This window comes from Streptomyces sp. NPDC023481 (assembly GCF_055560195.1).
The window spans coordinates 115,344-316,293 of sequence record NZ_JBVHJE010000008.1 but is presented as its reverse complement, the minus strand read 5'-3'; the positions used below and the strand labels follow the sequence as shown (position 1 = coordinate 316,293).

The following is a 200,950-nucleotide window of genomic DNA, read 5'->3' as shown; positions in this document are numbered from 1 at the left end:
CTGGACGAGCGGGACCGGAAGATCATTCACTGGCGGTTCGTGGAGGAGCTGACCCAGGCGCAGATCGGGGAGCGTCTCGGTGTCTCCCAGATGCATGTCTCCCGGCTGATCACCCGCCTGCTGGGCCGCCTGCGCGAGGGCATGCTCAGCACCACCTGACACCCACCGGCGCCGACCCGGTTTCGGCGCCGGTCACGCGGCCGCCCCGGGAGCAACCGGGGCCACGGCCGCCCAGGCCGCCGGCGAGGGCCGGCGGCCTTTTGTCTTCCCCCGAGTCGGCCGACCGCCCCGGCCGGCCCCTTTCGCGCTGTGGTGCAGCCGGATCGGACTCGCGCGGTGGTGCGCCGGGCCGGAGGCCCTTTCCAGGCCCGCTGGGCGTGCCCGCCACCAGCCGGCCCGGGTCGCAGGACCAAGCCGGCCGCGCTTCCCCGCAGGGTGTCGGCACCGGAGCACGTCCGGGCCCGGGCCGTCAGGAGCCCGGGCCCGGGATCAAGCGGGCGTCAGCCCAGTTCGGCGCCCTTTTCGGCCGCCTCTTCCTCTGTGTGGGCCCCGCCCGTCGCCAGGGTGCCACCCGTGCTTTCGAGGTGGGCGCGGACGAACCACTGGAACTGCTCCAGGTCGCGGAGCTGGCCGATGAGGAGGTCCTCGGTCGCGGGGTCGATGTCGCCCGCCTCCTTGATCGCGGCGCGGACGCCCTCGATCACCCCGGTGTAGACGAGGTCGAGCGCGCCGAGGTGGGCGATCGCGTCGGCGCGGCCGATGGAGTAGTCGTCCCACGTGCGCTCGGCGACCAGCGTGCCCGGCGTGCCCTGCGCGACACCGCCGAGCGCGGCGATGCGCTCCGCCACGTCGTCGGCCATCTCCCGGACCTGCTCCACCTGCGGGTCGATCATCTCGTGCACGGCGATGAAGTGCGGCCCCACCACGTTCCAGTGCACGTGCTTGAGGGTCAGATGGAGATCGTTGAGCGCGTGCAGGCGCAGCTGGAGTGCACCGATCAGCCGGCCGGCCGCCTCGCGCTCGATCCCGGGAACCGTGTACTTCGGGGTCAGGTCCTTGGTCATGACACACCTCGACGTCGATAGGGGACTGGCTGCCTCCTCCACGGTTGCCCCGGTTCGACCTGGTCAGACCTGCGCCGAGGATCAGGCCGTACCCAGGGCGTCGACGGCCTCCTCGACGCTGGGGTGCAACGTGAGGATCTGGTCGAGTCCCGCCACCCGGAAGAGCTGGACCATGGCGGGGCTGAGGCCCGCCACCGAGAGGGAGGAGCCCGCGGCCTCGGCACGATGGAACGCCGTGATGATCGCGGTCATCCCCGTGGAGTCGCAGTAGCGCAGTTCCGACAGGTCCGCGATGACGCCCGCGCCGGGGCTGCGCAGCACGTCCTCCATGGCGTGACGCAGACGCCCGCCCGTGTAGTGGTCCAGCTCGCCGGCCAGTCGCAGCACCACGGGGCCGGCCGCGCGGGGATGCGTACTGATGGCCAGAGTCCCCTCTGTCTCGTTCACCAGGTCTCCTGTGTGGGTCGGCTACGACGGGCGGCGGATCGCGTCCCGCCGCCGTACGAACATCCGTGACCATGCACTGTGCACGCAGGTTTCCCTGCCAGCCCGGATTATCCTATGCAGTCGCGATCGCCCGCCTTGGAAACGGGGAACTCTCCTCCCGGACCGCGCGTTCGACGCGTCTGGAAGAATGCCGGCCGGAGCACGGAAGCCGGCCACCCCCCGCGAGGCGTTCAGGGCGCGTCGGCCGGCGGCTCCGGGGGCAGGCGGGCAGAGGTACGCGGACACGGGACGGTCGTGTGCGCAGTCGGTATGGGGACGCCCACAGGATGGGCCGGCACGAGGGGACGGATGTCGCGTGGAGCGTTCGGGCCAGGCGGAAAGCGGTCCGCAGCCGACGGCGGCGATCGGCGACGTCTTCGCCGTCGACCACGAGGTGGGCAAGGACCTCGCCGAGGTGGACTGGGCGGCCACGCCGCTCGGTCCCCCGCAGGAGTGGCCGCAGAGCCTGCAGACGACCGTCAGCATCCTGCTGTCGTCCCGTTTCCCCATGTGGATGGCGTGGGGCGAACAGCTGACGTTCTTCTGCAACGCCGCCTACCGGCGTGACACGCTCGGCCGCAAGTACCCGTGGGCGCTGGGCCGCCCCGCGTACGAGGTGTGGGCGGAGATCTGGGACGACATCGGGCCCCGCATCGACGCCGTGCTCAGCACGGGCGAGGCCACCTGGGACGAGGGGCTGCTGCTGTTCCTGGAGCGCTCCGGCTACTCCGAGGAGACCTACCACACCTTCTCCTACAGCCCGCTGCGGGACGACGCCGGCGACGTCGTGGGAATGCTGTGCGTGGTCAGCGAGGACACCGACCGGGTGATCGGCGAGCGGCGGATGGCCACGCTGCGCGACCTGGGTTCGGACCCGAGCGTGATCCGCACCGAGCAGGAGGTGCTGGCCTTCGCCGACCGGCAGCTGGACCGCAACCGCAAGGACCTGCCCTTCACCCTGACCTACCTGTTCGACGGGGACACCGCCCGGCTGGCCGGCTCGACCGGCATCGACGCGGACCACCCCGTCGCACCGGCCGCCCTCCCGGTCCAGGGCTCCGAGGGGGTGTGGCCCGCCGCCGCCCTGGCCAGGGGCGAGGCGACCCTGGTGCAGCTGGCCGGGGACGACCTCGCCGCCCTGCCCGCCGGCGACTGGCCCGAACCGCCCGCGCAGGCACTCGTGGTGCCGCTGCTGCAGCAGGGCAGCGCGCCGTACGGCTTCCTCGTGGCCGCCCTCAACCGGTACCGCGTGCTGGACGAGGGCTACCGCGGGTTCGTCGAGCTGACCGCGGGCCACATCGCCTCGGGCATCGGCAGCGCGCGCAGCTACGAGGCGCAGCAGCGACGCGCGGAGGAACTGGCCGAGCTGGACCGGGCCAAGACCACCTTCTTCTCCAACATCAGCCACGAGTTCCGTACCCCGCTGAGCCTGATCATGGGACCGGTCGAGGAACTGCGCACCCGGTTCGCCGACGCCGAGGAGCACGTACGCGAGGAACTCGACGTCATCCAGCGCAACGGGCTGCGCCTGGGCAAGCTGGTCAACACGCTGCTGGACTTCTCCCGGATCGAGGCCGGCCGCATGCAGGCCCGGTACGAGCCGGTCGACCTGGCCGTGGTGACCGCGGAGCTGGCCAGCGTCTTCCGCTCGGCCATGGAGAAGGCCGGCCTCGCCTTCGAGGTGGACTGCCCCTCCCTGGACGAGCCGGTGCACGTCGACCGCGGCATGTGGGAGAAGGTGGTCCTCAACCTGCTGAGCAACGCGCTGAAGTTCACCTTCGACGGCACGGTCCGGGTGAGCGTGCGCCGCGTGGACGGGCATGCCGTGATCACCGTCGCCGACACCGGCATCGGTGTGCCGCAGACGGAGATGCAGCGGCTGTTCGAGCGCTTCCACCGCATCGAGAACGCCCGGTCCCGCTCCAACGAGGGCAGCGGCATCGGACTGGCCCTGGTGCAGGAACTCGTCGTCCTGCACGGCGGCGAGATCACCGCGCAGAGCGCGGAGGGCGAAGGCACCACCTTCACCATCCGGTTGCCCTTCGGGTCCGCCCACCTGCCGCCCGAGTTCGTGGTACCCGCGGGGGAGAGCGTCACGGACTCCGCCACGGCCGCCCCGTACGTCCAGGAGGCCCTGCGCTGGCTGCCGGAGAACGGGACCCGCACGGCGGCCGAGGAGACGGCGCTGCGCACCGGCGCGAACGCCGCCGCCGGCACCGCCAGCGCCCGGGTGCTGGTGGCCGACGACAACGTCGACATGCGCGAGTACCTCACCCGCATCCTGACCGGAGCGGGATACGAGGTCACCGCGGTCACCGACGGCGTCGAAGCGCTCGAACACGCCCGCCGTGACACCCCCGACCTCGTCGTCAGCGACGTGATGATGCCCCGGCTGGACGGACTGGAGCTGGTGGCGAGGCTGCGCGGTGACACCCGTACCGCCTCGCTGCCCGTGCTGCTGCTGTCGGCCCGGGCCGGCCAGGAGGCGTCGATCGAGGGGTTGCAGGCGGGCGCCGACGACTACCTGGTCAAGCCGTTCGCCGCCGCCGAACTGCTGGCCCGGGTCCGCGCGAACGTCGAACTGGCCCGGCTGCGCAGCCACCACGTCCGATGGCGGACCGCGCTCATCGACTCCCTCCAGGAGGCCTTCTTCGTCTGCGACGAGGCCGGCGCCGTCGTGGAGATCAACACCGCGTTCACCGACATCCTCGGCTACGGCCCCGAGGGCCTGCCGTACGCACCGCTGCACCCCTGGTGGCCGGACGCCGAGACCGACCCCGAGGCGCACCGCCAGGTCCACGAGGCGTTCGCCGGGCTGCTGACGAACACGCAGGGCACCTACACCGTGCCCGTCACCCACCGCGACGGCCAGCGGCTGTGGGTCGCGGCCACCTACAACAAGGCCGAGGACCCGGACACGGGACGGCAGGTCACCGTGGGCACGTTCCGTGACGTGACCGCCGAGCACTACGCCGTCCAGCGCGAGACGGCGCTGGCCGCCCTCAGCACCTCCCTGTCCAGGGCCGACAACCTCTCCGACGCGCTGTCGGGTGCCCTCGCCGAACTGAAGGCCCTGTGGCGGGCGCGGTCCGTCGTCGCCGCCGTCCTCGGGCGCGGCGACGCACCGGTGTTCACGGCCACCGAACCCGGCCTGCGCTGGGAGGACCTGCCCCGGGAGCGCCGGGACGCGCTCGCCGCGCTGTCCCGCCAGGTACCGCTCACCCCGGTGGCCGGGGACGGCGGCGCGGGGGTGCTGCTGGAGCATCCCGACGGACCGCTGGCGGTCTGGATCGACCTGGGCGAGCACCGGCCCTTCACCTCCGAGGACCAGCTGCTGTTCTCGCTGCTGGCCGGGCACCTCGCGCAGGGTCTGGTGCGCGCCCACCAGATCGACCAGCAGCGGGAGACGGCCATCGCGCTGCAGCGGGCCATCCTCGGCCCGGCCCGGCTCCCCGAGGGCTTCGCCGTGCGCTACGAGCCGGCCACGCGCCCGCTGGAGGTGGGCGGCGACTGGTACGACACCGTCGCCCTGCCCGACGGACGGATCGGCATCGTCGTGGGCGACTGCGTGGGCCGGGGCCTGGAGGCGGCCAGCGTCATGGGGCAGCTGCGCAGTGCCTGCCGGGCGCTGATGCTCCAGGACCCGAGCCCGTCCCACACGCTCATGGCCCTCGACCAGTTCGCCGCGAGCGTTCCCGGCGCGCTGTGCACGACCGTCTTCTGCGGCGTCCTCGACCCGGGCTCCGGGGAGCTGACCTATTCGAGTGCCGGACACCCGCCGGGCATCGTCGCGCACGCGGACGGGACCACCCGGCTGCTGGAGGAGGGCCGGTCCCTGCCGCTGGCCGTACGGCCTGGCCGGGAGCGCCCGGAGGCCTCGTGCACCCTGCCCGCGCGGGCCACGCTGCTGCTGTACACCGACGGGCTCGTGGAACGCCGCCGGCGCCCGCTCAGCACCGGGATCGACCAGGCCGGCACGGCCGTCCAGGAGGGCCGCGACGTCCCCGTGGACGATCTCGCCACCCAGGTCATGTCGCGGCTCGCACCGGCCGGCGGGTACGACGACGACGTCGCGCTGCTGCTCTACCGTCACCCGGCGCCGCTGGAGATGTCCTTCCCGGCCGAGTCGTCCCAGCTCGCGCCGGTCCGCAAGGCGCTGCGCAGCTGGCTCGACCAGTGCGACCTCCCGCCGAGCACCGTGCAGAACGTGCTCGTCGCCGCCGGCGAGGCGTGCGCCAACGCCATCGAGCACGGCCACCGGCACGCCCCGGGGGAGGCGGTGCGGCTGCGTGCCGTGGCCCTGGTCGACAACCTGCGCCTGACGGTGGCCGACAGCGGCCGGTGGAAGACGCCGCAGCCCGAACTGAACGCCCACCGCGGACGGGGCGTCGCCCTCATGCGGGCCATGATGCAGCAGGTCACCATCACCCCCGGCCCGTCCGGCACCACCGTCGACATGCAGATGAGGATCGCCTGATGACCACCCCACTGACCCTGACTCCCGGTCGGCGCGCGGACGGCACGCCCCGTCTCACGGTCACCGGTGAGATCGACATGAGCAACGTCGGCTCCCTGGCCGAGGCGCTGGACGGCGGTTCGGGATCCCTCGTGCTGGACCTGACCGCGGTGGAGTACCTCGACAGCGCCGGGCTGAGCGTGCTCTTCGCGCACGCGGACCGGCTGGAACTCGTCGTCACACCGCTGCTGGAGCCCCTCCTCACCGTCTCGGGCCTGTCCGACCTCGTCACCGTCCACGGCCCCGGCGGCGACGGTGTGCTGCGGCGATGACGGTGCGATGCGACAGCCCCCGCCCCGTACCCGTGCCCGACGCCCGCGTCCCCACCAGGACGCACGCCACCGCCGTCCCCGAGCCTCCCGGCCAGGAGTGATCAGCAACGTGACCGACACCCTCCACGTGACCGTCCCGCACCGGAGCGGCCGCAGCGCCGTCGTCGCCGTCTCCGGAGACGTGGACCTGCATACCGCGCCCACCCTGCGCGCAGAGGCCCTGTCCGTCGTGGACCAGGGCGTCCCGCACCTCGTGCTGGACCTGGCGCGGGTCGAGTACATCGACTCGACCGGACTCAGCACCCTCATCTCCCTCCTGCAGGCGACCGAGGCGGCGGGCGGCTCGCTCCGCCTGGCGCAGATCCCCGGCCGCCTGATGCGGATGGTGACGATGACCGGTCTGTCCCAGCTGCTGCCCGTGCACGAGACGGTCGCCGACGCGCTGGCCGCCCTGGCCGGTGCCGCGTCCGACGCGGCCGCGGACGGCACCGCCGCACCCAGCTGATGGCACCGGCGACGGGGGTGCGCGGGTCGGCCGGTTCGTGTTCCGATCGCGCCCCGGGAGGGTTGAACCGGCCATCGTGGTGCATACGACCCTGGGGGGCATTGACCGATGCCGTGCGAGATGATGGCATGCCCGGCGTTCGGGGCCGGAGATCGGCGAGGGGGGCGATGTGACGACCGAGCCTGAGCGGCGGTTGGCGGGCGAAGTCCGCCGGCCCGAGACGGCGGGCGCCGTGGACGAGGACCTGGCGCTGCTGTTCGGCACGTCGACGGCGCTGTTCGCCTCCCTGGCGGGGCCCGCGCACGTGCTGGAGGCGGCGAACCCGGCGTTCTTCGCGGCCATCGGCGGGGGGCGGCGGGAACGCACCGGTGTGCCGCTGGTCGAGCTGATGCCGGAGCTGACGGCCCAGGGCTTCATCGGGCTGCTGGACAGGGTGTACCGGTCGGGGGAGCGGCACGTGGGCCGGGACGCCCGTGTCCTCATCGGGGTCGGCGACGACACCCGCGAGGCGTACTTCGACTTCACCTACGAGGCCCGCCGCGACGCCGTCGGCAACATCATCGGCGTCCGGATGATCGGCGTGGAGACCACGCAGGCGAAGCACGCCCGGCGGCTGGCCGCCGAGCAGCGCGCGCTGCTGGAGCAGATCGCCCGCCAGGCACCGCTGCGGGAGGTGCTGGACGGCATGTGCGGGGCGATCGAGGAACTCTCCCCCGACGTCATCGTCTCGGTGCTGCTGGCCGACGCGGACGGCCGGCACCTGCACCACGGCGCGGCGCCCAGCCTGCCCGACTTCTACAACGAGGCCATCGACGGCATCGCCACCGGCGAGGGCGTGGGTTCCTGCGGCACCGCCGCCCACCGGCGCCGCAGTGTGATCGTCAGCGACATCGCCACCGATCCGCTGTGGGACGACTTCCGTGACCTGGCCGGCCTCGCGGGGCTCGCCGCCTGCTGGTCGACGCCGATCCTCGGCCGCGACGGCGCGCTGCTGGGCACCTTCGCGATGTACCACCGCACGCCGCGTGCCCCGCACCCGACCGACCTCGCGCTGGCCCGGGTCTTCGCCGACACCGCGGCCCTCGCCATCGAGCGGCACCGCGCCGAGCAGGCCCGGCGGGAGGCGGACGCGCGGGAGAAGGCGGCCCGCGAGGACCTCGCCTTCCTGCTGGCCGCCAGCACCTCCCTGTCCGGCCGGCTGGACGAGGAGCAGACGCTGCAGCGCCTCGCGGCCCTGGCCGCCCCGGCCCTGGCGCCGCTGGCCGCGGTCGACGTCGTGGAGGCGGGACGGGTGCACCGGGTGGCGGCCGCCGCCCCGACCGAGGAGGCGCGGGCTCTCCTCGGCGCGCACGCACCGGCACTCGACGCCTCCGCCGACGACGCCGTCGCCCGCGTCCTGGCCTCCGGGCTGACCGAGGTGGCCCGCCGGACGCCGACGGGCCCCGGCCCCTGGCACGAGCTGGGCGTCACCGGCTACGTGGTGGTGCCCCTCGTGGACCGCGGGCGGCCCTTCGGAGCGCTGACCCTGATGTCCACGGACGGGGACTGCTTCGACGGCCACCGGATCGCCCTGGCGGAGGAACTGGCCCGCCGTGCCGCCTCCGCCGCCCGCAACGCCCGCCAGTACGCCCAACGCGCCGCCCTGGCCCGCGACCTGCAGTCCGGCCTGCTGCTGCCCGACCTGCCGGACATCCCCGGCGCCCGGCTCGCCGCGTTCTACCACCCGGCCGGCGAGGGGCTGGAGATCGGCGGCGACTTCTACGACGTCTTCCCCCGCGGCGACGGCAGCTGGGCCTTCATCCTGGGGGACGTCTGCGGGCGCGGCGCCAAGGCCGCCACCACGACGGCCCTGGTACGGCACACCGTCCGCGCCGTCGCCCCCCTGCTGGACGACCCCGCCGACATCGTCGGGGCCGTCGACAAGGCCCTGAACGACTGCCACACCCGCCACCACAACGGCTTCGTCACCCTCGTCTACGGCCACCTGTCGCCCACGGCCGACGGACTCGCCGTCCACCTGGTCCGGGCGGGCCACACCCTGCCGCTCCTGCTGGACCGCGACCACGCCGTCCAGACGATCGAAGCGTCCGGCGGCCTGCTCGGCATCGGCATCCCACCGCGCCTCACCGCCCGCCGCTTCACGCTCCACCCCGCCGAGAGCCTGCTGCTGTACACCGACGGCATCACCGAGTGCCGCGGCTCGGGCACCGAACAGTACGGCGACATCCGCCTGGCCAAGGCCCTCGCCTCCGCGGCCCGCCACCCCGGCCCGGCCGACGTCGTCCGCACCCTGTCCGAGGACGTCCAGACCTTCCTGGACGGCCGAGACGTGGACGACGACCAGGCCGCCCTGGTCATCACGGCAAACACCCCGCAACCCACCGGGACGTGACCTCGCACCGGGGGGCAATCCGCAGTTGATCCCAGAGAAGGCATGATCGACATCATGGCAAGCCAGCCTCTGGCTCGTGCTGTCGGGCTTGGACGGAGGTCCTGTTCAATCACCCTGGGGCGCCGAGAAGATGTTCGGCCTCGGTGCCGAAGGACCAGGTGCGTCCGCTGCGCAGGATGTTCGCCAGGACCCGGGCGTCGCCAGGGTCGGACTTCTTGCGGCTGACGCCGTGGCGGTCGCGGTAGCGGGCCGCAGCGAGGGGGTTGATCGCGAAGATCTGTCGGCTGCCGGTGCGCAGGGGAAACGGAGGTATCAGCCCGGTGTCCGCGTCATCACCGCGAACCCCACCGCATCCGTGGTCTCGTGGCGGCGCGAAGGTGTCGGGACGCCGCCCTAGTCCAACGCCTCGCAGGTCAGGGGTGACAACAGGCGCCAGGTGACCCGGGCCCTGCTGATGTCCATCCGCTGCCGGACCTGAAGGCGGCGGCGTCGAAGCCGGCGTCTCCGGAATTCTCCGAAGCCGCAGGCGCCGGTGCTCCGGCAAAGGGTGACAACTCCGCCGCGCCGGCATATGCATCCGATACTGGCGGCACCAACTGGATGGCGATGGGCATCGGTGGCGTCGTACTCCTCGGAGCCGCGCTCGCGGTTGGCGCCATCGCCCGCAGGCGACGGACGTCCGCAGCCCTGCACGCAACGCCAGTGTCCACCCCGGGCCAAGCTCTCTACGCAGCACCGGGGTTCAGTCCCTCTACTTCCACACCACCGGTCCCACCGGACAGGTTTCCCCCTCCGGTGGGACCTGGGGCCGTCTGAGTACGGATACTCAGACGGGCTGGTCGCCGACACGGATGGGGCACATGCTGCGATGTGGCTACTGTGCTTCTCGACTACCGCAGCAATGCGGTCGCACGTTCACAGCATCTCGGCGGCGTAGACGAGACACGGGGAGGGCCACGCATGGCGTGGGAGGAGTGGGAGCAGCTCAAGTCCGCGGCGGTCGAACGGCAATCGGCGCACATGCAGCTCAACCAGCTTCCGGCCGACCTGGGAGGCACCAGCTCGGGTGGCGGCGGCGTGTCCGGCAAACTGAGATCCGACAAGGCCGCGTGGTCCACGGCGGGTAAAGGGGTCGGCGACCTGCGGGACAACATCGGCAAGGCGCTGGGAAAGCTGGGAGAGGGCCAGAAGGGCCTCGGCAAGGATTCCAGGTGCCTGACCGCTGCCGCCCAGCGGGAGGTCCACACATCCTGGGAGCGCTATGTCGGGAACCTGAGCGGGCGCTGCGAGAAGCTGGCCGGTCTGCTGGAGAAGGTGGGCAACGACCAGCTCAGGACTGACGAGGCCGTCAAGGCCGAGATTGCGAAGGTGAGGACCGAGTACGAGGACACGCCGGCGGTCGGCGGTCAGTCCAAGGGCCGGTGACCAGAGGCCATGGATTACATGACGCTGAAGACCTTGAAGCTGTCCGAGTACTCGGATGCGGCGGATGGTTTCCGCGCGGCGAGCGACATGGCCAGCGCGGCCAAGGACCGCATCGAACTGCAGATCACCGTGGCCATGAAGAAGGCCAACAAGGGTGAGGCAGCAGATGCGGCGGACGGCCAGTTGCGGGAGCTGGCGAAGAACTTCCACTACGCGCAGGTCGAGTGCAATCTGGTCAGCACGGCGCTGGACGGGTTCGTGTACGACATGGAGGCGGCCAGGAAGAAGCTGGACGCTGTGGTCGAGGACGCGCACGCCAGGAAGTTCACCGTGAACTCCGACGGCTCGGTCAGTTACCCGCCCGCAGGCGAGAAGACCGACGGCAAACTCCCCGAGGGCGGCACCGTGACCAGCCTGGCGGAGGACCCGACCGCAGACGCGATCGGCCGCTATGCGGCCAGCATCGACCCCAACCCCAACGCCCGGTATGCGCAGGAATACGCCGACCGCATCGCGGACGCCGTCAAGGAGGCCACAGAGGCCGACGAGAAGTGGGCGCCGAAGCTGCGGGCGCTGAAGGCGGACGACGACCTGACCGTCTCCGACCGGGACTGGGCCGATGCGAAGAAGGACACCTCCGGCGTTCTCAAGGGAGCCGAGGACTACCTGCGTTCCATCAAGGAGCCGCCCAAGCACGGGACTCCCAAGGAGAACGCGGAGTGGTGGAAGAGCCTCAGCGACGAGCAGCGGGCGGATTACATCGCTGTCCATCCTGATTCGATCGGGTGGATGGACGGCCTTCCCGCCACCGTGCGTGATGAGGCGAACCGAACCGTGCTTGCCGAGACCCATGGCACCGCTCAGGCCGAACTGGACGCCTGGATAGCGAAGGAGCCCGACCGCTTTACGACCATGCACCAACTCAACCCCAACACGGGTGAGGAGGTGGACGTCCAGGTAAGGGATCCCGAAAAAGAAGCTGAATGGGAGAACTGGGAAGCGAAGCGGAAGGAACTGCAGGGCCGAATCGACGGCATGGATTCGATCCAGAGCCGCTACGATGACTTCGTCGGAGACGAGAGCACTCGGCCTTATCTGCTCGGATTCGACAACAAGAATCTCGGGCATGCTGTCGTGTCCATCGGAAATCCGGACACTGCCGACAATGTGGTGACGTACGTGCCGGGAACTGGCTCGAACCTGAACGGCGTCGATGGTCTCATTTCAAGAGCTGAGGTGCTTCAAGACCAAGCAGGCATCACGGATCCCACGCATTCGACGGCTTCCGTGGTGTGGCTTGGTTACGATGCCCCGCAGAGCCTCGTACCCGATGCGACTTACGACACCACGTGGGCCGACCATGCCCGCGCGCCGCTCAGCAACTTTCTGGCTGGCCTTGATGCAGCCCACCATGGAGGGCACGCGAATTTCACTCTCATGGGACACAGTTACGGCTCCCTTGTGGCCGGCGAGACCATGCGTGACCACCCTGACCTGCCGGTGGACAACGCGATCCTGGTCGGAAGCCCCGGCACCGGGGTCAATCACGCCAAGGACCTGAACATTCCTGCGGATCACGTCTGGTCGGCAACTGCTCAGAACGACCTGGTCAACATGGCCCCACCGCAGGCAGGTCCGCTGGCACCCCTGAATCCGAATGCATACAGGCACCTCTTTGACGACCACACGGCCATGTACGGGACGGACCCGACGTCTGATGAATTCGGTGGCCGCACCTTCGGGGTTGGCAATGGGCATCTTCCAGGTTGGAATGGGGAACTCATGCCTGCCCACTCCCAGTACTGGGAAGGGGATTCACTGAAGAATATGGCAAAGATCGCAACCGGAGGGGCTCCGTGAAAACGAACCGAATGCTGTCAGTCATTACGTTGTTGTGTGCGGCAGTCGCCATCACGGCTTGTGGGACCCAACAGACCAGCAGCGGGAATGGCGCAACGAATTCCAAGCAGGCCACCATGGATGAGCAGCAAGCAAGTGCACGCGCAGAGGAGATCGTTCACCAGGCGGTGAAGGGTATGTCGCCCAGGCCGACCCTTAAGCGTACTGGCCTTCGCCCTCTGGGCGCATGCGTCGCCCGGGATGACGGCGGCCCAGACGACCGTGTTCAGTACCGACTCACCTATCAGCTGACCGGGGTTCCCGGCAGCGACGCCAAGGCGCTGGTACGACAGGCTCGTGACGCCTGGGTGAAGTTGGGCTACAAGTTCCAGTCAAAGGATGGCGACTGGTCCGATCCCTTCCCCTCGGTCAGCATGCGTACCGAACCGGATGACTTCTGGATGACGGCTCTCACGGGTGTCGTGAATCGCGCCAGAGGCGAGGGACTCGCAGCCATCTCCGTGACTTCTCCCTGCTTCGCTCCCAGCCAGGGGTCCTCGGCCGACTCCACGGCCTTCCACCGCACGCAGGCCGACGAGAACGCCGAACATCTGGCTCTCGCCCACTCCAGCCGGATCTACGACGCACTCCACGTACGACACGCCCCAGCCCAGGAGGGAGACGGAATCAGCGTCCACCGGGACGCCGAGGGCACCTATGTCCACCATGCCTGGTCGACCCAACCGCTCTCGGAGGAGGAGACGGCTCAGGCGCTGGCGCGTGCACGGACTTACTTCGAGAGTGCAGGCTGGACCGTGCGACATGTTCTGGCAGAAACCGGCGTTCCCGCGCTCATCACCCGTAACGTCGAGGACGGGAGCGTGGCCCAGGTCGCCCCGTCGGCCACGGGCGCATTGCGCGTCGCGGTGACGACGCCGGTCGCACCCGGACGGTCCGCCGGCGTCTGAGTCACGGCGGAACGCGTCCCATGGTGAGAAGCCCGGTTCCTGAAAGTGCTGCCCGCACTCCAACTTGTCGAACACCAGCCGGACAAGGCCGTGCGCCGGCGCCGCGGCACAACGGACGCCATCGACGCCGAGGCGGCGGTCCGCGCGGTACTGTCCGGCCGCGCGACCGCGAAGGCGAGCGACGGCCCGGTCGAGATGCTGCGGCTGCTCAAGCTGGCGAAAGGGGCCGCCATCGAGCCCAGGCCCCAGGCCGTCAATCAGCTGAAGAGCGTCCATGTTCTGAAACTCCTGGCTCGCCGGATCCAGCACCCGACCGGGGAGATCGACGATCTGAACAAGCGCATAGCCGAGGGCGTCGACGCGGAGGCGACCGCCAGGCCAACGCCGCCCTCTACCGAATCGTCCTCAGCCGCCTGCGCTGGGACGACCGCTCCCAGGACTGCCCACGGCGACGACTGGCCGAGGGCAAAACGCGCCGAGAGATCATTCGTTGCCTGAAGCGGTACGTCCCGCGCGAGATCTACCGGCTGACACGAACGCGCTGGTCAGCCCGTTTCCCTAGCACTCGATGATGTTCACCGCCAGCCCGCCCCGGGCCGTCTCCTTGTACTTGACGCTCATGTCCGCGCCCGTGTCCTTCATCGTCTTGATGACCTTGTCGAGGGACACCTTGTGCGAGCCGTCGCCGCGCATCGCCATCTTCGCGGCGGTGACCGCCTTCACCGCGGCCATGCCGTTGCGCTCGATGCACGGGATCTGGACCAGGCCGCCGACCGGGTCGCAGGTCAGGCCGAGGTTGTGTTCCATGCCGATCTCGGCCGCGTTCTCCACCTGCTCGGGGGAGCCGCCGAGGACCTCGGCGAGGGCGCCCGCGGCCATGGAGCAGGCGGAGCCGACCTCGCCCTGGCAGCCGACCTCGGCGCCGGAGATGGAGGCGTTCTCCTTGAAGAGCATGCCGATCGCGCCGGCGGCCAGCAGGAAGCGGACGACGCCGTCCTCGTCGGCGCCCGGCACGAAGTCCATGTAGTAGTGCAGGACCGCGGGGATGATGCCGGCCGCGCCGTTCGTGGGGGCGGTCACCACCCGGCCGCCGGCCGCGTTCTCCTCGTTCACCGCCATCGCGTAGAGCGTGATCCACTCCATGGCGTGCGCCAGCGGGTCGCCCTCGGCGCGCAGCTGGCGGGCCGAGACGGCCGCGCGGCGGCGGACCTTCAGCCCGCCGGGCAGGATGCCCTCGCGGGACATGCCCCGCCGCACGCACTCGCGCATCACGCGCCAGATCTCCAGCAGGCCGGCCCGGATCTCGTCCTCGGTGCGCCAGGCCCGCTCGTTCTCCAGCATCAGCGCGGAGATCGACAGGCCGGTGTCCCTGGTCAGGCGCAGCAGCTCGTCGCCGGTGCGGAACGGGTACTTCAGGACCGTGTCGTCCAGGACGATCCGGTCCGCGCCCACCGCGTCCTCGTCCACGACGAAACCGCCGCCGACCGAGTAGTACGTCTTCGACAGCAGCTCGGCGCCCTCGGCGTCGTACGCCCAGACCGTCATGCCGTTGGCGTGGTAGGGGAGCGTCTTGCGGCGGTGCAGGACGAGGTCGTCGTCGAAGGAGAACGGGATCTCGTGCTCGCCGAGCAGCTTCAGCCGGCCCGCCGCCTTGATCTTCTCCACCCGCTCGTCGGCGTTCTCCACGTCGACCGTGCGCGGTGAGTCGCCCTCCAGGCCGAGCAGCACCGCCTTCGGGGTGCCGTGGCCGTGGCCGGTCGCGCCGAGCGAGCCGTACAGCTCGCAGCGCAGGGACGCGACCGAGCCGAGCAGGTCCTCGTTGCGCAGCCGGCGGGCGAACATGCGCGCGGCGCGCATCGGGCCGACGGTGTGGGAGCTGGACGGGCCGATGCCGATCGAGAACAGGTCGAAGACCGAGATGGCCACGGGTGACTCCTCCATACGGGTGGTGCACAAAAGCTGGTACAGGGCGCGGGCACCGCGCACACCGGGTACCTCCAGTGTGCGCGGTGCCCCGCGAAAGGTGACTTACTTGTTCAGCCCCGCGTACAGCGGGTGCTTGTCGGCGAGCGCCTTCACGCGCGCCTTGAGGGCCTCGGCGTCGTACGACGGCTTCAGCGCCTCGGCGATCACGTCCGCGACCTCGGTGAAGTCCTCGGCCGTGAAGCCGCGGGTGGCCAGGGCCGGCGTTCCGATGCGCAGGCCCGAGGTGACCATCGGCGGGCGCGGGTCGTTCGGGACGGCGTTGCGGTTGACCGTGATCCCGACCTCGTGGAGGCGGTCCTCGGCCTGCCGGCCGTCCAGCTCGCTCTCGCGCAGGTCGACCAGGACGAGGTGCACGTCCGTGCCGCCGGACAGCACGTTCACCCCGGCCTCACGGGCGTCCGGGGCCGTCAGACGGTCGGCGAGGATGCGGGCGCCCTCCACCGTACGGCGCTGGCGCTCCTTGAACTCCTCCGACGCGGCGACCTTGAAGGAGACCGCCTTCGCCGCGATCACGTGCTCCAGGGGGCCGCCCTGGAAGCCCGGGAAGACGGCCGAGTTCAGCTTCTTCGCGAAGTCCTTGCCGCGCGCGAGGATGATGCCGCCGCGCGGGCCGCCGAGCGTCTTGTGGGTGGTGGAGGTGACCACGTCGGCGTAGGGCACCGGGTTCTGGTGCAGACCGGCCGCGACCAGGCCCGCGAAGTGCGCCATGTCGACCCACAGGTAGGCCTCGACCTCGTCGGCGATCCGGCGGAACTCGGCGAAGTCCAGCTGCCGCGGGTACGCCGACCAGCCGGCGATGATCACCTTCGGGCGGTGCTCCTTGGCGAGCCGCTCCACCTCGGCCATGTCGACCAGGCCGGTACCGGCGTCCACGTGGTAGGCGACCACGTCGAACTGCTTGCCGGAGAAGTTCAGCCGCATCCCGTGGGTCAGGTGGCCGCCGTGCGCGAGGTCCAGGCCGAGGATGGTGTCCCCGGGCTGGGCCAGCGCGAACAGGGCCGCCTGGTTGGCGGATGCGCCGGAGTGGGGCTGCACGTTGGCGTACTCGGCGCCGAACAGCTCCTTGACCCGGTCGATGGCGATCTGCTCGGCGACGTCGACGTGCTCGCAGCCGCCGTAGTAGCGGCGGCCCGGGTAGCCCTCGGCGTACTTGTTGGTCAGGACCGAGCCCTGGGCCTCCATCACCGCGAGCGGCGCGAAGTTCTCGGAGGCGATCATCTCCAGGGTCGACTGCTGGCGGTTCAGCTCGGCGTCGACCGCGGCGGCGATCTCCGGGTCCAGCTCGTGCAGGGACGTGTTCAGGACGGTCATACGGCTACGACTCCTCAGCCGGCGTTCTGGGCGGTGTACTCGTCGGCGGAGAGCAGGTCGCCCGGCTCCTCCGTGACGCGCACCTTGAACAGCCAGCCGCCCTCGAAGGGGGCCGAGTTCACCAGCGACGGGTCGTTGACGACGTCCTCGTTGACCTCGGTGATCTCACCGCTGACGGGCGAGTACAGGTCGGAGACCGACTTGGTCGACTCCAGCTCGCCGCAGGTCTCGCCCGCGGTCACCGTGGAGCCGACCTCGGGGAGCTGGGCGTAGACGACGTCGCCGAGCGCGTTGGCCGCGAACTCGGTGATGCCGACCGTCGACACGCCGTCCTCGGCGGGCGACAGCCACTCGTGCTCCTTGCTGTAGCGCAGCTGCTGGGGGTTGCTCATGGCCTGGATTCTCCTGTACGCGGGGAAGTGCTGATGCAGGGGGGAGTGCTGAGGACGCGCGTGAGCAGCGCCGATGTGCCCGATGTCACGTTCCGCAGGGGCTGTGGGGCTACGACGGTGTCACTTCTGGCGCTTGTAGAACGGCAGCGCCACGACCTGGTACGGCTCGTGGGTGCCCCGGATGTCCACGCCGACGCCCTCGGTGCCCGGCGCCGCGTGTGCCGCGTCGACGTAGGCCATGGCGATCGGCTTGCCCAGGGTGGGGGAGGGGGCGCCGGAGGTGACCTCGCCGATCACCGCGCCGCCGGCCACGACGGCGTATCCGGCGCGCGGCACCCGGCGGCCCTCGGCGACCAGGCCGACCAGCACCCGTGGCGGGTTCTCCTGGGCCCGGGCGGCCGCCTCGGCGAGCGCCTCGCGGCCCACGAAGTCGCCGTCCTTCTCGAACTTCACCACCCGGCCGAGCCCGGCGTCGAAGGGGGTCAGCTCGCGGGTCAGCTCGTGCCCGTACAGCGGCATGCCCGCCTCGAGGCGCAGGGTGTCCCGGCAGGACAGCCCGCACGGGACCAGTCCGGCGCCCTCGCCGGCCTTGGTCAGCGCCTGCCACAGCTCGACGGCGTGCTCCGGCTTCACGAACAGCTCGAAGCCGTCCTCGCCGGTGTAGCCGGTGCGGGCGATCAGCGCGGGGACGCCGGCGACGGTGCCGGGCAGCCCGGCGTAGTACTTCAGGCCGTCCAGGTCGGCGTCGGTGAGCGACTTGAGGATGCCGGGGGACTGCGGGCCCTGCACGGCGAGCAGCGCGTACGCGTCCCGGTCGTCGCGGACCTCGGCGTCGAAACCGGCCGCCCGCTCGGTGAGCGCGTCCAGCACCACCTGGGCGTTGGAGGCGTTGGCCACCACCATGTACTCGGTCTCGGCCAGGCGGTAGACGATCAGGTCGTCCAGGATGCCGCCGTCGGCCTGGCAGATCATGGTGTAGCGGGCGCGGCCGACACCGACGGAGGCGATGTTGCCGACCAGGGCGTGGTTCAGCAGGGCGGCGGCCCCGGTTCCGGTGACGGTGATCTCGCCCATGTGGGAGAGGTCGAACAGTCCGGCCCGGGTGCGCACGGCGAGGTGCTCGTCGCGCTCGGAGCCGTAGCGCAGGGGCATGTCCCAGCCGGCGAAGTCGGTCATCGTCGCACCGAGGGAACGATGCACGGCGTCGAGTGCGGTGTGGCGCAGCTCGGTGGGTTCGGTACTGCTCATCGGTCGGTCGTCTCCCAGGGCAACAGGGATGGGGCGAGGAACGTTCCTCCCCATCTGTCATCGGAACCTGAGAGGTTCGCCACGACCGCCCACAGGGACGATCACGGTTTGCACCTTGGGTGGGGCCACTGGCGCAGCGGCCCGCTTTTCAGATGTGCCTCGCCCGCGCGGTAACGGGGCCTGAGAGATTCAAGGGAGGGACTTGCTCCTTCGGCGCCCCAGCGGCACAGACGTACGGCTGGGAACTCTCCCGCGCGGATTCAAACGGCCGGTATGCAGTTGGCGGCCACATCATTGCACGGCGAGCCGGCTTTTGTAACCGACCTGTGGCACGGCCCGGACCCCTCCATCACCCATGCTCATTACTCTCTCTTTACGCAAGGCGGGAAGGGATATTACCGGGCCGGCAGGGGAGGAAGATCACGGTGAACAGGACCCCGGTGTGCGCAACCGTCACCACCGGCATCGCGGTGCCGAGCCCTCGTCCCGACCCGGCCCCGGTCGTCCGCGACCTGCGCGACCGGGCCGGCCGCAGCCCGCACGCCCTGCTCTTCGGCCCCCGCGACCTGGTGGTGGTCACCGGGCTGCCCGGCAGCGGCAAGTCCACCCTGATGCACCGCGCGGTCACCGGCCACCGCATCGACTCCCAGGACGCCCGTGACCGCTGGGCGGCCCGCCTCCCCGGCCGCCTGCCCTACGCGCTGTACCGCCCCCTGGTCCGCCTCGCCCACTACGCCGCCCTGCGCCGCGCCCTGCGCACCGGCGAGGGAGTCGTCGTGCACGACTGCGGCACCCAGGCGTGGGTGCGCGCCTGGCTGGCCCGCGAGGCCCGGCGCCGGGGCGGCACCCTGCACCTGCTCCTGCTGGATGTCAGCCCCGGCACGGCCCGGCGGGGCCAGCGCGAGCGCGGCCGGGGCGTGTCCCGTTACGCCTTCCGCCGGCACCGGCGTACCATCGCCCGGCTGCTGAGCGCCGTGGAGAAGGGCGAGCTGCCCGCCGGCTGCGGCGCGGCGGTGCTGCTGGACCGGGACGCGGCGGACGTGCTCAGGCGCGTGGGCTTCGCTCGGTGAGGGACTGTCACAGCCACCCGCTAGCCTTCAAGGTCACAGCAGTGGTTCCCAGCAGGCGGTAGGCACATGGACTTCCCGGCGGACCTTCCCGCGGACTTCCCCCCACAGGCGCACCCCCAGCCGCACGGCGGCTGGCCCGGCAACGAGCTGGAGGAGGTGCTGTCGGCGTCCCTGGGCGTCCCCGCGGCGGGCGGCCGGATCATCGAGGTCCTCGGCCGCAGCTTCCTGTGGATACCGCTGCCCAACGGCGGGGGCCCGCACAGCGGCCCGCTGGACCTGCCGACCCTGGACCTCGAGGGGCAGACGTACGTCCCGGTGTTCAGCTCCGAGGAGCAGCTGCGTCAGGCCGCCGGCGCCCACATGTCGTACACCATCGCCCCCGCCGTCGAGTTCGCCCGCGGCCTGCCCCCGCAGGCGGGCATCGCGGTGAACCCGGGCGGTGTGGTCGGGGTCCCGCTGCCCCCCGAGGCCGTGGCCGAGCTGTGCCGGGCCGGCCGCACCCCGCTGGACGGCCCGAACACCGGCGGCCGGGTCCGGCTCTTCGAGCCCGACTGGCAGGACGACCCGGTCGACTTCCTCTCCGCCGCCTCCGCCGAGTTCGCCGACACCGGTGTGGTGCTCACCGCCCGCCGCTGCCTGGCCGCCATCGAGACGGCCGAACCGGTCATGTTCGTCGGTGTCGAACTCACCCGGTGGGAGGGCGACCTGCGCACCCAGCCCCTGGACGCCCTCGGCCGGGCGCTGGGCAGGGTCCCGGTCGGGTGGCCGGTCAACCTGGTCCTCATGGACGTGGCCGACGACCCGGTCTCCGACTGGCTGCGGGCGAACGTCCGGCCCTTCTACGAGTACGGCCACTGAACGGCCGGCCGAGGGGCGCGGGGAACCGCGCGAGAACCCACCGGGAACCCGCGCCCGCGTACGCACACGATGCCCCGGGCTCCGGGGCGCTTAAGCTGTGTCCGAACGCGGGGTAAGAAGCGAAGGGGCGGTAAGACAGGTGAGCGCGAGCCCAAGCGGCAGCGTCGAGCACATGCTGCGCCAGGTCACGCCCGGACGCTACGACGCCTACGAGGCCCTGCTCCGCGCCCTCGCCACCCCCTCCTCCGGTCAGGTCTGGATGCTCCTGTGGCACGGCCAGGCCGGCTCCCCGGACGCCCAGTACGGGAACATGGAGGTCGACGGCTGCCACTACGCCCCCTGCGTCACCTCCGCCCAGGAGCTGTCCGCCAGCGGCTGGAACCGGGCGTACGAGGTCGTCGACGGCCTGGACGTGGCCCGCACCCTCTACCCCGACCACTACGGCCTCTGGCTCAACCCGCACGCCCCGGGCGGTGGCGTCGGCATCCCCTGGCTCGACCTGCGCCGCATCGCCACCGGCCTGGACCGCCAGCCCGCCGGCCCGCTGCGGCTGGCCGAACCCGGCATCGAGATCCCCCAGTTCTACGCCCTGCTGGCGCAGAACGCGCACCGCACCCCCGCGCTCCGCTCGCTGCGCCGCGCCTGGGTGCAGCCCGCGCTCGGGGCGCCGTACCTCGCCATCGGCCTGGACGTGTACGACACCTCGCCGGCCGCGGTGGACTCGGTGCGCGCGATGATGCAGCAGTCCATCGGAGCGGTCCCGGAGGGGCTGCCGGTGTCGACGGTCGCGATGAGCGACGACTACGACCCGGTGGTGATGTGGATGCGGGTCAACGCCCGCCCGTTCTACGACCGCGAGGCCCACGTGCCCGCGCCGCAGCCCCAACTCCACGCGCCGGTCCCGCCGCAGGCCCCGGCCGGCGGGTACGGCTACCCGCCGGTGCACGGCGGCTACTGAGCCGTGACGGACCGCCCGCTTCTGCGCGCGTAGACAACGCCTGGTCGTCCGGAACCGCACCGATATCGGCCTTCTGTCCCAACTGGCACACGTCCGGGAGCCGTTACCCACTGTTCGGATAACGGAATCCCCCGGACTGCATCACGGTTGCGCATACTTTCGCCGTCAGCTCTGGCGGGTGATCACGACCACGCTGAAGACTCCCGACTCAGACATGAGGCCGAGACCTCGTGTCGATGGCAAGTCGACAAAGCCGCAATCCGCGGCAGGCGCAGGCCGGTCACCACCGGCGAGAGGGGTCGCTCACCGTGACCGCACCGATCGAGACCACCGGGGCGGCAGCCGAGGCACAGCCCGAGGCTGTGCTGGCGGGTGCCGGTAAGGGGCAGATCGAGGGTCGTTCCCTGGGCCAGATCGCCTGGACCCGGTTCAAGAAGGACAAGGTGGCCGTCGCGGGCGGTGTCATCGTCATCCTGCTGATCCTCCTCGCGATCCTCTCGCGCCCCCTCCAGGCCGCCCTCGGGCTCGACCCCAACGACTTCCACCAGGACCTGATCAGCCCGGACACCTCGCTGCCCAAGGGCAGTTGGGGTGGCGTGAGCCTCGACCACCCGCTCGGCGTGGACCCGAAGTTCGGCCGGGACATCGCCACCCGCATCCTGGAGGGCTCCTGGGTGTCGCTGGTGGTCGCCTTCGGCGCCACCATCCTGTCCAACGTGATCGGCGCCGTCATGGGCGTCATCGCGGGCTACTACGGCGGGCGCGTCGACTCGGTCATCAGCCGGCTGATGGACACCTTCCTCGCCTTCCCCCTCCTGCTGTTCGCCATCTCCATCTCCGCCACGCTCCAGGGCGGCGCCTTCGGCCTGTCCGGCCTGCCGCTCCACCTGTGCGTGCTGATCTTCGTCATCGGCTTCTTCAACTGGCCCTACCTGGGCCGGATCGTGCGCGGCCAGACCCTCGCCCTGCGCGAGCGCGAGTTCGTCGACGCCTCCCGGGGCATGGGCGCCAAGGCCCCGTACATCCTGTTCCGGGAGCTGATGCCGAACCTGGTCGGCCCGATCATCGTCTACTCGACGCTGCTCATCCCGACCAACATCCTCTTCGAGGCGTCCCTGAGCTTCCTCGGCGTCGGCATCCAGCCCCCGCAGGCGTCCTGGGGCGGCATGCTCCGCGAGGCCGTCGACTTCTACCAGGTCGATCCCATGTTCATGATCGTCCCTGGTGTCGCCATCTTCGTGACCGTCCTGGCCTTCAACCTGCTCGGCGACGGTCTCCGCGATGCTCTCGACCCGCGCAGTCGCTGACGCCTGCCGCAGAGAGCCCGAAAAGTTTCCAACAATGGAGGGGAAAGCGCCCATCATGCGAAGGTCAGCGCTGGCCGCGATCGCGGCCATCGGCTCCGCCAGTCTGCTCGTTGCAGGCTGCAGCAAGGCCGATGACAACAAGAACGAGAACGGGACCAAGTCGGCCGGGGCCAACGCCGCGACCAAGGGCGTCGTCAACGTGTCGGACAAGAAGGGCGGCACGGTCACCTACGAGCTGTCCGACGTCCCGGACTCGCTCGACCCCGGCAACACGTACTACGCGTACATGTACAACCTCAGCCGGCTGTGGGCCCGCCCGCTGATGACCTTCAAGCCCGGCCCCGGCGAGGAGGGCAACACCCTCGTCCCCGACCTCGCGGCGAGCAAGGGCGTCCCGAGCGACGGCGGCAAGACCTGGACGTACAAGCTGCGTTCGGGCCTGAAGTACGACGACGGCACGCCGATCACCTCGAAGGACGTCAAGTACGCCGTCGAGCGCTCCAACTTCGCGCGTGACGTGCTCTCCCTCGGCCCGAACTACTTCCAGCAGTTCCTGGCCGGCGGCGACAAGTACAAGGGCCCGTACAAGGACAAGAGCGACAAGGGCCTGTCCTCCATCCAGACGCCGGACGACCAGACGATCGTCTTCCACCTGAAGCAGGCCTTCCAGGAGTTCGACTACCTGGTCGCCGCCCCGCAGACGGCCCCGGTGCCCAAGGCGAAGGACACCGGCATCGACTACATCAAGCACATCGTCTCCTCCGGCTCGTACAAGTTCCAGAGCTACCAGGAGGGCCAGCAGGCCGTCCTCGTCCGCAACGAGAACTGGGACCCGAAGACGGACCCGCTGCGCAAGCAGCTGCCGGACAAGATCGTCGTCAAGCTGAAGGTCAACCCGGAGACGATCGACAAGGACGTCCAGGCGGGCAACGCGATCGACCTCGGCGGCACGGGTGTCCAGGCCGCCACGCAGGCCCAGGTCGTCACCGACCCGTCGAAGAAGGCCAACACGGACAACACCTACGGTGGCCGTCTGGTCTTCCTCGCGATCAACACCACGGTCGCGCCGTTCGACAAGCTCGAGTGCCGCAAGGCCGTCCAGTACGCCGTCGACAAGGTCTCGGTGCAGACCGCCGAGGGCGGCCCGATCCGCGGTGAGATCGCCTCCACGGTCCTGCCGCCGGACATCCCGGGCTACCAGAAGAACGACGTCTACGCCACGCCGGGCAACAAGGGCGACGTCGCCAAGGCCAAGTCGCTGCTGAAGGCCTGCGGCAAGACGTCGATCTCGACGAGCATCTCGGCCCGTTCGGACCGTCCGCAGGAGATCGACGCCGCCACGGCGATCATCGCCTCGCTGAAGAAGGTCGGCATCAACGCCACCCTCAAGCAGTTCCCGTCGGGCAAGTACTTCACCGACTACGCGGGCGTGCCGAAGTTCACCAAGAAGCAGAACCTCGGTCTGCACATGATGCAGTGGGGTGCCGACTGGCCCTCCGGCTACGGCTTCCTTCAGCAGATCCTGAACGGCAAGGCGATCAGCCAGTCCGGCAACACCAACCTGTCGCAGTACGACAACAAGCAGGTCAACGACCTGCTGGCCAAGGCGATCGGCACCCAGGACACCACCGAGCGCAACAGCCTCTACACGCAGATCGACAAGAAGACGATGGACGACGCCGTCCTCGTCCCGCTGACGTACTTCAAGGTCCTGCTGGCCCGCCCGACCGGCTACACCAACCTGGTCTCCACGGCGGCCTTCAGCGGTGAGTACGACTACCTCAACATCGGCGTCGCGTCGAAGTAGCAGCCCCGGAAGGCAGGTGAAGGCATTGGTGCCCGCGGGCTTCGCGGCCCGCGGGCACCAGCGCCGGTCCCCGTGATCTCGTACATCCTCCGCCGGACGTTCGCGGCAGTGATCCTGCTGCTGGTCGTCTCCGCGGTCACCTTTGCCATCTTCTTCCTGCTGCCACGGCTCGCCGGCCAGACAGCGGACCAGCTGGCGCAGCAGTACATCGGCAAGAGCCCGTCGAAGGCGGACATCGCCGCGGTCAAGCACAACCTCGGTCTGGACCAGCCCGTCTACGTCCAGTACTGGCACTTCATCAAGGGGATCGTGGCCGGCGCCGACTACAACCTCGGACCCACGACGGTCCACTGTGACGTGCCCTGCTTCGGCTACTCGTTCAAGGACCACGTGGCGGTCTGGCCGCAGCTCACCCAGCGCATCCCGATCACCCTCTCGCTGGCCGCCGGCGCCGCCGTGCTGTGGCTCGTCTCCGGTGTGGCCATCGGTGTGATCTCCGCGCTGAAGCCGCGCTCGTTCTTCGACCGCACCTTCATGGGCGTCGCGCTCGCCGGTGTCTCGCTGCCCATGTTCTTCACGGGGAACCTGGCGATCCTGCTCTTCGTCTTCAACTGGCCGATCTTCGGCCGCGACTACGTCCCGCTCACCGAGAACCCCGAGCAGTGGGCGAACACGCTCTTCCCCGCCTGGTGTTCGCTGGCGCTGCTCTACTCCGCCATCTACGCGCGGCTCACCCGCTCGGGCATGCTGGAGACGATGAACGAGGACTTCATCCGCACGGCCCGCGCGAAGGGCCTGCGCGAACGCAAGGTCGTGGTCCGGCACGGCCTGCGCGCCGCCCTCACCCCGATCATCACCGTCTTCGGCATGGACGTCGGTCTGCTGCTCGGCGGCGCCGTCATCACCGAGAGCGTCTTCTCGCTGGGCGGCGTAGGCCAGTACGCGGTGCAGGGCATCACCGACAACGACCTGCCCAAGATCCTCGGCGTGACCCTGCTCGCCGCCTTCTTCGTCGTGATCGCAAATCTCCTGGTGGACGTGCTCTACGCCGCCGCCGACCCGCGGGTGAGGCTCTCGTGACCGAACTCTCCAAGACCGGCGCGGCCGTGGGCGAGCCCACGCTCGGCAAGGCGCCCGAGGCCTTCCTGGAGGTCCGCGACCTCAAGGTGCACTTCCCGACCGACGACGGCGTGGTCAAGTCCGTCGACGGGCTCAGCTTCTCGCTGGAGAAGGGCCGGACCCTCGCCATCGTCGGCGAGTCCGGCTCCGGCAAGTCCGTCACCTCGCAGGCCATCATGGGCCTGCACCGGCTCGGCACCCGCGGCAAGAACGTGCGGATGTCCGGCGAGATCTGGCTGGACGGCACGGAGCTGGTCTCCGCCGCCCCGGACGAGGTGCGCAAGCTCCGCGGCCGCGAGATGGCGATGATCTTCCAGGACCCGCTGTCCGCGATGCACCCCTACTACAAGATCGGCGACCAGATCGTCGAGGCGTACCGGGTGCACCACGACGTCAGCAAGAAGGTCGCCCGCGCCCGGGCGATCGAGATGCTCGACCGGGTCGGCATCCCCGAGCCGGCCAAGCGCGTCGACGGCTACCCGCACGAGTTCTCCGGCGGTATGCGCCAGCGCGCCATGATCGCCATGGCGCTGGTGAACAACCCCGAACTGCTCATCGCGGACGAGCCGACCACCGCCCTCGACGTGACCGTCCAGGCGCAGATTCTCGACCTGATCCGGGACCTGCAGAAGGAGTTCGGCTCCGCGGTCATCATGATCACCCACGACCTCGGTGTGGTCGCCGAGATCGCCGACGACGTCCTCGTGATGTACGGCGGCCGGTGCGTGGAGCGCGGTCCGGCCGGCGAGGTCTTCGAACAGCCGCAGCACCCCTACACCTGGGGCCTGCTCGGCTCGATGCCCCGCATCGACCGCGAGACCTCCGAGCGGCTCATCCCGGTCAAGGGCTCTCCGCCGAGCCTCATCAACGTCCCCTCGGGCTGCGCCTTCCACCCGCGCTGCCCGTACGCGGACATCCCCAAGGGGAACGTCACCCGCACGGTGCGCCCCGAGCTGGAGCAGGTGAGCACCGGGCACTTCTCCGCGTGCCACCTCTCGACCGAGGACCGCCAGCGGATCTGGACCGAAGAGATTGCGCCGAAGCTGTGAGTGAGACCAAGAAGACGGACACCGTCGCCGAGGCCGCGGTCCCGAAGCAGGCGTCGGCTCCCGAGGAGCGGGAGGTGCTGCTCAAGGTCGAGGGCCTGACCAAGCACTTCCCGATCAAGAAGGGCATCCTGCAGCGCCAGGTCGGTGCCGTGAAGGCCGTCGACGGCATCGACTTCGAGGTGCGCAAGGGCGAGACCCTGGGCGTGGTCGGCGAGTCGGGCTGCGGCAAGTCGACCATGGGCCGGGTCATCACCCGCCTCCAGGACCCGACGGGCGGCCGGATCAGCTTCGAGGGCCGGGACATCACGCGGCTCGGCGCCGGGCAGATGCGCCCGCTGCGCCGCGACATCCAGATGATCTTCCAGGACCCGTACGGCTCCCTGAACCCCCGGCACACCATCGGCTCGATCGTCTCGGCGCCCTTCCGGCTCCAGGGCGTGGAGCCCGAGGGCGGGGTGAAGAAGGAGGTCCAGCGGCTCCTCGAACTGGTCGGCCTCAGCCCCGAGCACTACAACCGCTACCCGCACGAGTTCTCCGGCGGTCAGCGCCAGCGCATCGGCATCGCCCGCGCGCTCGCCCTGAAGCCGAAGCTGGTCGTGGCGGACGAGCCGGTGTCCGCGCTGGACGTGTCGATCCAGGCGCAGGTCGTGAACCTGATGGACGACCTCCAGCAGGAACTCGGCCTGACCTACGTGATCATCGCGCACGACCTCTCGGTCGTCCGGCACGTCTCGGACCGGATCGCGGTGATGTACCTCGGCAAGATCGTGGAACTCGCCGACCGCACCTCGCTGTACGAGGCGCCGATGCACCCGTACACCAAGGCGCTGCTGTCCGCGGTGCCGGTGCCGGACCCCAAGCGGCGGGGGCAGAAGAGCGAGCGCATCCTGCTCCGCGGCGACGTGCCCTCGCCGATCGCCCCGCCCCCCGGCTGCCGGTTCCACACCCGGTGCTGGAAGGCGACGGAGATCTGCCGGACGACCGAGCCGCAGCTGGTCGAGCTGAGGCCCGGTCAGCGCGTGGCCTGCCACCACCCGGAGAACTTCGAGGACCAAGCACCCCAGGACACGGTCCTGCTGACGGCGGCGAAGAAGGCGTCGGAACTGGTTCCGGACGCGGTCCTCTCCGAGGGTTCGGCGGCTGTCCCGGCACCGGTCGCCGAAGAGCCGGCGGCTGCCGAGGAGGAGACGGCGTCCGGGAAGGCGGCTGCCGAGGAGGCGGCGGTGTCCGGGAAGGCGGTTTCCGAGGAGCCGGCGGCTGCCGAGGAGTCGGCGGCTGCCGAGGCCGAGCCGGTTTCCGGTGTGAAGACCGGGCCCGGCGCCAAGGTGTCGACCAGGAAGGCCGCACCCGGGGCCGACGCCCCCGCGTCCGAGGCCGGTGCCCCCGTCGCGGAGCCCGACGCTCCCGCCGAGGGCCCGGGGGACACCGAAGCCGTCGCCGAGGAGGCCGGGCGGGAGGCCGGGGCCGGTGACTCCCAGGAGTCAACCGGGAAGTAGCACATGACGACTAGGTAAAGTCATGGACATGTCCAAACGGGAGAGTGAAGAGTCGTCCGTGCCCGACCACTGATCGGCACGCTCGAAAGGGACGACACATGCCACTCTCCCGTTCGGCACGTCTGGGGGCCGTCGCCACCGCGGCGGCCTCCTTCCTCGTCGTCGCCGCCTCCCCCGCCCCCACCCCCGGCGCCCCCGGCATCGGCGACCCCTACTTCCCCCGGCTGGGCAACGGCGGCTTCGACGCCCGCCACTACGACCTGGACATCGCCTACGCCCCGGACACCGGCCGCCTGGACGGCCGTACGACCCTCAGGGCCCGCGCCACCCAGCGGCTCTCCTCCTTCGACCTCGACCTCCAGCAGCTGGAGGTCACCGGCGTCCGGGTCGACGGCAGACCCGCGCGGTTCACGCGCGACGGCGACGAGATGACCGTCACCCCGCGCCACCCGCTCGCCCGGGGACGGGACTTCACCGTCTCCGTGACCTACGGCGGCATACCGCAGCCCCTCAGCGGCCCCATCGTGTTCGGCTCCAAGTACGGCTGGATGAAGACCCCCGACGGCGTCTTCGTCGCCTGCGAACCCAACGCCGCCTCCACCTGGTTCCCGTCCAGCGACCACCCCGCCGACAAGGCCACCTACGACATCCGGATCAAGGCGCCCCGGGGCCTGACCGGCGTCTCCAACGGCCGGCTGGTGTCGACGTACGACAAGGGCGGCTCGACGTACACCCACTGGCGCGAGTCGAAGCCGATGGCGACCTACCTCGCCACCGCCACCATCGGGAAGTTCGACGTGCGCACCGGCCGCACGCCCGGCGGCATCCCCGTGTACGTCGCCGTCGACCCCGTGCTGAAGAACAGCAACAAGGTCGACGTGTACGCCGTCACGGCCGCCGCCACCGACTACTGGTCGCAGGTCTTCGGGCCGTACCCCTTCGAGGAGACCGGCGCGATCGTCGACGACATGCCGGAGGCGGGGTTCTCGCTGGAGGTGCAGAGCAAGCCCGCCTACTCGGCCGTGCGCAGCGAGACGACCATCGTGCACGAGCTGGCCCACCAGTGGTTCGGCGACTCGGTGAGCGTGGCGCAGTGGAAGGACATCTGGCTGAACGAGGGCTTCGCCACCTACGCCCAGTGGCTGTGGGCCGAGCACAAGGGCACCCGCTCGGCGCACGACTCCTTCCTCGCCGACTACCGCTCCATCCCCGCCGGCTCCTCCTTCTGGCAGGTGAAGGTGGCCGACCCGCAGCGGGACACGATGTTCGCCTCCGCCGTGTACGACCGCGGCGCGATGACCCTCCAGATGCTCCGCGAGCGGATCGGCGACACGGCGTTCTTCAAGCTGCTCCCGGCCTGGACGAGGCTCCACCGGTACGGCAACGCGGACACCGCCGACTTCGTCCGCCTCGCCGAGCGCGTCAGCGGGCAGCAGCTCGACGACCTCTTCCACACCTGGCTGTTCACCACGGGCAAGCCCGCCCTGTGAGCCCGGCTTCGTAAGGGGCGCGCACTCCGGCAGGCGAGAATGTCGGGGTGCAGCTCCAGCAACTATTCAGTCCCTCCGTCCAGCACACGCTCGATGTCGTCGGGATCTTCGTGTTCGCGATCTCCGGCGCCCTGCTGGCCGTACGGAAGAACTTCGACGTCTTCGGCATCGCCGTGCTCGCCGAGGTCACCGCGCTGGGCGGGGGACTGTTCCGCGACCTCGTCATCGGGGCCGTACCCCCGGCCGCCTTCACGGACCTCGGGTACTTCCTCACCCCGCTGCTCGCCACCCTCGTCGTCTTCTTCCTGCACCCGCACGTGGAGCGCATCCAGGCGGCGGTGCTCGTCTTCGACGCGGCCGGCCTCGGCCTGTTCTGTGTCAGCGGTACGACGAAGGCGTACAGCTACGGCCTCGGCCTGACCGCGTCGGCGACGCTGGGCCTGGCCACCGCCGTGGGCGGCGGCGTGCTGCGCGACGTGCTGGCCAACGAGGTGCCCTCGCTGCTGCGCTGGGACCGCGACCTGTACGCGGTCCCCGCCATCGTCGGCGCCACGATGGTCGTGCTCTGCCTGCGCTACGACGCCCTCACCCCCCTCACCAGCGCCCTCGCCGCCGTCACGGCTTTCGTGCTGCGCCTGCTCGCGATGCGGTTCCACTGGCGAGCGCCGCGTGCGTGGAACCGCCGGTCGACGGTGACGGAGGAGTAGCGGCCCCGGCGGCGGTGGTCCCGGCGACCGACGTGTCCCGGCCCCTGGCGTGGCTCTGGCCCATCTGCAGGGTCAGCCAGCGGAAGACGGTGTCCACCTGCGGACGCCACAGCGCCATGGTGTGACCGCCCGCGCTGCGCGGCAGGAACACCACCCGCACGGTGGTCGGCGCCTTGGCGACGGACTCCAGGGCCATGCCCGCCTGGTAGCCGTCGCCGGACTCGCCGGACAGGTACAGCGCGATCCGGGGCCCCTCGGCCGCCTGCCGCAGCATCAGATAGGGGTTGTTCGCGGCGCGCAGCGCGGGGGTCTGCGCGGCGAGGGAGTTGCGCTCGCCGATCGGGTCGTTGTAGCCGGACATGCTCACCGCGGCCCGGTACCGGTCCGGGTGGGCCACGGCCAGCTTGACCGCGCAGTGAGCGCCCGCCGAGTACCCGGCCACCGCCCAGCCCTGGGGCGCCGGCTGGGCCCGGAAGTTGTCCGTGACCATCTTCGGCACGTCGACGCTCAGCCAGGTGTCGGCGTTGACCTGCCCGGGGATGTTGGCGCAGCCGGTGTCCACACCGGCCAGCAGGTTGGTGCGCGGCGCGACCAGGATGAACGGCGCCACCCGGCCGCTGCGCATCAGCGGCAGCAGCTGCTCGTGGGCCTTCATCGAGCCGAACCAGGCCTTGGCCGAGCCGGGATAGCCCGGCAGCAGCTCCACCACCGGGAACCTGGTGTGGCGGTAGGCCGGCTGGCCGTACTGCGGCGGCAGCCAGACGTAGACCTCGGCGTTCACGCCGGAGACCCGGCCCCTGAGCTGCGTGACCCGCACCCCGCCGGCCGCGCGCATGCCGGGCCCGTCGGCGGCCGTGAAGGTCTGGCGCACCTTGGGCAACCGTTTCACCGCGATCCCGCCGGTACCGTCCCGGCCGAGGTCGGCGGCCTGCTGGACGTGGTTGCCGGTGCCGAACAGGTCGGCCCAGTTGTCGTACAGGTTGTTCTGGTTGTTCACCAGCACGAAGACCAGCGTGACGGCCGTGCCCTGGGCGAACAGCAGCATCAGGACCCGGGCCGCGGTGCGCAGCGGCCTGGGCCCGCGCATCCGCGACCACAGCAGGAGTGGCAGTATCAGGGCGACCACGGACAGCACGACGGTCAGGTAGAGGAACGGAGTCCCGGTGAGGCTCATGTCCCCATAGAGGGAGTTCCGCGGCCCGAGGTTGTGGACGTGTCAGGACACTTACCGAGAAATTGCCGGAACCTCACCCGGAGGCCGGATCATGTCATCCGGTTGTCACACAAAAAGCTACCGCTTAGTAGTTTTCTACTGTACTGTTCAGCCATGCCAGAAGCAGCTTCCGTCCCAGCCGTACGGGCCCTGATCGGCGACAGCGAGTTCGACCGCGACACCGCGGTCACCCGCCGCGAGCCCGGTGTCTACGACATCGACCTCTCGGCCGGCTGGACCATCATCAGCGCCGTCAACGGCGGCTACCTGCTGGCCGTGCTCGGCCGGGCCCTCGCGGACGCCCTCCCGCACCCGGACCCCTTCACCATCTCCGCGCACTACCTGACCGCCTCCCAGCCGGGCCCCGCGGTCGTGCGCACCGAGACCGTGCGCACCGGCCGCACCCTCTCCACCGGCCAGGCCTCCCTCTTCCAGTACGACGACCAGGGCAACGAGGTCGAACGCATCCGCGTCCTCGCCTCCTACGGCGACCTCGCCACCCTCCCGGACGACGTCCGCACGACGGCCACCCCGCCCCCCATCCCGCCGCCGGAGCAGTGCTTCGGCGCCGAGGACGGCCCCGCCCCGGTCGACGGCAGCTCCGCCATCACCGAACGGCTGAGGCTCAGGCTGGACCCCGCCACCCTCGGCTGGGCGCTCGGCCGGCCGTCCGGCAAGGGCGAGATGCGCGCCTGGTTCGGGCTCGCCGACGGCCGTGACGCCGACCCGTTCTCGCTGCTCCTCGCCGTCGACGCGCTCCCGCCCACCGCCTTCGAGCTGGGCCTCAAGGGCTGGGTGCCGACCGTGGAACTCACCGTCCACGTCCGCCACCGCCCGGCCCCCGGCCCGCTGCGGGTGTCGATCACCACCCGCAACCTGGCCGGCGGCTTCCTGGAGGAGGACGCCGAGGTGTGGGACAGCGCGGACCGCCTGGTCGCCCAGTCCCGCCAGCTCGCCCGGGTAAGGCTCGGCTGAACACTTCTTACCGTTTCCGTCCCTTGCCCGACCCCATGTGCGTCGGGACCGGCATCGGGGGCCTCCCCGCTCTCCCGCTCCCTGTGCCGACGGAGTCGCGGGAGCTGCGGGAGCCGCGCCGCCGGTGACCCCCCGAACAGTCACGCGCCGCTCACCGCGCCACCCGCCGCCGTCCTGCCGGCGCTGCCCCCGCTGCCGGCCGCGTGCGGTTCGGGGAACTCCTGGGAGCGGCCCGGCAGGGCCGGCCGGCGTCAGTCCAGCCAGTGGCCGCGGCCGATGCTGATGAGCCGCAGCTGGCGGGTGGCGAGCTGCGCCACCCGCTCCCGCTCCTCCTGCGGGGCCTCCAGCGCCTCCAGGAACTGGGAGGCGGTGACGAGCATCTGGTCGACGTAGAGGTGCGCGAGCATCAGCAGGTCGTCGTCGCTCCAGCCCGCCGCCTCCGGGTCCTTGGCCAGCTCCGCCTTCACCTCCTCGGCGAACCGCAGCAGTTGGGCCCGTATGGCCTCGCGCACCGGCTGCACCCCGCCGTGCCGCTCACGGGCGACGAAGCGGACGTGCGCGGGGTGCGCCTCCACGTGGTGGGCGATCAACTCGACGGCACGGGTGATGCGTTCCGCGCTGTCACCCGTCGCGGAGACCGTCGTCCGCACCATCGGGTGCAGGCTGCCCAGCGCCTCGTCGACCAGGGCCACACCGAGGTCGGCGGTCGAGCGGAAGTGCCGGTAGAAGGCGGTCGGGGCGACACCGACGGCCCGGGTGACCTCGCGCAGGCCCAGACTGCTCAGGCTCTGCTCCTCCAGCAGCGCGAGCGCCGCGTCGAGGAACGCCTGCCGGGTCTTCTGCTTCTGGGCCTGCCGGATGCCGAGGGTGTGACTCATGTCATCCAGTTAACAACTGTTCTCCGGAATTGAAAAGCCGCCGAGGGCGCTAGACTCGAAGTCAGTGAACAACTGTTACTACAACTGTTCACCCAAACTTCACACCGGCTGAACGCCGGCTGTCAACGAGGCATCCCGGAGGGGGGATTCCATCCCATGCTGTTCCTCGTCGCCGCGCTCATGCTGCTCGGAGTCGTGATGGGCACCGTCGCCCACGTGCCGCTGACCGTCACCGCCGTCCTGGCCGCCGTCATCGCCGTCTGGCTCGGCGTGTTCGCGCTCCGCGAGCGCCGCCGCCACACCTCGGCCAACTGACCTCCACCTCAGGAAAGGACCCCAGGAGCTGAGCCCCATGCACCTGACCGCACCGGCCCCCGGCCGCACCGAGACCCGCCCGCGCACCCGCGACGCCGACGGCATGGCCGTCGCGTCCTTCATCCTCGGCCTCCTCGGCCTGCTCGTCCTCAACCTCTTCCTCGGCCCGATCGCCATCGCCCTGGCCGCGGTGGCCCTCTGGCGCGGCACCACCCGCCGAGCCCGCGCCTACCTGGGCCTCGCCCTCGGCCTCGCCGACCTGGCCGTCCTGGCGGTGACGATGGAGATCTCCGGAACGCTGTCCTGGAGCCTGTGACCGACGGCCGGGCCCCGAGGACGACGGGGCGGCCGCCGTACGCGTCGCAGAACCACGGCCGCAGAGCCGCGGCCGCCGCAAGCCGCAGCCACGGGGCGCCCGGAACCGGGGCCGAGGACCCGGCGCCGTAGAATCGGGCTCACCATGGCATACCTCGACCACGCCGCGACCACCCCGATGCTCCCGGAGGCGGCAGAGGCGCTCACCGCCCAGCTGAGCATCACGGGCAACGCCTCCTCCCTCCACGCATCCGGCCGGCAGGCCCGCCGTACGGTCGAGGAATCCCGCGAGGCCCTCGCCGAAGCGCTCGGCGCCCGCCCCAGCGAGGTCGTCTTCACCTCGGGCGGCACCGAGGCCGACAACCTGGCCGTCAAGGGCCTGTACTGGTCCCGCGTCGCCGCCGACCCGGCCCGCACCCGCGTCCTGGCCAGTCCCGTCGAGCACCACGCCGTCCTGGACGCCGTGCACTGGCTCGGCGAGCACGAGGGCGCCACCGTCGAGTACCTCCCCGTCGACTCCTACGGCCGCGTCCACCCCGACGCGCTGCGCGAGGCCATCGCCCGCAACCCCGACGACGTCGCCCTGGCCACCGTGATGTGGGCCAACAACGAGATCGGCACGATCATGCCGGTCCGTGAACTCGCCGACGTCACCGCCGGGTTCGGTGTCCCGCTGCACGCCGACGCGGTCCAGGCCTTCGGCCAGGTCCCCCTCGACTTCGAGGCCTCGGGCCTCGCCGCGATGACCGTCTCCGGCCACAAGATCGGCGGCCCCTACGGCATCGGCGCGCTGATCCTCGGCCGTGAGCACACCCCCGTACCCGTCCTGCACGGCGGCGGCCAGGAGCGGCACGTCCGCTCCGGCACGCTCGACGTCCCGGCCGTCGCCTCCTTCGCCGTCGCCGGCCGGCTCGCCGCCGAGCAGCAGGCGTGGTTCGCCCGGGAGATCGGCGTCCTGCGCGACCAGCTGGTCGACGCCGTGCGCAGCGCCGTACCGGACGCGATCCTGGGCGGCGACCCGGCACCCGGGGGCCGGCTCCCGGCCAACGCGCACTTCACCTTCCCCGGCTGCGAGGGCGACTCCCTGCTGCTCCTGCTGGACGCCCAGGGCATCGAGTGCTCCACCGGATCCGCCTGCACCGCGGGCGTCGCCCAGCCCAGCCACGTCCTCCTCGCCACCGGCACCGACCCGGACCTGGCCCGCGGCACCCTGCGCTTCTCCCTCGGCCACACCTCCACCGAGGCGGACGTCGAGGCCGTCGCCAAGGCGATCGGCCCGGCGGTCGAACGCGCCCGGGCGGCCGGGCTCACCTAGGCCCTCTCTTTCGGATCTCGCCGGCGTCGCGAAAGAAAGGACCTAGGGATCACCCGGTGCTCAGCTCGGGCTCCGCGCGGACCAGGTGTAGGTACCGCCCCCAGTCCCAGAACCGCCCGGGGTCCGTGTGGTCCGTGCCCGGCACCTCCACGTGCCCGATGACGTGCTCCCGGTCCACGGGGATGCCGTACCGCCCGCATATCGCCGCCGTCAGCCGGGCCGAGGCCGCGTACATGGCGTCCGTGAAGGAGGAGGCGTCCGCCACGAAGCCCTCGTGCTCGATGCCGACACTGCGTTCGTTGTACTCCCGGTTGCCCGCGTGGAAGGCGACGTCCAGCTCGCGGACCAGCTGGGTGACCCGCCCGTCCCCGCGCACGATGTAGTGCGCCGCCGCCCCGTGCCCCGGGTCCTGGAAGGCCTTGACCGCCGAGGCGTAGCCCCCCTGCGTGACATGGACGACGACCCGGTCGACCCGGTAGTCGTCCGGCCGGTCCGCCCGCCGGTAGTTCGCCGGCGAGGCCGCCACCCAGCGGGCGCCCCGGAAGTCGACCGCGCCCGCCACCCGCGGCCTCTCCACCCCCGGCAGCCGCCACCACAGGCGGGACAGCTCCTCGTGGGCCAGCACGGCCGTGCCCACCGCGGCCGCGGCCCCGCCGACGAGCAGGGCCCGCCGCCCCAGCCGCCGGTCCCCGTCCTGCGCCGCCACGTCCGTCGTCACCCCCATGTCAGCCCCAACGGATATCCGGCCGACCAGGTTCCCGCGTCCCCGTACCCTGGAAGGGTTATGACTGACACCCCGCAGCGCACCCGCCCCCTCCGCGTCCTCGCCGCCATGTCCGGCGGAGTGGACTCCGCCGTAGCCGCCGCGCGGGCCGCGGAAGCCGGCCACGACGTCACCGGCGTCCACCTCGCGCTCTCCGCGAACCCGCAGTCGTTCCGCACCGGCGCGCGGGGCTGTTGCACCATCGAGGACTCCCGCGACGCCCGCCGCGCGGCCGACGTCATCGGCATCCCGTTCTACGTCTGGGACCTCGCCGACCGCTTCCGTGAGGACGTCGTCGAGGACTTCGTCGCCGAGTACGAGGCCGGCCGCACCCCGAACCCGTGCCTGCGCTGCAACGAGAAGATCAAGTTCGCGGCGCTGCTGGACAAGGCACTGGCCCTCGGCTTCGACGCCGTCTGCACCGGCCACTACGCCCAGGTGATCGTGCGCGGGGACGGCTCCCGCGAACTGCACCGCGCCTCCGACATGGCGAAGGACCAGTCGTACGTCCTCGGCGTCCTGGACGACAAGCAGCTCGCGCACGCCATGTTCCCGCTCGGCGACACCGTCACCACCAAGGACGAGATCCGCGCGGAGGCCGAGCGCCGGGGCCTGGCCGTGGCCAGGAAGCCCGACTCGCACGACATCTGCTTCATCGCCGACGGCGACACCCAGGGCTTCCTGGCCAAGCGGCTCGGCAGGGCCGAGGGCGACATCGTGGACGAGACCGGCACCAAGCTGGGCACCCACGACGGCGCGTACGGCTTCACCATCGGCCAGCGCAAGGGCCTGCGGATCGGCACCCCGGCCCCGGACGGCAAGCCGCGCTACGTCCTGGACATCTCCCCGGTCACCAACACCGTCACCGTCGGCCCCGCCGACGCCCTCGACGTCACCGCGCTCACCGCGATCAAGCCGCGCTGGTGCGGCGCCGCCCCCACCGGGCCCGGCACCTACACCGCCCAGCTGCGCGCCCACGGCGGCGAGACCGAGGTCACCGCCGAGCCCGTCGACGGCGAGCTGCGCGTGACCTTCGCCGAGCCGGTCCGCGGGGTCGCCCCCGGCCAGGCGATCGTGCTGTACGACGGCACGCGCGTGGTGGGCTCGGCGACGATCGCGTCCACCACGCGCGCGACGGCACCGGCGATCTGACCCGACGGGGGCGCCGGCCCCGGTGCGGACCGTCAGCCGGCGACGAACTCCGCCAGCACCGGCCCCAGGACGTCCGGTTCCACCATGTGGGTCTGGCCCGCCAGGACCCGGTACGTGCCCTGGGGCACGGCGTCCGCGACCGCCTGGTTCGCCCGGTGCATCCACTCCGGGCTCGCGCCGCCCGCGACGGCCAGCACCGGCACGGAGATCCCGGCCAGACGCGCGCGGGGGAGCAGCCCGTCGCCCATGACGGCGTCGTCGTGGGCGAGGCTGGGGGCGACGGCCTCCATGCCGGGCCACATCGGGGACTGGCGGGCGCGCTGGATCATCTCCTCGCCGAGGCCCGTCAGGCGCAGGAACAGCTCCACCGCGTCCCCGCGCCGGCCCTCGGCGAGCGCCGTGTTCAGCTGCTCCTTGTAGACGGCCTCCCGCGTGGCGCCGCCCGGCAGGTGGTCGGCGTACGGCACCTCGTACACCGCCGCCCGGCGCACCGGCAGTCCGCTCGCCGCCGCGTGCAGGACCAGCGCGCCGCCCGAGGAGACCCCGAACAGCGCCGCGTCGCCGCCCACCGCGTCGAGCAGCGCGGCCAGGTCCTCGACCTCGCGGTCGACCGCGTACGGCGGTGTGTCGCCGCTCTCGCCCCGGCCCCGGCGGTCGTAGACGACGGCCGTGCAGCGATCCGCGAGGCTCTCCGCCAGGGGCATCAGGGTGCCGCCGGTGGACATCGCGCCGCTCACGAGGAGCACCGCGGGCCCCCGGCCGGTCACGTGGTACGCGAGGGAGGTCCCGTCGCGCGAAGTGGTCTTCTTGTCCATGCCCGTGCAGACTGCCGTACGGCACGGGACTCACCGGTCATGACACGTCGGTGTCGTAGAAGCAGTAGTGGTCCCTGATCTCCGCCACGCCCGGCTTGGGATCCGGGTACGCCCAGACGAGGTCGGGCGCGTCGGGCAGCGACCAGTAGGACGCCGTGCCCTTGAACGGGCAGACGGTGTGCGTGTCGGAGGGCGTCAGCAGGTCCAGGCGCACGTCCTCGGCGGGGATGTAGTACCGCACCGGGCAGCCCGTCTCGCGCAGCTCCAGGGCGCGGTCGGACTCGGCGAGCACCTGGCCGCCGCGCACCACGCGCGCGTGCAGGCCGCTCTTCTGGATCGTGATCGTGTGTCCTTGGGTCATACCGGTGCAGCGTCCCGAGGCCCGTGCTTCTTCCCGCCCGGTCGGGGGACCGTACGGTAGGGGGCATGAACATCTGTGTCTTCCTGTCCGCCGCGGACCTCGACGAGCGGTACACGCGCCCCGCGCGCGAGTTCGCGGAACAGATCGGCAAGGCCGGCCACACCCTCGTCTGGGGCGGCTCCGACGTCGGTCTGATGAAGGTGGTCGCCGACGGCGTGCAGGAGGCGGGCGGCAGGCTGCTCGGTGTGTCCGTGGAGTTCCTGGCGAACAAGGCGCGCCCCGGTGCCGACGAGATGGTCATCGCGGCCGACCTCGCCGAACGCAAGAAGCTGCTGCTGGAGAAGGCCGACGCCGTGGTGATCATGGTGGGCGGTACCGGAACGCTGGACGAGGCCACCGAGATCCTGGAGCTGAAGAAGCACGGCCGCACCGAGAAGCCGGTCGTGCTGCTGAACACCGCGGGCTTCTACGACGGCCTGCGCGAGCAGTTCCGCCGCATGGAGGCCGAGGGCTTCCTGCCCCGCCCGCTGGCCGAGCTGGTCTTCTTCGCCGACGAGCCGGCCGGTGCGCTGGCCTACCTGGAGGAGCAGGTCCGGCCACACTGATGCGAGCATGGCAGGCATGGCTACTCATGTGATCACCGGGGCCGGTTCCGGCATCGGCGCGGCCGTCGCCCGCCGGCTGCACGCGCGCGGGGACGAACTCGTGCTGCACGCGCGCGACGCGGGCCGCGCGAAGGAGCTGGCGGCCGAGTTCCCCGGCGCGCGCACCCTGGTCGGCGACCTCGCGGACCCGGACAAGCTGTCCTGGGCGTTCTCCCACCAGACGCTCCCGGACCGGGTGGACTCCCTGCTGCACATCGCCGGCGTCGTGGACCTCGGCGAGGTCGGCGACCTCACCCCGAAGTCCTGGCGCCACCAGCTCAACGTCAACCTGGTCGCGCCCGCCGAGCTGACCCGGCACTTCCTGCCGCAGCTCCGGGCCGCCCACGGCCACGTGATCTTCGTCAACTCCGGCGCCGGCCTCACCGCCCACGCCGGCTGGTCCGCGTACGCCGCCTCCAAGCACGGCCTGAAGGCCCTCGCCGACGCCCTGCGCCAGGAGGAGCACGCGGCCGGTCTCCGGGTCACCTCCGTCTACCCCGGCCGCACCGCGAGCCCCATGCAGGCCAAGGTCCACCAGCAGGAGGGCAAGGACTACGACGCGGCGAAGTGGATCGACCCCGAGTCGGTCGCCACGACGATCCTGCTGGCCCTGGACCTGCCACGCGACGCGGAGATCAACGACCTGACGGTACGCCCCGGACGCTGACGGGGGCCGGCGGCGCCCGGACCGCCCGCGTGCGCGGCTACGGCGCCCACTGGCTGTCGGTTCCCCGGCCGGCGTTACGTACCCTGCCGGGGTGAGCGAAAACAGCCAGTTCAGGTTCCCGGGGGCCACCGGTGTCGGCTCCCTCCCCGGCGGGGACACCAGGGAAGCCGCCAAGACGGTCACCGGCAGCCTCGAGGACTTCCCCTTCCTTCCGGAGCTGCCCGCGCGCGGGCCCGGGGCCGACATGATCGGCCGTACCGCCGGGATGCTGGTCGAGCTGTACGCGCGCGTGGAGCCCAGCGGGTGGCGGATCGGGGACCGGCCGGGCCGGGACACCAGGCGGGCCAGGTCCTGGCTGCGCGAGGACCTGGACGCCCTGGAGGAGTTCACGCAGGGCTACGAGGGCCACCTGAAGGTGCAGGCGGTCGGCCCCTGGACGCTGGCCGCCGCCCTGGAGCTGAAGAACGGCGAGGCCGTCCTCTCGGATCCCGGCGCCTGCCGTGACCTGGCCGCCTCGCTCGCCGAGGGGCTGCGGCTGCACCTGGACGAGGTCCGGCGCCGTGTCCCCGGCGCCCGGATCGTCCTCCAGCTGGACGAACCCTCCCTCACCGCCGTCCTGCGCGGCCAGGTCCGTACCGCCAGCGGCTACCGCGTCCACCGGGCCGTGGACCGGCAGATCGTGGAGGCCGGCCTCCGGGACGTCCTCGGCGCGCACGGCGGCGGCCCGGTGGTGGTGCACTCCTGCGCCCCGGACGTGCCGTTCGCCCTGCTGCGCCGGGCCGGCGCGGCGGCCGTCTCGTTCGACTTCGCCCTCCTCACCGAGCGTGACGACGAAGTGATCGGCGAGGCCGTCGAGGGCGGCACGCGCCTGTTCGCCGGTGTCGTGCCGGGCACGGACGGCCCGTTGTCAGACCCTGCCGGTAGCGTCATGGGTGTCAGGACGCTGTGGCGCAGGCTGGGGCTGCGTCCGGGGCTGCTCGCGGAGGCGGTCACGGTGACCCCGGCATGCGGTCTCGCGGGCGCTTCACCCGGCTACGCGCGCCAGGTGCTCGCCCACTGCGTCCGGGCGGCGAGATCCCTCGCGGACAACCCAGAGTAACGGGAGGACGACACGGTGGCCGGCGACAAGCAGCAGGCGGAGACGGCAGTGCCCGCCGAGGCACGTGACAGGCACGCGCAGCTCGCTGAGCAGATCGAGGAGCACCGCTTCCGGTACTACGTGAAGGACGCTCCCGTCATCAGCGACGCGGAGTTCGACCAGCTCCTGAAGTCCCTGGAGGCCCTGGAGGAGGAGTATCCGGAGCTGCGCAGCCCGGACTCGCCCACCCAGAAGGTCTCCGGGTCGTACGAGACGGAGTTCACCGCGGTCGAGCACCGTCAGCGGATGCTCTCGCTCGACAACACGTTCAACGACGAGGAGCTGGCCACCTGGGCCGAGCGCATCGCGCGCGAACTGGGCGAGCAGACCTACCACTTCCTGTGCGAGCTGAAGGTCGACGGCCTCGCCGTCAACCTCACCTACGAGAAGGGCCGTCTCACCCGCGCGGCCACCCGCGGCGACGGCCGCACCGGAGAGGACATCACGCCGAACGTCCGCACGATCGCGGACATCCCCGACCGCCTCACGGGTGACAAGGTGCCCGAGCTGGTGGAGATCCGCGGCGAGGTCTACTTCCCGATGGAGAAGTTCCTCGAACTCAACGAACGCCTGGTGGCGGCCGGCGACAAGCCGTTCGCCAACCCGCGCAACGCCGCCGCCGGTTCGCTGCGCCAGAAGGACCCGCGCGTCACCGCCACCCGCCCCCTGCACATGGTCGTCCACGGCATCGGCGCCCTGGAGGGCTTCACGGGCATGACCCGGCTCTCCCAGGCGTACGACCTGCTCAAGACCTGGGGCCTGCCCACCTCCCCGCACAACAGGGTGGTCGACGACCTCGACGGGGTAAGGAAGTTCATCGCGCACTACGGCGAGAACCGCCACTCCGTGGAGCACGAGATCGACGGTGTCGTGGTCAAGCTGGACGAGATCCGCCTCCAGGGGCGGCTCGGGTCCACCGCGCGGGCCCCGCGCTGGGCGATCGCCTACAAGTACGCGCCGGAAGAGGTCAACACCAAGCTGATCGACATCAAGGTCGGCGTCGGCCGCACCGGCCGTGTCACGCCGTACGCGCAGGTCGAGCCGGTCACGGTGGCCGGCAGCGAGGTCGAGTTCGCCACCCTGCACAACCAGGAGGTCGTCAAGGCCAAGGGCGTCCTCATCGGGGACACGGTCGTGCTCCGCAAGGCCGGTGACGTCATCCCGGAGATCCTCGGTCCGGTGGTCGACCTCCGGGACGGCGGCGAGCGGGAGTTCGTGATGCCGGGCGAGTGCCCCGAGTGCGGCACACCGCTCAGGCCCATGAAGGAGGGCGACATCGACCTGAGGTGCCCCAACGCCCGTACCTGCCCCGCCCAGTTGCGGGAGCGGGTGTCCTACCTCGCGGGCCGCGACTGCCTGGACATCGAGCACTTCGGCGAGGTGGCCGCCGCCGCGCTCACCCGTCCGCTGGAGCCGGCCGAGCCGCCGCTGGTGGACGAGGGCGACCTGTTCGACCTGACGGTGGAGAAGCTGCTGCCCATCAAGGCCTACGTCCTCGACCCGGCCAGCGGTCTGCCCAAGCGCGATCCCAGGACCGGCGAGGAGAAGGTCGTCACCGTCTTCGCCAACCAGAAGGGCGAGCCGAAGAAGAACACCCTCGCCCTGCTGGCGAACATCGAGGAGGCCAAGTCCCGTCCGCTCGCCCGCTTCCTGAACGGGCTGTCGATCCGGCACGTGGGCCCGGTCGCCGCGCAGGCCCTCGCGCGCGAGTTCCGCTCCGTCGACCGTATCGAACAGGCCACCGAGGCGGAGCTGGCGGCCACCGACGGCGTCGGCCCCATCATCGCCGCCGCGCTCAAGGAGTGGTTCGCCGAGGACTGGCACCGCGAGATCGTCCGCAAGTGGAAGGCCGCGGGCGTCCCGCTGGAGGAGCAGTCCTCCGGCGAGGACGAGGGGCCGCGTCCGCTGGAGGGGCTCACGGTCGTCGTCACCGGCACGCTGGAGAACCACACCCGGGACGGCGCCAAGGAGGCACTGCAGGGCCAGGGCGCGAAGGTGACCGGTTCGGTGTCGAAGAAGACCTCGTTCGTCGTAGTGGGTGACAACCCCGGATCGAAGTACGACAAGGCGATGCAGCTGAAGGTTCCCGTTCTGGACGAGGACGGTTTCACCGTCCTGTTGGAACGCGGACCGGAGGCGGCGGCCGAAGTCGCGCTTCCGACCGGGGAGTAGCGGTTGAAGGCCACCCGATCGGCGCATATCAGATGCATACGGGTGGCCCGGGCGCATTCGGGCAACCGTCGGGGACCGGTGCCCGTGGAAGCCTTCCGCGGCCTACTGTTGAGGGGTGCGCCTGCCGTGCCCGGCTCCGGCTGGGGCATCCCCGTGCCCCCCAGGAGCGCGGGGAAGGGTTCTTCGGCGCGGAGCTGCTGAGGGTTGTCGGGCATCGGGCCGCGTGGCGTGGGCACCGCCGGCTGTGAGAGGGACGGGAATGGAACCGACCGAGAGCGCCGCCCCGGACTCACGGCTGCGCCTGCGCCGCCGCGCGGTCGCGTGGCGTGGGTACCGGTGGACCGGCCGGACCGACGGGCGGACGGGCCGGCAGCCGCGCCCGGCCGGACCGGGCGCCGCCACCGAAGCCCACGCCCCCCTGCCCGTCCTCGCGGCCGACCCGGGCCTCACCGGCGCCGACACCGAACGGCACCCGTCCTGGCCGGCGCTGCCCGCGGGCCTCGTGGCCGCAGCGGGCCTCGCCCTGGGCGCCGGCTTCTACCGCGCCTACATCGGCCACCACGCCCTCTTCCCCAGCGGCGCGGTCGGCTGGTCGCTGGCCCTGCTGACCGGCGTCATCGTCGGCCACCTCGTCATGCTGGGCCGCGCCCGCTGGTGGGGCGGCACCGGATCGGGCGCCGCCCTCACCCTCGCCGTCCTGCTGCGGTACGGCTGGGTGCCGGCCGTCCTGGTCAGCCTCACCGTCGTCGTCCTGGTCGGCGTCGCCCGCCGGCACCGCTGGCGCCAGGGCGTCCTGCACGGCGCGGTGGACGTCCTCGGCCTCGGCGCCGGCGCGCTGCTGCTCGGCGCGTTCGGCCGGGTCCCGAGCGTCGAGGAGCCCTGGCGGCCCGGCACCTGGAGCCTCGCCACGGTCCCGCAGGTCGTCCTGGTCGCGGTCGTCTACCTGGCCGTCAGCCGCGGCCTGCTGTGGTACCTGAACGCACCGCGCGGCGGGGTGCCCACCGTCGCCCGCACCGCCCTGGTCCGGCAGGGCCTGGTCGCCGTGGCGCTGCTCGGCATCGCGCCCCTGCTGTGCGTCGTCGCCGACGCCCAGCCGATCCTGCTGCCGCTCTTCGCCATCCCGCTCATCGCCCTGGACTCCACGCTGTGGATGGCCCGTGCCCGCGCCGAGGAGCAGCTGCGCGACCCGCTGACCGGGCTGCCCAACCGGCAGTGGCTGCTGGAGCGGATCTGGACGGCCCTGGACGACGCCGAGCGCATCGGCGCCCGCGCCGCGCTCATGCTGATCGACCTCGACCGTTTCCGCTCGGTGAACGACACGCTGGGTCACCTGGCCGGCGACCGGCTGCTGCTCCAGATCGCCGACCGGCTGCGGCTCGCCCTGCCGCGTGGCGCGGAGGCCGCCCGGCTCGGTGGTGACGAGTTCGCCGTCTTACTGCCCGTAGCCGACTCCACCACGTCGGCCACGCGCGTCGCCCGCGGTCTGGTCACCGCCCTCAGCTCCCCGCTCGACCTCGACGGCCTCACCCTCGTCCTGGAGGCCAGCGCCGGTGTCGCCGTCTTCCCCGACCACGCCCTCGACGCCGAGGGGCTGCTGCGCCGCGCCGACGTCGCGATGTACCAGGCGAAGAGGGACCGTACGGGCGTGGAGGTCTACGAGTCCAAGCGCGACTCCAACACCCCCGACCGCCTCGGCCTGCTGGGCGACCTTCGCCGGGCACTGGACGCGCACGAGGTGCAGCTCCACTACCAGCCCAAGGTCCGCTTCGACGGGCAGGTCGCCGGCCTGGAGGCACTGGTCCGCTGGGTGCACCCCGAGCGCGGCAAGGTGCCGCCGGACGAGTTCATAGCGATAGCCGAGTCCTCCGGGCTGATGCCCCACCTCACCGAGTACGTGCTGGAGACCGCGCTCGCCCAGGTCGCCCGGTGGCGCGCGCAGGGCCTGCGGGTACCCGTCGCCGTCAACGTCTCCCCGCGTGACGTGCACACGCCCGGCTTCGCCGGCTCCGTCGCCGCCCGCCTCGCCCGGCACGGCGTCCCGGCGGGAGCGCTCCAGCTGGAGATCACGGAACACGTCCTGCTGGAGGATCCGCAGCGGGCCGCCGACACCCTCGCCGGGCTCACCGGGCACGGCGTGAAGATGTCCCTGGACGACTTCGGCACCGGCTACTCCTCCCTGGTGCACCTGCGCCGGCTGCCGGTCAGCGAGCTGAAGATCGACCGCTCCTTCGTCGCCCGGCTGGCCGTCGACGCCCAGGACGCCGAGATCGTGCGCTGCACCCTCGACCTCGCCCACTCGCTGGGCCTCCTCGTCGTCGCCGAGGGCGTGGAGGACGACGAGACCTGGGAGCGGCTGCGGGACCTGGGCTGCGACGCGGTCCAGGGCTGGCTGGTGGCCGCCGCGATGCCCCCCGAGGAGGCGACGGCGTGGCTCCTGGCCCGGGGTTCCCGGGGCTGGCAGCGTCCCCCCGCCGCCCTCCCGGCCGCCGAGTAGTCCCCGCCCGCCCCGCGCGCGGTTCCTCCCGGCTCCCGGCCGTTTCCGTCGCGGACCCGGCCCACCCCGCGCGATCGTTGTACCGACCGGTGCCGCACCGCCCGCCGCGGTCCGGCCGCCCCGCAGCGGGCGCACCACACCAGGGGAATCGCCGCCATGTCACTGTTCGTGCCCAGGTTCGACGAAACCGTGCTGGTCCGGGACGCCGGGGCCGAGGTCGTCGGCGGTGCCCCCGTCGGCGTGCGGCTGCTGGCCGACAGCAGCGCCAGTGGTGGCGCGCTGTCCACCGTGCGGGTCACCCTCGCCGAAGGCGCCGACGGTGCCCGGCCGCATGTGCACCACCACTCGGCCGAGATGTTCTACGTACTCGACGGGGAGGCCGAGGTGCTCTCCGGCGACGACGTCGTCACCGCCGGGCGCGGCGACCTGGTGATCGTGCCGCCGGACCGCCCGCACGCCTTCGCCGCCGCCCCCGGCCGCGCCGCCGACCTGCTCATCGTCATCACCCCGGGCGTCGAGCGCTTCGAGTACTTCCGCCACCTCCAGCGCGTCCGCCTCGGCGAGGCCACCCCGGAGAGCCTGCTGGAGGTCCAGGAGCGGTACGACAACCACTTCCTCGGGAGCCCCGCCTGGGACGGCCGGCACCGGTGAGGCCGGTGCGCCGGGAAACCGTTTAACGGGCACCGCGCCCCGCCCCATAGGATTGGCCCCAAACCACACACACTCACCCCAGAGGATCGCTGCATGCCTGGCATCACGCGCGAGGAGGTCGCCCACCTCGCCCGGCTGGCGCGTCTGGAGCTGAAGCCCGAAGAGCTTGAACACTTCGCCGGCCAGCTGGACGACATCATCGGCGCGGTGGCCCGCGTCAGCGAGGTCGCCGACCAAGACGTACCGCCGACCTCGCACCCGCTCCCGCTGACGAACGTCATGCGGCCGGACGAGGTCCGTCCCTCGCTCACCCCCGAGCAGGCGCTCTCCGGCGCCCCGGCCCAGGAGCAGCAGCGTTTCAAGGTGCCGCAGATCCTGGGGGAGGAGTGACCGCCATGACGGACAAGAACAGCATCATCAGGCTCACCGCCGCCGAGACCGCCGAGAAGGTCGCCTCCGGCGAGCTGACGGCCGTCGAGGTCACCGAGGCCCACCTCGCGCGGATCGAGGCGGTGGACGAGAAGGTGCACGCCTTCCTCCACGTCGACCGCGAGGGCGCCCTCGCCCAGGCCCGCGCCGTGGACGAGAAGCGGGAGCGCGGCGAGAAGCTCGGCCCGCTCGCCGGCGTCCCGCTCGCGCTCAAGGACATCTTCACCACCGAGGGCGTCCCCACGACCGTCGGCTCGAAGATCCTGGAGGGCTGGATCCCGCCGTACGACGCGACGGTCACCAAGCGGCTGAAGGCCGCCGACGTGATCATCCTCGGCAAGACCAACATGGACGAGTTCGCCATGGGGTCCTCCACCGAGAACAGCGCCTACGGCCCGACCGGCAACCCCTGGGACCTCACCCGGATCCCCGGCGGCTCCGGCGGCGGCTCCTCCGCGGCGCTCGCCTCCTTCCAGGCCCCGCTCGCCATCGGCACCGACACCGGCGGCTCCATCCGCCAGCCGGCCGCGGTCACCGGCACGGTCGGCGTGAAGCCGACGTACGGCGGCGTCTCCCGCTACGGCATGGTCGCCTTCTCCTCCTCCCTCGACCAGGGCGGCCCCTGCGCCCGTACGGTCCTGGACGCGGCCCTGCTGCACGAGGTGATCGCCGGCCACGACCCGCTCGACTCCACCTCCATCGACGCCCCCGTGCCGCCGGTGGTCGAGGCCGCCCGCAACGGCAGCGTGGCCGGCATGCGCGTCGGCGTCGTCAGGCAGTTCCGCGGCGAGGGCTACCAGGCCGGCGTCATCCAGCGCTTCGACGAGTCCGTCGAGCTGCTGAAGGAGCTGGGCGCCGAGATCGTCGAGCTGGACTGCCCGTCCTTCGACCTCGCCCTGTCGGCGTACTACCTGATCGCCCCGTCCGAGTGCTCCTCCAACCTCGCCCGCTTCGACGGCCTGCGCTACGGCCTGCGGACCGGCGACGACGGCACCCGCTCGGCCGAGGAGGTCACCTCCCTGACCCGCGAGGCCGGCTTCGGCCCCGAGGTCAAGCGCCGCATCATGCTCGGCACGTACGCCCTGTCGAGCGGCTACTACGACGCCTACTACGGCAGCGCGCAGAAGGTCCGCACGCTGATCAAGCAGGAGTTCGAGCGGGCCTTCGGGCAGGTCGACGTGATCGTCTCCCCGACGACCCCGACCACCGCCTTCGCGATCGGCGAGCGCGCCGACGACCCGATGGCGATGTACCTCGCGGACCTGTGCACCATCCCGACCAACCTGGCGGGCAACGCGGCCATGTCCCTGCCCTGCGGCCTCGCCCCGGAGGACAACCTCCCGGTGGGCCTGCAGATCATCGCCCCGGCGATGCAGGACGACCGGCTGTACAAGGTGGGCGCCGCCGTCGAGGCCGCCTTCGTGGAAAAGTGGGGGCACCCGCTGCTGGAGGAGGCACCGTCGCTGTGAGCGCACTGACCAAGGCCAAGGGCTTCAAGAAGTCCCGGTCCGGTACGTACCTGTCCATGGCCGCCACCGCGTTCGGCGCGGTCGGCGCCGCCAAGCAGATCAAGAAGGCGCGCGCCGAGAACGACACGCTGCGGCTCGTCGACGCCGTCGTCACCGCGGCCGGCATCGTCACCGGCCTCGCCATCCTCTACCGCGAGCTGAAGCGGCTGGGCGACGACGACGTCCTGCTGGGCTGAGAGGGAAGTTTCACCGTGACCACCACGACCGACCTGGTGTCGTACGAGGACGCGCTGGCGTCGTACGACCCCGTCATGGGCCTTGAGGTCCATGTCGAACTCGGCACCAAGACGAAGATGTTCTGCGGCTGCTCGACGGCGCTCGGCGCCGCCCCGAACAGCCAGACCTGCCCGGTCTGCCTCGGCCTGCCCGGCGCGCTCCCGGTCGTCAACGCGACCGGCGTCGAGTCCGCGATCAGGATCGGTCTCGCGCTGAACTGCGAGATCGCCGAGTGGTGCCGCTTCGCCCGGAAGAACTACTTCTATCCGGACATGCCGAAGAACTTCCAGACCTCCCAGTACGACGAGCCGATCGCCTTCGACGGCTACCTCGACGTGCAGCTGGAGGACGGCGAGACCTTCCGCGTGGAGATCGAGCGCGCCCACATGGAGGAGGACACCGGCAAGTCGACGCACGTCGGCGGCGCCACCGGCCGCATCCACGGCGCGTCCCACTCCCTGCTGGACTACAACCGTGCCGGCATCCCGCTGATCGAGATCGTCACCAAGCCGATCGTCGGCGCCGGCGAGCGCGCCCCCGAGGTGGCGAAGGCGTACGTCCGTGAGCTGCGCGAGCTGATCCGCGCGCTCGGCGTGTCCGAGGCCCGCATGGAGATGGGCCAGATGCGCTGCGACGTGAACCTGTCGCTGCGCCCGAACGGCACGGAGAAGTTCGGCACGCGCTCCGAGACGAAGAACGTCAACTCCCTGCGTTCGGTGGAGCGTGCGGCGCGTTACGAGATCCAGCGGCACGCGGCCGTGCTGTCGTCCGGCGGCACGATCGTCCAGGAGACCCGCCACTTCCACGAGGACACCGGGTCCACGACCTCGGGCCGCGTGAAGGAGGAGGCCGAGGACTACCGGTACTTCCCGGAGCCCGACCTGGTGCCGGTCGCGCCCTCGCGCGAGTGGGTCGAGGAGATCCGCGCGGCCCTGCCCGAGCTGCCGCTGGCCCGCCGCAACCGGCTGCTGGCCGAGTGGGGAATCTCCGCCACCGACATGCAGGCGATCCTCAACGCCGGTGCGCTGGAGCCGATCGTCGCCACGATCGACGCCGGCGCGGACGCGGCCGCCGCCCGCAAGTGGTGGATGGGCGAACTGGCGCGCAGCGCCAACGAGTCCGGCAAGGCCCTGGACGAGCTGGCGATCACCCCGCAGCAGGTGGCCCGGGTCGCCGAGCTCGTCGCCAAGGGCGACCTGAACGACAAGCTGGCCCGTCAGGTCATCGAGGGCGTCCTCGCGGGCGAGGGCACCCCGGACGAGGTCGTCGACCGGCGCGGTCTGAAGGTCGTCTCCGACGACTCGGCGCTCGGTACGGCGGTCGAGGAGGCCATCGCCGGCAACCCGGCCATCGTGGACAAGATCCGCGGCGGCAAGGTGGCCGCGGCCGGCGCCCTGGTCGGCGCGGTCATGAAGGCCACCCGCGGCCAGGCCGACGCGGCCCGGGTCAAGGAGCTGATCCTGGAGAAGCTGGGCGTCACCGACGCCTGAGCCCCCCGACCAGCGGTACGGCCCCGGAATCCCACTTTCCGGGGCCGTACCCGGTTCTGCTCCCGGCACCGACGGCACCGACGGCACCGGCGGTGCCCTCGCCCGGCCGGCCGGAGGCGCCGCCCCGCACCAGGGGTTTCCGTGCCCAGGCGGTACGCTCGCCCGGCATGAGTGGACGCACTGATTCCGACACCGAGCCGGTGATAGCCGAGGACGCCGTGCACGACGCCGAGGGTGCCGAGGACGCCGAGGAGTACGTCGGGGACGCCCGGCGGGCCCGGTGGGTGGCCGGGGGCACCGGTGTGCTGCTCTGTCTCGCGGGACTCGGCGCCGCCCTGCTGCGGCTCACCGGTTCCGCACCGGCCCGCGTCCCCGCCGCCTACGCCCTCGGTGCCGTCGTCTGCGCCCTCGCGGCGGCCCTCGGCGCCCGGGGCCGTACCCGCAGGGCCCTGTGGCTGCTGATCGCCGGGACGATGGTCATGGCGCTCGGGGACCAGTTCGACTGACGTCCAGGTGGACGCACTGCGGAAGGAACAACGGCACGATGTACGCGATACCGCTCGGTGACGACGGCGCCGAACTGCGGCCCCTGGAGGTCTGGCACGCCGCCGAACTGCTGGCGAACATCGACCGGGGGCGGGAGTTCATCGGCCGGCACGTCGGCCTCGCGGACGTGGTCCGCGACCTCGACGGCGCCCGCGGCTGGCTGACGTCGTACGCCGACAAGCGCGGCGCCGACGCCGGCGGCCTGCACGGCATCTGGCTGGACGGCACGCTCGTCGGCGGGCTGCTGTTCCGCGTCTGGGACACCCCGAGCGGGGTCTGCGAGGCCGGCTGCTGGCTGGAGCCGGCGGCGGCCGGGCGCGGACTGGTCACGCGCGGTATGCGGGTGCTGCTCGACTGGGCCTTCGAGGAACGCGGCATGTACCGCGTGGAGTGGCACGCCTCCTCGGCCAACGAGCCGAGCGTCAACGTGGCCCGGCGGCTCGGCATGACCCGCGAGGGCGTGCTCCGGGAGAACTACCCGCACCGGGGCGTACGCACCAGCACCGAGATCTGGGCCCTGCTCCGGCCCGAGTGGCACGCGGCACGCGCGCGTACCGCGCACAGCGATCATTAAGAGACCTCTCAGACAGCGTCCGTACGGTGCCGGGCATGGCTACGAAGACAGCGGAAGGCGCGGGCACCGGCACGGGGGCCGGTTCCGAGGCGCGCAAGGAAGACGAGACGACGGCGGTCGACACCCACGACGGCCCCGCCGGACAGGAGACCACCGGGGAACAGGTCCCGGACACGGCACACCATGACGGCCCTCGGAGCGAGAACGCCGAGAACGCCGAGAACGTCCAGGACGGCGAGGACGTCGAGGACACCGAGGACGGCGATGCGACGGAAGCCGCCGGCGGGAAGGCGTCCTCCGGGGTCGGCCAGGGCGCCGGCGCCGTCGTCTCCGCCGCGCTGGGCCTGGTCTCGCTCACCGGCGGCTGGGTCGGCACCGTCGCCTCCGCGCGCGAGCAGCTCGTCGGCCAGCTCCAGACCTCCTCCACCGCGAGCGTCGCCCGGCAGATCAAGGCGGTCTACGGCGACGCCTGGCACGCCACCGCCCTGTGGGCCGGACTGTTCGCGCTGGCCGCGCTGGTCACCGGCGTGGTCGTGCTGGTCAGGCCCGCGTTCGGCGCCCCCGGCCGTCCGCAGGCGCCCTGGATCAGGTCGGTGGCCTGGGCGGGCGTCTCGCTCGGTGTCATCGGACTGCTCCTGGCGGTCCTGAAGTACTCCGACGCCCTGCTCGGCCTGCCCTCGGCCGGCTGAGAAAGCGCAGGTCGCCAGGGGCCTTAGGGAGTCCGTAAGCACCTTACGGACGCTCTGGGGCCCCTTACGCGCGCGTGCGACCCCCGAGCCGGGCGAAGATGCGGAACTCTCCCGAGGTGGCGGACCCCCCTGGGAGACGACAGTGGGGGCATCGCGAAAGCGAGCACCACACCGCCTCTTCGAAGGGTCCACCATGTACCAGTTCGAACTCCTCCGGTTCCGGTCCGCCGAGCTGCGCCGCACGGCCCAGCAGGAGCGCCTGGCCCGCGAGGTCGTCCGCTTCCGCCGCGCCGCCCGCCGGGCCGGGTCCCTCGGCCACGGCGCCCCGGCCGCCGAGTCGCATACCGTCCGGCCGCGCCGGCACCGGCCGCCGCGCACCGCGTGACGGCGGGGGCGCGGAGCGGCCGGACGGGGGTCGGCCGCTCACCATCCCCGGGCCGTACGGCTCCTTCGCGGAGCCGTACGGCCCTTCCGGCCGGGGGCGCGACGCTCCCGGCGCTCCTTTCGCCCGTCGGTACGACCATCACACGGGGGCTGTGGAAAACCGGTGCCGAGCCGTCCCGGCCCCGTGCCATGCTCGGGCCCGTGGAGACCAGGTCCGTCAGTCCCGTGTTCGTCGGCCGCAGCGACGAGTTGACCGCGCTCAACGACGCGCTCGCCCGTGCCGCCGCGGCCGAGCCGCAGGCGCTGCTGCTCGGCGGCGAGGCGGGCGTCGGCAAGACCCGCCTCGTGGAGGAGTTCGCCGCAGCCGCAGCCGCAGCCGCAGCCGCAGCCGCAGCCGCAGCCACGGCGACGACCGCAGCCGCGGCGACGACCGCGGGCACACCCCGGCAGGAGACCTCCGCTCCCGTCGTCGTCGCCGTCGGCGGCTGTGTGGAGATCGGTGCCGACGGGCTGCCGTTCGCCCCCTTCTCCACCGCGCTGCGTGCCCTGCGCGACGCCCTGCCCGAGGAGTTCGCCGCCGCCGCGGCCGGCCAGGAGGAGGAACTGGCCCGGCTGCTGCCCGACCTCGGCGAGGCCGGCGCCGGCCGCCACGACGAACAGGGCGTGGCCCGCCTGTTCGAACTCACCGTCCGGCTGCTGGAGCGGATCGCCGCCGACCACACCGTCGTACTCGTCCTGGAGGACCTGCACTGGGCCGACGCCTCCACCCGCCACCTCCTCGCCTACCTCTTCCGCACCCTGCGCGCCGGGCGCCTCCTCGTCCTGGCCACCTACCGCTCCGACGACATCCACCGCCGCCACCCGCTGCGCCCCCTGCTCGCCGAACTCGAGCGGATGCGCACCGTCCGCCGTATCGAACTCGCCCGCTTCACCCGCGAGGAGGCCTGCCGCCAGATCGCCGGGATCCTCGCCGCCGAACCCGACCCCGCCCAGGTGGACGAGATCTACGCTCGCTCCGACGGCAACGCCTTCTTCATCGAGGAACTCGCCGTCGCCGCCGGCGAGGGCAACCGCAGCGGCCTCACCGACTCCCTGCGCGACCTGCTCCTGGTCCGGGTCGAGGCACTGCCCGAGAGCGCCCAGCGGGTCGCCCGGATCGTCGCCGAGGGCGGTTCCACCGTGGAGTACCGGCTGATCGCCGCCGTGGCCCGGCTCACCGAGGACGACCTGATCGAGGCGCTGCGGGCCGCCGTCGGAGCCAACCTCCTCACCGTCACGCGGGCCGGCGACGGTTACCGCTTCCGGCACTCCCTGGTCCGCGAGGCCGTCGCCGACGACCTGCTGCCCGGCGAACGCTCCCGGCTCAACCGCCGCTACGCCGAGGCCCTGGAGGCCGACCCGGCCCTCGTCCCCGCCGACGCCCGGGTGATGCGCCTGGCCAGCTACTGGTACCACGCGCACGACGCCGCCAAGGCGCTGCCCGCCGTCCTGGCCGCCGCCGTCGTCGCCCGCCGACGGCACGCCTACACCGAACAACTAGGGCTGCTGGAACGGGCGATGGAGCTGTGGGACAGCGCCCCGCAGGAGGTGCGCTCCGCCCTGCGCCCGGTCGACTACACGGAGATCTACCCCCCGTGCGGCTGCGACCCGGCCACCACCCCGCTGCGCTACCTCGACCTGATGGCCGAGGCCGCCGTGGCCGGCCGTTTCGGCGGCGAACGCGAACGCGCCCTGAAGATCATCAAGCGGGCCCTGCGCCTGCTGGAGGAGGAACCGGATCCGCTGCGCGCCGCCTGGTTCTGGGTGCAGCGCTCGCGGCTCGTCCAGGCCCTTGCCCGCGGCGACGGCTGGCCGGAACTGGGCACCGCCCAGGACCTGGTGCGCGGCCTGCCGCCGTCCGAGGTGCACGCCGAGGTGCTGGCGGTCGCCGCCAACTGGTCCATGCAGCGCCGGCCGGGGCCCGAGGCCCTCGCCGCCGCCGAGCGGGCGGTGGAGTACGCCCGGATGGTGGGCGCCCGCGAGACCGAACTGCACGCCCGCCTCACCCTCGGCGGACTCGTCGTGGAGTCCGGCGACTCCCGGACCGGTCTCGCGCAGATGCGCCAGGTACTGCGGGAGACCCGCGCGGAGGGCGTCCACCATGTCGCGGGCCGCGCCTATGTGAACCTGCCGTCGGCGTTGCAGAGCGTCGGCCGGGACCGGGAGGCCGTCCCGCTGCTGCGCGAGGGCGTCGAGTTCTGCCGCGCGTACGGCATGCCGGACTTCGGCGCCTCGGTGCGGGGCAACCTGTCCGAGTCGCTGTACTCGCTCGGCCAGTGGCAGGAGGCCGCCGAGGCCGCCGCGCACGCCACCCGGACCGGCCACAGCGCCAAGCCCCGGGGGGCCGGCGCCGTGCGCGTGGCCCAGCTCGCGCTGGCCCGCGGCGACCTCGCCGAGGCAGAGCGCCAACTCGCCGCCGCCCGCGCCTGCTACGGCTCGCACGACCCGATGCCCCAGCAGCAGCTGCCCCTGGCCCGCATCGGCCTCGGGGTCGCCGCGGCCGACGGCAGGATCGCCGACGCCCGCGCGGCCCTGCTCCCGGCCCTCGACGCCGGCTTCCCGCCCGGCACCCACCGCTACGGCTGGCCGCTGCTGCTGGCCGCCGCCACCGCCGAGGCCGACGCCCGCACCCTGCCCGCCGCCCGGCCCGGCCGCGCCGAGCTCCTCGACCGCCTTTCGACCGCCGCGCGGACCCTCACCACCGGCGTCCCGCTCTGGCACGCCTACGGCCAGTGGACCCGGGCCGAACTGCTGCGCGCACAGGGCCGGGACACCGTCGGCACCTGGTCCCCGGTCGTCGCCGCCTTCGAGTGCCTGGAACGGCCCTACGACCTCGCCCGGGTCAGGTACCGGCTGGCCGGGGCGCTGCTGGCCGAGGGCGGCGAAGACGAGCGCGACCGCGCGGTGGAGCTGCTCCGGCTGGCCGCGGCGGTCGCCGCCCACCTGGGCGCCCGCCCCCTCGCCGCCGGCGTCGCCCGGCTCGCCCAGCGCGCCCGCCTCCCCCTGGCCCGCGGCGGCCGGCAGGACCCCGCCGACCCGGCCGCCGCGCTCGGCCTCACCAGCCGGGAGCGGGACGTCCTGGGCCTGGTCGCGGCCGGCCGCACCAACCGGCAGATAGCCGAGGAGCTGTTCATCTCCCCGAAGACCGCGAGCGTCCACGTCTCCAACATCCTGAGCAAGCTCGGCGTCTCGGGCCGGGGCGAGGCGGCGGCGATGGCCCACCGGCTGGGCCTGGTCACCGCGGGGACGCTCGCCGCCGAGACACCGGGCTGAGGCCCAGGACCGCCCAAGGACCTACGCTGAAGGAAACCGGCAGTGAGGGGGAGCCGTGTTCAACGCGTTCGAGGAACTGTTCGCACCCGGTCGCCAACACACCCGGGACGAACAGAACCGACTGGAACTGACCCGCGAGGACGTGGGCGACAACGACCCCGGCCGCGGTCCGATAGACCTCGCCTCCGGCACGGCGGTGATACGCCTGCCGGGCCGGACCGGCACGGAATCAGCCGAGACGGAACCGGTCGTGACGGAACCGGTTGCGATGGAACCGGGCGCGACGGAATCAGCCGGGACGGAACCGGTCGCGACGGAACCAGCCGGCACGCCACCGCCGCAGCGGCCCGAAGCGGGGTGAGCCGGGCGGCGCCCCGGTCCAGCGCACCCGCATCTAGCGCACCTGCATCTAGCGCACCCGCAGCTCCAGCACTCGGTCGTCCCCCTTCTTCGGGGAGCCCCGGCCGTCCGTGTTGCTGGTCACCAGCCACAGCTTGTCGCCGCCCGCCGGGACGACCGTACGCAGGCGGCCGTAGTCACCGGTGAGGAACGCCTGCGGGGCCGCCGAGGCCGACGTGCCGTTCAGCGGGATGCGCCACAGCCGCTCGCCCTTCAGGCCCGCCATCCAGATCACGCCGTTCACCCAGGCGATGCCGCTGGGGGAGGCGTCGTCGGTGTGCCACTGGGCCACCGGGTTCTGGAAGGAGGGGTCGGAGGACCTGCCCTCGGCCCGCGGCCAGCCGTAGTCCCCGCCCGGCTTGATCGCGTTCAGTTCGTCCCAGGTGTCCTGGCCGAACTCCGAGGCGAACAGCCGCTGCTTGGCGTCCCAGGCGAGGCCCTGCACGTTCCGGTGGCCGTAGGAGTACACCGGCGAGCCGGGGAACGGGTTGCCCGGCGCCGGGTCGCCCTCCGGGGTCAGCCGCAGGATCTTGCCGCCCAGCGACTTCCGGTCCGGCGCCAGCCCCTTCCGCCCGCTCTCGCCGGTGCCCGCGTACAGCATGCCGTCGGGACCGAACGCGATCCGGCCGCCGTTGTGGATGAGGCCCTTGGGGATGCCCTTGAACACCGTGTCCGGGGCGCTCAGTTGCTCACCGGCCGGTCCCCGCTCGTCGTAGCGCATGCGCACGATGCGGTTGTCGGAGGCCGAGGTGAAGTAGGCGTAGACCATGTGGTCCGAGGCGTAGTCGGGGGAGAGGGCGATACCGAGCAGACCGCCCTCGCCGGCCGGGGAGACCCCGGACACCGTGCCCAGCACGGTCCTGTGGCCCGTCTTCTCGTCGATCCGGCTGATCGTGCCCTCGTCACGGGACGACACCAGCAGCCCGCCGCCGGGCAGCGGAGCCAGCCCCCACGGCGTCTTCAGGCCCTCGGCCACCGTGCGCAGCACCCGCACCGATCCCTTGGCCGGCGGCACGGACTCGGCGGGCCGCGGCGACGAGGCGCCCGGAGCCGTCCCGTCCGCCGTCCGCCCGGTCCACTCCGGCCGCCCCTGCCCGCCGGAGGAGCAGCCGGCCGTCAGCAGCAGGGCGGCCGCGGCCACCACGGCCGTCACAGCTCCACGTTGCACGATCATGGTCCCTTCGACGCGGTGGTCCGAACGGCACGCTGTCGCTCTTCCCTGTCCAACACCGGCCGCGCCCTGACGGGTTCCCGCTCCACGGCAACCGATCGGGGGAACCTCAGTCCCACGACCCCTGGGCGGCGGGCAGCCGGGACACCTCCGCCAGGTCCGCCTCGGTCAGCCGCAGCCCGGCGGCCGCCGCGTTCTGCGCCGCCCAGCGCTCCCGCTTGGTGCCCGGCAGCGCGATCACATGACGGCCCTGCGCCAGCACCCAGGCCAGCGCCACCTGGGCCGGGGTGACCTCCGCGCCGTGCCGGCCGGCCACGCGCCGCAGGCCCGCGACGATCGGCTGGTTGGCCGCCATCATCTCCGCGGTGAACCGGGGATGCCGGGCGCGCACGTCGTCCCGTTCGAAGCCCGCGCCGGGCCTCAGCGTGCCGGTCAGGAAGCCGTTGCCCAGTGGCATCGCCGCCAGGAAGCCCACCCCGCGCGCCTCGCACCACGGCAGCAGCGTCCGGAGCGCCTCCGGCGACCACACCGACAGCTCCGCCTGCACCGCGCTCACCGGGAACACCTGCTGGACCCGCCGCAACTGGCGCAGCGTCGCGTCGTACAGCCCGGCGCCCGTGCGGCGCCCGCCGCGCACCCCCACCGCGCACAGGCCCAGCGCCCGCACCTTGCCGGCCCGCACCAGGTCCGCCATCGCGCCCCAGGTCTCCTCGACGGGCACCTCGGGGTCGGCGCGGTGCAGCTGGTACAGGTCGATGACGTCCGTCTGCAGCCGTCGCAGCGAGGCGTCGCAGGCCCGCCGCACATAGCCGGGGCGGCCGTTGGCCACGATGTGCTGCTCGCCCACCAGCAGCCCGGCCTTCGTCGACACGAAGGCCTCCCGGCGCCGCTCCTTCAGCACCCGGCCCAGCAGCAGCTCGTTGGTGAACGGGCCGTACATGTCCGCGGTGTCCAACAGGTCGCAGCCCAGGTCGAGCGCCCGGTGCACGGTTCTGAGCGACTCGTCACCCCGCTGCCGCGATCCGCTGTACGCCCAGCTCATCGGCATGCACCCGAGTCCGACGGCCCCCACCGCGAGTCCCCCCGCGCCGATCGTCCTGCGCTCCACCTGCTCCGGAACCTCCCTCTGCCCGGCCCCCAACCTAACCTCTGCACGCGCGCGTACCTGACATAGCCTCCAGGCATGACTTCACAGGTGTGGCTTCCCCTTCCGCCCGAGGAGATCGACGGGCTGCCCGCGGGCCCCAGGTACCTGTTCTGGGACGGAGGAGACGACGGCGACCAGCCGTTTCCCGGCGACCCCGCGGAGTGCGCCGTGTACGTCGTGCCGTACATGAAGCGGCTGTCGGTCAGGGTCGCTCCGCTGGAGCACCTGACCCACGTCCGGGTCATCCAGACGCTCACCGCCGGCGTGGACGACATCACCGACCGGCTGTCGGCGATCCCGCCGGGCGTACGGCTGTGCAACGCGCGCGGAGTGCACGAGACCAGCACGGCCGAGCTGGCGCTGACGCTGACCCTCGCCGCGCTGCGCGGCATCCCCGAGTTCGTCCGCGCGCAGCGGGAGGAGCGCTGGCTGGGCGGTTTCCACCCGTCCCTCGCCGACAGGAACGTCCTGATCGTCGGCTACGGGGCGATCGGAGCCGCCATCGAGGACCGGCTCGCACCCTTCGAGGTAGCGCGGGTGGCGCGCATCGCGCGCTCCCGGCGCACCACGGCGCGCGGTCTTGTGCACCCGATCACCGATGTGCTCTCACTGCTCCCCGAGGCGGACGTCGTGATCGTCTGCACCCCGCTCACGGAGACCACCACGGGGCTCGTGGACGCCGCCTTCCTCGGCCGGATGAAGGACGGCGCGCTGCTCGTGAACGTCGCGCGCGGAGCCGTCGTCGACACCGGGGCGCTCCTCGCCGAGCTGGAGCGGGGGCGGATCACGGCCGCCCTGGACGTCACCGATCCCGAGCCGCTGCCCCCGGGCCACCCCTTGTGGCAGGCGCCAGGAGTGCTGATCAGCCCGCATGTCGGCGGCCCGTCGTCGGCGTTCCTGCCCCGCGCGAAGCGGCTGCTCGTGGACCAGTTGACCCGGTACGTGAACCAGGAGCCGCTGCGCAACGTGGTCCTGACGACGGGTCCCGGAACCGCGGGAGAAACCGGGCGCTGAACCGCTTTCGGCACCCTCCGCGACCTTTCGGACGCGGCCCGTACCCGCATCCCCGCTGGTCGTCACGGAGCGTAGAGACGCTATGTCCCTGAGTGACGATCCTGGTGTATCGTCCCGACAGGGGCTGCGCCGCTGACCGTTGGGCGCCGGGGATGGACATTTCAGATTTTGTGAGGGGGGCGACGGGCGATGCACGGCCTATGGACGAACGATCCGACGCGGCGGAGCCGCCGGCGGCGACCCTGGCGCACGGCCACGCGCAGACGGGGCCACCACACCAGCCACCACAGCCACCACCAGCGCAGGCCCAGCGGCCACCGCAGGCATGCGCACCGGGACCGTCGGGACCGCCTGACCCCGGGAGCGGCGCTCACCGGGAGGCCCCGGTGAGCGCCCCGTCCTCCGCCACGACCACCCTGGACGCAGCGGTGCGCGCACCGCACCCGCACGAGGCGCCACCGCCGCGCCGCCCGGCCGCCACCGGCGGCAACCGGCTGCTGGAGCAGCTCGTCCTCGCCCTGATCTGCGCGGCCTACGCCGTCGGCGCCGCGTTCGACTGGGGCGCGAACGAAGTCGCGCTCATCATGGGCGACTTCGGCCTGAGCGCCGCGGCCGGCACCGCCGCCGTCTCCTGCTTCCTGTACGCCCGCAGCCGGCGCGTGCGCTTCCGCTCGGCCTGGCTGCTGTTCGCCCTCTCCTCGACCATGGCCGCGCTGGGCAACGCGGTCTGGGGCTGGTACGAGGTGGTGCTGGGCCGGGACGTGCCCAGCCCCAGCTACGCCGACCTGTTCTTCCTGTGCTTCGCGCCGCCCGCCATCGTGGGCCTGCTGGTGCTCGCCAAGCGGCCGGTGACCCGGGCCGGCTGGATCTGCCTGGGCCTGGACGCCTGGCTGATCGGCGGCTCGCTGCTCACCCTGTCGTGGAGCCTCGCGCTCGCCCAGGCGGCCCGGATCGACGGCTCCAACGTGGCGCACGCCGCGCTGTCGCTCGCGTACCCGCTGCTCGACATCGCGCTCGTCAGCATGGTCCTCGCGCTGCACTTCCGCCGCGCCCCGGGCAACCGCACGGCGGTGAACACCGCGATCGGCGCGCTCGCGCTGACCGTGATGTGCGACGCCCTGTTCACCTCGCCGCTGCTGCACAGCAGCTACCGCTCCGGGCAGCTGCTGGACGCGGGCTGGTTCGCCGGCTCGCTGCTGCTCGCCTACGCCCCCTGGGCCGCTCCCCGGCGCGGGAGCGCGCAGGAGGCCCGCGGGGCGGACGGGCACACGCGCGTGGTCCACGAGCACGTGCCGGGCCAGCGCAGCGCCGGCCACCACCCCCCGCTCCCGCCCGCGCCCGTCCCCGGCGGGGAGCACAGCCGCTACCCGGCCGGCCGCCCGCTGACCGGCTCCCTCGCCGCCCTCACCCCGTACCTCGCCGCAGCCGTGTGCACCCTGGGCATCCTGTACAACGTCCTCAACGGCCGCCGGCCCGACCACGTCGTGCTGATCACCGCGGGCGCCGTGGTGCTGGCGCTCGTCATGCGGCAGGGCATCATGCTGCTCGACAACATCACCCTCACCCAGGAACTGGCCCAGAAGGAGAACCACTTCCGCTCCCTGGTCCAGGGCTCCAGCGACGTCATCATGATCGCCGCGCCGAACGGCATCCTCCGGTACGTCTCCCCGGCCGCCGCCGGGGTGTACGGGCGGCCCGCCGAGGACCTGGTGGGCAGCGAGCTGGCCGCGCTCATCCACCCGGAGGACCTGGGGTGCGTGGTGCACGAGGTGCGCCGCTTCCTCGCCGCCAACCCGCTGGAGGAGCCCACCACCCGCATCGAGTGCCGGTTCCGCTCCGGCGACGGCGGCTGGCTCAACGTCGAGTCGACCGTCAACCGCCACCACGGCGGGCTGATCTTCAACAGCCGGGACGTGACCGAGCGGGTGCGCCTCCAGGCGCAGTTGCAGCACAACGCCGAGCACGACCCGCTGACCGACCTGCCCAACCGCGCGCTGTTCACCAAGCGCGTGCAGCAGGCCCTGTCCGGCCGCCGGGCCACCGACCGGGGCGCCGCCCTGCGCGGTACGGCGGTGCTCTTCATCGACCTCGACGGCTTCAAGGCCGTCAACGACACGATCGGCCACCAGGCCGGGGACGAACTGCTCATCCAGGCCGCCCGCAGACTCCAGGACGCGGTCCGGCAGGGCGACACCGCGTCCCGGCTGGGCGGCGACGAGTTCGCGGCCCTGATCGTCGGGGACGGCACCCGCGACCGTGCCGCCCGGGAGCGCAACATCGTGGAACTCGCCGACCGCCTCAGGGCGACCCTCTCCCAGCCGTACGCCATCGACGGCAACGATGTCCGGGTCAACGCCTCCATCGGCGTCGCCTTCGCCGAACCGGGCCTCGGCGCGGGGGAGTTGCTGCGCAACGCCGACCTGGCGATGTACCGCGCGAAGTCGGCGGGCAAGGGCCGCGTCGAGCTGTACAAGCCGCAGATGCAGCAGGACGTCGTCCGCAGGGCCGAACTGGCCACGCGCCTGCGTGCCGCGCTGCACGACGGCGAGTTCGCGCTGCTTCACCAGCCCGTGGTGTCCCTGGAGAACGGCCGCATCACGGCGGTCTGCGCGCAGGCGCGCTGGCGCTCCTCACAGGGGGTGCTGTTCACGCCCGCCGAGTTCCTGCGGGTGGCCGAGGACGGCGACAAGACCGCCGAACTGGACCGCTGGATCCTCCAGGAGGCCGTGGAGCAGGCGGCCGAGCGGGCCGCGACCGGGGTGGCCGTACCGGTGGCGGTGCGGATGAGCGCCCGGCGGCTGCTGGACCGTTCGACGCCGCTGGGTTCGGTGGAGGCGCTGCTGACCCGGCACGGGCTGCCGCCCGGGGCGCTGGTCGTGGAGCTGTCCGACACCGATCCGCGGGTCCCGCTGGACGAGCTGGAGCGGCGGCTGACGGCGCTCAGCCGGCTCGGGGTGCGGATCGCGCTGGACGGTTTCGGCGGCGGCTACGCGGCCATCACGGCCCTGAGGCGGCTGCCCGTGGACATCCTCAAGCTCGACCGCGGCCTGGTCGAGGGCGTGGTCGAGTCCGCGCGGCTGCACAAGATCACCAATGGTCTGCTGCGCATCGCCGGCGACCTCGGGCTCCAGTCGGTCGCCGAGGGCGTGGACCTGCCCGAGCAGGTGGTGGCCCTGCGCGCGATGGGCTGCACGCACGGACAGGGCATGGCGTTCGCCGGCCCGCTGGACGAGTACCGGCTGCGCCGGGCGCTCGGGTCCGGCCACTATCCGGTGCCGCACGCCCCGGCCGAGCCGGCGTTCGCGGGGAAGGCCGCGGGGGTGTACACAGGGGGTGTTCCGGCCGTCTTCGGGGGTGGCAGTGCCCTTCGTTCACATTCTGAGACGCCCGTCCCACCCACTTGACACGTGGTGCGTGCCGGGGGGAGGGTCAGTGCCATGCGCACCCGAATTCTCGTACTTGGACAGCGCGTCGGCTGAGCTGGGACCCACCGGAGGACGATCCGGAATCCCCAGCGACCTCACCGGCGCGCTCCCCTCGCTTGCCTTCCGGCACGAGGGGTTTTTTGTTGCACGAGTGACTTTCGTGCAGCGCTCCCACTCCGTCCGTACCTCGCACAAACCCTCAGCATCGAGAAGAGAATGCCGATGACCGAGCAGGCCACCGGGGCCCACCATCCGCAGCCGCGGCCCCGTTCCGGAGGACAGCAGTCCGCCCCCGTCGAGCACGTCACGGGTGCGCAGTCCCTCATCCGCTCCCTCGAGGAGGTCGGCGCGGACACGGTATTCGGCATTCCGGGCGGTGCGATCCTGCCGGCCTACGACCCGCTGATGGACTCCACCCGGGTGCGGCACGTCCTGGTCCGGCACGAGCAGGGCGCCGGTCACGCGGCCACCGGCTACGCGCAGGCCACCGGCAAGGTCGGCGTCTGCATGGCGACGAGCGGCCCGGGCGCCACGAACCTGGTCACGCCCATCGCCGACGCGCACATGGACTCGGTGCCGCTGGTCGCGATCACCGGCCAGGTCGCCTCCAAGGCGATCGGCACCGACGCCTTCCAGGAGGCGGACATCGTCGGCATCACCATGCCGATCACCAAGCACAACTTCCTCGTCACCAAGGCCGAGGACATCCCGCGGGTCATCGCGCAGGCCTTCCACATCGCCTCCACCGGCCGACCCGGCCCGGTCCTGGTCGACATCGCGAAGGACGCCCTTCAGGCGAAGACCACCTTCACCTGGCCGCCGGTGATGGACCTGCCCGGCTACCGCCCGGTGACCAAGCCGCACGCCAAGCAGATCCGCGAGGCCGCCAAGCTCATCGCCACCGCCCGGCGCCCGGTCCTCTACGTCGGCGGCGGTGTCCTCAAGGCGCAGGCCACGGCCGAGCTGAAGGTCCTCGCCGAGCTGACCGGCGCCCCGGTCACCACCACCCTGATGGCGCTCGGCGCGTTCCCCGACAGCCACCCGCAGCACCTGGGCATGCCCGGCATGCACGGCAGCGTCGCCGCGGTCACCGCGCTGCAGAAGGCCGACCTGATCGTGGCCCTCGGCGCCCGCTTCGACGACCGCGTCACCGGCAAGCTGGACAGCTTCGCCCCCTACGCCAGGATCGTCCACGCGGACATCGACCCGGCGGAGATCGGCAAGAACCGCGCCGCGGACGTGCCGATCGTCGGCGACGCCCGCGAGGTCATCGCCGACCTGGTGCAGGCCGTGCAGAAGGAGCACAGCGAGGGCCACCAGGGCGACTACACCGCCTGGTGGAGCGACCTGAACCGGTGGCGCCAGACCTATCCGCTCGGCTACGACCTGCCGGCGGACGGCTCGCTCTCCCCGCAGCAGGTCATCGAGCGTATCGGCCAACTCGCTCCCGAGGGCACGATCTTCGCGGCGGGCGTCGGCCAGCACCAGATGTGGTCCGCGCACTTCATCCAGTACGAGAACCCCGCCACCTGGCTCAACTCCGGCGGCGCCGGGACCATGGGCTACGCGGTCCCGGCCGCGATGGGCGCCAAGGCCGGACAGCCGGGCCGTACGGTCTGGGCGATCGACGGCGACGGCTGCTTCCAGATGACCAACCAGGAACTGACCACCTGCGCCCTGAACAACATCCCGATCAAGGTCGCCATCATCAACAACGGCGCCCTCGGGATGGTCCGCCAGTGGCAGACCCTCTTCTACAACCAGCGCTACTCCAACACCGTGCTGCACAGCGGCCCCGAGGACGTCAACCCGGAGGCCAAGGGCACGCGCGTGCCGGACTTCGTGAAGCTGTCCGAGGCGATGGGCTGCGTGGGCCTGCGCTGCGAGCGCCCGGAGGACCTGGACAAGGTCATCGAGGAGGCCAACTCCATCAACGACCGCCCGGTCGTCGTCGACTTCATCGTCCACGAGGACGCGATGGTCTGGCCGATGGTCGCCGCCGGCACCTCCAACGACGAGATCATGGCCGCCCGGGACGTCCGCCCCGACTTCGGCGACAACGAAGACGACTGACTTTCAACAGGCAAGGAAGAGCAGAACACCATGTCCAAGCACACGCTCTCCGTCCTGGTGGAGAACACCCCCGGCATCCTCGCCCGCATCGCCGCCCTGTTCTCCCGGCGCGGCTTCAACATCGACTCGCTCGCGGTCGGCGTCACCGAGCACCCCGACATCTCCCGCATCACCATCGTGGTGGGCGTCGAGGAGCTGCCGCTGGAGCAGGTCACCAAGCAGCTCAACAAGCTCGTCAACGTGCTGAAGATCGTCGAGCTGGAACCCGGCCAGGCCGTTCAGCGCGAACTCGTTCTGGTGAAGGTCCGCGCCGACAACGAGACCCGCTCCCAGATCGTGGAGATCGTCCAGCTGTTCCGAGCCAAGACGGTCGACGTCTCCCCGGAGGCCGTGACCATCGAGGCCACCGGGTCCGGCGAGAAGCTGTCCGCCATGCTCAAGATGCTGGAGCCGTACGGCATCAAGGAGCTGGTCCAGTCCGGCACGATCGCGATCGGCCGTGGCGCCCGTTCGATCACGGACCGCTCGCTGCGCGCTCTGGACCGATCCGCGTAAGGCTGGAAACGGGCGGTCGGTGAAGCGCCGGTCGCCCGTATGCCGAGACCCCGAAACTTCCTTCCCGCCCACCGTCATACGGTGGGGCGCACAACCTGCACACCAAGGAGAGAACCCAAAGTGGCCGAGCTGTTCTACGACGCCGACGCCGACCTGTCCATCATCCAGGGCCGCAAGGTCGCGGTCATCGGCTACGGCAGCCAGGGCCACGCCCACGCCCTGTCGCTGCGTGACTCCGGTGTGGACGTGCGTGTCGGTCTGCACGAGGGCTCGAAGTCCGCGGCGAAGGCCGAGGAGCAGGGCCTGCGCGTGGTGACCCCCTCGGAGGCCGCCGCCGAGGCCGACGTCATCATGATCCTGGTGCCGGACCCGATCCAGGCCCAGGTCTACGAGGAGTCCATCGCCCCGAACCTGAAGGACGGCGACGCGCTGTTCTTCGGCCACGGCCTCAACATCCGCTACGGCTTCATCAAGCCCCCGGCCGGCGTGGACGTCTGCATGGTCGCCCCGAAGGGCCCGGGCCACCTGGTCCGCCGCCAGTACGAGGAGGGCCGCGGCGTCCCGTGCATCGCGGCCGTGGAGCAGGACGCCTCCGGCAACGCCTTCGCGCTGGCCCTGTCGTACGCCAAGGGCATCGGCGGCACCCGCGCCGGCGTGATCAAGACGACCTTCACCGAGGAGACCGAGACCGACCTCTTCGGCGAGCAGGCCGTGCTCTGCGGTGGCACCGCGGCCCTGGTCAAGGCGGGCTTCGAGACCCTGACCGAGGCCGGTTACCAGCCGGAGATCGCCTACTTCGAGTGCCTGCACGAGCTGAAGCTGATCGTGGACCTCATGTACGAGGGCGGCCTGGAGAAGATGCGCTGGTCCATCTCCGAGACCGCCGAGTGGGGCGACTACGTCACCGGCCCGCGCATCATCACGGACGCCACCAAGGCCGAGATGAAGAAGGTCCTCGCCGAGATCCAGGACGGCACCTTCGCCAAGAACTGGATGGACGAGTACCACGGTGGCCTGAAGAAGTACAACGAGTACAAGCAGCAGGACTCCGAGCACCTGCTGGAGACCACCGGCAAGCAGCTGCGCAAGCTGATGTCGTGGGTGGACGAGGAGGCGTAGGCCGTCCGACGGGGGCCGGGGCGTACCGCTCCGGCCCCCGTCGTCCCCGCCTTGTCCACCCCGTCCAGCCCCGGACGAGTGATCCTTCCGCTGCGGCGCAATACGGCGTCCGCCGCGCCACTAGACTGCTGCACAACACGCGTCAGGCCCACAGCGTCGTGCGTCTTCCGCGGCTTCCCCCCTCCTCCGCCTGCGGCCGTCGGGACGGCCGTCCGCATCGCACTTGTGAGGACTCACGTGAGCTCGTACCCCAGTCAAAAAGCCACGGTACTCATCGCTGAAGAGCTGTCGCCTGCCACTGTCGACGCACTCGGTCCGGACTTCGAGATCCGGCACTGCAACGGCGCGGACCGCGCCGAATTGCTGCCGGCCATCGCCGACGTGGACGCGATCCTGATCCGTTCGGCCACCAAGGTCGACGCCGAGGCCATCGCCGCGGCGAAGAGGCTCAAGGTGGTCGCCCGGGCCGGTGTCGGCCTGGACAACGTCGACGTCTCCGCCGCCACCAAGGCCGGCGTGATGGTGGTCAACGCCCCCACCTCCAACATCGTGACCGCCGCCGAGCTGGCCTGCGGTCTGATCCTCTCCACGGCCCGCAACATCCCGCAGGCCAACGCCGCGCTGAAGAACGGCGAGTGGAAGCGCAGCAAGTACACCGGCGTCGAGCTGGCCGAGAAGACCCTCGGCGTCGTCGGCCTCGGCCGCATCGGTGCCCTCGTCGCGCAGCGCATGTCCGCCTTCGGCATGAAGGTCGTCGCCTACGACCCGTACGTGCAGCCCGCCCGGGCCGCGCAGATGGGCGTCAAGGTGCTGTCGCTGGACGAGCTGCTGGAGGTCTCCGACTTCATCACCGTCCACCTGCCCAAGACCCCCGAGACGCTCGGCCTGATCGGCGACGAGGCGCTGCGCAAGGTCAAGCCGACCGTGCGGATCGTCAACGCCGCGCGGGGCGGCATCGTGGACGAGGCGGCGCTGTACGCGGCGCTGAAGGAGGGCCGGGTCGCCGGCGCCGGTCTCGACGTGTACGCCAAGGAGCCCTGCACCGACTCCCCGCTCTTCGAGCTGGACCAGGTCGTGTGCACCCCGCACCTGGGCGCGTCGACGGACGAGGCGCAGGAGAAGGCCGGTATCGCCGTCGCCAGGTCGGTCCGCCTCGCCCTCGCCGGTGAGCTGGTACCGGACGCGGTGAACGTGCAGGGCGGTGTCATCGCCGAGGACGTCAAGCCGGGCCTGCCGCTCGCCGAGCGCCTCGGCCGCATCTTCACCGCGCTCGCCGGCGAGGTGGCGGTCCGCCTCGACGTCGAGGTCTACGGCGAGATCACCCAGCACGACGTGAAGGTGCTGGAGCTGTCCGCGCTCAAGGGTGTCTTCGAGGACGTCGTCGACGAGACGGTGAGTTACGTCAACGCCCCGCTGTTCGCGCAGGAGCGCGGGGTCGAGGTGCGGCTGACCACCAGCTCCGAGTCGGCCGACCACCGCAACGTGGTGACCGTGCGCGGCACGCTGGGTACCGGCGAGGAGATCTCGGTCTCCGGCACGCTGGCCGGCCCGAAGCACGTCCAGAAGGTCGTCGCCGTCGGTGACTACGACGTCGACCTCGCCCTCGCCGACCACATGGTCGTCCTGCGCTACGAGGACCGCCCGGGTGTCGTCGGCACCGTCGGCCGCATCCTCGGCGAGGCGGGCATCAACATCGCCGGCATGCAGGTGGCGCGCGCGGCGGTGGGCGGCGAGGCGCTGGCCGTGCTCACCGTGGACGACACCGTGACCACCGGTGTGCTGGCCGAGGTCGCCGCGGAGATCGGCGCGACGTCCGCCCGCTCGGTGAACCTGGTCTGATCCGTCCGTGCCGGAACGCCGGACGGGCTGAGGTCCTCCCTCAGCCCGTCCGGCGTTTTCCGTTCCCCCTTACTTCCGCCCGGCCCCGATCCCGCGCAGCGTCACCGCCGCGCCCACCGCCGCCAGCACCAGGATCACCGCCCCGGCCAGCGCGGCGCCCCGCATGCCGCTGGTGAACGCCTCCCGGGCCGTGGCGAGGAGGGTCTCGCCGGCCCCGCCGGGCAGGCGGGCGGCCGTCGCGAGGGCGCCGCCCAGGGTCTCGCGGGCCTGTTCCGGCGCGCCGGCCGGCATCTCGCGGCGGTAGAGCGCCGTACCGATGGAGCCAAGGACCGCCATGCCGAGCGCGCCGCCGAACTCGGCGCCGGTCTCCAGCAGCGAGGAGGCCGTGCCCGCTCGCTCCACCGCCGTGCTGGTCATGGCGAGGTCGGTCAGCTGGGACATGATCGCGACCATTCCGCAGGCCAGGACGCCGGCCCCGGTGAGCACCGGCCACAGCGAGTCGGTGCCGACGAGGGCGAGCACCACGTAACCCGCTGCCATGGCCGCGAAGCCGCCGGCGACGACGTACCCCCGGTCGACGCCCCGCTGGACGAGCGCCGTCGTGACCGGACCGGCGACCCCGATGAACACCGAGGGCAGCAGGCTCCACAGGGCCGCCTCCAGCGGGCTCTTGCCGAGGACGGACTGGAGGTACTGCGTGGTGAAGATCGCCGAGCCCATCATGCCGAGGCTGGCGACGAGGTTCAGGACCAGCGCCGGGGTGAAGCCGCGGCCCTTGAGCAGGGCCGGCGGGATCAGCGGCGAGCCGGCGGTGCGCTGGCGCCGGACGAACAGGGCCGCGAAGAGCAGGCCGACGGTGATCGAGACGACGTACAGCGGGTGCCAGCCCTCGGAGGGGATCTCCTTGAGGCCGTAGATCACGGGGAGCACGGCGGCCATGGACAGGGGGACGCTCGGCCAGTCGAAGCGGCCGGGCGCGGGGTGCCTGGACTCGGGCAGCAGCACCGGTCCGAGGACGAGCAGCAGCGCCATCGCGGGCAGGTTGACCAGGAAGACCGAGCCCCACCAGAAGTGCTCGACGAGGATGCCGCTCATCACCGAGCCGAGGGCGATGCCGCCGGTCATCACGCCGGACCACGCTCCGATCGCCTTCGCCCGCTGGACCGGGTCGGTGAACATCGTACGCAGCAGGGCCATGGTGGACGGCATCAGGGTCGCGCCGCCGACGCCGAGGATCGAGCGGGCCACGATCAGGGCCCCGGCGCTGTTCGCGTAGGCCGCGAGGAGCGAGGCGGCGCCGAAGGCCGCGGCTCCCAAGAGGAGGAGCCTGCGGCGGCCGATGTGGTCGCCGAGCGAGCCCATCGTCATCAGCAGGCCGGCCAGGACGAAGCCGTAGATGTCGAAGATCCACAGCTGCTGGGTGCCGCTCGGGTGCAGGTCGGCGCTGATCGCGGGGGTCGCGAAGTACAGGACGGAGACGTCCATCGAGACCAGCAGCAGCGGCAGCATCAGCACACCGAGCGCGGTCCACTCACGGCGTCCGGCTCGGGCGGGGGTGGTGGTGCTCGTCGCGTTCGTCGTCATGCCGGAGACTGTACGAGCGTATTAAACAGGTGTCTAGAACGCATGTATAAGTCATCCGTCTAGGACGGTTGTATGGGTCGCGGGTAGGGTGGGCCGCATGGGACACCGTGAGGATCTGCTCGAAGGCGCCAAGCGCTGCCTGCTGGAGAAGGGGTTCCTGCGCACCACCGCGCGGGACGTCGTCCGGGAGTCGGGCACCAACCTGGCATCGATCGGCTACCACTACGGCTCGAAGGACGCCCTGCTGGTGCAGGCCTACATCTCGCTGATCGAGGGCGTGGGCGAGCGCTTCGACCCCGGAGCCGGCGTGGAGACGACCCAGCCCCCGGGTTCTCTGGAGCGCTTCCGGGAGGTGATGGCCGCCATCATCGCCACGGTCCCCGAGGCCCGGGCGATCTGGCTGCTCAGCTTCGAGCTGATGTTCCAGGACGAGCGGCTGGAGGAGGTGCGCAAGCTCCTGGCCGAGGCCCAGCGGGAGGGCCGGGCGGGACTGGCGTCCATGTTCACCGGCATTCCGGAGGCGGACCTCGACCGGGAGACGGTCGAGGCCGAGGGTCGGCTCTACCAGACGCTCCTCAACGGCCTCATGGTCCAGTGGCTCTTCGACCCGGACACGGCGACCACCGCCGAGCAGCTCACGGAAGGGCTGCGGCGGGTGATCGCCGGAGTGGGCCGGAACGGGTGACCCGGCCGGGCGGGTCTGACCGGGCGGTCACAGCCGGGCGCGTTTCAGGGCCATGTGCAGCAGCAGGCGGTCCTCGCCGTCGTCCAGGTCCAGGCCGGTCAGCTGCTCCACCCGGGACAGCCGGTAGTACAGCGTCTGGCGGTGGATGCCCAGCTCGGTCGCCGTGCGGCCGGCCTGGCCCGCGCAGTCGAGGAAGGCCTCGGCGGTGCGGGCCAGTTCCCGGTGAGCGGGGGTGAGCAGCGGGCCCACCACGCGGTCGTGCGCGGCCTGCGGCGGCAGCGCGGTCAGCAGCCGGTACGGCCCGATCCCCGCCCACTGCGCGACCGGCCCGAACCGCGGCTCGGCCAGCGCGGCACGCGCCGCGGCCGCGGCCTCCTGCCAGACCGCCCCCAGCTCGGCCAGGCCGGTACGGGGCTCGCCGATCCCGGCCGCGACGGTGGCACCCGCGGCCCCCGGGGCGAGCCCCGCGGCGACCGCCGCCGCCACCCGGGCCCCGGCCCCGCGCGCCGCACCCCCCGCCGCGCCGTGCGCCCCCTCGGCCTCCGTCAGCAGCCGGGCGGCCGCCGCCAGCGCGGGCGCGCCGCTCCCCGTCGTCCGCAGCCGCACCAACAGCGCCAGGCTCTGCCCCGCCGCCCCCCAGGGCAGCGTGCACAGCGCCGTGGCGTGCGGGATCGTACGGGCGGCCGGCGCGTCGTCCGGGTCGGCCGACGGCCAGGGCGCGACGCAGACCAGGGTGTGCGGGCCGTCCGCGCGGGGCCCCAGCGCCGTCCGCAGGTCGGCCACCGCCATGTCCCGCTGCCAGCCGGACTCGGCGGTGAGCACCGCCCGCAGCTCCCGGCCGAGCCCCGCCCCGGCCTCCGCCTCGTCCGCGAGCAGCGCGCCGATCCGGCCCGCCACCCCCATCGCCGCGGTCAGCTGGGCGTCCGTCGGACCCGGGTCGCCGTCCAGCAGCCAGACGTAGCCGAGGACGACCCCGCGGTGGCGTACCGGCAGGCAGATCCGGCCGCGGTACACGCCGGCCTCGGTGCTGGGCGGGATGCGGACCGGGCCGGTCGCCCGGGTGATGCCGAAGCCCTCGAACCAGGCCCGGACCGTGGCCGTGGAACGCCGGGTCAGGATCGAGCGGGTGCGCACCGGGTCCAGCGCGGACGGATCCAGCTCGCCCTCGCTGTCGTAGGCGCCGAAGGCGATCAGCTCGAAGTCGCGGTTCTCCAGGGTGGCCGGCGCCCCGAGCAGCTCGGAGATCTCGTCCACCAGCTCCTGGTAGTCCGCCTTGAACGCCTTGGAATCCGCCGCCATTCGGGCATTCTCCCTCATTCCCCGGCCGCCTTCATACATCTGTCTGAGATCCCGGGCACGGATGCGTGACAGCTGTCGATGGCCGACGATCGAAGAGGTCCCTAGGTTTCACGGTGGTTCTCCGTGCCGTACCCGAATCGTCGGGTCATGGCCGTTCGGTGCTTGTCTGTGGAGGTGCCCCGTGCTGGGTCCCGTGATTCTCGCCGCGTCGCGCAGCGACCGGATGCGTCGCCTGATCTCGGCGGCCCCGGTGACCAAGCAGGTCGTCGACCGCTTCATCCCCGGTGAGACCGTGGCCGACATCGTCCCGATCATCGAGGACCTGACGGCCAGGGGCCTGGAGCTGACGATGGACGTCGTCGGCGAGGACATCACCACCCCCGAGCAGGCCGCCCACGCCCGGGACGCCTACCTGGCGCTGATCGACCACCTCGGGGAGCTGGGGCTCGGTGAGCGCGTGGAGATGTCCGTCAAGCTGTCCATGTTCGGCCAGGCGCTGGACAACGGCCACGAGCTGGCCCTCGCCAACGTCCGCCCGGTGGTGGAGGCCGCCGCCGCGATCGGCACGACGGTGACGCTGGACGCCGAGGACCACACCACCCTCGACTCGATGTTCGCCATCCACGAGGAGCTGCGGAAGGACTTCCCGGGGACCGGCTGCGTCATCCAGGCCTACCTCTTCCGCACCGAGGCCGACGCCCGCCGCCTCGCGGCCTCCGGCAGCCGCGTCCGCCTGGTCAAGGGCGCCTACAAGGAGCCCGCCGAGGTCGCCTACCAGCAGAAGCACGAGATCGACAAGGCCTACGTCCGGATCCTGCGCATCCTCATGGACGGCGAGGGCTACCCGATGGTCGGCTCGCACGACCCGCGCCTGATCGCCATAGCCCAGGAGCTGGCCCACCGGGCCGGCCGTAAGCTCGACGAGTACGAGTTCCAGATGCTCTACGGCATCCGCGGCGAGGAGCACCTGCGGCTGGCCGCCGAGGGCCACCGCATGCGCGTCTACACCGCCTACGGCACCGACTGGTACGGCTACTTCATGCGCCGTCTCGCGGAGAAGCCGGCCAACCTCCGGTTCTTCCTCCGCTCCATGGTCAGCAAGGGCTGAGCCCGAACACCCGCTCACGTACAAGGAGTTACGGATCTCATGGACGCTGTGACCCAGGTCCCCACCCCGGTCAACGAGCCGGTGCACGGCTACGCCCCCGGCTCGGCCGAGCGCGCCCGGCTCGAGGCCAAGCTCAAGGAGCTGGCCGAGAACCCGATCGACCTGCCGATGACCATCGGCGGGGAGAAGCGGATGGGCGGCGGCGAGCCGTTCGAGGTCGTCCAGCCGCACAACCACAAGGCCGTCATCGGCACCGGCCGCCACGCCACCCAGCAGGACGCGAGGGACGCCATCGACGCGGCCCTGGCCGCCGCGCCGGCCTGGCGCGCCATGTCCTTCGACGACCGCGCCGCGATCATCCTGCGCGCCGCCGAGCTGCTGGCCGGCCCCTGGCGCGAGACGATCGCCGCCTCCACCATGCTGGGCCAGTCCAAGACCGCCCAGCAGGCCGAGATCGACACCCCCTGCGAGCTGGTCGACTTCTGGCGCTTCAACGTCCACTACGCCCGCCAGATCCTCGCCGAGCAGCCCCCCGCGAACTCCCCGGGCGTGTGGAACCGCCTGGACCACCGCCCGCTGGAGGGCTTCGTCTACGCGATCACGCCGTTCAACTTCTCGGCGATCGCCGGCAACCTGCCCACCGCCCCCGCCCTGATGGGCAACGTGGTGGTCTGGAAGCCGTCCCCGACGCAGACCCACGCGGCCGTCCTGCTCATGCGGCTGCTGGAGGAGGCGGGCCTGCCCAAGGGCGTCATCAACCTCGTCACCGGCGACGGCATCGCCGTCTCCGAGGTCGCCCTGGCCCACCGCGACCTCGCGGGCATCCACTTCACCGGCTCGACCAAGACCTTCCAGTACCTGTGGAAGACGGTCGGCAACAACATCGAGAAGTACCGCTCCTACCCGCGCCTGGTCGGCGAGACCGGCGGCAAGGACTTCCTCGTCGCGCACCCGTCGGCCGACCGCGCGGTGCTGAAGACCGCCCTCACCCGGGGCGCCTTCGAGTACCAGGGCCAGAAGTGCAGCGCCACCTCCCGCGCGTACATCCCGGCCTCCATCTGGAACTCCGGCTTCAAGGAGGAGTTCGCGGCCGAGGTCGACTACCTGACCATGGGCGACGTCACCGACATGTCGAACTTCCTCGGCGCCGTCATCGACGACCGCTCGTTCGCCAAGAACAAGGCCGCCATCGACCGCGCCAAGGCGGACCCGTCCTGCACGATCGTCGCGGGCGGCAGCTACGACGACTCGGTCGGCTACTTCGTCCGCCCGACCGTCATCGAGTGCACCGACCCGGAGAACGAGGTCTTCACGACCGAGTACTTCGGCCCGATCCTCGCGGTGTACGTCTACGAGGACGACGCCTACGACGAGATGCTGACCCAGATGGAGTCCGTCTCCGACTACGCCCTCACCGGCTCGGTCGTCGCGGGCGACCGCGCGGCGGCCGCGTACACGATGGAGAAGCTGCGCTACGCGGCCGGCAACTTCTACATCAACGACAAGTCGACCGGTGCCGTCGTCGGCCAGCAGCCCTTCGGCGGCGGCCGCGCCTCCGGCACCAACGACAAGGCCGGCGCGCCCCAGAACCTCCAGCGCTGGACCCTGACCCGGGCCATCAAGGAGACCCTGGTCCCGCCGACCGACTACGGCTACCCGCACATGGGCTGACCCCCCGCCCCCCGAACACGGGCCGGGAACCCTGACACCGCTCAGGGCTCCCGGCCCGTCTCCATGCCGTGGACCGGGCCGCGGGCCCGGTGCCGGGTGCCATAGTGGGGCATGACCACTCACCTCCGTACCGTGCACACCGCCGACCTGGAGCAGTCCGAACTCCGCGCCGCGCGGGAGCTGTTGGAGGCCGCGTTCGACGGTGACTTCTCCGACCAGGACTGGGACCACGGGCTCGGCGGGACGCACGTGCTGATCCGGGACGAGGGCGGGCTCGCCGCCCACGGGTCGCTCGTGCAGCGCCGGGTGCGGCACCGGGGGCGCTGGCTGCGCACCGGGTACGTGGAGGCCGTCGGCGTACGGGCCGACGTGCGGCGCACCGGGCTCGGCGGGCGGGTGATGGCCGAGCTGGAGCGGCTGGCCGACCGGGCCTACGACCTCGGCGCGCTCGCCGCGAGCGAGGCCGGGGCCCCGATGTACACGGCACGCGGCTGGCAGCGGTGGCCCGGGCGGGTGCACGCCCTCTCGCCGGACGGGATCATCCGGCTGCGCGAGGACGAGGGCTGGGTGTTCGTACGGCCCGCGCTCGCCGGCCCGCTCGACCCCGACGGCGAGCTGGTCTTCGACTGGCGCGACGGCGACATCACCTGACGACCACCCGAACGCACGAAGGCCCAGGTCAGGTCGGTACGACCCGGTCCGCCGTCTCAGATAGTAGGAAGTCCGAGTAATGATGCAGACAGACGCGGACCCCTCGCCTACGGTGAAAGGAGCCGAACGTCTCGCTCGATCCAGCGAATGGCGGTCGTGAGCCGGGCCCCGTGCAGGCAACCCCTGCGGCCGGTGCTCCCCGCCCCTTCCGGCGACTCGCAACGCCCTCACCGCGCTCCACGTTTGCCGAAGGAGTCGATCGCCATGGCCGAGACGACCGTCCGCCGAGTCCGCCACACGTCCCGCACGACCGAGTCCGACCGCCAGAACGCCGCCGCCGCCCTCCAGCGCGCCCTGGACCGCCGGGACAACGGCGGCGCGACCGGCCACTGAGCCGGACCGCCCGCCGGGAGCCGCATCCCCTCGCGGTGGGTGCGGCGCGGCCTCATCCGCCGCGCCGCACCTCGAAGTGGTCGATCCGCCGCCCGTCCTGCGCCAGCGCCGACACCGCGAGCCGCGGTGACGCGCCCGCCCGCACCTCCACCGACAGCAGCGAGAAGCCGGTGTAGCGCACCCGCGACCACTCCGCCGTCTCCGGCACGTGGTCCGTCCCCTTCTCCCACACGAAGGTCTTCACGGCCTCGTGCCGGGTGACGTGCCCCTCGTAGCTGTCCGGCACGCCCGGGGGAAAGGTGTACAGGTCCCGGCCGCCGCCGCCCGCCGTGACGTAGACCGTGCCGTCCCGGGCCGGGTCGGTGGAGCCGCCGACCGGCACCGTCCGCCCGACCCGGCCGGCCCGGATCGCGTCCGTGCGCTCGTACACGTGGTTGTGGCCGTTGATCACCAGGTCCACCCGGTGCCGGTCGAACAGCGGCAGCCACGCGCGCCGGACACCCCCGTCCGAGGCGTGCAGGGAGGTGGAGTAGGCGCAGTGGTGGAAGAAGACCACCACGAAGTCGACGCCGTCGCCCGCGCGCAGCCGGCGCAGCGTCCGGTCCAGCCAGGCCGTCTGCCGTCCGCCGCTGTGCCCGAGGTTGGCGGGGACCTCGTACGACACGTCGTTGGCGTCCAGCGCGACGAAGCCGGTGTTCCCGTACACGAAGGAGTAGGCGCCCGGTGTGCCCCGCGGGTCGAAGCCGGTCTCCGGCAGGAAGAAGCGGGCCCGCTGGCCGCCGTAGCCCTCCGGCGAGTACCAGGCCTCCATGTCGTGGTTGCCGGTCGTCACCATCCACGGCACGGACCGCGCGACCGGCTCGTTCTGCTTCAGGAACAGGTCCCAGGTGGCGGGGTCGTAGCCGTCCGTGCGCTGCCCGGTGCCGTTGGAGTCCGCGTAGCAGATGTCCCCGGCGTGCAGGTGGAAGGCGGGATCGCGGCGCAGCACCAGACCGTCGACGGCGCTCGCCGCCCGGCCCACCCCCTGGTCGCCGAAGGCCGTGAACACGAAGCGCTCGGGCCGGGCGGGCGCCGTGCGGAAGGAGGCGACGGCCGCGCGGTGGCCGGCGGCGGCCGGGTCCCAGCCGTCGTGGCCGACGCCGTAGTAGTACGTCGTCCCGGGCGCGAGGCCGTCCACGGCCGCGTGCACGTAGTACTGCTCCAGCGCGGGCCGCACCCCCGCCACGCCGGGCGTGTGCAGCGGCCGCATCTCGGCCTCGATCCGGCGCCCGAGGTCGTCGGGGCGCGGCCCGACGCGCACGTACGGCCGGCGCACGGCGAACGGCACCTGCCAGGAGATCCGCATCCGGCTGCGCGGGTCGGGGCCGAAGGCGAGGTGGCGGCCGAACGGGCGCGCCACCGAGCCCGGCGCCCGCGTTGCGGCCGGGCCCGGCCGGCCCCCGTAGGCGCTGTCGCAGCCGGTCAGCAGACCACCGGCCACCGCGCCCGCCGTCACCAGCGTCCGGCGCGGGAGCACCCGGGTGCGCAGGTAGTCGTACTGCTCCGCCATGCTCAGCCGCTCGGCGAGCGCGCGGGGGATGCCGACGTCAGGGGTGTCCATGGACGGAAACCTTCCCCCACGGCCCAACGCCCCTGCCACACCGGGGTGAACGCCAGCCGACGGGAGCAGGCCGGCCACCCGTCTGGTGTCCGCATGACGGACAGGACGTGTCATCACATGGGACGAGGAGTAGGGTGCCCGCATGTCTCGCAGCATCAATCTCGCAGTGATCCCCGGTGACGGCATCGGCCAGGAGGTCGTGGCCGAGGGTCTCAAGGTCCTCTCCGCCGTCCTGCCGCAGGATGTGAAGCTGGAGACCAAGGAGTACGACTTCGGCGCCAAGCGCTACCACGCCACCGGTGAGACCCTCACCGACGCCGACCTCGACTCCCTCAGGCGGCACGACGCGATCCTGCTCGGCGCCATCGGCGACCCGGGCGTCCCGTCCGGCGTGCTGGAGCGCGGCTTCCTGCTCAAGCTCCGCTTCGCCTTCGACCACCACGTCAACCTGCGCCCCTCCAAGCTGCTCCCCGGCGTCGCCACCCCGCTCGCCGGCCAGCCGGAGATCGACTTCGTCGTCGTCCGCGAGGGCACCGAGGGCCCGTACACCGGCAACGGCGGCACCATCCGCAAGGGCACCGCGCACGAGGTCGCCACCGAGGTGTCCGTCAACACCGCCTACGGTGTCGAGCGCGTGGTCCGCGACGCCTTCGAGCGTGCCCAGGCCCGCCCGCGCAAGAAGCTCACGCTGGTCCACAAGAACAACGTGCTGACCTTCGCCGGGCACCTGTGGACGAACGTCTTCAACCGGGTGGCCGAGGAGTACCCCGAGGTCACCACCGACTACATCCACGTCGACGCGGCGACGATCTACCTCGTCACCGACCCCGCCCGCTTCGACGTCATCGTCACCGACAACCTCTTCGGCGACATCATCACCGACCTCGCCGCGGCCGTCTCCGGCGGCATCGGCGTGGCCGCCTCCGGGAACATCAACCCCAGCCGCGAGTTCCCGTCCATGTTCGAGCCGGTGCACGGCTCGGCCCCGGACATCGCCGGGCAGGGCAAGGCCGACCCCACCGCCACCGTCCTGTCCGTCGCCCTGCTGCTGCGCCACCTCGGCTACGACGCCGAGGCCGACCGCATCGACGCGGCGGTCGCCGCCGACCTCACCGAGCGCGCCGGGCGGTCCGCCCGGAGCACCTCCGAGATCGGCGACGCGCTCGCCGTACGCGTAGCCGGCTGACCCGCCGCGCTGCACCGAGCCGCCGGGTCGCCACCGCACCCGGCGGCTTTTCCTGTGCCTCGCCGGGTGCCACCATCGAACCCGTGGGCCGCTTCACCCCGATTCCGTCCCCCGCCGCCCCCGCGCGATAATCGAACGCGGGGCCGCGGAATGAGGGAATGCTCGGACGTCCTAGCACTGGCGACCGGCAGTACAGGCGTGAGCGCGGCCCGTCACTACAACCGGTGAAGGACACCACATGACGACGCCCACGATCGAGCTCAAGCCTTCCGCCAGCCCGCTCGCCGCCGCAGAACGCGAGGCGATCCTGGCCCGTCCGGGCTTCGGCCGCCACTTCACCGACCACATGGTGACGATCAAGTGGACCGAGGGCCGCGGCTGGCACGACGGTCAGCTCGTCCCGTACGCGCCGATCCCCCTCGACCCGGCCACCCACGTCCTGCACTACGCGCAGGAGATCTTCGAGGGCCTGAAGGCCTACCGGCAGCCCGACGGCTCGGTCGCCCTCTTCCGGCCCGACCAGAACGCCAGGCGCTTCCAGCGGTCCGCCCGCCGCCTCGCCATGCCGGAGCTGCCCGTCGAGACGTTCATCGAGGCCTGCGACGCCCTGGTCCGGCAGGACGTCGACTGGGTGCCCGCGCACGGCGGCGAGGAGTCGCTGTACCTGCGCCCGTTCATGATCGCCACGGAGGTCGGGCTGGGCGTGAAGCCCGCCAACGAGTACCTCTTCATCGTCATCGCCTCCCCGGCCGGCGCGTACTTCCCGGGCGGTGTCAAGCCGGTGTCCATCTGGGTCTCCGAGGACCGAGTCCGCGCCGTCCCCGGCGGCATGGGCGACGCCAAGACCGGCGGCAACTACGCCGCGTCCCTGCTCGCCCAGGCCGAGGCCGCCGCCAAGGGCTGCGACCAGGTCTGCTACCTCGACGCGGTCGAGCACAAGTGGGTCGAGGAACTGGGCGGGATGAACCTGTACTTCGTGTACGGCGACAGGATCGTCACGCCCACCCTGACCGGCTCCATCCTGGAGGGCGTCACCCGCGACTCCCTGCTGGCCGTCGCCCGCGACCTCGGGTACGCGTCCGAGGAGGGCCGCGTCTCCGTGGACCAGTGGCAGCGCGACGCCGAGAACGGCAGCCTCACCGAGGTCTTCGCGTGCGGCACCGCCGCCGTGATCACCCCGGTGGGCACCATCAAGCGGGACGGCGCCGAGTGGCAGCAGAGCGGCGGGGAGCCCGGCGAGGTCACCCTGCGGCTGCGCGACGCCCTGCTCGACCTCCAGCGGGGCACGGCCGAGGACAAGCACGGCTGGATGCACCGCGTCGGCTGACGGCTCAGCGGGAACTGCGGGACATGCCGTCGACCGTCTGCGGGTCCGTCGCGGCCTGTCCCGCAGTTCCCCGCGCCCCTTCGGGGCGCTCCCCGGCGCGTGTCAGCAGCAGGTACGCCACCGCGCCCACCAGGCCCGACAGCAGGAAGCTGCAGTCCACGCCGCCGGTCAGGGCCAGCAGCGGCCCCTGGTACGACGGCAGGGACACCGCCAGCAGGCCCACGCCCGCGCCGAGCGCCCAGGACGCGGTCGCCCGGACGTTCCAGCCCGCCCGGTACCAGTAGATCCCGCCCCGGGAGCGGCGGTTGAAGACCTGGAGGGCGTCGGCGTCGTAGACCCCGCGGCAGCGGGCGAAGCCGATGAGGGTGACGACCGCCCACGGGGTGCCGACGGCGGTCAGCAGGAGCACGAAGGACGTCATCGCCGACTGCGCGTCCCAGAGGTAGTGGCCGGCGAAGACGCAGGCCGTGGCCACGACGGCCACGGCGCAGGTGGCGCGGGCACGGGAGGCGCGGGGCAGGATCGCGTCCAGGTCCAGGCCCATGGAGTACAGCATCAGCCCCGCGTTGCCGACCGAGCCGGCCGAGGCGGACAGCAGCAGCGGCACCAGGTACCAGCCGGGGGAGGCCGCGACCAGCGGGCCCGCGTAGTCGCCGGCCGCGCCGGCCGCGTACGCAGTGAAGGTGCCGAAGAGCTGGGGGACCAGCAGGCCCAGGACGAGCCCGAGCCAGGTGGCGTGCAGCACGCGGCGCGGGGCGTGGCGGACCGGCGAGATGTAGCGGGTGTAGTCGCCGAGCAGCGTGATGAAGGCGATGGGCCCGGACAGGCCCGCCGCCACCGCCGCCAGGAACCAGGTCGGCCAGAAGGAGCCCAGCAGCAGACCGCCCGCGCCCGGCAGCGCGCCGGTCGTGAAGTGCGGCGCGTAGGCGAGGACGCCGAGCAGCAGCAGGGCCGTCATGCCGATCGCGAGGACGCGGGACATGGCGAGCAGCACCCGGTAGCCGTAGACCGCGCCGGCGACGGTCGCGACGGCGAGCACCGCGTAGACGAGGGCGTACGACACCCCGTCCGCCGGCACCCCGAACAGCCGGCCGAGGACCGTCAGCATCACGTCCCCGCCGATCCACACCGTCAGCGCGGTGTAGCCGAGGGCCAGCAGCAGCCCGACCACCGAGCCGACGAGCCGGCCGCGCACACCGAACTGGGCCCCCGAGGAGGTGGACAGGTTGGTCGCGGTGCGCAGGGAGACCAGCGCGAGCGGGGCCGTGAACAGGGTGCCGGCGACTGTGCCCGCCACGATCGCGCTCACCGACGCCCACCAGCCGAGCCCGAAGGACGGCGGCAGCCAGCCGAAGATGATCACCCCGAGGCAGAGGTTGGAGCCGAGCAGGATCGACACCAGGTCCCGTGGCCCGCTGGTGCGTTCCTCGTCCGGGACGGTGTCGACACCGCGCTGTTCTATCGGCATGGCTGAGTCTCCTTCGACGGCCGCCTCACAGGATTAGAGCGACGTTCAATGTGACCTGAGGCCTGGCTCCGGGTCAATGCTTTCGCGTCGCGCAATCTGTGCTTAGAGTGGTGTTCTAATTCGGGGAAAGCAAGAGGGCAAGGAGGTGCCGGGTCGTGAGACTGACCCCCACGGAGCGTGACCGGCTGCTGCTCTTCGGAGCCGCCGAGCTGGCCCGGGCCCGCCGGGCGCGCGGCCTCCGGCTGAACGTGCCGGAGGCCACCGCGCTGATCGCGGACACCGTCTGCGAAGCGGCCCGTGACGGCAGGCGGCTCGCCGAGGCCATCGACGCGGCCCGCTCGGTGCTCGGCCCCGAGGACGTCCTGCCCGGCGTCGCCGACGTCGTCACCGAGGTGATGGTCGAGGCCGTCTTCGACGACGGCTCCCGGCTCGCGGTCGTCCCCGACCCCATCGGCTGGGGGTCCCCCCGCGCGGCAGGGGGAGGCCTCGGCGAGGACGCCCCGGGCGCCCTGCTCCCCGGCCCGCAGCACGCCGACCCCGCGCCGGCCGTCCGGCTGCGCGTCACCAACACCGCGACCGTGCCGGTCTCCGTCACCTCCCACTTCCACTTCTTCGAGGCCAACCCCCGGCTGGACTTCGACCGCGCCGCCGCCTACGGCATGCGGCTCGCCGTACCCGCCGGCTCCTCCGTCCGCTTCGGCCCGGGCGAGAGCGAGGAGGTCGGGCTCGTACCCATCGGCGGCGAGCGGATCGCGATCGGCTTCGCCGGACTGGTCGACGGGCCGCTGGACGCGCCCGGCGCACGCGAGGAGGCCCTGCGCAGGGCCGCCGCCTGCGGATACCTGGGCACGACGACGAAGGACGGAGACGAGGAACGATGAGCCGCTCGAAGGGACGCGAGGTGAGCCGGTCGATCCACGTCGACCCGCACGCCTACGCGGCCACCCACGGCCCCCGGGCCGGCGACCGCATCCGCCTCGGCGACTCGGGTCTGACCGTCCGCGTCGAGTCCGACTCCCAGAAGTACGGCGACGAGTTCCTCGCCGGCTTCGGCAAGACCGCCCGCGACGGACTGCACCTGAAGGCCGCCGCCGTCCGCGCCACCTGCGACGTCGTGATCAGCAACGTCGTCGTGATCGACGCGGTGCAGGGCATCAGGAAGGTCTCCATCGGCATCCGCGAGGGCCGCATCTGCGCGATCGGCCGCGCCGGCAACCCCGACACCCTCGACGGTGTCGACGTCGTCGTCGGCACCGGCACCTCGATCGTCTCCGGCGAGGGGCTGATCGCCACCGCCGGAGCCGTCGACACCCACGTCCACCTGCTGTCGCCGCGCATCATGGAGGCCTCCCTCGCCTCCGGTGTCACCACGATCATCGGGCAGGAGTTCGGCCCGGTGTGGGGCGTCGGCGTCAACTCGCCCTGGGCGCTGCGCCACGCCTTCAACGCCTTCGACGCCTGGCCGGTCAACATCGGCTTCCTGGGCAGGGGTTCGTCCTCCTCCGACGCCCCGCTCGTCGAGGCGCTGGCCGAGGGCGGCGCGTCCGGCTTCAAGGTGCACGAGGACATGGGCGCCCACACCCGCGCCCTGGACACGGCGCTGCGGGTCGCCGAGGAGCACGACGTCCAGGTGGCCCTGCACAGCGACGGCCTCAACGAGTGCCTGTCGGTCGAGGACACCCTGAAGGTGCTGGAGGGCCGCACGATCCACGCCTTCCACATCGAGGGCTGCGGCGGCGGACACGTGCCCAACGTGCTGAAGATGGCCGGCGTCCCCAACGTCATCGGCTCCTCCACCAACCCCACCCTGCCCTTCGGCCGGGACGCGGTCGCCGAGCACTACGGCATGATCGTCTCCGTCCACGACCTCAAGCCCGACCTGCCCGGCGACGCGGCCATGGCCCGCGACCGCATCCGGGCCGGCACCATGGGCGCCGAGGACGTGCTGCACGACCTGGGCGCGATCGGCATCACCTCCTCCGACGCGCAGGGCATGGGCCGCGCCGGCGAGACGGTCCGCCGTACGTTCGCCATGGCCGGCAAGATGAAGGCCGAGCTGGGCCCGCTCGAAGGCGACGGCGAGGGCGACGACAACGCCCGCGTGCTGCGCTACATGGCCAAGCTGACCATCAACCCGGCCCTCGCGCACGGCCTCGCCCACGAGGTCGGCTCGATCGAGACCGGCAAGCTCGCCGACATCGTGCTGTGGCGCCCGGAGTACTTCGGCGCCAAGCCGCAGCTCGTCCTCAAGTCCGGCTTCCCGGCCTACGGCGTGGTCGGCGACCCCAACGCGGCCACCGACACCTGCGAACCCCTCGTCCTGGGACCGCAGTTCGGGGCGTACGGCGCCACGGCCGCCGACCTCTCGGTGGCGTTCGTCGCCCGGGCCGCCGTCGACCAGGGGGGCGACACCCTGCCGACCCGACGCAGAAGGGTCGCCGTGCGCGGCACCCGGGGCATCGGCCCCGCCGACCTGCGGCTCAACGCCCGTATCGGGGCGGTCGACGTCGACCGGCGCACCGGCCTGGTCACCCTCGACGGCGAACCGCTGCGCTCCGAGCCCGCCGACTCCGTCTCCCTCAACCGCCTCTACTTCCTCTAAGGACCCGCGACATGACCACCCCCGCAGCGGACGGCTTCCGGATGCCCGCCGAGTGGACCCCGCACGAGCGCACCTGGATGGCGTGGCCCGGCCCCAACCCCACCTTCGCCGACCCGGACGAGCTCCGCCTCTCGCGCACGGCCTGGGCGTCGGTGGCCCGTGCCGTCCGCCGCTTCGAACCGGTGACGGTGGTGTGCGGCCCCGGCCAGTCGCGGGACGCCCGGGCGCTGCTCGGCCCGGGCATCGACACCGTCGAGCGGGACCTGGACGACGCCTGGATGCGGGACATCGGCCCCACCTTCGTCACCGACGGCAAGGGCCGGCTGGCCGCCGTGGACTGGACGTTCAACGGCTGGGGCGCCCAGGACTGGGCCCGCTGGGAGCACGACGCGAAGATCGCCGCGTACGTCTCCGACCTCGTGGGCGCGCAGACGTACGCCTCGCCGCTGGTCAACGAGGGCGGCGCGATCCACGTCGACGGCGAGGGCACCGTGCTGCTCACCGAGACCGTGCAGCTCGGCCCCGAGCGCAACCCGCACTGGTCGAAGGCGGAGGTCGAGGCCGAGATCCACGCCCACCTCGGCACCCGCAAGGCGATCTGGCTGCCGCGCGGCCTGACCGGCGACTACCCCCCGTACGGCTTCGGCACCCTCGGCCACGTCGACATCGTGGCCGCGTTCGCCCGGCCCGGTGTCGTGGTCGCGCACCACCAGCCGGACCCGGCGCACCCCGACCACGAGGTCACCAAGGAGGTCATCGGCCTGCTGAGGTCGGCGACCGACGCCCGGGGCCGCCGCCTGGAGGTCGTGGAGGTGCCCGCGCCGACCGTCCTGGAGGCCGACGGCCACTGGGCCGACTACTCCTACATCAACCACTACCTCTGCAACGGCGGGGTCGTGCTGTGCGGCTTCGACGACCCGCGCGACGAGATCGCCGCCGGGATCTTCCGCCGGCTGTTCCCGGACCGCACGGTGACCCTGGTGGACGCGCGTACGATCTTCGCGGGCGGGGGCGGTATCCACTGCATCACGCAACAGCAGCCGAAGGTCTGACACGTACAGGAGCAGCAGATGGCCGGTGCGGGCCGGGCGCGCAGGAACGCGCCGCCGCGCGAGGAGGTCCTCGCCGCCGCCATGGACATGATCGCCGAGCGCGGTCTGGAGAAGCTCACCATGGCGGCCCTGGGCCGCGAGGTCGGCATGAGCAGCGGCCACCTCCTGTACTACTTCCGCTCCAAGGACGAACTGCTGCTCCGGACCCTGGAGTGGAGCGAGGGCCGGCTGGGCGCGGAACGGGGGCGGCTGCTCACCCGCCCCGGTACCGCCCGGGAGCGGCTGTCCGCCTACGTCGACCTGTACGTTCCCGACGGCCACCGCGACCCGCACTGGACCCTGTGGCTGGAGGTCTGGAACCGCTCGCAGAACGCCGACGACGACGCCCGGGCCCGGCAGGCCGCGATCGAGGGCGCCTGGCACCGGGACCTGGTCGCGCTGATCGCCGAGGGCATCTCCCGGGGGGAGTTCCGCCCGGTCGACGCGGACCGGTTCGCCACGCGGCTGCGGGCCCTGCTCGACGGGTTCTCCATCCATGTGGCGATCGGGCTGCGCGGCACCGACCGGGACCATGTCCTCGCGCACGTCCGGGAGTTCGTCGAGGACGCGCTGACCGTCGGGTAGCCGCCGGCACCGGCGCAGGAATCGATCGTTCCGAGGGCGGGCATGTACCCGCCCATGGGACGACAACACTGGAAGAAGATCTGGGTCGGCTCGGCGGGCAACATGGTCGAGTGGTTCGACTGGTTCGTGTACGCGAGCTTCGCCACGTACTTCGCCGGCGCGTTCTTCCCGAGCGGCAACCCCACCGCCCAGCTGATGAACACCGCCGGCATCTTCGCCGTCGGCTTCTTCATGCGCCCCGTCGGCGGCTGGCTGCTGGGCAGGGTCGGCGACCGCAAGGGCCGCAAGGCCGCGCTGACACTGACCGTGACGCTCATGTCGGCCTCGGCCGTCCTCATCGCCGTCGCCCCCACCTACGGCGTCGCCGGCTACGGCGGCGCGCTCGTCCTGCTCCTCGCCCGGCTGCTCCAGGGCCTGTCCGTGGGCGGCGAGTACGCGGCCAGCGCCACCTACCTGACGGAGGCCTCCGACCCGCGGCGCCGCGGCTTCGCCTCCAGCTTCCAGTACGTGTCCATGACCGCCGGCCAGATCGCCGGTCTCGGCCTGCAGATCGTCCTCCAGCGCACCCTGTCCGACGACGCCCTGCACAGCTACGGCTGGCGCATCCCGTTCGTCGTCGGCGCGCTCGGCGCGGCCGTCGTCTTCTACCTGCGCCGCAGCATGCTGGAGACCGAGGTGTACGAGGAGGACGCCTCGCACGCCGGGGAGCGCGGCACCCTGCGCGCGCTGTGGCAGCACCGGCGGGAGGCGTTCCTGGTCGTCGCCCTCACCATGGGCGGCACGGTGGCCTACTACACGTACACCACCTACCTGACCAAGTACCTGTCCAACTCGGCGGGCCTGTCCAAGGAGACCGCCACCCTGGTCTCCTTCACCGCGCTGATCGTCTTCGCCTGCCTCCAGCCGCTCGCGGGCGCCCTGTCCGACCGCATCGGCCGCCGCCCGCTGCTGATCACCTTCGCCGTCGGCTCGACCGTCCTGACGGTCCCGATCATGACGCTGCTGCGGCACGCGGACGGCTACTGGTCCGCCCTCGGCCTCGCCCTGCTCGCGCTGGTCGTGGTCACCGGCTACACCTCCATCAACGCCTGCGTGAAGGCCGAGCTGTTCCCCACCGGCATCCGCGCGCTCGGCGTCGCCCTGCCGTACGCCGTCGGCAACGCCCTCTTCGGCGGCACCGCCGAGTACGTCGCCCTGTGGTTCAAGAAGGGCGGCATCGAGTCCGGCTTCTACTGGTACGTGGCCGCCTGCGCCGCCGTCTCCCTCGTGGTGTACGTCACCATGCGCGAGACGAAGGACCTCGACCTCGGCCGGGTGCAGGCCGCCCGGGAAGCCGGGACCGGATCACCGGAGTCCACCGTGACGACCGCATCCTGAGACGGGCGGTGAGCCGGGGGCGGTGCTGTGCCAGACTTCCCCCGTGCTCTCGTTCGCCATGATTATGGGCAGCAGGCGCGCCGGTCCGCAGTGACCACCTCGTACGACCAGGTGCGGGTGGCCACCGTCGTCCTCGACCCGCGCGCAGACCTCTCGCACCCGCGAGGGGTTTTTTCGTTTTCCGGCCCACCCCCAGCCGGCGACGAAGCGCGAGGGAGCATGGAGGAACGGTGGAGCCGGTCAATCCGGTAAAGACCGAAGATCCACAACAGGAGCCTTGACACCATGACCGAGACGGCAACCAGCGAGCTCGACGACTCGTTCCACGTCTTCGACACCACGCTGCGCGACGGCGCGCAGCGCGAGGGCATCAACCTCACCGTCGCGGACAAGCTCGCCATCGCCCGGCACCTGGACGACTTCGGCGTGGGTTTCATCGAGGGCGGCTGGCCCGGCGCGAACCCCCGCGACACCGAGTTCTTCGCCCGGGCGCAGGCGGAGATCGACTTCCGTCACGCCCAGCTGGTCGCCTTCGGCGCCACCCGCCGCGCCGGCGCGAAAGCCGCCGAGGACCCGCAGGTCAACGCCCTGCTGGCGTCCGGCGCCCCGGTGATCACGCTGGTTGCCAAGTCGCACGACCGGCACGTGGAGCTGGCGCTGCGCACCACCCTGGACGAGAACCTGGAGATGGTCCGCGACACCGTGTCGTACCTGCGCGAGCAGGGCCGCCGGGTCTTCGTGGACTGCGAGCACTTCTTCGACGGCTACCGCGCCAACCCCGAGTACGCCAAGGCTGTCGTCCGCACGGCCGCCGGGGCCGGCGCCGACGTCGTCATCCTCTGCGACACCAACGGCGGCATGCTCCCCGCCCAGGTGCACGCGGTGGTCGCCACCGTCCTCGCCGACACCGGCGCCCGGCTCGGCATCCACGCCCAGGACGACACCGGCTGCGCGGTCGCCAACACCCTCGCCGCCGTCGACGCGGGCGCCACGCACGTGCAGTGCACGGCCAACGGCTACGGCGAGCGCGTCGGCAACGCCAACCTCTTCCCGGTCGTCGCGGCCCTGGAACTGAAGTACGGCAAGAAGGTGCTGCCCGACGGCAGGCTCCGCGAGACCACCCGGATCTCGCACGCCATCGCCGAGGTCGTCAACCTCACCCCGTCCACCCACCAGCCGTACGTCGGCGTCTCCGCCTTCGCCCACAAGGCCGGCCTGCACGCCTCCGCCATCAAGGTCGACCCCGACCTGTACCAGCACATCGACCCCGAGCTGGTCGGCAACACCATGCGCATGCTGGTCTCCGACATGGCGGGCCGCGCCTCCATCGAGCTGAAGGGCAAGGAACTCGGCATCGACCTCGGCGGCGACCGCGAACTGGTCGGCCGCGTGGTCGAGCGCGTCAAGGAGCGCGAGCTCAAGGGCTACACGTACGAGGCCGCCGACGCCTCCTTCGAGCTGCTGCTGCGCGCCGAGGTCGAGGGCCGCCCGCTGAAGTACTTCGACGTGGAGTCCTGGCGGGCCATCGTCGAGGACCGCCCCGACGGCACCCACGCCAACGAGGCCACCGTCAAGCTGTGGGCCAAGAGCGAGCGGATCGTCGCCACCGCCGAGGGCAACGGCCCGGTCAACGCCCTGGACCGCGCCCTGCGCGTGGCGCTGGAAAAGATCTACCCGCAGCTCGCCAAGCTGGACCTGGTCGACTACAAGGTCCGCATCCTGGAGGGCAAGCACGGCACCTCCTCCACCACCCGGGTACTCATCTCCACCTCCGACGGCTCCGGCGAGTGGTCCACGGTCGGCGTCGCCGAGAACGTCATCGCCGCGTCCTGGCAGGCCCTGGAGGACGCGTACACGTACGGGCTGCTGCGGGCGGGCGTGGAACCGGCCGAGTAGGCCACAGTGGAGGCATGAACGCACACACGAGCGACGTGCTGTCCGGGGCCAGGGTCGCGACCCGGCTGCCGGCGCGGGACCTGGACCGGGCCCGCCGCTTCTACGCCGAGAAGCTGGGTCTGCACCCCGTGGACGAGCGGCCCGGCGGGCTGCTGTACCGCTGCTCGGGCGCGGACTTCGTCGTGTTCCGCTCGACGGGGTCCTCGCCCGGCACGTTCACCCAGATGGGCTTCGAAGTGGCCGACATCCAGGCGGCCGTGACGGAGCTGCGCCGCCGGGGCGTCGTCTTCGAGGAGGTCGACGCGCCCGGCTTCCACACCCAAGACGGCATCGCCGAGATCGAGGGCAACTACCCGAGCAAGGGCGCACGCGGGGAGTGGGGCGCCTGGTTCCGGGACAGCGAGGGAAACCTGCTGGGTATCGGCCAGCTGATCCTGTGACGCTCAGGGCGCCCGCCAGATGTTGTCGAAGGCCACGTTCTCGATGCGCCGCCGCTCGCGCACGGCCTCCAGCTCGGTCACCGCGTCGCCGACCGCCAGCAGCACCGTGACGACCGCCTCCTCGCCGGGCTCGGGCGGTGCCGGCCGGTCGTCCGGGATGCCCAGCGTGGAGGCCAGGGCCGCCAGGACCGGCTCGTGGGACCACCAGCGGTCGGCCGCCTGCCGGCGGGCCGGGGTGTCGGCCCCCGGGTCCTCCCGGTCGCGCAGCGCGAGCCAGCGCCGGCGCTTCCCGGTGAGCTGCCCCTCGTCCTCCAGGACGTCCCGGTAGGCCGTGGCCAGCCCCTGCCCGCGCCGCCACAGCCAGTCCTCGACCGTCTCGTACGGCTCCGTGCGGACCAGCGCGGCCCCCGCCTCGTCCAGCATCCGGTCACCGGTGGTCAGCACCGGCCCCGGCACGATCCGCCCGTCCGCCAGGGTCAGTGCCCGGGCGCCGAGGAGGTCGATCAGCTCGGCCCCGGCGAGCGCCAGGGACAGGTCGCCCTGCTCGACGGGCTGCTCACCGGGGACGTCGAGGCTGACGAGGAAGAGATCGCGTGGTGTGGTCATACCTCCACCATTGCCCGGTGGCGCCCGATCCGCACCACGCCACACCGCCCCCGTGGGGCACGCGCCCGCGCGAGCCGCTCGAACGCGTGCCGTAGGTCCCGTCCTACCGCAGGGCCCACTTCTGGTTGGCGGCCCCCGTGCACGTCCAGATCTGGGCCCGGGCCCCGTTCGCCGACGAGTTGTCCGTGACGTCCAGGCACTTGTCCGCCGCCGTGTTCACCACGTCACCCGTGGCCGCGTTGTACGACCACCGCTGGGCGCCGGTCCCGTTGCAGTCGTACAGCTGCGCCTTGGCGCCGTTCGCGGTCGAACCGTCCGTCACGTCCAGGCACTTGCCGAGCGCCCGGACGGACCCGTCGGCCTGTGCGGTCCACTGCTGGGCCGCGCTGCCGTTGCAGTCGTAGAGCTGCACCGCCGTACCGTTGGCGCTCGAACCGCCCGCCACGTCCAGGCACTTGCCGGCGAGTCCCACGAAGGCGCCCGCGCCGCCACCACCGCCGGACTGGGTGCCGGACCAGGTGAAGGTGGCCGAGGTCCTGCCGGGCAGCGAGTAAGTGGCGTGTTCACCACCCCAGTTGATGGTGACCGTCTTCGCCGAGGTGGAGTCGTTGTAGGCGATCAGCGCCTTGCCGCCGTCCGGGTTGCGCCAGGCGACGTTCGGCAGCGAGGCGGAGGCGGTGGAGGCGATGCGCTGGGCGCCGGGGCGGACGAACTTGGTGAGGTGGCCCATGTCGTAGTACTCGACGGTGTAGTCCACGGTCCCGCTCGCTCCGTCACCGTCGTGCACGGTGACCAGCCCGGTGCAGGTGCCGCACCCACCGTTGTGCGGACCGCCGTTCTGGTCCACGGCCAGCGACCACTTGGTCACCGACTTCGCCCAGTTGCGGGTGTAGTCGATGATGTTGGACATGTCCTCGCGCTGCTGGTCGGCGATCCAGGTGCCGCCGGAGTGCTCGGTGCCGAAGGCGTCCAGCGTCGGGTACCGGTCGTGCACGGACGTCTGCTCGGCGACGTCACCGCCGTACCCGTGCCAGGCGATCCCGCCGAAGTTCGGGTGGTTGCGGATCGCCGGGTCGTCGACGGACTGGGCGGCGTAGGAGTCGTACGTGTCCCAGTTCCAGTCGTGCGCCAGGACCTTCGTGGTCAGGCCCGCCGACTGCAACCGCGGCAGCAGGTCGTTCTTGAGGAAGTACTGGATGCCGCTCGCGTTCCAGCTCATCGACGGGTAGCCGGAACAGCAGGTCGGCTCGTTCTGCGCGGTGACGTAGGAGACGTCGACTCCCTGGTCCCTGTACCCCTGGAGGTACTTCACGAAGTAGGAGGCGTACGCCCCGTAGTCCTCCGCCTTCAGCCAGCCGCCGTTGAGCGAGTCGCTGTCCTTCATCCAGGCCGGCGCCGTCCACGGCGAGGCCATCACCGTCAGCGCCGGGTTCAGCTGGAGCGCCTGCCTGGTCAGCGGGATCACGTCCGCCTGGTCGTGCGCGAGGGAGAACCTCGCCAGCGACGGGTCGCTCTGCCCGGCGGGCACGTCGTCGTACGTGTAGCCGTACCGCGCCAGGTCCGAGGCGCCCATCGGGTTGCGCAGGAACGACAGGCCGATGCCGTCCGTCGGCGAGAACAGCTTGCGCATGGTCGCGTCCCGGGTCGCCGGGGACAGCGCCCCGCTGCTGTTCATCAGCCACGCGGCGGTGTCCGTGAAGGACGCGCCGCCGCCGGTGAACGTCTGGTAGCGGGTGTTCTCGTCCACGTTGATGTTCTCGCCGCCACCGCCCGTCCCGGCCTCGAAGGCGAACGGCGCCTGCGGCTGGAGGCCGCGCACGACATGCCGGCCGGCGGAGTCGTCGGTGGTGGTGAGCCAGGCGGTGACCTGCTCACCGGCCGCGTGCGCGGGGGGTACGGCCACACTGACACCGGCGGCGGAGAGCAGTCCGGCGAGCAGCAGCCGGACCGCGCGGGGGGTTCTCCTCATAGCGGTCGCCCTTCCAGGCAATGGTTAACTCATGGCGTGAGCTAAGGCATGAGTGAACCACGGGCGTCCGGGGAGGTCCATGCGGAGGACGGCCTTGTTCTCCTCCGGCCGGGCACGACGGCAGGAGAACCGAGGGAATGACCGAGTTGGAGAGGTTTCAGGTAGTTTCAAGGTATGAAGGCCGTCCCGCGGACCCGTAGCCACCCCGCCCCGCTCCTGGCCGTCCTGGTCGTCCTCGCCGTCCTGGCCCTGACGTCGGCGACCCTCTGGGCGCCCGGGGCGAGCGCCGACACCAGCGTCTCCACGGTCGCCCGGGCCCTGCGCCAGAGCCCGGTCTACGTCGACCCGGCGGCCCGCGGCCAGCTGTCCTCGGCGGACGCCGACGCGCTCGCCACCCGGATCAGGGACGCCGACAAACCCCTGTTCATCGCCGTCCTCCCGGCCGGATACCCCACCGCGAACCTCTTCGCCGACCTGCGCTCGGCGACCGGCGTCACCGGCCTGTACGGCATCCGGCTCGGCGACCGCTTCGACGCCCGCGCCGACTCCTCCGTCCTGTCGGCCACCGCCCGGCAGAACCTGGTCCGCAGCGTCCAGGGCGAGGACGCCAGGTCCCAGCTGGCCGACTTCACCGACCGCGCCCTGGCCAACATGGGCGGCCGTGCACCGCGCAGCTGGGGCGGCTCGGCCGGCGGCGGGGGCGTGTCCAGCACGGCGCTGATCACGACGGCCGCCGTCCTGGTGATCGGCGGCGTGGGCGCGTACACGCTGGTCCGCCGCGGCCGCAGGCGTCACGAGCAGGAACAGCGGGCGGCCCTGGAGCGGCTGCGGGTGGTCGTGGACGAGGACATCACCGCGTTCGGCGAGGAGCTCGACCGCCTCGACTTCGACCCGTCGGAACCGGGCGCCGACGACGCCATGCGCGCCGACTACGAGCGGGCCCTGGACGCCTACGAGACCGCCAAACAGCGGATGGCCGCGGCCCGGGGACCGGAGGACGTCCGGCCGGTCACCGAGGCGCTGGAGGACGGCCGCTTCTCCCTCGCCCAACTGGCCGCCCGCCGCGAACACCGCCCGCTGCCGGAACGCCGGCCCCCGTGCTTCTTCGATCCCCGGCACGGCCCCTCGGTCGCCGACGCCACCTGGACCCCGCCCGCCGGCGCCCCCCGCCAGGTCCCCGTCTGCGCGGCCGACGCCACCCGCCTGGCCGACGGCCGCGACCCCGTCGTCCGCGAGGTCGACACCGACTACGGCCGCCGCCCCTACTGGGACGCCGGCCCCGCCTACGGCCCCTGGGCCGGCGGCTACTTCGGCGGCGGCCTCCTGCCCGGCCTCCTCGTCGGCACCCTGCTCGGCAGCGTGATGGCCACCCCCTCGTACGCCGCCGACTACGGCACCGGGTACGGCGACTTCGGCGGCGGCGGTTACGAGGGCGGCGACGTCTCCGGCACCGACTTCGACCCCGGCGACTTCGGCGGCGGCTTCGGCGACGGGGGCGGCTTCGGCGGCGGCGGCGACAGCGGAGGGGACTTCGGCGGCGGCTTCTGAACGGTCACTGCTTGACGGCCGAGACGTCGAAGACCAGCCTGATCTTGTCGGAGACCAGAACGCCCCCCGTCTCCAGGGCCGCGTTCCAGGTCAGGCCCCACTCCGAGCGGAGGATCTCGGCCCTGCCCTCGAAGCCGACGCGTTCGTTGCCGAAGGGGTCCTGGGCGGAACCGTTGAACTCCAGGTCGATGGTGAGCGGCTTGGTGACGCCGAGGAGGGAGAGGTCGCCGGTGATGCGGTACTCGCCGGCGCCGAGGGCCTCCGCCTTGGTGGAGCGGAAGGTCATCGTCGGGAACTCGTCGGTCCTGAAGAAGTCGGAGGACTTCAGGTGCGCGTCGCGGTCGGCGTTGCCGGTGTCGATGCTCGCCATCCGGACGTCGATCGTGGCCGTGGACCTGGAGGGGTCGGCGCCGTCCAGGTGCAGCGTGCCGGTGAAGTCCTGGAAGCCGCCCTTGACGTTGGTGACCATGGCGTGCCGGGCGACGAAACCGATCGAGCTGTGGGCCGGGTCGATCGTGTAGTCGCCGGTCAGCGAGGTCAGGTCCGGGCCGGCGGTGCGGGTGGCGTCGGTGGTGTCCTTGCGGCTGAAGATGCCCATGGCGTGCTCCTCGGGTGTTGGTTGAACGTTAAACGAACCCTCGGATCCGAAGGTAGACCCATTCGGTTCAGGTTTCAACGTCATCCGTAACGTGTCTCCACTCTCACCCACAGTCACCTTGCGCGCCCCCTGGCGCACCCCCGCCCACTCGGGCACCATCTGCCTGCACCCCCCACCCGAACCCTGCGCCCCCGCTCCCCGCCCCCCGCAGGAAGGTTCCCCATGAAGCCGCTGAAGCTCCGTGCGATGCTCACCGCGCTCGCCCTCGTCGTCGCCCCCGGTGCCGCCGTTCTCGGTACCGCGGCCGACGCCTTCGCCGTCAGCAAGATCAGCCATGCCACCGCCACCCAGATGTTCCGCGACGTCGGCATCACCTGGTCGTCCTCCGGCAACTGCTCCGACCGCAACAACTCCACCTGCACGTCCTTCGACCAGCTCAACCTCGCCACCGCCCAGGGCGCCCAGACCCTCAAGCGGGCCAGTGGCTGCGCGCTCAACATCACCGGCGGTACCGAGACCGGCCACGCCTCGGGCACGTACTCGCACTGGAACGGCTACAAGCTCGACTACGGCAAGAACACGTGCGTGACGTCGTACATCAAGAACGACTTCACCTACATCGGCCTCCGTGGCGACGGCGCCCCGCAGTACCAGTCGGGCTCCGGCAACATCTACGCCGACGAGGGCAGCCACTGGGACGTCCTCTACTACAACTGCGGCGGCTGCTGAGGGCGTTGCCCCATGGGCATGACCCGACGCGCGCTGCTGCTGGCCGCCGCCCTCGCCGCCGCCCCGGCACCCGCCGCCCGGGCGGCGGACGACCCGTACGACACCCTGCGCCGCCGCTGGCTCGGCATCTCCCTGGGGACGGGATACGACCCGGCCGCCGAGCCGTACGCCTCCCGGCTCGCCCGACTCGGGGCGCAGGCACGGGAGTTCCAGGCGAGCATGGTCCCCGGCCCCACCTCGCTGTGGCCGGGGCACCCCTTCGACCCGCCGTCCGGCATCACCTTCGGCTACGGCCGGCTGTGGACCATGACCCAGGCGTACGTCCAGACCGGCACCGGCGCCACCGGCGACCCCGCCCTCCTCGCCGACGTCCTGCGCGGGCTCGACCACCTCTCCGCCACCGTCTACCACCCCGCCACCACCCCCTACGGCAACTGGTGGGAGTGGCAGATCGGCAGCCCCCGGCTGCTCATGGACATCACGGCCGCCCTGTACGAGCGGCTCGGCCGGGACCGGATCACGGCGGCCTGCGCGGCCCTCGACCACTTCGTCCCGGACACCGTGCTCACCGACTACTCCGGCACCTCCACCGGCGCCAACCGCGTCGACCAGTGCCGCTCGGTGGCCCTGCGCGGCATCCTCGGCCGGAGCCCGCGGAAGATCGCCCTCGCCCGCGACGCCCTCTCGCCCGTCTTCCCGTACGTCACGAAGGGCGACGGCCTCTACGCCGACGGCTCCTTCGTCCAGCACACCTGGGTCGCCTACTCGGGCACCTACGGCCAGGTCTTGCTGGACGGCCTGGGGCGGCTGTTCGCGCTGCTCGCCGGATCGGCCTGGGAGGTCACCGATCCCGCCCGGCGGCACGTCCTGGACGGTGTCGAGCACGCCTACGCGCCCCTGATCCACGACGGACTGGTGATGGACTGCGTCAACGGCCGTGCCGTCAGCCGGGGTTACCTGCGCTCCGACGACCTGCACGTCCTGCGCGGCGACCACTGCCACGGGCACGCCCTGATCGCCGCCATCGCCCTCCTCGCGACCGGCGCCGGCGAGACCGAGCCCGAGACCGAGCGCGAGCGCTGGTACGGGCTGGTCAAAGGGTGGATCGAACGGGACACCTGGGAACCGATCCTGACGGACCGCCAGTTCGGCGTCGCCGATCTGGCCCGACTGCACGCCGTCGCCGCCTCGCCCACCCCTGCCGCCCCGGAGCCACTCGGCCACCGGCTCTTCCCGGCCATGGACCGCGCCGTCCACCGCACCCCCCGGTTCACCGCCGCCCTCGCCATGGCCAGCGACCGCATCGCCCACTACGAGTGCGGCAACGGCGAGAACCCGCGCGGCTGGCACACCGGGTCCGGCATGCTCTCCTGGTGGCCGCGGGGCCGCACCGACCAGTACACCGACTGGTACTGGCCCACCGTCGACCCGTACCGGCTGCCCGGCACCACCGTCTCGACCAGGCGGCTCCCCGACCGGGCCGGCGGCGAGTGGGGCGCGCCCAAACCGGACGTGCGCTGGGTCGGCGGGACCACCGACGGCACCTACGCGGCGGTCGGCCAGCACCTCAAGGGCCTCGGCTCCACCCTCCAGGCCCGCAAGTCCTGGTTCTTCCTCGACGACGCCGTGGTCTGCCTCGGTGCCGGGATCAGCTGCGCCGACGGCGTGCCCGTCGAGACCGTCGTGGACAACCGCAACCTGGGCGAGAACGGCACCCAGACCTTCGTCCACGCCCCGCGATGGGCCCATCTGGCGGGGCACGGCGGCTGGATCCTGCCGTGCGGGGGCGAGCTGCGCACCCTGCGCGAGGACCGCGCCGGCGCCTGGTCCGACATCAACACCACCAGCACCGACGAGCGGCGCACCCGGCGCTGGCAGACCCTCTGGCTCGACCACGGCACCGACCCGGCGGACGCCCGCTACGTCTACGTCCTGCTGCCCGGCGCCTCCCTCCGGCAGACCGCCGCCCGGGCCGCCGACCGGCGCCGGCTGTCCGTCCTCGCCAACGACACCACCGTTCAGGCCGTCGCCGTACCCCGGCTGGGCCTGACCGCGTGGAACTTCTGGGCGGCCGGTACGGTGGGGGGCCTGACCGCCTCGGCCGGCGCGAGCGTGCTCGTCGTGCGGCGGGGCCGTACGGCCACCTTCCACATCAGCGAGCCGCCCCGGGGCGGAGCCCCGCTGGAACTGGTCTGGAACCATCCGGTGCGCGCGGTGATCCGGGCCGACGACAGCGTGGAGGTCCGGACGGCTGACCGCCGTCCGAGGTTCCTTGTCACTCCGGGGATGGCATGTGCCACCCACGAATGTGAGGTGGCTCTCAGGTGACGTCTTTGTCGCTCCCCTACAACGCGCCGGCCTCCTGAGCAGTCGGAACGGCTGCATGCCGCCGAGGTTCTGTTCACTGGTACCAGGAAAACGGGCCGGAGACTGTACAGAGTCGACGGCTCGCTTTTCTTCGTGTCCTTCGTAAGGTCGCTACATGACCGTTTTGGAAGAGACGACGGGTGAGTCGACCGGCGAGCCGACGGACGCACGCGGACGGGTCGCCGAACTGCACGAGATCCGTGCCCGGGCCGTGGCCGGCCCGAGCGAGAAGGCGACCGAGGCGCAGCACGCCAAGGGCAAGCTGACGGCACGGGAGCGGATCGAGCTGCTCCTGGACCCCGGGTCCTTCCAGGAGGTCGAGCAGCTGCGCCGGCACCGGGCGACCGGTTTCGGCCTGGAGGCGAAGAAGCCGTACACCGACGGTGTCATCACCGGCTGGGGCACGGTGGAGGGCCGTACGGTCTTCGTCTACGCCCACGACTTCCGGATCTTCGGCGGGGCGCTGGGCGAGGCCCACGCCACCAAGATCCACAAGATCATGGACATGGCCATCGCGGCCGGGGCCCCGCTGGTGTCGCTGAACGACGGTGCGGGCGCCCGGATCCAGGAGGGCGTCTCGGCCCTCGCCGGCTACGGCGGCATCTTCCAGCGCAACACCAGGGCGTCCGGTGTCATCCCGCAGATCTCGGTGATGCTCGGCCCGTGCGCGGGCGGCGCGGCCTACAGCCCCGCCCTCACGGACTTCGTCTTCATGGTCCGCGAGACCTCCCAGATGTTCATCACCGGCCCCGACGTGGTCAAGGCCGTGACGGGCGAGGAGATCACCCAGAACGGCCTGGGCGGCGCCGACGTCCACGCGGAAACCTCCGGCGTCTGCCACTTCGCGTACGACGACGAGGAGACCTGCATCGCCGAGGTGCGCTACCTCCTCTCGCTGCTCCCGCAGAACAACCGCGAGAACCCCCCGCGGGTCGAGTGCACGGACCCGGTCGAGCGCCGCGGCGACGCGCTGCTGGACCTGGTCCCGGCCGACGGCAACCGGCCGTACGACATGGCCAAGGTCATCGAGGAGATCGTCGACGACGGCGACTACCTGGAGGTCCACGAGCGCTGGGCGCGCAACATCATCTGCGCCCTGGCCCGGCTGGACGGCCAGGTCGTCGGCATCATCGCCAACCAGCCGCAGGTGCTGGCGGGCGTGCTCGACATCGAGGCCTCGGAAAAAGCTGCGCGTTTTGTCCAGATGTGTGACGCTTTCAATATCCCGATCGTCACCTTCCTGGACGTCCCCGGGTTCCTCCCCGGTGTCGACCAGGAGCACGGCGGAATCATCCGCCACGGCGCGAAGCTGCTGTACGCCTACTGCAACGCGACCGTGCCGAGGATTTCGCTCATCCTGCGCAAGGCGTACGGAGGTGCCTACATCGTCATGGACTCCCAGTCGATCGGCGCCGACCTCACCTACGCCTGGCCGACGAACGAGATCGCCGTCATGGGCGCGGAGGGCGCGGCGAACGTCATCTTCCGCCGGCAGATCGCCGACGCCCAGGACCCCGAGGCCATGCGGCAGAAGATGGTCAAGGAGTACAAGGCCGAGCTGATGCACCCGTACTACGCGGCCGAGCGGGGCCTCGTCGACGACGTCATCGACCCCGCCGAGACCCGCGAGGTGCTCGTGAAGTCCCTGGCGATGCTGCACACCAAGCACGCCGACCTGCCTTCCCGCAAGCACGGCAACCCCCCGCAGTAACCCGGCGGACACTTCCCTCACGGAGACTGACACCCATGAGCACTCCTGACATCCGCGTCGAGAAGGGCCACGCCGAGCCCGAGGAGGTCGCCGCCATCACGGCCATCCTCATGGCCCGCGCCGCCGCCCGCACCGAGCCGTCGGCCCAGACCCACCGGGGCCGCGCCAAGGCGGGCTGGCGCCGCCTGGAGCGCGAGCCCGGCTTCCGCGCCCCGCACAGCTGGCACTGAGACCCGCGTGCACCCACGGCCCCGCCACCCCCTTGGGGGAGGCGGGGCCGTGGCGTACCCGGGAAGCGTGAACCCCGCACCCGTGGGCACGACGAACGGGTACGGCGAAGGGGCCCCCTCCGACGGAGAGGGCCCCTCGGCTCGGCGGGCAGCGGCTAGCGCAGGCGGGCCATCAGGGCGTGTTCCACCAGCGTGATCAGTGCGGACTTGGCGTCCGCGCGGTGCCGGGCGTCCGTCGTGATGATCGGGGTGTCGGGCCCGATCTGGAGCGCCTCCCGCACCTCCTCCGGGGCGTAGGGCTGCTGGCCGTCGAAGCCGTTGAGGGCGATGACGAACGGAAGGCCGCTGTTCTCGAAGTAGTCGACCGCGGGGAAGCAGTCGGCGAGGCGGCGGGTGTCGACCAGGACGATCGCGCCGATGGCGCCGCGGACCAGGTCGTCCCACATGAACCAGAAGCGGTCCTGGCCGGGGGTGCCGAACAGGTACAGGATCAGGTCCTGGTCCAGGGTGATGCGGCCGAAGTCCATGGCCACCGTGGTGGTGGTCTTGTCCCCGGTGTGGGTGAGGTCGTCGATGCCGGCCGAAGCGGACGTCATGACGGCCTCTGTGCGCAGCGGGTTGATCTCCGAGACGGCGCCGACGAACGTGGTCTTGCCCACGCCGAAGCCGCCCGCCACCACGATCTTCGCGGAGGTGGTGGAGCGGGAAGGACCGCCGCTAGAGCTTGCGAAGTCCACTGAGCACCCTTTCGAGCAGTGTCACGTCTGGCTGGCCACCGGCGTTCTCGTCGCCGCCGGGCTGATGGATGGCGACCAGGCCCGCCTCCGCCAAGTCGGCGACGAGAATCCTGGCCACGCCGAGGGGGATCGTCAGCAGGGCCGAGACCTCGGCCACCGACTTGATCTCCCGGCACAGGTTGCAGATCCGCTGATGCTCGGGCAGCTGGCCCTGCATCTGGTGCGGAGCGGCGGTGGTGTGCACCAGTGCCTCGATGGCGAGCTGGTAGCGCGGGCGGGTCCGGCCGCCGGTCATGGCGTACGGCCGCACCAAGGGGTTGTTGGACGCCGTGGCGGGGGCCGGCTCGGGGCGGCGCTGCGGCTGGACCGGCTGGATCCGGGGGGCCGGAGGCTGGTCGTACGGCGACGGTCCGGGGCCCTGCGGGGCGTACGGCTGCCGACGGCTGGGTGCGGAGGGGAAGTTGTACGGGTTCGCCGGTCCGTCGCCCTGGCCCTGGGCAGGGCCGTACGACCAGTTGCCCGAAGACGAACCGCCTGGGGGTGTTGCCACTTTCTCCTCCTCCGACTGCGCCGGGCACCCATCCGTGTGGAGCCGCGTCCCGAAACCTTACGGCCCCGGGACGCGAATACGCACCGTCCGATAATTAGTTGAGAAGGCTTCCCTGGAGCTCCGCACGGAGATCCGGGGTGAGGACCGTGCCCGCGCGGTCCACCAGAAGGGCCATCTCGTACCCGATGAGACCGATGTCCGCCTCCGGGTGGGCCAGCACCGCGAGTGACGAACCGTCGGATACGGACATGATGAAGAGGAATCCCCTCTCCATCTCCACAACCGTCTGGTTCACGGCGCCTCCCTCGAAGATCCGGGAGGCGCCCGCCGTCAGGGACGTCAGACCGGATGCGACGGCCGCGAGCTGGTCGGCGCGGTCGCGGGGGAACCCTTCGGACATCGCCAGAAGGAGTCCGTCGGCGGAGACCACCACCGTGTGGGACACCCCCGGGGTGTTGTCCACGAAGTTGGTGATCAACCAGTTCAGGTTCTGTGCCGCCTGGCTCATCGGGCTCACACTAACGCTCCTGGTTGTAGGTGCTGTCAGGACCACTGTGGTGATTACTGGTGGCCTGGCCGTTCGTTTCACTGCCTGCGCTGCGCCCGCGCTGGACACCCCGGCGCAGGTTGCTCAGCCTGCCCCGGACGTCCTCCGGGGCGCGGGAGACCTGTGGGCCTCCCTGGGGGGTGGTTTCGGCGGAACCCTCGACCAGGTTGGCCTTGGGCACCCGCCGCGGCAGACCGGAGGCGGTGACCCCGCCTGCCTTGGGCTTGCGGAGCTGTGCGGCCTGCTGCCACCGCTCGTCGTTCGCCGAACGCCAGCTGCTGTCGCCGCTCGCCCCCGGCGCGTTGCCTGGCGCGGGAGCCGGCGCTTCCCGCTGCGCACGCGCCGAGCCGTTCGCGGAACCGGCGCCGTGGGAACCGCTCGCGGGGGACCCCCCGCGGCGGGGCAGCCCGGCGTCGGTCAGCGCGTGTGCGGCGGGGGAGGCCGTTCCCGGACGGTCGAAGCCTACGCCGTTCCGCTCACTCGCGTCAGCGGCCTGCGTGGATTCCGCTTCCGGAGCGTACTGGGCCGGATAGCCGTTCTGGTAGCCGTCCTGTCCGGGCCAGTCGTCCTGGTAGGCGGGCGCCTGGGCAGGCTCCGCATACGGGGACGAGGGCTCCGGGTAGCCGCCGTCGCGGCCGTAACCGTCGTGCTGCGCGTGCTCGTCGTTCGGCGTGTAGTACTGCTCGTCGTACGACTGCTCGTACCGCTGCTCGTACGACGCCTGCTGCTGCTCCTCGTAGGCCGGCGCCTCGTAGGAATGCTGGGGCTGCTCGTCGTACGCCGGCCGCGGCTGCTCCTGGTACGCGGGCGCCTCGTAGGACTGCTGCGGCTGCCCCTCGTACGCCTGCTGCTCCCCGGGCTGGCCGTGGGTCTGGGCCTCCAGGGCGGCGCGGCGCTCCTCGCGCATCAGCGAGCGGCCGACCGGGTCCAGGTCACGGATGTCGTCGGGGACCTCCGTGTACCGGCTGTCGTCGAAGCCCAGCTCGGCGGCGGTGCGCAGCGGCTGCTGCTGGTGCTGGCCGAAGCTCTCACCCTGGAACTGCTGCTCCGGGATGATCTGCGAGACGGTGAACTCCTCGCGGTCCAGCGGGGCTTCGCCGCCACCGCCGTGCGTGATCGCGTCCGGCAGCATGACCAGCGAGGTGGTGCCGGCCTGCTCGCCCGAGGGGCGCAGCTGGACCCGGATGCCGTGCCGGTCGGACAGCCGGCCGACCACGAACAGGCCCATGCGCTGGGAGATCGCGGCGTCCACGGTCGGCGGGTTGGCCAGCTTGTGGTTGATGTCCGCGAAGTCCTCGGCGGTCAGACCGATGCCCTTGTCGTGGATCTCGATCATGACGCGGCCGTCGGGCAGCCGGGTCGCGGTGACACGGACCTTGGTCTGCGGGGAGGAGAACGTGGTGGCGTTCTCCAGCAGCTCGGCCAGCAGGTGCACGAGGTCGGTGACCGCGCGGCCGTGGATCTCGGCCTCCGGTACGCCGGACAGCTCGATGCGCTCGTACTGCTCCACCTCGGAGGAGGCGGCGCGCAGCACGTCGACCAGCGGGACCGGCTGGTCCCAGCGGCGGCCGGGCTCCTCGCCGGCGAGGACCAGCAGGTTCTCGCCGTTGCGGCGCATACGGGTCGCCAGGTGGTCCAGCTTGAAGAGGTTCTCCAGCTGGTCCGGGTCGGCCTCGTTGTTCTCCAGGTCGGTGATCAGGGTCAGCTGGCCCTCGATCAGCGACTGGTTGCGGCGCGACAGGTTGGTGAAGATCGCGTTGATGTTGCCCCGCAGCAGTGCCTGCTCGGCGGCGAGCCGGACCGCCTCGCGGTGGACCTGGTCGAAGGCGCGGGCGACCTCGCCGATCTCGTCCTTCGTGGTGATCGGGATCGGCACGACCCGGGTGTCGACCCGACCGGGGTCGGTACGGGAGAGCTGGTCGACCAGCATCGGCAGCCGCTGCTCGGCGATGCCGAAGGCGGCGTTGCGCAGCTGGCGCATCGAACGGCTCATCTGGCGGGCCACGGCACCGGCCAGGATGAAGGCGAGCAGCAGGGCGACCACGACGACGGCACCGGTGATGAACGCCGAGGTCCTGGCGTCGTCGGCGATGCTGGAGGCCTCGTTCACGGCCTTGTCGGCCATGTCCGACTCGATCTGGCGGTACACCTTGTACTTCAGCGTGTTGACCGCCCACCAGTTCTCGGCGGTGACGCCCTCGACGGCCAGCTGGTCACGGGTGAGGGTGGTGGTGTCCTTCATGGTGGCCAGGTCGGTCACCATCCGCGTCGGGTCGGACGGCGGGGGGACGTACTTCGGGTTGCTCGCCTTGGCCTTCTGGGCCATGCCCGCGGCGTCGGACTTGATCTTTTCCTCGAGGTCGCTCAGCTTCTGCGCGTCGGCCTCGGTGCCACCGCCGATGTACTCCTCCCGCGCGATGCGCTCCAGGTAGGCGTACGAGGACAGGGAGACCCGCTGGGTGGCCAGGTTCGGGGCGTCCGGGCCGGGTTTGACCAGCAGGTGCGTGCCGATCGCCCGCTCCAGGGACAGCGCGGCCTTGGTCAGCGAGATGGCGTAGACGGTACGGCCGTAGGAGGTGATGTTTCCGGTGCCCAGACCGAGTTCGTTGGCGAACTCCATCAGCGGGTGGCTGATCTGGACGTAGCCCTCTTCGGTCTGTACGCCGGTCATCCTGGAGGTGTACGCGGCCTGCCGCAGCGTGGCCAGCTTGGGCTCGGCCTCGCGGAACAGCTTCAGCCGGCGCTGCAGACCGGAGTCGGACGGCATGCTCTTGGCCGCCTCGGTGAAGCCGGCGGCGGCCTGGTCGGTGGCCTTGCGGGCGTTGTCGACCGTCTGCTTGCTGGTGGTGTCCTTCTTGTTCAGCAGCAGCGGGGCCGCCGTGACGTCACGCTCGCTCTCCAGCGCGTCGGCGTAGGTCAGCGCGGCGCGGACCAGACGGGCGGTGTTCTCGGCGTCGCGGGCCTGCTGCCAGGTGTCGATCGAGCTCTTCACCTGGAAGCCGCCCATGACCAGGCCGACCGCCACGGGTATGAGCAGGATCGCGTTCAGCCGGGTCGGCACGCGCCAGTTGCGCGGGGAGAAACGGCCGCCGCTGGGCGCGGGAGTGGCCGCCGGTTCCGCTCCGGGAACGGGGGTGGGCGCCGCAGCGCGCGGCGGCGGGGTGAAGTTGCCCCGCGCCGACGGCTCGGGACCGTTCTTGCTTCGCCTCACTCGACCAACAACCTCTCGGCGGTCGGCACCTACGTCGTGCCGCAGTCTCTCAGAGCCCGGTTCGCCATCGACCACCAGTGCGTACTCGGTACGTACTCAGTACGTCTTTGACCATTGGGCAGTTCAGGCATTCCAGCACGTGGACCAGTGCACTTCCAAACAGCGGAAAGCAGCGGAGTACGCCGTTGTAAGTGCCAGATAAAAGGGGCATAAAGAGCGAGCCCCGGCAAATGGCGGGGCGTTCGTGCGCACAGCGGCACCACGCGACCGCGTCGCGTGGTGATGCCGGGGGATTCCTCTGCCGAACTGTTATGAACGCCGGAGCCGACCGTGTCAAAGGCCACAGCCGGCTCCGTTCCCCTTACGACAACCGCCGCAAGGCACGTCGTACTCGAGTGCTACTTCAGCCGCGCCATCAGGGCGTGTTCCACCAGCGTGATCAGTGCGGACTTGGCGTCCGCGCGGTGCCGGGCGTCCGTCGTGATGATCGGGGTGTCCGGGCCGATCTGGAGCGCCTCCCGCACCTCCTCCGGGGCGTAGGGCTGCTGACCGTCGAAGCCGTTGAGGGCGACGACGAACGGAAGGCCGCTGTTCTCGAAGTAGTCGACCGCGGGGAAGCAGTCGGCGAGCCGGCGGGTGTCGACCAGGACCACCGCGCCGATGGCGCCGCGGACCAGGTCGTCCCACATGAACCAGAAGCGGTCCTGGCCGGGGGTGCCGAACAGGTACAGGATCAGGTCCTGGTCCAGGGTGATGCGGCCGAAGTCCATGGCCACCGTGGTGGTGGTCTTGTCCCCGGTGTGGGTGAGGTCGTCGATGCCGGCCGAAGCGGACGTCATGACGGCCTCGGTGCGCAGCGGGTTGATCTCCGAGACGGCGCCGACGAACGTGGTCTTGCCCACGCCGAAGCCGCCCGCCACCACGATCTTCGCGGAGGTGGTGGCCCGACCCGCGTCAGAGCTTGCGAAGTCCACTGAGCACCCTTTCGAGCAGCGTCACATCCGGAGCGCCGCCGTTGTTCTCGTCGCCACCCGGCTGGTGGATGGCGACCAGGCCGGCCTCGGCGAGGTCGGCCACCAGGATCCGGGCCACACCCAGGGGCATGGCCAGCAGCGCCGAGACCTCCGCGACCGACTTGACCTCGCGGCACAGGTGGCAGATGCGCTGGTGCTCCGGGAGGAGCCCCATGAGGGCTGCCGGGTCGGCCGTGGTGCTGATCAGCGCCTCGATGGCGAGCTGGTAGCGGGGCCTGGTCCGGCCGCCGGTCATGGCGTAGGGCCTCACCAGCGGCTGGTCGCCCTCGTCCCCGTACGGCTCCGCGTACGGATCATGATGGGCGGTGGGCGGGGTCATGAATCCTCCGGGCGGGACAGCAAGTCGGTCAGTCAAGCCGTCTGACGGGGCCGGTGGGGGGATTGTGGCGGCCGGACGGTGTTTTCGTGAGGTGGATGGTGCCGGGGGCGGTCAGTGGAGCAGACTGCCCTGGAGTTCGGCGCGCAGATCCGGGGTGAGTACCGCACCCGCGCGGTCGACGAGCAGTGCCATCTCGTAGCCGACGAGACCGATGTCCGCATCGGGATGGGCCAGCACCGCGAGGGACGACCCGTCCGAGATGGACATCAGGAAGAGGAAGCCGCGCTCCATCTCGACGACCGTCTGCGCCACCGTGCCGCCCTCGAAGATCCGGGACGCCCCGGCGGTCAACGAGGTCAGCCCGGACGCGACGGCCGCCAACTGGTCGGCGCGGTCCCGCGGGAAACCTTCGGACATCGCCAGCAGAAGGCCGTCGGCGGAGACCACCACCGTGTGCGACACCCCGGGGGTGTTGTCCACGAAGTTGGTGATCAACCAGTTCAGGTTCTGTGCCGCCTGGCTCATCGGACTCAACTAACGCTCCTGCTGGTGAGTGGGGCTCGGGAAGCTGCCGGTCTGGCCGCTGCCGGCCTGACGGCCCTGAGCGATGCCCCGACGAAGATTGGTCAGCCGTCCGCGCACGTCGTCAGGCGCACGCGAGACCTGCGGACCGGTTTGGTGCTGTTGCTGCTGAGCGGTGCCCGGCACGAGGTTCGCCCGGGGCACCCGGCGCGGCAGGCCGGAGGTGGTGACCCCGCCGGCCGCGGGCTGCCGGACGCGTTCGGCCTGCCGTACGAGTTCGTCGTTCGGCGAGGTGCGCCAGGAGCCGGTGGTGGACTGGGACCGCTGCGGAGCCGGCGCGGGCGCCTGCTGCCGCGGCGTGGACGCGCCCTCCTGCTGCTGACCGTGGAACCAGTTGGTCTCCAGCGTGTCGTACAGCGGGGTACGGCCGTCACCCGGGCCGCTGGCCGGCGGCAGTGCCTCCGGCTCCTGGCGGACCGGACGCTGCTGCTGCGCGGGCGGGCGCGGGGCGCCGAAGTCGTCCCGGCCGGCCGGCTGCGGGCGCTCGAACTGGCCGGTGTGGCCGGTGTCCTGGCGGCCGGGGAGGGCGTGCTGCCCGGTGGAGCCGCCGTCGTACCCGCCGTCGTACTGGGGGGCCTGCGGGGCCCCGAACTGGCCGGTGTTCTGCGGGGTGTTGGTGTCCGGCCGTCCCGGCGCCGGCGTGCCGAACACGTCGGAGCGCTGGTAGGAGCCGGTGCCCTGCTGGGCGCCGGGGCCGTCGAACGGGCCCTGCTGCCGGCCCTGTTCGGCGCCCGGGAACTGCCCGGTCCGGTCGGGCTGGTCGGGGCGCGGGAACCGGCCCGGCTGCTGGGCGTGGTCCGGGCGGCCGAACTGGCCGGTCTGCGAGCCGGTCGCGCCGTTCAGCTCGGGGCGCCGGAACTCGCCCGTGGCGGCCGGACCCTGGGCGTCGCCCCGGGGGGCCTCCGCGGCCGGGCCCTGCCGGTCGTCCACCCGCGGCATGCGCGCGGTCTGCGCCGGGTCCTGCTCGTCGTGGCCGCGCGGGGTGTCCATCGCGGCACGCGACAGCGGGGCCTCGCTCCAGTCCGGGGTGCGGGACTGCGGGTCACCGCCGGGCAGCGCGGCCCGCGGGCCGCCGCGCGGCGGAAGCTGGGGCTGGCGGTCCTGGTCCGCGGTACCACCGGAGCGCTTGCGGCCCCGCCCGCGGCCACCGAAGGCGTCCTGCTGCGGACCGCCCGGGTTCGCGGCCTGGAGACCCTGCGGGGCGCCCGGGTCGGCCGCCTGGAGACCCTGCGGGCCGCCCGGGGTCTGACCGCCGAAGCCGGCCGGCGCGGGACGGTTCTGCTGGGGGCCGCCGGGGCCGCCCTGCGGACCGCGCGCTCCGCCCGGCGCACCGGGACGGCCGCCCTGGCCGTTGCCGGGCAGCGCGGCCCGGGGGCCCTGACCGGAGCCGACCTGGCCACGCGGGCCGGGACCGGAACCGAGCAGACCGCCACCGGCCGGGCCACCGCCGGTGGCGCCGTTCTGCCGTCGGGCCGCTGCCGCACCGGCGGCGGCCTGCGCGGCGGCGGGACCACCGGTGGAGGGCGCGCCGGGCTTGCCCGGAGTGGGCTTCTTTCCGCCCTGGGCGACGTCCACGGGCAGCATGACCAGCGCGGTCGTACCACCGGAGTCGGACGGGCGCAGCTGGATCCGGATGCCGTGCCGCTGGGACAGCCGGCCGACCACGAACAGACCCATGCGGCGGGAGACGGAGACGTCCACGGTGGGCGGCGAGGCCAGCCGCTCGTTGATCGCCGCGAGGTCCTCGGGGGAGAGGCCGATACCGGTGTCGTGGATCTCGATCAGCACGCGGCCGTCGGGCAGCGCGTGACCGGTGACCTTGACCTTGGTCTGCGGCGAGGAGAAGGAGGTCGCGTTCTCCAGCAGCTCGGCGAGCAGGTGCACGAGGTCGTTGACGACCCGGCCGGCCACCTCGGTGGTGGGTACGGCGGCCAGCTCGATGCGCTCGTACTGCTCCACCTCGGACGCGGCGGCGCGGAGCACGTCGACCAGCGGGACCGGACGGGTCCAGCGCCGGCCCGGCTCCTCACCGGCGAGGACGAGCAGGTTCTCACCGTTACGGCGCATACGCGTGGCGAGGTGGTCCAGCTTGAACAGGGAGGACAGCTGGTCCGGGTCGGCCTCGCGGGACTCCAGCTCGGAGATCAGCGACAGCTGGCGCTGGATCAGGCCCTGGGAGCGGCGCGAGAGGTTGGTGAACATCGCGTTGACGTTGCCCCGCAGCAGGGCCTGCTCGGCGGCGAGGCGGACCGCCTCGCGGTGCACGTCGTCGAAGGCCGCGGCCACCTGGCCGATCTCGTCCCGGGAGTGCACGCCGACCGACTCCACGGAGGTGTCGACGTCCTGCGGGTCGGACTCGGAGAGCTGCTTGACCAGCTCGGGCAGACGGTCCTGGGCGACCTTGGTCGCGGTCTCCTGGAGCCGGCGCAGCGAGCGGATCATGGACCGGGCCACGACGAACGCGCCGACCAGCGACACACCGAGGACGAGCAGGATCAGCGCACCGGAGATGATGGCGTCACGCTGGGTGGCGCTCTTCAGCTCGCGGGCCTTCTGCTCCATTTCCTCCAGCAGCGTGTGCTCGATCTTCTTCATCTGCTCGATCTTGGTCGAGCTGTCGTCCACCCAGTCCTTGTACGACCGCGCCGGCAGCTGCTGCAGGCCGTCGGGGGACTCGAAGGAGCGCTTGGCGTACGTGTCGGCGGACTCGATCGTCGGGTTGCCCTCGTCGATCGGCTTCAGCAGCTCCTCGGCGTTCTGGTCCGCGTAGATCTTCCGGAAGATCGCCAGCTCGGAGTTCTCGCTCTCGTACGCCGACTGGCCGTAGAGGCGGTCGTTCTCGGAGAGGTCGCCCTTGGTGTCGGTGGTCGCGGGCAGCGCGGCGGCGATCATCGCGCGCTGCACGGACGCGTACTCCTTGGCCGTGGAGAAGGCCGCCAGGGCGCGAGTGCGGGAGATCATCTCCGGGTTGCTGGACGCCTCGGCCATGTCCTGGGAGAGGCCGATCAGCTGGGTGATGAGCCGGTGGTACGACTCGACCGTCTGGGAGGCGTTCTCCTTGGACCCGTAGGCCTTCTGCCGGATCTTGGCGAGGTCGTCGAGCTGGTTGGCGAGGCCGACGAGCGCGTCGCGCACGCCCTGGAGGTTGCCGTCCTTGCTCGCGGCGTCGATCTCCTCCGAGGAGTCGAGGAAGTTCTCGCGGGCCCGGTCCGTCTTCTGCTGGAAGGCCTTGATCTGGTAGTCGGTCTTCTTCAGACCGCCGTGGGCCAGCGGGCCGGCGGACTGGTCGCGCTCCTCCTGGAGCGCCATCGCCAGCTCGGTGGCCTGCTTGGTCATCTCCGTCAGCAGCTTCATGTTGTCGAGCTGCTGGATGTCGTTCATGTTCTCGTTGATGCGCAGCGCGCCCAGCGAGGTCGCCGCGACCACGGGCAGCGCGAGCAGCGACACCAGACGGGTGGAGATGCGCCAGTTGCGCAGCGCCAGCCGGGAACCGGAACCGGTCGGGGCCTGCGAGGGCTTCGCCGACGGCGTGACGTTGGTGCCCGAGGGCGTCGCGGTCGTGGCGGCCGGGCCGCCCGGGCGCCCGCGCTCACCGCCGTCACCGGCTTGCGTCTGGCCCGGGTTCTGGGCGTGCTGGGGCGAGGAGCTGACGGCCTTGGGGCCAGTCCCGCCGTGCGGCTCCGGCTCCGCCGAAGCGCTGCCATCCCTCTTGAAACGTCCCTGCACTAGCGTCGCAACCTCTGGACCAGGCGCCCCTCCGTCGAACGGAGGGACACGGTGTCGGCGTTGTGGGAGAGCGCCCTGAATACGCACCCCGGTGGTCTTTGAGTGACCGGCGCTGGTTCCCCCCTATCTCGCCGCCACTCGGCGCGGTGTGCGCCCCCTGTGCGCCGGCTCGATCCTGCGGCGGTTCCGTGGAATTCCAGCACAGTGCCGGATCTCCAACAAGGGCAGTGGACCGAGCTGTGACCTCCGTGACCGGCTGTGAGGGGTGAGTTACCGGTCGTGGAACCGGTTCCGGGGCATAACGGCCATACCCTGGTGAGTCGTTGACCGGCGCCCGGTGTCCCAGTCGCCATGATCAGGAGCGGAATGATGGGTTCGGGGAGTCAATGTCCGTTTCGGCGGGGCGAGTTGGCGGCCGGAATTGACCGATTTGCCCGTGAGGTCGTGAGCAAACTCACATGAACATCGAGGGGAGTTGGCGGCTTCGGCGGGGAATCGGATGTTTAGCCTGACGCTTTACAAGAGGGACGACTCTGCCAACCCACTCGACCAGAGGGCACAGGACGACAACGGTGAAGACGACGATGATGTTCCGCAACATAGCCAACCCGCGACGCACGACCCTGGCGCACCTGACGGACGCCGGCGAGCTGCACACGCCCGAGCTGCCGGAGCACTCCGTCGACCTCCCCGCCCAGACGGCCAACCCCCGCCGCACCGTCCTCATGGACGTGCCGGTCGGCGCGGGCGCCCAGGCCGGCGAGTAGCCGACGGCACCGGGGCCGGCCCGGCGCGGGCGGTCCCACCCGGCGCGGCCGAGGGGTCGGGTGACCCCTCCGGCCGCGCTCGTGTTTCTGCGAGCGAATCGCAACGGTGGTCACCGAGCACCGGTGACCCGCCTCCCACCTGCGCCGATGCCCCCAGAAGCGAACAACTTCGCATAGCTCCGTTAACCTGAGGCGTCAGTACGCCGGTTCTCAGTGAGGGGCGCAGGATCCCGTGCGCATCGCCAGGTTCTCCATCGACGGGAACGTAGCCTTCGGCGCGGTCGAGGGCGACAAGCAGGACGAACTCGTCCTCGACATCATCAAGGGCATCCCGTTCGCGGACTACGAGCTGTCCGGCACGAAGGTGCCGCTCGGCAAGGTCAGGCTGCTCCCGCCGGTGCTCCCCAACAAGGTCGTGGCCTTCGGCCGCAACTACGCCGAGCACGCCCGCGAGCTGGGCAACGACGTGCCGGACGTCCCCTTCGCCTTCTTCAAGCCGTCCACCTCGGTGATCGGCCCCGGCGACGACATCCGGTACCCCTCCTTCACCGAGGAACTGCACCACGAGGCCGAGCTGGCCGTCGTGATCGGCCGCATGTGCCGTGAGGTCCCGCGCGACCGCGTCAAGGACGTGATCTTCGGCTACACCTGCGCCAACGACGTCACCGCCCGCGATGTGCAGAAGCGTGAGAAGCAGTGGGCCCGGGCCAAGGGCTTCGACAGCTCCTGCCCGCTCGGCCCCTGGGTGGAGACGGACCTCGACCTCGCCCGCGCGAACGACCTCACCGTCCAGCTCACCGTCAACGGCGAGCAGCGCCAGCTGGGCCGCACGAGCGAGATGATCCACCCTATCGAGGACCTGATCGTCAACATCTCCGAGGCCATGACGCTGCTGCCCGGCGACGTCGTCCTCACCGGCACCCCCGCGGGGGTCGGCCCCCTGCACGTCGGCGACGAGGTCGCCGTCACCATCGAAGGCATCGGCACTCTCACCAACAAGGTTGTCAAGCGTGGCTAGCGCACCCGGCTCCCCCGTACGCGTCCGTTTCTGCCCCTCGCCCACCGGTAACCCCCACGTGGGCCTGGTCCGCACCGCCCTGTTCAACTGGGCCTTCGCCCGCCACCACCAGGGCACCCTGGTCTTCCGCATCGAGGACACCGACGCGGCCCGCGACTCGGAGGAGTCGTACACCCAGCTGCTCGACGCGATGCGCTGGCTCGGCTTCGACTGGGACGAGGGCCCCGAGGTCGGCGGCCCGCACGCGCCGTACCGCCAGTCGCAGCGCATGGACGTCTACCGGGACGTCGCGCAGAAGCTGCTGGACGCCGGCCACGCCTACCACTGCTACTGCTCCCAGGAGGAGCTGGACAGCCGCCGCGAGGCCGCCCGCGCCGCCGGCAGGCCGTCCGGTTACGACGGCCACTGCCGCGACCTGAGCGCCGCGCAGGTCGAGGAGTACCGGGCCCAGGGCCGCACCCCGATCGTCCGTTTCCGGATGCCCGACGAGACGATCACCTTCACCGACCTGGTCCGCGGCGAGCTGACCTTCACCCCGGAGAACGTGCCCGACTACGGCATCGTCCGCGCGAACGGCGCCCCGCTGTACACGCTGGTCAACCCGGTCGACGACGCGCTGATGGAGATCACCCACGTGCTGCGCGGCGAGGACCTGCTCTCCTCCACCCCGCGCCAGATCGCGCTCTACAAGGCGCTGATCGAACTGGGCGTCGCCCGGGAGATCCCCGCCTTCGGCCACCTGCCGTACGTCATGGGCGAGGGCAACAAGAAGCTCTCCAAGCGCGACCCGCAGTCCTCCCTCAACCTGTACCGCGAGCGGGGCTTCCTGCCCGAGGGTCTGCTCAACTACCTGTCCCTGCTGGGCTGGTCGCTCTCGGCGGACCAGGACATCTTCACGATCGAGGAGATGGTCGCCGCCTTCGACATCTCCGACGTCAACCCCAACCCGGCGCGCTTCGACCTGAAGAAGTGCGAGGCGATCAACGCCGACCACATCCGCATGCTGGATGTGAAGGAGTTCACCGAGCGCTGCGCGCCCTGGCTGAAGGCCCCGTTCGCGCCCTGGGCGCCGGAGGACTTCGACGCGGCCAAGTGGGAGGCGATCGCCCCGCACGCCCAGACCCGCCTGAAGGTCCTCTCCGAGATCACCGACAACGTCGACTTCCTCTTCCTTTCCGAGCCGGTCCACGACGAGGCCTCGTGGACCAAGGCGATGAAGGAGGGTTCCGACGCCCTGCTGCGCACGGCCCGCGAGAAGCTGGAGTCGGCCGACTGGACCTCGCCCGAGTCCCTCAAGGAGGCCGTCCTGGCGGCCGGCGAGACCCACGGCCTCAAGCTCGGCAAGGCCCAGGCCCCGGTCCGGGTGGCCGTCACCGGCCGCACGGTCGGCCTGCCGCTCTTCGAGTCCCTGGAGGTCCTGGGCAAGGAGAAGACGCTGGCCAGGATCGACGCGGCGCTGGCCCGGCTGAGCGCCTAGCCGTCACACGCCTCAGGGGCGGCACCCGGAACACCCCGGGTGCCGCCCCTGACGCATCGGTCACCGGGCGTCGGCTTCGCCGACCGGGTACCGGCTCCCGTCGACGATCCGCACCACGACGACGACCACGACCGCGCCGGCCACCACATGCCGAGGAGCCTGCCGGCCGTTCGGCGGTACCGTCGGTGGCATGACGATCCGAGCCGTGGTCTGGGACGTGGACGACACCCTGTTCGACTACACCACCGCGGACCGCGAGGGCATGCGGGCGCACCTGGTGGCCGAGGGGCTGCTCGCCGGGTACGACGGTCCCGAGCAGGCCCTGACGCGGTGGCGGGAGATCACCGAGCGGCAGTGGGCGCGGTACGCGGCGGGGGAGTGCTCCTTCCAGGACCAGCGGCGCGACCGCGTCCGGGTGTTCCTGGGCGGGAACCTGACCGACGCCGAGGCCGACGCCTGGTTCCAGCGGTACGTCGGTCACTACGAGACCGCCTGGAGCGTCTTCCCGGACGTCCTGCCCGCCCTGGAGGCGCTCGCCCGCACCCACCGGCACGCGGTGCTGTCCAACTCCAGCATCACCGTCCAGGAGCACAAGCTGCGCACCCTCGGCCTGCTCGACCGCTTCGAGTCCGTGCTGTGCGCGGCCGAGCTGGGCGTCTCCAAGCCGGACCCGGGCGCCTTCCTGGCGGCCTGCGAGGCGCTGGGGCTGCCGCCGCACGAGGTGGCGTACGTCGGCGACCACCCGGAGATCGACGGGCGGGGCGCCGCGGAGGCCGGGCTGCTGTCGGTGTGGATCGACCGCGGGACGGCCTGCGTGCAGGCCCCCGGGGAGGTCGTCTGCCACCGGATCGCCACCCTCGCCGAACTCCCGGCGCTCGTCCGCGCGGATACCCGTTTTGGAGCCCCGTCCACCTTCGGGTAATGTTCTTCCTGCGCCGAGGGGAGCGGGCCGGAAGGCCGGAGCCCCGAGGAGCAGACTAGAACGAGAACCCCGCTGGGGGCTTGAGTTCCAGTGGCCTATGGTGTAATTGGCAGCACGACTGATTCTGGTTCAGTTAGTCTTGGTTCGAGTCCAGGTAGGCCAGCTCGCAGAGCTTATCTGCAAAGCCCCCGTTGTGTAGCGGCCTAGCACGCTGCCCTCTCAAGGCAGTAGCGCCGGTTCGAATCCGGTCGGGGGTACTGATCTCGACCTCGTCGGGATCGCTAGGGCCCCCGTTGTGTAGCGGCCTAGCACGCCGCCCTCTCAAGGCGGTAGCGCCGGTTCGAATCCGGTCGGGGGTACTGACTGGTCTAAACCATCATTGGTCTATGGTGTAATTGGCAGCACGACTGATTCTGGTTCAGTTAGTCTTGGTTCGAGTCCAGGTAGACCAGCTCGGACCTGCGGAAACGCAGAGTCCACGCCCCCGTTGTGTAGCGGCCTAGCACGCCGCCCTCTCAAGGCGGTAGCGCCGGTTCGAATCCGGTCGGGGGTACGCACAGGGAAGGCCCTCCACTTCGGTGGGGGGCCTTCGTCGTGCCGGGCGCTACTCGAAGCCGTACCGCCGGGCCGACTCCTCCTCCTGGGCCAGCCGGCGCAGCGCCTGGAGAATCGGCTCGGTCAGCACCGCGCCGAGCACCGCCGTCTCCACCTTCTCCGCCTCCGACGCGTGGGTCTCCAGGAAGTCCAGATCGCGCTTCGCGGTCTCGTGCATCAACTCGGCGTAGGAGACGAGCAGTTCACCGCCCCCGTCGTAGCCGAGCCGGCGGAACGCGGCCATCGCCACCACCAGGGAGCGGTACGCGGGGGAGATCGTCGTCAGCAGCTTCGCGTTCGACCAGCCCAGCCGGTCCAGCAGCGCGTCCGCCTCCCGGCGCGCGGCCCGGACGTGCTCGTCGTCCTCGTCCGGCTCGGGCACCTGCGGCAGCGCCCACAGGGCCGCGCCCAGCCGGAGCGTGCGGCCCAGGGACTCGTCGTCCACGTTCCGCAGCACCTCCCGGACCGTGGCCACCGACAGCCCGCCGACCTGCATCATCGCGCGGACCAGCCGCAGCCGGCGCAGGTGCCCGTCGTCGTACTCCGCCGTCGTCGTGTTGATCTGTCGGCCCGGCGGCAACAGGCCCTCGCGCAGGTAGTACTTGATCGTCGCGGTGGCCACACCGCTGCGTCCGCTCAGCTCGGCAAGCCGCATGTCTTGCGCTCCTCCTTGGATACCGCCACTATCCAAGCATCGGCCGTTGGATAGTGCCGCTCACCGATGAGGGGGAAGTCCATGGTGTCCCGTACCACCGCCGACGCGAAGGGTGATGTCGTCGTCCTGCTGATCGGCATGCGCATCAACCGCTTCCGGTCCGTCCACCTGTGGCTGCGGGCGATGCTCGCGATGCTGCGCATGCTGCGGGAGCTGGAGCGGGACCCCGCGCGCGGGCTGCTCGCCAAGGTGCTGCTGACGGCGTCCCCGCGCACGTACTACGTCGTGCAGTACTGGGAGTCGAAGGAGAAGCTGTACGCCTACGCGACCGCGCCCGACGCCTTCCACCACAAGGTCTGGGCGCTGCTCAACCGCAAGGAGCGGGCCGGGAAGCTGCGCGGGCAGGTCGGGATCTGGCACGAGACCTACGTCGTGCCCGAGGGGTCGTACGAGGCGATCTACGGCGACATGCCCGCGTTCGGGCTGGCCGCGGCGCACGGACAGGTGCCGCTCGCCGCGCGCGGGCGGTACGCGAGGGACCGGTTCGCCCACCGGTCCGGCACAGAGGAGGGGGCGGGCGTCTGACCCGCTCCTCGGGCCGGTCCGCTCCCGCCCGGAAGCAGCCGCCGCGGCGTTGGGGCGGCCGCTTCCCGGCGGGAGCGGGTCTTGCGCGCTCAGCCCGAGCGGCGCAGGGCCTCCGAGAGGCGGGCCGCCGCGTCGATGACGGCCTGGGCGTGCATACGGCCCGGGTGGCGGGTCAGGCGCTCGATGGGGCCCGAGACGGACACGGCGGCCACCACGCGGTTGGAGGGGCCCCGCACGGGCGCGGAGACGGACGCGACGCCCGGCTCCCGCTCGCCGATGGACTGGGCCCAGCCGCGCCGCCGTACGCCCGACAGGGCCGTCGCCGTGAAGCGGGCGCCCTGCAGGCCGCGGTGCAGGCGCTCGGGCTCCTCCCAGGCCATGAGGATCTGCGCCGAGGAGCCGGCCTTCATCGTGAGCGTGGAACCGACCGGGACGGTGTCCCGCAGGCCGGACAGGCGTTCCGCCGCGGCCACGCAGATCCGCATGTCACCCTGGCGACGGTAGAGCTGCGCGCTCTCGCCGGTGACGTCCCGCAGGTGGGTGAGCACGGGGCCCGCCGTGGCGAGCAGGCGGTCCTCGCCCGCCGCGGCCGCCAGCTCCGCGAGGCGCGGGCCGAGGATGAAACGGCCCTGCATGTCGCGTGCCACCATGCGGTGGTGTTCCAGTGCCACGGCCAGGCGGTGAGCCGTGGGTCGTGCCAGTCCGGTGGCGCCGACCAGACCCGCGAGGGTGGCCGGACCGGACTCCAGAGCGCTCAGGACGAGGGCCGCCTTGTCCAGAACGCCGACGCCGCTACTGTTGTCCATGCAACGATACTCACGTCTCACTCTGTGAAACGCAAGTTCAATTTTCCGTGGAACGCGCCACCCTGGAATCACACAGCGGCCCGAGGACCAGCGGGCCTGGCGGTGGACGCCCGGAAGAACGACGTCCAGGGGCCCGCAGGAAAGGGCAGCCACCGCTCCTCAAGATCTCTAGTTGGGTCGGTGGACGTTTGCCGGCCGGAGGGAAAGCGATGGGTAGGACACTCGCGGAGAAGGTCTGGGACGACCATGTCGTCCGGCGCGCCGAGGGCGAGCCCGACCTCCTCTACATCGATCTGCACCTGCTGCACGAGGTGACCAGCCCCCAGGCCTTCGACGGCCTGCGCAAGAGCGGCCGGACGGTGCGCCGCCTCGACCTCACCATCGCCACTGAGGACCACAACACCCCCACCCTCGACATCGACAAGCCCATCGCCGACCCGGTCTCCCGCGCCCAGCTGGAGACCCTGCGCAAGAACTGCGCCGAGTTCGGTGTGCGGCTGCACCCGCTGGGCGACGTCGAGCAGGGCGTCGTGCACGTCGTCGGCCCGCAGCTGGGTCTGACCCAGCCCGGCACCACCGTCGTCTGCGGCGACTCGCACACCTCCACGCACGGTGCCTTCGGCGCGCTGGCGTTCGGCATCGGCACCTCCCAGGTCGAGCACGTGCTGGCCACCCAGACGCTGCCGCTGGCCCGCCCGAAGACCATGGCGATCACGGTCGAGGGCGAGCTGCCCGAGGGCGTCACCGCCAAGGACCTGATCCTGGCGATCATCGCGCGGATCGGCACCGGCGGCGGCCAGGGCTACATCCTGGAGTACCGCGGCTCCGCCATCGAGAAGCTCTCGATGGAGGCCCGGATGACCATCTGCAACATGTCGATCGAGGCCGGCGCCCGCGCGGGCATGATCGCCCCCGACGAGACCACGTTCGCATACCTCAAGGGCCGCCCGCACGCCCCCGAGGGCGCCGACTGGGACGCGGCGGTGGAGTACTGGAAGACCCTGCGCACCGACGAGGACGCCGTCTTCGACGCCGAGGTCGTCATCGACGCCGCCGGGCTGTCGCCGTTCGTCACCTGGGGTACCAACCCCGGGCAGGGCGCCCCGCTTTCGGCGGACGTCCCCGACCCGGCTTCGTACGAAGACGCTTCGGAGCGGCTCGCCGCCGAAAAGGCCCTGGAGTACATGGGGTTGGCGGCCGGGCAGCCGCTGCGCTCCATCAGGGTGGACACCGTCTTCGTAGGCTCCTGCACCAACGGCCGCATCGAGGACCTGCGCGCCGCCGCGGACCTGCTGCGCGGCCGCAAAGTCGCCGACGGCGTACGGATGCTGGTCGTCCCGGGCTCCGCGCGGGTCGGTCTGCAGGCCGTCTCCGAGGGCCTGGACGTGGTCTTCAAGGAGGCCGGCGCCGAATGGCGGCACGCGGGCTGCTCGATGTGCCTCGGCATGAACCCGGACCAGCTGGCCCCGGGCGAGCGCTCCGCCTCCACCTCGAACCGCAACTTCGAGGGACGGCAGGGCAAGGGCGGTCGTACGCACCTGGTGTCGCCGCAGGTCGCGGCCGCCACCGCCGTCCTGGGCCACCTGGCCTCCCCGGCCGACCTGACCGACGTCCCCGCGCCCGCTGGAGTCTGAGAACCATGGAAGCCTTCACCACCCACACCGGCCGGGCCGTCCCGCTGCGCCGCTCCAACGTCGACACCGACCAGATCATCCCTGCTCACTGGCTCAAGAAGGTCACCAGGGACGGTTTCGAGGACGGGCTGTTCGAGGCCTGGCGCAAGGACCCGGAGTTCGTCCTCAACCGCCCCGAGCGGCAGGGCGCCACCGTCCTGGTCGCCGGCCCCGACTTCGGCACCGGCTCCTCCCGCGAGCACGCCGTCTGGGCGCTGCAGAACTACGGCTTCAAGGCCGTGATCTCCTCCCGCTTCGCCGACATCTTCCGCGGCAACTCGCTGAAGAACGGCCTGCTCACGGTCGTCCTGGAGCAGAAGACCGTGGACGCGCTGTGGCAGCTGACCGAGGCGGACCCCACCGCCGAGGTCACGGTGGACCTGCAGGCGCGTGAGGTGCGCGCCGAGGGCGTCACCGCCTCCTTCGAGCTGGACGAGAACTCCCGCTGGCGGCTGCTGAACGGCCTGGACGACATCTCCATCACGCTCCGGAACGAGGCCGACATCGCCGCGTACGAGACGAAGCGCCCCGCCTACAAGCCGCGGACGCTCCAGGTCTGATCCGGCGCTCCCGGCCGGGTCGTATTTCGGCCACCGCAACGCCCCCTCTGTACCCCCGATCGCCACGATTGGGGGTACAGCCATGTCTGCACCCGAACGGCCCTGCGACCCGGCCCAGCTCAGCCCAACTGCCCGTGTTAAGAAGGTGGTTGTCCGGGTACGTGAGTGCTGTGTTCGCGTTCACCGCAAGTGCCTGGAAGGCCATTTGAGGCGGCAGTTGCCCCCTGCGCAGGCGACAACTCGCCCCAGATGGCACAATCTGTGCATGGAACACGACGGCCAACTCCAGCTCTACACGGCGGTCGCGAACCAGCTCAAGGAAGCGCACGCAAGGGTGCGCGCACTGCAAGTCCCGGAGGGCGTACGGATGGCGCTGACCCGGAAGCTGCTGGTCATTACGGCCGCGGCCAAGCACGATCTCGCCGACGCGGCAAGGCGGCTCGATCGGTTCACGGCGGACCTCGACGCGGGACGGATCCCCGACGAGGACCGCTGAACCGTCAGGGGCGGCCGAGTCCGTTGCGGCACAAGGGTGATAAGCCCGTTTCGTGTTTGATTTGCGGTATATATCTGCCTAACGTGCGAAAACGCTTGAACACTTTCGTTCTGGCGAAGTCTCCGAAGGGGAAGACGTGAACAAGGCGCAGCTCGTAGAAGCGATTGCCGACAAGGTGGGTGGCCGCCAGCAGGCCGCCGACGCTGTCGATCATGTCCTGGACGCCATCGTCCGCGCGGTCGTCGCGGGCGAGCGGGTCTCGGTCACCGGCTTCGGGTCCTTCGAGAAGGTGGACCGCCCCGCCCGCTACGCCCGCAATCCCCAGACGGGCGAGCGGGTTCGGGTCAAGAAGACGTCCGTGCCGCGGTTCCGCGCCGGTCAGGGCTTCAAGGACCTGGTGAGCGGCTCGAAGAAGCTGCCGCGCGGCGGTGAGGTCTCCGTGAAGAAGGCGCCCAAGGGCAGCCTGTCCGGCCCGCCCGCCACCATCGCCAAGGCCGCCGGCAAGAAGGCCGCCGCGAAGAAGACGGCCGGCGCGGCGAAGAAGACCACGGCGAAGAAGACGACGCCCGCGAAGAAGACCACGGCCACCGCCAAGAAGACCACGGCGAAGAAGGCGCCCGCCGCCAAGAAGACCAGCACGGCGACCGCCAAGACCGCCGCGACGAAGACCACGGCGAAGAAGACGACGGCGAAGAAGGCCCCGGCGAAGAAGGTGACCGCCAAGAAGGCCCCGGCGAAGAAGTCGACGGCCCGCAAGACCACCGCCAAGAAGACCACCGCCCGCAAGGCGACGTCGTAGGACCGCCAGGGCATTCGCGCGCCGGGCCGGACTCCCCAGGGGAGCCCGGCCCGCGGTGTGTGTACGGGGCGCTCAGAAGGTCTGCAGTGTGACGAGGGTGATCCTCAGGGCGCCGCCCTCGCCCTCCGTCTCGATCCGCACCCGCTGCCCGGGCCGCAGCAGCCGCAGGTCACCGGCGTCGAACGCGGCCCGGTCGAACGGCACCGGGGTGCCGTCGTCGAGGAGCACCTGTCCGCTGCGGGTCTCCGGGTCGTAGGTGTACGCGGTGGCTTGCATGGCCGTCAGCGTAGTGGCTCGGGCCGACGGCCGCCCGGGCCGCCCGCCGCAGCGGGACGCGGGGCCGTGGCCGCCGGGTGCGGGCCCGCCGTGGCGGGACGCGGACCTGCCGTGGCCGGCCGGGCGTCCGCCGGCAGGGCCGCCGAGACCGCCGCCGTGTACGGCCCCACCCCGAGCGCCAGCGCCGCGCGCAGGTCCTGCCCGGTGTCCACGTCCTGCCGTACCGAATCGACCCCCGCCAGCGCGAGTTCCGCCGCGCCCGACGCCCGGTGCCGCACGCGGGAATCCACGCCGAACGCCGGGCGCAATTCACGCCCGCCGGCCGCCGCGAGCAAAGTCGTGCCCACCTCGGCCGCGTCCGCGAGAAAGGCCCGGGGGAATTCGGCGGCGGCCGCGAGCACCCGGGACAGTTCCGCCGGACGCAGGGCCGGCAGATCGGCGTTCAGGGCCGCGACCGGGACGCCGGGACGGATTTCCCGTACGACGGCCGCGCCGTGCGCCAGAGCGGCGTTCAGGCCGCTGCCGGGGGTGTCCGGGACGATCCGCGCGCCCAGGGCCGCGAGTTCCCGGCCGGCCAGCTCGTCGTCCGTGACGACCGCCACATCCGACACCGCCGGGCAGGCCACCGCCGCGGCCACCGTGTCCTGCGCGAACGCCAGCGCCAGCGCCGGGCGCACCCCGTCGTGGGCGGTGTCCGCGAGCCTGCTCTTGGCCCGCGCCAGGGGCTTCAGGGGGATGACCAAGGTCCACTGCACCGGCGTACCGTCCCTCTCTTGTCCCGCACATTGTCCCCCGGGCCATCCGGCGCCGCGGGGAGCGGGGCGTACGGTGTTCTCGACAGACCGGCGGCCCGGGGCCAGACTTGTGCGGCCCCCGCCGGGGTGGCAGTCCTAGAGGAAGGTGTCCTTGTGTCCCGCCGCAGAATCGGCTTCTGGTACCGCTTCGCCGCGGTGATCTGCAAACCGCCGCTGGTGGTTCTGATCAAGCGGGACTGGCGTGGAATGGAGCACATTCCGGCCGAGGGCGGATTTATCACCGCGGTGAACCACAATTCCCACCTGGACCCCTTCGCGTACGCGCACTATCAGTACAACACCGGGCGGGTCCCGCGATTCCTGGCGAAGAGCGGACTTTTCAAGAAGGGATTCGTCGGCGCCGCCATGCGCGGCACCGGGCAGATCCCCGTCTACCGCGAGTCCACGGACGCCCTCAGCGCCTTCCGGGCCGCCATCGACGCCGTCGAGCGCGGCGAGTGCGTGGCCTTCTATCCGGAGGGCACCCTCACCCGCGACCCGGACGGCTGGCCCATGACCGCGAAGACCGGCGCCGCCCGGGTCGCCCTGCAGACCAGGTGCCCGGTCATCCCGGTCGCCCAGTGGGGCGCCAACGAACTGCTGCCGCCGTACGCCCGCAAGCCCAGCCTCTTCCCGCGCAAGACGCACCACGTGCTGGCGGGCCCGCCGGTGGACCTCTCCCGCTTCTACGGCAGGGAGATGACCCCGGACGTGCTGAAGGAGGCCACCGAGGTCATCATGGCGGCCATCACGCGCCAGCTGGAGCAGATCCGCGGCGAGAAGGCGCCCGAGACGCCGTACGACCCGCGCCGTGAGCGGATCGAGCAGCGGCGCCGCACCCAGGCGCAGACCCGGGCACAGGCGCAGACGCAGACCCAGGCACAGGCGCAGACCCGGGCACAGGCGCAGACCCAGGCACAGGCGCAGGCAGAGGCGCAGACGCAGGCAGAGACGCAGACGCAGGCCAGGCAAGCGGAGGGGCAGAGCAAGTGAGCAAGCCTGTGCGGGCGGCCGTCATGGGCACCGGTTCGTGGGGCACCGCCTTCGGCATGGTCCTCGCCGACGCCGGCTGCGACGTGACCCTGTGGGCCCGCCGCGCGGAGCTGGCCGAGGCGGTCAACTCCACCCGGACCAACCCCGACTACCTGCCCGGCGTGGAACTGCCGGAGAACCTGCGCGCCACCGCCGACGCGGCCGAGGCCCTGCGGGACGCGGACTTCACCGTGCTCGCGATCCCCTCACAGACCCTGCGCGCCAACCTCGCCGAGTGGTCCCCGCTGCTCGCCCCGGACACCGTCCTGGTCTCCCTGATGAAGGGCGTCGAACTCGGCTCCACCATGCGGATGAGCGAGGTCGTCGAGGACGTCGTCAAGGTCGGCGCCGACCGGATCGCGGTCGTCACCGGGCCCAACCTGGCCCGCGAGATCGCCGCCCGCATGCCCGCCCTCGCCGTCGTGGCCTGCACCGACGAGCACGTCGCGCAGCGGCTCCAGGCCGCCTGCCACACGCCGTACTTCCGGCCGTACACCAACACCGACGTGGTCGGCTGCGAACTGGCCGGCGCGGTCAAGAACGTCATCGGGCTCGCGGTCGGCATCGCCGACGGCATGGGACTCGGCGACAACGCGAAGGGCTCGCTCATCACCCGCGGCCTCGCCGAGACCACCCGGCTCGGCCTGGCGATGGGCGCCGACCCGCTGACCTTCTCCGGACTCGCGGGCCTGGGCGACCTGGTGGCCACCTGCTCCTCGCCGCTGTCCCGGAACCACACCTTCGGCACCAACCTCGGCAAGGGCATGACCCTGGAGGAGACCATCGCGGTCACCCGGCAGACCGCCGAGGGCGTCAAGTCCTGCGAGTCCGTGCTGGATCTGGCCCGCCGGCACGGCGTCGACATGCCCATCACCGAGACGGTCGTCGGCATCGTGCACGAGGGCAAGTCGCCGGTCACCGCGCTCAAGGAGCTGATGGCGCGCAGCGCCAAGCCCGAACGCCGCTGACGGCGGCCCGGGGCCCCTCCCGGGTCCCGGGCGGCCCTCCGGGCTGCCGGGCGGCTCCTCCGAGGGCCCCTCGGGCGACGCTGTGCGACCGTCCGCGCGACGCTGAGCGACCGCCCGGGAGCGCGCGCTGACTTGGCCGCTACCTCCAGGTACTCTCAACGCGATATGAGCACCGAGAACCTTCCCCAGAGCCCTGAGCAGCCGTCGCGCAAGCCGCGCGTGGCCGTCGTGTTCGGCGGGCGCAGCTCCGAACACGGGATCTCCGTGGTCACCGCCGGCGCCGTCCTCAAGGCCATCGACCGGACGAAGTACGACGTCCTGCCGATCGGCATCACCTCGGACGGCCGCTGGGCGCTGACGGCCGACGAGCCGGAGCGGATGGCCATCACCGACCGCCGTACCCCCAGCGTGGCCGAGCTGGCGGAGTCGCACGAGGGCGGCGTGGTGCTCCCCGTCGACCCCGCCAACCGCGAGGTCGTCTACAGCGAGCCGGGCTCCGTGCCCAAGGCGCTCGGCGAGGTCGACGTGGTCTTCCCGGTGCTCCACGGTCCCTACGGCGAGGACGGCACCCTGCAGGGCCTGCTGGAGCTGTCCGGGGTGCCGTACGTCGGCTCGGGCGTGCTCGCCTCGGCCGTCGGCCAGGACAAGGAGTACATGAAGCGGGTGTTCACCTCCTTCGGGCTCAAGGTCGGCCCGTACCTGGTGATCCGGCCCCGTGAGTGGGCGCAGGACGAGTCCGCCGCCCGCAAGCGGATCATCGACTTCGCCGGAGAGCACGGCTGGCCGCTGTTCGTGAAGCCCGCGCGCGCGGGTTCCTCCATCGGCATCACCAAGGTCGACGACCTGTCCGGTCTGGACGAGGCGATCGCCGAGGCGCGGTCCCATGACCCGAAGATCCTGATCGAGGCGGCCCTGCGCGGCCGCGAGATCGAGTGCGGCGTCCTGGAGTTCGAGGACGGCCCGCGCGCCTCCGCCCCGGCCGAGATCCCGCCGCCGGACACGCACGCGTACTACGACTTCGAGGCCAAGTACATCGACTCCACGCCCGGCGTGGTCCCGGCCCCGCTGACCCCGGAGCAGACCGCCGAGGTGCAGGGGCTCGCGGTCGAGGCGTTCGAGGCGGCCTCCTGCGAAGGCCTGGTCCGTGCGGACTTCTTCCTCACCGAGGACGGCGAGTTCGTGATCAACGAGATCAACACCATGCCCGGTTTCACGCCGATCTCGATGTACCCGCAGATGTGGCAGGCGAGCGGGATCGGCTACCCCGAGCTGGTCGACCGCCTGGTGCAGGCGGCGCTGCGCCGCTCCACCGGGCTGCGCTGAGCCCGCGGCCGGGTCAGTACCGCATGGAGGCGAGCCCTTCGGGGACCGCCTTCTTGACGGCGCCCGCCAGGTCCGTCAGCACCTGGGCGCTGTCGTCCGACCCGGACAGCCCCTTCGGCAGGGTCACCTGCACATACGCGCGACGCCCGGACGTGGTGAACCGCCACGTCCCGTCGCCCTCCTTCTCCATCAGCCACTCCACCCCGTCGACCCCGCCGCCGACCGCGTTCGGGTCGTCGCCGAGGGCCACCTTGGGGTCGATCATCTTCGGCGGCCGGACGATGCCGCAGCGCAGTATGATCGCCGGGCTTCCCCAGCCCGCCGTGTAGGCGGACCGGGGCTCGGGGTCCCGGCGGCTTCGGCCGTCCACCTTCCGCGGCAGCACCTTGTCCAGGTCGCGGCAGACCGGGGCGGTCTTCGCGTCGGGGGTGGGAACCGCCACGGTGCCGCCGTGGTCTGCCGTGGAGCAGCCCGCGACCAGGGCGATCAGGGCCGGGGCGAGCAGGCCGAGGGGCCGGTGGCGGAAGATGTTCACCGGCCAAGCGTAGACGGGGGCTACAGATGCACGACCGGACAGGTCAGGGTGCGCGTGATGCCGTCCACCTGCTGGACCTTGGCGACCACCATGCGACCGAGTTCGTCGACCGTCTCGGCCTGGGCGCGCACGATGACGTCGTACGGACCCGTCACGTCCTCGGCCTGGAGCACTCCAGGGATCTTGGCGATCGTCTCGGCGACGGTCGACGCCTTGCCGACCTCCGTCTGGATCAGGATGTACGCCTGTACCACGGAACCTCCAGGGCGGCCACGAGGATCATGTGGGGGAAGGGAACGCCACGGTATCGCGTCGCCGCTCCCCGCGGGGAGACCCGCGGGCACCGGGCTTGCGCGCCAGGGTGCGGGCGCGACAGGAGTTGACGGCCACCTCGACCGTATCGGGGACACTGAGGACGCGCGACCGGGCAGGGCACGGCACAGAAGGGGCTTGAGGCAATGAAGGGCACAGTGGGTGAGCTAGGTGAGTTCGGGCTCATCAGGGAGCTGACCTCCCGTCTCACCACCACCGCGGCGGTCCGGGTCGGCCCCGGCGACGACGCCGCGGTGGTCGCCGCCCCCGACCGCCGGGTGGTGGCGAGCACCGACATCCTGCTGGAGGGCCGGCACTTCCGCCGCGACTGGTCCACGGCCTACGACGTCGGCCGCAAGGCCGCCGCGCAGAACCTCGCCGACATCGCCGCGATGGGCGCCGTGCCGACCGCGCTGCTGCTCGGCCTGGTCGTCCCGGCCGAGCTGCCGGTCACCTGGCCGACCGAGCTGATGGACGGCCTGCGCGACGAGTGCCAGGTCGCGGGCGCGTCCGTGGTCGGCGGAGACGTCGTACGCGGCGACACGATCATGGTGTCGATCACCGCGCTCGGTGACCTGCGCAACCAGGAGCCCGTCACGCGCGCCGGGGCCCAGCCCGGCGACCTGGTGGCCGTCACCGGCTGGCTCGGCTGGTCCGCGGCCGGTTACGCGGTCCTCTCCCGCGGCTTCCGCTCGCCGCGCGCCTTCGTGGAGGCCCACCGGCGCCCCGAGCCGCCGTACCACGCGGGTCCGGCCGCCGCCGTGCTCGGCGCCACCGCGATGTGCGACGTCAGCGACGGCCTGATCGCCGACCTCGGGCACATCGCCGAGGCCAGCAAGGTCCGCATCGACATCCGCTCCGGCGCCATCGACATCCCGACGCAGATGCACGACATCGGGCAGGCCGTCGGCGTGGACCCGCTGCAGTGGGTGCTGTCCGGGGGAGAGGACCACGCGATCGTGGCGACCTTCCCGCAGGACACCAAGCTGCCGGCCCGCTGGAAGGTCATCGGCGAGGTCCTCAACCCCTCCGCGCTGCCCCAGGTGACCGTCGACGGGGCGCCCTGGACCAGCAAGGGCGGCTGGGACCACTTCGGGGACATCGAGTCGTGATCCCCCGCGTACTGACGGTGGCCGGCTCCGACTCCGGCGGCGGCGCGGGCATCCAGGCCGACCTGAAGACGATGCTCGCGCTCGGGGTGCACGGCATGAGCGTGCTCACCGCGGTGACCGCGCAGAACTCCACGGGCGTGCAGGGCGCGTGGGAGCTGCCCGTGGAGGCGGTCCGGGCGCAGTACCGCAGTGTCGTGGACGACATCGGCGTCCAGGCCGTGAAGACTGGCATGCTGGCCTCCGCCGAACTGGTCGAGGCGGTCGCCGAGTTGATCTCCGGCACGGACGCGCCGGCCGTCGTGGACCCGGTCGGCGTCTCCAAGCACGGCGACCCGCTGCTGGCCGCCTCCGCGCTGGACTCCGTGCGGACACGGCTGCTGCCGGCGGCGACCGTGGCCACCCCGAACCTCGACGAGGTCGCCCAACTCACCGGCGTCCACGTCCGCTCCGAGGCCGATCTGCGACGGGCCGCCGCGGCCGTGCTGGGGTTCGGGCCGCGCTGGGTCCTGATCAAGGGCGGCCACCTCGCGGGCGACGCCGTGGACCTGCTCACCGACGGCACCGAGGAACACCTCCTGCGGGCCCCCCGCCACGACAACCGCCACACCCACGGCACCGGCTGCACCCTGGCCTCCGCGATCGCCTGCGGCCTGGCACGGGGCAGCTCCGTCCCGGAGGCGGTGGCCGCGGCCAAGGAGTACGTCACCGGAGCGATCGCGGCCGGGTTCGCCCTGGGGGCGGGGATCGGCCCGGTGGACCACGGCTGGGCGCTGCGGCGGGACGGCCGCTGAGCGCTCAGGTGGGGTACTCCGGCAGTTCGATCGCGGTCGCCGCCTTCTGCGCCAGCCGCTTGAAGAACCCGGCCAGCGGCCGGGAGGCGAGCAACCGGTACATCCGGTCCCGGCTGCGGATGCGCCGCTCGGTGGGCGGGGCGAAGAAGGGCCCCGCGTTGCCGGAGATCTTCTGGCAGCCCTTGGCGAAGTCCCGGATCCGGCTCTCGTAGGTGGCCAGCGCCACCCGGTGGTCGCCGCCCGCCAGGGCCAGCTCACCGGCGAGGACATGGGCGGCGACGATCGCCACGCCCGTCCCCATGCCGCCCATCGTCGCCCCGTACCCGGCGTCCCCGAGCAGCGCCACCCGGCCCCGGGTGAGCCGGTCGACATGGATCTGCGCGATGGCGTCGAAGTACAGGTCGTCCGCCTCCGCGAGGCCCTTGAGTGCGGCCGGCGTCTCCCAGCCCATCCCGGTGAACCGTTCGGCGAGGATCCGCTTCTGCGCCGCGACGTCCCGGCCGTCGTACGCCAGCCGCCCGGACCGGAACACCAGCAGCGCGCCGGCCCGCTCCGGATCGCCGTCGCAGTTGCTCAGGCAGACGCAGCGGCCGGGCTCGCTGTAGAGGCGGGCGGTCCGGTTCAGGCCCAGGTGGTTGGGCAGGCTGAAGCCGGCCACATAGTGGTCCAGGAAGCGCAGGTGGCCGGACTCGTCGCCGAAGACCAGGCGGCGGGTGTCCGAGTGCAGGCCGTCGGCACCGACGACCACGTCGAAGCGGCGGGACGCGCCGCGCTCGAAGGCGGCCTCGACGCCCCGGCCGGTGTCGGTCAGCGCCGTGACGGAGTCGCCGAAGACGTACTCCACCGCGTCCTTGGTGCGCTCGTACATGATCCGCGCCAGGTCGCCGCGGAAGATCTCCACGTCGCCGCTCATCAGCTCCGCGGGCAGGTCCACGCGCGGGGTGCCGTCGGCGGCGACGACGCTCTGCCGGCCCATGCGCGTCCGGTGGGCCCACACCTCCTCCCAATGCCCATCGAGGTGAGCACCGTGCGGTGCACGTGCCCGCGGAAGTCGACGGCGAAGCCGCCGGCGCGCAGGGCGGGTGCCTTCTCGACGACAGTGACCCGGGCACCGTGGCGGACCAGGTTCAGGGCGAGGGCGGGACCGGCGACGCCGGCGCCGGAGATCAGTACGGACAGATGGCCGAGGCGGTGTGTCTTCGTCATGCCGGCCACTGTCCCGGGCCCCGCTTACCGTGCGCCTACCGTTCGCTGACCGCCGCCGACCGCAGGCCCCGGCCCTGTTCGTAGGCGGCGGCGTAGGCCGCCGCGGACAGGCACGCGCGCGTGTGCCGCGTGGTCCGGGCGACGTCCGGGTCCCCGGGCAGGGCCGCGCCGCGCAGGCCCGCGGCGGCGCCGAGGAGTTCGGCCGCCCGCTCCGGGCACAGGGCGAGGGCCGCGAGCGCGTCGGCGACATCGGCGAGCAGGAGCGTGACGCGCGACTCCAGGGCCTGCGTACGGGCCTGGGCGAGCCGTTCCCCGGCGGTGTCCCGGTCGCCCTCGGCGGCGGCCGTACGGCCCAGCCCGATGAGGATCCGCACCGTCTCGCCGACGCTGAACCAGGTGGCCGCGCAGGCCTCCAGGGCGTTCTCATAGTGCACGCGCGCGCGTGCCGTGTCCCCGGCCAGCCGGGCCGTGTCCCCCAGGCCGCGCAGCGCACCGGCCACCTTGTCGCCCGCCCCGGCGGTACGGGCCAGCTCGCCGGAGCGCGTGAAGTGCGCGGCGGCCTCCTCCGGAGCGCCCTGGGCCAGCAGCACCATCGCCCGCGCGCGCAGCAGGTCCGCGGTCTCCTCCGGCGCGTCCAGCTCCCGGACGTGGACCAAGCCCTCGTCCAGCAGGGCCAGCGCCCGCGCGTACTCACCCCGGCCGTACGCGAACCCGCCCAGCAAATCGAGGCAGCTGGCCATGCCCCAGCGGTCGCCGGTGCTGCGAAAGCCCTGCCACGCGCGCGTGAAGCCCGCCTCCGCGTCGGCGGGCCGCCCCGCGAACAGCGCCTGGTAGGCGAGGCCCACGTCCAGCAGGGCCAGGCCCCACGGCTCCCGGCCCAGCTGCACGCGCACGCCCTCGTCCGCGGTCGGCTGCGGACCGCCCGTGAGGGACCACAGGATCACCGTGAACGGCAGCCGCAGCGGGCGGTCGAACGAGTCCATGAGGGCGGCCACGCGCGCGATCAGACCGGCGTCCTCCGGGTCGTCGCCCCGCCCGGAGACGGCGTTCATCGCGCACAGCGCGTACTCCTCGGCCAGCCCGGGCGGCGGCTCCGCGCCGACCGCCGCGAGCAGTGCCCGGGCACCCGACACGCGGTCGCCGTGCAGTCCGCGCAGCCGCCGGAACCAGGTCAGCGCGGCCGTCAGCCGCAGCGCGTCCGGCGGTACCGTCCGCGTCAGGTACCGCAGCGCCGCGTCCAGGTTCTCCTGCTCGGCGGCCAGCCGCTCCAGCCAGCGCACCTGGTCCGCGCCCCGCAGCAACGGCTCCGCCCGCTCGGCCAGCCGCAGATAGTAGGCGGCGTGCGCCGCGCGCAGATGCGCGGGGTCCGGCTGCCGGCGGTCGGCGAGCGACTCCGCCGCGAAGGCGCGGATGGTCTCCAGCATGCGGTAGCGGCCGTCGGTGACCTCCAGGAAGGACTTCTCCACCAGGGACGCCAGCGGGTCCTCCGGGTGCGGTACCCCGCACACGGCCGCGACGGCGTCGAGGGTGGCGCCGCCCGCGAAGACGGTCAGTCTGCCCGCCAGGTCCCGTTCCCCGGGGTCCAGCAGCTCCCAGCTCCACTCGACCACGGCGCGCAGGGTGCGGTGCCGGGGCGCCTTGGCCCGGTCGCCGCGCGCGAGCACCCGGAACCGGTCGTGCAGCCGGTCCGCCAGCTCGTCCACGGAGAGGGTGCGCAGTCGCGCCGCGGCCAGCTCGATCGCCAGCGGGAGCCCGTCCAGCGCCCGGCAGATCTCCGGCACGCGCGCGTGGCCGCCGAAATCGGGCCGTACCGCGCGCGCCCGGTCCAGCAGCAGCCGTACCGCCGGCTCCTCGGGCAGCGGCGGCACCGGCACCAGCACCTCGCCGGTGATGCCCAGCGACTCCCGGCCGGTCGCCAGCACGCGGACCCCGGGACAGGCGGCCAGGAGCAGTGCGGCCGTCCGCGCGGCCGCCTCGACGAGGTGCTCGCAGTTGTCGAGCACCAGCAGTACCTCACGGTCCGCCAGCGCCTCCAGCAGCCGGTCCAGGGCGTTGGCCGCCGGGCTGCGGAAGCCGTCCCGCATCCCGAGCGCCGCCAGCACCGCGTACGGGATCCGGGCGCCGTCGGCGAGTGGCGCCAGCTCGACCAGACAGACCCCGGCGCCGGTGCGGGTACGGGCCGCCTCCAGCGCGAGCCGGGTCTTGCCGACGCCTCCGGGACCGGTCAGCGTCACCAGCCGGGACCCGGCCAGCGCCCGGTCGATCCGGGCCAGCTCCCTCTCGCGGCCCACGAAACGGGTGAGCTGGGCCGGGAGCCGGGGGCGGCCCGGAGCGCCGGTGCCGTCGCGGAGCAGCCGGAGGTGGAGCGCGGACAGCCCGGGCGCCGGGTCGGCGCCCAGCTCGTCGGCGAGCGTGCGCCGGGCCTCCCCGAACACGGCCAGCGCCTCGGCGGGCCGCCCGGCCGCGTGCAGGGCTCGCATCAGCTGCCCGTACAGCCGCTCGTCCAGCGGCCGCTCCCGCAGCAGCGCCCGCAGCTCGGGCACCAGCTCCGGGCCGCCCCCGGTGCCCAGCTCGGCCTCGATCCGGTCCTGTACGACGGCCAGCCGCAGCTCCTCCAGCCGGGCCCGGTCGGCGTGCGCGTCCGGCAGGTCGGGCAGCGCGGGGCCGCGCCACAGCGCGAGGGCGTCGCGCAGCAGGGCGGCCGCGCGCGGGTGGTCGCCGGCCGTGAGGGCGCTGCGGCCCTCGGTGGCCAGCCGGGCGAAACGGTGGGCGTCGACGGTGTCCGGGCCGACGGCGAGGGTGTAGCCGGCGGGGACGGCGTCGATGCGGGTGTGCGGCGCGAGCCGCCGGCGCAGCCGGGAGATCTGCGACTGGAGGGCACCCAGGGCCCCGGCGGGCGGCTCGGCACCGTACAGGCCGTCCAGGAGGCGCTCGACGGGGACCGGGCGGCCGGCGTCGAGGAGCAGCAGGGTGAGCAGGGCGCGGGGCCGGGGGCCGCCGGGGTCGACGGGGGTGCCGTCGCCGGTGTGGATCCGTGTGGGGCCCAGGATGCCGAATCGCATTCCGTGGATTCTGGCAGCCCTGAACCGCCCGCGGGTACGGCAAAAAGCCGGCCCACCCGGAGGTGGACCGGCTCAGTGCAGCGAACCAGGCAGTGGCCGCGCGCTCAGCTGGAGCGTCAGCGCGAGACCTTGCCGGCCTTGATGCACGAGGTGCAAGCGTTCACGCGCTTCGGCGTCCCGCCCACCACGGTACGCACACGCTGGATGTTCGGGTTCCAGCGGCGGGACGTACGGCGGTGCGAGTGCGAGATGTTGTTGCCGAAGCCCGGCCCCTTGCCACAGACGTCGCAGTTGGCAGCCACGGGTCACTCCAAAGACTTCAGATGCACTTACGGTTGATCCCGGCATGCCGGGATCAAGATCCGGGGATCTGTGATCTGAGTGGCGGTGCCAGGGGGAATGGCCCGATCAGGATCGGGCAACCGGAGCAGCATACAACGACTGCGTCCGTACAGCGAAACTACCATGGCAGGTCAGACCCCCGCTCCCGGCCCTCTTCCGGAACGCGCCGATCCGGGGTCTACGCTGCGTCCCACGTCCAGCCAGCTCAGGGAGGCGCAGGTGGCGCAGGTGCCGCAGACGTTCTTCGATGCTCTCGCGGTACGCACCTGGTGCGGTCTGGCCCTCAGGGAACTGGGACGGGCCCGTGAGGAGATCGACGCGATCAACGTCTATCCGGTGGCCGACGGCGACACCGGGACGAACCTGTACCTGACCCTGGAGTCCGCGGCGACGGCCGTGGAGGCGGTGTTCGCCGGGTACGAGACCGGCCGCGCCGAGCCCGCTCTGGCCGACGCCGTACGGGCCATGGCCCACGGGGCGCTCATCGGGGCCCGGGGCAACTCCGGGACGATCCTCGCGCAGCTGCTGCGCGGGATGGCGCAGGTCCTCGCGGACGCCGGTGACGCCTCTCACACCGACGGCCCGGCCCTGCGGCTGGCCCTGCGCCGGGCCGCCGACTCCGCCCGGCAGGCCGTGGCCCACCCCGTCGAGGGCACGGTGCTGACGGTCGCCTCGGCCGCGGCCGACGCCGCGGAGGGAGCCGAGGGCGACTGCGGAACGGTCGTACGGGCCGCCTACGAGGGCGCGCGGGCGGCGCTGGCGGCGACCCCGGGCCAGCTGGCCGTGCTGGAGCGGGCCGGCGTGGTCGACGCGGGCGGACGCGGGCTGGTGGCGGTGCTGGGCGCGCTGGTGGAGGCGTGCACGGGGGAGGCGGTGCGGGAGATCCCCCGCGCACCGGGGAAGCCGGCGGTCGCGGAGTGCGGGCTCGGGGACGGCCCGTGCGCCGACGCGGCCGGCGCCGACGGGCCCGCGTTCGAGGTGATCTACCTGCTGGAGGCCGACGACACGGCCGTGACCCGGCTGCGCGCGCGGCTCGACGCCCTCGGGGACTCGCTGGTCGTGGTCGGCGGGGACGGCCTGTGGAACGTCCATGTGCACGTCGACGACGCCGGCGCCGCCGTGGAGGCCGGTGTGGAGGCCGGGCGGCCGTACCGGATCCGGATCACCCACTTCGGCCTCGGGGACGTGCACACCGGCGGCGAGCGCCCGCCGCGCGAGCGCGTACAGCGGGCGGTCGTGGCCGTCGTACCGGGGGAGGGCCTGGCCGGGCTGTACACCGAGGCCGGCGCGACCACCGTCCTCGCGCGCCCCGGGGAGCCGCCGGCCAGCGGGGAGCTGGTGCAGGCGGTACGGCGCGCCCACGCGCGCGAGGTCGTCCTGCTGCCCAACGACGCCGAGCTGCGTCACACGGCCGCCGCCGCGGCCGAGCAGGCCCGCACCGAGGGCATCAGGGTGGCCCTGATCCCGACCCGCTCGGCGGTCCAGGGCATCGCCGCGCTCGCCGTGCACGCGCCGGAACGCCGGTTCGACGAGGACGTCGTCCAGATGACTTCGGCGGCCGGCGCCACCCGGTACGCCGAGGTCGTCGTCGCCGAGCACGAGTCCTGGACGACGGCCGGCATCTGCCAGGCCGGGGACGTCCTCGGCCTGATCGACGGAGACGTGGCCGTGATCGGCGCGGACGTCACCACCACCGCCCGGACCGTCCTGGACCGGATGCTCCAGGCCGGCGGCGAGCTGGTCACCCTCGTCATCGGCGACGAGGCCCCGCAGACCGTCGCCGCCCACCTGGACACCCACGTACGCGAGACCTACCTGGCCGTGGACACGGTGGTGTACAGCGGCGGCAGGCAGGGGGCGCTGCTGCTGGTCGGGGTGGAGTGAGCGGATCCCTTCCGGCGCGCTGGTGCTGGGCGGTGCGGGGTGAGCCGGGTCCCCTCCGGGGTGCCGGTGCCTGAGCCGGTCCCGCCTCAGCGCGGCTCCTTCCCGGCCTCCTTCCGTGCCGTCTCCAGCAGCCGGGTCGCCTCCTCCCGGCGGGCGCGGACCGTGTCGTCGGTGTCGTCGGCGCCCTCGTAGGCCGCGAGCACCGCACGCGCGCGTGCCGCCGCCCGGGACGGACGGCCGAGGTCCGCCTCCAGCCGGCCCGCGCCCAGTTCCGCGTCGGTACGGCTGTGCAGCCCCGCCTCGCCGAGCCCGGCGAACACGGCCACGGCCCGGGTCATCTGCTCCAGCGCCGCCTCGGACGCGGCCCGGACCGCCGCGTCCTCGGCGCCCTCGGCCTCCCCGGACGCCGAACGGGCCAGCAGCTCCGCGAACTGCCGGTGCGTGCCGCCCAGTTCCGCGGCCAGCTCCTCCCGCTCCGCCCCCCGCGCCGTCGCCAGTGCCGCCTCGGCCTCCCCGACCGCCTCCGCCATCAGCGCACGGGCGGACTCCGCCCCGGGCTCCCCGTCCAGCGCCAGCCAGGCCCGGGCGCGCAGCGAGCGGACCAGGAACGGCGCGTTGCCGAGCGCGCGCCACAGCTCGCCCGCGCGCGTGTAGGCCCGGTCCGCCTCTACGTCCAGCCCCGCGCTGCCCAGCGACTCGGCCGCCAGGTGGGCGAGGGTGGCGTGGTCCTGCTGCTCGGGCCAGTGCCGGGCCAGTTCCGCGGCCTCGAGCCGCTGTTCGGCGGCGGCCCGGTGCTCGCCCAGCTCGCCCAGGCAGTCCCCGAGCCACCAGCGGGCCTGCACCACCAGCCCGTCGCCGTGGGTCTCGGCGTCCAGGTCGGCCAGCGCGGACTCCAGTACCTCGGCGGCCTCCGCGTACCGGCCCCGGCGCAGCAGGAAGCCGCCGAGCTGCTGCCGCGCCCAGGCGCCCAGGGTGGCGCCCTCGCCGGCCTCGTCGGCCCAGTGCGCGGCCTCAAGCGCGTGCTCGGCCGCCTCGGCGGGCGCGTCCCGGCCGCCGAGCAGCTCGGCGAGCTGGAGGTGCAGCTGGGCCCGCCCGACCGGCTCCACGTACGGCCCGCCGTGCTCCAGGGCCGCCCGCAGTGCCCGCTCGGCCCCGGCCGGGTCGCCGGCCTGGTGGGCGAGGGCGGCGATCTGCACCTCGTACTCGACGGCGAACCAGGGCAGCCCGGCGGTCACGTACCCGTCGACGGCCCGCCGGAACAGCTCCGCCGCCCGCTCCGCGTCCCCGGTGAGCCCGGCGAGTTCGGCGAGCATCGCCCGCGCCTCGGCAGCCCGCGCCGCCAGCCGCACATCATCCCCACCGCCCCCCTCGGCAAGCGCCAACACCTCACGCACGGCCCCCTCGGCGTCCCGAACCACCTGCCCGGCATCCCGGCCGGCCGCCCCGGCGTCCCCGGCCGCGGCCTCGTGTACCCGGCGCATCAGGACGCGGGCCCTGCTCATCACCACCGACGCGGTCTGGCGTACGCCGGTGGAGCCGTCGGCGTACCGGGCGAGTGCCTCGTCGTACAGGCCGGTGACCGTGGTGAGGGCCGGCTCCACCTCTCCTGCCAGCGCGCGGATGTAGGCCCCCCGCGCGCGTGCCGCCAGGGCCTCCCCGGGGTCGCCCGCCTGCGCGTACAGCTCCGCCGCCCGGTCGAACAGGGGGAGGCTCCCGGGGCCGCCGGCCATCGCCTCGTGGTCGGCGATCTCCGCGCGGGCGCGTGGATCGAGACCGGCGCCGTCCGGCGCGGCCCGGGCGACCGCCGCCCACGCCTCCAGGGCGTGCGGCTGCAGGGTGTCCGACAGCCGTCGCGCCTCGGCGAGCAGGGCGGTGACGTCGGGTGGGTCCGGGAGGTCCGGTGCCGGGGGCGCGACCGCCGGCACCGGCGCGGGACGCGTCGTACGGACGCCCAGGGGCAGGCGCTCCACCGGCGGCCGCTGGGCCATCCGCGCGCGGATCCGGTCGCCGACCGACGACGTGCCGTTGCGGCGGTCGAACCGCTCGGCGAGCCCCGTGGCCTCCACGCGCGCGTACACCGCGAGTTCCCCCGCGGTCCAGGCCCGCCCGGCCGGCCCCGGTACCCGCTGCCCGTCGAGCCCCAGCCCGGTCAGCCGGTCCATGAGCAGCGCCACCACGGCCAGGAAGTCCAGCCGGCTGCGCGGCTGCCCGGTGTCCGTGAAGTACGCCGGCCGCTCGGCCAGCAGCTCCAGACCGCGCGCCTCGTTCCCGGTCAGCGCGCAGAACTCCACGTGGTCGGCGTAGGCGCCCCGCATGCTCTCCATGGCCCGCACCAGCCGGACACCGCGCAGATGGTGGGCGCGGGCCTCCTCGACGCGGCCGAGGCGCAGCAGCGGCGCCAGCGAGGAGGCGAGCACCGTATGCGGCTCGTGCGCGCACGCGAACTCGCCCTCCAGCACCGGCCGCCACAGCTGGAGCGCCTCGGCGTCCCGGCCGCAGCGCACCTGCCAACTCCCCTGCGCGTGCAGCTCACAGGCGTGGCAGTCGGCCATCGCATCCCGGTCGGCGGCCAGCCACGCGGCGTACGCCCGCTCCGCGCGCGGGACGTCCCCGATGTGCGCGGCGACGCTCAACTCGGCGCTGCGCACCGCCCGTTCCGAGTACCCGGCGAGCCGGTAACGGTGCTCCATCTCGCCGAGCCACTTCTCGATCGAGGCGAGCGGGATGTGCGGCTGGTCCAGCATGCCCGCCGACATCCACTTGAACACCCAGTGCAGCGAGTGCGCCTCGTACGCGTCGAAGTCCTCCGGCCGTTCGTCCCACAGCCGCAGCAGCCGCGCGAACGGGACGAACATCCTGTCCTTCTCGGAGCTGTAGTTGTAGACCTTCAGCTGGTGCCCGAGCGCCTCGATCACGGCGAGCGGGATGTTCAACCGCTCGGCCTCGGCGAGCAGCCGCTCCGCGCGCGCGTTGCGGGCCGGCCCCTCCGGTTCCCCGGCGTTCTCCGCCAGCGCCCGGCGCAGCGCGTCGAAGTCGGTGATCTCGCTCATCGTCCGTTCCCCTCCCCGTGGGTCGCCCAGTCGAGCAGCCCGATGAACGCCCGGTTCAGCAGCGCCGAGTCGGCCGGCCTCAGTGGGCGCTGCGCCCTCAGCAGCGCCTGCCCGTACAACGACTCGGTGGCGGTGCCGATCAGCTCCCGGTCGCCGAGCGAACCGATTCTGCGGACCAGCGGGTTCAGGTGGTTGAGGACCAGACGCGCGCGCGGGGCGCTGCCGCGCAGCGAGCCCAGGATGCCCGCCCACAGGTCGCCGGCCTGCTCCTCGGCCGCCGCGCGGGCCTGTTCGTGCCGGGCGGCCCGGTCGTCCAGGTGCAGCGCGGGCACGGACAGCGGGTGGAAGGCCCGCAGCACGACGTCACAGCCCAGGGGGTCGAGTGTGGCGCGCGCGGCGGCCAGGAACCCGGCCAGCGCCAGCTCCTCGCCCGGGTCGACGGTGTCCAGGTGCGCGGTCACGGTGTCCGCGTCCAACTCGGCGACCACCGTCCCCGGTCGCACCCGCGGCAGCGCCTCGACCAGCTCGCTGTCGTAGGTGTAGCCGCCGTTGACCACGCCGACGCCCTGCGCCGAGGCGATCGGCGCGACCTGCCGGAACTCCTCGACGGTCCGCGTGAAGTGCACCACCGGGTGCCGCCGCGCGAACTCCTCCAGGGACAGCTGCCCGTCGGTCGTCTCGAACGGCAGCCACGGCAGCATCGTGCGCAGCATCCCCGCGTCGTGCCGGGCGAGGGACTTCACGCCCAGGTGGTGCACGGCGAGGAAGGCGGCGAGGCGCTCCGGGTCACCGGCCGCGAGCCCGGTCAGCCAGGACCGGATCCGCTCGCCCAGCGCGTCCCGTACGGCGGCGAGTGTCTCGTCCTCGTACAGCGCCTCGCGCGAGGCGGTGGGGCGCAGGCTGTCGGTGTCCAGCACGCAGCGCACGAAGAACGCCCAGTCCGGCAGCAGCTGTTCGGCCCGCTCGGTGAGCAGCATGCCCTTCAGGTGCACCCGGTGGGTGGCCCGCTGGGCCGGGCCGACCGCGGCGGGCAGCACGTACGCCACCCCGCGGATCCCGGCCAGCGGCACGTCCAGGTCGATCGCGTCCAGCGGGGTGAACCCGAACAGGTCGTGGCAGTGCCGGGCCAGCGCCCGGCGCCGGCCGGCCGGGCTCGGGTGGGCGCGGTCCCAGGGCGCGGGCAGTTCGGTGACCGGCTCGTCGCCGACCCGGACGTCGTAGGGCAGCAGCGAGCCGAAGTGCCGGGCCAGGGCGCGGACCCGCTCGGGCGCCAGCCACTCGGCCGCGCCGGCCCGCGCCGTCAGGTACACGGTCGTCCCCGGCTCGGGCCGCTCGGCGTCGGGCAGCGTGCGCACGGTGTACGAGCCGTCGTCCCGGGCCGTCCACTCCACCGGCGGCGCCCCGGGCGTCCGGGCGCTGCGGCTGACCACGCGGATCCGCTCGGCGACCAGGAAGCAGGCCAGCAGCCCGATGCCGAACCGGCCGAGGAAGTCCGCCCGGGCCTCCTGCACGCCCTCGGCCCGCTTGGAGCTGCGGCCGATGGTCGCCAGCAGGCTGTGCACGTCCGGCTCGGTGAGCCCGACACCGGTGTCCTCCACGCGCAGGCCGCCGTCCGCCGCGTACAGCCGGATCCGCGCCGGGGCGTCCGGTTCGGCGGCCCGGCGGGCGGTGACGGCGTCCACGGCGTTCTGCAGCAGCTCGCGCAGGTAGACCCTGGGGCTGGAGTAGAGGTGATGGGAGAGCAGGTCCACCAGGCCGCGCAGATCGACCTGGAAGCTGTGGGGTGGGTGGGGCGACTGGGATGGCTGGGATGCCTGAGGGGTCTGGGAGTCCATCGTCACTGCGCCGGAGGGGCGTGCGTGCGGCGCGGGGTCGGGCGGTCCCGTCGGGGCGGTGACCGCGGAGGATGGCCGGAGCGCGTCATCCTAGAGCGGAACAGCCCGCCTGACCAGGAGTTTCCCCGTTGTTTACAGGGCCTCGGGCGCGACGGGCGGGGCAGCGTCTACGGCATTGTCAGTGCCGTGGTGTGCAATGGATCTCGTGCCCGCACTGCAAGAACCGCTCAAGAAGGTGCTCGGCCCCGCCACCGCGAAGGTGATGGCCGAGCATCTCGGCCTGCACACCGTCGGCGACCTCCTGCACCACTACCCCCGCAGATACGAGGAGCGCGGCCAGCTCACCCACCTCGCCGACCTCCCCATGGACGAACACGTCACGGTGGTCGCGCAGGTCGCCGACGCCCGCCTGCTCACCTTCGCCTCGGCCAAGGCCCCCCGCGGCAAGGGCCAGCGCCTGGAGGTCACCATCACCGACGGCAGCGGCCGGCTCCAACTGGTCTTCTTCGGCAACGGCGTCCACAAACCCCACAAGGAGCTGCTGCCGGGCACCCGCGCGATGTTCGCCGGCAAGGTCTCCGTCTTCAACCGCCGCCTCCAACTCGCCCACCCGGCCTACGAGTTGCTGCGCGGAGACGGTGAGGAGACGGTCGAGACCTGGGCCGGCGCGCTGATCCCCATCTATCCCGCCACGGCCAAACTGGAGTCCTGGAAGATCGGCAAGGCGGTGCAGACGGTCCTGCCCAGCGCCCAGGAGGCCCTCGACCCGCTCCCGGACTCGCTGCGCGCCGGCCGCGGCCTGCTCCCGCTCCCCGAGGCCCTGCTCAAGATCCACCGCCCGCACACCAAGGCCGACATCGCGGGCGCCCGCGACCGCCTGAAGTGGGACGAGGCGTTCGTCCTCCAGGTCGCCCTGGCCCGCCGCCGGCACGCCGACACCCTGCTGCCCGCCGCCCCCCGCGCCCCCAAGGCGGACGGCCTCCTCACGGCCTTCGACGACCGCCTGCCCTTCACCCTCACCGAGGGCCAGCGGAAGGTCTCGGCGGAGATCTTCGCCGACCTCGCCGCCACCCACCCCATGCACCGGCTGCTGCAGGGAGAGGTCGGCTCGGGCAAGACCATGGTGGCCCTGCGCGCGATGCTCGCCGTGGTCGACGCCGGCGGCCAGGCGGCCCTGCTCGCGCCCACCGAGGTCCTCGCCCAGCAGCACCACCGCTCGGTCACCGAGATGATGGGCGACCTCGCCGAGGGCGGCATGCTGGGCGGCACCGAGCACGCCACCAAGGTCGTCCTGCTCACCGGCTCCATGGGGACGGCCGCCCGCCGCCGGGCCCTGCTCGACCTGGCCACCGGCGAGGCGGGCATCGTCATCGGCACCCACGCCCTGATCGAGGACAAGGTGCAGTTCCACGACCTCGGCCTGGTCGTGGTGGACGAACAGCACCGCTTCGGCGTGGAACAGCGCGACGCCCTGCGCGGCAAGGGCAGGCAACCCCCGCACCTGCTCGTCATGACGGCCACCCCCATCCCGCGCACGGTCGCCATGACGGTCTTCGGCGACCTGGAGACCTCGGTCCTGGACCAGCTCCCGGCCGGCCGCTCCCCGATCGCCACCCACGTCGTCCCGGCCGCCGACAAGCCCCACTTCCTGGCCCGCGCCTGGGAACGGGTCCGCGAGGAGGTCGCGAACGGCCACCAGGCGTACGTGGTGTGTCCGCGCATCGGCGACGAGGAGGACGACCCGAAGAAGGCCGGCAAGAAGAAGTCCCCCGAGGACGAGGCGGAGAAACGGCCCCCGCTGGCCGTGCTCGACGTGGCCGGCCAACTGGGCCGCGGCCCCCTGAAGGACCTGAAGGTGGAGGTGCTGCACGGCCGTATGCACCCGGACGACAAGGACGCCGTGATGCGCCGCTTCGCCGCCGGCGAGACCGACGTCCTGGTCGCCACCACCGTCATCGAGGTCGGTGTCAACGTCCCCAACGCCACGGCCATGGTCATCATGGACGCCGACCGCTTCGGCGTCTCCCAGCTCCACCAGTTGCGCGGCCGGGTCGGCCGCGGCTCGGCCCCCGGCCTGTGCCTCCTGGTCACCGAGATGCCCGAGGCGAGCGCCGCGCGCCAGCGCCTGGGCGCCGTCGCCTCCACCCTCGACGGCTTCGAACTCTCCCGCATCGACCTCGAACAGCGCCGCGAGGGCGACGTCCTCGGCCAGGCCCAGTCCGGAGCCCGCTCCAGCCTGCGGGTCCTGGCGGTCATCGAGGACGAGGAGGTCATCGCCGAGGCCCGGGAGGAAGCGGCGGCGGTGGTGGCGGCCGACCCCGAGCTGACCAGCCTGCCGGCGCTGCGCACGGCCCTGGACGCACTCCTGGACGAGGAGAGGGAGCAGTACCTGGAAAAGGGGTGAGGCAGACTCCCCGAGGAGCGCGGGGAACCGCGCGACCAGCCACACTGAACCTGAAGACGCCTCGACCCAAGGACCGAAGATGACCCGCGTGATCGCCGGCGCAGCCGGCGGACGTCGCCTCGCCGTCCCCCCCGGCACCGGCACCCGCCCCACCTCCGACCGCGCGCGCGAGGGCCTCTTCTCCACCTGGCAGTCCCTCCTCGGCGGCCCCCTGGACGGCGAACGCGTCCTCGACCTCTACGCCGGCTCGGGCGCCGTGGGCCTGGAGGCCCTGTCCCGGGGCGCGGGCCACACCCTGCTGGTGGAGGCGGACGCCCGGGCCGCGCGGATCATCCGGGAGAACGTGCGGAACCTGGGCCTGCCCGGCGCCGAGGTCAGAGCGGGCAAAGCGGAACAGATCATCCGGCAGCCGGCCCCCGAGGAGCCGTACGACCTGGTCTTCCTCGACCCGCCGTACGCCGTCACGGACGACGATCTTCGCGAGATTCTCCTCACACTCGCCTCGGAACGCTGGCTCGCTGAGCAAGCGCTCGTCACCGTGGAGCGCAGCACCAGAGGCGGCGAATTCCACTGGCCGGACGGCTTCGAGCCGATCCGGTCCCGTCGCTACGGCGAGGGAACGTTTTGGTACGGTCGCGCCGCCTCTACGTGCGAAGACGCACGATGACCGGACCGGAGAGCGAGGGATCACAAGTGCGCCGCGCCGTCTGTCCCGGGTCGTTCGACCCCATCACCAACGGACACCTCGACATCATCGCCCGAGCCTCCCGCCTCTACGACGAGGTGTACGTCGCGGTGATGATCAACAAGTCCAAGAAGGGCCTGTTCGAGATCGAGGAGCGGATCGAGCTGATCCGCGAGGTCACCGCCGAGTACGCCAACGTCCGCGTCGAGGCCTTCCACGGCCTCCTCGTCGACTTCTGCAAGCAGCGCGACATCCCCGCCATCGTGAAGGGCCTGCGCGCCGTCAGCGACTTCGACTACGAACTGCAGATGGCCCAGATGAACATCGGCCTGACCGGCGTCGAAACGCTGTTCGTGCCCACCAACCCCACGTACAGCTTCCTGTCCTCCTCCCTCGTCAAGGAGGTCGCGGCCTGGGGCGGCGACGTCTCCCACCTGGTGCCCGCCCGGGTACTGGAGGCCCTGAACGAGCGCCTGCGCAAGGACTGATGGGGCTACAGTCGTCCCGTCCGTCTCCAACCCGGCTGTAGAGAGTGGCGAGCACAGGTGGACGTGCAGAAGAAGCTCGACGAGATCGTCTCCACGGTCTCCGGCGCCCGTTCCATGCCCATGTCGGCGTCGTGCGTCGTCAACCGCGCCGAGCTGCTCGCGATGCTCGAAGAGCTGCGCCAGGCGCTGCCCGGCTCCCTCGCCCAGGCGCAGGAGCTGATCGGCGACCGTGAGCAGATGGTCGAGCAGGCCCGCATGGAGGCCGAGCGGATCATCGAGACCGCGCACGCCGAGCGCGGCTCGCTGGTCTCCGACACCGAGATCGCCCGTCGCTCCCAGGCCGAGGCGGACCGGATCCTCGCCGAGGCCCGCCAGGAGGCCGAGGAGATCCGCGCCGAGGCCGACGACTACGTCGACTCCAAGCTCGCCAACTTCGAGGTCGTCCTCACCAAGACCCTCGGCTCGGTCGGCCGCGGCCGCGAGAAGCTCCTCGGCACCGGCCCCGGTCTGGACGAGAACGGCTACGAGGACGAGGACGCCCCCGAGCGCAGCCCCGACCCGGGGACCCTGCGCCAGAACGCCGACCAGTACGTCGACGCCAAGCTCGGCGCCTTCGAGGCGGTCCTCGCCAAGACCCTGGAGGCGGTCGGCCGGGGCCGGCAGAAGCTGCACGGCCGGATCGCCACCGACGACCTCGGCGCCCTCGCCGACGACACCACGACCTTCCAGCACTCCAGCGACGCCGACTACCTCGCGGACCTCGCCGCCCTCGCGGACAGCGACCGCGCGGCGGAGCGGCAGCAGGAGCGTCCGGAGCCGGCCCAGCCGTCGTACGACCCGCAGCCGGCCTACGGCTACCAGCAGCAGCCGGACCCCTACGCGGGCTTCCCGCAGCAGCCGGAGTACGCCCCGCAGCAGGACCCGTACGGCTACCAGCAGGCCGACCCCTACGCCTACCAGGGCTCCTACGACCCCCAGCAGGCCGGCTACGACTCCCGGCAGCCCCACGAGCACCAGCAGCAGCCGCAGCAGCAGTCCCAGCAGGGCTACGCCCTGGACGAGACCAGCCTCTTCGACACGGGCATGATCAGCGCGGAGCAGCTGAGGGCGTACGAGCAGGGCCGGGGGCTGTAGCCGCGCACCGGATTGGGCGCTGAGCGAAAGGTCCAGTATCCTGGCTCTTCGGTCGCGCGTATGCCCGCGATCACCGCTGCCCGGACAACCGCGGGCGGCGTCCCTCCGAGTTCGCAGATCGAAAGCAGGAATGGCTCCCAACGCCCGCCTCGACCACCGCAACCCCCTCGTGTTCGACACGCACGAGCTGGGTCGGCGTCCTGGCGCGCTGCAGCGCCTGACCCGTGAGATCGACGCTCCCCGGGATCTCGGCATCCAGGGGGTCATCGGAGTGCCGGAGGGCACCCCGGTGGAACTCGACCTCCGTCTCGAGTCGGTCATGGAAGGGGTGCTTGTCACAGGCACCGCCCGTGCAACCGCCGAGGGGGAGTGCGTAAGGTGTCTGGAGCCGGTCGGGCTGGAGCTCGAAGCGGACTTCCAGGAACTGTTCACGTACCCTGACGCCGACGACCGGGGCCGTGTGATCGCGGAACCGGGCGACGACGCCGAGGACGACGAGGACAGGTACTTCCTTGAGGACGGCCTGTTCGACCTCGAACCCGTGCTGCGCGATGCGGTGGTGCTCGCACTGCCGATGCAGCCGGTGTGCCAGGACGACTGCCCGGGCCTGTGCTCCGAGTGCGGAGCACGGCTCGCGGACGACCCGGACCACCACCATGACGCCGTCGACATCCGTTGGGCGGCTTTGCAGGGACTCGCCGGTTCGATGACGGACGGCGAGAAGGACGAGATGAGCGGCGCCGAAGCTGGCGTCGACGAGAAGCAGGAGAAGTAGCCGTGGCTGTTCCGAAGCGGAAGATGTCGCGCAGCAACACGCGCCACCGCCGGTCGCAGTGGAAGGCTGCGGTCCCCACCCTGGTTGCGTGCGAGCGCTGCCACGAGCCCAAGCAGCAGCACATCGCGTGCCCGTCGTGCGGCACCTACAACAAGCGCCAGGTCCTCGAGGTCTGAGCGGCTGGTGAGAGGCACTGTGTCCACGCCGAAGAAGAACTCAGCGGACAACCAGGCCTCGTCCCACACGCTTCTGGAAGGGCGGCTCGGCTATCAGCTCGAGTCCGCCCTTCTGGTGCGAGCGCTGACCCACCGTTCCTACGCGTACGAGAACGGCGGTCTGCCGACGAACGAGCGGCTGGAGTTCCTCGGGGACTCCGTGCTCGGCCTCGTCGTCACGGACACGCTGTACCGCACCCACCCCGACCTGCCCGAAGGCCAGCTGGCCAAGCTGCGGGCCGCGGTGGTCAACTCGCGTGCGCTGGCGGAAGTGGGTCGCGGCCTCGACCTGGGCGCCTTCATCCGGCTCGGCCGGGGTGAAGAGGGCACGGGCGGCCGGGACAAGGCGTCCATCCTCGCCGACACCCTCGAAGCGGTGATCGGCGCGGTCTATCTCGACCAGGGCCTCGACGCGGCCTCCGAACTGGTGCACCGCCTGTTCGACCCGCTGATCGAGAAGTCCTCCAACCTGGGCGCGGGCCTGGACTGGAAGACGTCGCTCCAGGAGCTGACCGCGATCGAGGGGCTCGGCGTGCCCGAGTACCTGGTCACGGAGACCGGCCCCGACCACGAGAAGATCTTCACTGCTGCCGCCCGCGTCGGAGGCGTCTCGTACGGCACCGGCACCGGCCGCAGCAAGAAGGAGGCGGAGCAGCAAGCCGCCGAGTCCGCCTGGCGGTCCATCCGGGCCGCCGCGGACGAGCGGGCCGAGGCGGCCAAGGAGCCGGCCGCGGAACCCGTGAAGGAGACGGCCGACGAAGCCCTCGCGGGCGGAGACACGTCGTCCGCCACCGTCTGAGCAAGCAGGACGCGAGCGCCCGCCCGGCCGATGACGCCGGCGCGGGCGCTCGCTTCGTCCACCGGTCCGTACGCTTCTGACAGGGGGCCCGATGCCCGAGTTGCCCGAGGTCGAGGTGGTCCGGCGGGGCCTGGAGCGCTGGGTCGCCCACCGGACCGTCGCCGAGACCGAGGTGCTGCACCCCCGTGCCGTGCGCCGGCACGTCGCCGGGCCCGAGGACTTCGCGCACCGGCTCAAGGGCCGCCACATCGGCATGCCCCGGCGGCGCGGCAAGTACCTGTGGCTGCCGCTGGAGGAGACCGACCAGTCCGTCCTCGCCCACCTCGGCATGAGCGGCCAGCTGCTCGTCCAGCCGCACGAGGCGCCGGACGAGAGGCACCTGCGCATCCGGGTCCGGTTCGCCGACGTCCTCGGCACCGAACTCCGCTTCGTGGACCAGCGCACCTTCGGCGGTCTGTCGCTGCACGACAACACCCCCGAGGGCCTGCCCGATGTCATCGCGCACATCGCCCGCGACCCCCTCGACCCGCTCTTCGACGACGAGGCCTTCCACCAGGCGCTGCGCCGCAAGCGGACCACCATCAAACGGGCCCTGCTGGACCAGTCGCTGATCAGCGGCGTCGGCAACATCTACGCGGACGAGGCCCTCTGGCGCGCCCGCCTGCACTACGAACGCCCGACGGCGAACCTCACCCGCCCGGTCACGGCGGAACTGCTCGGGCACGTCCGGGACGTGATGAACGCGGCCCTCGCCGTCGGCGGCACCAGCTTCGACAGCCTGTACGTCAACGTCAACGGCGAGTCCGGCTACTTCGACCGCTCCCTGGACGCGTACGGCCGCGAGGGCCTGCCCTGCAAGCGCTGCGGCACCCCCATGCGGCGCCGCCCCTGGATGAACCGGTCGAGCTACTTCTGCCCGAGGTGTCAGCGGGCGCCGCGCGTCTCGTCGTAACGCGCGCGGGACGCGAGGACGTCGTCCATCGCGCCCTCCACGCAGTGGATGAGCGCCAGCAGCCGCTCGGCGACGCGGCGGCCGAGCGGTGTCAGCTCGTAGTCCACACGCGGCGGGTTCGTCGGCTGGGCCTCGCGGTGCACCAAGCCGTCGCGCTCCAGCGCGTGCAGCGTCTGGGACAGCATCTTCTCGCTCACCCCGTCGACGCGCCGGCGCAGCTCGTTGAAGCGCAGCGAGCCCTCGTACAGCGCGCCGAGCGTCAGCCCGCCCCAGCGGCCCGTGACGTGCTCCAGCGTGCCGCGCGACGGACAGGCCTTGGCGAAGACGTCGTACGCGAGGTCGTCCTGGTCCTGGGAGGTGACGGTCATGCCAGCAGGGTACGCCCGCACAGCGCTCACTACCAGGTTGCACTAACCAGCGGTTAGCGGACGCGGGTGGTGACCATCGGGGTGCAGTGAGACCGTCGCAAGGTGAGTCTATGGATCGACTGGTCGCTCGACGGTGTCGGCAGCGCCGGCGAGGAAGCGGAAGACGTCATGGCGGCTGTCCGTGCCGTCGAGACCTCCGTTGAACGCGCACGACGGGTCTTCGAGGCTGACTCTCAGTGGGAGACGCTGAGGGACGCGGCGGACCGCATGAAGGCGCGCATGCTCGCCGAGGGGCGACAGGCGCTGGCACGGGATGAGGAGTGGTCGTCAGTCATCGACGGCGTGCAAGTTCGCCTCAAGCCACGTGAATGAGTGAGGTCTGCGCCTGAGTCGCGGAGCCGACCGCCCCAGCCACGAGGTGTTCGGACCTCATGCCGCCGGCCAGCCCTCACCAGGGCGCGCGTCGGAGCAGCGCGCGCGGAGCGGGCCGGAGGCAGGAGGCGACGCTTGACGGCCCGGACACGGCCCAGGAGGGTGCCCAGCCGTCTGACCTGCGGTTGTCTCAGTAGCCGAAGTCCTGCGTCCACCAGGGGCCGCCCGGGCCGAAGTGGACGCCGACGCCGAGGGTCCTGAAGCCGGGGTTCAGTATGTTGGCGCGGTGGCCGGGGCTGTTCATCCAGGCCTGCATCACGGCCGCCGCGTCCGTCTGGCCGCGGGCTATGTTCTCCCCGCCGAGGTCGGTGACACCGGCCGCAGCGGCCCGGTCCCACGGTGTCCTGCCGTCCGGGTCGGTGTGGTCGAAGAAGCCGCGCGCGGCCATGTCGTCGCTGAGCGACTCGGCCAGCTTCGTCAGCGAGGAGTTCGCCGCCAGCGGGCCGCAGCCGGCCTTCGCCCGCTCCTCGTTCACCAGGTTCAGCACCTGGGCCGCGACCTCAGCCTCCTTCGACACCGTCACCGGCGTCGAGGCCGGCGCCGGCGCCTTGGTGGCCGTACGGGAGGGGGTGCTCCTCGGCTTGACGGATGCGGACGCGGACGCGGACGGCGTGACGCGCTTGGCCGGGGCCGTCGTCGGCTTGGGTACGGGCTTCCCGGTCGCCGTCGTGGAGGGAGTGGCCGTGGGGGACGCCGGCTTCGAGGCCGACGCCGGCTTCGAGGGGGTGGGGGAGGCCGAGGGAGAGACGGAGGCCGACCGGCTGGGGGAGGAGGCGGGGGAGTCGCCGTGCCCGGCGTCACCGCCGGCGGGCGTGGTGGCCGGGCCGGCCGGGCTGTCGGCGCTGCCCGAGGTGCCGCCCTGCTCGCTGGCCGTGTTGCTGGGAAGGCGCGGGGCCTGCACCCGCTCCCCGCCGGTGGTGTGCGTACCGCCGCCGAGCCGGTAGTGGTCCAGGCCCGGCACCACACCGGCCGCCACCGCGGCCGTACCGAGGGCCACGGCCACGGACACCCCGAGCAGCCCCGCGCGCACGGGCCGGCCGGACCTGCCCCGCCGCCGCCGACCGCGGGACGGCCCGCCGGGCGAGGAACCGCCGGAGCCGGAGCCGGAGCTTGCGCCGGAGGAGGACGCCGCGTGCTCGTCCTCCGTCGCGAACAGGTAGGCCTGGGCCTTCGCGGTGGCCTCGGCGTAGGCCTCCGGGTTGAGGTAGGGCGCGATGCCCATGGGTATCTGCCGTCCCCCCGGCGCCTGCCAGGGGTCCCCGCTCCCGGAGCCGGAGCGCTGCGCGGGGGTGGCCCCCTCGGCGCGGCCGGCGGCGGAGCGTCGGTGGCGTCCCATGTCCCTGCCCTCTTCCTCGTGCCTCTGCCTCGCGGTCGACCCGGTGCCGCAGGGCGAGCGGCTCGCTGCCGAGTGACTCCCTCTGGCCAACCCGACTCACCCGATCGAGTGAGTTTCAGATGCGATTCATCGGGTCCGGACGGTACCTCATGGCGCTCCGGGGCGATGTGTCCCGAGCGACACCGGCCGGTTAGGTTGCACCCATGAGCGAGGAAGTACGACTGGTCGCCTGGGTCCGTGGACACGTACAGGGCGTGGGTTTCCGCTGGTTCACGCGGGCCAAGGCGCTGGAGATCGGCGGGCTGAGTGGCTTTGCTCTCAATTTGGCCGACGGTCGGGTCCAGGTGGTCGCCGAGGGCTCACGGGAGGGCTGCGAGGGCCTGCTGAACTGGCTCCAGGGCAGCGACACGCCCGGGCGCGTGGACGGCGTCACCGAGATCTGGGACACACCTCGCGGCGGCTACGACGGCTTCGCCATCCGGTGAGCCACGGGCGTACGGACCCGCTGCCGGGGGTGCGGCAAGCTGCCGGAGGCATGTGCGAAAACGGAAACGCCCTGGTGGTTGCCAACGGAGGCGGGGCATGGCAGGCTCCGCTGGTACTGCTGGTCGCCACGCCCCGAGGGCCCGGAGGAGTCACAGCGCCGCCGTCGTCCGGCCGCGTACCCCGGTTTGCCCGCCAATACGGGGCGTGATCGTGTTGACCGTCAAACTTTTTGGTGAGACGCTGAAAGCCCCGCGCACCTTAGCTGTTTGGCATGGAACAACAGCAGAGCAACACCCGGATGTGCCAAGCACCGCGGGTGCGAATCCCTCACGACCCACACCGCATCGGTCGGTCACTCAGTGTGGAGGACCATCCATCATGGCAAAGGCGCTTCTCGGTTACGTCGGCGGCTCCGACCCTCGACTCCTCGCCGAGATGCGACGGCTGCAGCAGCGCGTCCAGGACCTGGAGTCCGAGCTCGGACGGATCCAGGCGGAGAACGAAGCGCTGGCGGCTGCCGCTTCTCAGGACAGGATCATGGAGAGCATCGACGCACACCAGGCGGAGCCTGCGCTCACCTGATCGTTGCAAAGCTCCACAACAGCAGTCACAGCGATCAGGCTGCCCGTATCAACCGCTCAGTTGATCGGACGGCTGGAACCCAGTCGTCGTCAGAGTATGCAAGGGACGCTTCGGCGTCCCTTCTTTCTTTCCCCCCGCATCCTTTCACCCTCTTCAACGTCTGGTGTGCCCTTCCCGTTCATGGGCGAAACCGCGGGGTTGCGAGGGTTCGTGGAGTGGGATAGCGGCGCCGGGTAGAGTCCACCGGCGTGCACCTCAAGGCCCTGACCCTCCGCGGCTTCAAGTCGTTCGCCTCGGCGACCACGCTCCGGTTCGAACCAGGGATCACGTGTGTCGTCGGACCGAACGGCTCGGGCAAGTCCAACGTCGTGGACGCGCTCAGCTGGGTCATGGGCGAACAGGGCGCCAAGTCGCTGCGCGGCGGCAAGATGGAGGACGTCATCTTCGCCGGCACCACGGGCCGCCCGCCGCTGGGCCGCGCCGAGGTGTCCCTGACCATCGACAACTCCGACGGGGCGCTGCCCATCGAGTACGCCGAGGTCACCATCACGCGGATCATGTTCCGCAACGGCGGCAGCGAGTACCAGATCAACGGCGACACCTGCCGCCTGCTGGACATCCAGGAACTCCTCTCCGACTCCGGTATCGGCCGCGAGATGCACGTCATCGTCGGCCAGGGCCAGCTCGACTCCGTCCTGCACGCCGACCCCATGGGCCGCCGCGCCTTCATCGAGGAGGCGGCCGGCGTCCTCAAGCACCGCAAGCGCAAGGAGAAGGCGCTGCGGAAGCTGGACGCGATGCAGGCCAACCTCGCCCGCGTGCAGGACCTCACCGACGAGCTGCGCCGCCAGCTCAAGCCCCTGGGCCGCCAGGCGGCGGTGGCGCGGCGGGCCGCCGTCATCCAGGCCGATCTCCGCGACGCCCGCCTACGCCTCCTCGCCGACGACCTGGTCCGGCTGCGCGAGGCCCTCCAGACGGAGATCGCCGACGAGGCCGCCCTGAAGGAGCGCAAGGACACCGCCGAGCAGGAACTGAAGAAGGCCCTGCACCGCGAGGCCCTGCTGGAGGACGAGGTTCGCCGGCTCGCCCCACGCCTCCAGCGCGCCCAGCAGACCTGGTACGAGCTGTCCCAGCTGGCCGAACGGGTGCGCGGCACCATCTCGCTGGCCGACGCCCGGGTCAAGAGCGCCACCTCCGCGCCGCCCGAGGAACGGCGCGGCCGGGACCCGGAGGACCTGGAGCGCGAGGCCGCCCGCGTCCGCGAGCAGGAGGCCGAGCTGGAGGCCGCCCTGGAAGCGGCCCAGCACGCGCTGGACGACACCGTCGCCCACCGCGCCGAACTGGAGCGGGAGCTGGCGGTCGAGGAGCGCCGGCTGAAGGACGTGGCCCGGGCCATCGCCGACCGCCGCGAGGGTCTCGCCCGCCTCTCCGGTCAGGTCAACGCGGCCCGCTCGCGCGCCGCCTCCGCCCAGGCCGAGATCGACCGGCTGGCCACGGCCCGCGACGAGGCGCAGGACCGCGCGGTCCGCGCCCAGGAGGAGTACGAGGCCCTGCAGGCCGAGGTCGACGGGCTCGACGCCGGCGACGCCGACCTGGCCGGGCGGCACGAGGCGGAGAAGCGGCGGCTCGCCGAGGCCGAGGCCGCCCTGACCGCGGCCCGCGAGGCACTCACCGCGGCCGAACGCCGGCGCGCCGCGACCCAGGCCCGCCACGAGGCGCTGGCGCTCGGCCTCAGGCGCAAGGACGGCACCGGCATACTGCTGGGCGCCCGCGACCGGCTCACCGGCATCCTGGGCCCGGCGGCGGAGCTGCTGAGGATCACCCCGGGCTACGAGACCCCCCTGGCCGCGGCCCTCGGCGCGGCGGCGGACGCGATCGCCGTGACGACCCCCGCGGCGGCGGCCGAAGCCATCAGCCTCCTCCGCAAACAGGACGGCGGCCGGGCCACCCTCCTCCTGACAGGCACCCCGGAGGAACCCCACCGCGACAGTGCGACCGACCACGGCGAACCCACGGCCACCTGGTCGTCCGGCGCGTCGGAGGAGGCATCCCGAGGCGTTGCGGCCGGCCACGCTGGCCCCGCGGCCACCTGGTCGTCCGGCGCCTCGGAGGAGGCGCCCCCCAGCGTTGCGGCCGGCCGCAGCGGCCCCACGGCCACCTGGTCGGGCGCTCCGGAGGAGGCATCCCGGGGCCTTGCGGCCGGCCCCGGCGGCCCCGCGGCCACTTGGTCGTCCGGCGCCTCGGGGGAGGCGGGCCGCAGCGGCGCGACCGACCACGGCGAACCCACGGCCACCTGGTCGTCCGGCGCCTCGGGGGAGGCGCCCCGCAGCGGCGCGACCGGCCACGGCGAACCCGCGGACATGCGGCCGTCCGGCGCCCTGGAGGCGACACCCGGCCACGGCGGCCCCACGGACATGCGGCCCCCCGGCGCCCTGGAGGCGACACCCGGCAGCGGCCCGGCCGGCCACCGAGGCCCCGCGGACACCCGGCCCCCCGGCACCCCGCAGCAAACCCCCCTTAGCGGCCCGACCGCGCACGACGGCCCCGGGGCCCAGCCCGTCACCGCCCCCCGCTCCGCCGCCGACCTGGTCCGTGGTCCCGCCGAGCTGATGCCCGCCGTGCGTCGGCTGTTGCGTGACATCGTCGTGGTGGACACCCTGGACGACGCCGAGGCGCTGGTCTACGCGCGCCCGGGACTGACCGCCGTAACCGCGGAGGGCGATCTCCTCGGTGCCCACTTCGCGCACGGGGGCTCCGCAGGGGCGCCCAGTCTGCTGGAGGTGCAGGCCTCCGTGGACGAGGCCGCCGCCGAGCTGGCGGAGCTGGAGGTGCGCTGCGCGGAGCTGGCCGGGGAGCAGCGGGCCGCGGCCGGGCACCGCGAGCGGGCCGCGACGCTCGTGGAAGAGCTCGCGGAGCGCCGGCGGGCCGCCGACCGGGAGAAGTCGTCCGTGGCCCAGCAGCTCGGACGGCTGGCCGGGCAGGCGCGGGGGGCCGCCGGGGAGGCCGAGCGGTCGGCAGCGGCGGCGGCCCGCGCGCAGGAGGCGCTGGAGAGGGCCGTACAGGAGGCCGAGGAGCTGGCCGAGCGGCTGGCCGTCGCCGAGGAGATGCCGGTGGAGGAGGAGCCGGACACCTCGGTGCGGGACCGGCTCGCCGCCGACGGGGCCAACGCCCGGCAGACCGAGATGGAGGCCCGCCTCCAGGTCCGTACGCACGAGGAGCGGGTCAAGGGGCTCGCCGGGCGGGCCGACGGCCTCGACCGGGCGGCCCGCGCGGAGCGTGAGGCACGCGCGCGTGCCGAGCAGCGGCGGGCCCGGCTGCGGCACGAGGCCGCGGTCGCGCAGGCCGTGGCCTCCGGTGCCCGGCAGCTGCTCGCGCACGTCGAGGTGTCCCTCGCCCGGGCCGGGCGGGAACGGTCGGCCGCCGAGGCCGCCAAGGCCCGGGGCGAGCAGGAGCTGGCCGCCGCCCGTACGGCGGGCCGCGACCTGAAGGCCGAACTCGACAAGTTGACGGATTCGGTTCACCGCGGCGAGGTACTCGGTGCTGAGAAGCGGCTGCGCATAGAGCAGCTGGAGACCAGGGCGCTGGAGGAACTCGGTGTCGAGCCGGAGGGTCTTGTCGCGGAGTACGGGCCGGGCCGGCTCGTGCCGCCCTCGCCCCCCGCCGACGGCGAGCAGCTGCCCGAGGACCCCGAGCACCCGCGGAACCAGCCCCGCCCCTTCGACCGCGCCGAGCAGGAGAAACGGCTCAAGGCGGCCGAGCGGGCGTACCAGCAGTTGGGCAAGGTCAATCCGCTGGCGCTGGAGGAGTTCGCGGCGCTGGAGGAGCGGCACAAGTTCCTGAGCGAGCAGCTGGAGGACCTGAAGAAGACCCGCGCGGACCTGCTGCAGGTGGTCAGGGAGGTGGACGAGCGCGTCGAGCAGGTGTTCACCGAGGCCTACCGGGACACCGCCCGCGAGTTCGAGGGTGTCTTCGGCCGGCTGTTCCCGGGCGGTGAGGGCCGCCTGGTGCTGACCGACCCCGGCAACATGCTCACCACGGGCGTGGACGTCGAGGCGCGGCCGCCGGGCAAGAAGGTCAAACGGCTCTCCCTGCTCTCGGGCGGCGAGCGTTCGCTGACGGCCGTCGCGCTGCTGGTGTCGATCTTCAAGGCGCGGCCGAGCCCCTTCTACGTCATGGACGAGGTCGAGGCGGCGCTGGACGACACCAACCTGCAGCGGCTGATCCGGATCATGCAGGAGCTGCAGGAGGCCTCGCAGCTGATCGTGATCACGCACCAGAAGCGCACGATGGAGGTCGCCGACGCGCTCTACGGCGTCTCCATGCAGGGTGATGGTGTGTCGAAGGTCATCTCCCAGCGACTGCGGTGACTATCTGTTCAAGAAGTGAACACAATCCCTCGGGTCTTATCTAAAAACTCACAGCGGTTGAACTATTGACTTCGAAACTTGAAGGCATAGTCTCTGCAACGTTGCTTTTACCTTCAGGTGTCACTACCTGACAGGGCTCACCCCACACGGCAGCGTTGCCGTGGCCCGAGGAGAAACACGTGACCAGCACAGCGCAGGCACCTCAGTCAGGAGCCAGGACGGCCCATCCCGAACATCTCGGGCACGTCATCTTCATCGCGGCGGCCGCCGCGATGGGCGGTTTCCTTTTCGGCTACGACAGCTCCGTGATCAACGGCGCCGTCGAGGCCATCCGCGGCCGTTACGACATCGGATCCGCCGCCCTGGCCCAGGTCATCGCGATCGCCCTGATCGGCTGTGCCATCGGCGCCGCCACCGCCGGCCGTATCGCCGACCGCATCGGCCGCATCCGGTGCATGCAGATCGCCGCCGTCCTCTTCACGATCAGCGCCGTCGGCTCCGCCCTGCCCTTCGCGCTGTGGGACCTCGCCTTCTGGCGCATCGTCGGCGGCTTCGCCATCGGCATGGCCTCCGTGATCGGCCCGGCCTACATCGCCGAGGTCGCCCCGCCCGCCTACCGCGGCCGGCTCGGCTCCTTCCAGCAGGCCGCGATCGTGGTCGGCATCGCCATCTCCCAGCTGGTCAACTGGGGTCTGCTCAACGCCGCCGGCGGCAACCAGCGCGGCAAGCTGATGGGCCTGGAGGCCTGGCAGGTCATGCTCGGCGTGATGGTCGTACCGGCCGTCCTCTACGGCCTGCTGTCCTTCGCCATCCCCGAGTCCCCGCGCTTCCTGCTCTCCGTCGGCAAGCGGGAGCGGGCCAAGGAGATCCTCGCCGAGGTCGAGGGCAACGAGGTCGACCTCGACGCCCGCGTCACCGAGATCGAGCACGCGATGAAGAGCGAGCACAAGTCCTCCTTCAAGGACCTGCTCGGCGGTGGCTTCCTCTTCAAGCCGATCGTCTGGATAGGCATCGGCCTGTCGGTCTTCCAGCAGTTCGTCGGCATCAACGTCGCGTTCTACTACTCCTCGACGCTGTGGCAGTCGGTCGGTGTCGACCCGACGGACTCGTTCTTCTACTCCTTCACGACGTCGATCATCAACATCGTCGGCACCGTGATCGCGATGATCTTCGTGGACCGCATCGGCCGCAAGCCGCTCGCGCTCATCGGCTCGGTCGGTATGGCCGTCGGCCTCGCCCTGGAGGCCTGGGCGTTCAGCTACCACCTGGTCGACGGCAAGCTGCCGAGCACCCAGGGCTGGACCGCTCTGGTCGCCGCCCACGTGTTCGTCCTCTTCTTCGCCCTGTCCTGGGGTGTGGTCGTCTGGGTCATGCTCGGCGAGATGTTCCCGAACCGGCTCCGCGCCGCCGCGCTGGGCGTCGCCGCCGCCGCGCAGTGGATCGCCAACTGGGCCATCACCGCGAGCTTCCCGTCGCTGGCCGACTGGAACCTCTCCGGCACCTACGTGATCTACACCGTCTTCGCCGCGCTCTCCATCCCGTTCGTCCTCAGGTTCGTCAAGGAGACGAAGGGCAAGTCCCTGGAGGAGATGGGCTGAGCCCCGCCCCCCGCACTCGGGGAGAAGGGCCAAGTCCCCGCTGCCCTCTCCCCGTACCGTCCGCCGCCCCCGCCCCGGCCACCACCGGGCCCGGGGGCGGCGGTGTCGTGTGTACGGCGGGCACACCGGGGACCGAGCGGGCGTGCCGTCGGCGAGGGGGCTGTCCGTCCTCAGCCGGCCAGGGCCGGCAGCACCCGTTCCGCGAACAGGGTGAGACTGCGCCAGGCCTCATCCGGCGGCATGCCTCCCGCCAGGGGATGGAGAACCAGGGTGTCCAGGCCCTGGGACACGCACTGCTCCGGGGTGAGGATGCGGTAGACGCCCTCGGCGCGCAGCTCCGCCACGGTCGTGGCGCCGGAGCGCACCGCCGAGCGGATCTGCGCCGACTGCCAGGAGGCGTACGTCCGGGCCTCGTGCAGCAGGTGCCCGCCGTACTCGGCCCACGCCCGGTCCGGGTCCTCGGCGAGGTGGAGCAGCGGGGTCTCGGCGGCCGGCATCATCGTCCAGCCCTCGGTGCCGTACTCGGTGAGCCGCTCCTTGTAGTACGCCTCCAGCTCCGGCAGGTGCGCGCTCGGGAAGAACGGCAGGCCCAGCCGGGCGGCCCGGCGGGCGGCGGCCCTGGAGGAGCCGCCGACCAGCAGCAGCGGATGCGGCTCGGTGGCCGGGCGCGGGGTGAGCCGTACCCGGCGGCCCCGGTAGCCGAACTCCTCGCCGGTCCACGCCTTCAGCAGCGTCTCCAGCAACTCGTCCTGGAGCCGGCCCCGGTGCCGCCAGTCCACGCCGAACAGGTCGTACTCCTCGGGCCGGTACCCGATGCCCGCCACGGTCACCAGCCGGCCGCCGCTCAGCAGGTCCAGGACGGCGATGTCCTCGGCCAGCCGCAGCGGGTCGTGCAGCGGGCCGATGGCCGCCGACACCGTCACCGCGATCCGGCGGGTCGCCCCGAACACCGCGGCCGCGAAGGTGAACGGCGACGGCAGCCAGTTGTCCGCCGCGCCGTGGTGCTCCTCGGTCTGCACGGTGGTGATCCCGTGCTCGTCGGCGTACGCGGCCATCTCCACGGCGGCCCGGTAGCGGGCGGAGAGGGCGGCGGGCGAGGCGCCGGGGGCGACGAGGTTGAAACGTACGACCGTGACGGGCATGGGAAAGGTCCCCCTCCGGTGCGCTGCGGTGGAGGGGGACCTTAGCTGACGAGACGTCAGATCACCATGGCCGTCCGGCCGGGTGGGTCACACGCCGGCGGTCTCGCGCTGCTCGGCCGGCTCGGCCGCCCCGGCCGGGACGGCCACCGCCGGCTTCGGCAGGACCAGGTAGAGCACGCCCGAGACCACGATGGTCGCGACCCAGCCGAGGCCGTACTCGCCGATCACGTTGTTCGTCGCCAGCGGGCCGGTGAACCAGTCCGAGGTGGTGAACAGCAGGCCCGACACCAGGCCGATCGCCCAGGCGGCCACGGCCGCGGGGGAGAAGCCGCCCCGGTACCAGTAGGCGCTGGTGCGGGTGGTGTCGGCCATGGCCCGGCCGTCGTACTCGGTGCGGCGCAGCATGTCCGCGCCGAACACGCCGACCCACGCGGAGAACGCGACCGCCAGCAGGGAGAGGAAGGCGATGAACGAGCCCATGAAGCTCGTCGCCACCAGCATCAGCACCCCGCCGAAGACCAGCGAGATCACGGCGTTGACCGAGACCGCCCAGTGCCGCGGCACCTTGAAGCCGAGGGTCTGCGCGGTGAAGCCCGCCGAGTACATCGACATCGAGTTGATCAGCAGCATGCCGACCAGCGCGATGCACAGGTACGGCACGGCGATCCAGGTCGGGAGGATCTCGCCCAGGAAGGACACCGGGTCGCTCGCCGAGGCCAGGTCCGGCGTCGCGACCGCCATCACCGCGCCCATCAGGACCATGGGCAGCACGACGACACCGGCGCCGCCCACCGCCGTACCCACGATCGCCTTGGAGGAGGCCGTGCGCGGCAGGTAGCGGGTGAAGTCCGGGGCGGTCGGGATCCAGCTGACGCCGCCCGCCGCGATCATGCCGATGCCGGTGATCACCGAGGCGGTGGAACCGGCGCCGTGGTCCAGCACCCTCGACCAGTCGGTGTTCGCCACCAGGTAGCCCAGGACCAGCACCGAGAAGACGCCGAAGAGATAGGTCGCGTACTTGTTGCACTTCTGCACGGCGTTGATGCCGAGCCCGGAGATCGCGAAGGTGGCGACGACGAACACCAGCAGCATCACCATGTCCAGCACGCTGCCCGCCTTGAGGTCGAACAGGATGTCCAGGATGGTGAGCATCGCGTAGGCGCCGGTCACCGCGTTGATCGTCTCCCAGCCCCAGCGCGCGACCCAGATCAGCGAGCCGGGCAGCAGGTTGCCGCGCTGTCCGAAGACCGCCCGCGACAGCGCCATGCCGGGCGCCCCGCCCCGCTTGCCCGCGATGCCGATCAGACCGACCAGGCCGTACGACACGACCGGCGCCGCCACCGCGACGACCAGCGCCTGCCAGATGTCCAGGTGGTACGCCACGACCAGGCTCGCGCCCATGGTCAGCAGCAGCACGCTGATGTTGGCGCCGACCCAGGTCGGGAACAGCTCCCGGGTCCGCGCGGTGCGCTCGTGGTCGGGGACCTGTTCGATGCCGCGGGTTTCGAGAGCGCCTTCGGTCTCGACGGTTTTGCTCATGAAAGAGGGCCAGACGTGGGGGGACAGGGTGACGGTGGGGACTCTACGCGCGTGGACAGAGCTGCCACCATCGTACTTTGCTCCGAGTCCTCATCATAAGCGGCGTTTGTCTTTCGGAGGAAGCCACAAACGAGGCTGCCGTGTATGCCATGGCCGATACTGGTGGGGTTATGGAAACCGTCATCCTTGCTGTAGTCATCGCCGTGGTCGTGCTCGGCGCGCTCGGCGGGCTGATCGTGGGCAGCCGGCGCCGGAAGCCGCTGCCCCCGCCGCCCCCCCGGACGCCCGACATCACCGCGCCCCCGGCCGAGCCGCACGTCGGCGACGAGGCCGAGACCCCGCGCGACGAACCGCGCCGGACGATCGAGGAGGTGGATCTTCCCGGCGGCCCCGCACCGGTCGTCGTAGAGGAGCCCCCCGTTGTCGAGGTTCCCGGGATCGAGGTCCCGGAGCCCACCGCGGGCCGGCTCGTCCGGCTGCGCACCCGCCTGTCCCGCTCGCAGAACGCCCTCGGCAAGGGCCTGCTCACGCTGCTCTCGCGCGAGCACCTGGACGACGACACCTGGGAGGAGATCGAGGACACCCTGCTCACCGCCGACGTCGGCGTGCAGCCCACCCAGGAGCTGGTCGAGCGGCTGCGTGAACGCGTCAGGGTGCTCGGCACCCGCACCCCCGAGGAACTGCGCGGCCTGCTGCGCGAAGAGCTGCTCCAGCTGGTCGGCACCGACGTCGACCGCGCGGTGCGGACCGAGCCCGAGGGCCGCAAGCCCGGCATCGTGATGGTCGTCGGCGTCAACGGCACCGGCAAGACCACCACCACCGGCAAGCTCGCCCGCGTGCTCGTCGCCGACGGCCGTACGGTCGTCCTCGGCGCCGCCGACACCTTCCGGGCCGCCGCCGCCGACCAGCTCCAGACCTGGGGCGAGCGCGTCGGCGCGCACACCGTGCGCGGACCGGAGGCCGGTGACCCCGCCTCCGTCGCCTTCGACGCGGTGAAGGAGGGCAAGGAGATGGGCGTCGACGTGGTGCTCATCGACACCGCGGGCCGGCTGCACACCAAGACCGGGCTCATGGACGAGCTGGGCAAGGTCAAGCGGGTCGTGGAGAAGCACGCGCCGCTGGACGAGGTGCTGCTCGTGCTCGACGCGACCACCGGCCAGAACGGCCTGGTGCAGGCCCGGGTGTTCGCCGAGGTCGTGGACATCACCGGCATCGTGCTGACCAAGCTGGACGGCACGGCCAAGGGCGGCATCGTCGTCGCGGTCCAGCGCGAGCTGGGCGTGCCGGTCAAGCTGATCGGGCTCGGCGAGGGCGCCGACGACCTCGCGCCGTTCGAGCCGGAGGCGTTCGTGGACGCCCTGATCGGTGACTGACCACCCGGGAGGAGTTCCCGGGTGGGCGATGGGAAGCTCCCGCCCCCGAGGTGCAGTCGGGGACGGGAGCTTCGTCGTGTCCGGCCCCGGTCAGGCCCGGGACCGGTGCGCCACGTACGCCAGCGTGCCCAGCAGCAGCCGGGCCGCCGGCGGGCGGGTCGCCGAGTCCAGCGCGGGCGGGCGCAGCCAGCGCACCGGGCCGAGGCCGCCCCGGTCGGAGGGGGGCGCGGTGATGTACGTGCCGGGGCCGAGGCCGCGCAGGTCCAGCGCGGCCGGGTCGTCCCAGCCCATGCGGTAGAGCAGCCGGGGCAGGTCGGCGGCGGCGCCGGGCGCGACGAAGAAGTGGGCGCGGCCGTCCGGTGTGGCGGTCACCGGGCCGAGGGGGAGGCCCATGCGCTCCAGCCGGACCAGGGCGCGGCGGCCGGCCGCCTCCGAGACCTCGATGGCGTCGAAGGCCCGCCCCACCGGCAGCATCACCGACGCGCCCGGCGCCTCGGACCAGGCCTTGATCACCTCGTCCAGGGTGGCCCCGGCCGGCACCGGCGGCGCGAACGAGAGCGGATGCGCGCCGGGCGCCGGGCAGTCGGACCGCCCGCAGGAGCAGACGCCCCCGGCGGCCCGCGCCCCCGGCACCACGTCCCAGCCCCACAGTCCGGTGAACTCGGCGACGGCGGTGCAGTCCGCGGACCGGCCGCGCCGACGCGTGCCGGAGCGGATCTCGCGGATGCCGCCGATCGTGAAGCCCATGCCCCCTCCAACGGGTCCTGCGCGCCGGTGGTTACGACACGGAACGAGACGGAAGCGGAACGTAACGCTACGGCTCCGCCTCCCCGCGGTGGCGGGGGGACAAGGCGGCGCCTTGGAGCGCGACCGGTGGAACACCCTGGGTTACGCGCCCCCGAGTGCGTCACTCCACCCACTTCCGGCGGTCCTGTGTCAAGTGAATCGCGCCCGCGCCACCGTGAGTTCATTCGAAGGGGTGGCGAATGGTGGCGTTTCCGGGATCCCTGTGGCTGGACGGGTGATCGTAGGATTACTGTGAGTGTGCGAGCCCTGGGGGCACATGCCGTCACGGGTATGCCGGAGGCAAGTCGTCATCTCGTTCGAAGGGTGAGAACCGGCGGACGGGAGGCCGTATTTACCGGCATTCTGATAGGGCTTGGCGCACCAGGCGACAAGTGGTCTCAGGGATGGGGGCGTTCCAGTGGGCGGCAACGGCGGTAGCGGGACGAACGCTGACAAGCGCCCCAACGAGCTGCTCGGCTCGTGGTTCGCGCGCAGCGGCTGGTCCAAGGGCGAGCTGGCCCGCCAGGTGAACCGCAGGGCACGCCAGTTGGGTGCCAACCACATCTCCACCGACACCTCGCGGGTGCGCCGCTGGCTGGACGGGGAGAACCCCCGCGAACCGATCCCGCGCATCCTCTCCGACCTGTTCTCCGAGCGCTTCGGCTGCGTGGTCTCCGTCGAGGACCTCGGCCTGCGCGCCGCCCGCCAGTCGCCCGCCGCCTCCGGGGTCGACCTGCCCTGGACGGCCCCGCAGACGGTCGCCCTGCTCGGCGAGTTCTCGCGCAGCGACCTGATGCTCGCCCGGCGCGGCTTCCTCGGCACCTCGCTCGCCCTGTCCGCCGGCCCCTCCCTGGTCGAGCCCATGCAGCGCTGGCTCGTCCCCTCTCCGGCCTCCCCGGCCCCGCCCGAGCCCCGGCCCGCCGTCGACTCCCACCGGCCGGGCCGGCTCTCCAAGCCCGAGCTGGACCTGCTGGAGTCCACCACGCGCATGTTCCGCCAGTGGGACGCCCAGTGCGGCGGCGGCCTGCGCCGCAAGGCGGTCGTCGGTCAGCTGCACGAGGTCACCGACCTGCTCCAGGAGCCCCAGCCGGAGTCCACCGCGCGCAAGTTGTTCAAGGTGGCCGCCGAACTGGCCGAGCTGGCGGGCTGGATGAGTTACGACGTCGGCCTCCAGCCCACCGCGCAGAAGTACTTCGTGCTCGCCCTGCACGCGGCGAAGGAGGCGGGCGACAAGCCGCTCGGTTCCTATGTGCTGTCCAGCATGAGCCGCCAGATGATCCACCTCGGCCGGCCCGAGGACGCCCTGGAGCTGATCCACCTCGCCCAGTACGGCAGCCGCGACTGCGCGAGCCCGCGCACCCAGGCCATGCTGTATGCGATGGAGGCCCGCGCCTACGCCAACATGGGCCAGCCCGGCCGGACCAAGCGCGCCGTCCGCATGGCCGAGGACACCTTCGCCGAGGCCGACGAGTGGGACGAGCCGGACCCCGACTGGATCCGCTTCTTCTCCGAGGCCGAGCTGTACGGCGAGAACTCCCACTCCTACCGCGACCTCGCCTACGTCGCCGGCCGCAGCCCCACCTACGCCTCCCTGGCCGAGCCGCTGATGCGCAAGGCGGTGGAGAAGTTCTCCGAGGACACCGAGCACCAGCGGTCGTACGCGCTCAACCTCATCGGCATGGCCACCGTGCACCTGCTCCAGCGCGAGCCCGAGCAGAGCACGTCCTACGCCACGCGGGCCCTGGAGATCGCCAAGAAGGTCCGCTCCGAGCGGGTGAACACGCGTATCCGAAAGACGGTCGCCACGGCCGTACGGGACTACGGCGACCTCGCCGCCGTGGTCGACCTCTCCGAGCAGCTCGCCGTCGACCTGCCGGAGTCCGCCGAAGCCGTCTGACCCCGCGACCCCCGGTCCCCGGCCGCGGCCGGCCCTCCCGAACTGCCCGACTCGGCTCCCCCATGCCAGGTCGTCGGAAGGCCGGCCGCGGCCGGTTCGCGTCCGTCGAGCCGCCCCCGCACGAGGTTGCGCCACGATAACGATCGACGGGCCCGGAATCCGGCGCTTCATCCAGGCGTAACACACAGGGCGCCTTCGTCATCCCGGTGAAACAACGAGGGGCTTCCACCGAAACCGCGCTGCGCCAGTCTCGTGGCGCATAACCGGCCCACCCCTCACCCGACCGGACCGCTCAGGCACCGCCCGCACGGGGCCGTACCAACCGACGAGGAGACGCCGATGGCACCAGCCATCATGCTTGCGGCGGACGCACCCAGACTGTCGTCCGCCAACACAGGCTTCATGCTCATCTGTTCCGCCCTGGTGATGCTCATGACCCCGGGACTGGCCTTCTTCTACGGAGGCATGGTCCGCGTCAAGAGCACCCTGAACATGCTGATGATGAGCTTCATCAGCCTCGGGATCGTCACCATCCTGTGGGTGCTCTACGGCTTCTCCCTCGCCTTCGGCACCGGCAACAGCCTCCTCGGCTGGAACGCCGACTGGATCGGCCTCAGCCACGTCGGCCTCACCGACCTCTGGGACGGCTACACCATCCCGGTCTTCGTCTTCATGGTCTTCCAGCTGATGTTCGCGATCATCACGCCGGCCCTGATCAGCGGCGCCCTCGCGGACCGGGTCAAGTTCTCCGCGTGGTCGCTGTTCATCGCCCTGTGGGCCACGATCGTCTACGTCCCGGTCGCCCACTGGGTCTGGGGCGCCGACGGCTGGGCCTTCAAGCTCGGCGTGATCGACTTCGCGGGCGGTACGGCGGTCCACATCAACGCGGGCGCGGCGGCCCTTGGCGTCATCCTCGTCATCGGCAAGCGCGTCGGCTTCAAGCGCGACCCCATGCGCCCGCACAGCCTCCCGCTGGTCATGCTCGGCGCCGGTCTGCTCTGGTTCGGCTGGTTCGGCTTCAACGCCGGCTCCTGGCTCGGCAACGACGACGGCGTCGGCGCGCTGATGTTCGTCAACACCCAGGTCGCCACCGCCGCCGCCATGCTGGCCTGGCTCGCCTACGAGAAGATCCGGCACGGCGCGTTCACCACGCTCGGCGCCGCCTCCGGCGCGGTCGCCGGCCTGGTCGCGATCACCCCGTCCGGCGGCGCGGTCTCCCCGCTTGGCGCGATCGCCGTCGGCGCCATCGCCGGTGTCGCCTGCGCGGCGGCCGTCGGCCTGAAGTTCAGGTTCGGCTACGACGACTCCCTCGACGTCGTCGGCGTCCACATGGTCGGCGGCATCATCGGCTCCCTGCTGATCGGCTTCTTCGCCACCGGCAAGGGCCAGTCCACCGCCACGGGCGTCCTCTACGGCGACCACACCTTCACCCAGCTGTGGAAGCAGTGCGCCGGGGTCTTCGCGGTCCTCGCCTACTCCCTGATCGTCTCCGCCGTCCTCGCCTTCCTCCTCGACAGGACCCTCGGCATGCGGGTCACCGAGGACGAGGAGATCTCCGGCATCGACCAGGCCGAGCACGCCGAGACCGCATACGACTTCAGCGGCGCCGGCGGCGGCGTCACCGGGTCCCTCGCCGGCCCGGCCCTGGCCGCCACCGCGCAGAACAAGAAGGTGGACGCATGAAGCTCATCACCGCCGTCGTCAAGCCCCACCGGCTCGACGAGATCAAGGAGGCCCTCCAGGCCTTCGGCGTCCACGGCCTCACGGTCACCGAGGCCAGCGGCTACGGCCGGCAGCGCGGCCACACCGAGGTGTACCGGGGCGCCGAGTACACCGTCGACCTCGTCCCCAAGATCCGCGTCGAGGTGCTGGCCGAGGACGACGACGCCGACCAGCTGATCGAGGTCATCGTCAAGGCCGCCCGCACCGGCAAGATCGGGGACGGCAAGGTCTGGTCCCTGCCCGTCGAGACCGCCGTACGGGTCCGCACGGGCGAGCGGGGGCCGGACGCGCTCTGACGCAGGAGAATCCGGGTCAGGGACAGTCCGCGGAAACAGAACAGCGGAAACAGAACAGGAGCCGCCGGGTGACGGGTACGGATACGCGCGAAGAGACGGAAGCCCCGGGGCCCGGCGGCTACGCGGCGGCCCGGCTGCGCCTCCTCACCGAGGAGGCGCGGTCCGGGCCGCCGCGCCGTACCGCCCTGTCCGCGCTGACCGACGACTGGCTCGCCGGACTGTTCGGCGCCGCGGCCGGCGAGCCGTCCGGGATCTCGCTCGTCGCCGTCGGCGGCTACGGCCGTGGGGAGCTCTCCCCGCGCAGCGACCTCGACCTCGTCCTGCTGCACGACGGCACCGACCCCGCCGCCGTCGCCGCCCTCGCCGACCGGATCTGGTACCCCGTCTGGGACCTCGGCCTCGCCCTCGACCACTCCGTACGCACGCCCGCCGAGGCCCGCAGGACGGCCGGCGAGGACCTCAAGGTCCACCTCGGCCTGCTGGACGCGCGCCACCTCGCCGGCGACCCCGCGCTCACCGCCGGCCTGCGCACCGCCGCCCTCGCCGACTGGCGCAACCAGGCCCCCAAACGCCTCCCCGAACTCCAGGAGCTGTGTGCCGAACGCGCGGCACGCCAGGGTGAACTCCAGTACCTGCTGGAACCCGACCTCAAGGAGGCCCGCGGCGGCCTCCGCGACGCCACCGCCCTGCGCGCCGTCGCCGCCTCCTGGCTCGCCGACGCCCCGCGCGAGGGCCTGGACGACGCCCGCCGCCGGCTGCTCGACGTACGCGACGCCCTCCACCTCGCCACCGGCCGCGCCACCGACCGGCTCGCCCTCCAGGAACAGGACCAGGTCGCCGCCGGGCTGGGGCTGCTCGACGCCGACACCCTGCTCCGGCAGGTCTACGAAGCGGCACGCGTGATCGCGTACGCCAGTGACGTCACCTGGCGTGAAGTGGGGCGCGTCCTGCGCTCGCGCGCCGTGCGGCCCCGCCTGCGCGCCATGCTCGGCGGCGGCGGCAGGCCGGTCACGGAACGGTCGCCGCTGGCCGAGGGCGTCGTGGAACAGGACGGCGAGGTGGTGCTCGCCCGCGCCGCACGCCCCGAACGCGACCCCGTGCTCCCGCTGCGCGCCGCGGCCGCCGCCGCCCAGGCCGGCCTCCCGCTCTCCCTGCACGCCGTCCGGCGCATGGCCGCCACCACCGGCCCCCTGCCCACGCCCTGGCCCGCCGAGGCCCGCGAACAGCTCGTCACCCTGCTCGGCTCCGGCCGCCCCACGGTCGAGGTCTGGGAGGCCCTGGAGGCCGAGGGCCTGATCACCCGCCTGCTCCCGGACTGGGAACGGGTCCGCTGCCGCCCCCAGCGCAACGCCGTCCACCTCTGGACGGTCGACCGGCACCTCATCGAGACCGCCGTCCGCGCCTGTGAACTCACCCGCCGGGTCAGCCGCCCCGACCTGCTCCTGGTCGCCGCCCTGCTGCACGACATCGGCAAGGGCTGGCCCGGCGACCACTCGGTGGCCGGCGAGATCATCGCCAGGGACGTCGCCGCGCGCATCGGCTTCGACCGGGCGGACGTGACCGTGCTCTCCCTGCTGGTCCGCCACCACCTGCTGCTCATCGAGACGGCCACCCGCCGTGACCTGGACGACCCCGCCACCGTCCGCTCCGTCGCCGAGGCGGTCGGCAGCCAGAGCACCCTGGAACTGCTGCACGCGCTCACCGAGGCCGACGCCCTCGCCACCGGCCCGGCCGCCTGGTCCTCCTGGCGCGGATCCCTCGTCGCCGACCTCGTACGACGCGTCTCCGCCCTGCTCGCCGGGGCCGCCCCCGACGAGCCCGAGCCGGCCGCGCCCACCGCCGAGCAGGAACGCCTCGCCATCGAGTCCTTCCGCACCGGCGGCCCGGTCCTAGCCCTGCGCGCCCAGACCGAACCGGTCACCGAGGAGCCGTCCGGCGACCCGGAGCCCCTGGGCGTCGAACTCCTCATCGCCGTGCCCGACCAGCCCGGCGTCCTGCCCGCCGTCGCCGGCGTCCTCGCGGTGCACCGCCTCACCGTCCGCACGGCGGAACTGCGCGCCGTCAGCCTGCCGGACGACGTGGACGACGAGGGCGCGGTCCTCCTGCTCAACTGGCGGGTCGCCGCCGAGTACGGCTCCCTGCCCCAGGCGGCCCGGCTCCGCGGCGACCTGGTCCGCGCCCTGGACGGCAGCCTCGACATCGCCGGCCGCCTCGCCGAACGCGACGCGGCCTACCCCCGCCGCCGCGGCTGGACCGCCCCGCCGCCCCGCGTCACGGTCGCCCCGGCCGCCTCCCACCACGCCACCGTCATCGAGGTCCGCGCCCAGGACGCCCCGGGCCTCCTGCACCGCATCGGCATGGCCCTGGACAAGGCGGCCGTCCGGGTCCGGAGCATGCACGTGAGCACCCTCGGCTCCAACGCGGTCGACGCGTTCTACGTCACCACGGGCACCGGCGCCCCGCTGCCGGCCGGGGACGCGTCCGCCCTGGCCGGGGTACTGGAGGAGACGCTGCGGGGATGACCCTGCCCCGGTGCCGTCGGCGCCGGGATACCCTGGAGGGCGATTCCCATCAAGACCGTCACCGACCCCGAGGACCGCGAGCGCCGTGTTCGACACTCTCTCCGATCGCCTGTCAGCGACTTTCAAGAACCTGCGCGGCAAGGGACGGCTCTCCGAGGCGGACATCGACGCCACGGCACGTGAGATCCGTATCGCGCTCCTCGAAGCCGACGTGGCTCTCCCCGTGGTCCGCGCGTTCATCAAGAACCTCAAGGAGCGCGCGCTCGGTGCCGAGGTCTCCAAGGCGCTGAACCCGGCCCAGCAGGTCCTCAAGATCGTCAACGAGGAACTGATCACCATCCTCGGCGGCGAGACCCGGCGTCTCCGCTTCGCCAAGCAGCCGCCCACCGTGATCATGCTGGCCGGTCTCCAGGGCGCCGGTAAGACCACCCTCGCGGGCAAGCTCGGCCGCTGGCTGAAGGAGCAGGGCCACTCCCCGCTGCTGGTCGCCGCCGACCTCCAGCGCCCGAACGCCGTCAACCAGCTGAGCGTCGTCGCCGAGCGCGCCGGCGTCGCGGTGTACGCGCCGGAGCCGGGCAACGGCGTCGGCGACCCGGTGAAGGTCGCCAGGGACTCCATCGACTTCGCGCGGTCCAAGGTCCACGACATCGTGATCGTGGACACCGCCGGCCGCCTCGGTATCGACGCCGAGATGATGCAGCAGGCAGCGGACATCCGCGACGCGGTCTCCCCGGACGAGATCCTGTTCGTCGTCGACGCGATGATCGGTCAGGACGCCGTCAACACCGCGGAGGCCTTCCGCGACGGCGTCGGCTTCGACGGTGTGGTCCTGTCCAAGCTCGACGGTGACGCCCGCGGTGGTGCGGCCCTGTCCATCCGGCAGATCACCGGCAAGCCCATCATGTTCGCGTCGAACGGCGAGAAGCTGGACGACTTCGACGCGTTCCACCCGGACCGGATGGCCTCCCGCATCCTCGACATGGGTGACCTGCTCACCCTGATCGAGCAGGCGGAGAAGACGTTCAGTCAGGAAGAGGCCCAGAAGATGGCCTCGAAGCTGGCGTCGAAGAAGGGCCAGGACTTCACCCTGGACGACTTCCTGTCCCAGATGGAGCAGGTCAGGAAGATGGGCAGCATCAGCAAGCTGCTCGGCATGCTCCCGGGCATGGGCCAGATCAAGGACCAGATCAACAACCTGGACGAGCGGGAGGTCGACCGCATCGCCGCGATGATCAAGTCGATGACCCCGGGTGAGCGCCAGGACCCGACGATCATCAACGGCTCGCGCCGCGCCCGTATCGCCAAGGGTTCCGGTGTCGAGGTCAGCGCGGTCAAGGGCCTGGTCGAGCGGTTCTTCGAGGCCCGCAAGATGATGTCCCGCATGGCCCAGGGCGGTATGCCGGGCATGCCGGGGATCCCGGGCATGGGCGGCGGCCCCGGCCGGCAGAAGAAGCAGCAGAAGAAGGCCAAGGGCAAGCAGCGCTCCGGCAACCCGATGAAGCGCAAGCAGCAGGAGCTGGAGGAGGCCGCCCGCCGGGCCGCCGCGGCGGCGGAGGGCGGCGCCTTCGGTCTGCCGGGCCAGCAGGGCGGCCAGGACTTCGAGCTGCCCGACGAGTTCAAGAAGTTCATGGGCTGAGTTCCGCGCCTACGACCTCAAGGGGCGCCCCCCGCCACGGGGGGCGCCCCTTGCGCGTGCCGAGGTCCCCCGGGTGTCGTAACGTCCAGATATGAGCGACGCGGCGCCGCCCCGCAGGGACCCCGATCGGCCGTGGCGCGCCGAGGGCACACCGGACGAGCCCCCGCGGCGACCCGGCCGGCTCCGGGGCGGCAGATGGTGGGGCCTGCTCGCCACCGCGGTGATCGTCTTCGTGCTGGCCTACCTCGGACTGCACTACTTCGGCCAGGGCAACGAACCGACGATCTCCTACACGGAGTTCAGCCGGCAGGTCGGCGCGGGCAACGTCGCCAGGATCTATTCCAAGGGCGACGCGATCCAGGGCGAACTGCGCAGCCCCCGCGCCAATCCCGACGGCGGCGGCGACTACACCAGGTTCACGACGCAGCGGCCGGCCTTCGCCGCCGACCGGCTGTGGCAGAACCTGAGCAGCCACGGGGTCACGGTGACCGCGCGGCCGGTGGTGCAGGAACGCGGCTTCGTCGCCAACGCGCTGATCTCCCTGGTCCCGATCGTGGTCCTGGTCGTGGTGTGGGTCCTCGTCTCACGGCGGCTCGGCGGGGCGCTGTCCGGCGCGGGCGGACTGTTCGGCCGCCGGGCACCACCCAGACCGGTCGGGCCCCGGCCGGACACGGAGCGCACCACCTTCGCCGACGTGGCCGGCATCGACGAGGTCAAGGGCGAACTGGACGACGTCGTGGACTTCCTGGAGCACCCGGACGTCTACCGCAGGATGGGCGCGAAGCTGCCCCGCGGGGTACTGCTCTCCGGCCCGCCCGGCACCGGCAAGACCCTGCTCGCCCGGGCGGTCGCGGGGGAGGCCGGCGTGCCGTTCTTCTCGGCCTCGGCGTCCGAGTTCATCGAGATGATCGTGGGCGTCGGCGCGTCCCGCGTCCGCGAGCTGTTCGCCGAGGCCCGCAAGGTGGCCCCCTCGATCATCTTCATCGACGAGATCGACACCATCGGACGGGCGCGCGGCGGCAGTTCCTCGATGGGCGGTCACGACGAGCGCGAGCAGACGCTGAACCAGATCCTCACGGAGATGGACGGCTTCTCGGGCTCCGAGGGCGTGATCGTCATAGCGGCGACCAACCGCGCGGACATCCTCGACCCGGCACTGACCCGCCCCGGCCGCTTCGACCGGGTGGTCACCGTGTCCCCGCCGGACCGCGGCGGCCGCGAGGCGATCCTGCGCATCCACACCCGGCGGATCCCGCTCGCGCCGGACGTCGACCTGACCCAGGTGGCCCGGGTGACCCCGGGCATGACCGGCGCGGATCTGGCCAATCTCGCCAACGAGGCCGCGCTGCTCGCGGTCAAGCGCAAGCAGGAGCAGGTGACCGGCGCCCACCTGTCCGAGGCGCTGGAGAAGGTGCAGCTGGGCGCCGAACGCACCCTGATCATGCCGGAGGACGACCGGCGCCGTACCGCGTACCACGAGAGCGGCCACGCCCTGCTCGGCATGCTGCAACCCGGCGCCGACCCCGTCCGCAAGATCACCATCGTGCCGCGCGGCCGGGCGCTCGGCGTCACCATGTCCACGCCCGAGGTGGAGCGGTACGCGCACTCCGAGGAGTACCTGCGCGGGCGCATCATCGGCGCCCTGGGCGGCATGGCGGCGGAGGAGGTCGTCTACGGGGTCGTCACGACGGGCGCGGAGAACGACCTCGAACAGGTCACCAACATCGCGCGCGGGATGGTGGGCCGCTGGGGCATGAGCGAGCGCGTCGGCCGGCTGTCCGCGCTGCCGAGCGACGCCCAGCAGGCGTACGGCCTGTCCGCAGCCCCGGGGACCCTGGACGTCATCGACGCCGAGATGCGGCGGATCGTGGACGCCTGCTACGAGGAGGCGTGCCGCAAACTCCGCGACCACCGGGGCCGGCTGGACGCACTGGCGCAGGCGCTGCTGGAGACCGAGACCCTGGAGGAGGCCGACGCGTACCGCATCGCGGGAATCACCCGCCTCACCAAGGACGGCGAGGAGTGAACGCGGGTCAGGGCACGCGGGCGACCAGGTAGCGGAAGACGTTCGGCATCCACACCGTGCCGTCCGGGCGCCGGTGCGGGTGCAGGGCCTCCGTCAGCTCCTTGTCGACCTGCCTGGCGTCGGTCGCGGCGATCGCGGGGTCGAACAGACCGGTGGACAGCAGTCCGCGGACCGCGCTGGGGAGATCGGCGTACCCGAACGGGCAGGCGACCCGTCCCGAGCCGTCAGGCCTCAGCCCGGCCCGCCCCGCGACCTCCTCCAGGTCGTCGCGCCGGGCCGCCCGCCATGTGCGCGCGCCGCCCACCGGATCGGCCAGTTTGGTGGCTACGCGCAACACCGAGGAGGTGGCGCACCGCTCCGGCGGCCCCCAGCCGGCCAGCACCACGGCGGCCCCGCGGCCGGCCAGCGGCATCGCGCCGGCGAGCAGACCGCCGAGGCCCTCGGCGTCGCCCGCGAGGCCGCCGATCGGCTCGAAGGCGGTCACCAGCGTGTATCCGGCCGGATCCGCGCCGGCCGGGCCGGCACCGACCGCGTCCGCCGGCGGCCCGCCGACGAGTTCCACCGCCGTACGCGCGCGCGTGGCCCTGCGCGCGCCGGGCGGCGGGTCCGGCAGGAGGCGCTCGCGGGCCAGGGCGAGGCGTTCGGGGGAGGCCGGGTCGACACCGGTGACGGCGGCGCCGCGGGCGGCCGCCATCAGCAGGGCGAGCCCGGAGCCGCAGCGCAGCCCCAGCAGCCGGGTGGCGGGGCCCACGTCGAGTCGGTCGTACACGGCTTGGTAGAGCGGTACGAGCATCCGCTCCTGGATCTCGGACCAGTCACGCGCGCGTGCGCCCAGGTCCACGCGGGGTGCGGAGCCCGCCTGGGACCGGTGCTGCCGCACGAGCGTAGGTGTCATAGGTATGCGCCCCAATCAGCCGACGGTTCGCCGCTGCGCCCGGTCGCGTGGCCCCCGTGCCGTGCGCGCGCACTTCCCACGTATGCCACCTAACTCCCGGCTCGCGGTGCCGTCCAGGGGTCGTGGGGCCCGGCTTGGGGTGCGGGCGCGGGTGTGGCGAGATTTCACACCCCGGCAACCTGGACGACCCCGCGCCGTCCGTCCCGCGGGCGGGCCGGTGACCGAGGATGCCCGGGCACCGGGTAACGTCACGGACGTCGTGGACGCTGTCCAGGGTGGGGGCCGCCGCCGAGAGCGGCCGAAACACCCCTTGCGCAGCGACCAGCCACCGTCGCACCAGGGCTCCCGAGCGGTACGTAGCGCCAACTACGCACCAGCTTGGTACGAGCTGTGACGCTTCTCCGCAGATCAGCGCACCCGCCCTCGTCACGACGCATCAGCGGCAACTGACGGGTACGTGCAAATTATTTGGGATGCCCCGGAATAGGAACACAGCGGCACCCCCGCTCGTTGTCATTACGTGAGCACGACACAGACACCACCTGTTCTCGCCGCGGAGCTGGCGCAGGCGTGGGCCGACATTCAGCGGTACCACCCCGAACTGCCGGACCTCGCCGCGCCAGAATCCCTGATCGGGGAGTCGTCGTCCGCGTGCGGTCACGAACTCTCCTTCGAGCGGCTCCTCCACGAGGCAGTCCACGGCATCGCCGCCGCCCGCGGTATCCGTGACACCTCCCGGGCGGGCCGCTACCACAACCGTCGTTTCCTCGCGATCGCCGAGGAGCTGGGCCTGGACCACCCCGAGGAGCCGCACCCGAGCAGCGGTTTCTCCCTGGTCACGCTCAACCCCGAGGCCAAGCGGCGCTACCGCCCGACCATCGAGCGGCTCCAGCGCGCGCTGAAGGCCCACACCGCGGCCACCTCGGCCGACACCACCCGCACCTTCCGGGGCCCGGCCGCCCGGCACGGCTCCTCCGGCGGCGGCGTCCGGGTCAAGGCGGTGTGCGACTGCGGGCGCAACGTCCGGGTGGTGCCCTCGGTCCTGGCCCAGGCGCCCATCGTCTGCGGCGGCTGCGGCAAGCCGTTCAGGATCCCGGAGGTCGTGGGAGCGGCGTAGGCCCACGGCTGCTCGTGGCAGCCGTGAGCCGGCCGGTCCCCGCACCGCGCCGGGCCGCGCATCCGACGTGACTCACCTCCACGCCGGGTGCCGCTCCGGCGTGCCCGGGCCCGGCCCGGCCACCCTCGGCCCGAAGCGGCCCGCGAGGTGTGGCAGAATGGCCAGCTGTACTCGACAGCCGCACAGGACCCCTCTCTCCTCCGGCTGACGCGTCCATCGGGCACTCGGGTACCGCAACCCCACGCGGCAACTCGCCGTGCCCAACCACGTCAAATCCAGGAGAACCCACTCCCGTGGCAGTCAAGATCAAGCTGAAGCGTCTGGGCAAGATCCGTTCGCCTCACTACCGCATCGTCGTCGCCGACTCCCGTACCCGCCGTGACGGCCGGGCCATCGAGGAGATCGGCAAGTACCACCCGACCTACAACCCGTCGGTCATCGAGGTGGACGCCGAGCGTGTGGCGTACTGGCTCGGTGTCGGCGCCCAGCCGACCGAGCCCGTGCTCGCCATCCTGAAGAAGACCGGCGACTGGCAGAAGTTCAAGGGCGAGCCGGCTCCCGCGCCGCTGCTCGTCGCCGAGCCCAAGCCGGCCCGTCCGTCCTTCGAGGCGCTCGCCGGTGAGGACGAGGGCAAGGGCGAGGCCATCACCCAGAAGAAGAAGGCCGAGAAGAAGGACGAGGCGGCCGCCGAGTCCTCCGCGGCTGAGTCGACCGAGGCCTGAGCAGCATGCTCGAAGAGGCGCTTGAGCACCTCGTGAAGGGCATCGTCGACAACCCTGACGATGTGCAGGTGGCCTCGCGCGACCTGCGTCGCGGACGCGTGCTCGAAGTCCGGGTGCATCCGGACGACCTCGGCAAGGTGATCGGCCGCAACGGCCGCACCGCGCGCGCCCTGCGCACCGTCGTGGGCGCCATCGGCGGTCGCGGTGTCCGCGTCGACCTCGTCGACGTGGACCACGTCCGCTGACGCTTCATCGCAACCGGCTCGGGCCGGGGAGGGCCACTGGCCGTCCCCGGCCCGCAGTCGTATCGGCAGGACGCGAGCAGCAGATGACAGGAGAATTGGACACGTGCAGCTGGTAGTCGCACGGATCGGCCGTGCCCATGGCATCAAGGGCGAGGTCACCGTCGAGGTACGCACCGACGAGCCGGAGCTGCGGCTCGCGCCCGGTGCCGTACTCGCCACGGACCCCGCCTCCACGGGACCGCTGACCATCGAGACGGGACGCGTCCACAGCGGTCGCCTCCTGCTGCGCTTCGCGGGCGTCACCGACCGCAACGCCGCCGAGGCGCTGCGCAACACCCTGCTGATCGCCGAGGTGGACCCCGAGGAGCTGCCGGAGGGCGAGGACGAGTTCTACGACCACCAGCTGATCGACCTCGATGTGGTCACCGAGGACGGCACCGAGGTCGGCCGGATCACCGAGATCTCGCACCTGCCCACGCAGGACCTGTTCATCGTGGAGCGCCCCGACGGCAGCGAGGTGATGATCCCCTTCGTGGAGGAGATCGTCACCGAGATCGACCTGGAGGAGCAGAGGGCGGTCATCGCCCCGCCGCCGGGCCTCATCGACGACCGCGCGGAAATCGCCTCGTCGAGGGACGACAGCGCATGAGGCTCGACGTCGTCACGATCTTCCCCGAGTACCTGGAGCCCCTCAACGTCTCCCTCGTCGGCAAGGCGCGCGCGCGAGGGCAGCTGGACGTCCACGTGCACGACCTGCGCGAGTGGACGTACGACCGGCACAACACGGTGGACGACACCCCCTACGGCGGCGGTCCCGGCATGGTCATGAAGACCGACCCCTGGGGCGACGCCCTGGACACGGTCATCGCCGACGGCTACGAGGCCGGCGCCCGGGGCCCCGCGCTCATCGTCCCCACCCCGAGCGGCCGCCCGTTCACCCAGGAACTCGCCGTCGAACTGTCCGAGCGGCCATGGCTGGTCTTCACACCGGCCCGCTACGAGGGCATCGACCGGCGCGTGACGGACGAGTACGCGACCCGGATGCCGGTCTACGAGGTCTCCATCGGCGACTACGTCCTCGCCGGCGGGGAGGCGGCCGTACTCGTCGTCACGGAGGCCGTCGCCCGGCTGCTGCCCGGCGTCCTCGGCAACGCCGAGTCCCACCGCGACGACTCCTTCGCGCCCGGCGCCATGGCCAACCTCCTCGAAGGCCCCGTCTACACCAAGCCGCCCGTCTGGCGCGGCCGGGACATCCCCGAGGTGCTGCTGAGCGGCCACCACGGCAGGATCGCCCGCTGGCGCCGCGACGAGGCCCTGAAGCGCACGACCCGCAACCGCCCCGACCTGATCGAGCGCTGCGACCCCAAGGCCTTCGACAGGAAGGACCGCGAGATGCTGTCCATCCTGGGCTGGGAACCGGACCCGGACGGGGAGCCGTACGGCCGATTTTGGCGGCGGGCCGACGGCGTGGAAGAATAGACCGCTGTTGTGCGTCCGTCCGGCGTGCGCCCCTGCCACAGGGGGACACGACGCCCGCCCCGACCCGCACGGCAGACCTCCTGGAACCCCTAGTTTCCGTTGATGACCTGTGGCATCAGCGAGGAAAGCAGACGAAATGTCTCACCTGCTCGACTCCGTCGACTCCGCGTCGCTGCGCAGCGACATCCCGGCCTTCCGTCCGGGTGACACCGTCAACGTCCACGTGCGCGTCATCGAGGGCAACCGCTCCCGTGTGCAGCAGTTCAAGGGCGTTGTGATCCGCCGCCAGGGCGCCGGTGTCCGCGAGACCTTCACGGTCCGCAAGGTCTCGTTCTCCGTCGGCGTCGAGCGCACCTTCCCGGTGCACACCCCGATCGTCGAGAAGATCGAGCTGGTCACCCGTGGCGACGTGCGCCGCGCCAAGCTGTACTACCTCCGTGACCTGCGCGGCAAGGCCGCGAAGATCAAGGAGAAGCGCGACAACTGAGCGCTTTCCCGGAGTCACAGCGGGGCCGGATAGCATCTGGCTCCGATGGACACCGAAGCACAGCAGACGGAACGCGACCGCTCCTCCCACCCCGGTACTCCGGGGCCGGAGGGCCGGTCGCGTTTCGCGTTGCCGTCCCGGGTCGCCGACTGGCTACCGGGTGGCCGGATCACCCTCGCCGTCTTCGCCGGACTGGTGTTCCTGCTCGTCCTCAACGCCTTCGTGGTGCAGCCGTTCGAGATTCCGAGCGGATCCATGGAGCGCGGTTTGAGGATCGGGGACCGCGTTCTCGTAAACAAGGTCGCGTACCGTTTCGGTGCCCAGCCGCGTCGCGGTGACGTGGTTGTGTTCGACGGCACCGGGTATTTCGGGGACGCCGACTACATCAAACGCGTGGTCGGTGTGGGGGGAGACCATGTGGTGTGCTGCGACGGGAACGGGAGGATCGAGGTGAACGGCCGGCCGGTCGACGAGACGGCGTTCCTCTACCCCGGGAACAGCGCCTCCAGCGTGCCCTTCGACATCGTCGTGCCCCCGGGCCGCCTGTTCGTCCTCGGCGACCACCGCAGCGACTCCAGCGACTCCCGCGACCACCTCGGCTCGCCCGGCGGCGGCATGATCCCCGTCGGTGACGTCATCGGCCGCGCCGACTGGATCGTGTGGCCGTACCGCCACTGGACGCATCTGACCCGGCCGTCCGCCTACGCGCGCGTGCCCGCCGCCGCGGGGGCGGCCCATGGGTAACCGCGGCAAACCGCGCGGCGTGCCCGCCACGCCCGCCGACAACCTGCTGCCCACCGGCTCCCGCCGCACCTCCGCGCCCGGCGGTGGCCGCACGCGCGCGGAGCGCCGGAAACTGCAGCGCAAGGTCAAACGCAAGCGCAGACGGTCGGCCGTCCGGGAGATCCCCCTGCTGGTCGGTGTCGCCGTCCTCATCGCGCTCGTCCTGAAGACGTTCCTCGTCCAGGCGTTCGTGATCCCGTCCGGGTCCATGGAGGAGACGATCCGGATCGGCGACCGGGTCCTGGTCGACAAGTTCACCCCGTGGTTCGGCTCCAAGCCGCAGCGCGGTGACGTCGTCGTCTTCCACGACCCGGGCGGCTGGCTGCAGGACGAGCAGACCGCGAAGAAGAACGACCCGGTCGTCGTCAAGCAGCTCAAAGAAGGGCTCACCTTCATCGGCCTGCTGCCCTCCGACAACGAGAAGGACCTGATCAAACGGGTCATCGGGGTCGGCGGCGACCACGTCAAGTGCTGCGACGCGCAAGGCCGTGTCACCGTCAACGGCGTACCGCTCACCGAGGGCGACTACCTGTATCCGGGGGACGCGCCGTCCACCATGCCCTTCGACATCACCGTCCCCAAGGGCCGGCTGTGGATGATGGGCGACCACCGGGGCAACTCGGCGGACTCCCGGTCCCACCAGAACACGCCCTACGGCGGCACGGTCTCCGAGGACTCGGTGGTCGGCCGGGCCATGGTCATCGGCTGGCCCGTCGGGCACTGGACGCGCCTGCAGGAACCTAAAACCTTTGCAAGCGTCACCGACTCGGTGTCGGGAACGACCGCTGCTCCCCGGGCGTCGCATAGGGTTGCCCACGAGAATCCGAACGGAACGACCCGGCTCCCGACCCCTGCGGAACTCCCGCTCGTTATGGGAGTGGTGGGCCTGCACCGCGTGCGGGGCAGGCGGCGACACAGAGTGAGGAGTTGGCGTGGGGGATGTGGCGGTTGGCGCACGGTCGGGCCACGACGGCGAGGAAAACCGCGGGCGCCCCGTGGAACCGGACGCTCCCGTACCGGACGGCGCCATGACCTCCGGGAACGAGCGTTCCGCGGACGACGACGGCACGCCGGACGGCGAACAGCGGCCGAGCGCCGCGGGCGCGGGAGCGGGCGAGACGACCCCCCGGCCCAGGAAGCCGCGCTCCTTCTGGAAGGAGCTGCCGATCCTGATCGGCATCGCGCTGGTCCTGGCGCTGCTGATCAAGACGTTCCTGGTCCAGGCGTTCTCGATCCCGTCCGACTCGATGCAGAACACCCTCCAGCAGGGTGACCGGGTGCTGGTCGACAAGCTCACCCCGTGGTTCGGCTCCAAGCCCGAGCGGGGCGAGGTCGTCGTCTTCCACGACCCGGACAACTGGCTGGCGGGCGAGCCGACACCGACCCCGAACCCGGTGCAGAAGGTCCTCAGCTGGATCGGCCTGATGCCGTCCGCGGAGGAGAAGGACCTGATCAAGCGGGTGATCGGCGTCGGTGGCGACACGATCGAGTGCAAGGGCAGCGGCCCGCTCCGGGTCAACGGCAAGGCGCTGAACGAGCCGTACGTCTACCCGGGCAACACGCCGTGCAGCGTGGACGATCAGGGTGGCCAGTTCAAGGTGAAGGTCCCCAAGGGCGACATCTGGGTGATGGGCGACCACCGCCAGAACTCCCGTGACTCCCGGTACAACCAGTCCGACAGGAACCACGGCATGGTCCCGGTGAAGGACGTCGTGGGCCGGGCTGTCGTCAAGGCCTGGCCGATCAACCGCTGGGGCACCCTGCCGATCCCGGACACCTTCGACCAGCCCGGCCTCGGCGACCAGTCCTCCGCCGCGGCCTCCCTGACGGTGGCCCCGCAGGGCGCCGCCGTCGCGGCGCTGCTCCCGGTGGCGCTGTGGCGGCGCCGGCGCACGGACCGGCCGGAGGCTGGCGGGCGCTGACCGTCCCCCGGGCCGGAAAAGAGGGGCTGCCCCTGCCCGGTACCGCCGGGTAGGGTGCGGGTCCATGGGTGGCGAGAGCATGACGCGTACGGCCCCGCGGAGCGGCGGCACCGGCACGGCACCGGCCGGCGGCCGGCTCGGGCAGCGGCTGTCCGGGCTGGCGGTGGCGCTGGGTCTGGTGCTGTTCCTCGGCGGGTTCGCGTGGGGAGCGCTGGTCTACCGGCCGTACACCGTGCCCACCAGCTCCATGACCCCCACCATCGACGCGGGCGACCGGGTGCTCGCCCAGCGCGTCGACGGCGACGAGGTGCGGCGCGGTGACGTGGTCGTCTTCGAGGACAAGAGCTGGGTCACCAACGCCAAGGTGGTCAAGCGCGTGGTCGCCGTGGGCGGTGACACCGTCTCCTGCTGCACCGACGGCAAGCTGACCGTCAACGGCAAGCAGATCGACGAGCCGTACCTGCCCGCGGGCAGCCTGGCCGAGATCAAGGGCTTCGGCAAGGTGACCGTGCCCGAGGGCCGGCTCTTCCTGCTCGGCGACGAACGCCAGGGCTCCCTTGACTCCACCGCCCACCTCACCGACGCGGCCCGGGGCACCGTCTCGCGCACCGCCGTGTCCGCCCGCGTGGACGCCGTCGTCTGGCCCTGGAAGGGCATGCTCAAGCGCCCCACCGGCTTCGAGACGCTCGGCTCCCTCTCCCGGCCCGGTCCGCTGCGCACCATCGAGCTGCTGGTCGTCGCCGGCGCGGTCCTGGTCCTCGGCGGCGGCGCCTACGGCCCCGTCGCGGCCCGCCTGCACCGCTCCCGCACCCGTACCGCCCGACCGGAGACGGCCGGTGCCCGCTGACACGACGCGGGCACCGGGGGAGCCGTACGAGGGCGCGGGGCCGTACGGCGGTGAAGGGAGCGGCGGCGCGCGGGGGCACGGCGCGGCCGGCGGGCCCGGCGGCGTCGAAGGGGACGGTGGTGACGGGGGCGGGCTGCGGAAGGTGGCCCGGGTGGTGCTGCTCGACCCCGCGGACCGCATCCTGCTCCTGCACGGCCACGAGCCGGACGATCCGGCCGACGACTGGTGGTTCACGCCCGGCGGCGGCCTGGAGGGCGCCGAGACGCGCGAGGAGGCCGCGCTGCGGGAACTCGCCGAGGAGACCGGCATCACCGACGTCGAACTGGGCCCCGTGCTCTGGCGGCGGCGGTGCTCGTTCCCGTTCGCGGGCCGCCGCTGGGACCAGGACGAGTGGTACTACCTGGCCCGTACGACCCGGACGGAGACCGTGGCGACGGGGCTGACCGAGCTGGAGCGGCGCAGCGTCGCCGGAGCGCGCTGGTGGACGTGTCGGGAACTGACCCGGGCACATGAGACGGTGTATCCGACCAGACTCGCCGAGCTGCTGCGCACGCTGCTCGTCGAAGGTCCCCCGGCCACGCCCGTGACCCTCGACACGGAAATCGTCTGAGGGCTCCCGGGACTGGCGCACAATGGGGGGATCGCACGGCTGAAGGGGAACATGCCATGAGCGCCGAGGACCTCGAAAAGTACGAGACCGAGATGGAGCTGAAGCTCTACCGGGAGTACCGAGATGTCGTCGGTCTGTTCAAATACGTGATCGAGACCGAGCGACGGTTCTACCTCACCAACGACTACGAGATGCAGGTGCACTCGGTGCAAGGAGAGGTGTTCTTCGAGGTCACCATGGCCGATGCCTGGGTCTGGGACATGTACCGGCCGGCTCGCTTCGTCAAGCAGGTCCGGGTGCTCACGTTCAAGGACGTGAACATCGAGGAGCTGAACAAGAGCGACTTGGAGCTGCCGGGCGGCTGATGTCCGCTCGTGCGGGTGAGGGGGTTTTCCACAACCGCCGAGTAGTCCCCCAAGATCAACATCCGGGGACGGCATGCGTGACCGTTGGCGCCTGAGGAGGTGCCGACATGAACGCACGAGAAGCAATCGGCAAGTACGGCGAGGAGCTGGCCGCCCGGCGGCTCACCGAGGCCGGCCTGACGATCCTGGCGCGCAACTGGCGCTGCGGACGGTCCGGGGAGATCGACATCGTGGCCCGGGACGGGGACGCGGTCGTCGTCTGCGAGGTCAAGACCCGCACCGGCGGGGAGTACGAACACCCGATGGCCGCGGTGACCCCCGAGAAGGCGGCCCGGCTCCGCGCCCTGGCCGCGCACTGGACCCAGGCCCACGGAGGAGCCCCGCCGGGCGGAGTCCGCATCGACCTCGTCGGCGTCCTCCTGCCCCGCCGCGGCGCCCCGACCGTCGAGCACGCCCGGGGGGTGGCCTGAATGGCGTTCGCCCGTACGTGCTCCGTGGCCCTGGTCGGCGTCGAGGGCGTGGTCGTCGAGGTCCAGGCCGACCTCGAACCCGGCGTCGCCGCCTTCACCCTGGTCGGCCTCCCCGACAAGAGCCTGACGGAGAGCCGGGACCGGGTGCGGGCGGCGGTGGTCAACTCCGGCGGCGAGTGGCCGCAGAAGAAGCTCACCGTCGGACTCAGCCCGGCCTCGGTCCCCAAGGCCGGCTCGGGCTTCGACCTCGCCGTCGCCTGCGCGGTGCTCGGTGCCGCCGAGCGGATCGACCCCCGGGTCCTCGCCGACATCGTCATGATCGGCGAACTGGGCCTGGACGGCCGGGTGCGCCCGGTCCGGGGCATCCTGCCGGCCGTCCTCGCGGCGGCCGACGCGGGATACGAGCAGGTGGTCGTGCCCGAGTGCGCCGCCGCCGAGGCGGCACTGGTCCCCGGGGTGTCCGTGCTCGGCGTGCGCAGTCTCCGGCAGCTCATCGCCGTCCTGACCGAGGAACCCGTCCCCGACGAGGCACCGGACGAGCAGGGACGGCCCGACCCCCTCCTGGCCGGGCTGCGGGTACCGGGCACGGGCGCGGCCACCGGGATGCACAGCATCGGCGCCGCGCAGCACGACCACGATCACGACCTGGCGGACGTCGTGGGGCAGACCTCCGCGCGTACGGCGGTGGAGGTGTCCGCGGCCGGCGGACACCACCTGTTCCTGCAAGGGCCGCCCGGCGCCGGCAAGACCATGCTCGCCGAGCGCCTGCCCGCCGTCCTTCCCCGGCTCACCCGGGAGGACTCCCTGGAGGTCACGGCCGTGCACTCGGTCGCCGGACTGCTGCCCCCGGGCAAGCCGCTCATCGACGTCGCACCCTACTGCGCCCCGCACCACTCGGCCACGATGCAGTCCCTCGTCGGCGGCGGCCCGGGCATCGCCCGCCCCGGCGCGGTCTCCCTCGCCCACCGCGGCGTCCTGTTCCTGGACGAGGCACCCGAGTTCCACAGCCAGACCCTCGACGCGCTGCGGCAGCCACTGGAGTCCGGGCACGTCGTCATCGCACGCAGCGCCGGCGTGGTCCGGTTCCCGGCCCGGTTCCTCATGGTCCTGGCCGCCAACCCCTGTCCCTGTGGACGGTTCTCCCTGCGCGACTCCCTGTGCGAGTGCCCGCCGTCGGCGATCCGCCGGTACCAGTCCCGGCTGTCCGGGCCGCTGCTCGACCGGGTGGACCTGCGCGTCGAGGTGGACCCGGTCACCCGGGCACAGCTCACCGCGCCCGGCGCCCGCGGAGAGTCCACCGCCACCGTGGCCGACCGGGTGCGCCAGGCCCGCGAGCGGGCGGCGGCCCGCCTCGCCGGCACCCCGTGGCGCACCAACAGCGAGGTGCCCGGCCGCGAGCTGCGCAGCCGGTACCACGCCGTCGCCGGGGCGATGGACGAGGCCGAACGCAACCTGGAACGGGGCGTGCTCACCGCCCGGGGCATCGACCGCGTCCTGCGCGTCGCCTGGACGGTCGCCGACCTCGTCGGACACGACCGCCCGGACGCCACCGACGTCGCCCTGGCCCTGCACCTGCGCACCGGTGTCCCCCGGGGGGTGGCGATGGCCATCGGGGCCCTGACATGACCGGCGCGGAGGACCCCGGCGCCGAGCGGCTCGGGCGGGCCTTCCTCGGCCGGGTGATCGAGCCCGGGGACGAGACCGGGGGACGCTGGGTGCGGGAGTGCGGGGTGGCGGAGGTGGTACGGCGGCTGCGGTGCGGCAGGGATCCGTTGCCGGGGGTGAGCGGGACCCGGTGGGCGGGGCTCGTCGCCCGGGCCCGGCGGGCCGAGCCCGAGCGGGACCTGGAGGTGGCCCGGGCGGCCGGCGCGCGGTTCGTGTGCCCGGGGGACGGCGAGTGGCCCGGGCAACTGGACGACCTGGGCGACGCGCGGCCCCTCGGACTGTGGGTACGCGGCCGGCCGCACCTGCGGATGTGGGCGCTGCGCTCCGTGGCCGTCGTGGGCGCCCGCGCCTGCACCGAGTACGGCACCCACGCGGCGGCCACCCTCGCCTCCGGCCTCGCCGAACGCGGCTGGGTGGTCGTGTCGGGCGGCGCCTTCGGGATCGACGGGGCCGCCCACCGGGGCGCCCTCGCCGTCCGCGGCGCCACCGTCGCCGTCCTGGCCTGCGGAGTCGACCAGCCCTACCCCCGCGGCCACGCCGCCCTGATCGGCCGGATCGCCGGCCAGGGGCTGGTGGTGGGCGAGTTGCCGCCGGGCGACCACCCGACCCCCAGCCGGTTCATCCTGCGCAACCGTGTCATCGCCGCGCTGACCAGGGGCACCGTCGTCGTGGAGGCGGCCTGCCGCAGCGGCTCGCTGTCCACCGCGCGGGCCGCCCAGCGCCTCGGCCGGTTCACCATGGGCGTGCCGGGCCCGGTCACCAGCGCCCTCTCCGCCGGCGTGCACGAACTGCTGCGCGGGGAGGCCACCCTGGTCACCGACGCCACGGAGGTCGTCGAACTCGTGGGCGACATGGGTGAGCTGGCGCCGCCCCGGCGGGGGCCTGTGCTCCCGCGTGACCTGCTGGAACCGGCCGCGCGCACGGTGCTCGCCGCCCTGCCCGGCAGCCGTGCCGCACCGGCCGACGAGATCGCGCTCGGCGCCCGCACCACGCGTGACGAGGCGATCGCGAGACTGTACGAACTCCGAGCACTTGGTTACGTCGAACGACACGGCGACGGCTGGAAGTTGACACGCCAGGCGATGATCTCGGTCCGGGACGGCCGGGCGCCGTGCTGACCCACCGTGTTCGGCCGTCCGGGGGAATCCCCGACGCCCTTGGCGTTTCCCGGAGTTGGCGCCCGCGGCCGGTCACACAGAGCGAGCCGCGGCCCCTGGTCACCCTGCCGACCCGCGCGCCCCGCGCACGGGTGGTGCCGCACTGTTCGCACACCGCGACTCCCCAGTCACGCTACGCTCACAAAGGCGGCGGCGCAGATCGCGCCAACCCGGCATCAGACAGTCACCTCACCCAGGCAGCCCACTTCACCGCACGAGCCCCCACTCCCTCCCACTCCGCAGCACTTCACGGCACTTCACGGCAGAACGGCACAAGGCGACGAATGCCCCAGCACACCTCCGGGTCCGACCGGGCGGCGATCCCCCCAGCCGCCCGCGACGGTGGCAGCGTGCGACCGCCCGCACCCTCGACGCTCGACGAGCTGTGGCGGTCGTACAAGGCGACAGGGGACGACCGGCTGCGGGAGCAGCTGATCCTGCACTACTCGCCGCTGGTCAAGTACGTGGCAGGCCGGGTGAGCGTCGGGCTGCCGCCCAACGTGGAGCAGGCCGACTTCGTCTCCTCCGGGGTGTTCGGGCTGATCGACGCGATCGAGAAGTTCGACATCGACCGGGAGATCAAGTTCGAGACGTACGCGATCACCCGGATCCGCGGCGCGATGATCGACGAGCTGCGGGCGCTGGACTGGATCCCCCGCTCGGTCCGGCAGAAGGCGCGGAACGTCGAGCGGGCCTACGCCACCCTGGAGGCGCGGCTGCGACGGACGCCGAGTGAGGGGGAGGTCGCCGCCGAGCTGGGCATGGAGGTCGACGACCTGCACGCCGTGTTCAGCCAGTTGTCGCTGGCCAACGTGGTCGCGCTGGAGGAGCTGCTGCACGTCGGCGGTGAGGGCGGGGACCGGCTCAGCCTGATGGACACGCTGGAGGACACCGCCGCGGACAACCCGGTGGAGGTGGCCGAGGACCGGGAACTGCGCCGGTTCCTGGCGCGGGCGATCAACACGCTGCCCGAGCGGGAGAAGACCGTGGTCACCCTGTACTACTACGAGGGCCTGACCCTCGCCGAGATCGGCAACGTGCTCGGCGTCACCGAGAGCCGGGTCAGCCAGATCCACACCAAGTCCGTGCTCCAGCTGCGGGCCAAGCTGGCGAGCTTCGGGCGCTGAGTCCTCCCTTCCGACGAGGCCCGTCCGTACAGTGGACGGCGTGCCAAGGATTCGAGCGGCCTCCGTGGCCGAACACCGGTCGATGCAGCGAGCCGCTCTGCTGGACGCGGCTCGGTCCCTGCTGTCCGAGGGCGGGACGGACGCGCTGACCTTCCCCGCGCTGGCCGAGCGGACGGGGCTGGCGCGGTCGTCCGTGTACGAGTACTTCCGCTCCCGGGCCGCCGTGGTCGAGGAGCTGTGCGCGGTCGACTTCCCGGTGTGGGCGGCGGAGGTCGCCGCGGCGATGGAACGCGCCGAGTCGGCCGAGGACAAGGTCGAGGCGTACGTGCGCCGGCAGCTGGCGCTGGTCGCGGACCGCCGGCACCGGGCGGTCGTGGCGATCTCGGCCAGTGAGCTGGACGCCGGCGCCCGGGAGAAGATCCGCGCGGCCCACGGGGGCCTGGTCACGATGATCGTCGAGGCCCTGGAGCGACTGGGCCACGAGCAGCCCCGGCTGGCGGCGATGCTGCTGCAGGGGGTCGTGGACGCGGCGGTACGCAGAATCGAACTGGGCGCGGCGGAAACGCCGGAAGCGGTGACTGCCGCGGCCGTGTCCATGGCCCTGCGAGGCGTGAGCGGCTGACGGCCGCCGGACCGACTGCCACGTGCAGACGGTGAGGGGCGCCTCGGGGCCCCCGCGTCCGGCCGCGCTCGCGCACGGCGCCCCCGGCACCCCCGCCACGCAGCTCACCGCAGCTCACCGCCGCGCCGGGACCGGTAGCAGTCTCGATGGGCCGCTGCCCAGGAGCCATGGTGGGAGGAGGGACAGGGGGTTCAGGTAGGTCTCGTCACGCAGGAGGCCCCAGTGGACGCAGGGTGTCGGGCCGCAGTGGGAGGTCGGGGGGTCCACCGAGCCCACCACCTCGCCCGCGCTCACCTCGTCCCCCCTGGACACCGACGGGCGTACCGGCTCGTAGGTGGTGCGCAGGTCCGTGCCGGCCAGGGCCAGCGAGACCACGCCCCGCCCGGCCACCCGCCCCGCGAACAGCACCCGGCCGGCGGCGACCGCCCGCGCCGGCGCGCCGGGCGGGGCCGCGAGGTCGACACCCCGGTGCCCGGGGCCGTACACCGTCGCCGGCGGCTGCCAGCCGCGCAGGACCAGCGGCCGTACGCCCACCGGCCAGGCGCGGCCGATGGCCGGGACCGGGGGTCCCACGGGCGGCGGAGGGGGGTCCGCCCAGGCCGGCGGGGTGAGCAGGGCCACCGCCGAGGCCAGCAGCAGGGTCGTCCACACCATCACGTATCGCATGCCGCCCACCGTCCCGCACCCCGCCGATCACCGCCGGACCCTGTGGACCACCCGCCGGTTGTGGACAGGGGCGTCACCCGGCACCCCGGCGGTCCCGTACACTTCTTCTGGCGATCCGGGTCACCGGGTCGACTTCGCACGCCCCGGTACGACGGCCGGCAACGGTTCGTACCAAGCGCCCCTCGGTCCTTCGTGGCACGGCGCGTCGCGGGCGTCAGGCGCGGCCGCCGTCCGGCGGGCGCGGCACAACCGAGAACACCAAGGAGAAACGGCCATGGCCGTCGTCACGATGCGGGAGCTGCTGGAGAGCGGCGTCCACTTCGGTCACCAGACCCGTCGCTGGAACCCGAAGATGAAGCGCTTCATCTTCACCGAGCGCAACGGCATCTACATCATCGACCTGCTCCAGTCGCTGTCGTACATCGACCGCGCCTACGAGTTCGTCAAGGAGACCGTCGCCCACGGCGGCACGGTCATGTTCGTCGGCACGAAGAAGCAGGCGCAGGAGGCCATCGCCGAGCAGGCCACCCGTGTCGGCATGCCCTACGTCAACCAGCGCTGGCTGGGCGGCATGCTCACCAACTTCTCGACCGTCTACAAGCGTCTGCAGCGCCTCAAGGAGCTCGAGCAGATCGACTTCGAGGACGTCGCCGCGTCCGGTCTGACCAAGAAGGAGCTTCTCGTGCTCTCGCGCGAGAAGGCCAAGCTGGAGAAGACCCTCGGCGGTATCCGCGAGATGCAGAAGGTGCCCAGCGCCGTCTGGATCGTGGACACCAAGAAGGAGCACATCGCCGTTGGTGAGGCCCGGAAGCTGAACATCCCGGTCGTCGCGATCCTCGACACCAACTGCGACCCCGACGAGGTCGACTACAAGATCCCGGGCAACGACGACGCGATCCGCTCCGTCACCCTGCTCACCCGCGTGATCGCCGACGCCGTCGCCGAGGGCCTCATCGCCCGCTCCGGCGTCGCCACCGGCGACAAGGGCGAGAAGGCCGCGGGCGAGCCGCTCGCCGAGTGGGAGCGCGACCTGCTCGAGGGCGAGAAGAAGGCCGACGAGGCCGAGAAGCCGGCCGAGGCCGCCGCCGAGACCCCGGCCGCCGAGGCCCCGGCTGCGGAGGCCCCGGCTGCGGAGGCCCCGGCCGCCGAGGCCCCGGTCGCCGAGGGCGAGCAGGCCTGACGTACGCGTCGACGGCGGGGGCGGGACATGAAGTCCGCCCCCGCTGTTCACCCGTAGGTCGGTGCGTCGTATGCGCTCCGCGCTCACATGTGGAGCGCACACCGTGCTGATCTGAAGATCTTCCAGACTTCGAGAGAGACTTACAGACTCATGGCGAACTACACCGCCGCCGACGTCAAGAAGCTCCGTGAGCTGACCGGCGCCGGCATGATGGACTGCAAGAAGGCGCTGGACGAGGCCGAGGGCAACGTCGAGAAGGCCGTCGAGGCGCTGCGCATCAAGGGCCAGAAGGGCGTCGCCAAGCGCGAGGGCCGCTCCGCCGAGAACGGCGCCGTGGTCTCCATCATCGCCGACGACAACTCCTCCGGCGTCCTGGTCGAGCTGAAGTGCGAGACGGACTTCGTCGCCAAGGGCGACAAGTTCCAGGCCGTGGCCAACGCCATCGCCGAGCACGTTGCCAAGACGAACCCGGCCGACCTGGAGGCCCTGCTCGCCTCCGAGATCGAGGCCGGCAAGACCGTCCAGGCGTTCGTGGACGAGGCCAACGCCAACCTCGGCGAGAAGATCGTCCTCGACCGCTTCGCGCAGTTCAGCGACGGCTTCGTGCTCGCCTACATGCACCGCACCATGCCCGACCTGCCCCCGCAGATCGGTGTCCTGGTCGAGCTGGACAAGCCGAACGCCGAGGTCGCCAAGGGCGTCGCCCAGCACATCGCCGCCTTCGCGCCGAAGTACCTCGCCAAGGAGGACATCCCGGCCGAGGTCGTGGAGTCCGAGCGCCGCATCGCCGAGGAGACCACCCGCGCCGAGGGCAAGCCCGAGGCCGCGATCGCCAAGATCGTCGAGGGTCGCCTGAACGGCTTCTTCAAGGACGCCACGCTGCTCGGTCAGCCGTACGCCCTCGACAACAAGAAGTCGGTCCAGAAGGTCCTGGACGAGGCCGGTGTCACCCTGAAGCGCTTCTCGCGCATCAAGGTCGGCATCTGAGTCCGTACCGCGATCGACCGCGACCCGGCGAGATTTCTCGATAGGGTCGAGAGCAGTCGTCCGCGCACACCGCCACACCCCGGCGTGAGGCGGACGGCAGCAGATCTGACGAGGAGGCCATTGCCGCGCATGGGAGCGAAAAGCAACCCCACCGGCAATGGCCTTCTTCGTATGTGCACCACGTGAAAGAGGCGGGATCCCCCATGACGACCAAGGCCCAGAAGAGCGACGACGGCAAAGTACCCGGCCGGTTTCTGCTGAAGCTGTCCGGTGAGGCCTTCTCCGGTGGTGGGGGCCTGGGTGTCGACCCCGACGTGGTGCACAAGATCGCCCGTGAGATCGCGGCCGTCGTCCGTGACGGCGCCCAGATCGCGGTCGTCATCGGCGGCGGCAACTTCTTCCGCGGCGCCGAACTCCAGCAGCGCGGCATGGACCGCGCCCGCTCCGACTACATGGGCATGCTCGGCACCGTGATGAACTGCCTCGCCCTCCAGGACTTCCTGGAGAAGGAGGGCATCCAGTCCCGCGTGCAGACCGCCATCACCATGGGCCAGGTCGCCGAGCCGTACATCCCGCTGCGCGCCGTGCGGCACCTGGAGAAGGGCCGCGTGGTCATCTTCGGTGCCGGCATGGGCATGCCCTACTTCTCCACCGACACCACCGCCGCCCAGCGCGCCCTGGAGATCGACGCCGAGGCGCTGCTCATGGGCAAGAACGGCGTGGACGGGGTCTACGACTCCGACCCCAAGACCAACCCCGACGCCGTCAAGTTCGACGCCCTCGGCTACGGCGAGGTCATCACCCGTGACCTCAAGGTAGCCGACGCCACCGCCATCACGCTGTGCCGCGACAACAAGCTCCCGATCCTGGTCTTCGAGCTTCTCGCGGAGGGCAATATCGCCCGCGCCGTCAAGGGTGAGAAGATCGGCACCCTGGTGGGTGACGAGGCGAACCGGGACTGACCCGGGATCAACCCGGCCGGTCACCTGCGGCCCCGTGAGGGAGCCGGACCCCGGCCGGGGGATGGACAATGTCCTGCCGGTGGGGAACCGTGCAGGAAGAAGACGCGACGCAGCCGGCCGCCGACCGACTTCAGGAACCGCAGCCGGGCCTTACTCAAGACACGCAGGAGCAAGTGGTGATCGAAGAGACCCTCCTCGAGGCCGAGGAGAAGATGGAGAAGGCCGTCGTGGTCGCCAAGGAGGACTTCGCCGCGATCCGCACCGGGCGTGCGCACCCGGCGATGTTCAACAAGATCGTGGCCGACTACTACGGTGCCCTGACGCCGATCAACCAGCTGGCCTCGTTCTCCGTGCCGGAGCCGCGCATGGCGGTCGTCACCCCGTTCGACAAGAGCGCGCTGCGCAACATCGAGCAGGCCATCCGGGACTCCGACTTGGGCGTCAACCCCAGCAACGACGGCAACATCATCCGGGTGGTGTTCCCCGAGCTGACCGAGGAGCGCCGCCGCGAGTACATCAAGGTCGCCAAGGGCAAGGGTGAGGACGCGAAGGTGTCCATCCGGTCCGTGCGCCGCAAGGCCAAGGACGCCATCGACAAGCTGATCAAGGACGGCGAGGTCGGCGAGGACGAGGGCCGCCGCGCGGAGAAGGAGCTCGACGACACCACGGCGAAGTACGTCGCCCAGGTGGACGAGCTCCTCAAGCACAAGGAAGCGGAGCTGCTCGAAGTCTGATGAGCGACTCTTCCTGGGGAGTGCCGCCAGCGGCGGGCCAGGCCGGGTACTGGGGGCCCACCGGGGGCGGCCCCGCCCAGCCTGTCCCGGGGGCCGTCCCGGCGGGTCCCGCGTACGATGCGCCTGAGGCGCAGCAGACTCGCCCCATGCCCGTGCCCGACGTAGCCGCGTACGGCGGAGACCAGGACGACGACCGGGGGGCCGCCCGGCTGGGCGGCCCCCTGTTCCGAGACGAGACGTTGCAGGCCCGGGGACTCCCGGCCGAGAACCAGAACCCGGAGCCCATGCCCGACGCCCCGCAGCCGGCGCCAGTGCCGCAGAAGAAGAGCGCGGGCCGTGACCTGAGCGCGGCCATAGGCGTCGGGGTCGGCCTCGGTGTGGTGATCGTCGCGTCCCTGTTCATCGTCAAGGCCGTGTTCGTCGGCGTGGTCGCGGTCGCCGTCGTCGTCGGCCTGTGGGAGCTGACCAGCAGGCTCCAGGAGCGCAAGGCCATCAAGGCGCCGCTGGTGCCGCTCGCGCTCGGCGGTGCGGCGATGGTCGTCGCCGGCTATGTGCGCGGCGCCGAGGGCGCGTGGGTCGCCATGGCGCTGACGGCCCTGGCCACGCTGGTCTGGCGCATGACGGAACCCCCGGAGGGCTACCTCAGGGACGTCACGGCCGGCGTCTTCGCGGCGTTCTACGTGCCCTTCCTGGCCACGTTCGTCGCGCTGATGCTCGCCGCCGACGACGGGCCCTGGCGGGTGCTCACCTTCCTGCTGCTGACGGTCGTCAGCGACACCGGTGCCTACGCGGTCGGCTGGCGGTTCGGCAGGCACAAGCTCGCCCCGCGCATCAGCCCCGGCAAAACCCGCGAGGGCCTGCTGGGCGCGGTGCTGTTCGCGATGGTCGCGGGCGCGCTGTGCATGCAGTACCTCATCCACGACGGCGTCTGGTGGCAGGGCCTGCTGCTGGGCCTCGCGGTCGCGGCCAGTGCCACGCTGGGCGACCTCGGCGAGTCCATGATCAAACGGGACCTGGGCATCAAGGACATGGGCACCCTGCTCCCCGGGCACGGCGGCATCATGGACCGGCTCGACTCGCTGCTGCCGACGGCTCCGGTGGTGTGGCTGCTGATGGTGGTCTTCGTCGGCTCGGCGTGAGCGGTACGGCTCCCCGTGTGACAGGAGTCGCTTCCGTACGGCTTTCGGCCCCCGCCCCTGGATACAGGGCGGGGGCCGTCGTCGTACCCGGCGACCCGCGCACCCGGATGCCGCAGCAGGAATCGGCGGCGGGGAGCGGCGCGCGGCAGACTCCCTCACAGGACGGCGGTCGCGCCGCCCAGGCGCCGCAGCAGGGAGTCCGCCCCATGCCCCTCGACCCCGCCCCCGCCCCGTTCGGCCAGGCCGCCGCCCCGCCGGTGCGGTTCTGGGCCGTCGAGGACCTGCCCGCGCTCGACCCCGACCCGTTCCTGGACGAGCTGCTGCGCGAGGAGCCGGTCACCCGGATCAGGCTGCCGTACGGCGAGGGACACGCCTGGCTGGTCACCCGCTACGAGGACGTCCGCTTCGTCACCTCCGACCCGCGCTTCTCCCGGGAACGGGTCGTCGGCCGCGACGTCCCCGCCATGCGCCCGGTGCCGGTGGCCTCCCAGACGGCGGGCGTGCAGTACATCGACCCGCCCCGCCACACCCGGCTGCGCCGGGTCGTCGCCCGCGCGTTCACCGGCGCGAGCATGCGGCGGTTGCGCCCGCTCGCCGAACGCCGGGCCGCCGAACTGCTCGACGGCATGCGGCGCGCCGGCCCCCCGGCCGACCTCATGGAGCACCTGCACGGTCCCTTCCCGCTTGCCGTGCTGCGCGACTTCCTCGGCGTCGAGGAGCAGGACTGGCACCGCTGGGCGGAGACGGGCGAGGCCCTGCTGTCCGCGGGCGCCGACGCCGAGGAACGGGCCCGGGAGGCCGCCCGGCTCACCCGGGCTCGGATCACCGAACTGCTCCGGCGCCGCCGCGCGGAACCCCGCGAGGACCTGGCCGGAGTGCTGGCGCAGGCCGCGGCGAACGGCGAGATCACCGACGACGAGGCCCTCTCCCTCGCCACCGCCGTGCAGGTCAGCGGCGGCCACGCGGTCCGCGGCAACAGCGGTTCGATGATGTACGCGCTGCTCACCCACCCCGCACAACTGGACCGGCTGCGCCGGGAACCGGAACTGCTGCCCCGGGCGGTGGAGGAGCTGTTCCGCTACGTCCCGCACCGCAACGGTGTCGGCATCCCACGGGTCGCCACCGAGGACGTCGAGGTCGGCGGCCGGCTGATCCGCGCCGGTGAGGTGGTCTACAACGCCTACGTCGCCGCCAACCGCGACCCCGCGGTCTTCCCCGACCCCGACACCCTGGACCTCGACCGCGAGAACCCCACCCACCTGGCCTTCGGCCACGGCCCACACCACTGCCTGGCCGCCGCCATGGCACGCATGGAGGCCGAGGTCATGATCGGCACCGTCCTCACCCACTTCCCCACCCTCCACCTGGCCGTACCCCCCGACCAGGTCGCCTTCCAACGCCGGGGCCTGCTCCGCGGCCCGAAATCCCTGCCGGTGACCTGGTAGCTGCGGTATTCCAGTGCCAAGGCGCCAGGGGAGCCGCTTGCCCTCACCTGTTCTCGGGGCAACCAGCGGTGACTGAGCGCGGTAGTCGGCCGCGCAGAGCGGTGGCCGGCCAAGCCCTCTTCGGGTACGTCTGGAGTCCGTCGCTAGGCTCCGGGCCCATGACCAGTGATGTCGTGCTCCAAGCCGGTAATGGCGACCAGCGGTGATGGCTGACCAGCCCGTATCGCCTGTCCCGATCGCGCCTGCCGGACTGAGCCGCAGGGCCCGGCGGTTCATCGAGACGGAGGGCATCCGCGTTCGCCGGCAGGACCTCAGGCGACACAGCGACGCGTGGATCGAGCACGGGATCCCCGCTGCGGAGATCGAACGGGCCGCTGTCTTCCAGGACCGCTGGGGCGGCCTCGCCCTGCCGCCGGCCCCCTTCTACGAGGGCGGTCCGCGCATCCTGGACGCCGACTGCCCCGAGGAGATGCCCGCAGAAGGCTGGTCGTTCCCGGCAGGGGACTGCCGGGTGTCCATGGCCTACAGCTTCGTGATCGGCCCCGACGGTGCGTTCGGTGTCGACGCCCACCGCTGGACGCCCCTGCATGCCAGCACTGACGGATGGGTGGAATCCCTGGCTCTCGCCGCTCATGCCCGCCGCTGGGCCACAACCGTCACAAGGGTCACGGGCAAGGCCGTCGATGCACTGGATCTCGGCGCATTCGAGCCGGTGCCCGAAGTACAGGGTGCGACCGACTCCTGGTGGCGGGGCAGGGGCTCCCTCATCGCCGTGTACCGGGGTGAGGCCGTGGGCCTCGACGCCCCGCAATGCCTCGAAGCGCACATCTACGGCGGCCTCGACGAGTGGGGCCTCTACGGCGGCTGACCTGCGGGCCTTGGATCCGAGCACCCTGCTCACCGCGGCTACCAGACCTCCGCCGTCCTGCGCCGTTGCGGCCAGGCCCGCCTGACCCGCTGGCTCGCCGCGCGAGGTGTGCGCCATCCCGAGGCGGTCGCCGCCACCCGCCCTCACCGCCGCGCACGCCCAACACATTGAACTGTCCGGCCGCGGTCATCGCGCGGGTGCTGCCCGGCGTGACGGTGCCCCCGGAGGACACGGCCGCGGGCATCACCGCAGACCTCGCCGCGCAAGTGCTGGCCTTGGACGAGCGGCTCAAGCAACTCGACCGGCAGATCAGCGACGCCTTCCGCACCCATCCACAGGCCGCGGTCATCGAGTCGATGCCGGGGATCGGCCCCATCCTGGGCGCGGAGTTCCTCGTCGCCGCGAGTGACCTGGCTTCCTACCCCGACGCCGGTCACCTCGCCTCCGCCGCTGGCCTGGTCCCCGTCGCCAAGGACTCCGGACGCCGCACCGGCAACCTCCGCCGACCCCGGCGCTACAGCCGCCGCCTGCGCCGCGTGTTCTACCTCTCCGCGCAGACCAGCATCATCCGGGACGGCCCCAACCGCACCTACTACCTGAAGAAACGAGCCCAGGGCCACAAACACATCCCCGCCGTCATCGCCCTCGCCCGCCGCCGCGTCGACGTCCTCTGGGCTCTGCTTCGCGACAACCGCCTCTTCACCACGAGCCCACCAGCGAGCACGCGCACCACCACAGCAGCCTGACTCGGTCGTAAAGACACCGCCGACCGCAATCGCAGGTGCGGCGTGCATGATGACGCAGTGGAAACAGCTTGCGGTCAAGCGCGTACGACGGGGGAATCGTGGCCTACCAACTCAGCTTCTTCTGCCGCTCTGGAGAAGACAGAGGCGACGAGGCGCTTGATCGCCTGCTGGACCGCCTCCTGGAGAGCGGTGACCGTCTGGTCGGCGAGTGGTTGGGGCCCTTCGAGGAATCCGTGGCCGCGTTCAGGCTCGGTACGGGCTGCAGCGACAGCGACAGGCCAGTCGCGGACTTGTTGACGCTGGAAGTACACGTGGGCGTAGCCGAGATCGCGGAGTCTGTGATCGCTGCATCGCCAAACGATGAGCAAGGCATCTGGGGATGCGACCTGCTAGCCACCGTCACCCTCAGCGGGGACAACCCCGACTGGCCTCTGGTGCACCGCATCGGGGCCGCCGTGGTGAGCCTGTGGGGGGCGGTTCCATGGGACGAGTCCTCCGGATTCGAGATCGCTGCCGGGACGCCGCAGCTCTGAGCGCACACCAAGATCCCGGCCAGTCGCGGCCCAGATCAGCGACACCGCAGACAAGACACCATCCGCGTAGGCGATCTCCAGACTGGCGCTGAAGCACCCGGCCAACGGCGCTTGACTGGGTATTAAGACTCCACCGACCTGGATGAAAGACTAGGCGTTACCTGTCAAACGCTGCTCACTGAAACCGCCCGCATATTCCCATTCCGCGCGCCCGCGGCCTTCCTCTCGCAGCGGCCCCCAGAGGACTTCCATATACTCGGTTTCCAAATCGGAGACGAATGGCACGATGACAATTTGCCTGACTCCCTGTCGAAGCCACGCGTCGACATCTGGACCAAGCGTTACGGATGGCTCACCTGCATTTGCGTAGGCTTCGACATACCCCCTCGCCCTATTGATCCTTGCGCTCGAGCTGATCCGAGAATATGAGTCGTGCAACGCTGCTTTGCTCCGACCACACCACGCTGCTACGGACATCGCGGTGGGCCGTACGAGGTCAGCCCGCACTGACGACCGACAACGACAGAAGCCCACGGCGTCTGAGCTGGTTAGAGTCGTGGGCTTCCTTAGGCACGCTGGTCATCCAGCAGGCCGATCAAGAGACCGGCATATGAGCGCCCTCCCCCGGCCGTCGTCGGGCCGTAGGAGGGCGCTCAATGGTGACCGACATCGACAGATGCCGACGGCTGGGCCGCAGGTCACGGCCGCCCGTGATCAGTTGTGGCTGTTCTGATAAGCGAGAGTGTGCTGCCGTGTACTGGCCAGATCGCCCCCTTGTGCGCCCTTCGTGTGCGTGTCACACAGTTCAGAGGCGGGACCTGGGGGAGGGAGGCACTGTATGGCGGTGTTGGGTGGCTATCAGGTAGGGCCATCGGCCTGGGCCGTCGAGCGGTTTGGGCGGCATGCCGGCGCGCTTGCCGCTGCGGTCCCGGTGCAACTGGCCAAGGCGCATGGGAAGGCTCATGCCGCGCACCTCGCCGCGGGGCTGAAGAAGCGGAGTCCCTACGGCGTCGCCCTTGCGGGGCTGGTCCGCGAGCACCTGGCGGAGACGGCGCGTGAGCTGGGGGAAGCCGTGCGAGACGTGCGCGGATATGAGTACGCGGTGATCAACGATCACGCGCTCTTCCCCTTTCGGTACGCGGACAGGCCGAGGCCCCTTGACCGAGCGCGACTGCCGGCCAACGCGTCGCCCACTCGGCACCGGCTGTTTCGGGCGCACGGGCCGCAACCTCCGGAAGGCCTGTTCGACGTTGATGAGGACCTGGCGACCGAGGAGTATCTCGGGCTGCATGAAGTGTTCGAGGAGTTGGGAGTTTCCACCAGATTGGTCTGTGTGTTCTTCACGGCCGACGCCGAAAACGGCATCCACGCCATCCACTGGGGGGACGCCCACCTCGAACCCGATCGCACGTTCACGTGGTCTTACAAGGAACAGCTCCCAGTCGATCCCGTGTACCTGAAGTGACCGGCGGTGGCGCCCCTGCCTGGAGATGGCCGGTTGAGGGCTGACCGAGTCCTGGGCCGTCCCTGGGCCGTCCGAAGCCGACCAACGCTGACAGTCGGCACCCGCGGGTGACCACCCCCACCCCGCTCTGGGCTGGGTCCCGGAGATGATCTGCGACACTGGTAAGGCCATGCCTAAGCCCGGAGAACTCACATTCGTCGCGCCGCGCGGAGCCAAGTCGCCGCCGCGGCATCTCGCTGACCTCACGCCCGCCGAGCGCAAGGACGCGGTGGCCGGGATCGGTGAGAAGCCGTTCCGTGCCAAGCAGCTCTCGCAGCACTACTTCGCGCGGTACGCGCACGACCCGGAGCAGTGGACCGACATCCCCGCCGGTGCGCGCGCCAAGCTCCAGGAGGCGCTGTTTCCGGAGCTGATGACGGTCGTCCGGCATCTGTCCACCGACGAGGGGACCACGCGCAAGACGCTGTGGCGGCTGTTCGACGGGACGCTGGTCGAGTCCGTGCTGATGCGGTATCCGGACCGGGTCACCATGTGCATCAGCTCGCAGGCGGGCTGCGGGATGAACTGCCCGTTCTGCGCGACCGGCCAGGCGGGGCTGGACCGCAACCTGTCCACCGCCGAGATCGTGCACCAGATCGTCGACGGGATGCGCGCGCTGCGGGACGGCGAGGTGCCCGGCGGGCCCGCGCGGCTGTCGAACATCGTCTTCATGGGCATGGGTGAGCCGCTCGCCAACTACAAGCGGGTCGTCGGTGCGATCCGTGCGCTCACCGACCCGGCCCCGGACGGGCTGGGGCTGTCGCAGCGCGGGATCACCGTGTCCACGGTCGGGCTGGTGCCGGCCATCCACCGGTTCGCCGACGAGGGCTTCAAGTGCCGGCTGGCGATCTCCCTGCACGCCCCCGACGACGAGCTGCGCGACACCCTCGTCCCCGTGAACACGCGGTGGAAGGTGCGCGAGGTGCTGGACGCCGGGTTCGAGTACGTCGAGAAGAGCGGGCGCCGGCTGTCCATCGAGTACGCGCTCATCCGGGACATCAACGACCAGGCCTGGCGGGGTGACCGGCTCGGTCGCCTGCTCAGGGGCAAGCCCGTGCACGTCAACCTCATCCCGTTGAACCCGACGCCGGGGTCGAAGTGGACCGCGTCCCGGCCCGAGGACGAGAAGGCGTTCGTGGAGGCCATCGCGGCGCACGGGGTGCCCGTGACCATCCGGGACACCCGAGGTCAGGAGATCGACGGGGCCTGCGGGCAGCTCGCGGCCACCGAGCGGTAATCTGAGCCGGTCGACACGATTTCATGCCGACACAACTTCATATCGTCGGACACCTGCATCGTCCGACATCCGCATAGTCCAACATCTGCATATTCCGACAGGGGAGCGCCACAGCGCTGAGAGTGCGGCAACCGGGCCGCAGACCCTCTGAACCTCGCCCAGGTCATTCTGGGTAGGAAGTTCGGTCACCACTCAAGCTGTTGCGCCCTGCCCGGGCCCCTCGCGGGGTCCGGGCAGGGCCGCGTCTCTTCCTGGCCAACCCCAGGAGGACATCCAGTGCACAACAAGACCCTCGTGGCCGTCGCGGTCGGGCTCGGGCTGATCTCCCTGTCCGCGTGCGGCTCGACGGACACCGGGAGCGGCGCGGACTCCAGGACCGTCACCCTGGTCAGCCACAACTCCTGGGCCGTCTCGAAGAAGGTCCTGAAGGACTTCGAGCAGCGGTCCGGGTACAAGGTCAGGGTCCTTGAGGACGGCGACGCCGGGCAGGCCGTCAACAAGGCGATCCTCACCAAGGACAACCCGCAGGGCGACGTCTTCTTCGGCGTCGACAACACCCTGCTCTCCCGCGCCCTCGACAACGGCCTCTTCCAGCCGTACACCGCCAAGGGCCTGGACAAGGCCGACCCCGCCTACCAGCTCGACCGGGACAAGCACCGGGTCACACCCGTCGACCACGGTGACATCTGCGTCAACTACGACAAGGCGTACTTCAGCGAGCACAAGCTGGCCCCGCCGACGTCCTTCGCCGACCTGGCCGACCCGCGGTACAAGAACCTCCTCGTCACGGAGAACGCCGCCACCTCCTCGCCCGGCCTCGGCTTCCTCCTCGGCAGCGCCGCGCGGTTCGGCGACCAGGGCTGGCCCGACTACTGGAAGAAGCTCAAGGCCAACGGGGTGAAGGTCGTCGACGGCTGGGACCAGGCCTACTACCAGGAGTTCTCCGGATCGTCGGAGGGGAGGAAGGCGGGCGGCGACCGGCCGCTCGTCGTGTCGTACGCCTCCTCGCCGCCCGCCGAGGTCATCTACGCCAAGAAGCGGCCCCGTACGGCCCCGACCGGCGTCGCCACCGGCACCTGCTTCCGGCAGATCGAGTTCGCCGGGCTGCTGAGCAACGCGAGGAACCCCAAGGGTGCCAAGGCCTTCATCGACTTCCTGGTCTCCCGGGAGTTCCAGGAGGACATGCCGCTGAAGATGTTCGTCTACCCGGTGGTGCGGGGCGCCAAGGTCCCCGCCGAGTTCACCGAGTACGGGCCGGCCGCCAAGGACCCCGAGACCATGGCCCCCGGCAGGATCGCCGCCAACCGTGATCAGTGGGTCAAGTCGTGGACCTCGCTCGTACTGAAGTAGCGGTCCGCAGGCGTCGGCGCGGGGGGAACGCGGCCCGGCTAGGCCTGATGGCCCTGCCCGTCGCGTTCTTCGCGCTGTTCTTCGCCTGGCCCGTGGCCGCGATCATCGCGCGCGGGCTGGACGTGGACGGCGCCTGGCGGTTCGGGCGGATCGCGGACGTCGTCGGCCGGCCGGACATCCGGCACGTGCTGTGGTTCACCACCTGGCAGGCGCTCGCCTCCACCGCGCTCACCCTGCTGCTCGCGCTGCCCGCCGCGTACGCCTTCGCCCGCCTGGACTTTCCGGGCAGACAGCTGCTGCGGGCCGTCGTCACCGTCCCGTTCGTTCTGCCGACCGTGGTCGCCGGCAGCGCCTTCCTCGCGCTGGTCGGCCGGGGCGGGCTGCTCGACCAGCTGTGGGGGGTACGGCTCGACACCACCGTGTGGGCGATTCTGCTGGCCCACGTCTTCTTCAACTACGCGGTCGTCGTCCGCACGGTCGGCGGGCTGTGGGCCCAGCTCGACCCCCGCCAGGAGGAGGCCGCCCGGATGCTGGGCGCCTCCCCGCTGACGGCCTGGCGGAAGGTCGCCCTGCCCGCGCTGGCGCCCGCCGTGGCCGCCGCCGGCCTGATGGTCTTCCTGTTCACCTTCACCTCCTTCGGCGTGGTGCAGATCCTCGGCGGCCCCACCTTCTCCACCATCGAAGTGGAGATCTACCGGCAGACATCCGAGGTCTTCGACCTGTCCACGGCCGCCGTCCTCACCCTTGTCCAGTTCGCGGCCGTCGGCGCGATCCTCGTCGTGCACGCCTGGACGGTACGGCGCCGGGAGAGCGCCCTCCGGCTCGTGGACCCGAAGACGACCGTGCGGCGCCCGCGCGGTGCCGGCCAGTGGACGCTGCTCGCCGGTGTCCTCACCACGATCGCGCTGCTGCTGGTCCTGCCGCTCGCCGTCCTCGTCCGCCGCTCCCTCGACGCGCCGGGCCTCGGCTACTACCGGGCGCTGACCGCATCCGACGGCGGTACGTTCCTGGTGGCGCCCCTGCACGCGGTGTGGACCTCGCTGGAGTACGCCGTGGCCGCCACCGCCATCGCCGTGGTGATCGGAGGTCTCGCCGCCGCCGCGCTGGCCCGCCGGGACGCCGGTCGGCTGGTGCGCGGCTTCGACGCGCTGCTGATGCTGCCGCTCGGGGTGTCGGCCGTGACCGTCGGCTTCGGCTTCCTGATCGCGCTCGACAAGCCGCCGCTGGACCTGCGCCAGTCCTGGATCCTGGTGCCGCTCGCCCAGGCGCTGGTCGGCGCCCCCTTCGTCGTACGGACCATGCTGCCGGTGCTGCGTGCGGTGGACGTCCGGCTGCGGGAGGCGGCGGCCGTGCTCGGGGCCTCGCCCTGGCGGGTGTGGCGGGAGGTGGACCTGCCGCTGGTGCGGCGCGCGCTGCTGGTCGCGGCCGGGTTCGCGTTCGCCGTGTCGCTGGGCGAGTTCGGGGCGACCGTGTTCATCGCCCGCCCCGACAACCCCACGCTCCCGGTCGCGGTGGCCCGGCTGCTGAGCCGCCCCGGCGACCTCAACTACGGCCAGGCGATGGCCCTTTCGACGATTCTGATGGTGGTGTGCGCCGCCGCGCTGCTGGTCCTGGAGCGGCTGCGCACCGACCGGACGGGGGAGTTCTAGATGCTGCTGGGCCTGGATGCCGCGACCGTGCGCTTCGGCGGGCGGGCGGTGCTCGACGCCGTCGGCCTGGAGGTCGCCGAACGCGAGGTGGTGTGCGTCCTCGGGCCCAGCGGCAGCGGGAAGTCGACCCTGCTGCGGGTGGTGGCCGGGCTGCAACCCCTGCACTCCGGGCGGGTGTTGCTGGACGGCCGGGACCAGGCCGGGGTGCCCGCGCACCGGCGCGGGGTCGGCCTGATGTTCCAGGACCACCAGCTGTTCCCGCAGCGGGACGTCGGCGCGAACGTGGCGTTCGGGCTGCGCATGCACGGCACCGCCAAGGGTGAACGGGACGCGGAGGTCGCCCGGTTGCTGGAGCTGGTGGGGTTGCCGGGGGCCGACCGGCGGGCCGTGGCCTCGCTGTCCGGCGGCGAGCAGCAGCGGGTGGCCCTCGCCCGGGCGCTGGCGCCCCGGCCCCGGCTGCTCATGCTGGACGAGCCGCTCGGCCAGCTCGACCGCTCGCTGCGGGAGCGGCTGGTGGTCGAACTGCGGGAGCTGTTCAACCGGTTGGGTACCACCGTGCTCGCCGTGACGCACGACCAGGGCGAGGCGTTCGCGCTGGCCGACCGGGTGGTGGTGATGCGGGACGGCCGGATCGCGCAGACCGGGACGCCGCTCGAGATGTGGCAGCGGCCCGCCGACGCGTTCGTGGCCCGCTTCCTCGGCTTCGAGAACGTGGTCCGGGCGACCGTCGCCGGTACGGCCGCCGACAGCCCGTGGGGCAAGCTGGTGGTGCCGGACGGCTCCGCGCAGGGCGGTCGTACGGTCCTCGTCCGGCCGGCCGGGGTCCGGTTGGTGCCGGCCGACCGGGGCCTGCCCTGCACGGTGGCCGCCCGTACCTTCAAGGGCACCCATGTGGCCGTCCACCTCCAGCCGGCGGACGGCGGCCCGCGGCTGGAGGCGGCCTGCGCGCTGCGGGACGCACCCGAGCCCGGCGCCTCGGTCGGCGTGGAGTTCGACGTGACCGAGACCCTCGTACTGGACTGAGCCCGCGACCCCGGGGTCCGCTCCCGTCACGCACACCGGCCCGCCCCCTGGGGACAGCGGGGGCGGGCCGGGGTACGGCGTGGTGCGGGGTCAGCCGTGGCGGCCTGCGCCACGCCGGCGCATGCCGAACCAGACCGCCCCGCCGCCGAGGGCGACCAGGGCCGCCGCTATACCGGCGATCAGACCGGTGTTGGAGTTGGCACCGGTCTCGGCGAGGTTGGAGTCACCGGCCGCCGGGGACGGCGCGTTCCCGGAGGTGCCGGCCGGGGCGGAGCTGGACGCGGAGGCCGACGGGGCCGGAGTCGTCGTCGCGGGCTGCGCCGGGGCGGACTCGGACGGGGACGCGGAGGCGGTCGGCGACGACGCGCTGGACGTCGGCTTCGGGCTCTGGCTCTCCTCGGTCTTGCAGGCGGTGGACGGGGTGACCAGGTTGGGGCTGATGTCCAGGTCGACCTTGCCGGCCTTGATGTGGATCCGGTAGGTGGCGCTCGGCTTCCAGTCCTCGGGGA

At 72.0% G+C, this 200,950-nt stretch carries 175 protein-coding genes, 5 tRNA genes, 5 pseudogenes and 2 riboswitches (1 of these 187 running past the window's edge); of the genes and pseudogenes, 136 read left to right on the top strand and 49 right to left on the bottom strand.

What is annotated here, in order from left to right; all coding sequences use genetic code 11:
• A partial coding sequence (locus ACZ3ZD_RS18830) for a sigma-70 family RNA polymerase sigma factor (RefSeq protein WP_467398455.1) occupies positions 1-159 on the top strand: 159 nt, incomplete at its 5' end.
• A 341-nt stretch (positions 160-500) separates the two neighbouring features.
• Here ACZ3ZD_RS18830 and ACZ3ZD_RS18825 read toward each other — a convergent pair.
• Both ACZ3ZD_RS18825 and ACZ3ZD_RS18820 read right to left on the bottom strand, forming a co-directional pair.
• Complete coding sequence (locus tag ACZ3ZD_RS18825) at positions 501-1,064, bottom strand: Dps family protein (protein WP_467398435.1); 564 nt, start codon at positions 1,062-1,064, stop codon at positions 501-503.
• 81 nt (positions 1,065-1,145) lie between these two features.
• Positions 1,146-1,511, bottom strand: coding sequence for an STAS domain-containing protein (locus tag ACZ3ZD_RS18820; RefSeq protein WP_467398433.1), 366 nt, complete (start codon positions 1,509-1,511; stop codon positions 1,146-1,148).
• A 355-nt stretch (positions 1,512-1,866) separates the two neighbouring features.
• Between ACZ3ZD_RS18820 and ACZ3ZD_RS18815 the strand changes: the two genes are divergently transcribed.
• The 4 genes from ACZ3ZD_RS18815 to ACZ3ZD_RS18800 all read left to right on the top strand — a co-directional run bounded on the left by ACZ3ZD_RS18815 (position 1,867) and on the right by ACZ3ZD_RS18800 (position 9,235).
• Positions 1,867-6,027, top strand: a complete 4,161-nt coding sequence (locus tag ACZ3ZD_RS18815; protein WP_467398430.1) for a SpoIIE family protein phosphatase — start codon at positions 1,867-1,869, stop codon at positions 6,025-6,027.
• Positions 6,027-6,338 (top strand): STAS domain-containing protein, encoded by a 312-nt coding sequence (locus tag ACZ3ZD_RS18810; RefSeq protein WP_467398428.1) that lies wholly within the window; start codon positions 6,027-6,029, stop codon positions 6,336-6,338. The genes ACZ3ZD_RS18815 and ACZ3ZD_RS18810 overlap by 1 nt, the downstream gene beginning before the upstream one ends.
• A 109-nt stretch (positions 6,339-6,447) precedes the next feature.
• Positions 6,448-6,843, top strand: coding sequence for an STAS domain-containing protein (locus ACZ3ZD_RS18805; protein ID WP_467398426.1), 396 nt, complete (start codon positions 6,448-6,450; stop codon positions 6,841-6,843).
• A gap of 169 nt (positions 6,844-7,012) precedes the next feature.
• Entirely contained in the window at positions 7,013-9,235 is a 2,223-nt protein-coding gene (locus ACZ3ZD_RS18800; RefSeq protein ID WP_467398423.1) for a SpoIIE family protein phosphatase, read from the top strand.
• Between the two features lie 166 nt (positions 9,236-9,401).
• On the opposite strand, the pseudogene ACZ3ZD_RS18795 reads toward ACZ3ZD_RS18800, so the two are convergent.
• Positions 9,402-9,533: pseudogene (locus ACZ3ZD_RS18795) on the bottom strand (IS110 family transposase); the annotation flags it as partial.
• Positions 9,534-10,195: 662 nt separating this feature from the next.
• Between ACZ3ZD_RS18795 and ACZ3ZD_RS18790 the strand changes: the two are divergent.
• From ACZ3ZD_RS18790 to ACZ3ZD_RS18775, 4 genes and pseudogenes are all read left to right on the top strand, one after another.
• Entirely contained in the window at positions 10,196-10,660 is a 465-nt protein-coding gene (locus ACZ3ZD_RS18790) for a hypothetical protein (protein ID WP_467398421.1), read from the top strand.
• Between the two features lie 18 nt (positions 10,661-10,678).
• Positions 10,679-12,520, top strand: coding sequence for an alpha/beta hydrolase (locus ACZ3ZD_RS18785; RefSeq protein WP_467398420.1), 1,842 nt, complete (start codon positions 10,679-10,681; stop codon positions 12,518-12,520).
• A gap of 116 nt (positions 12,521-12,636) precedes the next feature.
• Positions 12,637-13,467 carry a hypothetical protein gene (locus ACZ3ZD_RS18780; protein ID WP_467398417.1) on the top strand — a complete coding sequence of 277 codons (831 nt, stop codon included), beginning with the start codon at positions 12,637-12,639 and terminating at the stop codon, positions 13,465-13,467.
• A 72-nt stretch (positions 13,468-13,539) separates the two neighbouring features.
• A pseudogene (locus ACZ3ZD_RS18775) lies at positions 13,540-14,039 on the top strand (IS110 family transposase); the annotation flags it as partial.
• Here ACZ3ZD_RS18775 and ACZ3ZD_RS18770 read toward each other — a convergent pair.
• From ACZ3ZD_RS18770 to gcvT, 4 genes are all read right to left on the bottom strand, one after another.
• Positions 14,026-15,393, bottom strand: a complete 1,368-nt coding sequence (locus ACZ3ZD_RS18770) for an L-serine ammonia-lyase (RefSeq protein ID WP_467398415.1) — start codon at positions 15,391-15,393, stop codon at positions 14,026-14,028. The pseudogene ACZ3ZD_RS18775 and the gene ACZ3ZD_RS18770 sit on opposite strands and share 14 nt — an antisense overlap.
• A gap of 102 nt (positions 15,394-15,495) precedes the next feature.
• Positions 15,496-16,764 (bottom strand): serine hydroxymethyltransferase, encoded by a 1,269-nt coding sequence (glyA, locus tag ACZ3ZD_RS18765; protein WP_467398413.1) that lies wholly within the window; start codon positions 16,762-16,764, stop codon positions 15,496-15,498.
• A gap of 14 nt (positions 16,765-16,778) precedes the next feature.
• Positions 16,779-17,156 carry a glycine cleavage system protein GcvH gene (gcvH, locus tag ACZ3ZD_RS18760; RefSeq protein WP_467398411.1) on the bottom strand — a complete coding sequence of 126 codons (378 nt, stop codon included), beginning with the start codon at positions 17,154-17,156 and terminating at the stop codon, positions 16,779-16,781.
• 120 nt (positions 17,157-17,276) lie between these two features.
• A complete protein-coding gene (gcvT, locus tag ACZ3ZD_RS18755) occupies positions 17,277-18,404 on the bottom strand; it encodes a glycine cleavage system aminomethyltransferase GcvT (RefSeq protein ID WP_467398409.1) in 1,128 nt (375 codons plus the stop codon).
• Between the two features lie 44 nt (positions 18,405-18,448).
• Positions 18,449-18,562, bottom strand: a riboswitch (glycine riboswitch).
• A riboswitch (glycine riboswitch) is annotated at positions 18,563-18,667 on the bottom strand.
• Between the two features lie 162 nt (positions 18,668-18,829).
• On the opposite strand from gcvT, the gene ACZ3ZD_RS18750 reads away from it, so the two are divergent.
• The 10 genes from ACZ3ZD_RS18750 (at position 18,830) to ACZ3ZD_RS18705 (ending at position 30,265) form a co-directional block, all read left to right on the top strand.
• The gene (locus ACZ3ZD_RS18750) at positions 18,830-19,474 is read left to right on the top strand and encodes an AAA family ATPase (protein WP_467398407.1); all 645 of its coding nucleotides are present in this window, start codon (positions 18,830-18,832) and stop codon (positions 19,472-19,474) included.
• A 66-nt stretch (positions 19,475-19,540) separates the two neighbouring features.
• Positions 19,541-20,332 carry an enhanced serine sensitivity protein SseB gene (locus ACZ3ZD_RS18745; protein ID WP_467398404.1) on the top strand — a complete coding sequence of 264 codons (792 nt, stop codon included), beginning with the start codon at positions 19,541-19,543 and terminating at the stop codon, positions 20,330-20,332.
• 172 nt (positions 20,333-20,504) lie between these two features.
• Positions 20,505-21,290, top strand: coding sequence for an enhanced serine sensitivity protein SseB C-terminal domain-containing protein (locus tag ACZ3ZD_RS18740; protein ID WP_467398452.1), 786 nt, complete (start codon positions 20,505-20,507; stop codon positions 21,288-21,290).
• A gap of 308 nt (positions 21,291-21,598) precedes the next feature.
• Positions 21,599-22,597: an ABC transporter permease gene (locus ACZ3ZD_RS18735; protein WP_467398403.1), complete on the top strand. Its 999-nt coding sequence runs from the start codon at positions 21,599-21,601 to the stop codon at positions 22,595-22,597.
• A 55-nt stretch (positions 22,598-22,652) separates the two neighbouring features.
• Positions 22,653-24,404 (top strand): ABC transporter substrate-binding protein, encoded by a 1,752-nt coding sequence (locus tag ACZ3ZD_RS18730; protein ID WP_467398401.1) that lies wholly within the window; start codon positions 22,653-22,655, stop codon positions 24,402-24,404.
• Positions 24,405-24,476: 72 nt separating this feature from the next.
• The gene (locus ACZ3ZD_RS18725) at positions 24,477-25,484 is read left to right on the top strand and encodes an ABC transporter permease (RefSeq protein ID WP_467398398.1); all 1,008 of its coding nucleotides are present in this window, start codon (positions 24,477-24,479) and stop codon (positions 25,482-25,484) included.
• Entirely contained in the window at positions 25,481-26,572 is a 1,092-nt protein-coding gene (locus ACZ3ZD_RS18720; RefSeq protein WP_467398396.1) for an ABC transporter ATP-binding protein, read from the top strand. Before ACZ3ZD_RS18725 ends, ACZ3ZD_RS18720 begins: the two co-directional genes overlap by 4 nt.
• Positions 26,569-28,068, top strand: coding sequence for an ABC transporter ATP-binding protein (locus tag ACZ3ZD_RS18715; RefSeq protein WP_467398394.1), 1,500 nt, complete (start codon positions 26,569-26,571; stop codon positions 28,066-28,068). Before ACZ3ZD_RS18720 ends, ACZ3ZD_RS18715 begins: the two co-directional genes overlap by 4 nt.
• 98 nt (positions 28,069-28,166) lie before the next feature.
• Positions 28,167-29,558, top strand: coding sequence for a M1 family metallopeptidase (locus tag ACZ3ZD_RS18710; protein WP_467398391.1), 1,392 nt, complete (start codon positions 28,167-28,169; stop codon positions 29,556-29,558).
• A gap of 47 nt (positions 29,559-29,605) precedes the next feature.
• Positions 29,606-30,265 carry a trimeric intracellular cation channel family protein gene (locus ACZ3ZD_RS18705; RefSeq protein WP_467398390.1) on the top strand — a complete coding sequence of 220 codons (660 nt, stop codon included), beginning with the start codon at positions 29,606-29,608 and terminating at the stop codon, positions 30,263-30,265.
• Here ACZ3ZD_RS18705 and ACZ3ZD_RS18700 read toward each other — a convergent pair.
• A complete protein-coding gene (locus ACZ3ZD_RS18700) occupies positions 30,174-31,439 on the bottom strand; it encodes an alpha/beta hydrolase (protein WP_467398388.1) in 1,266 nt (421 codons plus the stop codon). The genes ACZ3ZD_RS18705 and ACZ3ZD_RS18700 overlap by 92 nt on opposite strands.
• Positions 31,440-31,592: 153 nt before the next feature.
• Between ACZ3ZD_RS18700 and ACZ3ZD_RS18695 the strand changes: the two genes are divergently transcribed.
• On the top strand, positions 31,593-32,453 hold the full coding sequence (locus ACZ3ZD_RS18695; RefSeq protein ID WP_467398385.1) for a thioesterase family protein: 861 nt from the start codon (positions 31,593-31,595) through the stop codon (positions 32,451-32,453).
• Between the two features lie 251 nt (positions 32,454-32,704).
• Here the strand turns inward: ACZ3ZD_RS18695 and ACZ3ZD_RS18690 are convergent, their stop codons facing one another.
• Positions 32,705-33,331, bottom strand: a complete 627-nt coding sequence (locus tag ACZ3ZD_RS18690; RefSeq protein WP_467398383.1) for a TetR family transcriptional regulator — start codon at positions 33,329-33,331, stop codon at positions 32,705-32,707.
• A 156-nt stretch (positions 33,332-33,487) separates the two neighbouring features.
• On the opposite strand from ACZ3ZD_RS18690, the gene ACZ3ZD_RS18685 reads away from it, so the two are divergent.
• The 3 genes from ACZ3ZD_RS18685 to ACZ3ZD_RS18675 all read left to right on the top strand — a co-directional run bounded on the left by ACZ3ZD_RS18685 (position 33,488) and on the right by ACZ3ZD_RS18675 (position 35,276).
• A complete protein-coding gene (locus ACZ3ZD_RS18685; RefSeq protein WP_467398380.1) occupies positions 33,488-33,646 on the top strand; it encodes a DUF4229 domain-containing protein in 159 nt (52 codons plus the stop codon).
• A gap of 37 nt (positions 33,647-33,683) precedes the next feature.
• A complete protein-coding gene (locus tag ACZ3ZD_RS18680; protein WP_467398378.1) occupies positions 33,684-33,962 on the top strand; it encodes a DUF4190 domain-containing protein in 279 nt (92 codons plus the stop codon).
• A gap of 144 nt (positions 33,963-34,106) precedes the next feature.
• Positions 34,107-35,276, top strand: coding sequence for a cysteine desulfurase family protein (locus ACZ3ZD_RS18675; RefSeq protein WP_467398376.1), 1,170 nt, complete (start codon positions 34,107-34,109; stop codon positions 35,274-35,276).
• A gap of 49 nt (positions 35,277-35,325) precedes the next feature.
• Here ACZ3ZD_RS18675 and ACZ3ZD_RS18670 read toward each other — a convergent pair whose 3' ends face one another.
• Entirely contained in the window at positions 35,326-36,000 is a 675-nt protein-coding gene (locus tag ACZ3ZD_RS18670) for an N-acetylmuramoyl-L-alanine amidase (protein WP_467398374.1), read from the bottom strand.
• A 60-nt stretch (positions 36,001-36,060) separates the two neighbouring features.
• On the opposite strand from ACZ3ZD_RS18670, the gene mnmA reads away from it, so the two are divergent.
• Entirely contained in the window at positions 36,061-37,191 is a 1,131-nt protein-coding gene (gene mnmA, locus ACZ3ZD_RS18665) for a tRNA 2-thiouridine(34) synthase MnmA (RefSeq protein WP_467398372.1), read from the top strand.
• A gap of 32 nt (positions 37,192-37,223) precedes the next feature.
• Here the strand turns inward: mnmA and ACZ3ZD_RS18660 are convergent, their stop codons facing one another.
• Both ACZ3ZD_RS18660 and ACZ3ZD_RS18655 read right to left on the bottom strand, forming a co-directional pair.
• Positions 37,224-38,006 (bottom strand): alpha/beta fold hydrolase, encoded by a 783-nt coding sequence (locus tag ACZ3ZD_RS18660; RefSeq protein WP_467398370.1) that lies wholly within the window; start codon positions 38,004-38,006, stop codon positions 37,224-37,226.
• A 37-nt stretch (positions 38,007-38,043) separates the two neighbouring features.
• Positions 38,044-38,367 carry a DUF427 domain-containing protein gene (locus ACZ3ZD_RS18655; protein WP_467398367.1) on the bottom strand — a complete coding sequence of 108 codons (324 nt, stop codon included), beginning with the start codon at positions 38,365-38,367 and terminating at the stop codon, positions 38,044-38,046.
• A 65-nt stretch (positions 38,368-38,432) separates the two neighbouring features.
• Between ACZ3ZD_RS18655 and ACZ3ZD_RS18650 the strand changes: the two genes are divergently transcribed.
• From ACZ3ZD_RS18650 to ACZ3ZD_RS18575, 16 genes are all read left to right on the top strand, one after another.
• Entirely contained in the window at positions 38,433-38,972 is a 540-nt protein-coding gene (locus ACZ3ZD_RS18650) for an LOG family protein (protein WP_467398365.1), read from the top strand.
• 7 nt (positions 38,973-38,979) lie between these two features.
• Positions 38,980-39,678, top strand: a complete 699-nt coding sequence (locus ACZ3ZD_RS18645) for an SDR family oxidoreductase (RefSeq protein WP_467398362.1) — start codon at positions 38,980-38,982, stop codon at positions 39,676-39,678.
• Between the two features lie 91 nt (positions 39,679-39,769).
• The gene (locus ACZ3ZD_RS18640; protein WP_467398360.1) at positions 39,770-40,777 is read left to right on the top strand and encodes a methionine synthase; all 1,008 of its coding nucleotides are present in this window, start codon (positions 39,770-39,772) and stop codon (positions 40,775-40,777) included.
• A gap of 15 nt (positions 40,778-40,792) precedes the next feature.
• On the top strand, positions 40,793-42,988 hold the full coding sequence (gene ligA, locus ACZ3ZD_RS18635; protein WP_467398357.1) for an NAD-dependent DNA ligase LigA: 2,196 nt from the start codon (positions 40,793-40,795) through the stop codon (positions 42,986-42,988).
• 259 nt (positions 42,989-43,247) lie between these two features.
• Positions 43,248-45,482 carry a putative bifunctional diguanylate cyclase/phosphodiesterase gene (locus tag ACZ3ZD_RS18630; protein WP_467398355.1) on the top strand — a complete coding sequence of 745 codons (2,235 nt, stop codon included), beginning with the start codon at positions 43,248-43,250 and terminating at the stop codon, positions 45,480-45,482.
• 156 nt (positions 45,483-45,638) lie between these two features.
• Entirely contained in the window at positions 45,639-46,133 is a 495-nt protein-coding gene (locus ACZ3ZD_RS18625) for a cupin domain-containing protein (RefSeq protein ID WP_467398352.1), read from the top strand.
• A 93-nt stretch (positions 46,134-46,226) separates the two neighbouring features.
• The gene (gatC, locus tag ACZ3ZD_RS18620; RefSeq protein WP_003973500.1) at positions 46,227-46,523 is read left to right on the top strand and encodes an Asp-tRNA(Asn)/Glu-tRNA(Gln) amidotransferase subunit GatC; all 297 of its coding nucleotides are present in this window, start codon (positions 46,227-46,229) and stop codon (positions 46,521-46,523) included.
• Positions 46,524-46,528: 5 nt separating this feature from the next.
• Entirely contained in the window at positions 46,529-48,031 is a 1,503-nt protein-coding gene (gatA, locus tag ACZ3ZD_RS18615; protein ID WP_467398350.1) for an Asp-tRNA(Asn)/Glu-tRNA(Gln) amidotransferase subunit GatA, read from the top strand.
• Entirely contained in the window at positions 48,028-48,267 is a 240-nt protein-coding gene (locus ACZ3ZD_RS18610; RefSeq protein WP_030346630.1) for a hypothetical protein, read from the top strand. The genes gatA and ACZ3ZD_RS18610 overlap by 4 nt, the downstream gene beginning before the upstream one ends.
• A gap of 15 nt (positions 48,268-48,282) precedes the next feature.
• Complete coding sequence (gene gatB, locus ACZ3ZD_RS18605; RefSeq protein ID WP_467398347.1) at positions 48,283-49,797, top strand: Asp-tRNA(Asn)/Glu-tRNA(Gln) amidotransferase subunit GatB; 1,515 nt, start codon at positions 48,283-48,285, stop codon at positions 49,795-49,797.
• 167 nt (positions 49,798-49,964) lie between these two features.
• The gene (locus ACZ3ZD_RS18600; protein WP_467398345.1) at positions 49,965-50,303 is read left to right on the top strand and encodes a hypothetical protein; all 339 of its coding nucleotides are present in this window, start codon (positions 49,965-49,967) and stop codon (positions 50,301-50,303) included.
• A 38-nt stretch (positions 50,304-50,341) separates the two neighbouring features.
• Positions 50,342-50,917, top strand: a complete 576-nt coding sequence (locus ACZ3ZD_RS18595) for a GNAT family N-acetyltransferase (RefSeq protein WP_467398342.1) — start codon at positions 50,342-50,344, stop codon at positions 50,915-50,917.
• A 35-nt stretch (positions 50,918-50,952) separates the two neighbouring features.
• Positions 50,953-51,606 carry a hypothetical protein gene (locus tag ACZ3ZD_RS18590; RefSeq protein WP_467398340.1) on the top strand — a complete coding sequence of 218 codons (654 nt, stop codon included), beginning with the start codon at positions 50,953-50,955 and terminating at the stop codon, positions 51,604-51,606.
• Positions 51,607-51,799: 193 nt separating this feature from the next.
• Positions 51,800-51,991 carry a hypothetical protein gene (locus ACZ3ZD_RS18585; RefSeq protein WP_467398337.1) on the top strand — a complete coding sequence of 64 codons (192 nt, stop codon included), beginning with the start codon at positions 51,800-51,802 and terminating at the stop codon, positions 51,989-51,991.
• 188 nt (positions 51,992-52,179) lie between these two features.
• Positions 52,180-55,302, top strand: coding sequence for a helix-turn-helix transcriptional regulator (locus tag ACZ3ZD_RS18580; protein WP_467398335.1), 3,123 nt, complete (start codon positions 52,180-52,182; stop codon positions 55,300-55,302).
• Between the two features lie 55 nt (positions 55,303-55,357).
• Positions 55,358-55,663 carry a DUF6191 domain-containing protein gene (locus ACZ3ZD_RS18575; RefSeq protein ID WP_467398332.1) on the top strand — a complete coding sequence of 102 codons (306 nt, stop codon included), beginning with the start codon at positions 55,358-55,360 and terminating at the stop codon, positions 55,661-55,663.
• Positions 55,664-55,711: 48 nt separating this feature from the next.
• On the opposite strand, the gene ACZ3ZD_RS18570 is transcribed toward ACZ3ZD_RS18575, so the two are convergent.
• On the bottom strand, positions 55,712-56,875 hold the full coding sequence (locus ACZ3ZD_RS18570; RefSeq protein WP_467398330.1) for a PQQ-dependent sugar dehydrogenase: 1,164 nt from the start codon (positions 56,873-56,875) through the stop codon (positions 55,712-55,714).
• A gap of 106 nt (positions 56,876-56,981) precedes the next feature.
• A complete protein-coding gene (locus ACZ3ZD_RS18565; protein WP_467398327.1) occupies positions 56,982-57,980 on the bottom strand; it encodes an aldo/keto reductase in 999 nt (332 codons plus the stop codon).
• Positions 57,981-58,055: 75 nt separating this feature from the next.
• Between ACZ3ZD_RS18565 and ACZ3ZD_RS18560 the strand changes: the two genes are divergently transcribed.
• From ACZ3ZD_RS18560 to serA, 6 genes are all read left to right on the top strand, one after another.
• On the top strand, positions 58,056-59,033 hold the full coding sequence (locus tag ACZ3ZD_RS18560; protein WP_467398325.1) for a 2-hydroxyacid dehydrogenase: 978 nt from the start codon (positions 58,056-58,058) through the stop codon (positions 59,031-59,033).
• 386 nt (positions 59,034-59,419) lie between these two features.
• A complete protein-coding gene (locus ACZ3ZD_RS18555; RefSeq protein WP_467398323.1) occupies positions 59,420-62,437 on the top strand; it encodes a putative bifunctional diguanylate cyclase/phosphodiesterase in 3,018 nt (1,005 codons plus the stop codon).
• 243 nt (positions 62,438-62,680) lie between these two features.
• Positions 62,681-64,531 (top strand): acetolactate synthase large subunit, encoded by a 1,851-nt coding sequence (locus tag ACZ3ZD_RS18550; RefSeq protein WP_467398320.1) that lies wholly within the window; start codon positions 62,681-62,683, stop codon positions 64,529-64,531.
• Between the two features lie 30 nt (positions 64,532-64,561).
• On the top strand, positions 64,562-65,086 hold the full coding sequence (gene ilvN / locus ACZ3ZD_RS18545) for an acetolactate synthase small subunit (protein ID WP_171152553.1): 525 nt from the start codon (positions 64,562-64,564) through the stop codon (positions 65,084-65,086).
• Positions 65,087-65,206: 120 nt separating this feature from the next.
• Positions 65,207-66,205 carry a ketol-acid reductoisomerase gene (gene ilvC, locus ACZ3ZD_RS18540; RefSeq protein ID WP_467398318.1) on the top strand — a complete coding sequence of 333 codons (999 nt, stop codon included), beginning with the start codon at positions 65,207-65,209 and terminating at the stop codon, positions 66,203-66,205.
• A gap of 237 nt (positions 66,206-66,442) precedes the next feature.
• The gene (serA, locus tag ACZ3ZD_RS18535) at positions 66,443-68,044 is read left to right on the top strand and encodes a phosphoglycerate dehydrogenase (RefSeq protein ID WP_467398315.1); all 1,602 of its coding nucleotides are present in this window, start codon (positions 66,443-66,445) and stop codon (positions 68,042-68,044) included.
• A 69-nt stretch (positions 68,045-68,113) separates the two neighbouring features.
• Here serA and ACZ3ZD_RS18530 read toward each other — a convergent pair whose 3' ends face one another.
• Positions 68,114-69,628 carry an MFS transporter gene (locus ACZ3ZD_RS18530; RefSeq protein ID WP_467398313.1) on the bottom strand — a complete coding sequence of 505 codons (1,515 nt, stop codon included), beginning with the start codon at positions 69,626-69,628 and terminating at the stop codon, positions 68,114-68,116.
• A 97-nt stretch (positions 69,629-69,725) separates the two neighbouring features.
• Here ACZ3ZD_RS18530 and ACZ3ZD_RS18525 point away from each other — a divergent pair, with 97 nt between their 5' ends.
• Complete coding sequence (locus ACZ3ZD_RS18525; RefSeq protein WP_467398311.1) at positions 69,726-70,313, top strand: TetR/AcrR family transcriptional regulator; 588 nt, start codon at positions 69,726-69,728, stop codon at positions 70,311-70,313.
• Between the two features lie 27 nt (positions 70,314-70,340).
• Here ACZ3ZD_RS18525 and ACZ3ZD_RS18520 read toward each other — a convergent pair whose 3' ends face one another.
• Entirely contained in the window at positions 70,341-71,612 is a 1,272-nt protein-coding gene (locus tag ACZ3ZD_RS18520) for a PucR family transcriptional regulator (protein ID WP_467398309.1), read from the bottom strand.
• Positions 71,613-71,793: 181 nt separating this feature from the next.
• On the opposite strand from ACZ3ZD_RS18520, the gene ACZ3ZD_RS18515 reads away from it, so the two are divergent.
• From ACZ3ZD_RS18515 to ACZ3ZD_RS18500, 4 genes are all read left to right on the top strand, one after another.
• Entirely contained in the window at positions 71,794-72,720 is a 927-nt protein-coding gene (locus ACZ3ZD_RS18515; RefSeq protein ID WP_467398308.1) for a proline dehydrogenase family protein, read from the top strand.
• 39 nt (positions 72,721-72,759) lie between these two features.
• The gene (pruA, locus tag ACZ3ZD_RS18510; protein WP_467398305.1) at positions 72,760-74,391 is read left to right on the top strand and encodes an L-glutamate gamma-semialdehyde dehydrogenase; all 1,632 of its coding nucleotides are present in this window, start codon (positions 72,760-72,762) and stop codon (positions 74,389-74,391) included.
• Between the two features lie 111 nt (positions 74,392-74,502).
• Positions 74,503-75,042 carry a GNAT family N-acetyltransferase gene (locus ACZ3ZD_RS18505; protein WP_467398303.1) on the top strand — a complete coding sequence of 180 codons (540 nt, stop codon included), beginning with the start codon at positions 74,503-74,505 and terminating at the stop codon, positions 75,040-75,042.
• A gap of 264 nt (positions 75,043-75,306) precedes the next feature.
• Positions 75,307-75,435: a hypothetical protein gene (locus ACZ3ZD_RS18500; protein WP_467398300.1), complete on the top strand. Its 129-nt coding sequence runs from the start codon at positions 75,307-75,309 to the stop codon at positions 75,433-75,435.
• A 52-nt stretch (positions 75,436-75,487) separates the two neighbouring features.
• Here the strand turns inward: ACZ3ZD_RS18500 and ACZ3ZD_RS18495 are convergent, their stop codons facing one another.
• Positions 75,488-77,035 carry a purple acid phosphatase family protein gene (locus tag ACZ3ZD_RS18495; protein ID WP_467398298.1) on the bottom strand — a complete coding sequence of 516 codons (1,548 nt, stop codon included), beginning with the start codon at positions 77,033-77,035 and terminating at the stop codon, positions 75,488-75,490.
• Positions 77,036-77,177: 142 nt separating this feature from the next.
• Between ACZ3ZD_RS18495 and ACZ3ZD_RS18490 the strand changes: the two genes are divergently transcribed.
• Positions 77,178-78,221 carry a 3-isopropylmalate dehydrogenase gene (locus ACZ3ZD_RS18490; protein WP_467398296.1) on the top strand — a complete coding sequence of 348 codons (1,044 nt, stop codon included), beginning with the start codon at positions 77,178-77,180 and terminating at the stop codon, positions 78,219-78,221.
• A gap of 238 nt (positions 78,222-78,459) precedes the next feature.
• Positions 78,460-79,548 (top strand): branched-chain amino acid aminotransferase, encoded by a 1,089-nt coding sequence (locus ACZ3ZD_RS18485; RefSeq protein WP_467398293.1) that lies wholly within the window; start codon positions 78,460-78,462, stop codon positions 79,546-79,548.
• Positions 79,549-79,552: 4 nt separating this feature from the next.
• Here ACZ3ZD_RS18485 and ACZ3ZD_RS18480 read toward each other — a convergent pair whose 3' ends face one another.
• Positions 79,553-81,016 carry a cytosine permease gene (locus tag ACZ3ZD_RS18480; protein WP_467398291.1) on the bottom strand — a complete coding sequence of 488 codons (1,464 nt, stop codon included), beginning with the start codon at positions 81,014-81,016 and terminating at the stop codon, positions 79,553-79,555.
• Positions 81,017-81,171: 155 nt separating this feature from the next.
• Here ACZ3ZD_RS18480 and ureA point away from each other — a divergent pair, with 155 nt between their 5' ends.
• The 7 genes from ureA (at position 81,172) to ACZ3ZD_RS18445 (ending at position 89,007) form a co-directional block, all read left to right on the top strand.
• A complete protein-coding gene (gene ureA / locus ACZ3ZD_RS18475; protein WP_467398289.1) occupies positions 81,172-81,897 on the top strand; it encodes an urease subunit gamma in 726 nt (241 codons plus the stop codon).
• Positions 81,894-83,618 carry an urease subunit alpha gene (locus ACZ3ZD_RS18470; protein WP_467398286.1) on the top strand — a complete coding sequence of 575 codons (1,725 nt, stop codon included), beginning with the start codon at positions 81,894-81,896 and terminating at the stop codon, positions 83,616-83,618. The genes ureA and ACZ3ZD_RS18470 overlap by 4 nt, the downstream gene beginning before the upstream one ends.
• Before the next feature lie 11 nt (positions 83,619-83,629).
• Entirely contained in the window at positions 83,630-84,670 is a 1,041-nt protein-coding gene (locus tag ACZ3ZD_RS18465) for an agmatine deiminase family protein (protein ID WP_467398284.1), read from the top strand.
• 18 nt (positions 84,671-84,688) lie between these two features.
• On the top strand, positions 84,689-85,294 hold the full coding sequence (locus tag ACZ3ZD_RS18460; protein ID WP_467398281.1) for a TetR/AcrR family transcriptional regulator: 606 nt from the start codon (positions 84,689-84,691) through the stop codon (positions 85,292-85,294).
• 54 nt (positions 85,295-85,348) lie between these two features.
• Positions 85,349-86,671, top strand: a complete 1,323-nt coding sequence (locus ACZ3ZD_RS18455; RefSeq protein ID WP_467398279.1) for an MFS transporter — start codon at positions 85,349-85,351, stop codon at positions 86,669-86,671.
• Positions 86,672-86,956: 285 nt separating this feature from the next.
• Positions 86,957-88,567, top strand: coding sequence for a citramalate synthase (gene cimA / locus ACZ3ZD_RS18450; RefSeq protein WP_467398276.1), 1,611 nt, complete (start codon positions 86,957-86,959; stop codon positions 88,565-88,567).
• A gap of 14 nt (positions 88,568-88,581) precedes the next feature.
• Complete coding sequence (locus ACZ3ZD_RS18445; protein WP_467398274.1) at positions 88,582-89,007, top strand: VOC family protein; 426 nt, start codon at positions 88,582-88,584, stop codon at positions 89,005-89,007.
• Positions 89,008-89,010: 3 nt separating this feature from the next.
• Here the strand turns inward: ACZ3ZD_RS18445 and ACZ3ZD_RS18440 are convergent, their stop codons facing one another.
• Complete coding sequence (locus ACZ3ZD_RS18440; protein WP_467398271.1) at positions 89,011-89,613, bottom strand: GOLPH3/VPS74 family protein; 603 nt, start codon at positions 89,611-89,613, stop codon at positions 89,011-89,013.
• A 103-nt stretch (positions 89,614-89,716) separates the two neighbouring features.
• Complete coding sequence (locus ACZ3ZD_RS18435) at positions 89,717-91,582, bottom strand: ricin-type beta-trefoil lectin domain protein (RefSeq protein ID WP_467398269.1); 1,866 nt, start codon at positions 91,580-91,582, stop codon at positions 89,717-89,719.
• A gap of 174 nt (positions 91,583-91,756) precedes the next feature.
• Between ACZ3ZD_RS18435 and ACZ3ZD_RS18430 the strand changes: the two genes are divergently transcribed.
• Positions 91,757-93,130, top strand: coding sequence for a hypothetical protein (locus tag ACZ3ZD_RS18430; RefSeq protein WP_467398267.1), 1,374 nt, complete (start codon positions 91,757-91,759; stop codon positions 93,128-93,130).
• Between the two features lie 4 nt (positions 93,131-93,134).
• Here the strand turns inward: ACZ3ZD_RS18430 and ACZ3ZD_RS18425 are convergent, their stop codons facing one another.
• On the bottom strand, positions 93,135-93,728 hold the full coding sequence (locus ACZ3ZD_RS18425) for a YceI family protein (RefSeq protein WP_467398265.1): 594 nt from the start codon (positions 93,726-93,728) through the stop codon (positions 93,135-93,137).
• A 222-nt stretch (positions 93,729-93,950) separates the two neighbouring features.
• On the opposite strand from ACZ3ZD_RS18425, the gene ACZ3ZD_RS18420 reads away from it, so the two are divergent.
• From ACZ3ZD_RS18420 to ACZ3ZD_RS18405, 4 genes are all read left to right on the top strand, one after another.
• On the top strand, positions 93,951-94,457 hold the full coding sequence (locus ACZ3ZD_RS18420; protein WP_467398262.1) for a hypothetical protein: 507 nt from the start codon (positions 93,951-93,953) through the stop codon (positions 94,455-94,457).
• Between the two features lie 12 nt (positions 94,458-94,469).
• On the top strand, positions 94,470-96,785 hold the full coding sequence (locus ACZ3ZD_RS18415; protein WP_467398259.1) for a polysaccharide lyase 8 family protein: 2,316 nt from the start codon (positions 94,470-94,472) through the stop codon (positions 96,783-96,785).
• Positions 96,786-96,939: 154 nt separating this feature from the next.
• Positions 96,940-98,535 carry an acyl-CoA carboxylase subunit beta gene (locus ACZ3ZD_RS18410; protein ID WP_467398256.1) on the top strand — a complete coding sequence of 532 codons (1,596 nt, stop codon included), beginning with the start codon at positions 96,940-96,942 and terminating at the stop codon, positions 98,533-98,535.
• Between the two features lie 35 nt (positions 98,536-98,570).
• Positions 98,571-98,765 carry an acyl-CoA carboxylase subunit epsilon gene (locus tag ACZ3ZD_RS18405; RefSeq protein WP_467398253.1) on the top strand — a complete coding sequence of 65 codons (195 nt, stop codon included), beginning with the start codon at positions 98,571-98,573 and terminating at the stop codon, positions 98,763-98,765.
• A 155-nt stretch (positions 98,766-98,920) separates the two neighbouring features.
• Here ACZ3ZD_RS18405 and ACZ3ZD_RS18400 read toward each other — a convergent pair whose 3' ends face one another.
• The 8 genes from ACZ3ZD_RS18400 to ACZ3ZD_RS18365 form a co-directional block, all read right to left on the bottom strand.
• A complete protein-coding gene (locus tag ACZ3ZD_RS18400) occupies positions 98,921-99,502 on the bottom strand; it encodes a GTP-binding protein (protein WP_358636250.1) in 582 nt (193 codons plus the stop codon).
• Entirely contained in the window at positions 99,483-100,052 is a 570-nt protein-coding gene (locus ACZ3ZD_RS18395) for a DUF742 domain-containing protein (protein WP_467398250.1), read from the bottom strand. Before ACZ3ZD_RS18395 ends, ACZ3ZD_RS18400 begins: the two co-directional genes overlap by 20 nt.
• A gap of 94 nt (positions 100,053-100,146) precedes the next feature.
• The gene (locus ACZ3ZD_RS18390; RefSeq protein WP_003993185.1) at positions 100,147-100,560 is read right to left on the bottom strand and encodes a roadblock/LC7 domain-containing protein; all 414 of its coding nucleotides are present in this window, start codon (positions 100,558-100,560) and stop codon (positions 100,147-100,149) included.
• Positions 100,561-100,570: 10 nt separating this feature from the next.
• On the bottom strand, positions 100,571-103,810 hold the full coding sequence (locus ACZ3ZD_RS18385) for a sensor histidine kinase (RefSeq protein WP_467398248.1): 3,240 nt from the start codon (positions 103,808-103,810) through the stop codon (positions 100,571-100,573).
• Between the two features lie 398 nt (positions 103,811-104,208).
• Positions 104,209-104,784, bottom strand: a complete 576-nt coding sequence (locus ACZ3ZD_RS18380; protein WP_184970470.1) for a GTP-binding protein — start codon at positions 104,782-104,784, stop codon at positions 104,209-104,211.
• Positions 104,765-105,163, bottom strand: a complete 399-nt coding sequence (locus ACZ3ZD_RS18375; RefSeq protein WP_009190816.1) for a DUF742 domain-containing protein — start codon at positions 105,161-105,163, stop codon at positions 104,765-104,767. The genes ACZ3ZD_RS18380 and ACZ3ZD_RS18375 overlap by 20 nt, the downstream gene beginning before the upstream one ends.
• A gap of 111 nt (positions 105,164-105,274) precedes the next feature.
• Positions 105,275-105,688 carry a roadblock/LC7 domain-containing protein gene (locus ACZ3ZD_RS18370; RefSeq protein ID WP_030346561.1) on the bottom strand — a complete coding sequence of 138 codons (414 nt, stop codon included), beginning with the start codon at positions 105,686-105,688 and terminating at the stop codon, positions 105,275-105,277.
• Between the two features lie 9 nt (positions 105,689-105,697).
• Complete coding sequence (locus ACZ3ZD_RS18365; protein ID WP_467398244.1) at positions 105,698-109,471, bottom strand: sensor histidine kinase; 3,774 nt, start codon at positions 109,469-109,471, stop codon at positions 105,698-105,700.
• Between the two features lie 572 nt (positions 109,472-110,043).
• Between ACZ3ZD_RS18365 and ACZ3ZD_RS18360 the strand changes: the two genes are divergently transcribed.
• From ACZ3ZD_RS18360 to gltX, 3 genes are all read left to right on the top strand, one after another.
• Positions 110,044-110,238: a hypothetical protein gene (locus ACZ3ZD_RS18360; RefSeq protein WP_467398242.1), complete on the top strand. Its 195-nt coding sequence runs from the start codon at positions 110,044-110,046 to the stop codon at positions 110,236-110,238.
• A gap of 232 nt (positions 110,239-110,470) precedes the next feature.
• Positions 110,471-111,256 carry a fumarylacetoacetate hydrolase family protein gene (locus ACZ3ZD_RS18355; RefSeq protein WP_467398239.1) on the top strand — a complete coding sequence of 262 codons (786 nt, stop codon included), beginning with the start codon at positions 110,471-110,473 and terminating at the stop codon, positions 111,254-111,256.
• Positions 111,249-112,733 (top strand): glutamate--tRNA ligase, encoded by a 1,485-nt coding sequence (gene gltX / locus ACZ3ZD_RS18350; protein ID WP_467398237.1) that lies wholly within the window; start codon positions 111,249-111,251, stop codon positions 112,731-112,733. The genes ACZ3ZD_RS18355 and gltX overlap by 8 nt, the downstream gene beginning before the upstream one ends.
• Before the next feature lie 60 nt (positions 112,734-112,793).
• Here gltX and ACZ3ZD_RS18345 read toward each other — a convergent pair whose 3' ends face one another.
• On the bottom strand, positions 112,794-112,925 hold the full coding sequence (locus ACZ3ZD_RS18345) for a hypothetical protein (RefSeq protein WP_467398235.1): 132 nt from the start codon (positions 112,923-112,925) through the stop codon (positions 112,794-112,796).
• Here ACZ3ZD_RS18345 and ACZ3ZD_RS18340 point away from each other — a divergent pair.
• From ACZ3ZD_RS18340 to ACZ3ZD_RS18315, 6 genes are all read left to right on the top strand, one after another.
• Entirely contained in the window at positions 112,924-113,655 is a 732-nt protein-coding gene (locus ACZ3ZD_RS18340; protein WP_467398232.1) for an HAD family hydrolase, read from the top strand. The two genes, ACZ3ZD_RS18345 and ACZ3ZD_RS18340, sit on opposite strands and share 2 nt — an antisense overlap.
• A 91-nt stretch (positions 113,656-113,746) precedes the next feature.
• A tRNA-Gln gene (locus ACZ3ZD_RS18335) sits at positions 113,747-113,818 on the top strand.
• Between the two features lie 21 nt (positions 113,819-113,839).
• A tRNA-Glu gene (locus tag ACZ3ZD_RS18330) sits at positions 113,840-113,912 on the top strand.
• A gap of 29 nt (positions 113,913-113,941) precedes the next feature.
• Positions 113,942-114,014 (top strand) — tRNA-Glu (locus ACZ3ZD_RS18325).
• 21 nt (positions 114,015-114,035) lie between these two features.
• Positions 114,036-114,107, top strand: a tRNA-Gln gene (locus ACZ3ZD_RS18320).
• A gap of 28 nt (positions 114,108-114,135) precedes the next feature.
• A tRNA-Glu gene (locus ACZ3ZD_RS18315) sits at positions 114,136-114,208 on the top strand.
• 51 nt (positions 114,209-114,259) lie between these two features.
• Here ACZ3ZD_RS18315 and ACZ3ZD_RS18310 read toward each other — a convergent pair.
• On the bottom strand, positions 114,260-114,904 hold the full coding sequence (locus tag ACZ3ZD_RS18310) for a MerR family transcriptional regulator (protein WP_467398230.1): 645 nt from the start codon (positions 114,902-114,904) through the stop codon (positions 114,260-114,262).
• An 81-nt stretch (positions 114,905-114,985) separates the two neighbouring features.
• Here ACZ3ZD_RS18310 and ACZ3ZD_RS18305 point away from each other — a divergent pair, with 81 nt between their 5' ends.
• A complete protein-coding gene (locus tag ACZ3ZD_RS18305) occupies positions 114,986-115,489 on the top strand; it encodes a DUF4188 domain-containing protein (protein ID WP_467398228.1) in 504 nt (167 codons plus the stop codon).
• An 89-nt stretch (positions 115,490-115,578) separates the two neighbouring features.
• Here ACZ3ZD_RS18305 and ndgR read toward each other — a convergent pair whose 3' ends face one another.
• A complete protein-coding gene (ndgR, locus tag ACZ3ZD_RS18300) occupies positions 115,579-116,295 on the bottom strand; it encodes an IclR family transcriptional regulator NdgR (RefSeq protein WP_009320373.1) in 717 nt (238 codons plus the stop codon).
• Between the two features lie 209 nt (positions 116,296-116,504).
• On the opposite strand from ndgR, the gene leuC reads away from it, so the two are divergent.
• From leuC to ACZ3ZD_RS18280, 4 genes are all read left to right on the top strand, one after another.
• Entirely contained in the window at positions 116,505-117,929 is a 1,425-nt protein-coding gene (gene leuC, locus ACZ3ZD_RS18295) for a 3-isopropylmalate dehydratase large subunit (protein WP_467398225.1), read from the top strand.
• Positions 117,930-117,934: 5 nt separating this feature from the next.
• Positions 117,935-118,528, top strand: a complete 594-nt coding sequence (leuD, locus tag ACZ3ZD_RS18290) for a 3-isopropylmalate dehydratase small subunit (protein ID WP_467398223.1) — start codon at positions 117,935-117,937, stop codon at positions 118,526-118,528.
• A gap of 265 nt (positions 118,529-118,793) precedes the next feature.
• Positions 118,794-119,024, top strand: a complete 231-nt coding sequence (locus tag ACZ3ZD_RS18285; RefSeq protein ID WP_103811202.1) for an SCO5555 family protein — start codon at positions 118,794-118,796, stop codon at positions 119,022-119,024.
• 136 nt (positions 119,025-119,160) lie between these two features.
• Positions 119,161-119,823, top strand: a complete 663-nt coding sequence (locus tag ACZ3ZD_RS18280) for an HU family DNA-binding protein (protein WP_467398220.1) — start codon at positions 119,161-119,163, stop codon at positions 119,821-119,823.
• A gap of 72 nt (positions 119,824-119,895) precedes the next feature.
• On the opposite strand, the gene ACZ3ZD_RS18275 is transcribed toward ACZ3ZD_RS18280, so the two are convergent.
• Complete coding sequence (locus ACZ3ZD_RS18275) at positions 119,896-120,099, bottom strand: hypothetical protein (RefSeq protein WP_467398218.1); 204 nt, start codon at positions 120,097-120,099, stop codon at positions 119,896-119,898.
• Between the two features lie 5 nt (positions 120,100-120,104).
• Positions 120,105-120,854 carry a 2-phospho-L-lactate guanylyltransferase gene (gene cofC / locus ACZ3ZD_RS18270; RefSeq protein WP_467398216.1) on the bottom strand — a complete coding sequence of 250 codons (750 nt, stop codon included), beginning with the start codon at positions 120,852-120,854 and terminating at the stop codon, positions 120,105-120,107.
• 153 nt (positions 120,855-121,007) lie between these two features.
• Here cofC and ACZ3ZD_RS18265 point away from each other — a divergent pair, with 153 nt between their 5' ends.
• From ACZ3ZD_RS18265 to ACZ3ZD_RS18255, 3 genes are all read left to right on the top strand, one after another.
• Complete coding sequence (locus ACZ3ZD_RS18265; protein ID WP_467398213.1) at positions 121,008-121,886, top strand: lysophospholipid acyltransferase family protein; 879 nt, start codon at positions 121,008-121,010, stop codon at positions 121,884-121,886.
• Positions 121,883-122,893: an NAD(P)H-dependent glycerol-3-phosphate dehydrogenase gene (locus tag ACZ3ZD_RS18260; protein ID WP_467398210.1), complete on the top strand. Its 1,011-nt coding sequence runs from the start codon at positions 121,883-121,885 to the stop codon at positions 122,891-122,893. Before ACZ3ZD_RS18265 ends, ACZ3ZD_RS18260 begins: the two co-directional genes overlap by 4 nt.
• Before the next feature lie 165 nt (positions 122,894-123,058).
• Positions 123,059-124,216, top strand: coding sequence for a D-alanine--D-alanine ligase family protein (locus ACZ3ZD_RS18255; RefSeq protein WP_467398208.1), 1,158 nt, complete (start codon positions 123,059-123,061; stop codon positions 124,214-124,216).
• Between the two features lie 13 nt (positions 124,217-124,229).
• On the opposite strand, the gene ACZ3ZD_RS18250 is transcribed toward ACZ3ZD_RS18255, so the two are convergent.
• Complete coding sequence (locus ACZ3ZD_RS18250) at positions 124,230-124,751, bottom strand: DUF3515 domain-containing protein (RefSeq protein ID WP_467398206.1); 522 nt, start codon at positions 124,749-124,751, stop codon at positions 124,230-124,232.
• A gap of 20 nt (positions 124,752-124,771) precedes the next feature.
• Positions 124,772-125,005, bottom strand: a complete 234-nt coding sequence (locus tag ACZ3ZD_RS18245) for an Lrp/AsnC family transcriptional regulator (protein ID WP_467398203.1) — start codon at positions 125,003-125,005, stop codon at positions 124,772-124,774.
• Positions 125,006-125,209: 204 nt separating this feature from the next.
• Between ACZ3ZD_RS18245 and ACZ3ZD_RS18240 the strand changes: the two genes are divergently transcribed.
• Both ACZ3ZD_RS18240 and thiD read left to right on the top strand, forming a co-directional pair.
• Positions 125,210-126,175: a thiamine-phosphate kinase gene (locus ACZ3ZD_RS18240; protein WP_467398201.1), complete on the top strand. Its 966-nt coding sequence runs from the start codon at positions 125,210-125,212 to the stop codon at positions 126,173-126,175.
• The gene (gene thiD, locus ACZ3ZD_RS18235; RefSeq protein WP_467398198.1) at positions 126,172-126,966 is read left to right on the top strand and encodes a bifunctional hydroxymethylpyrimidine kinase/phosphomethylpyrimidine kinase; all 795 of its coding nucleotides are present in this window, start codon (positions 126,172-126,174) and stop codon (positions 126,964-126,966) included. The genes ACZ3ZD_RS18240 and thiD overlap by 4 nt, the downstream gene beginning before the upstream one ends.
• A gap of 4 nt (positions 126,967-126,970) precedes the next feature.
• Here the strand turns inward: thiD and ACZ3ZD_RS18230 are convergent.
• The 3 genes and pseudogenes from ACZ3ZD_RS18230 to rpmB form a co-directional block, all read right to left on the bottom strand.
• Positions 126,971-128,172 (bottom strand): annotated as a pseudogene (locus ACZ3ZD_RS18230) (FAD-dependent monooxygenase).
• Between the two features lie 35 nt (positions 128,173-128,207).
• Positions 128,208-131,234 (bottom strand): ATP-binding protein, encoded by a 3,027-nt coding sequence (locus ACZ3ZD_RS18225; RefSeq protein WP_467398196.1) that lies wholly within the window; start codon positions 131,232-131,234, stop codon positions 128,208-128,210.
• A 116-nt stretch (positions 131,235-131,350) separates the two neighbouring features.
• A complete protein-coding gene (rpmB, locus tag ACZ3ZD_RS18220; RefSeq protein ID WP_003993230.1) occupies positions 131,351-131,536 on the bottom strand; it encodes a 50S ribosomal protein L28 in 186 nt (61 codons plus the stop codon).
• A 259-nt stretch (positions 131,537-131,795) separates the two neighbouring features.
• Between rpmB and ACZ3ZD_RS18215 the strand changes: the two genes are divergently transcribed.
• Positions 131,796-133,460 carry a DAK2 domain-containing protein gene (locus ACZ3ZD_RS18215; protein ID WP_467398194.1) on the top strand — a complete coding sequence of 555 codons (1,665 nt, stop codon included), beginning with the start codon at positions 131,796-131,798 and terminating at the stop codon, positions 133,458-133,460.
• An 86-nt stretch (positions 133,461-133,546) separates the two neighbouring features.
• Here ACZ3ZD_RS18215 and ACZ3ZD_RS18210 read toward each other — a convergent pair whose 3' ends face one another.
• The gene (locus ACZ3ZD_RS18210; protein WP_467398191.1) at positions 133,547-136,510 is read right to left on the bottom strand and encodes a tetratricopeptide repeat protein; all 2,964 of its coding nucleotides are present in this window, start codon (positions 136,508-136,510) and stop codon (positions 133,547-133,549) included.
• Complete coding sequence (locus ACZ3ZD_RS18205) at positions 136,507-138,345, bottom strand: HSP90 family protein (protein WP_467398189.1); 1,839 nt, start codon at positions 138,343-138,345, stop codon at positions 136,507-136,509. Before ACZ3ZD_RS18205 ends, ACZ3ZD_RS18210 begins: the two co-directional genes overlap by 4 nt.
• Positions 138,346-138,541: 196 nt before the next feature.
• Between ACZ3ZD_RS18205 and recG the strand changes: the two genes are divergently transcribed.
• The 8 genes from recG (at position 138,542) to mutM (ending at position 145,797) form a co-directional block, all read left to right on the top strand.
• Positions 138,542-140,749 carry an ATP-dependent DNA helicase RecG gene (gene recG / locus ACZ3ZD_RS18200; protein WP_467398186.1) on the top strand — a complete coding sequence of 736 codons (2,208 nt, stop codon included), beginning with the start codon at positions 138,542-138,544 and terminating at the stop codon, positions 140,747-140,749.
• Positions 140,750-140,828: 79 nt separating this feature from the next.
• On the top strand, positions 140,829-141,416 hold the full coding sequence (gene rsmD / locus ACZ3ZD_RS18195; RefSeq protein WP_467398184.1) for a 16S rRNA (guanine(966)-N(2))-methyltransferase RsmD: 588 nt from the start codon (positions 140,829-140,831) through the stop codon (positions 141,414-141,416).
• Between the two features lie 26 nt (positions 141,417-141,442).
• Entirely contained in the window at positions 141,443-141,922 is a 480-nt protein-coding gene (gene coaD, locus ACZ3ZD_RS18190) for a pantetheine-phosphate adenylyltransferase (RefSeq protein WP_467398450.1), read from the top strand.
• A 57-nt stretch (positions 141,923-141,979) separates the two neighbouring features.
• Entirely contained in the window at positions 141,980-143,056 is a 1,077-nt protein-coding gene (locus ACZ3ZD_RS18185; RefSeq protein WP_467398182.1) for an ATP synthase F0 subunit B, read from the top strand.
• Between the two features lie 130 nt (positions 143,057-143,186).
• Positions 143,187-143,831: a YceD family protein gene (locus ACZ3ZD_RS18180; RefSeq protein ID WP_467398180.1), complete on the top strand. Its 645-nt coding sequence runs from the start codon at positions 143,187-143,189 to the stop codon at positions 143,829-143,831.
• A gap of 2 nt (positions 143,832-143,833) precedes the next feature.
• Positions 143,834-144,007, top strand: a complete 174-nt coding sequence (gene rpmF, locus ACZ3ZD_RS18175) for a 50S ribosomal protein L32 (RefSeq protein WP_003951102.1) — start codon at positions 143,834-143,836, stop codon at positions 144,005-144,007.
• A gap of 19 nt (positions 144,008-144,026) precedes the next feature.
• A complete protein-coding gene (rnc, locus tag ACZ3ZD_RS18170; protein ID WP_467398447.1) occupies positions 144,027-144,845 on the top strand; it encodes a ribonuclease III in 819 nt (272 codons plus the stop codon).
• 91 nt (positions 144,846-144,936) lie between these two features.
• The gene (mutM, locus tag ACZ3ZD_RS18165; RefSeq protein WP_467398178.1) at positions 144,937-145,797 is read left to right on the top strand and encodes a bifunctional DNA-formamidopyrimidine glycosylase/DNA-(apurinic or apyrimidinic site) lyase; all 861 of its coding nucleotides are present in this window, start codon (positions 144,937-144,939) and stop codon (positions 145,795-145,797) included.
• Here the strand turns inward: mutM and ACZ3ZD_RS18160 are convergent.
• Positions 145,770-146,165 carry a winged helix-turn-helix transcriptional regulator gene (locus ACZ3ZD_RS18160; protein ID WP_467398176.1) on the bottom strand — a complete coding sequence of 132 codons (396 nt, stop codon included), beginning with the start codon at positions 146,163-146,165 and terminating at the stop codon, positions 145,770-145,772. The two genes, mutM and ACZ3ZD_RS18160, sit on opposite strands and share 28 nt — an antisense overlap.
• Positions 146,166-146,267: 102 nt before the next feature.
• Between ACZ3ZD_RS18160 and ACZ3ZD_RS18155 the strand changes: the two genes are divergently transcribed.
• Complete coding sequence (locus ACZ3ZD_RS18155; RefSeq protein ID WP_467398174.1) at positions 146,268-146,537, top strand: hypothetical protein; 270 nt, start codon at positions 146,268-146,270, stop codon at positions 146,535-146,537.
• 190 nt (positions 146,538-146,727) lie between these two features.
• Here the strand turns inward: ACZ3ZD_RS18155 and ACZ3ZD_RS18150 are convergent, their stop codons facing one another.
• Positions 146,728-147,933, bottom strand: coding sequence for a CAP domain-containing protein (locus ACZ3ZD_RS18150; RefSeq protein ID WP_467398171.1), 1,206 nt, complete (start codon positions 147,931-147,933; stop codon positions 146,728-146,730).
• 203 nt (positions 147,934-148,136) lie between these two features.
• Between ACZ3ZD_RS18150 and ACZ3ZD_RS18145 the strand changes: the two genes are divergently transcribed.
• The 4 genes from ACZ3ZD_RS18145 to ACZ3ZD_RS18130 all read left to right on the top strand — a co-directional run bounded on the left by ACZ3ZD_RS18145 (position 148,137) and on the right by ACZ3ZD_RS18130 (position 154,966).
• On the top strand, positions 148,137-148,418 hold the full coding sequence (locus tag ACZ3ZD_RS18145) for an acylphosphatase (RefSeq protein ID WP_467398170.1): 282 nt from the start codon (positions 148,137-148,139) through the stop codon (positions 148,416-148,418).
• A 379-nt stretch (positions 148,419-148,797) separates the two neighbouring features.
• A complete protein-coding gene (locus ACZ3ZD_RS18140; RefSeq protein ID WP_393278154.1) occupies positions 148,798-149,001 on the top strand; it encodes a hypothetical protein in 204 nt (67 codons plus the stop codon).
• Positions 149,002-149,249: 248 nt separating this feature from the next.
• Complete coding sequence (locus tag ACZ3ZD_RS18135; RefSeq protein ID WP_467398166.1) at positions 149,250-153,368, top strand: AAA family ATPase; 4,119 nt, start codon at positions 149,250-149,252, stop codon at positions 153,366-153,368.
• A 179-nt stretch (positions 153,369-153,547) separates the two neighbouring features.
• Positions 153,548-154,966, top strand: a complete 1,419-nt coding sequence (locus ACZ3ZD_RS18130) for a sugar porter family MFS transporter (protein WP_467398163.1) — start codon at positions 153,548-153,550, stop codon at positions 154,964-154,966.
• A gap of 170 nt (positions 154,967-155,136) precedes the next feature.
• On the opposite strand, the gene ACZ3ZD_RS18125 is transcribed toward ACZ3ZD_RS18130, so the two are convergent.
• On the bottom strand, positions 155,137-156,108 hold the full coding sequence (locus ACZ3ZD_RS18125; protein WP_467398161.1) for an LLM class flavin-dependent oxidoreductase: 972 nt from the start codon (positions 156,106-156,108) through the stop codon (positions 155,137-155,139).
• Positions 156,109-156,195: 87 nt separating this feature from the next.
• A complete protein-coding gene (locus ACZ3ZD_RS18120; RefSeq protein WP_467398159.1) occupies positions 156,196-157,647 on the bottom strand; it encodes a cytosine permease in 1,452 nt (483 codons plus the stop codon).
• Between the two features lie 170 nt (positions 157,648-157,817).
• Here ACZ3ZD_RS18120 and ftsY point away from each other — a divergent pair, with 170 nt between their 5' ends.
• Positions 157,818-159,020, top strand: coding sequence for a signal recognition particle-docking protein FtsY (gene ftsY, locus ACZ3ZD_RS18115; protein WP_467398156.1), 1,203 nt, complete (start codon positions 157,818-157,820; stop codon positions 159,018-159,020).
• 90 nt (positions 159,021-159,110) lie between these two features.
• Here the strand turns inward: ftsY and ACZ3ZD_RS18110 are convergent, their stop codons facing one another.
• On the bottom strand, positions 159,111-159,767 hold the full coding sequence (locus ACZ3ZD_RS18110; protein ID WP_467398154.1) for a bifunctional DNA primase/polymerase: 657 nt from the start codon (positions 159,765-159,767) through the stop codon (positions 159,111-159,113).
• Between the two features lie 457 nt (positions 159,768-160,224).
• Here ACZ3ZD_RS18110 and nsdA point away from each other — a divergent pair, with 457 nt between their 5' ends.
• From nsdA to ftsH, 6 genes are all read left to right on the top strand, one after another.
• A complete protein-coding gene (gene nsdA / locus ACZ3ZD_RS18105) occupies positions 160,225-161,703 on the top strand; it encodes a transcriptional repressor NsdA (RefSeq protein ID WP_467398151.1) in 1,479 nt (492 codons plus the stop codon).
• 339 nt (positions 161,704-162,042) lie between these two features.
• Positions 162,043-163,386: an ammonium transporter gene (locus tag ACZ3ZD_RS18100; protein WP_467398148.1), complete on the top strand. Its 1,344-nt coding sequence runs from the start codon at positions 162,043-162,045 to the stop codon at positions 163,384-163,386.
• The gene (locus ACZ3ZD_RS18095) at positions 163,383-163,721 is read left to right on the top strand and encodes a P-II family nitrogen regulator (RefSeq protein ID WP_467398146.1); all 339 of its coding nucleotides are present in this window, start codon (positions 163,383-163,385) and stop codon (positions 163,719-163,721) included. The genes ACZ3ZD_RS18100 and ACZ3ZD_RS18095 overlap by 4 nt, the downstream gene beginning before the upstream one ends.
• A gap of 68 nt (positions 163,722-163,789) precedes the next feature.
• Entirely contained in the window at positions 163,790-166,243 is a 2,454-nt protein-coding gene (locus ACZ3ZD_RS18090) for a [protein-PII] uridylyltransferase (RefSeq protein ID WP_467398145.1), read from the top strand.
• Positions 166,244-166,328: 85 nt separating this feature from the next.
• A complete protein-coding gene (gene ffh, locus ACZ3ZD_RS18085) occupies positions 166,329-167,879 on the top strand; it encodes a signal recognition particle protein (RefSeq protein WP_467398142.1) in 1,551 nt (516 codons plus the stop codon).
• A gap of 91 nt (positions 167,880-167,970) precedes the next feature.
• Positions 167,971-169,905, top strand: coding sequence for an ATP-dependent zinc metalloprotease FtsH (ftsH, locus tag ACZ3ZD_RS18080; protein WP_467398140.1), 1,935 nt, complete (start codon positions 167,971-167,973; stop codon positions 169,903-169,905).
• A gap of 7 nt (positions 169,906-169,912) precedes the next feature.
• On the opposite strand, the gene ACZ3ZD_RS18075 is transcribed toward ftsH, so the two are convergent.
• Positions 169,913-170,800, bottom strand: coding sequence for a class I SAM-dependent methyltransferase (locus ACZ3ZD_RS18075; protein WP_467398137.1), 888 nt, complete (start codon positions 170,798-170,800; stop codon positions 169,913-169,915).
• A gap of 520 nt (positions 170,801-171,320) precedes the next feature.
• Here ACZ3ZD_RS18075 and ACZ3ZD_RS18070 point away from each other — a divergent pair.
• The 17 genes and pseudogenes from ACZ3ZD_RS18070 to ACZ3ZD_RS17990 all read left to right on the top strand — a co-directional run bounded on the left by ACZ3ZD_RS18070 (position 171,321) and on the right by ACZ3ZD_RS17990 (position 184,418).
• Positions 171,321-171,917 (top strand): hypothetical protein, encoded by a 597-nt coding sequence (locus ACZ3ZD_RS18070; protein ID WP_467398135.1) that lies wholly within the window; start codon positions 171,321-171,323, stop codon positions 171,915-171,917.
• A gap of 293 nt (positions 171,918-172,210) precedes the next feature.
• Positions 172,211-172,639, top strand: coding sequence for a 30S ribosomal protein S16 (gene rpsP, locus ACZ3ZD_RS18065; RefSeq protein ID WP_467398133.1), 429 nt, complete (start codon positions 172,211-172,213; stop codon positions 172,637-172,639).
• A gap of 5 nt (positions 172,640-172,644) precedes the next feature.
• Positions 172,645-172,884, top strand: coding sequence for an RNA-binding protein (locus ACZ3ZD_RS18060; RefSeq protein ID WP_005479813.1), 240 nt, complete (start codon positions 172,645-172,647; stop codon positions 172,882-172,884).
• Between the two features lie 103 nt (positions 172,885-172,987).
• Complete coding sequence (gene rimM / locus ACZ3ZD_RS18055) at positions 172,988-173,533, top strand: ribosome maturation factor RimM (RefSeq protein WP_467398130.1); 546 nt, start codon at positions 172,988-172,990, stop codon at positions 173,531-173,533.
• Positions 173,530-174,363: a tRNA (guanosine(37)-N1)-methyltransferase TrmD gene (gene trmD / locus ACZ3ZD_RS18050; RefSeq protein ID WP_467398127.1), complete on the top strand. Its 834-nt coding sequence runs from the start codon at positions 173,530-173,532 to the stop codon at positions 174,361-174,363. Before rimM ends, trmD begins: the two co-directional genes overlap by 4 nt.
• 136 nt (positions 174,364-174,499) lie before the next feature.
• Complete coding sequence (gene rplS, locus ACZ3ZD_RS18045) at positions 174,500-174,850, top strand: 50S ribosomal protein L19 (RefSeq protein ID WP_054235359.1); 351 nt, start codon at positions 174,500-174,502, stop codon at positions 174,848-174,850.
• Positions 174,851-174,895: 45 nt separating this feature from the next.
• A complete protein-coding gene (lepB, locus tag ACZ3ZD_RS18040) occupies positions 174,896-175,594 on the top strand; it encodes a signal peptidase I (RefSeq protein ID WP_467398124.1) in 699 nt (232 codons plus the stop codon).
• Positions 175,587-176,675: pseudogene (gene lepB / locus ACZ3ZD_RS18035) on the top strand (signal peptidase I); the annotation flags it as partial. The gene lepB (ACZ3ZD_RS18040) and the pseudogene lepB (ACZ3ZD_RS18035), both read left to right, overlap by 8 nt.
• Positions 176,566-177,555: a signal peptidase I gene (gene lepB, locus ACZ3ZD_RS18030; protein WP_467398122.1), complete on the top strand. Its 990-nt coding sequence runs from the start codon at positions 176,566-176,568 to the stop codon at positions 177,553-177,555. The pseudogene lepB (ACZ3ZD_RS18035) and the gene lepB (ACZ3ZD_RS18030), both read left to right, overlap by 110 nt.
• 64 nt (positions 177,556-177,619) lie before the next feature.
• Entirely contained in the window at positions 177,620-178,402 is a 783-nt protein-coding gene (gene lepB / locus ACZ3ZD_RS18025) for a signal peptidase I (RefSeq protein ID WP_467398120.1), read from the top strand.
• A 133-nt stretch (positions 178,403-178,535) separates the two neighbouring features.
• Positions 178,536-179,012: an NUDIX hydrolase gene (locus ACZ3ZD_RS18020; RefSeq protein ID WP_467398445.1), complete on the top strand. Its 477-nt coding sequence runs from the start codon at positions 178,536-178,538 to the stop codon at positions 179,010-179,012.
• A gap of 56 nt (positions 179,013-179,068) precedes the next feature.
• Positions 179,069-179,377: a DUF2469 domain-containing protein gene (locus ACZ3ZD_RS18015; protein WP_014675276.1), complete on the top strand. Its 309-nt coding sequence runs from the start codon at positions 179,069-179,071 to the stop codon at positions 179,375-179,377.
• Positions 179,378-179,484: 107 nt separating this feature from the next.
• Positions 179,485-179,847, top strand: coding sequence for a YraN family protein (locus ACZ3ZD_RS18010; RefSeq protein ID WP_467398118.1), 363 nt, complete (start codon positions 179,485-179,487; stop codon positions 179,845-179,847).
• Positions 179,848-181,473, top strand: a complete 1,626-nt coding sequence (locus ACZ3ZD_RS18005; RefSeq protein ID WP_467398116.1) for a YifB family Mg chelatase-like AAA ATPase — start codon at positions 179,848-179,850, stop codon at positions 181,471-181,473.
• A complete protein-coding gene (gene dprA / locus ACZ3ZD_RS18000; protein WP_467398113.1) occupies positions 181,470-182,630 on the top strand; it encodes a DNA-processing protein DprA in 1,161 nt (386 codons plus the stop codon). Before ACZ3ZD_RS18005 ends, dprA begins: the two co-directional genes overlap by 4 nt.
• 323 nt (positions 182,631-182,953) lie before the next feature.
• Positions 182,954-183,796, top strand: coding sequence for an RNA polymerase sigma factor WhiG (gene whiG, locus ACZ3ZD_RS17995; RefSeq protein ID WP_467398111.1), 843 nt, complete (start codon positions 182,954-182,956; stop codon positions 183,794-183,796).
• A gap of 64 nt (positions 183,797-183,860) precedes the next feature.
• On the top strand, positions 183,861-184,418 hold the full coding sequence (locus ACZ3ZD_RS17990; RefSeq protein WP_467398442.1) for a TetR/AcrR family transcriptional regulator: 558 nt from the start codon (positions 183,861-183,863) through the stop codon (positions 184,416-184,418).
• Positions 184,419-184,532: 114 nt separating this feature from the next.
• Here ACZ3ZD_RS17990 and ACZ3ZD_RS17985 read toward each other — a convergent pair whose 3' ends face one another.
• Complete coding sequence (locus ACZ3ZD_RS17985; protein ID WP_467398108.1) at positions 184,533-185,084, bottom strand: peptidoglycan DD-metalloendopeptidase family protein; 552 nt, start codon at positions 185,082-185,084, stop codon at positions 184,533-184,535.
• Positions 185,085-185,358: 274 nt separating this feature from the next.
• On the opposite strand from ACZ3ZD_RS17985, the gene rpsB reads away from it, so the two are divergent.
• The 14 genes and pseudogenes from rpsB (at position 185,359) to ACZ3ZD_RS17915 (ending at position 200,441) form a co-directional block, all read left to right on the top strand.
• Positions 185,359-186,264: a 30S ribosomal protein S2 gene (rpsB, locus tag ACZ3ZD_RS17980; protein ID WP_467398107.1), complete on the top strand. Its 906-nt coding sequence runs from the start codon at positions 185,359-185,361 to the stop codon at positions 186,262-186,264.
• A 150-nt stretch (positions 186,265-186,414) separates the two neighbouring features.
• Positions 186,415-187,251: a translation elongation factor Ts gene (gene tsf / locus ACZ3ZD_RS17975; protein WP_467398104.1), complete on the top strand. Its 837-nt coding sequence runs from the start codon at positions 186,415-186,417 to the stop codon at positions 187,249-187,251.
• Positions 187,252-187,454: 203 nt separating this feature from the next.
• Positions 187,455-188,213, top strand: a complete 759-nt coding sequence (pyrH, locus tag ACZ3ZD_RS17970; RefSeq protein ID WP_467398100.1) for a UMP kinase — start codon at positions 187,455-187,457, stop codon at positions 188,211-188,213.
• A 176-nt stretch (positions 188,214-188,389) separates the two neighbouring features.
• Positions 188,390-188,947 (top strand): ribosome recycling factor, encoded by a 558-nt coding sequence (gene frr / locus ACZ3ZD_RS17965; protein ID WP_189981158.1) that lies wholly within the window; start codon positions 188,390-188,392, stop codon positions 188,945-188,947.
• A complete protein-coding gene (locus ACZ3ZD_RS17960; protein ID WP_467398097.1) occupies positions 188,947-190,086 on the top strand; it encodes a phosphatidate cytidylyltransferase in 1,140 nt (379 codons plus the stop codon). The genes frr and ACZ3ZD_RS17960 overlap by 1 nt, the downstream gene beginning before the upstream one ends.
• A 206-nt stretch (positions 190,087-190,292) precedes the next feature.
• Entirely contained in the window at positions 190,293-191,531 is a 1,239-nt protein-coding gene (locus tag ACZ3ZD_RS17955; RefSeq protein WP_467398095.1) for a cytochrome P450, read from the top strand.
• Positions 191,532-191,736: 205 nt separating this feature from the next.
• Positions 191,737-192,399 (top strand): hypothetical protein, encoded by a 663-nt coding sequence (locus tag ACZ3ZD_RS17950; RefSeq protein WP_467398092.1) that lies wholly within the window; start codon positions 191,737-191,739, stop codon positions 192,397-192,399.
• Between the two features lie 36 nt (positions 192,400-192,435).
• A pseudogene (locus ACZ3ZD_RS17945) lies at positions 192,436-193,145 on the top strand (transposase); the annotation flags it as partial.
• A gap of 98 nt (positions 193,146-193,243) precedes the next feature.
• On the top strand, positions 193,244-193,678 hold the full coding sequence (locus ACZ3ZD_RS17940; protein ID WP_467398090.1) for a hypothetical protein: 435 nt from the start codon (positions 193,244-193,246) through the stop codon (positions 193,676-193,678).
• Between the two features lie 838 nt (positions 193,679-194,516).
• Positions 194,517-195,143, top strand: coding sequence for a hypothetical protein (locus tag ACZ3ZD_RS17935; RefSeq protein WP_467398088.1), 627 nt, complete (start codon positions 194,517-194,519; stop codon positions 195,141-195,143).
• 169 nt (positions 195,144-195,312) lie between these two features.
• The gene (rlmN, locus tag ACZ3ZD_RS17930; protein ID WP_467398085.1) at positions 195,313-196,419 is read left to right on the top strand and encodes a dual-specificity RNA methyltransferase RlmN; all 1,107 of its coding nucleotides are present in this window, start codon (positions 195,313-195,315) and stop codon (positions 196,417-196,419) included.
• Positions 196,420-196,695: 276 nt separating this feature from the next.
• Entirely contained in the window at positions 196,696-197,769 is a 1,074-nt protein-coding gene (locus ACZ3ZD_RS17925; RefSeq protein ID WP_467398083.1) for a thiamine ABC transporter substrate-binding protein, read from the top strand.
• Positions 197,770-197,816: 47 nt separating this feature from the next.
• A complete protein-coding gene (locus ACZ3ZD_RS17920; RefSeq protein WP_467398080.1) occupies positions 197,817-199,418 on the top strand; it encodes an ABC transporter permease in 1,602 nt (533 codons plus the stop codon).
• Positions 199,419-200,441: an ABC transporter ATP-binding protein gene (locus ACZ3ZD_RS17915; protein ID WP_467398079.1), complete on the top strand. Its 1,023-nt coding sequence runs from the start codon at positions 199,419-199,421 to the stop codon at positions 200,439-200,441.
• Positions 200,442-200,531: 90 nt separating this feature from the next.
• Here ACZ3ZD_RS17915 and ACZ3ZD_RS17910 read toward each other — a convergent pair whose 3' ends face one another.
• Positions 200,532-200,950, bottom strand: partial view of an LAETG motif-containing sortase-dependent surface protein gene (locus ACZ3ZD_RS17910; protein WP_467398076.1) — the 3' portion only. 256 nt of this gene lie beyond the right edge of the window; the window shows 419 of its 675 coding nt (coding positions 257-675); its start codon lies beyond the right edge, outside the window; its stop codon occupies positions 200,532-200,534.

Excerpts from the sequence above, each read along its gene's own strand:
- ACZ3ZD_RS18825 (WP_467398435.1), bottom strand. The coding sequence starts at position 1,064 with ATGACCAAGGACCTGACCCCGAAGTACACGGTTCCCGGGATCGAGCGC.
- ACZ3ZD_RS18810 (WP_467398428.1), top strand. The coding sequence starts at position 6,027 with ATGACCACCCCACTGACCCTGACTCCCGGTCGGCGCGCGGACGGCACG.
- ACZ3ZD_RS18790 (WP_467398421.1), top strand. The coding sequence starts at position 10,196 with ATGGCGTGGGAGGAGTGGGAGCAGCTCAAGTCCGCGGCGGTCGAACGG.
- ACZ3ZD_RS18785 (WP_467398420.1), top strand. The coding sequence starts at position 10,679 with ATGACGCTGAAGACCTTGAAGCTGTCCGAGTACTCGGATGCGGCGGAT.
- ACZ3ZD_RS18780 (WP_467398417.1), top strand. The coding sequence starts at position 12,637 with ATGGATGAGCAGCAAGCAAGTGCACGCGCAGAGGAGATCGTTCACCAG.
- glyA (WP_467398413.1), bottom strand. The coding sequence starts at position 16,764 with ATGACCGTCCTGAACACGTCCCTGCACGAGCTGGACCCGGAGATCGCC.
- gcvH (WP_467398411.1), bottom strand. The coding sequence starts at position 17,156 with ATGAGCAACCCCCAGCAGCTGCGCTACAGCAAGGAGCACGAGTGGCTG.
- gcvT (WP_467398409.1), bottom strand. The coding sequence starts at position 18,404 with ATGAGCAGTACCGAACCCACCGAGCTGCGCCACACCGCACTCGACGCC.
- ACZ3ZD_RS18745 (WP_467398404.1), top strand. The coding sequence starts at position 19,541 with ATGGACTTCCCGGCGGACCTTCCCGCGGACTTCCCCCCACAGGCGCAC.
- ACZ3ZD_RS18740 (WP_467398452.1), top strand. The coding sequence starts at position 20,505 with ATGCTGCGCCAGGTCACGCCCGGACGCTACGACGCCTACGAGGCCCTG.
- ACZ3ZD_RS18730 (WP_467398401.1), top strand. The coding sequence starts at position 22,653 with ATGCGAAGGTCAGCGCTGGCCGCGATCGCGGCCATCGGCTCCGCCAGT.
- ACZ3ZD_RS18710 (WP_467398391.1), top strand. The coding sequence starts at position 28,167 with ATGCCACTCTCCCGTTCGGCACGTCTGGGGGCCGTCGCCACCGCGGCG.
- ACZ3ZD_RS18700 (WP_467398388.1), bottom strand. The coding sequence starts at position 31,439 with ATGAGCCTCACCGGGACTCCGTTCCTCTACCTGACCGTCGTGCTGTCC.
- ACZ3ZD_RS18695 (WP_467398385.1), top strand. The coding sequence starts at position 31,593 with ATGCCAGAAGCAGCTTCCGTCCCAGCCGTACGGGCCCTGATCGGCGAC.
- ACZ3ZD_RS18690 (WP_467398383.1), bottom strand. The coding sequence starts at position 33,331 with ATGAGTCACACCCTCGGCATCCGGCAGGCCCAGAAGCAGAAGACCCGG.
- ACZ3ZD_RS18685 (WP_467398380.1), top strand. The coding sequence starts at position 33,488 with ATGCTGTTCCTCGTCGCCGCGCTCATGCTGCTCGGAGTCGTGATGGGC.
- ACZ3ZD_RS18680 (WP_467398378.1), top strand. The coding sequence starts at position 33,684 with ATGCACCTGACCGCACCGGCCCCCGGCCGCACCGAGACCCGCCCGCGC.
- ACZ3ZD_RS18675 (WP_467398376.1), top strand. The coding sequence starts at position 34,107 with ATGGCATACCTCGACCACGCCGCGACCACCCCGATGCTCCCGGAGGCG.
- ACZ3ZD_RS18670 (WP_467398374.1), bottom strand. The coding sequence starts at position 36,000 with ATGGGGGTGACGACGGACGTGGCGGCGCAGGACGGGGACCGGCGGCTG.
- mnmA (WP_467398372.1), top strand. The coding sequence starts at position 36,061 with ATGACTGACACCCCGCAGCGCACCCGCCCCCTCCGCGTCCTCGCCGCC.
- ACZ3ZD_RS18660 (WP_467398370.1), bottom strand. The coding sequence starts at position 38,006 with ATGGACAAGAAGACCACTTCGCGCGACGGGACCTCCCTCGCGTACCAC.
- ACZ3ZD_RS18655 (WP_467398367.1), bottom strand. The coding sequence starts at position 38,367 with ATGACCCAAGGACACACGATCACGATCCAGAAGAGCGGCCTGCACGCG.
- ACZ3ZD_RS18650 (WP_467398365.1), top strand. The coding sequence starts at position 38,433 with ATGAACATCTGTGTCTTCCTGTCCGCCGCGGACCTCGACGAGCGGTAC.
- ACZ3ZD_RS18645 (WP_467398362.1), top strand. The coding sequence starts at position 38,980 with ATGGCAGGCATGGCTACTCATGTGATCACCGGGGCCGGTTCCGGCATC.
- ACZ3ZD_RS18630 (WP_467398355.1), top strand. The coding sequence starts at position 43,248 with ATGGAACCGACCGAGAGCGCCGCCCCGGACTCACGGCTGCGCCTGCGC.
- ACZ3ZD_RS18625 (WP_467398352.1), top strand. The coding sequence starts at position 45,639 with ATGTCACTGTTCGTGCCCAGGTTCGACGAAACCGTGCTGGTCCGGGAC.
- gatC (WP_003973500.1), top strand. The coding sequence starts at position 46,227 with ATGCCTGGCATCACGCGCGAGGAGGTCGCCCACCTCGCCCGGCTGGCG.
- gatA (WP_467398350.1), top strand. The coding sequence starts at position 46,529 with ATGACGGACAAGAACAGCATCATCAGGCTCACCGCCGCCGAGACCGCC.
- ACZ3ZD_RS18600 (WP_467398345.1), top strand. The coding sequence starts at position 49,965 with ATGAGTGGACGCACTGATTCCGACACCGAGCCGGTGATAGCCGAGGAC.
- ACZ3ZD_RS18595 (WP_467398342.1), top strand. The coding sequence starts at position 50,342 with ATGTACGCGATACCGCTCGGTGACGACGGCGCCGAACTGCGGCCCCTG.
- ACZ3ZD_RS18590 (WP_467398340.1), top strand. The coding sequence starts at position 50,953 with ATGGCTACGAAGACAGCGGAAGGCGCGGGCACCGGCACGGGGGCCGGT.
- ACZ3ZD_RS18585 (WP_467398337.1), top strand. The coding sequence starts at position 51,800 with ATGTACCAGTTCGAACTCCTCCGGTTCCGGTCCGCCGAGCTGCGCCGC.
- ACZ3ZD_RS18580 (WP_467398335.1), top strand. The coding sequence starts at position 52,180 with ATGCTCGGGCCCGTGGAGACCAGGTCCGTCAGTCCCGTGTTCGTCGGC.
- ACZ3ZD_RS18570 (WP_467398330.1), bottom strand. The coding sequence starts at position 56,875 with ATGATCGTGCAACGTGGAGCTGTGACGGCCGTGGTGGCCGCGGCCGCC.
- ACZ3ZD_RS18560 (WP_467398325.1), top strand. The coding sequence starts at position 58,056 with ATGACTTCACAGGTGTGGCTTCCCCTTCCGCCCGAGGAGATCGACGGG.
- ACZ3ZD_RS18550 (WP_467398320.1), top strand. The coding sequence starts at position 62,681 with ATGACCGAGCAGGCCACCGGGGCCCACCATCCGCAGCCGCGGCCCCGT.
- ilvN (WP_171152553.1), top strand. The coding sequence starts at position 64,562 with ATGTCCAAGCACACGCTCTCCGTCCTGGTGGAGAACACCCCCGGCATC.
- ACZ3ZD_RS18530 (WP_467398313.1), bottom strand. The coding sequence starts at position 69,628 with ATGACGACGAACGCGACGAGCACCACCACCCCCGCCCGAGCCGGACGC.
- ACZ3ZD_RS18525 (WP_467398311.1), top strand. The coding sequence starts at position 69,726 with ATGGGACACCGTGAGGATCTGCTCGAAGGCGCCAAGCGCTGCCTGCTG.
- ACZ3ZD_RS18520 (WP_467398309.1), bottom strand. The coding sequence starts at position 71,612 with ATGGCGGCGGATTCCAAGGCGTTCAAGGCGGACTACCAGGAGCTGGTG.
- pruA (WP_467398305.1), top strand. The coding sequence starts at position 72,760 with ATGGACGCTGTGACCCAGGTCCCCACCCCGGTCAACGAGCCGGTGCAC.
- ACZ3ZD_RS18505 (WP_467398303.1), top strand. The coding sequence starts at position 74,503 with ATGACCACTCACCTCCGTACCGTGCACACCGCCGACCTGGAGCAGTCC.
- ACZ3ZD_RS18500 (WP_467398300.1), top strand. The coding sequence starts at position 75,307 with ATGGCCGAGACGACCGTCCGCCGAGTCCGCCACACGTCCCGCACGACC.
- ACZ3ZD_RS18495 (WP_467398298.1), bottom strand. The coding sequence starts at position 77,035 with ATGGACACCCCTGACGTCGGCATCCCCCGCGCGCTCGCCGAGCGGCTG.
- ACZ3ZD_RS18490 (WP_467398296.1), top strand. The coding sequence starts at position 77,178 with ATGTCTCGCAGCATCAATCTCGCAGTGATCCCCGGTGACGGCATCGGC.
- ACZ3ZD_RS18485 (WP_467398293.1), top strand. The coding sequence starts at position 78,460 with ATGACGACGCCCACGATCGAGCTCAAGCCTTCCGCCAGCCCGCTCGCC.
- ACZ3ZD_RS18480 (WP_467398291.1), bottom strand. The coding sequence starts at position 81,016 with ATGCCGATAGAACAGCGCGGTGTCGACACCGTCCCGGACGAGGAACGC.
- ACZ3ZD_RS18470 (WP_467398286.1), top strand. The coding sequence starts at position 81,894 with ATGAGCCGCTCGAAGGGACGCGAGGTGAGCCGGTCGATCCACGTCGAC.
- ACZ3ZD_RS18465 (WP_467398284.1), top strand. The coding sequence starts at position 83,630 with ATGACCACCCCCGCAGCGGACGGCTTCCGGATGCCCGCCGAGTGGACC.
- ACZ3ZD_RS18460 (WP_467398281.1), top strand. The coding sequence starts at position 84,689 with ATGGCCGGTGCGGGCCGGGCGCGCAGGAACGCGCCGCCGCGCGAGGAG.
- ACZ3ZD_RS18455 (WP_467398279.1), top strand. The coding sequence starts at position 85,349 with ATGGGACGACAACACTGGAAGAAGATCTGGGTCGGCTCGGCGGGCAAC.
- cimA (WP_467398276.1), top strand. The coding sequence starts at position 86,957 with ATGACCGAGACGGCAACCAGCGAGCTCGACGACTCGTTCCACGTCTTC.
- ACZ3ZD_RS18445 (WP_467398274.1), top strand. The coding sequence starts at position 88,582 with ATGAACGCACACACGAGCGACGTGCTGTCCGGGGCCAGGGTCGCGACC.
- ACZ3ZD_RS18440 (WP_467398271.1), bottom strand. The coding sequence starts at position 89,613 with ATGACCACACCACGCGATCTCTTCCTCGTCAGCCTCGACGTCCCCGGT.
- ACZ3ZD_RS18435 (WP_467398269.1), bottom strand. The coding sequence starts at position 91,582 with ATGAGGAGAACCCCCCGCGCGGTCCGGCTGCTGCTCGCCGGACTGCTC.
- ACZ3ZD_RS18430 (WP_467398267.1), top strand. The coding sequence starts at position 91,757 with ATGAAGGCCGTCCCGCGGACCCGTAGCCACCCCGCCCCGCTCCTGGCC.
- ACZ3ZD_RS18425 (WP_467398265.1), bottom strand. The coding sequence starts at position 93,728 with ATGGGCATCTTCAGCCGCAAGGACACCACCGACGCCACCCGCACCGCC.
- ACZ3ZD_RS18420 (WP_467398262.1), top strand. The coding sequence starts at position 93,951 with ATGAAGCCGCTGAAGCTCCGTGCGATGCTCACCGCGCTCGCCCTCGTC.
- ACZ3ZD_RS18415 (WP_467398259.1), top strand. The coding sequence starts at position 94,470 with ATGGGCATGACCCGACGCGCGCTGCTGCTGGCCGCCGCCCTCGCCGCC.
- ACZ3ZD_RS18410 (WP_467398256.1), top strand. The coding sequence starts at position 96,940 with ATGACCGTTTTGGAAGAGACGACGGGTGAGTCGACCGGCGAGCCGACG.
- ACZ3ZD_RS18405 (WP_467398253.1), top strand. The coding sequence starts at position 98,571 with ATGAGCACTCCTGACATCCGCGTCGAGAAGGGCCACGCCGAGCCCGAG.
- ACZ3ZD_RS18390 (WP_003993185.1), bottom strand. The coding sequence starts at position 100,560 with ATGAGCCAGGCGGCACAGAACCTGAACTGGTTGATCACCAACTTCGTG.
- ACZ3ZD_RS18375 (WP_009190816.1), bottom strand. The coding sequence starts at position 105,163 with ATGACCCCGCCCACCGCCCATCATGATCCGTACGCGGAGCCGTACGGG.
- ACZ3ZD_RS18370 (WP_030346561.1), bottom strand. The coding sequence starts at position 105,688 with ATGAGCCAGGCGGCACAGAACCTGAACTGGTTGATCACCAACTTCGTG.
- ACZ3ZD_RS18340 (WP_467398232.1), top strand. The coding sequence starts at position 112,924 with ATGACGATCCGAGCCGTGGTCTGGGACGTGGACGACACCCTGTTCGAC.
- ACZ3ZD_RS18345 (WP_467398235.1), bottom strand. The coding sequence starts at position 112,925 with ATGCCACCGACGGTACCGCCGAACGGCCGGCAGGCTCCTCGGCATGTG.
- ACZ3ZD_RS18310 (WP_467398230.1), bottom strand. The coding sequence starts at position 114,904 with ATGCGGCTTGCCGAGCTGAGCGGACGCAGCGGTGTGGCCACCGCGACG.
- ACZ3ZD_RS18305 (WP_467398228.1), top strand. The coding sequence starts at position 114,986 with ATGGTGTCCCGTACCACCGCCGACGCGAAGGGTGATGTCGTCGTCCTG.
- ndgR (WP_009320373.1), bottom strand. The coding sequence starts at position 116,295 with ATGGACAACAGTAGCGGCGTCGGCGTTCTGGACAAGGCGGCCCTCGTC.
- leuC (WP_467398225.1), top strand. The coding sequence starts at position 116,505 with ATGGGTAGGACACTCGCGGAGAAGGTCTGGGACGACCATGTCGTCCGG.
- leuD (WP_467398223.1), top strand. The coding sequence starts at position 117,935 with ATGGAAGCCTTCACCACCCACACCGGCCGGGCCGTCCCGCTGCGCCGC.
- ACZ3ZD_RS18285 (WP_103811202.1), top strand. The coding sequence starts at position 118,794 with ATGGAACACGACGGCCAACTCCAGCTCTACACGGCGGTCGCGAACCAG.
- ACZ3ZD_RS18275 (WP_467398218.1), bottom strand. The coding sequence starts at position 120,099 with ATGCAAGCCACCGCGTACACCTACGACCCGGAGACCCGCAGCGGACAG.
- ACZ3ZD_RS18255 (WP_467398208.1), top strand. The coding sequence starts at position 123,059 with ATGAGCACCGAGAACCTTCCCCAGAGCCCTGAGCAGCCGTCGCGCAAG.
- ACZ3ZD_RS18240 (WP_467398201.1), top strand. The coding sequence starts at position 125,210 with ATGAAGGGCACAGTGGGTGAGCTAGGTGAGTTCGGGCTCATCAGGGAG.
- ACZ3ZD_RS18225 (WP_467398196.1), bottom strand. The coding sequence starts at position 131,234 with ATGCGATTCGGCATCCTGGGCCCCACACGGATCCACACCGGCGACGGC.
- ACZ3ZD_RS18210 (WP_467398191.1), bottom strand. The coding sequence starts at position 136,510 with ATGAGCGAGATCACCGACTTCGACGCGCTGCGCCGGGCGCTGGCGGAG.
- ACZ3ZD_RS18205 (WP_467398189.1), bottom strand. The coding sequence starts at position 138,345 with ATGGACTCCCAGACCCCTCAGGCATCCCAGCCATCCCAGTCGCCCCAC.
- recG (WP_467398186.1), top strand. The coding sequence starts at position 138,542 with ATGGATCTCGTGCCCGCACTGCAAGAACCGCTCAAGAAGGTGCTCGGC.
- rsmD (WP_467398184.1), top strand. The coding sequence starts at position 140,829 with ATGACCCGCGTGATCGCCGGCGCAGCCGGCGGACGTCGCCTCGCCGTC.
- ACZ3ZD_RS18180 (WP_467398180.1), top strand. The coding sequence starts at position 143,187 with ATGGCTCCCAACGCCCGCCTCGACCACCGCAACCCCCTCGTGTTCGAC.
- mutM (WP_467398178.1), top strand. The coding sequence starts at position 144,937 with ATGCCCGAGTTGCCCGAGGTCGAGGTGGTCCGGCGGGGCCTGGAGCGC.
- ACZ3ZD_RS18160 (WP_467398176.1), bottom strand. The coding sequence starts at position 146,165 with ATGACCGTCACCTCCCAGGACCAGGACGACCTCGCGTACGACGTCTTC.
- ACZ3ZD_RS18150 (WP_467398171.1), bottom strand. The coding sequence starts at position 147,933 with ATGGGACGCCACCGACGCTCCGCCGCCGGCCGCGCCGAGGGGGCCACC.
- ACZ3ZD_RS18145 (WP_467398170.1), top strand. The coding sequence starts at position 148,137 with ATGAGCGAGGAAGTACGACTGGTCGCCTGGGTCCGTGGACACGTACAG.
- ACZ3ZD_RS18140 (WP_393278154.1), top strand. The coding sequence starts at position 148,798 with ATGGCAAAGGCGCTTCTCGGTTACGTCGGCGGCTCCGACCCTCGACTC.
- ACZ3ZD_RS18125 (WP_467398161.1), bottom strand. The coding sequence starts at position 156,108 with ATGCCCGTCACGGTCGTACGTTTCAACCTCGTCGCCCCCGGCGCCTCG.
- ACZ3ZD_RS18120 (WP_467398159.1), bottom strand. The coding sequence starts at position 157,647 with ATGAGCAAAACCGTCGAGACCGAAGGCGCTCTCGAAACCCGCGGCATC.
- ftsY (WP_467398156.1), top strand. The coding sequence starts at position 157,818 with ATGGAAACCGTCATCCTTGCTGTAGTCATCGCCGTGGTCGTGCTCGGC.
- ACZ3ZD_RS18110 (WP_467398154.1), bottom strand. The coding sequence starts at position 159,767 with ATGGGCTTCACGATCGGCGGCATCCGCGAGATCCGCTCCGGCACGCGT.
- ACZ3ZD_RS18100 (WP_467398148.1), top strand. The coding sequence starts at position 162,043 with ATGGCACCAGCCATCATGCTTGCGGCGGACGCACCCAGACTGTCGTCC.
- ACZ3ZD_RS18095 (WP_467398146.1), top strand. The coding sequence starts at position 163,383 with ATGAAGCTCATCACCGCCGTCGTCAAGCCCCACCGGCTCGACGAGATC.
- ftsH (WP_467398140.1), top strand. The coding sequence starts at position 167,971 with ATGAGCGACGCGGCGCCGCCCCGCAGGGACCCCGATCGGCCGTGGCGC.
- ACZ3ZD_RS18075 (WP_467398137.1), bottom strand. The coding sequence starts at position 170,800 with ATGACACCTACGCTCGTGCGGCAGCACCGGTCCCAGGCGGGCTCCGCA.
- ACZ3ZD_RS18060 (WP_005479813.1), top strand. The coding sequence starts at position 172,645 with ATGCTCGAAGAGGCGCTTGAGCACCTCGTGAAGGGCATCGTCGACAAC.
- trmD (WP_467398127.1), top strand. The coding sequence starts at position 173,530 with ATGAGGCTCGACGTCGTCACGATCTTCCCCGAGTACCTGGAGCCCCTC.
- rplS (WP_054235359.1), top strand. The coding sequence starts at position 174,500 with ATGTCTCACCTGCTCGACTCCGTCGACTCCGCGTCGCTGCGCAGCGAC.
- lepB (WP_467398124.1), top strand. The coding sequence starts at position 174,896 with ATGGACACCGAAGCACAGCAGACGGAACGCGACCGCTCCTCCCACCCC.
- lepB (WP_467398120.1), top strand. The coding sequence starts at position 177,620 with ATGGGTGGCGAGAGCATGACGCGTACGGCCCCGCGGAGCGGCGGCACC.
- ACZ3ZD_RS18015 (WP_014675276.1), top strand. The coding sequence starts at position 179,069 with ATGAGCGCCGAGGACCTCGAAAAGTACGAGACCGAGATGGAGCTGAAG.
- ACZ3ZD_RS18010 (WP_467398118.1), top strand. The coding sequence starts at position 179,485 with ATGAACGCACGAGAAGCAATCGGCAAGTACGGCGAGGAGCTGGCCGCC.
- ACZ3ZD_RS18005 (WP_467398116.1), top strand. The coding sequence starts at position 179,848 with ATGGCGTTCGCCCGTACGTGCTCCGTGGCCCTGGTCGGCGTCGAGGGC.
- dprA (WP_467398113.1), top strand. The coding sequence starts at position 181,470 with ATGACCGGCGCGGAGGACCCCGGCGCCGAGCGGCTCGGGCGGGCCTTC.
- whiG (WP_467398111.1), top strand. The coding sequence starts at position 182,954 with ATGCCCCAGCACACCTCCGGGTCCGACCGGGCGGCGATCCCCCCAGCC.
- ACZ3ZD_RS17985 (WP_467398108.1), bottom strand. The coding sequence starts at position 185,084 with ATGCGATACGTGATGGTGTGGACGACCCTGCTGCTGGCCTCGGCGGTG.
- rpsB (WP_467398107.1), top strand. The coding sequence starts at position 185,359 with ATGGCCGTCGTCACGATGCGGGAGCTGCTGGAGAGCGGCGTCCACTTC.
- tsf (WP_467398104.1), top strand. The coding sequence starts at position 186,415 with ATGGCGAACTACACCGCCGCCGACGTCAAGAAGCTCCGTGAGCTGACC.
- pyrH (WP_467398100.1), top strand. The coding sequence starts at position 187,455 with ATGACGACCAAGGCCCAGAAGAGCGACGACGGCAAAGTACCCGGCCGG.
- ACZ3ZD_RS17960 (WP_467398097.1), top strand. The coding sequence starts at position 188,947 with ATGAGCGACTCTTCCTGGGGAGTGCCGCCAGCGGCGGGCCAGGCCGGG.
- ACZ3ZD_RS17955 (WP_467398095.1), top strand. The coding sequence starts at position 190,293 with ATGCCCCTCGACCCCGCCCCCGCCCCGTTCGGCCAGGCCGCCGCCCCG.
- ACZ3ZD_RS17950 (WP_467398092.1), top strand. The coding sequence starts at position 191,737 with ATGGCTGACCAGCCCGTATCGCCTGTCCCGATCGCGCCTGCCGGACTG.
- ACZ3ZD_RS17935 (WP_467398088.1), top strand. The coding sequence starts at position 194,517 with ATGGCGGTGTTGGGTGGCTATCAGGTAGGGCCATCGGCCTGGGCCGTC.
- rlmN (WP_467398085.1), top strand. The coding sequence starts at position 195,313 with ATGCCTAAGCCCGGAGAACTCACATTCGTCGCGCCGCGCGGAGCCAAG.
- ACZ3ZD_RS17920 (WP_467398080.1), top strand. The coding sequence starts at position 197,817 with ATGGCCCTGCCCGTCGCGTTCTTCGCGCTGTTCTTCGCCTGGCCCGTG.
- ACZ3ZD_RS17915 (WP_467398079.1), top strand. The coding sequence starts at position 199,419 with ATGCTGCTGGGCCTGGATGCCGCGACCGTGCGCTTCGGCGGGCGGGCG.